General features: G+C 68.0%; 226 protein-coding genes (2 of these 226 only partly in view). 63 read left to right on the forward strand and 163 right to left on the reverse strand.

The genetic code is table 11. The features are described from left to right. The 5 genes from bla to G6N28_RS01035 form a co-directional block, all read right to left on the reverse strand. Positions 1-53 carry the beginning of a class A beta-lactamase gene (bla, locus tag G6N28_RS01015; protein WP_163896631.1) on the reverse strand. The gene continues 835 nt to the left of window position 1, outside the view, so the window shows 53 of its 888 coding nt (coding positions 1-53); its start codon is at positions 51-53; its stop codon lies off the left edge, out of view. An 18-nt stretch (positions 54-71) separates the two neighbouring features. Next, positions 72-1424: a M16 family metallopeptidase gene (locus G6N28_RS01020; RefSeq protein ID WP_163896632.1), complete on the reverse strand. Its 1353-nt coding sequence runs from the start codon at positions 1422-1424 to the stop codon at positions 72-74. Further along, on the reverse strand, positions 1402-3699 hold the full coding sequence (locus G6N28_RS01025; protein ID WP_163896633.1) for a polyribonucleotide nucleotidyltransferase: 2298 nt from the start codon (positions 3697-3699) through the stop codon (positions 1402-1404). The genes G6N28_RS01020 and G6N28_RS01025 overlap by 23 nt, the downstream gene beginning before the upstream one ends. A 286-nt stretch (positions 3700-3985) precedes the next feature. Further along, positions 3986-4255 carry a 30S ribosomal protein S15 gene (gene rpsO, locus G6N28_RS01030; protein ID WP_128107033.1) on the reverse strand — a complete coding sequence of 90 codons (270 nt, stop codon included), beginning with the start codon at positions 4253-4255 and terminating at the stop codon, positions 3986-3988. A 187-nt stretch (positions 4256-4442) separates the two neighbouring features. Then, the gene (locus tag G6N28_RS01035; protein ID WP_163896634.1) at positions 4443-5426 is read right to left on the reverse strand and encodes a bifunctional riboflavin kinase/FAD synthetase; all 984 of its coding nucleotides are present in this window, start codon (positions 5424-5426) and stop codon (positions 4443-4445) included. Positions 5427-5508: 82 nt separating this feature from the next. Here G6N28_RS01035 and mntR point away from each other — a divergent pair, with 82 nt between their 5' ends. After that, positions 5509-6213, forward strand: coding sequence for a manganese-binding transcriptional regulator MntR (gene mntR, locus G6N28_RS01040; RefSeq protein ID WP_163896635.1), 705 nt, complete (start codon positions 5509-5511; stop codon positions 6211-6213). Here the strand turns inward: mntR and G6N28_RS01045 are convergent. After that, on the reverse strand, positions 6210-6575 hold the full coding sequence (locus tag G6N28_RS01045; protein WP_197745774.1) for a M48 family metalloprotease: 366 nt from the start codon (positions 6573-6575) through the stop codon (positions 6210-6212). The two genes, mntR and G6N28_RS01045, sit on opposite strands and share 4 nt — an antisense overlap. A gap of 228 nt (positions 6576-6803) precedes the next feature. On the opposite strand from G6N28_RS01045, the gene G6N28_RS01050 reads away from it, so the two are divergent. The 3 genes from G6N28_RS01050 to trxC are packed head-to-tail and all read left to right on the forward strand — an operon-like array spanning position 6804 to position 8312. Further along, entirely contained in the window at positions 6804-7544 is a 741-nt protein-coding gene (locus tag G6N28_RS01050; RefSeq protein ID WP_163896636.1) for a peroxiredoxin, read from the forward strand. 16 nt (positions 7545-7560) lie between these two features. Then, positions 7561-7860, forward strand: coding sequence for a glutaredoxin family protein (locus G6N28_RS01055; RefSeq protein WP_197745775.1), 300 nt, complete (start codon positions 7561-7563; stop codon positions 7858-7860). Continuing rightward, positions 7857-8312, forward strand: a complete 456-nt coding sequence (gene trxC, locus G6N28_RS01060) for a thioredoxin TrxC (RefSeq protein WP_163896637.1) — start codon at positions 7857-7859, stop codon at positions 8310-8312. Before G6N28_RS01055 ends, trxC begins: the two co-directional genes overlap by 4 nt. Here the strand turns inward: trxC and G6N28_RS01065 are convergent. The 4 genes from G6N28_RS01065 to G6N28_RS01080 all read right to left on the reverse strand — a co-directional run bounded on the left by G6N28_RS01065 (position 8290) and on the right by G6N28_RS01080 (position 11311). Continuing rightward, positions 8290-8724 carry a DUF6632 domain-containing protein gene (locus G6N28_RS01065; protein ID WP_163896638.1) on the reverse strand — a complete coding sequence of 145 codons (435 nt, stop codon included), beginning with the start codon at positions 8722-8724 and terminating at the stop codon, positions 8290-8292. The genes trxC and G6N28_RS01065 overlap by 23 nt on opposite strands. Before the next feature lie 81 nt (positions 8725-8805). Then, on the reverse strand, positions 8806-9687 hold the full coding sequence (gene truB, locus G6N28_RS01070) for a tRNA pseudouridine(55) synthase TruB (RefSeq protein WP_163896639.1): 882 nt from the start codon (positions 9685-9687) through the stop codon (positions 8806-8808). After that, the gene (gene pptT / locus G6N28_RS01075) at positions 9684-10364 is read right to left on the reverse strand and encodes a 4'-phosphopantetheinyl transferase PptT (protein ID WP_163896640.1); all 681 of its coding nucleotides are present in this window, start codon (positions 10362-10364) and stop codon (positions 9684-9686) included. The genes truB and pptT overlap by 4 nt, the downstream gene beginning before the upstream one ends. Next, the gene (locus G6N28_RS01080; protein WP_163896641.1) at positions 10361-11311 is read right to left on the reverse strand and encodes an ACP phosphodiesterase PptH; all 951 of its coding nucleotides are present in this window, start codon (positions 11309-11311) and stop codon (positions 10361-10363) included. Before G6N28_RS01080 ends, pptT begins: the two co-directional genes overlap by 4 nt. Positions 11312-11486: 175 nt before the next feature. Here G6N28_RS01080 and G6N28_RS01085 point away from each other — a divergent pair, with 175 nt between their 5' ends. Beyond that, complete coding sequence (locus tag G6N28_RS01085) at positions 11487-12059, forward strand: DUF3558 domain-containing protein (RefSeq protein WP_163896642.1); 573 nt, start codon at positions 11487-11489, stop codon at positions 12057-12059. A gap of 12 nt (positions 12060-12071) precedes the next feature. Here G6N28_RS01085 and G6N28_RS01090 read toward each other — a convergent pair whose 3' ends face one another. Together G6N28_RS01090 and G6N28_RS01095 are read right to left on the reverse strand one after the other, a co-directional pair. After that, a complete protein-coding gene (locus tag G6N28_RS01090; protein ID WP_163896643.1) occupies positions 12072-13151 on the reverse strand; it encodes a DUF7064 domain-containing protein in 1080 nt (359 codons plus the stop codon). Next, the gene (locus tag G6N28_RS01095; RefSeq protein ID WP_163896644.1) at positions 13148-14284 is read right to left on the reverse strand and encodes a sulfotransferase family protein; all 1137 of its coding nucleotides are present in this window, start codon (positions 14282-14284) and stop codon (positions 13148-13150) included. The genes G6N28_RS01090 and G6N28_RS01095 overlap by 4 nt, the downstream gene beginning before the upstream one ends. A gap of 43 nt (positions 14285-14327) precedes the next feature. On the opposite strand from G6N28_RS01095, the gene G6N28_RS01100 reads away from it, so the two are divergent. Continuing rightward, positions 14328-14960 carry a TetR/AcrR family transcriptional regulator gene (locus tag G6N28_RS01100; protein ID WP_163896645.1) on the forward strand — a complete coding sequence of 211 codons (633 nt, stop codon included), beginning with the start codon at positions 14328-14330 and terminating at the stop codon, positions 14958-14960. Further along, positions 14957-16630: a CocE/NonD family hydrolase gene (locus tag G6N28_RS01105; RefSeq protein WP_179961998.1), complete on the forward strand. Its 1674-nt coding sequence runs from the start codon at positions 14957-14959 to the stop codon at positions 16628-16630. The genes G6N28_RS01100 and G6N28_RS01105 overlap by 4 nt, the downstream gene beginning before the upstream one ends. Here G6N28_RS01105 and G6N28_RS01110 read toward each other — a convergent pair. Then, on the reverse strand, positions 16619-17167 hold the full coding sequence (locus G6N28_RS01110) for a DUF1802 family protein (RefSeq protein WP_163896646.1): 549 nt from the start codon (positions 17165-17167) through the stop codon (positions 16619-16621). The genes G6N28_RS01105 and G6N28_RS01110 overlap by 12 nt on opposite strands. Continuing rightward, a complete protein-coding gene (locus G6N28_RS01115; RefSeq protein WP_163896647.1) occupies positions 17164-17439 on the reverse strand; it encodes a DUF2277 domain-containing protein in 276 nt (91 codons plus the stop codon). Before G6N28_RS01115 ends, G6N28_RS01110 begins: the two co-directional genes overlap by 4 nt. Positions 17440-17462: 23 nt before the next feature. On the opposite strand from G6N28_RS01115, the gene G6N28_RS01120 reads away from it, so the two are divergent. Together G6N28_RS01120 and G6N28_RS01125 are read left to right on the forward strand one after the other, a co-directional pair. Continuing rightward, complete coding sequence (locus tag G6N28_RS01120; protein WP_163896648.1) at positions 17463-18230, forward strand: enoyl-CoA hydratase; 768 nt, start codon at positions 17463-17465, stop codon at positions 18228-18230. An 88-nt stretch (positions 18231-18318) separates the two neighbouring features. Then, the gene (locus tag G6N28_RS01125; protein WP_163896649.1) at positions 18319-18882 is read left to right on the forward strand and encodes a class I SAM-dependent methyltransferase; all 564 of its coding nucleotides are present in this window, start codon (positions 18319-18321) and stop codon (positions 18880-18882) included. Between the two features lie 93 nt (positions 18883-18975). On the opposite strand, the gene G6N28_RS01130 is transcribed toward G6N28_RS01125, so the two are convergent. From G6N28_RS01130 to rimP, 7 genes are all read right to left on the reverse strand, one after another. After that, positions 18976-20319 carry an MATE family efflux transporter gene (locus G6N28_RS01130; protein WP_163896650.1) on the reverse strand — a complete coding sequence of 448 codons (1344 nt, stop codon included), beginning with the start codon at positions 20317-20319 and terminating at the stop codon, positions 18976-18978. Further along, the gene (locus tag G6N28_RS01135; protein ID WP_407664937.1) at positions 20312-21313 is read right to left on the reverse strand and encodes a DHH family phosphoesterase; all 1002 of its coding nucleotides are present in this window, start codon (positions 21311-21313) and stop codon (positions 20312-20314) included. The genes G6N28_RS01130 and G6N28_RS01135 overlap by 8 nt, the downstream gene beginning before the upstream one ends. Beyond that, the gene (gene rbfA / locus G6N28_RS01140; RefSeq protein ID WP_163896651.1) at positions 21288-21779 is read right to left on the reverse strand and encodes a 30S ribosome-binding factor RbfA; all 492 of its coding nucleotides are present in this window, start codon (positions 21777-21779) and stop codon (positions 21288-21290) included. Before rbfA ends, G6N28_RS01135 begins: the two co-directional genes overlap by 26 nt. Beyond that, a complete protein-coding gene (infB, locus tag G6N28_RS01145) occupies positions 21780-24467 on the reverse strand; it encodes a translation initiation factor IF-2 (RefSeq protein ID WP_163896652.1) in 2688 nt (895 codons plus the stop codon). A gap of 67 nt (positions 24468-24534) precedes the next feature. Next, on the reverse strand, positions 24535-24939 hold the full coding sequence (locus tag G6N28_RS01150) for a YlxR family protein (protein ID WP_163896653.1): 405 nt from the start codon (positions 24937-24939) through the stop codon (positions 24535-24537). A 73-nt stretch (positions 24940-25012) separates the two neighbouring features. Beyond that, positions 25013-26056, reverse strand: a complete 1044-nt coding sequence (gene nusA, locus G6N28_RS01155) for a transcription termination factor NusA (protein ID WP_163896654.1) — start codon at positions 26054-26056, stop codon at positions 25013-25015. After that, positions 26053-26592: a ribosome maturation factor RimP gene (gene rimP, locus G6N28_RS01160; RefSeq protein WP_163896655.1), complete on the reverse strand. Its 540-nt coding sequence runs from the start codon at positions 26590-26592 to the stop codon at positions 26053-26055. Before rimP ends, nusA begins: the two co-directional genes overlap by 4 nt. Before the next feature lie 141 nt (positions 26593-26733). Here rimP and G6N28_RS01165 point away from each other — a divergent pair, with 141 nt between their 5' ends. Both G6N28_RS01165 and G6N28_RS01170 read left to right on the forward strand, forming a co-directional pair. After that, complete coding sequence (locus G6N28_RS01165) at positions 26734-27240, forward strand: hypothetical protein (RefSeq protein WP_163896656.1); 507 nt, start codon at positions 26734-26736, stop codon at positions 27238-27240. Next, on the forward strand, positions 27237-27713 hold the full coding sequence (locus tag G6N28_RS01170; RefSeq protein WP_163896657.1) for a ferritin-like domain-containing protein: 477 nt from the start codon (positions 27237-27239) through the stop codon (positions 27711-27713). The genes G6N28_RS01165 and G6N28_RS01170 overlap by 4 nt, the downstream gene beginning before the upstream one ends. A 65-nt stretch (positions 27714-27778) precedes the next feature. On the opposite strand, the gene G6N28_RS01175 is transcribed toward G6N28_RS01170, so the two are convergent. The 9 genes from G6N28_RS01175 to G6N28_RS01215 form a co-directional block, all read right to left on the reverse strand. Next, positions 27779-28846, reverse strand: a complete 1068-nt coding sequence (locus G6N28_RS01175; protein ID WP_235674433.1) for a sulfotransferase family protein — start codon at positions 28844-28846, stop codon at positions 27779-27781. Between the two features lie 173 nt (positions 28847-29019). Beyond that, on the reverse strand, positions 29020-30759 hold the full coding sequence (locus G6N28_RS01180; protein ID WP_163896658.1) for a proline--tRNA ligase: 1740 nt from the start codon (positions 30757-30759) through the stop codon (positions 29020-29022). A gap of 27 nt (positions 30760-30786) precedes the next feature. Continuing rightward, entirely contained in the window at positions 30787-32271 is a 1485-nt protein-coding gene (locus G6N28_RS01185; protein ID WP_163896659.1) for an MFS transporter, read from the reverse strand. A 73-nt stretch (positions 32272-32344) separates the two neighbouring features. Next, positions 32345-33925, reverse strand: coding sequence for an MFS transporter (locus G6N28_RS01190; protein WP_163896660.1), 1581 nt, complete (start codon positions 33923-33925; stop codon positions 32345-32347). 33 nt (positions 33926-33958) lie between these two features. Beyond that, on the reverse strand, positions 33959-35170 hold the full coding sequence (cobA, locus tag G6N28_RS01195; protein WP_163896661.1) for a uroporphyrinogen-III C-methyltransferase: 1212 nt from the start codon (positions 35168-35170) through the stop codon (positions 33959-33961). Continuing rightward, on the reverse strand, positions 35167-36546 hold the full coding sequence (locus G6N28_RS01200) for a cobyrinic acid a,c-diamide synthase CobB (protein ID WP_163896662.1): 1380 nt from the start codon (positions 36544-36546) through the stop codon (positions 35167-35169). The genes cobA and G6N28_RS01200 overlap by 4 nt, the downstream gene beginning before the upstream one ends. 232 nt (positions 36547-36778) lie before the next feature. Continuing rightward, positions 36779-37393, reverse strand: coding sequence for a cob(I)yrinic acid a,c-diamide adenosyltransferase (gene cobO, locus G6N28_RS01205; RefSeq protein WP_163896663.1), 615 nt, complete (start codon positions 37391-37393; stop codon positions 36779-36781). Positions 37394-37414: 21 nt separating this feature from the next. Beyond that, the gene (locus G6N28_RS01210) at positions 37415-39265 is read right to left on the reverse strand and encodes a magnesium chelatase subunit D family protein (RefSeq protein WP_163896664.1); all 1851 of its coding nucleotides are present in this window, start codon (positions 39263-39265) and stop codon (positions 37415-37417) included. Next, the gene (locus tag G6N28_RS01215) at positions 39262-39708 is read right to left on the reverse strand and encodes a GNAT family N-acetyltransferase (RefSeq protein WP_163896665.1); all 447 of its coding nucleotides are present in this window, start codon (positions 39706-39708) and stop codon (positions 39262-39264) included. Before G6N28_RS01215 ends, G6N28_RS01210 begins: the two co-directional genes overlap by 4 nt. Positions 39709-39840: 132 nt before the next feature. On the opposite strand from G6N28_RS01215, the gene G6N28_RS01220 reads away from it, so the two are divergent. Both G6N28_RS01220 and mtr read left to right on the forward strand, forming a co-directional pair. Continuing rightward, complete coding sequence (locus G6N28_RS01220) at positions 39841-40857, forward strand: alpha/beta hydrolase (RefSeq protein ID WP_235674434.1); 1017 nt, start codon at positions 39841-39843, stop codon at positions 40855-40857. Positions 40858-40862: 5 nt separating this feature from the next. Further along, complete coding sequence (gene mtr / locus G6N28_RS01225) at positions 40863-42278, forward strand: mycothione reductase (RefSeq protein ID WP_163896667.1); 1416 nt, start codon at positions 40863-40865, stop codon at positions 42276-42278. A gap of 83 nt (positions 42279-42361) precedes the next feature. On the opposite strand, the gene G6N28_RS01230 is transcribed toward mtr, so the two are convergent. The 3 genes from G6N28_RS01230 to G6N28_RS01240 are packed head-to-tail and all read right to left on the reverse strand — an operon-like array spanning position 42362 to position 44016. Next, positions 42362-43093 carry an energy-coupling factor ABC transporter ATP-binding protein gene (locus tag G6N28_RS01230; RefSeq protein WP_163905690.1) on the reverse strand — a complete coding sequence of 244 codons (732 nt, stop codon included), beginning with the start codon at positions 43091-43093 and terminating at the stop codon, positions 42362-42364. Beyond that, positions 43090-43863 carry a cobalt ECF transporter T component CbiQ gene (gene cbiQ / locus G6N28_RS01235; RefSeq protein WP_163896668.1) on the reverse strand — a complete coding sequence of 258 codons (774 nt, stop codon included), beginning with the start codon at positions 43861-43863 and terminating at the stop codon, positions 43090-43092. Before cbiQ ends, G6N28_RS01230 begins: the two co-directional genes overlap by 4 nt. Next, complete coding sequence (locus G6N28_RS01240; RefSeq protein WP_163896669.1) at positions 43864-44016, reverse strand: hypothetical protein; 153 nt, start codon at positions 44014-44016, stop codon at positions 43864-43866. A 223-nt stretch (positions 44017-44239) separates the two neighbouring features. Between G6N28_RS01240 and G6N28_RS01245 the strand changes: the two genes are divergently transcribed. Further along, positions 44240-44812, forward strand: a complete 573-nt coding sequence (locus tag G6N28_RS01245; RefSeq protein ID WP_163896670.1) for a hypothetical protein — start codon at positions 44240-44242, stop codon at positions 44810-44812. An 18-nt stretch (positions 44813-44830) separates the two neighbouring features. Here the strand turns inward: G6N28_RS01245 and G6N28_RS01250 are convergent, their stop codons facing one another. From G6N28_RS01250 to G6N28_RS01275, 6 genes are all read right to left on the reverse strand, one after another. Beyond that, complete coding sequence (locus G6N28_RS01250; protein ID WP_163896671.1) at positions 44831-45202, reverse strand: PDGLE domain-containing protein; 372 nt, start codon at positions 45200-45202, stop codon at positions 44831-44833. Then, a complete protein-coding gene (locus tag G6N28_RS01255; protein WP_163905692.1) occupies positions 45199-45876 on the reverse strand; it encodes an energy-coupling factor ABC transporter permease in 678 nt (225 codons plus the stop codon). The genes G6N28_RS01250 and G6N28_RS01255 overlap by 4 nt, the downstream gene beginning before the upstream one ends. Before the next feature lie 102 nt (positions 45877-45978). Beyond that, complete coding sequence (locus tag G6N28_RS01260; protein ID WP_163896672.1) at positions 45979-46812, reverse strand: class I SAM-dependent methyltransferase; 834 nt, start codon at positions 46810-46812, stop codon at positions 45979-45981. Positions 46813-47255: 443 nt separating this feature from the next. Then, positions 47256-47462: a hypothetical protein gene (locus G6N28_RS01265; RefSeq protein ID WP_163896673.1), complete on the reverse strand. Its 207-nt coding sequence runs from the start codon at positions 47460-47462 to the stop codon at positions 47256-47258. Between the two features lie 141 nt (positions 47463-47603). Then, the gene (locus tag G6N28_RS01270; RefSeq protein WP_163896674.1) at positions 47604-50495 is read right to left on the reverse strand and encodes an AfsR/SARP family transcriptional regulator; all 2892 of its coding nucleotides are present in this window, start codon (positions 50493-50495) and stop codon (positions 47604-47606) included. Between the two features lie 570 nt (positions 50496-51065). Continuing rightward, positions 51066-51404 (reverse strand): ArsR/SmtB family transcription factor, encoded by a 339-nt coding sequence (locus G6N28_RS01275; RefSeq protein ID WP_163905710.1) that lies wholly within the window; start codon positions 51402-51404, stop codon positions 51066-51068. A gap of 380 nt (positions 51405-51784) precedes the next feature. Between G6N28_RS01275 and G6N28_RS26950 the strand changes: the two genes are divergently transcribed. Further along, positions 51785-51970 carry a hypothetical protein gene (locus tag G6N28_RS26950; RefSeq protein ID WP_235674435.1) on the forward strand — a complete coding sequence of 62 codons (186 nt, stop codon included), beginning with the start codon at positions 51785-51787 and terminating at the stop codon, positions 51968-51970. On the opposite strand, the gene G6N28_RS01285 is transcribed toward G6N28_RS26950, so the two are convergent. The 4 genes from G6N28_RS01285 to G6N28_RS01300 all read right to left on the reverse strand — a co-directional run bounded on the left by G6N28_RS01285 (position 51967) and on the right by G6N28_RS01300 (position 56334). Further along, positions 51967-52740, reverse strand: a complete 774-nt coding sequence (locus G6N28_RS01285; RefSeq protein ID WP_163896675.1) for a 3-oxoacyl-ACP reductase — start codon at positions 52738-52740, stop codon at positions 51967-51969. The two genes, G6N28_RS26950 and G6N28_RS01285, sit on opposite strands and share 4 nt — an antisense overlap. Next, a complete protein-coding gene (locus G6N28_RS01290; RefSeq protein ID WP_163896676.1) occupies positions 52741-54105 on the reverse strand; it encodes an aldehyde dehydrogenase family protein in 1365 nt (454 codons plus the stop codon). Further along, on the reverse strand, positions 54102-54839 hold the full coding sequence (locus G6N28_RS01295; protein ID WP_308207215.1) for a gamma-glutamyl-gamma-aminobutyrate hydrolase family protein: 738 nt from the start codon (positions 54837-54839) through the stop codon (positions 54102-54104). The genes G6N28_RS01290 and G6N28_RS01295 overlap by 4 nt, the downstream gene beginning before the upstream one ends. A gap of 127 nt (positions 54840-54966) precedes the next feature. Then, complete coding sequence (locus G6N28_RS01300; RefSeq protein WP_163896678.1) at positions 54967-56334, reverse strand: glutamine synthetase family protein; 1368 nt, start codon at positions 56332-56334, stop codon at positions 54967-54969. 200 nt (positions 56335-56534) lie between these two features. Here G6N28_RS01300 and G6N28_RS01305 point away from each other — a divergent pair, with 200 nt between their 5' ends. Together G6N28_RS01305 and ngg are read left to right on the forward strand one after the other, a co-directional pair. Beyond that, entirely contained in the window at positions 56535-58364 is a 1830-nt protein-coding gene (locus tag G6N28_RS01305; protein WP_163896679.1) for an N-acetylglutaminylglutamine amidotransferase, read from the forward strand. After that, positions 58361-60130 (forward strand): N-acetylglutaminylglutamine synthetase, encoded by a 1770-nt coding sequence (ngg, locus tag G6N28_RS01310; RefSeq protein WP_163896680.1) that lies wholly within the window; start codon positions 58361-58363, stop codon positions 60128-60130. The genes G6N28_RS01305 and ngg overlap by 4 nt, the downstream gene beginning before the upstream one ends. A 3-nt stretch (positions 60131-60133) precedes the next feature. Here the strand turns inward: ngg and G6N28_RS01315 are convergent, their stop codons facing one another. The 4 genes from G6N28_RS01315 to map all read right to left on the reverse strand — a co-directional run bounded on the left by G6N28_RS01315 (position 60134) and on the right by map (position 63861). After that, positions 60134-60685, reverse strand: a complete 552-nt coding sequence (locus G6N28_RS01315) for an alpha/beta fold hydrolase (RefSeq protein ID WP_276001524.1) — start codon at positions 60683-60685, stop codon at positions 60134-60136. Positions 60686-60759: 74 nt separating this feature from the next. Then, the gene (locus G6N28_RS01320; RefSeq protein WP_163896682.1) at positions 60760-61413 is read right to left on the reverse strand and encodes a hypothetical protein; all 654 of its coding nucleotides are present in this window, start codon (positions 61411-61413) and stop codon (positions 60760-60762) included. Beyond that, on the reverse strand, positions 61410-62909 hold the full coding sequence (locus tag G6N28_RS01325) for a cobyric acid synthase (protein ID WP_163896683.1): 1500 nt from the start codon (positions 62907-62909) through the stop codon (positions 61410-61412). Before G6N28_RS01325 ends, G6N28_RS01320 begins: the two co-directional genes overlap by 4 nt. Positions 62910-63003: 94 nt before the next feature. Beyond that, entirely contained in the window at positions 63004-63861 is an 858-nt protein-coding gene (gene map, locus G6N28_RS01330; RefSeq protein WP_163896684.1) for a type I methionyl aminopeptidase, read from the reverse strand. 41 nt (positions 63862-63902) lie between these two features. On the opposite strand from map, the gene G6N28_RS01335 reads away from it, so the two are divergent. Beyond that, positions 63903-64349 carry a nuclear transport factor 2 family protein gene (locus tag G6N28_RS01335; RefSeq protein ID WP_235674709.1) on the forward strand — a complete coding sequence of 149 codons (447 nt, stop codon included), beginning with the start codon at positions 63903-63905 and terminating at the stop codon, positions 64347-64349. Here G6N28_RS01335 and G6N28_RS01340 read toward each other — a convergent pair. The 10 genes from G6N28_RS01340 to G6N28_RS01385 all read right to left on the reverse strand — a co-directional run bounded on the left by G6N28_RS01340 (position 64346) and on the right by G6N28_RS01385 (position 74290). Next, complete coding sequence (locus tag G6N28_RS01340; RefSeq protein ID WP_163896686.1) at positions 64346-64930, reverse strand: DUF1707 SHOCT-like domain-containing protein; 585 nt, start codon at positions 64928-64930, stop codon at positions 64346-64348. The genes G6N28_RS01335 and G6N28_RS01340 overlap by 4 nt on opposite strands. Positions 64931-64949: 19 nt before the next feature. Continuing rightward, on the reverse strand, positions 64950-66755 hold the full coding sequence (locus G6N28_RS01345) for a penicillin-binding transpeptidase domain-containing protein (RefSeq protein WP_163896687.1): 1806 nt from the start codon (positions 66753-66755) through the stop codon (positions 64950-64952). Between the two features lie 217 nt (positions 66756-66972). Continuing rightward, positions 66973-67632 (reverse strand): GNAT family N-acetyltransferase, encoded by a 660-nt coding sequence (locus tag G6N28_RS01350; protein ID WP_163896688.1) that lies wholly within the window; start codon positions 67630-67632, stop codon positions 66973-66975. Positions 67633-67661: 29 nt separating this feature from the next. Beyond that, the gene (locus tag G6N28_RS01355) at positions 67662-68516 is read right to left on the reverse strand and encodes a GNAT family N-acetyltransferase (protein WP_163896689.1); all 855 of its coding nucleotides are present in this window, start codon (positions 68514-68516) and stop codon (positions 67662-67664) included. Between the two features lie 56 nt (positions 68517-68572). Then, positions 68573-69736 (reverse strand): flavodoxin-dependent (E)-4-hydroxy-3-methylbut-2-enyl-diphosphate synthase, encoded by a 1164-nt coding sequence (ispG, locus tag G6N28_RS01360; protein WP_163896690.1) that lies wholly within the window; start codon positions 69734-69736, stop codon positions 68573-68575. A gap of 10 nt (positions 69737-69746) precedes the next feature. After that, positions 69747-70976: a M50 family metallopeptidase gene (locus G6N28_RS01365; RefSeq protein WP_163896691.1), complete on the reverse strand. Its 1230-nt coding sequence runs from the start codon at positions 70974-70976 to the stop codon at positions 69747-69749. Beyond that, a complete protein-coding gene (gene dxr / locus G6N28_RS01370; RefSeq protein WP_163896692.1) occupies positions 70973-72133 on the reverse strand; it encodes a 1-deoxy-D-xylulose-5-phosphate reductoisomerase in 1161 nt (386 codons plus the stop codon). Before dxr ends, G6N28_RS01365 begins: the two co-directional genes overlap by 4 nt. 27 nt (positions 72134-72160) lie before the next feature. Then, on the reverse strand, positions 72161-72571 hold the full coding sequence (locus tag G6N28_RS01375; RefSeq protein WP_163896693.1) for an ester cyclase: 411 nt from the start codon (positions 72569-72571) through the stop codon (positions 72161-72163). Beyond that, positions 72568-73440: a TIGR03619 family F420-dependent LLM class oxidoreductase gene (locus tag G6N28_RS01380; RefSeq protein ID WP_163896694.1), complete on the reverse strand. Its 873-nt coding sequence runs from the start codon at positions 73438-73440 to the stop codon at positions 72568-72570. The genes G6N28_RS01375 and G6N28_RS01380 overlap by 4 nt, the downstream gene beginning before the upstream one ends. 16 nt (positions 73441-73456) lie before the next feature. Next, positions 73457-74290 (reverse strand): mycofactocin-coupled SDR family oxidoreductase, encoded by an 834-nt coding sequence (locus tag G6N28_RS01385; protein ID WP_163896695.1) that lies wholly within the window; start codon positions 74288-74290, stop codon positions 73457-73459. Positions 74291-74371: 81 nt separating this feature from the next. Here G6N28_RS01385 and G6N28_RS01390 point away from each other — a divergent pair, with 81 nt between their 5' ends. Further along, positions 74372-74635, forward strand: coding sequence for a DUF2631 domain-containing protein (locus G6N28_RS01390; protein WP_163896696.1), 264 nt, complete (start codon positions 74372-74374; stop codon positions 74633-74635). Between the two features lie 18 nt (positions 74636-74653). Here the strand turns inward: G6N28_RS01390 and G6N28_RS01395 are convergent, their stop codons facing one another. Continuing rightward, a complete protein-coding gene (locus tag G6N28_RS01395) occupies positions 74654-75199 on the reverse strand; it encodes a hypothetical protein (protein ID WP_163896697.1) in 546 nt (181 codons plus the stop codon). A gap of 110 nt (positions 75200-75309) precedes the next feature. On the opposite strand from G6N28_RS01395, the gene G6N28_RS01400 reads away from it, so the two are divergent. Beyond that, complete coding sequence (locus G6N28_RS01400) at positions 75310-76002, forward strand: DUF427 domain-containing protein (RefSeq protein ID WP_163896698.1); 693 nt, start codon at positions 75310-75312, stop codon at positions 76000-76002. A gap of 53 nt (positions 76003-76055) precedes the next feature. On the opposite strand, the gene G6N28_RS01405 is transcribed toward G6N28_RS01400, so the two are convergent. After that, positions 76056-76973, reverse strand: coding sequence for an LLM class F420-dependent oxidoreductase (locus tag G6N28_RS01405; RefSeq protein ID WP_163896699.1), 918 nt, complete (start codon positions 76971-76973; stop codon positions 76056-76058). Positions 76974-77090: 117 nt separating this feature from the next. Here G6N28_RS01405 and G6N28_RS01410 point away from each other — a divergent pair, with 117 nt between their 5' ends. Then, positions 77091-78023 (forward strand): LLM class flavin-dependent oxidoreductase, encoded by a 933-nt coding sequence (locus G6N28_RS01410; RefSeq protein WP_163896700.1) that lies wholly within the window; start codon positions 77091-77093, stop codon positions 78021-78023. Here G6N28_RS01410 and G6N28_RS01415 read toward each other — a convergent pair. Beyond that, complete coding sequence (locus tag G6N28_RS01415; protein ID WP_163896701.1) at positions 78020-79189, reverse strand: acyl-CoA dehydrogenase family protein; 1170 nt, start codon at positions 79187-79189, stop codon at positions 78020-78022. The genes G6N28_RS01410 and G6N28_RS01415 overlap by 4 nt on opposite strands. 70 nt (positions 79190-79259) lie before the next feature. Here G6N28_RS01415 and G6N28_RS01420 point away from each other — a divergent pair, with 70 nt between their 5' ends. After that, the gene (locus G6N28_RS01420) at positions 79260-79733 is read left to right on the forward strand and encodes an SRPBCC family protein (RefSeq protein WP_163905712.1); all 474 of its coding nucleotides are present in this window, start codon (positions 79260-79262) and stop codon (positions 79731-79733) included. Here the strand turns inward: G6N28_RS01420 and G6N28_RS01425 are convergent. The 7 genes from G6N28_RS01425 to G6N28_RS01455 are packed head-to-tail and all read right to left on the reverse strand — an operon-like array spanning position 79720 to position 86495. After that, positions 79720-80652 carry an alpha/beta hydrolase gene (locus G6N28_RS01425; RefSeq protein ID WP_163896702.1) on the reverse strand — a complete coding sequence of 311 codons (933 nt, stop codon included), beginning with the start codon at positions 80650-80652 and terminating at the stop codon, positions 79720-79722. The genes G6N28_RS01420 and G6N28_RS01425 overlap by 14 nt on opposite strands. After that, positions 80649-82166 carry a flavin-containing monooxygenase gene (locus G6N28_RS01430; protein WP_163896703.1) on the reverse strand — a complete coding sequence of 506 codons (1518 nt, stop codon included), beginning with the start codon at positions 82164-82166 and terminating at the stop codon, positions 80649-80651. The genes G6N28_RS01425 and G6N28_RS01430 overlap by 4 nt, the downstream gene beginning before the upstream one ends. Beyond that, on the reverse strand, positions 82148-82855 hold the full coding sequence (locus G6N28_RS01435; protein WP_163896704.1) for an SDR family NAD(P)-dependent oxidoreductase: 708 nt from the start codon (positions 82853-82855) through the stop codon (positions 82148-82150). The genes G6N28_RS01430 and G6N28_RS01435 overlap by 19 nt, the downstream gene beginning before the upstream one ends. Beyond that, a complete protein-coding gene (locus tag G6N28_RS01440; RefSeq protein WP_163896705.1) occupies positions 82852-83598 on the reverse strand; it encodes an HpcH/HpaI aldolase family protein in 747 nt (248 codons plus the stop codon). Before G6N28_RS01440 ends, G6N28_RS01435 begins: the two co-directional genes overlap by 4 nt. Next, positions 83595-84563 carry a zinc-binding dehydrogenase gene (locus G6N28_RS01445; RefSeq protein ID WP_163896706.1) on the reverse strand — a complete coding sequence of 323 codons (969 nt, stop codon included), beginning with the start codon at positions 84561-84563 and terminating at the stop codon, positions 83595-83597. Before G6N28_RS01445 ends, G6N28_RS01440 begins: the two co-directional genes overlap by 4 nt. A gap of 1 nt (position 84564) precedes the next feature. Further along, positions 84565-85788, reverse strand: coding sequence for a cytochrome P450 (locus G6N28_RS01450; RefSeq protein ID WP_163896707.1), 1224 nt, complete (start codon positions 85786-85788; stop codon positions 84565-84567). A 2-nt stretch (positions 85789-85790) separates the two neighbouring features. Beyond that, the gene (locus tag G6N28_RS01455) at positions 85791-86495 is read right to left on the reverse strand and encodes an NIPSNAP family protein (protein WP_083042517.1); all 705 of its coding nucleotides are present in this window, start codon (positions 86493-86495) and stop codon (positions 85791-85793) included. A 49-nt stretch (positions 86496-86544) separates the two neighbouring features. On the opposite strand from G6N28_RS01455, the gene G6N28_RS01460 reads away from it, so the two are divergent. Next, positions 86545-87378 (forward strand): SMP-30/gluconolactonase/LRE family protein, encoded by an 834-nt coding sequence (locus tag G6N28_RS01460; RefSeq protein ID WP_235674436.1) that lies wholly within the window; start codon positions 86545-86547, stop codon positions 87376-87378. Then, on the forward strand, positions 87375-88190 hold the full coding sequence (locus G6N28_RS01465; RefSeq protein WP_163896709.1) for a thioesterase family protein: 816 nt from the start codon (positions 87375-87377) through the stop codon (positions 88188-88190). Before G6N28_RS01460 ends, G6N28_RS01465 begins: the two co-directional genes overlap by 4 nt. A gap of 16 nt (positions 88191-88206) precedes the next feature. Here G6N28_RS01465 and G6N28_RS01470 read toward each other — a convergent pair whose 3' ends face one another. The 3 genes from G6N28_RS01470 to G6N28_RS01480 are packed head-to-tail and all read right to left on the reverse strand — an operon-like array spanning position 88207 to position 90471. Then, complete coding sequence (locus tag G6N28_RS01470; RefSeq protein ID WP_276001463.1) at positions 88207-88980, reverse strand: MarP family serine protease; 774 nt, start codon at positions 88978-88980, stop codon at positions 88207-88209. Positions 88981-89027: 47 nt separating this feature from the next. After that, positions 89028-89219, reverse strand: a complete 192-nt coding sequence (locus tag G6N28_RS01475) for a ferredoxin (protein ID WP_163896710.1) — start codon at positions 89217-89219, stop codon at positions 89028-89030. 10 nt (positions 89220-89229) lie between these two features. After that, entirely contained in the window at positions 89230-90471 is a 1242-nt protein-coding gene (locus G6N28_RS01480) for a cytochrome P450 (protein ID WP_163896711.1), read from the reverse strand. A gap of 44 nt (positions 90472-90515) precedes the next feature. Between G6N28_RS01480 and G6N28_RS01485 the strand changes: the two genes are divergently transcribed. Both G6N28_RS01485 and G6N28_RS01490 read left to right on the forward strand, forming a co-directional pair. Beyond that, positions 90516-91064: a TetR/AcrR family transcriptional regulator gene (locus tag G6N28_RS01485; RefSeq protein ID WP_163896712.1), complete on the forward strand. Its 549-nt coding sequence runs from the start codon at positions 90516-90518 to the stop codon at positions 91062-91064. Beyond that, positions 91061-92107 (forward strand): phosphotransferase family protein, encoded by a 1047-nt coding sequence (locus G6N28_RS01490; protein WP_163896713.1) that lies wholly within the window; start codon positions 91061-91063, stop codon positions 92105-92107. Before G6N28_RS01485 ends, G6N28_RS01490 begins: the two co-directional genes overlap by 4 nt. Positions 92108-92114: 7 nt before the next feature. On the opposite strand, the gene G6N28_RS01495 is transcribed toward G6N28_RS01490, so the two are convergent. The 3 genes from G6N28_RS01495 to G6N28_RS01505 form a co-directional block, all read right to left on the reverse strand. Continuing rightward, complete coding sequence (locus tag G6N28_RS01495; RefSeq protein WP_163896714.1) at positions 92115-93188, reverse strand: phosphotransferase family protein; 1074 nt, start codon at positions 93186-93188, stop codon at positions 92115-92117. Beyond that, positions 93185-94345 carry an Rv3169 family protein gene (locus G6N28_RS01500; RefSeq protein ID WP_163896715.1) on the reverse strand — a complete coding sequence of 387 codons (1161 nt, stop codon included), beginning with the start codon at positions 94343-94345 and terminating at the stop codon, positions 93185-93187. Before G6N28_RS01500 ends, G6N28_RS01495 begins: the two co-directional genes overlap by 4 nt. Before the next feature lie 68 nt (positions 94346-94413). After that, positions 94414-95583, reverse strand: a complete 1170-nt coding sequence (locus tag G6N28_RS01505) for a CaiB/BaiF CoA transferase family protein (protein ID WP_163896716.1) — start codon at positions 95581-95583, stop codon at positions 94414-94416. Between the two features lie 54 nt (positions 95584-95637). On the opposite strand from G6N28_RS01505, the gene G6N28_RS01510 reads away from it, so the two are divergent. From G6N28_RS01510 to G6N28_RS01525, 4 genes are read left to right on the forward strand one after another with little or no spacing between them, the layout of a single operon-like run. Beyond that, the gene (locus G6N28_RS01510; protein WP_163896717.1) at positions 95638-96741 is read left to right on the forward strand and encodes a phosphotransferase; all 1104 of its coding nucleotides are present in this window, start codon (positions 95638-95640) and stop codon (positions 96739-96741) included. Between the two features lie 46 nt (positions 96742-96787). Further along, the gene (locus G6N28_RS01515; protein ID WP_163896718.1) at positions 96788-97336 is read left to right on the forward strand and encodes a TetR/AcrR family transcriptional regulator; all 549 of its coding nucleotides are present in this window, start codon (positions 96788-96790) and stop codon (positions 97334-97336) included. A 58-nt stretch (positions 97337-97394) separates the two neighbouring features. After that, positions 97395-98879, forward strand: a complete 1485-nt coding sequence (locus tag G6N28_RS01520) for an aldehyde dehydrogenase family protein (protein WP_163896719.1) — start codon at positions 97395-97397, stop codon at positions 98877-98879. Next, on the forward strand, positions 98879-99313 hold the full coding sequence (locus G6N28_RS01525; protein ID WP_163896720.1) for a nuclear transport factor 2 family protein: 435 nt from the start codon (positions 98879-98881) through the stop codon (positions 99311-99313). Before G6N28_RS01520 ends, G6N28_RS01525 begins: the two co-directional genes overlap by 1 nt. 1 nt (position 99314) lies before the next feature. Here the strand turns inward: G6N28_RS01525 and G6N28_RS01530 are convergent, their stop codons facing one another. Next, positions 99315-99917 (reverse strand): TetR/AcrR family transcriptional regulator, encoded by a 603-nt coding sequence (locus tag G6N28_RS01530; RefSeq protein ID WP_163905716.1) that lies wholly within the window; start codon positions 99915-99917, stop codon positions 99315-99317. 38 nt (positions 99918-99955) lie between these two features. Then, positions 99956-100375, reverse strand: a complete 420-nt coding sequence (locus tag G6N28_RS01535; protein ID WP_163896721.1) for a hypothetical protein — start codon at positions 100373-100375, stop codon at positions 99956-99958. 168 nt (positions 100376-100543) lie between these two features. Between G6N28_RS01535 and G6N28_RS01540 the strand changes: the two genes are divergently transcribed. The 5 genes from G6N28_RS01540 to G6N28_RS01560 are packed head-to-tail and all read left to right on the forward strand — an operon-like array spanning position 100544 to position 104290. Next, positions 100544-101911, forward strand: coding sequence for an aromatic ring-hydroxylating oxygenase subunit alpha (locus tag G6N28_RS01540; RefSeq protein ID WP_163896722.1), 1368 nt, complete (start codon positions 100544-100546; stop codon positions 101909-101911). Between the two features lie 32 nt (positions 101912-101943). Beyond that, positions 101944-102468, forward strand: a complete 525-nt coding sequence (locus G6N28_RS01545) for a hypothetical protein (RefSeq protein ID WP_163896723.1) — start codon at positions 101944-101946, stop codon at positions 102466-102468. Then, entirely contained in the window at positions 102465-102929 is a 465-nt protein-coding gene (locus G6N28_RS01550) for a hypothetical protein (protein WP_163896724.1), read from the forward strand. Before G6N28_RS01545 ends, G6N28_RS01550 begins: the two co-directional genes overlap by 4 nt. A gap of 9 nt (positions 102930-102938) precedes the next feature. Beyond that, the gene (locus G6N28_RS01555; protein WP_163896725.1) at positions 102939-103694 is read left to right on the forward strand and encodes an SDR family NAD(P)-dependent oxidoreductase; all 756 of its coding nucleotides are present in this window, start codon (positions 102939-102941) and stop codon (positions 103692-103694) included. Beyond that, positions 103691-104290 (forward strand): carboxymuconolactone decarboxylase family protein, encoded by a 600-nt coding sequence (locus G6N28_RS01560; RefSeq protein WP_163896726.1) that lies wholly within the window; start codon positions 103691-103693, stop codon positions 104288-104290. The genes G6N28_RS01555 and G6N28_RS01560 overlap by 4 nt, the downstream gene beginning before the upstream one ends. 73 nt (positions 104291-104363) lie before the next feature. Here the strand turns inward: G6N28_RS01560 and rlmN are convergent, their stop codons facing one another. The 5 genes from rlmN to G6N28_RS01585 all read right to left on the reverse strand — a co-directional run bounded on the left by rlmN (position 104364) and on the right by G6N28_RS01585 (position 108562). Further along, the gene (gene rlmN / locus G6N28_RS01565; RefSeq protein WP_163896727.1) at positions 104364-105488 is read right to left on the reverse strand and encodes a dual-specificity RNA methyltransferase RlmN; all 1125 of its coding nucleotides are present in this window, start codon (positions 105486-105488) and stop codon (positions 104364-104366) included. A 23-nt stretch (positions 105489-105511) separates the two neighbouring features. Beyond that, positions 105512-106396, reverse strand: a complete 885-nt coding sequence (locus G6N28_RS01570) for a phosphatidate cytidylyltransferase (RefSeq protein ID WP_179961999.1) — start codon at positions 106394-106396, stop codon at positions 105512-105514. Further along, entirely contained in the window at positions 106396-106953 is a 558-nt protein-coding gene (gene frr, locus G6N28_RS01575) for a ribosome recycling factor (RefSeq protein WP_163896729.1), read from the reverse strand. The genes G6N28_RS01570 and frr overlap by 1 nt, the downstream gene beginning before the upstream one ends. Before the next feature lie 42 nt (positions 106954-106995). Next, positions 106996-107697 carry a UMP kinase gene (pyrH, locus tag G6N28_RS01580; RefSeq protein ID WP_163905718.1) on the reverse strand — a complete coding sequence of 234 codons (702 nt, stop codon included), beginning with the start codon at positions 107695-107697 and terminating at the stop codon, positions 106996-106998. Between the two features lie 184 nt (positions 107698-107881). Further along, entirely contained in the window at positions 107882-108562 is a 681-nt protein-coding gene (locus G6N28_RS01585) for a class I SAM-dependent methyltransferase (protein WP_163896730.1), read from the reverse strand. Positions 108563-108608: 46 nt separating this feature from the next. Between G6N28_RS01585 and G6N28_RS01590 the strand changes: the two genes are divergently transcribed. Continuing rightward, positions 108609-109061 (forward strand): MarR family winged helix-turn-helix transcriptional regulator, encoded by a 453-nt coding sequence (locus G6N28_RS01590; RefSeq protein WP_235674437.1) that lies wholly within the window; start codon positions 108609-108611, stop codon positions 109059-109061. A gap of 39 nt (positions 109062-109100) precedes the next feature. Beyond that, positions 109101-110228 (forward strand): glycerate kinase, encoded by a 1128-nt coding sequence (locus tag G6N28_RS01595; protein WP_163896731.1) that lies wholly within the window; start codon positions 109101-109103, stop codon positions 110226-110228. Positions 110229-110231: 3 nt separating this feature from the next. Here G6N28_RS01595 and G6N28_RS01600 read toward each other — a convergent pair whose 3' ends face one another. The 4 genes from G6N28_RS01600 to rpsB all read right to left on the reverse strand — a co-directional run bounded on the left by G6N28_RS01600 (position 110232) and on the right by rpsB (position 114188). Then, positions 110232-111017, reverse strand: coding sequence for a class I SAM-dependent methyltransferase (locus tag G6N28_RS01600; protein ID WP_235674438.1), 786 nt, complete (start codon positions 111015-111017; stop codon positions 110232-110234). Then, positions 110996-112402 carry an amidase gene (locus tag G6N28_RS01605; RefSeq protein WP_163896732.1) on the reverse strand — a complete coding sequence of 469 codons (1407 nt, stop codon included), beginning with the start codon at positions 112400-112402 and terminating at the stop codon, positions 110996-110998. The genes G6N28_RS01600 and G6N28_RS01605 overlap by 22 nt, the downstream gene beginning before the upstream one ends. 73 nt (positions 112403-112475) lie before the next feature. Continuing rightward, positions 112476-113303, reverse strand: a complete 828-nt coding sequence (tsf, locus tag G6N28_RS01610; protein ID WP_163896733.1) for a translation elongation factor Ts — start codon at positions 113301-113303, stop codon at positions 112476-112478. Between the two features lie 12 nt (positions 113304-113315). Continuing rightward, entirely contained in the window at positions 113316-114188 is an 873-nt protein-coding gene (gene rpsB / locus G6N28_RS01615) for a 30S ribosomal protein S2 (protein ID WP_163896734.1), read from the reverse strand. Between the two features lie 286 nt (positions 114189-114474). Between rpsB and G6N28_RS01620 the strand changes: the two genes are divergently transcribed. Both G6N28_RS01620 and G6N28_RS01625 read left to right on the forward strand, forming a co-directional pair. After that, a complete protein-coding gene (locus G6N28_RS01620) occupies positions 114475-114957 on the forward strand; it encodes a M23 family metallopeptidase (RefSeq protein ID WP_163896735.1) in 483 nt (160 codons plus the stop codon). A 110-nt stretch (positions 114958-115067) separates the two neighbouring features. Beyond that, positions 115068-116036, forward strand: a complete 969-nt coding sequence (locus G6N28_RS01625) for an LLM class F420-dependent oxidoreductase (RefSeq protein WP_163896736.1) — start codon at positions 115068-115070, stop codon at positions 116034-116036. Between the two features lie 15 nt (positions 116037-116051). On the opposite strand, the gene G6N28_RS01630 is transcribed toward G6N28_RS01625, so the two are convergent. The 7 genes from G6N28_RS01630 to G6N28_RS01660 all read right to left on the reverse strand — a co-directional run bounded on the left by G6N28_RS01630 (position 116052) and on the right by G6N28_RS01660 (position 123191). Next, positions 116052-116954, reverse strand: coding sequence for a tyrosine recombinase XerC (locus G6N28_RS01630; protein WP_163905724.1), 903 nt, complete (start codon positions 116952-116954; stop codon positions 116052-116054). Between the two features lie 32 nt (positions 116955-116986). Beyond that, positions 116987-118147 (reverse strand): alpha-hydroxy-acid oxidizing protein, encoded by a 1161-nt coding sequence (locus G6N28_RS01635; RefSeq protein ID WP_163896737.1) that lies wholly within the window; start codon positions 118145-118147, stop codon positions 116987-116989. Between the two features lie 24 nt (positions 118148-118171). Then, complete coding sequence (locus G6N28_RS01640; protein ID WP_163896738.1) at positions 118172-119038, reverse strand: siderophore-interacting protein; 867 nt, start codon at positions 119036-119038, stop codon at positions 118172-118174. Positions 119039-119131: 93 nt separating this feature from the next. Continuing rightward, a complete protein-coding gene (locus G6N28_RS01645) occupies positions 119132-120181 on the reverse strand; it encodes a beta-galactosidase (protein ID WP_163896739.1) in 1050 nt (349 codons plus the stop codon). 12 nt (positions 120182-120193) lie between these two features. Beyond that, positions 120194-121315 carry a DNA-processing protein DprA gene (gene dprA / locus G6N28_RS01650; RefSeq protein ID WP_163896740.1) on the reverse strand — a complete coding sequence of 374 codons (1122 nt, stop codon included), beginning with the start codon at positions 121313-121315 and terminating at the stop codon, positions 120194-120196. Next, complete coding sequence (locus G6N28_RS01655) at positions 121312-122823, reverse strand: YifB family Mg chelatase-like AAA ATPase (RefSeq protein WP_163896741.1); 1512 nt, start codon at positions 122821-122823, stop codon at positions 121312-121314. Before G6N28_RS01655 ends, dprA begins: the two co-directional genes overlap by 4 nt. Continuing rightward, positions 122823-123191, reverse strand: a complete 369-nt coding sequence (locus G6N28_RS01660; RefSeq protein WP_163896742.1) for a YraN family protein — start codon at positions 123189-123191, stop codon at positions 122823-122825. The genes G6N28_RS01655 and G6N28_RS01660 overlap by 1 nt, the downstream gene beginning before the upstream one ends. 127 nt (positions 123192-123318) lie before the next feature. On the opposite strand from G6N28_RS01660, the gene G6N28_RS01665 reads away from it, so the two are divergent. The 5 genes from G6N28_RS01665 (at position 123319) to G6N28_RS01685 (ending at position 130416) form a co-directional block, all read left to right on the forward strand. Beyond that, positions 123319-124137 (forward strand): DUF1206 domain-containing protein, encoded by an 819-nt coding sequence (locus G6N28_RS01665; RefSeq protein WP_163896743.1) that lies wholly within the window; start codon positions 123319-123321, stop codon positions 124135-124137. Positions 124138-124271: 134 nt separating this feature from the next. After that, complete coding sequence (locus tag G6N28_RS01670) at positions 124272-125288, forward strand: iron ABC transporter substrate-binding protein (protein WP_163896744.1); 1017 nt, start codon at positions 124272-124274, stop codon at positions 125286-125288. After that, positions 125289-126863: an ABC transporter permease gene (locus G6N28_RS01675; RefSeq protein WP_163896745.1), complete on the forward strand. Its 1575-nt coding sequence runs from the start codon at positions 125289-125291 to the stop codon at positions 126861-126863. It begins immediately after the preceding gene. Next, on the forward strand, positions 126860-127900 hold the full coding sequence (locus tag G6N28_RS01680; protein WP_163896746.1) for an ABC transporter ATP-binding protein: 1041 nt from the start codon (positions 126860-126862) through the stop codon (positions 127898-127900). Before G6N28_RS01675 ends, G6N28_RS01680 begins: the two co-directional genes overlap by 4 nt. Further along, positions 127900-130416 carry an AMP-binding protein gene (locus tag G6N28_RS01685; protein WP_163896747.1) on the forward strand — a complete coding sequence of 839 codons (2517 nt, stop codon included), beginning with the start codon at positions 127900-127902 and terminating at the stop codon, positions 130414-130416. Before G6N28_RS01680 ends, G6N28_RS01685 begins: the two co-directional genes overlap by 1 nt. Positions 130417-130495: 79 nt before the next feature. Here G6N28_RS01685 and gjpA read toward each other — a convergent pair whose 3' ends face one another. From gjpA to G6N28_RS01730, 9 genes are all read right to left on the reverse strand, one after another. Beyond that, complete coding sequence (gene gjpA / locus G6N28_RS01690) at positions 130496-132067, reverse strand: outer membrane porin GjpA (protein ID WP_163896748.1); 1572 nt, start codon at positions 132065-132067, stop codon at positions 130496-130498. A gap of 244 nt (positions 132068-132311) precedes the next feature. Then, entirely contained in the window at positions 132312-134141 is a 1830-nt protein-coding gene (locus G6N28_RS01695; RefSeq protein ID WP_163896749.1) for a fatty acyl-AMP ligase, read from the reverse strand. A gap of 182 nt (positions 134142-134323) precedes the next feature. Next, positions 134324-135127 carry an acyl-CoA thioesterase gene (locus G6N28_RS01700; protein ID WP_163896750.1) on the reverse strand — a complete coding sequence of 268 codons (804 nt, stop codon included), beginning with the start codon at positions 135125-135127 and terminating at the stop codon, positions 134324-134326. Beyond that, a complete protein-coding gene (locus G6N28_RS01705; RefSeq protein ID WP_163896751.1) occupies positions 135124-136344 on the reverse strand; it encodes a CoA transferase in 1221 nt (406 codons plus the stop codon). Before G6N28_RS01705 ends, G6N28_RS01700 begins: the two co-directional genes overlap by 4 nt. 12 nt (positions 136345-136356) lie before the next feature. Further along, positions 136357-138543 carry a thiamine pyrophosphate-dependent enzyme gene (locus tag G6N28_RS01710; protein ID WP_163896752.1) on the reverse strand — a complete coding sequence of 729 codons (2187 nt, stop codon included), beginning with the start codon at positions 138541-138543 and terminating at the stop codon, positions 136357-136359. 16 nt (positions 138544-138559) lie between these two features. Beyond that, positions 138560-139333, reverse strand: a complete 774-nt coding sequence (locus G6N28_RS01715) for an HAD-IIA family hydrolase (protein WP_163896753.1) — start codon at positions 139331-139333, stop codon at positions 138560-138562. Positions 139334-139359: 26 nt separating this feature from the next. Continuing rightward, entirely contained in the window at positions 139360-139704 is a 345-nt protein-coding gene (locus G6N28_RS01720) for a heme-binding protein (protein ID WP_179962000.1), read from the reverse strand. A 35-nt stretch (positions 139705-139739) separates the two neighbouring features. Continuing rightward, a complete protein-coding gene (locus tag G6N28_RS01725; RefSeq protein WP_163905726.1) occupies positions 139740-139988 on the reverse strand; it encodes a hypothetical protein in 249 nt (82 codons plus the stop codon). Positions 139989-140235: 247 nt separating this feature from the next. After that, positions 140236-141024: a spirocyclase AveC family protein gene (locus tag G6N28_RS01730; RefSeq protein ID WP_163896755.1), complete on the reverse strand. Its 789-nt coding sequence runs from the start codon at positions 141022-141024 to the stop codon at positions 140236-140238. A gap of 205 nt (positions 141025-141229) precedes the next feature. Between G6N28_RS01730 and G6N28_RS01735 the strand changes: the two genes are divergently transcribed. Then, positions 141230-141892 (forward strand): TetR/AcrR family transcriptional regulator, encoded by a 663-nt coding sequence (locus G6N28_RS01735; protein ID WP_163896756.1) that lies wholly within the window; start codon positions 141230-141232, stop codon positions 141890-141892. Here G6N28_RS01735 and G6N28_RS01740 read toward each other — a convergent pair. The 10 genes from G6N28_RS01740 to G6N28_RS01785 all read right to left on the reverse strand — a co-directional run bounded on the left by G6N28_RS01740 (position 141889) and on the right by G6N28_RS01785 (position 153547). After that, a complete protein-coding gene (locus G6N28_RS01740; protein ID WP_163896757.1) occupies positions 141889-142767 on the reverse strand; it encodes a mycofactocin-coupled SDR family oxidoreductase in 879 nt (292 codons plus the stop codon). The two genes, G6N28_RS01735 and G6N28_RS01740, sit on opposite strands and share 4 nt — an antisense overlap. A 43-nt stretch (positions 142768-142810) precedes the next feature. After that, complete coding sequence (locus G6N28_RS01745; RefSeq protein WP_163896758.1) at positions 142811-144079, reverse strand: cytochrome P450; 1269 nt, start codon at positions 144077-144079, stop codon at positions 142811-142813. After that, positions 144076-144987, reverse strand: coding sequence for an SDR family NAD(P)-dependent oxidoreductase (locus tag G6N28_RS01750; protein ID WP_163896759.1), 912 nt, complete (start codon positions 144985-144987; stop codon positions 144076-144078). The genes G6N28_RS01745 and G6N28_RS01750 overlap by 4 nt, the downstream gene beginning before the upstream one ends. A gap of 66 nt (positions 144988-145053) precedes the next feature. Further along, positions 145054-146289 carry a cytochrome P450 gene (locus tag G6N28_RS01755; protein WP_163896760.1) on the reverse strand — a complete coding sequence of 412 codons (1236 nt, stop codon included), beginning with the start codon at positions 146287-146289 and terminating at the stop codon, positions 145054-145056. Between the two features lie 10 nt (positions 146290-146299). Next, a complete protein-coding gene (locus tag G6N28_RS01760) occupies positions 146300-147748 on the reverse strand; it encodes an aldehyde dehydrogenase family protein (RefSeq protein ID WP_163905728.1) in 1449 nt (482 codons plus the stop codon). A gap of 19 nt (positions 147749-147767) precedes the next feature. Then, entirely contained in the window at positions 147768-148655 is an 888-nt protein-coding gene (locus G6N28_RS01765; protein ID WP_163896761.1) for an SDR family oxidoreductase, read from the reverse strand. Then, a complete protein-coding gene (locus G6N28_RS01770) occupies positions 148648-149793 on the reverse strand; it encodes a spirocyclase AveC family protein (RefSeq protein ID WP_163896762.1) in 1146 nt (381 codons plus the stop codon). The genes G6N28_RS01765 and G6N28_RS01770 overlap by 8 nt, the downstream gene beginning before the upstream one ends. Continuing rightward, entirely contained in the window at positions 149790-150908 is a 1119-nt protein-coding gene (locus tag G6N28_RS01775; RefSeq protein WP_163896763.1) for an ABC transporter substrate-binding protein, read from the reverse strand. The genes G6N28_RS01770 and G6N28_RS01775 overlap by 4 nt, the downstream gene beginning before the upstream one ends. A 64-nt stretch (positions 150909-150972) precedes the next feature. Continuing rightward, positions 150973-151779 carry a CbbQ/NirQ/NorQ/GpvN family protein gene (locus tag G6N28_RS01780; protein ID WP_163896764.1) on the reverse strand — a complete coding sequence of 269 codons (807 nt, stop codon included), beginning with the start codon at positions 151777-151779 and terminating at the stop codon, positions 150973-150975. A 34-nt stretch (positions 151780-151813) separates the two neighbouring features. Further along, entirely contained in the window at positions 151814-153547 is a 1734-nt protein-coding gene (locus tag G6N28_RS01785; protein WP_170307878.1) for a nitric oxide reductase activation protein NorD, read from the reverse strand. Positions 153548-153625: 78 nt separating this feature from the next. Between G6N28_RS01785 and G6N28_RS01790 the strand changes: the two genes are divergently transcribed. Continuing rightward, positions 153626-154555, forward strand: coding sequence for an SDR family NAD(P)-dependent oxidoreductase (locus G6N28_RS01790; protein WP_163896766.1), 930 nt, complete (start codon positions 153626-153628; stop codon positions 154553-154555). 2 nt (positions 154556-154557) lie between these two features. Here the strand turns inward: G6N28_RS01790 and G6N28_RS01795 are convergent, their stop codons facing one another. Continuing rightward, complete coding sequence (locus G6N28_RS01795) at positions 154558-155670, reverse strand: ABC transporter substrate-binding protein (protein WP_163896767.1); 1113 nt, start codon at positions 155668-155670, stop codon at positions 154558-154560. Between the two features lie 89 nt (positions 155671-155759). Between G6N28_RS01795 and G6N28_RS01800 the strand changes: the two genes are divergently transcribed. From G6N28_RS01800 to G6N28_RS01810, 3 genes are all read left to right on the forward strand, one after another. Next, on the forward strand, positions 155760-156407 hold the full coding sequence (locus G6N28_RS01800) for a nitroreductase family protein (RefSeq protein ID WP_163905730.1): 648 nt from the start codon (positions 155760-155762) through the stop codon (positions 156405-156407). Next, the gene (locus G6N28_RS01805) at positions 156404-156937 is read left to right on the forward strand and encodes a nuclear transport factor 2 family protein (protein WP_235674439.1); all 534 of its coding nucleotides are present in this window, start codon (positions 156404-156406) and stop codon (positions 156935-156937) included. The genes G6N28_RS01800 and G6N28_RS01805 overlap by 4 nt, the downstream gene beginning before the upstream one ends. A gap of 135 nt (positions 156938-157072) precedes the next feature. Further along, positions 157073-158365, forward strand: coding sequence for a TetR/AcrR family transcriptional regulator (locus G6N28_RS01810; protein WP_163896768.1), 1293 nt, complete (start codon positions 157073-157075; stop codon positions 158363-158365). On the opposite strand, the gene G6N28_RS01815 is transcribed toward G6N28_RS01810, so the two are convergent. From G6N28_RS01815 to G6N28_RS01825, 3 genes are read right to left on the reverse strand one after another with little or no spacing between them, the layout of a single operon-like run. Continuing rightward, entirely contained in the window at positions 158362-159558 is a 1197-nt protein-coding gene (locus G6N28_RS01815) for a cytochrome P450 (RefSeq protein ID WP_163896769.1), read from the reverse strand. The genes G6N28_RS01810 and G6N28_RS01815 overlap by 4 nt on opposite strands. Then, positions 159555-160544 carry an LLM class flavin-dependent oxidoreductase gene (locus G6N28_RS01820; RefSeq protein ID WP_163905734.1) on the reverse strand — a complete coding sequence of 330 codons (990 nt, stop codon included), beginning with the start codon at positions 160542-160544 and terminating at the stop codon, positions 159555-159557. Before G6N28_RS01820 ends, G6N28_RS01815 begins: the two co-directional genes overlap by 4 nt. A gap of 18 nt (positions 160545-160562) precedes the next feature. After that, positions 160563-161636 (reverse strand): NAD(P)H-dependent amine dehydrogenase family protein, encoded by a 1074-nt coding sequence (locus G6N28_RS01825; protein WP_163896770.1) that lies wholly within the window; start codon positions 161634-161636, stop codon positions 160563-160565. Positions 161637-161861: 225 nt separating this feature from the next. On the opposite strand from G6N28_RS01825, the gene G6N28_RS01830 reads away from it, so the two are divergent. Beyond that, positions 161862-162968: an NAD(P)H-dependent amine dehydrogenase family protein gene (locus G6N28_RS01830; RefSeq protein WP_163896771.1), complete on the forward strand. Its 1107-nt coding sequence runs from the start codon at positions 161862-161864 to the stop codon at positions 162966-162968. On the opposite strand, the gene G6N28_RS01835 is transcribed toward G6N28_RS01830, so the two are convergent. The 11 genes from G6N28_RS01835 to rplS all read right to left on the reverse strand — a co-directional run bounded on the left by G6N28_RS01835 (position 162952) and on the right by rplS (position 173782). After that, positions 162952-163440, reverse strand: a complete 489-nt coding sequence (locus G6N28_RS01835; RefSeq protein WP_163905738.1) for an Rv2253/PknI dimerization domain-containing protein — start codon at positions 163438-163440, stop codon at positions 162952-162954. The two genes, G6N28_RS01830 and G6N28_RS01835, sit on opposite strands and share 17 nt — an antisense overlap. Further along, complete coding sequence (locus G6N28_RS01840) at positions 163440-164954, reverse strand: MCE family protein (RefSeq protein WP_163905736.1); 1515 nt, start codon at positions 164952-164954, stop codon at positions 163440-163442. Before G6N28_RS01840 ends, G6N28_RS01835 begins: the two co-directional genes overlap by 1 nt. Then, the gene (locus G6N28_RS01845; RefSeq protein WP_163896772.1) at positions 164954-166126 is read right to left on the reverse strand and encodes an MCE family protein; all 1173 of its coding nucleotides are present in this window, start codon (positions 166124-166126) and stop codon (positions 164954-164956) included. The genes G6N28_RS01840 and G6N28_RS01845 overlap by 1 nt, the downstream gene beginning before the upstream one ends. Beyond that, complete coding sequence (locus G6N28_RS01850) at positions 166123-167517, reverse strand: MCE family protein (RefSeq protein ID WP_163896773.1); 1395 nt, start codon at positions 167515-167517, stop codon at positions 166123-166125. Before G6N28_RS01850 ends, G6N28_RS01845 begins: the two co-directional genes overlap by 4 nt. Further along, positions 167514-168617: an MCE family protein gene (locus G6N28_RS01855; RefSeq protein WP_163896774.1), complete on the reverse strand. Its 1104-nt coding sequence runs from the start codon at positions 168615-168617 to the stop codon at positions 167514-167516. The genes G6N28_RS01850 and G6N28_RS01855 overlap by 4 nt, the downstream gene beginning before the upstream one ends. Next, positions 168617-169639, reverse strand: coding sequence for an MCE family protein (locus G6N28_RS01860; protein WP_235674710.1), 1023 nt, complete (start codon positions 169637-169639; stop codon positions 168617-168619). Before G6N28_RS01860 ends, G6N28_RS01855 begins: the two co-directional genes overlap by 1 nt. Beyond that, a complete protein-coding gene (locus G6N28_RS01865; protein WP_163896776.1) occupies positions 169639-170832 on the reverse strand; it encodes an MCE family protein in 1194 nt (397 codons plus the stop codon). Before G6N28_RS01865 ends, G6N28_RS01860 begins: the two co-directional genes overlap by 1 nt. Before the next feature lie 530 nt (positions 170833-171362). Continuing rightward, a complete protein-coding gene (locus G6N28_RS01870) occupies positions 171363-171668 on the reverse strand; it encodes a DUF2469 domain-containing protein (protein WP_163896777.1) in 306 nt (101 codons plus the stop codon). A gap of 76 nt (positions 171669-171744) precedes the next feature. Further along, the gene (locus tag G6N28_RS01875; RefSeq protein ID WP_235674440.1) at positions 171745-172503 is read right to left on the reverse strand and encodes a ribonuclease HII; all 759 of its coding nucleotides are present in this window, start codon (positions 172501-172503) and stop codon (positions 171745-171747) included. 26 nt (positions 172504-172529) lie between these two features. Beyond that, positions 172530-173354 carry a signal peptidase I gene (gene lepB / locus G6N28_RS01880; RefSeq protein WP_163896778.1) on the reverse strand — a complete coding sequence of 275 codons (825 nt, stop codon included), beginning with the start codon at positions 173352-173354 and terminating at the stop codon, positions 172530-172532. An 86-nt stretch (positions 173355-173440) separates the two neighbouring features. Further along, positions 173441-173782, reverse strand: a complete 342-nt coding sequence (gene rplS / locus G6N28_RS01885; protein ID WP_090338961.1) for a 50S ribosomal protein L19 — start codon at positions 173780-173782, stop codon at positions 173441-173443. Between the two features lie 313 nt (positions 173783-174095). Here rplS and G6N28_RS01890 point away from each other — a divergent pair, with 313 nt between their 5' ends. Continuing rightward, the gene (locus G6N28_RS01890) at positions 174096-175031 is read left to right on the forward strand and encodes a serine hydrolase (protein ID WP_163896779.1); all 936 of its coding nucleotides are present in this window, start codon (positions 174096-174098) and stop codon (positions 175029-175031) included. Between the two features lie 100 nt (positions 175032-175131). On the opposite strand, the gene trmD is transcribed toward G6N28_RS01890, so the two are convergent. From trmD to G6N28_RS01920, 6 genes are all read right to left on the reverse strand, one after another. After that, positions 175132-175809, reverse strand: coding sequence for a tRNA (guanosine(37)-N1)-methyltransferase TrmD (gene trmD / locus G6N28_RS01895; RefSeq protein WP_163896780.1), 678 nt, complete (start codon positions 175807-175809; stop codon positions 175132-175134). Beyond that, the gene (gene rimM / locus G6N28_RS01900; protein ID WP_163896781.1) at positions 175809-176327 is read right to left on the reverse strand and encodes a ribosome maturation factor RimM; all 519 of its coding nucleotides are present in this window, start codon (positions 176325-176327) and stop codon (positions 175809-175811) included. Before rimM ends, trmD begins: the two co-directional genes overlap by 1 nt. A 17-nt stretch (positions 176328-176344) precedes the next feature. Next, positions 176345-176587: an RNA-binding protein gene (locus tag G6N28_RS01905; protein WP_003881089.1), complete on the reverse strand. Its 243-nt coding sequence runs from the start codon at positions 176585-176587 to the stop codon at positions 176345-176347. 8 nt (positions 176588-176595) lie between these two features. Further along, positions 176596-177168: a 30S ribosomal protein S16 gene (rpsP, locus tag G6N28_RS01910; protein ID WP_163896782.1), complete on the reverse strand. Its 573-nt coding sequence runs from the start codon at positions 177166-177168 to the stop codon at positions 176596-176598. 161 nt (positions 177169-177329) lie between these two features. After that, complete coding sequence (mgtE, locus tag G6N28_RS01915; protein WP_163896783.1) at positions 177330-178667, reverse strand: magnesium transporter; 1338 nt, start codon at positions 178665-178667, stop codon at positions 177330-177332. A 4-nt stretch (positions 178668-178671) separates the two neighbouring features. Then, entirely contained in the window at positions 178672-179091 is a 420-nt protein-coding gene (locus tag G6N28_RS01920) for a nuclear transport factor 2 family protein (protein WP_163896784.1), read from the reverse strand. 31 nt (positions 179092-179122) lie between these two features. On the opposite strand from G6N28_RS01920, the gene G6N28_RS01925 reads away from it, so the two are divergent. Both G6N28_RS01925 and G6N28_RS01930 read left to right on the forward strand, forming a co-directional pair. Next, positions 179123-180001, forward strand: a complete 879-nt coding sequence (locus G6N28_RS01925) for a D-alanyl-D-alanine carboxypeptidase family protein (RefSeq protein ID WP_163896785.1) — start codon at positions 179123-179125, stop codon at positions 179999-180001. Positions 180002-180189: 188 nt separating this feature from the next. After that, the gene (locus tag G6N28_RS01930) at positions 180190-181026 is read left to right on the forward strand and encodes a D-alanyl-D-alanine carboxypeptidase family protein (protein ID WP_163896786.1); all 837 of its coding nucleotides are present in this window, start codon (positions 180190-180192) and stop codon (positions 181024-181026) included. A gap of 74 nt (positions 181027-181100) precedes the next feature. Here the strand turns inward: G6N28_RS01930 and G6N28_RS01935 are convergent, their stop codons facing one another. Further along, positions 181101-182189, reverse strand: coding sequence for a metal-dependent hydrolase family protein (locus G6N28_RS01935; protein WP_163896787.1), 1089 nt, complete (start codon positions 182187-182189; stop codon positions 181101-181103). After that, entirely contained in the window at positions 182186-183739 is a 1554-nt protein-coding gene (ffh, locus tag G6N28_RS01940) for a signal recognition particle protein (RefSeq protein ID WP_163896788.1), read from the reverse strand. The genes G6N28_RS01935 and ffh overlap by 4 nt, the downstream gene beginning before the upstream one ends. Positions 183740-183871: 132 nt before the next feature. On the opposite strand from ffh, the gene G6N28_RS01945 reads away from it, so the two are divergent. Then, the gene (locus G6N28_RS01945; RefSeq protein ID WP_163896789.1) at positions 183872-184975 is read left to right on the forward strand and encodes an agmatinase family protein; all 1104 of its coding nucleotides are present in this window, start codon (positions 183872-183874) and stop codon (positions 184973-184975) included. Here the strand turns inward: G6N28_RS01945 and G6N28_RS01950 are convergent. From G6N28_RS01950 to G6N28_RS02035, 18 genes are all read right to left on the reverse strand, one after another. Beyond that, positions 184972-187446: a [protein-PII] uridylyltransferase gene (locus tag G6N28_RS01950; protein ID WP_163896790.1), complete on the reverse strand. Its 2475-nt coding sequence runs from the start codon at positions 187444-187446 to the stop codon at positions 184972-184974. The two genes, G6N28_RS01945 and G6N28_RS01950, sit on opposite strands and share 4 nt — an antisense overlap. A gap of 79 nt (positions 187447-187525) precedes the next feature. Further along, positions 187526-187864 (reverse strand): P-II family nitrogen regulator, encoded by a 339-nt coding sequence (locus G6N28_RS01955; RefSeq protein ID WP_018600748.1) that lies wholly within the window; start codon positions 187862-187864, stop codon positions 187526-187528. Positions 187865-187897: 33 nt separating this feature from the next. Next, entirely contained in the window at positions 187898-189253 is a 1356-nt protein-coding gene (locus tag G6N28_RS01960; protein ID WP_163896791.1) for an ammonium transporter, read from the reverse strand. A gap of 183 nt (positions 189254-189436) precedes the next feature. Next, entirely contained in the window at positions 189437-190723 is a 1287-nt protein-coding gene (ftsY, locus tag G6N28_RS01965) for a signal recognition particle-docking protein FtsY (protein WP_163896792.1), read from the reverse strand. Positions 190724-190802: 79 nt separating this feature from the next. Next, positions 190803-194390, reverse strand: a complete 3588-nt coding sequence (smc, locus tag G6N28_RS01970) for a chromosome segregation protein SMC (RefSeq protein ID WP_163896793.1) — start codon at positions 194388-194390, stop codon at positions 190803-190805. 26 nt (positions 194391-194416) lie between these two features. Further along, positions 194417-194701 carry an acylphosphatase gene (locus G6N28_RS01975; protein WP_163896794.1) on the reverse strand — a complete coding sequence of 95 codons (285 nt, stop codon included), beginning with the start codon at positions 194699-194701 and terminating at the stop codon, positions 194417-194419. Then, positions 194685-195101, reverse strand: coding sequence for an OsmC family protein (locus tag G6N28_RS01980; RefSeq protein ID WP_163896795.1), 417 nt, complete (start codon positions 195099-195101; stop codon positions 194685-194687). Before G6N28_RS01980 ends, G6N28_RS01975 begins: the two co-directional genes overlap by 17 nt. A gap of 82 nt (positions 195102-195183) precedes the next feature. Beyond that, positions 195184-196041: a DNA-formamidopyrimidine glycosylase gene (gene mutM / locus G6N28_RS01985; protein ID WP_163896796.1), complete on the reverse strand. Its 858-nt coding sequence runs from the start codon at positions 196039-196041 to the stop codon at positions 195184-195186. Continuing rightward, positions 196034-196738: a ribonuclease III gene (gene rnc, locus G6N28_RS01990; protein ID WP_163896797.1), complete on the reverse strand. Its 705-nt coding sequence runs from the start codon at positions 196736-196738 to the stop codon at positions 196034-196036. The genes mutM and rnc overlap by 8 nt, the downstream gene beginning before the upstream one ends. Further along, entirely contained in the window at positions 196731-197318 is a 588-nt protein-coding gene (locus tag G6N28_RS01995) for a YceD family protein (protein ID WP_163896798.1), read from the reverse strand. Before G6N28_RS01995 ends, rnc begins: the two co-directional genes overlap by 8 nt. 31 nt (positions 197319-197349) lie before the next feature. Beyond that, complete coding sequence (gene sepIVA / locus G6N28_RS02000; RefSeq protein WP_163896799.1) at positions 197350-198087, reverse strand: cell division protein SepIVA; 738 nt, start codon at positions 198085-198087, stop codon at positions 197350-197352. 279 nt (positions 198088-198366) lie between these two features. Then, a complete protein-coding gene (locus tag G6N28_RS02005) occupies positions 198367-198933 on the reverse strand; it encodes a hemerythrin domain-containing protein (RefSeq protein ID WP_163896800.1) in 567 nt (188 codons plus the stop codon). Positions 198934-199014: 81 nt separating this feature from the next. After that, complete coding sequence (gene coaD, locus G6N28_RS02010; RefSeq protein WP_163896801.1) at positions 199015-199491, reverse strand: pantetheine-phosphate adenylyltransferase; 477 nt, start codon at positions 199489-199491, stop codon at positions 199015-199017. Between the two features lie 24 nt (positions 199492-199515). Then, positions 199516-200094, reverse strand: coding sequence for a 16S rRNA (guanine(966)-N(2))-methyltransferase RsmD (gene rsmD, locus G6N28_RS02015; RefSeq protein ID WP_163905740.1), 579 nt, complete (start codon positions 200092-200094; stop codon positions 199516-199518). Next, positions 200091-203483, reverse strand: coding sequence for a pyruvate carboxylase (locus tag G6N28_RS02020; RefSeq protein ID WP_163896802.1), 3393 nt, complete (start codon positions 203481-203483; stop codon positions 200091-200093). The genes rsmD and G6N28_RS02020 overlap by 4 nt, the downstream gene beginning before the upstream one ends. Before the next feature lie 34 nt (positions 203484-203517). After that, positions 203518-204150: a vitamin K epoxide reductase family protein gene (locus G6N28_RS02025; protein ID WP_163896803.1), complete on the reverse strand. Its 633-nt coding sequence runs from the start codon at positions 204148-204150 to the stop codon at positions 203518-203520. Further along, the gene (locus G6N28_RS02030) at positions 204147-204923 is read right to left on the reverse strand and encodes a DsbA family protein (RefSeq protein WP_163896804.1); all 777 of its coding nucleotides are present in this window, start codon (positions 204921-204923) and stop codon (positions 204147-204149) included. The genes G6N28_RS02025 and G6N28_RS02030 overlap by 4 nt, the downstream gene beginning before the upstream one ends. A 34-nt stretch (positions 204924-204957) precedes the next feature. Further along, positions 204958-206052: an alpha/beta hydrolase gene (locus tag G6N28_RS02035; RefSeq protein ID WP_163896805.1), complete on the reverse strand. Its 1095-nt coding sequence runs from the start codon at positions 206050-206052 to the stop codon at positions 204958-204960. Between G6N28_RS02035 and G6N28_RS02040 the strand changes: the two genes are divergently transcribed. Together G6N28_RS02040 and G6N28_RS02045 are read left to right on the forward strand one after the other, a co-directional pair. Beyond that, positions 206051-206881 carry an aldo/keto reductase gene (locus G6N28_RS02040; protein ID WP_163896806.1) on the forward strand — a complete coding sequence of 277 codons (831 nt, stop codon included), beginning with the start codon at positions 206051-206053 and terminating at the stop codon, positions 206879-206881. The genes G6N28_RS02035 and G6N28_RS02040 overlap by 2 nt on opposite strands. Before the next feature lie 5 nt (positions 206882-206886). Next, positions 206887-207735 (forward strand): aldo/keto reductase, encoded by an 849-nt coding sequence (locus G6N28_RS02045; RefSeq protein ID WP_163896807.1) that lies wholly within the window; start codon positions 206887-206889, stop codon positions 207733-207735. Positions 207736-207757: 22 nt separating this feature from the next. Here the strand turns inward: G6N28_RS02045 and G6N28_RS02050 are convergent, their stop codons facing one another. From G6N28_RS02050 to G6N28_RS02075, 6 genes are read right to left on the reverse strand one after another with little or no spacing between them, the layout of a single operon-like run. Next, a complete protein-coding gene (locus G6N28_RS02050; RefSeq protein WP_163896808.1) occupies positions 207758-208381 on the reverse strand; it encodes a TetR/AcrR family transcriptional regulator in 624 nt (207 codons plus the stop codon). Beyond that, a complete protein-coding gene (locus G6N28_RS02055; RefSeq protein ID WP_163905742.1) occupies positions 208375-209451 on the reverse strand; it encodes an NAD(P)H-dependent amine dehydrogenase family protein in 1077 nt (358 codons plus the stop codon). Before G6N28_RS02055 ends, G6N28_RS02050 begins: the two co-directional genes overlap by 7 nt. Positions 209452-209468: 17 nt before the next feature. Then, positions 209469-210332, reverse strand: coding sequence for an SDR family NAD(P)-dependent oxidoreductase (locus tag G6N28_RS02060; protein WP_163896809.1), 864 nt, complete (start codon positions 210330-210332; stop codon positions 209469-209471). 41 nt (positions 210333-210373) lie between these two features. Next, positions 210374-211078 carry an HNH endonuclease family protein gene (locus G6N28_RS02065; protein ID WP_163896810.1) on the reverse strand — a complete coding sequence of 235 codons (705 nt, stop codon included), beginning with the start codon at positions 211076-211078 and terminating at the stop codon, positions 210374-210376. Next, positions 211075-213330 carry an ATP-dependent DNA helicase RecG gene (gene recG / locus G6N28_RS02070; protein WP_163896811.1) on the reverse strand — a complete coding sequence of 752 codons (2256 nt, stop codon included), beginning with the start codon at positions 213328-213330 and terminating at the stop codon, positions 211075-211077. The genes G6N28_RS02065 and recG overlap by 4 nt, the downstream gene beginning before the upstream one ends. Positions 213331-213332: 2 nt before the next feature. Next, entirely contained in the window at positions 213333-214973 is a 1641-nt protein-coding gene (locus tag G6N28_RS02075) for a fatty acid kinase ATP-binding subunit FakA (protein WP_163896812.1), read from the reverse strand. Positions 214974-215280: 307 nt separating this feature from the next. Between G6N28_RS02075 and rpmB the strand changes: the two genes are divergently transcribed. The 3 genes from rpmB (at position 215281) to G6N28_RS02090 (ending at position 216166) form a co-directional block, all read left to right on the forward strand. Next, positions 215281-215472, forward strand: a complete 192-nt coding sequence (rpmB, locus tag G6N28_RS02080) for a 50S ribosomal protein L28 (protein ID WP_128109065.1) — start codon at positions 215281-215283, stop codon at positions 215470-215472. A gap of 96 nt (positions 215473-215568) precedes the next feature. Next, the gene (locus G6N28_RS02085; protein WP_163896813.1) at positions 215569-215784 is read left to right on the forward strand and encodes a hypothetical protein; all 216 of its coding nucleotides are present in this window, start codon (positions 215569-215571) and stop codon (positions 215782-215784) included. A 46-nt stretch (positions 215785-215830) separates the two neighbouring features. Then, positions 215831-216166 (forward strand): hypothetical protein, encoded by a 336-nt coding sequence (locus G6N28_RS02090; RefSeq protein WP_163896814.1) that lies wholly within the window; start codon positions 215831-215833, stop codon positions 216164-216166. 72 nt (positions 216167-216238) lie between these two features. Here G6N28_RS02090 and G6N28_RS02095 read toward each other — a convergent pair whose 3' ends face one another. Genes G6N28_RS02095 through G6N28_RS02105 form a run of 3 tightly spaced genes read right to left on the reverse strand, consistent with a single transcriptional unit; the run spans position 216239 to position 218184 of the window. After that, a complete protein-coding gene (locus G6N28_RS02095) occupies positions 216239-216922 on the reverse strand; it encodes a uracil-DNA glycosylase (RefSeq protein WP_163896815.1) in 684 nt (227 codons plus the stop codon). After that, the gene (locus tag G6N28_RS02100) at positions 216919-217209 is read right to left on the reverse strand and encodes a DUF1330 domain-containing protein (RefSeq protein WP_163896816.1); all 291 of its coding nucleotides are present in this window, start codon (positions 217207-217209) and stop codon (positions 216919-216921) included. Before G6N28_RS02100 ends, G6N28_RS02095 begins: the two co-directional genes overlap by 4 nt. 15 nt (positions 217210-217224) lie before the next feature. Then, entirely contained in the window at positions 217225-218184 is a 960-nt protein-coding gene (locus G6N28_RS02105; protein WP_163896817.1) for a thiamine-phosphate kinase, read from the reverse strand. 72 nt (positions 218185-218256) lie between these two features. Between G6N28_RS02105 and G6N28_RS02110 the strand changes: the two genes are divergently transcribed. Beyond that, the gene (locus G6N28_RS02110; RefSeq protein WP_163896818.1) at positions 218257-218796 is read left to right on the forward strand and encodes a DUF3515 domain-containing protein; all 540 of its coding nucleotides are present in this window, start codon (positions 218257-218259) and stop codon (positions 218794-218796) included. A 96-nt stretch (positions 218797-218892) separates the two neighbouring features. On the opposite strand, the gene G6N28_RS02115 is transcribed toward G6N28_RS02110, so the two are convergent. The 3 genes from G6N28_RS02115 to G6N28_RS02125 all read right to left on the reverse strand — a co-directional run bounded on the left by G6N28_RS02115 (position 218893) and on the right by G6N28_RS02125 (position 222185). Further along, the gene (locus G6N28_RS02115; RefSeq protein WP_163905744.1) at positions 218893-219984 is read right to left on the reverse strand and encodes a D-alanine--D-alanine ligase family protein; all 1092 of its coding nucleotides are present in this window, start codon (positions 219982-219984) and stop codon (positions 218893-218895) included. Positions 219985-220078: 94 nt separating this feature from the next. Further along, the gene (locus G6N28_RS02120) at positions 220079-221182 is read right to left on the reverse strand and encodes a cystathionine gamma-lyase (RefSeq protein ID WP_163896819.1); all 1104 of its coding nucleotides are present in this window, start codon (positions 221180-221182) and stop codon (positions 220079-220081) included. A 4-nt stretch (positions 221183-221186) separates the two neighbouring features. Further along, positions 221187-222185, reverse strand: coding sequence for an NAD(P)H-dependent glycerol-3-phosphate dehydrogenase (locus G6N28_RS02125; RefSeq protein WP_235674441.1), 999 nt, complete (start codon positions 222183-222185; stop codon positions 221187-221189). Between the two features lie 35 nt (positions 222186-222220). On the opposite strand from G6N28_RS02125, the gene cofC reads away from it, so the two are divergent. The 3 genes in view from cofC to mutT1 are tightly spaced (at most 56 nt apart) and all read left to right on the forward strand, a layout consistent with a single transcriptional unit that may run on beyond the window. Then, on the forward strand, positions 222221-222874 hold the full coding sequence (cofC, locus tag G6N28_RS02130; protein ID WP_407664938.1) for a 2-phospho-L-lactate guanylyltransferase: 654 nt from the start codon (positions 222221-222223) through the stop codon (positions 222872-222874). A 56-nt stretch (positions 222875-222930) separates the two neighbouring features. Then, the gene (locus G6N28_RS02135; RefSeq protein WP_163896821.1) at positions 222931-225150 is read left to right on the forward strand and encodes an RNA degradosome polyphosphate kinase; all 2220 of its coding nucleotides are present in this window, start codon (positions 222931-222933) and stop codon (positions 225148-225150) included. A gap of 49 nt (positions 225151-225199) precedes the next feature. Then, positions 225200-225463 carry the 5' end (the start) of an 8-oxo-(d)GTP phosphatase MutT1 gene (gene mutT1 / locus G6N28_RS02140; RefSeq protein ID WP_163896822.1) on the forward strand. Its footprint extends 663 nt past the window's final position, so the window shows 264 of its 927 coding nt (coding positions 1-264); it begins with the start codon at positions 225200-225202; its stop codon lies beyond the right edge, outside the window.

The following is a 225463-nucleotide window of genomic DNA, read 5'->3' on the forward strand; positions in this document are numbered from 1 at the left end:
GCGATGATGGTCATCCCGCCGATCAGCGCGCGGCGCCGAGAGAGTCGAGTCATCGACCCCAGCGTAGGTGATCAGCCCGCGATCGCCCGAAGCGGCTGCGGCAACGTTCTTTTCGACCGTTGCGGACCCAGGACCGCCGCACCGTAGGGCCGGGTCAGAAGCCGGCGCGCCACCGCGTTCACCTCGTCGACGGTCACGGCGTCGATCTTGGCGAGGGTCTGTTCGATGGTGCGGTGTTCGCCGAAATTCAGTTCGTTGCGGCCGAGGCGGTTCATTCGCGAGCCCGAGTCCTCGAGCCCGAGAACCAGCCCGCCGCGCAGCGAGCCTTTCGCGATCCGGCACTCCGCCTCGGTGATGCCGTCGCGCGCCACCTCCTGCAGTACATCGGTGGTCACCCGGACCACGTCGTCGAACCGCTCGGGCAGGCACGCGGTGTAGACGGACAGCGCACCGCTGTCGGAGAAGGTGTCGACGGTCGAATACACCGAGTACGCCAACCCGCGGCGCTCGCGGATCTCTTGGAACAGGCGCGAACTGAGCCCGCCACCCAGCGCGTTGTTGAGCACCGCCAGCGCCCATCGGTGTTCCCAGTGGCGCCCCGGCGTGCGCACACCCAGCGACAGATGGGTCTGCTCGGCGTCGCGACTGACCAGTCGCAGGCTCGGCTGTCCGCCTACGCGGCCGGTGCCCTTACGCGGCGGCACGGGGTCGCGGCCGTGGACCAGTCGCGGCCCGAAGTAGTTGCGCACCAACGTGACAACGTCGTCGTGGTCGACCTTTCCGGCGACCGCCACCACCATCCGCTGCGGTGTGTAGCGGCGAAGATGAAACGAATGCAGTTGCGCGCGGGTCATCGCCGAGACCGAGTCGACGCTGCCGATCACCGGCCTGCCGACCGGATGCGTGCCGAACATCGCCGAGAGGAAGACGTCGCCGAGCGTGTCCTCGGGGTCGTCGTCGCGCATCGCGATCTCCTCGAGCACGACATCGCGTTCGACCTCGACGTCGTCTTGCGCGCACCGGCCGCGCAGCACCACGTCCGCGACCAGGTCGACGGCCAGCTCCAGGTCGGTGTTCAGCACGTGGGCGTAGTAGCAGGTGTGCTCCCTGGCCGTGAAGGCGTTGAACTCTCCCCCGACGGCGTCCATGGCCTGGGCGATGTCGACGGCCGTGCGCGTCGGGGTCGACTTGAACAGCAGGTGCTCAAGAAAGTGCGCGGCACCGGCCACGGTCGGTCCCTCGTCTCGGGACCCCACGTCCACCCACACCCCGACCGACGCCGAATGCACCGACGGCAGGTATTCGGTGACCACGCGCAGCCCTCCGGGCAGGAGCGTGCGGCGAACGGTGAAAAGGTCCCGGGTCGAAGACTCCGCGTCATCTCCGACCCGGCGCAACGCCCTAGCTGCTGCCCGTGGTGGCATCTGCCGGTGCGGTCTCCGAGTCGGATTCCTCCGAGTCGTCTTCGACGAGGATCAGCGAGATCTTGCCCCGAGTGTCGATGTCGGCGATCTCCACGCGCAGCTTGTCGCCGACCTTGACCACGTCTTCGACCTTCGCGATGCGCTTGCCCTTGCCGAGCTTGGAGATGTGCACCAGCCCGTCACGGCCGGGCAGCAGCGAGACGAAAGCTCCAAAGTCAGTGGTCTTCACCACCGTGCCGAGGAACCGCTCGCTGACCTTGGGCAGCTGCGGGTTGGCGATCGCGTTGATCTTGTCGATGGCGGCCTGCGCCGACGGGCCGTCGGTGGCGCCGACGAACACGGTGCCGTCGTCCTCGATGGAGATCTGCGCACCGGTTTCCTCGGTGATCTGGTTGATCACCTTGCCCTTGGGTCCGATCACCTCGCCGATCTTGTCCACCGGCACTTTGATCGTGGTGATCCGCGGCGCGTACGGGCTCATCTCGTCGGGACCGTCGATCGCCTCGTTCATCACCTCGAGTATCGTCAGCCGGGCATCCTTGGCCTGCTCCAGCGCGCTTGCCAGCACCTGCGACGGGATGCCGTCGAGCTTGGTGTCGAGCTGCAGCGCGGTGACGAAATCCTTGGTGCCCGCCACCTTGAAGTCCATGTCGCCGAATGCGTCCTCGGCGCCGAGGATGTCGGTCAGCGCTACGAAGCGGCGTTCGATCGTGGTGCCGGAGGGCCCCTCGACCTCGACGTCGTCGGACACCAGACCCATCGCGATGCCCGCGACCGGCGCCTTCAGCGGCACGCCCGCGTTGAGCAGCGCCAACGTCGACGCGCACACCGAGCCCATCGACGTCGAGCCGTTGGAGCCCAACGCCTCTGACACCTGACGGATGGAGTACGGGAACTCCTCGATGCTGGGCAGCACCGGCACCAACGCCCGCTCGGCCAGCGCGCCGTGACCGATCTCGCGGCGCTTGGGTGAACCGACGCGACCGGTCTCACCGGTCGAATACGGCGGGAAGTTGTAGTGGTGCATGTAGCGCTTGGTGGTTTCGGGCCCCAGCGAGTCGATCTGCTGGGCCATCTTCATCATGTCCAGCGTGGTGATACCGAGGATCTGCGTCTCGCCGCGCTCGAAAAGGGCGCTGCCGTGTGCGCGCGGCACCACGGCCACCTCCGCGCTCAACGCGCGGATGTCGGTGACACCGCGACCGTCGATGCGGAAATGGTCGGTCAAGATGCGTTGGCGCACAAGCTTCTTGGTCAACGACCGAAATGCGGCGCCGATCTCCTTCTCGCGGCCCTCATACTGCTCGCCCAGTCGCTCGAGCACCTCGGCCTTGATCTCATCGGTGCGGTCGTTGCGCTCCTGCTTGCCGGGGATGGTCAGCGCCTCGGCCAGCGCGTCGTTGGCCACCGCGGACACGGCGTCGTAGACGTCGTCGGCGTACTCGGGGAACACCGGGTATTCGCCGACCGGCTTGGCGGCGCGCTCGGCCAGCTCCTGCTGGGCACGCACCAGGGTCCTGATGAACGGTTTGGCGGCCTCGAGCCCTTCGGCGACAACGGATTCCGTCGGGGCTTGGGCGCCACCCTCGATCAGTTCGATGACGTTGTCGGTGGCCTCGGCCTCGACCATCATGATCGCGACCTCGTCGTCCTGCTCGCCGGTGCCCGCGACGACGCGGCCGGCGACGACCATGTCGAACACCGCACGCTCGAGCTGCTCGACGGTCGGAAACGCCACCCAGGTAGCCCCTGCATCTCCGGCATCGGGGACCAGCGCCACCCGCACACCGCCGATGGGGCCGGAGAACGGCAGCCCGGCCAGTTGGGTGGACATCGACGCGGCGTTGATGGCCACCACGTCGTAGAGCTGGTTGGGATCCAGCGACATCACGGTGACGACGATCTGGATCTCGTTGCGCAGGCCGTCGACGAACGACGGGCGCAGCGGGCGGTCGATCAGCCGACAGGTCAGGATCGCGTCGGTGGACGGGCGGCCCTCTCGGCGGAAGAACGAGCCGGGGATGCGGCCCGCGGCATACATGCGCTCTTCGACGTCGACCGTCAGCGGGAAGAAGTCGAAGTGGTCCTTGGGGTTCTTGCTGGCGGTGGTCGCCGACAACAACATGGTCTCGTCGTCGAGGTAGGCGACGGCGGAGCCGGCGGCCTGCTGGGCCAGCCGACCGGTTTCGAAACGGATGGTGCGGGTGCCGAAGCTCCCGTTGTCGATCACGGCGGTCGATTCGTATACGCCGTCTTCGATTTCAACTACAGACATATGCGTCCGTATGGCCTCTCTGGATTCATTTCAGCTGTTTCGCGACATCACAGCGTGAAAACCATCGGCCTGGATGCGGCTACGGCCATCGATCGAAGCTGCCGGTCTACCCCGTGGTGGGGAACCGGCAGCCACTACCGAAGACCGCGCGATCAGGCGGGTTCGCGATATGACGCGCGGGAGCGGTTTGCGCGGAACTGCGAAAACCGCACCCAGACGTTCGAGCCGGATGGCTTGTATGAACTCATCCATCCTACATTGCCGCAGGTACGGCGAAGTGTGGGCGTCAGCGACGCAGGCCCAGCCGCTCGATCAGCGAGCGATACCGCTCCACGTCGACCTGGGCGACGTACTTCAGCAGCCGGCGCCGACGGCCGACCAGCAGCAGCAGCCCGCGCCGGGAGTGGTGGTCGTGCTTGTGCACCTTCAGGTGCTCGGTCAGGTCGGTGATCCGCTTGGTCAGCAGCGCGACCTGGGCTTCCGGGGAGCCGGTGTCGGTCTCATGCAGGCCGTACTGGCTGAGAATCTCTTTTTTCTGTTCGGCGGTGAGCGCCACGAAGTAACTCCATATCCATCGGTCCGCGACAGGTCTCATCCGGGTGGCCACCGCGAACTGCAGCACACGCCGGGTCGGCTGTGGAGTTTAGCAGCGCGCGGGTACGGCGACGAAATCGCTCGCGAAACGTACAAGGGCTGCTATCAGCGCCGGATCACGACCCTGGTGTACATCTCGCGACGGGAACTCAGTGCGCCGCCAGGATCGAGCGGGCCCGCTCGGTGTCGGCGCCCATCGCTTCGATCAGGTCCTCGACATTGGCGAACTTCTCCTGCCCGCGGATGCGTGCGACGAAGTCCAGCGCGACGTGTTGGCCGTACAGGTCGGCGTTGGTGTCGAGGACGAACGCCTCGACCGTGCGGGTCCGCCCGGAGAACGTGGGGTTGGTGCCCACCGACACCGCGGCCTGATACCGCTCCCCCGGAATCACCGACCCGGCGATGGGCCCGTGGCCCAGGACGGTGAACCACGCGGCGTAGACGCCGTCGGCCGGGATGGCCGAGTACATCGGCGGCGCCACGTTGGCGGTCGGAAAGCCGAGCACCTTTCCGCGCCCGTCGCCGCGGACCACCACCCCTTCGACGCGGTGCGGGCGGCCCAGCGCTTCGGCGGCGGCGACGACGTCACCGGCGTCCACGCACGACCGGATGTAGGTCGACGAGAACGTGACGACCTCCTCGTGGTTGTGGTCGGTGACCTCCGTGACCAGCGACATGCTTTCGACCGCGAAGCCGAACCGCTCGCCGGCCTTGCGCAGCAGCTGGACGTTGCCCGCGGCCTTCTTGCCGAACGTGAAGTTCTCCCCGACCACCACCTCCACCACGTGCAGGCGTTCGACCAGCAGTTCGTGGATGTAGCGCTCCGGGGTCAACTTCATGAAGTCGGCGGTGAACGGCATCACCAGAAACACGTCGACGCCGAATTCCTCGACCAGTTCGGCGCGCCGGGTCAGCGTGGTCAGCTGGGCGGGATGGCTGCCCGGGAACACGACCTCCATCGGGTGGGGATCGAACGTCATCACCACGGTCGGCACGCCGCGTTCCCGACCGGCCTTGACCGCGTGCTTGATCAACTCCTGGTGGCCGCGATGCACACCGTCGAACACGCCGATCGTGATGACGCATCGGCCCCAGTCGGTGGGGATGTCCTCCTGTCCGCGCCAACGCTGCACAGTCGCAAGCCTAACGGCGCGCCGTGCCGCCCGGCTGCGCGAGATCCCCAGATGAGGTGATGATTGCCTAAACTTTGTACTTGTGAGTGTGGCCGGCGATGCGCGTGACCTGACGACGGTTGCCCAGGACTACTTGAAAGTCATCTGGACCGTCCAGGAGTGGTCGCTGGAAAAGGTCAGCACCAAGCTGTTGGCCGAGCGGATCGGCGTGTCGGCCAGTACCGCGTCGGAGTCCATTCGCAAACTGGCCGACCAGGGGCTGGTCAACCACGAGAAGTACGGCGAGGTGACGCTGACCGAGGCCGGGCGGGCGGCCGCGCTGGCGATGGTGCGCCGGCACCGGCTGATGGAAACCTTCCTGGTGCGTGAACTCGGTTACAGCTGGGACGAGGTGCACGACGAGGCCGAGGTGCTCGAGCACGCGGTTTCCGACCGGATGCTCGACCGCATCGACGCCAAGCTCGGCTATCCGACCCGCGATCCGCACGGCGACCCGATCCCCGCCCGCGACGGGCGGGTGCCGACCCCGCCGGCGCGCCAGTTGTCGGTCTGCGACGACGGCGACACCGGCACCGTGGCCCGGATCTCGGACGCGGACCCGGAGATGCTGCGCTACTTCGACAGCGTCGGCATCAGCCTGGACTCGCGATTGCAGGTGCTGGCCCGCCGCGATTTCGCGGGAATGATCTCGGTGGCCGTCAAGTCGGCCGACGCCGGTGAGAACGATCCGGGCACCACAGTGGATCTGGGCAGCCCTGCCGCCGAGGCGATCTGGGTGATCGGTTAGCCGATCCACGCGCTGCGCGCGGGTCGGCCATCGCGTGCCAGCGATTCGAGCCGGGCGATGCGCCGCTGCACCGGCGGGTGCGTGGAGAACAGCCGCGGCATCGGCTGACCCGCCTGATCGGCGAGATCGCCGACCATGGCATACAACCGGGGCGCCTCGGTACGGCTCAACGGCCGGGCCCGCATCGCCCGCAACGCGATCCGGTCGCTGTAGAAGTAGATCACCGCGTTGAACGCAACCGAAACGATGCCGGCGATGACCAGCCCGGCGCTGCCGCCCAACCACTGACCGACCAGCAGAATCATCGCGGTCAGCAAACCGAGCAGAGCGGCGGTCTTCAGCCAGTTCGTGGCGCGGCGCACTTCAACCCCCTTCCGTAACAAAGCCTTCGAGTTTCATGAAATGAAACGCCCCGCGCACACCCTGTAATTCCAAGTACCGCAGGCTCTCTCGGGTCAGATAGGTCTGGCCGGGAATATTCGCAGGCCGAATTTCGTCGATGGTTAGTGGGTTGGTGCACGCCATTTTTCGAGTACCAACCGCCACAAGAACTTTGAGAACCTTCGAGTATTTGCCATTGCGAGGGAGTGATGAGCTTGCATAGCAACGGTTTTCCTCCAGCGTTGGGCGAACTCGAGCATGAGTTCGCGCAGTTGGCGTCCGAGATACCCGAGGGTGCGCACAAGAAGGCGTTATCGGTTCTGCACGGCATCGTCATGGAGATGTGGCGCAGCATCGAGCGTGACCGCGCGTCGGCCGCCGGAACGGGCACCACGCTGACGACCCGGGACATCGCAGACCTGTGGCAGGACGCGCCTCCGATGGAGGGTGCGGCCGTCAACCAGCCGCTGCCCGTCGGCAGCCAGGCGCCCGATTTCGCGTTGCCGGACTCCTCCGGCGACATGGTTCGGCTCAGCGACTACCGTGGCCGGCCCGTCGTGCTGGTGTTCTACCCGCTGGACTGGAGCCCGGGTTGCAGCCAGCAGCTCGACCTCTACCAGCAGGAGATCGACGAGTTCGAGGCCAGGAATGCGCAGGTACTCGGCATCTCGGTGGACAGTGTCTACAGCCATGGCGCGTGGGCCGCCACCCGCGGGTTGTCGATCCCGCTGCTGTCGGACTTTCACCCCAAGGGTGAGGTGGCGCTCCGCTACCGGGTGTGGCGTGACGGCGACGGCTTCAGCGAGCGCGCGATCTACGTGATCGACCCGCAGGGGCGGATCTCCTACCGCCACATCTCGCCATACCTGCACCACGTCCCCGACATCTATGAATTACTGGGCGCGGTCGATGCCGCGCGCGCTGACCGCCCCGAGCGGCTGACAGCGTGAAAGGAGGTATGAGGCAATGACAACGCTTTCCACGGTTTCTCCGCGCGGTCGCATGGCGGCACCGTCGGTGCGGCCCGTCGTCGTCTACGGCCGACGCTGGTGTGCGCTGACACAGATGGTGCGCCGCTACCTCGACCGCAGCGCGATCCCCTACCGCTACGTCGATCTCGACCAGCACCCGGAGGTCCACTCGCAGCTGGCGTGGATGACCGGGGGCCGGGTGGTCAACCCCGTGGTCGACGTCGGCGGCCGGCTGCTGGTCCAGCCGAGCATCGGAGAGCTGCAGTGGTCGTTGAGGCGAGGCGGGCGACGATGAGCGACCCCACGGCACAGGCGGTTTCGGTCATCACCTGCCCCGAGTGCGGCAAGGGCAACCGCGTGCGCCCGACGCCACGCGGAACCCCTCGCTGCGGCAACTGCCGAAAGCCGTTGCCGTGGCTCGTCGAGGCCGGCGCCGCGACCTTCGATACCGAACTGCAGTCGTCGGTGCCGGTGCTGGTGGACTTCTGGGCGCCCTGGTGCGGCCCGTGCCGCGCCGTGGCGCCCGCCCTCGAACAACTCGCCCGCCAGCGCGCCGGCCGCCTCAAAGTGGTCAAGCTCAACGTCGACGAGGCGCCGACAGTGGCCTCCCGCTTCGGCATTCAGGGCATTCCGCTGCTGATCCTTCACCGCGACGGCCGCGAAATCGCCCGGCTCACCGGTGCCGTGCCGCTGGCCCAGCTGCAGAGTTGGCTGGATCAGCAGCTCACGGCCGAGCCGAGTCCGTAGCGGCACCGAAGTGCCGGGCCCGGTCGTCGCCGACTCTGAGACCGGAGGCCCGCACGAGCACCGCCAGCACGATCGCACCCAACATCAGCGCGGGCACATCGCCCACCAGATGGCCCATGTGATGCTCGCTGCGCACCGATTGCACGGCCATGATCACCGCGTGGACGGCACTGGACCACACCACGAACCAGATCAGGCTGACGTGCGCGCGTGGGTTTCGCGCCGCCCACAACGCGAAGACACCGAGCGTCGCGTAGAGCCCGACGATCATCATGAAGTAGTCGGAGTGGTGGGGCGAACCGGAATGCCACGCCCATCCCGACGGCCACAGTGCGGCCAGCGGATACAGCCCTATGGCCAGCACGCCGAACACGCCGAGCGCGACTTGAAGCAGCTTGTATGGAGAGGCCATGTCGGCTCCCGTCTGTGGACGCGGGCGTCAGTATGCGCCCGCGACCGCGTGTTTCGCCCGCGAATCCCGAAGCACCGTGGGTTAGAGCGTCGCCGGGCGCAGCACGACGACGGATTTCGTGCGCGCCGACCGGTCCTGCAGCAACGCGATGACGTGTCCGTCGGGGGCGGTGGCGGCGTAGATGCCCTCGATGCCTGCGGGGGCCAACGCCCGGCCGTGGCTGGCGGATTCGGCCTCCTCGGCCGTCAGGTCACGGCGCGGAAACGACAGCAGGCAGGCTTCGTCGAGCGAGTACGACAGCCGCGGCTCATCGGCGAGGGCGTCGAGGTCGAGCGCCTCGTCCAACCCGAAGTTTCCGACCCGGGTGCGGCGCAGCGCGGTGAGGTGGCCGCCGACGCCCAGTGTGGCGCCGACGTCGCGGGCCAGCGCCCGGATGTAGGTGCCGCTGGAGCAGTCCACTTCCACGTCGATGTCGACGAGCCCGTCTTGGCGGCGGATTTCGAGCATGTCGAACCGGTCGATCCTGACGCGGCGCGGAGCCAACTCGACCGGCCGCCCCTCGCGGGCGAGCTTGTAGGCGCGCTGACCGCCGACCTTGACCGCGCTGACCGCCGACGGGATCTGGTCGATCTCGCCGCGCAGCGCGGCGATCGCGGATTCGATCTGGGCGTCGCTGACGTCGGCCGCCGAGACCGTTTGCAGCACTTCGCCTTCGGCGTCTTCGGTGGTCGTGGTCTGGCCCAGCCGGATCGTGGCCCCATACGACTTGTCGGCCGACGTCAGCAGGCCGAGGATCTTCGTGGCGCGCTCGATGCCGACGACCAGCACGCCGGTCGCCATCGGATCGAGGGTGCCCGCGTGCCCGACCTTGCGGGTGCCGAAGATACGCCGGCAGCGCCCGACCACGTCGTGGCTGGTCATTCCCGCCGGCTTGTCGACGATGACAAGACCCGCCTGGCTCATAAGACGACGGCGGTGAGCGTCAGGCCGTCGCGCACCGACCAGCGGCCCGACAGCGTCTCCAGCGGCGGGCCGGACTCGGCGGCCGGGTCGATGAGAATCCGCGAGATGAATCGGCCTGCGCTGCCGCTGTCGTCGACGTAGAACACGATGTGCGCATCTTCGAAGCCCAGCCAGCGGCGGGTCACCGGAAACCATGCCTTGTAGGTCGCCTCCTTGGCGCAGAACAGGATTCGGTCCCAGTGCAGTCCGGCGGGCAGTTCGGCCAGTTCGGCTCGCTCGGCAGGCAGGCTGATCGCGTCGAGCACGCCGTCGGGCAGCACCCCGTGCGGCTCGGCGTCGATGCCCACCGAGCGCACCGCGCCCTGTTTGGCGACGGCCGCGCCGCGGAACCCCTCGCAGTGGGTCAGGCTGCCGACCACGCCGTCCGGCCAGCGCGGTTCGCCCTTCTCCCCCTTGAGGATCGGGACCGGACCGACGCCGAGCTGGCTCAGCGCCTGGCGGGCGCAGTAGCGCACGGTGACGAACTCGTTGCGCCGCTTGGCCACCGATCTCGCGATCAGCGGCTCCTCTTCGGGCAGCGGCGTGATCTCGGCCGGGTCGTCGTAGCGTTCGGCGGCGGCGAGCTCGGGGATGGCCGCGGGCAGCACACCCGACAGCAAGGTGGCCGTGGTCGTCATGACTGTCTCGCCCTGATGCGCTGGCTGACCTTGGCGGCGTTGTCCCGCATCTCCTGGGTGATCTGGAAATGGCCGCCGAACTCGTTGAGGTAGCCGGGCGGATACGCGGGGTCGGGCAGGATCTGCCGCAGCCAGCGATACGGCTTGCGGCGCCGCCACTCCCGCGGGTAGCCGACCGACACCTCCTCGAACCGCACCCCGTCATACCAGGTGGTGCGCGGAATGTGCAGGTGCCCGTACACCGAGCAGACCGCGTTGTAGCGGGTGTGCCAGTCCGCGGTGGCGGTGGTGCCGCACCACAGCGAGAACTCGGGATAGAACATCGCCTCGCACGGCTCCCGAACCAACGGGAAATGGTTGACCAGCACCGTCGGCGTCATCCAGTCGAGGTCCTCGAGCCGCTTGCGGGTGTGGGCCACCCGCTCGCGGCACCACGCGTCGCGGGTGGCGTACGGCTCGGCCGACAACAGGAACTCGTCGGTGCCGACCACGTTACGTTCGCGCGCGAGCGCCAGGCCTTCGGCCTTGGTGGCGGCGCCGGCCGGCAGGAACGTGTAGTCGTACAGCAAAAACATCGGCACGATGGTGGCCGGGCCGCCCTCCTCGGTCCACACCGGATACGGGTGCTCGGGAGTGACGATGCCCATCTCGTCGCACATGTTGACGAGGTAGTCGTAGCGGGCCTTGCCGAAGATCTGCATCGGGTCCCGGTTGGTGGTCCACAGCTCGTGGTTGCCCGGGATCCAGATGACCTTGGCGAAGCGCTTACGCAGCAGATCCAGTGCCCACCGGATCTCGTCGGTGCGCTCAGCGACGTCGCCCGCGACGATCAGCCAGTCGTCGGGGGTCGCCGGGTGCAGCGCCTCGGTCACCGGTTTGTTGCCCGTGTGACCGGTGTGAAGGTCGCTGATCGCCCAGAGGGTGGGTCGTCGGCCATCGCGGGTCACAGCTGACCAGCCTACTTGCGCGGTCGCGGACAGCGTTCGCCCGCGGGTGCCACGCCCGCCCGGCAACTAGAACATGTTCTTATTTGCCCGTCGGGACCGCCGGGGGCACCGCTACACTCCCGGCAGGGTCGGACAACCGCCGGCGGCGTGGCCGCCGCAACGAGCAGGAGGTGTGATGGTCGCCAAACTGCGCCTTGCCGCGGCGGCATGTGCGCTGGTCGCGGCGGTGATCGTGGTGTGGCAGACCAATCCGTCCGGCCGGCCGACCCAGGTGCGCGCGGTGGATCTGCCGATGACGAACGTCACCACCACGATCAAGTGGCCGGTCGTCGAAACGGTCGACCCGTCGCCGTTCAATCCGTGCACCGAGATCCCGCTCGAGGTGGTGCAGGGCCTGGGTCTGGCGTTCACCCCACCGGTGCCGGAGGATCAGCTGCGCTGCAAGTACGACGCCGGCAACTATCAGATGGCCGTGGAGGCGATCGTCTGGCGCAGCTACGAGGAGACGCTGCCGCCGGACGCGGTCGAGATGGACATCGACGGTCGACGCGCCGCGCAGTGGTGGATCATGAAGCCCACCGACTGGAACAACCGCTGGTGGATCACCTGCATGATCGCGTTCGACACCAGCTACGGCGTCCTGCAGCAGTCGCTGTTCTACTCGCCGATCTATTCCGATCCCGACCCGGACTGCATGCAGACCAACCTGCAGCGCGCCCACGAATTGGTGCCCCACTACGTGTTCTAGGTGTTAGGTGTTCTAGCGGTCGTCGAGCTGGTCGGTGGGGCTGGAACGCTCCAGCATGCCGATCGTCTCCTCGCCGTCCCAGCGGTACCGCGCGCCCGCCTGCTGCAGCGCCGGAAAGCTCCAGTCGGCCATCTTGGCGCGGTGCTCGGCGGGGATCTCGCCGGGGTCGGTGATGTCGTGGGTGGAGACCACGGTTTCGCCCTGGATGCGCACGGTGCCGCGGTCGGTTTCCAGCACGACGGAGACGTCCTCGCCGCGGGCCTGCAATCGGCGCAGCCACGGCGCCTCGACGACGCGCGCGGGAATGAGGCCGCCCTTTTCGCCGAGGTACAGGTAGCCCTCGTTGTAGTTGGGCTGGCCGTCGGGTCGGGGCGGATACGCGATGTAGCCGAAGGCCCGGCCGCTGCCGAACAACGCCGACTGCCAACAGTGGCCCCAGAATCCCTCAAGCCGCCGCACCCCCTGGCGCCGGATCCGCAACCCGCTGCCGGAGATCGCATGATGGCGGCCGGCCGCGGACACCGCGCCCGTCGCCCGGAAAAGCTGTTCGTAGCGCGCCCCGCCCATGAGGTCACCGACGACCGTCGTCTTCAGCTGCTCCTCGGCCGCGGCGTGCATCGCGCCCTGGACCCACGGTGGCACCGCCATCTTCGCCTCCACCTCGAACCGAAGATCGACGAGCGGGCCGTCTTTGCGTCCCGCGGCCAGGTCGGCCGACGACGTCTGCACGGCCTGCCCGTCAAACGTCATGGTCCACACGTCGAACGGGGAAACGCATTCGAAAGCCAGCGGACCGGCGCCCAGCACCGTCGGCTTTCCCGTCGTGCCCTGAACCGGCCTACTCGGCGCGTCGTCGCGCAACCGGTACACCGTGCCGTCGGCGAACGCGACGTTGACCTGCACGCTGTGGGCCTCCCAGCTCGACGCGACCGCTTCGATGCCGATGCGGGGCAGCCCGACCTGCCCGCCGTCGTCAAACACCCAGAAGCTCACCGAATCCCGCATCTCGGGGTTGTCCGGGCGGGTGGCGAACACGAACTCACGGGCCTGGTCGATGCCGCCGGTCAGATCGCCCCCTCTGCCATTGCTCATGCGCGTTTCCTCTCTGCGGGCACGTAGGTGTTGACGTAGTCGGCGAACAGCGGCCGAATCGCGTTGGCGTCCAACCCGAACACCTCGGGGTCCGCCTTCGGGTGAGGCTCCCGGTTCTCGGCGTTCTCGACCCACCACGACCGCATCCGTGCGGTGAACTCCGCGGTGACCGGTTCGCCGAGCCACCCGTACAGCCGGGTCACTTCGCCGACGGGGTCGGCCTGCATGGCGCGAAAGTCGATGTCGTAGAAGCGGTTTTCGGCACCGCCGGCACGAAACGCCATCACCCGCTGCATGCCCGTCGACCACTGCGCGACATTGAGCCCGCCGAGGTAACGGGTGTCGACGTGGTCGGTGAACCCGCCGACGATGTCGGCGTACACGTCGGCCACCGACAGCATCACGTCGGCGGGGTCGCGGTGGGTCATCACGAACCGGGCGTCGGGAAACGCCTGGTCCAGGTAGGGCAGCGAGAGCACGTGCGCAGGCGATTTCAGCCGCCACCGCCGGGTCTCTTCGCCCCACTGCAGCAGCTTGAGCACCCGCAGCTCATAGCGGTAGGTGGACGTGAAATCGGCTTGGTCGACCAGCCATTCGGAATACGACGGTATTTGGGCGTAGGCCTGAAAGATCTGCGATTTGAAGTCGAGCGCCATCAACTCCAGGCACTCCATCGGGCCGCGGATGTCGTTGGGCACGTGACGGCGACTGCCGGCGATCGGCGTGCGCTGCTCCGGCGGGATGCGCGGGTCGGCACCGGTGACGGTCGACGGCGGCGGGCACGGCTGCGCGGATTCCCAGCTGCGCAGATACCGCACATTCGGGTCCTGGGCGAGCAGGAATGACAGCGCGGTGGAACCGGTGCGCGGCAGCCCGAGCCCGAACAGCGGCGCGACGATCTGCTCGTCGGCGATCTCGGGGTGACGCCGGTACCAGTCCTCCACCTGCAGCCGCTGACCCAGGTGCAGCCCGATGCGTTGGTAGATGAACCGTTCGCCGCGCGCGTTCAGCCGGGCTTCGTCCCGCAGCGCCCGGGTGAGGATCTCCAGCCCTTCGCGGAACGCGTCGTCGCCGAAGTCGTCGCACCCGGTGCGGCTGACGGCTGCTGCCATCAACTCCTTGGCTGATGCCACGATGCACCTCCCGCGCAATTCGTGACAGTATACTGCCGCTATTATGGCCGATTCGTCAATGGCGCCGCGCCGCTCCTACGACAACCGCGCCCGCGCGCAGAAGGCCGCCCAGACCCGCGAGCGCATCGTCGCCGCGGGCAGCGAGCTGGTGCACGAGTTCGAGAGCTGGGATTGGCGCGGGCTGACGTTTCGCGCGGTCGCCGAGCGCGCCGGCGTGGGCGAGCGCACGGTGTACCGGCACTTCCCCACCGAACGGCATCTGCACGACGCGGTGATGGCGCGACTCGAGGCCGAGGCGGGCGTGCGCTACGAGGACGTGACCCTCGAGAGCCTCGGCGAGGTGACCGGGCGCGTCTTCGCGTCGCTGCAGCGGTTCTCGGTGCGGGAATCGGTTCCGACCCCACGCGATTCGGCGTTCGCCGGCTCCGATGAGCGCCGCCGCGACGCCCTGCTGCGCGCGGTGTCGGCGGCGGCCCCCGACCTGCCGGAGGCGCAACGACACACGATGGCCGGGTTGCTTGATGTGCTGTGGAGCCCGGCGTCCTATGAACGGCTCGTCGGCGGGTGGGGCCTGCGCGGTGAAGACGCCACCCGCGCGATCGAGTGGCTGATGGCCCAGGTGGTGCAGGCGATCCGGCGTGACGGCGGCGCCGCCTGTATAGCCTCGGTGGAGTGACCGAAGTTTCCTCGCCGGCAACCGCCAAACCCCGCTCGAAGGCCAGGCGGCTGGCCGGGCGCACGGCGGCACGCCTGCTGCGCCTGCCACCGCACACCACGGATTTCACGGTGAGCCGCGTGCGCGTGCCGATGCGCGACGGGGTGGAGCTGATGGCCGACCACTATGCGCCCGCGACGCCGGACCCGGCCGGCACCTTGCTGATCAGATGTCCATACGGTCGGGGCTTCCCGTTCTCGACGCTGTACGCGGGCGCGTACGCCTCGCGCGGCTATCACGTGCTGTTCCAGAGCGTGCGCGGCACCTACGGCTCCGGCGGTGAGTTCATGCCGATGTCGCACGAGATCGCCGACGGCGCCGACACCGTGGCGTGGCTGCGTGAACAGCCCTGGTTCACCGGCACGTTCGGCACCATCGGACTGTCGTATCTGGGCTTCACCCAGTGGGCGCTGTTGGTCGACCCGCCACCGGAGATGAAGGCCGCCGTCATCACCGTCGGCCCGCACGACACCAGCGGGCCGCGCTGGGGCCCGGGTTCGTTCGGCCTCAACGACTTTCTGGGCTGGAGTGACCTGGTCGCGCGCCAGGAGGATCCGCGTCGCGTCCGGCTGCTCATCAGGCAGCTCAACGCCCGTCGCGCCCTGGCACGCGCGACCACCGGACTGCCGCTCGGCGAATCGGCCCGCAAACTGCTCGGCACCGGCGCGCCGTGGTTCGAAGACTGGCTGGCGCACCCCGAACCGGGCGACCCGTACTGGTCGGCGATGCGGCTGCAACAGGCATTGGACCGCGCCGAGATTCCGGTGCTGCTCATCAGCGGCTGGCAGGACCTGTTCCTCGAGCAGACGCTGACGCAGTATCAGCGCCTGCATGAGCGCGACGTCGAGGTCGGGCTGACCGTCGGATCGTGGACGCACACGCACCTGACGACCAAGGCCGCCCCGATCGTCCTCCGCGAATCGCTGGACTGGCTGGGCAGCCACCTCTCCGGGCGGCGCAGCGCCCGGCCGCAACCGGTGCGCGTCCACGTCAACGGCGGGGGCTGGATCGATTTGCCGCAGTGGCCGCCGGCCAGGCCCGAGGTGGTGCGGTATCTGCAGCCCGGTGGCCGCCTCGGTGACACGGTGCCGCCGGAGACGGCGCCGCCGTCGACGTTCACCTACGATTCGGCCGACCCGACGCCCACCGTCGGCGGCCGGCTGCTCGCGCCCCAGGGCGGGTATCGCCGGGACGACAGCCTGGCGCGGCGCCCCGACGTGGTCAGCTTCACCGGGGACCGGCTGCCCGCCGACCTCTACGTCGTCGGCACGCCGGTCGTCGAGCTCGCGCACAGCTGCGACAACCCGCACAACGATCTGTTCGTCCGGATCAGCGAGGTCGACGCCAAGGGCACATCACGAAACGTCAGCGACGGATACCTCAGGGGCGCACCGGATTCCGCGACGGTGCGCATCGAACTCGACGCGGTCGCACACCGGTTCCGCGCCGGCTCACGCATCCGGGTGCTGGTCGCGGGCGGCTCGCATCCGCGCTTCGTGCGCAACCTGGGCACCGACGAACCGGTCCTGTCGAGCCGACGCCTGGTACCCGCCACCCACACGGTGCACCTCGGCGACGGCGCGTCGCGGCTGGTGCTGCCCGCCGGCCCGCGTCCGCCGTCAGGCGACTGAGCGCCGCACCCACTCGGCCACCTCGGCCAGCGTCGCGTCGTCGTGCACCGGATCGGCCCAGCTCGGCGCGACCGGCAGCGACACCCAGCTGGTGCAACCGGCGTAGTCGGCCGTGCGCGCCAGCCGCAGCGGCTCGGCCAACGGGCTGGCTTGCACCACCAGCACGGCGAGCCGGTGTTTGGGCCGAAAGTCGAGCCGGTCGCTGCGCACCGACTCATCGGTCCAGATATGAAGGGGTGCAATGTCTTTGAGTGCATCGGGCCGGTTGACTTCGACGGCGGCGACGACGCTGGCCCCGGCGCGGATCACCACCGAGTCCTCGGTGCTGTCGGCGGACGCGACGTCGAGCAGCTCGCGATGCTCGGGCCGCACCCGTTCGGCGTGGCTGTGCGCGACGGTCGGGAACAGCAGGAACCGCGACGCCGTCACCGCGAACCGCTTTTCGTGGATGCCGCCCTTGCGCAGCAGCACGGTCTGCCTGCCGTCGAGCAGCGCGTGCACCGCCGCGCTCCACTCCTTGAGCGCGGGCTGGCTCACGGTCCCTTGGCGGCGGCCAGGCGCGCGCGCACCTCGGGCCTGCGCAGCGGCGGCACGGTCTTGGGCGGCTGCCGCCGCGGCGGCAGGCCCGCCAACAGCCGCGTGGTGGTGGCGGCGACCTCGGCGACGGCGGCCTCGAAGGCGTCGGCGTTGGCCGCCGTGGGCCGGGTGATGCCGCTGACCTTGCGGATGTACTGGCGCGCGGCCGCCTCGATCTCCTCGTCGGTCGCGGCCGGCTCCAGACCACGCAGCTCGGTGATGTTTCGGCACATGCCTCCACGATATGTTCAGGCCCATGGTCAGCTCAGAAACACCGGACATCTTGCTCATCGACACCGTGGAGCGCGTGCGCACCTTGACGCTCAACCGGCCGCAGTCCCGCAACGCGTTGTCGGCTGAGCTGCGCAAACGCTTCTTCCGCGCGCTGGGGGACGCCGAGGCCGACGACGACGTCGACGTGGTGATCGTCACCGGCGCCGATCCGGTGTTCTGCGCCGGGCTCGACCTCAAGGAATTAGGTGAGACCGCGGACCTCCCCGATATCTCGCCGAAGTGGCCGCCGATGACCAAGCCGGTGATCGGCGCGATCAACGGTGCCGCGGTGACCGGCGGCCTGGAGATCGCGTTGTACTGCGACATCCTGATCGCCTCCGAGCAGGCCCGGTTCGCCGACACCCACGCCCGCGTCGGGCTGCTGCCGACCTGGGGGCTGTCGGTGCGGCTGCCGCAGAAGGTCGGTGTCGGGCTGGCCCGGCGGATGAGCCTGACCGGTGACTACCTCTCGGCCGCCGATGCGCTGCGGGCGGGGCTGGTCACCGAGGTGGTCCCGCACGACGAATTGCTGCCGACCGCGCGCCGGGTCGCGGCGTCGATCGTCGGCAACAACCAGCGGGCGGTGCGGGCGCTGCTGGCGTCGTATCACCGCATCGACGAGGCGCAGACCAACGAGGGGTTGTGGATCGAGGCGGCCTCGGCGCGGGAGTGGATGCGCACGGCCAGCGGCGACGACATCGCCGCCAACCGTGACGCGGTGTTGCAGCGAGGCCGCTCCCAAGTCCGCTGATGTTTCCCCCTTTTTTGGCGAGCGTGCGTGTCAGAGGGCGACACGCCGAGTTCTTTCGCGATTTCACGCACGCTCGTAGGCTGCGATCGTGAACGAACTGCACGAGTACTGCGGCAGCGACGAATGGCGACAGCTGATCCGTGAGGTGATCCTGCCGTGGGCGCTCGGCGAAACCGACCTCGGTGACAACGTGCTCGAGGTCGGCCCCGGATACGGCGCCACCACCGACGTCCTCGGCGAGGTCGCCGCCCGGGTGACGTCGGTGGAGATCGACGACGAGCTCGCCGCGATGCTCACCGAGCGCTTCGCCGACACCCCGTCGGTGAAGATCATCAACGGGGACGCGACGCGGTTGGCCTTCGCCGACCAGACCTTCACCGGCGCAGCGTGTTTCACGATGCTTCATCATGTGCCCACCACCGAGCTGCAGGACCGGGTGTTCGCCGAGGTCGCGCGTGTGCTGCGGCCCGGGGCGGCGCTGGTGGCCAGTGACAGCCTCGGCAGCGACGAGTTGGCCGCCGCGCACGAGGGCGACACGTACAACCCGGTGGATCCGGCGACACTGCCGGATCGGTTGGCGGCGGCCGGATTCGGTGACGTCTCGGTGAAGACGACAGAGTTCGGCTGGGCGGCGATCGCCCGGATCTCCTGATCCGCATCCGCGGCGAGCGTGCGTGAACTCGCGAAAGAATGCGGCGTGTCGGCCGCAGACACGCACGCTCGCCCAAGGAGGCGCCCGAACGAGCTATGCCGTGCCGGGGATCAGCCACCGGCCGGAGAACGCGCGCCAACCGACGAACGCCAACCTCAACACCATGAACGTCGACAGGCCCGCCCAGATACCCAGCAGACCCCAGCCGAACGCCAGCGCCAACCAGATCAACGGCAGGAACCCGACCAGCGCGCTGATCAACGTCGCGTTGCGCATGAACTTCGCGTCACCGGCCCCCAACAACACGCCGTCGAGCGCGAAGACGATTCCGGCGACCGGCAGTTGGGCCACCATGAACCACCACGGCACCCCGATCGCGTCGAGCACCGACTCGTCGTCGGTGAACACCGCGGGAAACACCGACGCGCCCACCGCGAACACGATCGAGAGCACCGAGGCCGCCAGCGTCGAGAAGATCGTCACCCGCCACGCCACCGATTTCGCGTGTGCGAGTTGACCCGCGCCCAGCGCGGCACCCACCAACGACTGCGCGGCGATGGCCAGTGAATCCAGCACCAGCGCAAGGAAATTCCACAGCTGCAGCACCACCTGGTGCGCGGCCACCGCCGCCGCACCGAACCGGGCGGCGACCGCGCCCGCCGAGACGAAGCAGGCCTGAAACGCCATGGTGCGCAGGATGAGGTCGCGGCCCATCACGATCTGGGCGCGCAGCACCGCGGGCTGGATGGTCAACGGCACCTTCTCGACCAGCAGCGCACGGAAGAACAGCAGCGCCGCCAACCATTGGCCCACCACGTTGGCGACGGCGGAGCCGGCCAGCTCCAGGCGCGGCATGCCCAGCCAGCCGTAGACCAGCAGCGGGCACAACACCGCCGAAAGCCCAAACCCCACCACGACGTAGTGCAGCGGGCGCACGGTGTCCTGCACCCCGCGCAGCCAGCCGTTGCCGGCCGCCGAGACCAGGATCGCGGGCACCCCGAAGATCGCGATCCGCACCCACGACAGCGCCGCGTCGGCGATCGCACCGCCGTCGGCCTCGCCCGCCAGCACCGAGACCAACGGCACCGCGAACGCCTGCACCGCCATCACCACCACGACGCCGACGCCGAGCGCCAACCAGGTCGCCTGCACGCCCTCGGCCACCGCCGCCCGGCGGTCGCCAGCACCGAAGAACCGGGCCGAACGCGCGGTCGTGCCGTAGGACAGAAACGTCATCTGCGAGCTGAGCGTGGTCAGGATCAGCCCACCGATGGCCAACCCCGCCAGCGACAGCGCGCCCAGCCGGCCGACGATCGCGATGTCGAACAGCAGGTAGATGGGCTCGGCGGCCAGCACACCGAGGGCGGGCAGCGCCAGCGCCGCGATCCGGCGACCGGAGGCGTCGGCGACCGGCAGATCGCCCTCGGGCTCAGCCAATTGCCGCGAGCAGCGCCGCGACGACCTCGTCGACGGTGCCGTTGGCCGAATAGCCCGCGGCGAACCGGTGCCCGCCGCCGCCGAACGCACTCGCGACAGGAGAAAGGTCAAAGGTCTTCGCGCGCATCGACACCGACCAGTGTGCCGGTTCGATCTCCTTGAACACCGCGGCGATCTCGGCCTCCTGGGTGGTGCGCACGATGTCGACGATGCTCTCCACTTCCTCCGGCCGGGCGTTGGCCCATTCGGGATGTGGCACAACGGTGTACACCAAGCCGCGCCCGCCCAGCGCGTCCTGCACCAACCGCGCCGACCCGAGGACCCGCGACAGCATCGGCAGCCACGCGAACGGATGCGTGTCCAGCAGCGCGCGGCTGATCACCGCGTTGTCGACCCCCAGTTCGACCAGCCGGGCGGCCAGCCGGTGGGCGCGCGGGGTGGCCCAGCGGAACGACCCGGTGTCGGTGGTCAGCCCCGCGTACAGGCAGTGCGCAACGCCGATGTCGATCGGCTTGCCCCAGGCGTCGAGCAGGTCGGCCACCAGCATCGTGGTCGAGTCCGCCGACGCGTCGACGTAGTTGGCGGTGCCAAACAGCTGGTTAGAGGCGTGGTGGTCGATCACCAGCACCTCACGGCCCGGGTCGGCCAGCTCGGCCAACGCACCCAGGCGGTTCACGCTGGGGATGTCGACGGTCACCACCAGGTCGGCGTCGCGGCGCATCGCGTCGGGGCTGACCAACAGGTGACCGCCGGGCAGCGTCTGCAGCGACTCGGGCAGGTCGGCCGGGGCGGCGAAGCTGACTTCGACGTCCTTGCCCGTCTGGTCCAGGACCAGCGCGAGGGCCAGCCCCGCGCCCATCGTGTCCGCGTCGGGATAGACGTGGCAGACCACGCTGACACTGGCCGCGGCCGACAACAGATCGGCCGATTCCCGCGCGTCGACAACCGGCCGCGCCGCAACGGCGGCGTCAGTCATCTTGTCGGTCGTGGTCACCGGTGTCCTCAGAGTCCTGCGGCCCCCCACTGCCTTCCCCAGGGATACGGTACGGGTCCGCGTCCCCGGCGTGCTTGGCGCCTTGGCGAACCCGCGCCAAATCCTCGTCGGCGGCGCGGACCCGCTCGAGCAGTTCGGCCATCCGCACCGCCGTGTCTGGCACGGTATCGCGCTCGAAGGTGAGCGTCGGGGTGAATCGCACCCCGGTGGCCGTACCGACCTTGCTCCGCAGCACCCCCTTGGCCTTGTCCAGCGCCGCGGCGGCGCCGGCATAGTCGGGCTCCTCGTCGAGTTGGCGCCCCATCACCGTGTAGTACAGCGTGGCGTCGTGCAGGTCGTTGGTGACCTTGGCGTCGGTGATCGTGACGCCGGCCAGCCGTGGATCCTTGATCTCGTACTCGATCGCCGAAGCGACGATGGTCAAGATTCGTTTGGCCAGCCGGCGTGCTCGTGCCGGGTCGGCCATCTAGGACCTCTCTTTTTCGACCAGCTCGTACGTCTCGATGACATCGCCTTCCTTGATGTCGGAGTAGGTCAACGTCAAGCCGCATTCGTAGCCCTCGCGGACCTCGGTGACGTCGTCCTTCTCCCGACGCAGCGAGGCCACCGTGAGGTTCTCCGCGACGACGACGTTGTCACGCAGCAACCGCGCCTTGGCGTTGCGGCGCACGACCCCGGAGGTGACCAGGCAGCCCGCGATATTGCCGACCTTCGACGACCGGAAGATCGCGCGGATCTCGGCACGACCGAGCTCGCGCTCCTCGTACACCGGCTTGAGCATGCCCTTGAGGGCCTTCTCGATGTCGTCGATCGCCTGGTAGATCACCGAGTAGTAGCGGATCTCCACGCCTTCGCGGTTGGCCAGCTCGGTCGCCTTGCCCTCGGCGCGCACGTTGAACCCGAGGATGATCGCGTCCGACGCCGACGCCAGGTTGACGTTGGTCTCGGTGATGCCACCGACACCGCGGTCGATGACGCGCAGCTGTACCTCGTCGTCCACCTCGATGCCCATCAAGGCCTCCTCGAGGGCCTCGACCGTACCGGCGTTGTCGCCCTTGAGGATCAGGTTCAGCTGGCTGGTTTCCTTCAGCGCCTTGTCCAGGTCCTCCAGGCTGATGCGCTTGCGCGAACGCGCGGCCAGCGCGTTGCGTTTGCGCGCGTTGCGCCGGTCGGCGATCTGGCGGGCGATGCGGTCCTCGTCGACGACCAACAGGTTGTCGCCGGCACCTGGCACCGACGTGAAGCCGATGACCTGCACCGGCCGCGACGGAAGCGCCTCGGTGACGTCCTCGCCGTGCTCGTCGACCATGCGGCGCACGCGGCCGTAGGCGTCGCCGGCCACGATCGAGTCGCCAACGCGCAGCGTGCCGCGCTGCACGAGCACGGTCGCCACCGGGCCGCGGCCGCGGTCAAGGTGGGCCTCGATGGCCACGCCCTGGGCTTCCATGTCGGGGTTGGCCCGCAGATCCAGGGCGGCGTCGGCGGTCAGCAGCACGGCCTCGAGCAGCTGATCGATGTTGGTGCCCTGCTTGGCCGAGATGTCGACGAACATGGTGTCGCCGCCGAAATCCTCGGCCACCAAACCGTATTCGGTCAGCTGGCCACGGATCTTGGCCGGGTCGGCACCTTCCTTGTCGATCTTGTTGACCGCCACCACGATCGGCACGTCGGCGGCCTGCGCGTGGTTGATGGCCTCCACCGTCTGCGGCATGACGCCGTCGTCGGCGGCCACCACCAGGATCGCGATGTCGGTGGCCTTCGCGCCGCGGGCACGCATCGCGGTGAACGCCTCGTGACCCGGGGTGTCGATGAAGGTTATGAGCCGTTCCTCACCCTCGTGCTCCACGCTGACCTGGTAGGCACCGATGTGCTGGGTGATGCCGCCGGCCTCTGCCTCACCGACGTTGGCCTTACGGATGGTGTCGAGCAGTCGGGTCTTGCCGTGGTCGACGTGACCCATCACGGTCACCACCGGCGGACGGCTCACCAGGTCGGACTCGTCGCCCTCGTCCTCGCCGTAGGTGAGGTCGAAGGATTCGAGCAGTTCGCGGTCCTCGTCCTCGGGGCTGACGACCTGAACCTTGTAGTTCATCTCGCTGCCGAGCAGCTCGAGGGTGTCGTCGCCGACGGACTGCGTCGCGGTGACCATCTCACCGAGGTTGAACAGCGCCTGCACCAGCGCAGCCGGGTTGGCGTTGATCTTCTCGGCGAAGTCGCTCAGCGATGCGCCGCGCGCAAGGCGGATCGTCTCACCGTTGCCGTGCGGCAGCCGCACGCCGCCGACGACCGGCGCCTGCATCGAGTCGTATTCCTGGCGCTTTTGCCGCTTCGACTTGCGACCGCGCTTGGGCGCCCCGCCCGGACGGCCGAAGGCACCGGCCGCGCCCCCGCGCTGACCGGGACGGCCACCGCCGCCGGGACGACCGCGGAAACCGCCGCCTCCTGGGCCGCCGCCGCGGAAACCGCCGCCACCACCCGGACGACCACCGCCGCCGCCGGGTGCCGGACGACCACCGCCGCCTGGCCCCGGACGCGGACCGCCGGGGCGACCCACGGCGCCGGGACGCGGCCCGGCCGGCCGCGGAGGCATGTTGCCCGGTGACATGCCGGGTCGAGGCGCGCCGGGTCGGGGCGCGCCCGGGCGCGGCGCAGGCCGCGGAATCGGCCGGTCGACCGGCTGCTGCGTGGAGAACGGGTTGTTGCCGACGCGCGGTGTGCGCGGCGCCGGTTTCGGCGCGCTCGGCGAAGGGCCGGGTCGTGGACCAGGCGTCGGGCCGGGCCGGGCCGGCGGAGCAGCCGGGGTTGCCGGCGGTGCGGCCGCGGCAGGCGGCGGCGCGGTTGCCGCCGCAGGTGGTGCGGTCGCCGCAGGCTCTGCCGGCGCGGCCGGCTTGGGCGCCGCCGACTTGGCCGGGGCCTTGGCAGCCTTGGCCGCCTTGGCGGGAGCGGCCGCCGAAGCGCCGTTGCCGTCGGCCTTGACCTTCTCTTCAGCGGCCTTGCCGCCGCCGAACGATTCGCGCAGCCGGCGCGCGACGGGTGCCTCCACGGTGGAGGACGCTGATTTGACGAACTCGCCCTGTTCGCTCAGCCGGGCGAGTACTTCCTTGCTGGTGACACCGAGTTCCTTGGCCAACTCGTGTACACGGGCCTTTGCCACTACATCTCCATCTCTAGAGGCGTCAGCGGTGGTAGGCGCCGCGCCTCGGTTTAGCTATGACACATGGTCATCGGGACTTCACGGTGTGCTCATGTTCTTCGCTACCTGTTCTGTTGCCGGGTGGATCGGCCGGTTCGGCGCTGCTGGCAGCGCTAACGTACTCGATCACCGCAGTTAGGTCCGGTGAACCGGTGATACGCAACGCTCGACCGAAAGCCCGCCGACGAATCGCCACCTCAAGACACTGCGGATCGGGATGCAACCACGCACCCCGCCCCGGCAGCCTTCTCGCTGAATCAACGGTCAGGGCGCTGACACCATTCCCAGGCCCGCTTCCGTTGTCGACAGCGACCACTCGAAGCAGTTCGACGGCCAGCTCTCGCTTTCGGCAGCCCACGCATGTCCGCACCGGGCCGACAATGGCGTCGGAGCTGCGTCGATGCGTCGAAGCCGAAGTCTCGCGCTGGATCACAGGTGAGTCTACCGTCCCGTCTGGTGCGATTCGCAACGGCTGTGCTGGTCGGCGTGTGGGCTAGCAGCCGACCCTAACGGTCGTGGACGGCGCCGCGCGCCGGGTCGGCGTCGGGTTCGGGCTTGTCGGCGACGGCGGCATCGCTGCGGATGTCGATCCGCCAGCCGGTCAGCCGTGCCGCCAATCGGGCGTTCTGGCCCTCCTTGCCGATGGCCAGCGACAGCTGGAAGTCGGGCACGACGACGCGCGCCGCGCGGGCCGCCTCATCGATGATGCTCACCGACACCACCTTGGCCGGGGAAAGCGCGTTGGCCACGAACTTCGCCGGGTCGGGGTCGTAGTCGATGATGTCGATCTTCTCCCCGGACAACTCGCTCATCACGTTGCGCACCCGCTGGCCCATCGGGCCGATGCAGGCGCCCTTGGCGTTGAGGCCGGGCACCCGCGAGGTCACCGCGATCTTCGAGCGGTGGCCGGCCTCCCGCGCGACCGCCACGATCTCCACCGACCCGTCGGCGATCTCGGGCACCTCCAGCGAGAACAGTTTGCGCACCAGGTTGGGGTGGGTGCGCGACAGCGTGATCAGGGGTTCGCGGGCGCCCCTGGTGACACCGACGACGTAGCACCGCAGCCGGTCGCCGTGCTCGTAGCGTTCCCCGGGCACCTGCTCGGCCACGGGGATGACGCCCTCGGAGCCCTTGGTTTCGCTGCCGATCCGGACGACGACGAGGCCGCGGGCGTTGGCCCGGGCGTCGCGCTGGATGACGCCGGCGACGATGTCGCCCTCGCGCGCCGAGAACTCGCCGTAGGTCTTCTCGTTCTCGGCGTCGCGGAACCGTTGCAGCATCACCTGCCGTGCGGTGGTCGCGGCGACCCGGCCGAACCCTTCCGGGGTGTCGTCCCACTCGGTGACGATGTTGCCGTCGGCGTCGCGTTCGGTGGCAATCACCTTGACCTCGCCGGTCTTGCGGTCGATCTCGATGCGGGCCTCGTCGGCGTGCCCCTCGGTGTGCCGGTAGGCGGTCAACAGCGCCGATTTGATCGTCTCGACGAGTTCACCCACCGGGATGCCCCGGTCCACCTCGATCGCATGCAGTGCCGCCATGTCGATGTTCACGCCCCGGCCTCCTTCCCAGATCGGCCGACCAGCTCCAGCTCTCGCGGATTTGGCGGTGAAAACTCCACCTGGACAACGGCTTTCGCGATAGATTCCAACGGAAGTTCGCGCACCGTGAAGTGGGCGTTGCGGCCCTCGCGAACCACCAATCGCACCGCGCCGCCGCCGGTTTCACCCAGCCGGCCGGTGAGCTGGGAGCCGTCGGACAACGTCAACTCCACCTTGCGACCGTGGGCGCGTCGATAGTGCTTCTCGGCGGTCAGCGGCCGGTCCACGCCCGGCGAGGTGACCTCGAGGACGTAGGGTGCCGCCGTGGCGTCCACACGGTCGAGCAGCTGTGACGCCGAGCGGGACAGCTCGGCCAGGGATTCCAGGTCGAGGCCGTCGTCGGCGTCGACCACCACCGTGACGCGCGGCGGACGCGCGCCCGCATTGATCACCACGTCCTCGATTTCATAGCCGGCACGCGCGAACTCGCCGTCGAGCAGCTCGATCACCTGTTTCTGCGACGGCAATTCCGCAGACCGCTCCGTCACGGCGAGCTCCTCATCTTGAGTTGTTCGGACATAGGCTCGGCGCACGCTTTACAAGACACTGAAACCGACTACCCACGATACGCCAGGCCGGCCGAGGGAAGCGCCAAACGCGCGGCCGCCCGCGGGGACGGCGATGGCAAGATGTTGCTCGTGCCGAGCCCACCGCCGACCGTCAGCAGGCGTCGTGTGTTGCTTGGGGCGGCCGCGCTGACGCTGCTCGGTGTGACCGCAGCCGGCTGCGGATCGCCACCGCCACCCGAAGTCGACGAGCTGCTCGCGCAGCTCAACCGTGCCCGCGCCGACAGCCAGCTGGCCACCGACGCCGCCGCGAACGCGCGCGGCGCCGTCGCGCAGGCGCTCACCGCCGTCGCCGCCGAACGGTCCGCACACGCCCAGGCGCTCACCGACGAGCTGGTCCGGCTACGCGGCGACGACGCCCCGACCGAGACGCCGACCAGCACCACGGCCGAGCCCACCCGGGCCCCCACCGCCAAGGACGTCGTCGGCGCGCTGCGGGTGTCGGCGCAGAGCGCCACCGAACTGGCCGCCACGTTGTCGGGTTACCGCGCCGGGCTGGTGGCGTCGATCGCGGCCGCCTGCACCGCGGCCTACACCGTCGCGCTCGCCTTTCCCGAGGGAACGCCATGACCGCGCCGCAGCCGAGCACCCCGTCGCGTCCGGCGGATCCCGCCGAGGGTGCGTTGTTCGACGCCGTGGCCACCGAGCACGCCACGATCTACGGCTACGGGGTGGTGTCCGCGCATTCGCTTCCCGAACGCAATTACCTGGTGTCCGAGGCGATCGCTGAGCACCGCGAACGCCGCGAGGCCGCGCTGGCCATGCTTGCCGAGCGGTCCGTCGACGCGCCGCTGCCCGCGGCCGGGTATCAGCTGCCGCTGGACGTCGACACCCCCGTGGACGCCGCGAAACTCGCGGTGCGGATGGAGGACGACGCCGCGACCGCCTGGCGTGCGGTCGTCGAACAGGCCACCGATCAGCAGGACCGGGCGTTCGCGGTGGCCGCGCTGACGCAGTGCGCGGTGATGGCCGCGCGGTGGCGCCGGGTGCTGGGCATCGACCCGGTCACCGTCGCGTTCCCCGGCGGCAACGAGGAATCCTGAGCCGGCGGTGCGGTTTCATCCGCGACGCGCCGGGACGGGCGTATAAGAGCGCACAACCGCGGCGCTCAGGCGCGGCTGGTCTCGAAGGGCACCTCGTAACGCGCGACGTAGTCCGCGGACCGCTCGCGAACCTCGCCCACCTGCAGTCCGTAGTCTTCGAGCCGATATCCGTGGCTGCCGAATCGGCCCCGGGGATGGGTGTCGACGTAGCCGCAGACGGCCAGGCGCGCCCGCGGCGACAACGTGCGACCGCACCCGGCGTAGATCGCCTCGACGGTGCCGACCGGATCGGCGACGAGGTCGGCATACCGCACGTCGATGATCCGGCGCGCGGGGTCGGCGCGGCGAAACGCCTCGATCCGCTCGATGGACACCTCGAGCATCCGGGTCCAGTGCTCGGCGATGTAGGAGGTGTGGTCGGCGTCGCTGAAAGTTCCTGTCAGCGTGGACAACAGGCTGCACGCCGACGCGCACAGCACCGCCGGGTCGCGGTGCAGCACCACCAGTTGGGCGTCGGGGTAGACGGCGGTCAGCGCGTCCAGCGCGATCGCGTGATGTGGGCTCTTCAGCGTCCAGTGGCCGCGCACGCCGCCGCTCTGCAGTACCTGCAGCACCGTGCGGTGGTATTCGTATGCCGAGCGGTGGTCGGCGCCCAGCAGCCAGCGGCTGTAGCTCGGCACGTTGGCGATGGCCTCCCAGGTCAGGCCCTTGAAGTCCTGTCCGAGCAGGGTCAGGCACTCGGTGGGGCCGGCGGCGTCCTCGTGGTGGACCACCTTGACCTTCGGGTTCAGCGATTCGAGCATGTCGATGGCCGCGGCCGCGGCGTCGACGCGCGCACCCGACCGGTACGTCCGGTGCGACGGCGGCGGGACGCTGTCGGCCGCCTCCCAGCGCTGCAGCGAGCGGTTGGTGCGATCCTGGTCGAGCAGCTCGCTGACGAATGTCGTACCCGCCCGGAACAGGCCGATGACCACTAGCGGCGCCCCGACCGGCTCGGCCGCGACTTCGGGGTGTTGCCGTACCCAATCCATCACCTTGAGCCGGTTGGCCAGGCCTCCGATCATGTTCTGCCGCAGGGCCATATCGCCGAGGTCGTTGAGTCGAGCTTCAGCGCCTGCCGCTTCGCACAGCACGGTGAGTCCCTCGCGGAAGTCGCCGGGCCCGAAGTCGTCGGACCCCGCGAGCTCGACGGCGTGATGTCTATCAGCGACGCGTTGAAGACCCCGTCGCTGGCGAATGCCCGCGCTGCGCTGTCGAGCAGCCGTTCCCTGGTCTTCGACGCGTCCGGCGGCACGGGCCCCGTCCGCTATCCGAGCGCCGCGGCGACATCTGCGGCCGCGTTCGCGACGGCGATCTCCCGCGTCTCGCCGGTGACCCGGTTGCGCAGCTCGACGACACCGTCGGCCCAGCCGCGCCCAACCACGACAATCCATGGCACACCGAGCAATTCGGCGTCCTTGAACTTCACCCCTGGCGAGGCGGTGCGGTCGTCGAGCAGGACCTCGACGCCGAGCCGGTCCAGGTCCGCGGCCAGCTTTTCCGCGCCGGCGCGGGCGGCGGCATCCTTGTTGGCGATCACCAGGTGGGCGTCGAACGGCGAGACCGAGGACGGCCAGGCCAGACCGAGCTCGTCGTGGTGCTGTTCGGCGATCACCGCGACCAGCCGCGACACCCCGATGCCGTAGGAGCCCATGGTCAGGCGCACCGGCTTGCCGTCCTCGCCGAGCACGTCCACCTCGAACGCGTCGGTGTATTTGCGGCCGAGCTGGAAGATGTGGCCGATCTCGATGCCGCGCGCCGACACCAGCGGTCCGGCCCCGTCCGGGGACGGATCGCCGTCGCGCACCTCGGCGGCTTCGATGGTGCCGTCGGGCACGAAGTCACGGCCCGCGACCAGGCCCACCACGTGCTTGCCGGGCTCGTCGGCCCCGGTGATCCACGACGTGCCGTCCACCACCCGCGGGTCGACGAGATAGCGAACACCGTTGGCCAGCAATGCTTTCGGACCGATGTAGCCCTTGGCCAGAAACGGATACCTGGCGAAATCGGCGTCGTCGAGCATCGCGTACTCGGCGGGTTCGAGCGCGGCGCCGAGGCGTTTGTCGTCGACCTCGCGGTCGCCGGGCACCCCCACCGCCAGCAGTTCCCACTCGCCGCCCGGTTGGCGCACCTTCAGCACGACGTTCTTCAGTGTGTCGGCCGCGGTGACCGTGCGGTCCAGCGCGGTGTTGGCCCACTCGACCAGCGTGGCGATGGTCGGGGTGCCGGGGGTGTCGTACACCTTGGGTTCGGGTTGCCCGTCGATGGGCAGCGCGGGCGGCGCCGCGGTGGTGACCGCCTCGACGTTGGCGGCGTACCCGGATTCCAGGCAACGGACGAACGTGTCCTCGCCGATGTCGCTTTCGGCGAGAAACTCCTCGGATGCGCTGCCGCCCATGGCACCTGACACCGCCGAGACGATGACGTACCGCACGCCGAGGCGGTCGAAGATGCGTTGGTAGGCGCTGCGGTGAGCCTGGTACTGAACGGCCAGCCCGTCATCGGAGGTGTCGAAGGAGTACGAGTCCTTCATCACGAACTCGCGCCCGCGCAGAATCCCGGCGCGGGGCCTGGCCTCGTCGCGGTACTTGGTCTGGATCTGGAACAGCAGCAGCGGAAAGTCCTTGTAGCTGCTGTATTCGCCCTTGACCGTCAGCGTGAACAGCTCCTCGTGGGTCGGCCCGAGCAGGTAGTCGTTGCCGCGGCGGTCCTGCAAGCGAAACAAGCTGTCGCCGTATTCGGTCCAGCGGTTCGTCGCCTCGTAGGGCGCCCTGGGAAGCAACGCGGGAAACAGGATCTCCTGGCCGCCGATCGCGGCCATCTCCTCGCGCACGATGTTCTCGATCTTGCGCAACACCCGCAGCCCCAGCGGAAGCCAGCTGTAAAGGCCCGGTCCGACCGGGCGGATGTAGCCGGCCCGGATCAGCAGCTTGTGGCTGGGAACCTCGGCGTCGGCCGGGTCGTCGCGCAGCGTGCGCAGGAACAGCTCGGACATGCGGGTGATCACAGCCGACAACCTTACTGACTGGCGCGGCTACAGTTCGCCGGCCTCCACCGCTTCGCGGGTGTGCTGGGCGGTGGCGATCTGGCGGGCGGTGAACCCGATCCCGAACGCCGCGATGCCGACCATCACCGCGACGCCGGCGACCCACAGCAGCGAGTACGTGTAGCCCTGCCCCAACGCGTCGAGTTGGGCGGGCGTCATGTCGTTGACCGGGCCGGTGGTGCCGCCCAGATACAGGGTGCGGGAGGTCTGCACGGCCTGGATGACGACGAGCACCAGCGGGCCGCCCAGGTTCTGCACCATGAGCGTGATCGAGGACACCGGGCCGATCTCGCCGGGGCCCACCCCGGCGATGGCGCACAGCGGCAGGATCACCGCGATCATCCCGATCCCGAAACCGCCGACGACGATGGGCGCGAACAGGTCCGGGAAGTAGGGGATGCTGCGGTCCAGCAGCGAGCCGTACAGCATCGCGCCCAGGACGAACACCCCGCCGCCGATGATCAGCCAGCGCGGTGCGATGCGCGGGGCGAGCTTGGCCGCCGTCGCGCTGCCCACGGCGAACGCCAGCGCGAACGGGATGAAGCAGATGCCCGCTTTCAGCGCCGAGTACCCGAGCACGTCCTGCACCAGCAGCCCGATCATCACCGTCAGGGTCAGCATCACGCCGCCGGCCAGAAACAGCGCGACGAACGTCATCACCCGGTTGCGGTTGTCGAACACCGAGAACGGCACGATGGGATGCTGCGCGGTGCGCTCCACGAGCAGGAACCCGAGGAAGAACACCGCCGACGCTGCCGCGGCGCCGAGCACCAGCGGGTCGATCCACCCGCGCGGTGGGCCCTGGGTGAAGACCAGCACCGCCGACGTGCAGCCGAGCGTGGCCAGCAGTGCGCCGGTGACGTCGAGTTTGAGGCGTTCGTGCTGGGTCTCGGCCGGCTGCGTGACCGCGACGGCGGCGATCACCACGCCGATCGGCACGTTGATGAGAAACGCCAGCCGCCACGAGATCACCGTCAGCGCGCCGCCGAGCACCAGGCCGGTGACCGAGCCGATGCCCTGCATGGCCGCCGAGATCGCCAGCGCCCGGTTGCGGGCCTGCCCGACCGCATACGTCGTCGCGATCAACGCGAGCCCGGTGGGCGCGGCGACCGCGGCCCCGGTGCCCTGCACCGCCCGCGCAACGATCAGCGTGGTGGGGTCGGTGGCCAGGCCGCACACCAGCGAGGCGATCGTGAACACCCCGACGCCGGACAGGAACGCCCGCTTGTGCCCGATGGCGTCGCCGATGCGCCCGCCGAGCAGCAACAACCCGCCGAACGCCAGCACGTAGGCGGTGATCACCCAGCTCTTGCTCACGTCGGTCAGGCCGAGGTCGGCCTGTATCCGCGGCAGCGCGACGATCACGATCGTGCCGTCGAGCGTCGACATCAGCTGCATGCCGGTGATCGCGAAGATCGCCGGGCCCAACACCTTCGACGCCAGCGGCGCGCGGTCCGTCGACCCGGCAGACATGGATAGCGAGCCTACCCACCGGCGATTTCGGCGTACCTGGTCACGCTAGGCGTGACGAACTACGCCCAAATCGCTACAGCTCGCCGTGATCGAGCGCGTCTTTGACCTCTTGGGCGTGGGCGACCTCGGCGGCCGTGTAGCGGATGAACAGCGCCGCGCAGCCGACGATCACCGCGACCGCGGCCACCCACAGCAGGCCGTAGGTGTAGCCCTGGTCGAGCGCGTGCAGTTGCGCGCTGTCCATGTCGTGCACCGGGCCGGTGGTGCCGCCCAGGTACAGGGTGCGTGAGGTGATCACGGCCTGGACGACCGCCAACACCAGTGGGCCGCCGAGGTTCTGCAGCATCAGCGCGATCGCCGACACCGGTCCGATCTGGTCGAAGCCGACACCGGCGATGGCCGACACGGTCAGCGGGACGACGATCATGCCGATGCCGAACCCACCGACGGTGATGGGGATCACCAGGTTCGGGAAGTACGGAATGTCACCGTGCAGCGTGGAGCCGTAGATCATCGCGCCGAGCACCAGCACACCGCCGGCGATCACCAGCACCCGCGGCGGGAACAGCGACACCAGGTGCGACGACACGCCCAACCCCATGCCGAGCGCGATGACGAACGGGATGAAGCCGATGCCCGCGCGCAGCGGCGTGTAGCCCATGATGTCCTGCACGTACAGCCCGATCAGCACGGTCAGCGTGAACATCACCCCGCCGGCCAAAAAGATCGCGGCGAACGTGGCGACCCGGTTGCGGTCCTTGAACAGCTCGAACGGCACGACGGGGTTCTCCGCGGTGCGTTCGACGTAGAGGAACGCCGCCAAGAAAGTCAGCGCGGCGATTCCCGAGCCCACCGTCACCGGCGACAGCCAGCCCTGCTCGGGGCCCATCGAGAAGCCGAACACCGCGGCCGTGCAGCCCAGCGTGGCCAGGATCGCGCCCGCGGCGTCGAGCTTGAGCCGCTCGCGCTGCGTCTCTCGGAGGGTGGTGCGGGCCAGATAGACCACCAGCATGCCGATCGGCACGTTCACCAAAAACGCCCAGCGCCAAGACACTTCGGTCAGCGCGCCGCCGACGACCAAACCCATCACCGAGCCGACGCCGGTCATGGCGGCGAACACGGCGGTGGCGGCGTTACGGGCCGGGCCCTTGGGGAACGTCGTCGCGATCAGCGCCAGGCCGGTCGGTGAGGCGATCGCGGCGCCGACGCCCTGCAACAACCTGGCGATCACCAGGGTGGTCTCGTCCCAGGCGATGCCGCACAGGATCGAGGCGATCGAGAACAGCGTGACGCCCACGATGAAGGTGCGCTTGCGCCCGATGGTGTCGCCGAGCCGGCCGCCCAGCAGCATCAGCCCGCCGAACGCCAACACATAGGCGGTGATGACCCAGCTGCGACCGGCGTCGGTCAGGCTGAGCTCGTCTTGGATCTTGGGGAGCGCGACGATCGCGATGGTGCTGTCCATGGTGGCCAGCAACTGCATCCCGCCGATGGCGATGACCGCGGCGAAAAAGCGTCGCGACGGTTGCCACGCTCGGGTCGTTCCAGTTCGCTCGGCAGCGGCCCGGCCCCCGCGTACGGGTTGCGACCGATTTGCCCCGCCCTCGGCGTCACGGCGCATGGCTGCGCGCGCTGCGTCATTGAGAGCCGTCATAACGGGTTACCTTACAGTAATCTTAGGAATCCTTTAACCGCCGAAAGCCGCCACCGCGCCGATCACGATGATCGCCGGCGGCCGAATTCCTTCCTCGCGGATCCGGGCCGGCGCGTCGGCCAGCGTCGCCCGCAACGTTCGCTGGGACGCGGTGGTGCCGTGCTGCACCACCAACACCGGAGTATCCGCAGGTCGACCGCCTGCCAGCAACGCCTTGCTGAACAACTCGATGCGTTCGACCGCCATCAGCAAAACGATCGTGCCGGACATCGCGGCCAGCGCATCCCAATTCACTAACGATTCGGGGTGCCCGGGCGCAACATGGCCGCTGACCACCACGAACTCGTGTGTGACGCCGCGATGTGTGACGGGAACGCCCGCCAGCGCGGGGACCGCTATGGCGCTCGTCACGCCGGGCACGACCGTGACGGGTATCCCCGCCTCGGCACAGGCCAGCACCTCTTCGTAGCCCCGCGCGAACACGAACGGATCGCCGCCCTTGAGCCGCACCACGAACTTGCCTGCCTTCGCCCTTTCGATGAGGACGTTGTTGATCGCGTCCTGGGCCATCGCGCGCCCGTAGGGGATCTTGGCGGCGTCGATCACCTCGACGTGCGGCGCCAGTTCGGCGAGCAGGTCCTGCGGCGCCAGCCGGTCGGCCACGACGACGTCGGCGTGCGAGAGCAGCCGCCGCCCGCGGACGGTGATCAGCTCGGGGTCGCCGGGTCCGCCGCCGACCAGCGCGATGCCGCCCTGCACGACGCCGGGCGTGTCGCCGGGGGCGATCAGCCCGCTCTGCATCGCCTCGTGGATGGCCGACCGGATGGCCGCCGAGCGCCGGTGCTCTCCGCCGGCCAGCACGCCGACCGAGAGGCCCTCGTACTCGAACGACGCCGGTGTCACCGCCGTGCCCTCCCTGGCCACGTCGGCGCGCACGCAGAAGATGCGGTGGCGTTCGGCCTCGGCGACGACGGCGGCGTTGACGGCGGCGTCGTTGGTGGCCGCGATGACGTACCACGCCCCGTCGAGGTCGTCTTCGCGGAATTCCCTGAGCTCCAGCGTGATTCCGGGTCGCTGTCGGCTCATGGCCTCGACGGCCGGGGTGGCGGCGGGGGTGATGACGTGCACGTCGGCCCCGCTGGCCACCAGCAGCGGCAGCCTGCGCTGCGCCACGGACCCGCCGCCGACGACGACGACTTTCTTGCCGGTCAGGCGCAGGCCGACGAGGTAGGCGATCTCGCTCACCGTGCGAGCCTAGAGGTTGCGGCCGCGGCGACGAAACGGGCGATCGCCCGCGGGTGCGCGGCCGGGTGGGTGTGCAGATAGCCGGCGTGCACACCGGCGTCGACGGCGCCGTCGCGCACGGCGGGCACATCGTTGCCCGCGAATATCCACGCCGGCGGGTAGCCGTCGGTGAACTGCACTGTCGTGCGGTGGAATTCGTGACCCATGACCCGCTCGCCGGTGCGGTGCAGCGACGAGTCGGTGACGACGACGCCCTGCCGGTAGCCCAAGGTGAGCCGGTCGGTGAAGCGCGCCGAACCGGACAGCGCCCCGCACATCGGGTATCCGTCGAGTTCGTCGACCAGATAGGTCAGGCCCGCGCACTCGGCGTGTACGGGTGCACCGGTCGCCGCGAGCGCCTTTATCTGCTGGCGCACAGGGTCGTTGGCAGACAGCTCGGTGCTGAACTGCTCGGGGAACCCGCCGGGGATCACCAGCGCGTCGGTGTCCGGCGGCAACGGATCGCTCAGCGGATCGAACTCGACCACCTCGGCTCCCGCGGCCGCCAGCAGTTCCCGGTGTTCGGCATACCCGAAGCTGAACGCCTTGCCGGAGGCGAACGCCACGGTGACGTCGGTTCCGCCGGTGTCGGCGGGCGCGGCCACCGCGGGATCCCAGGGCGGGTCGCCGACGCGGCTGGCGGCCACCTTCTCGAGACCGATGAGATCGACGTGGCGGCCCACCAGAGCGATCATCGCGTCGACCGCGGCCCGCGCCCGCTCGCCGTGCTCGACGGCCGTGATGAGCCCGAGATGCCTTGAGGGCACCGATAGTTCAGTGGTGCGCGGAATGGCGCCGAACACCGGGACACCCGCGTGCTCACACGCCTGACGCAGCACTTCCTCGTGCCGGGCCGATCCGACGCGGTTGAGGATCACCCCGGCGATGCGCACCGAGCGATCGAACGTCGAAAAGCCGTGCACCAGCGCGGCGATGCTGTGGCTTTGGCCGCGGGCGTCGACGACCAGGATCACCGGTGCGCCGAGCGTGCTCGCGACCTGGGCGGTGGAGCCCGCCGCGGTGCCCGACGGGTTGGCGTTGTCGATCCGCCCGTCGAACAGCCCCATGACGCCTTCGACGACCGCGATGTCGGCGCCCGCGCTGCCGTGCCGGTACAGCGGGCCGATCAGGTGCTCGCCGACCAGCACCGGGTCGAGGTTGCGCCCGGGCCGGCCGGCGGCCAGCGTGTGGTAACCGGGGTCGATGTAGTCGGGGCCTACCTTGAACGGCGCCACCGCGTGTCCGGCGCGGCGCAGCGCCCCCATCAAACCCGTTGCCACGGTGGTCTTCCCGCTGCCCGACGCCGGCGCGGCGATGACCACCGCGGGCGTGCTCACGGCTGCCCTCTCCCCTTTTCCGCGAGGGTGCGTGTCTGCGGGCGACACGCCGGGGAATGGGGCGAGTTCACGCACGCTCGCGGAGGCCCTGTCGTCCCTGTCGTCCCTGGCCTCGCCGGCCTCGCGGCGGTCGTCGCCGACCACCCCAGCGCCGCGAGCGTGCGCAAAGTTAGGCCAGACTGCGGCGTGTCGTCCGCAGACACGCACCCTCGCGAGGAAGGGGGCCCGGCCCTCACCACTCGATGCCCTTCTGGCCCTTACGACCCACGTCCATGGGGTGCTTGACCTTCGTCATCTCGGTCACCAGGTCGGCGGCGTCCAGCAGCAGCGCGGGCGCGTCACGGCCGGTGATGACCACGTGCTGCTTGCCCGGCCGCGCCGCCAGCGTGGCGACAACCTCCTCGACGTCGACCCAGCCCCACTTCAGCGGGTAGGTGAACTCGTCGAGCACATAGAAATCGTGGCGCTCCTCGGCGAGGCGACGCGCGATCTCGGCCCAGCCGTCCGCGGCCGCCGCGGCGTGGTCCTCGTCGCTGCCGTGTTTGCGTGTCCAGGACCAGCCCGAGCCCATCTTGTGCCACTGGACAGGACCGCCGACCCCCTGCTCGTCGTGGAGCCGGCCGAGCTGACGGAACGCCGCCTCCTCGCCCACCTTCCACTTGGCGCTCTTGACGAACTGGAAAACCGCGATGTCGAAGCCCTGGTTCCACGCCCGCAAGGCCATGCCGAATGCGGCGGTGGACTTTCCCTTACCCGCGCCGGTGTGCACCGCCAGCACCGGGGCGTTGCGACGGGCTCGGGTGGTCAGCCCGTCGTCGGGGACGGTGAGCGGTTGGCCCTGAGGCATGTTGGACTCTCCCCTATCGCGTCAGGCGGCGGTGCGGATCACGTCGGTGAGGTTGTCGGCGCGCAGCTGGGCCAGCCGTACCGTCGGCGCGCCGAGATGATCAGCCAGCTGCTCGGCCAAACCCAGGCGTACGTAGGAGGTTTCGCAGTCGATTACAACGGAAGCCGCGCCCTCGGCCACCAACCGCGCGGCCGCCTCGCGCGCCCGTCCCAGCGGGTCGGGGCCCCCGGTGGCGCGTCCGTCGGTGAGCACCACCACCAGGCTGCGTCGCGCGCGGTCGCGCGCCTTCTCCCGGACCACCACATCGCGGGCGGCCAACAAGCCTTGCGCCAGCGGTGTTTTCCCGCCGGTGTCGAAGCGAGCCAGCCGACGGCTGGCGATGTGCACCGACGACGTCGGCGGCAGCAACACCTGAGCGTCCTGTTGGCGGAACGTGATCACGGCGACCTTGTCTCGACGCTGATAGGCATCGCGCAGCAGCGACAGCGCGGCGCCGCCGACCGCGGCCATCCGGTCGCGCGCCGCCATCGACCCCGAGGCGTCGACGACGAAGATCACCAGGTTGCCCTCCCGGCCTTCGCGGATGGCACGACGCACGTCGTCGGCCTGGGGCCGTGGCCGCCCGGGGGTTCGTTGCCGTTCCGCGGCGGCCAGCAGCGTGCCGAACACGTGCACGCCGTGACCGGCTTCCTTGTCGGCCGTCGGTGCGATCGTCTTGCCGGTGCGGTTACGCGCCCGCGATCGCCGACCAGGTGTGCCCTCCCCCACCCCCGGCACCACCAGCGAGCGGGTCCGGTACACCGGCGACGGTGACGCGCTCGGCCGGCCGGCACTCAAGCCGGCGTTGCCCTGTGGCCCAGCGTCTTCCGACACCGCTTGACCACCACCGGACGGATCCGGATCCGGATCCGGGTCCGGGTCGGGGTCTGGTTCCGAGTCCTGTTCCGGCTCAGCGGATTGGCCTGCGTCCTCCAACGCTTGATCGAGTTGTTCGGGATCCAGCCCGGGGTCGTCGAACGGATCGCGACGACGACGGTGTGGCAGCGCCAATTCGGCGGCCACCCGAATGTCTTCTTCGGCAACGGTGTCCGCGCCGCGCCACGCAGCATGGGCCACCGCCGTCCGCGCGACGACGAGATCGGCCCGCATCCCGTCGACGTCGAATGCCGCGCACAGCGCCGCGATCCGGCGCAACTCGTGTTCGGGCAAGGCCACCGAGCCCACCGCCGCGCGGGCTGCCGCGATGCGCCGCGCCAACTCGGCGTCCTCGGCGGCGTAGGCCTCGGCGAACCCGGCGGGATCGGCCTCGTAGGCCATCCGCTGCCGGATGACGTCGACACGCACGTCGACGTCGCGGGAGGCGCGCACGTCGACGGTGAGGCCGAACCGGTCCAACAGCTGCGGACGCAGTTCGCCCTCTTCGGGATTCATGGTGCCGATGAGCACGAAGCGGGCGTCGTGGCTGTGCGAGACGCCGTCGCGTTCGATGTGCACCCGGCCCATCGCGGCCGCGTCGAGCAGCACGTCGACCAGGTGATCGTGCAGCAGGTTGACCTCGTCGACGTACAGCACACCGCCGTGGGCGCGGGCCAGCAGGCCCGGCGAGAACGCGTGCTCGCCGTCGCGCAACACCTTCTGCAGATCAAGAGAACCGACCACTCGGTCTTCGGTGGCGCCGATCGGCAACTCGACCAGCGACGCCCCCTCGTCGACGGCGGCCAGGACCGCGGCCAGCCCGCGCACGGCGGTCGACTTCGCGGTGCCCTTCTCGCCGCGGATCAGCACCCCGCCGATGTCCGGGCGAATCGCGCACAACACCAAGGCCAGCCGTAGTTGGTCGTGGCCGACGATCGCGCTGAACGGATAAGTCATGACTTCACCATCGGTACATGCGGTATGCCGTCATCGAGAAACTCGTCGCCGTCACGGACGAACCCGTGTTGGGCATACATCTCCTCGAGATAGGTCTGTGCGTCGACACGGCACGGGTAGTCGCCGACTTCGGCCAGCGCGGCCTGCAGCAGCCGGGTGGCGTGCCCCTGGCCGCGCGCTTCGCGTTTGGTGCAGACTCGGCCGACCCGAAATCCTTTCTGCCCGCCCGGATGTTCCTCCATCAGCCGCAGCGTGCAGATGACCTCGTCGTCGACGCCCTCCAACCAGAAGTGCCGGGTTTCGGCGAGCAGGTCACGACCGTCGAGTTCCGGATAGGGAGTGGCCTGCTCCACGACGAACACCTCGACCCGCAGCTTGAGCAGCTCGTAGAGCGTCGCGGCGTCGAGATCCTTGGCCCAACTGCGACGCAGCGCGACGGTCATTGCGCGGCCACCGCTGTCGGTACGTGGTCAGGCACTGGTCGTAGTCCTCCGTGGTCGGCACAGTCCTCTCAGGTTAGCCCGCCGCGTTTGCGGGAAACCGCCGACCGTATGTCGCCGACTAAGGTTGCAACCGTGCCCGAATGGCAGGCCGATGTGCTGCCTGGTTACCTGCAGTATTCGATGAGGCTCGGCGCCGACCCGGACGGGGAAGGCGAGCTCGTCGCCACCCTCGTGCGCAGCGAAGCCGCCGACCCGTCGACGACGCGCGCCGTGCTGGTGGTGCACGGCTACACCGACTACTTCTTCAACACCGAACTCGCCGAGCATTTCGCCGCGCGCGGCTTCGCGTTCTACGCGCTGGATCTGCACAAATGCGGCCGGTCCTGGCGGGAAGGGCAGACCCCGCACTTCACCACCGATTTGACCCGCTACGACACCGAACTCGAACGTGCGCTCGAGATCATGAACGCCGAGCTGGACCGGTCGCGCGTGCTCGTCTACGGCCATTCCGCGGGCGGGCTGATCGTGTCGCTGTGGCTGGACCGGTTGCGCCGGCGGGGCTTGACCGCGCAGAACCGGGTGGCCGGGCTGATCCTCAACAGCCCGTGGCTGGATCTGCAGGGCCCGGCGATTCTGCGGGCGGCGCCGACGACGGCGGCCATCAGGGTGGCGTCGCGGTGGCGCAAGCGCATGGTGGTGCGCCGTCCCACCGAGGGCGGCTACGGCACCACCCTGCATCGCGACTACTACGGCGAGTTCGACTACGACCTGAAATGGAAACCGGTCGGCGGCTTTCCGGTGATGCTGGGCTGGATCCACGCCATCCGGCGCGGACAGGCTCGGCTGCAGCGCGGGCTCGACGTCGGCGTGCCGAACCTCATCCTGCGTTCGGACCGCAGCGTGACCGAGGCCGCCGATCAGGTCGAGAACATTCAACGCGGCGACGCCGTGCTTGATGTGGGCCAGATCGCCCGGTGGGCCGGCTGTATCGGCAACCGAAGCACGATCGTGCCGATCACCGACGCCAAGCATGACGTGTTCCTGTCGGTGCCAGTGGCGCGCCGGCAGGCCTACCACGAACTCGACCGCTGGCTCGACTGGTACATCGACGCAACCGCCGACCCCGCCAGCCAATCCGAACGAGGATGAACACCATGGCCAACTTCGACATCGCGATCATCGGCACCGGTTCGGGCAACTCGATCCTCGACGAACGCTATACCGACAAGAGGGTGGCGATCTGTGAGAAGGCGGTGTTCGGCGGCACCTGCCTCAACGTTGGCTGCATTCCGACGAAGATGTTCGTGTACGCCGCCGATGTGGCCCAAAACGCCAGGGAATCATCGCGTTACGGAGTCGATGCCCGCATCGACGGGGTGCGGTGGCCCGATATCGTCTCGCGCGTCTTCGGGCGCATCGACCCGATCGCCGTCAGCGGCGAGAACTACCGCCGCGCGTCTCCCAACGTCGAGGTGTTCGCCAGCCACACCCGGTTCGGGCCGCCCCGGCCCGACGGTCGCCACACGCTGCGTACCGACGACGGCGACGAGTTCACCGCCGATCAGGTCGTGATCGCGGCGGGGTCGCGGGCGGTGGTCCCCGACGCCATCGCCGAGTGCGGGGTGCCGTACCACACCAGCGACACCATCATGCGAATCCAAGACGTCCCAGAGCATCTGATCATCGTCGGCGGCGGCTTCGTCGCCTGCGAGTTCGCGCACATCTTCTCCGCGCTGGGCAGCCACGTCACCCTGATGTTGCGCGGCAGCACGCTGCTCAGCGGCCACGACGACGACATCACCATGCGCTTCACCGATCTGGCCGCCAAGAAGTGGGCGATCCGCGACCACCATGAGGTCGTCGACGCGCGGCAGATCGGAGAAGGCATCGAGATCACCTGCCAGGACGGCACCAGAGTGCGGGGCGACGCGCTGCTGGTGGCGACCGGACGGGTACCCAACGGTGACCTGCTCGACGCCGAACAAGCCGGGGTCAAGGTGACCGGCGATGGTCGCGTCGTCGTCGACGAGTACCAGAGGACCACGGCACGTGGTGTTTTCGCGCTCGGTGACGTGTCGTCGCAGTATCAACTCAAGCACGTCGCCAATCACGAAGCCCGGGTGGTGCGGCACAACCTGCTGCAGGACTGGGACGACACCGACGCGCTGATGCCGTCCGACCACCGCTACGTGCCGTGGGCGGTGTTCACCGACCCGCAGATCGCCAGCGTGGGGCTCACCGAGAACCAGGCGCGGGCACAGGGTTTCGACGTTCGGGTCAAGGTTCAAGACTACGCTGACGTCGCCTACGGGTGGGCGATGGAAGACACCACCGGCATCGCCAAGGTGATCGTCGACGGTGACACCGGCCTCATCCTGGGCGCGCACATCATGGGTCATCAGGCGTCGTCGCTGATCCAGCCACTGATCCAGGCGATGAGTTTCGGCCTGCCCGCCCAGGACATGGCGCGCGGGCAGTACTGGATCCATCCCGCGCTGCCCGAAGTCGTCGAGAACGCGTTGCTGGCGTTGTGCGGTGAGCCGTCGTGGCCGCCGTCGAAGCGGCACTAGCGTTATTTCCCGCGAGCAGACGCATACACCCCCAAATCGCGGCACTTTTGGGGGTGTATGCGTCTGCTCGCGGGTAAGGGCGGCTAGGTGGTGACCGAGAAACCCCACGGTAACTCGAGGCGGTGCACGGCGAGCAGCTCTGCGTCCGAGAGGATCTCGGTGACAGGCCCGTCGGCGACGACGACACCGCGATCCATCACGACCGCGCGCTGGCACAGCTGCGCGGCGTAGGGCAGGTCGTGGGTGACAATCAGCATGGTGGCGTCGAGCCCGGCCAGCGTCTCGGCCAGCTCCCGGCGCGCGACGGGATCGAGGTTGGCCGACGGCTCGTCGAGGACCAGGATGTCGGGCTCGCAGGCCAGCACGGTTGCGAGCGCGGCGCGCCTGCGCTGCCCGGCGGACAGATGCGTTGGGGTGCGTTCGGCGTGCTCGGTCAGCGACACGGCCTGCAGCGCCCGGCTGACCCGGGCGGCCAGCGCGTCGCCGTGCAAGCCGAAGTTGGCCGGCCCGAACGCGACGTCCTGGGCGACGGTCGGCATGAACAGCTGGTCGTCCGGGTCTTGGAACACCAGCCCGACCCGGCGACGTAGCTCTTGAACAGTCTTGCGGTGCAACGGAATGCCGCAGATCTCGACCGTACCGGAGGTGGCGGTGAGCACGCCGTTGAGGTGCAGCATCAACGTGGTCTTGCCTGCGCCGTTGGGCCCGAGCACCGCGATCCGCTCACCGGGCGCGACGGTCAGGTCGACGCCGTCGAGCGCCACCTGCCCGTCCGGATAGACGTAACGCAACGCTTCGATGCGGATCGCCGTCATCGCATCATCCACGCCAGCACCGCCACCGTGACGGCGGCATACGCCGGGATCAGCGCGACCGCCCACTGCGCGGCGGCGGCCCGCGGCGGCGCGCCGATGACCGCCAGATCCGGTGCATTGCCGTCGAATCCCCGGGACAGCATCGCGACGTAGACCCGCTCGCCGCGCTCGTACGAGCGGAGGAACAACGCGCCGATCCCCTTCGCGATGGCACCGGCCTGATGCAGCGCCCGCGGTGAATCACCCCGTGAGATCCGGGCCATCCGCATCCGGCTGGCCTCTGCCGCCAGCAGATCGACGTAGCGCAGCATCAACACCAGCACCGAGGTCGCCACCGCCGGCACCCCCAACCGGCTCAAGGCCGCAGGCAACTCGGTTGTCGACGTGGTGGCGGCGACGGTCAGCGCCGCCGCCACACCGAGTGTGCCCTTGATGACGATGCCCCACGCGGCCCACAGCCCGCTCACCGAAAGCTGCAGCCCGGCGACCTCGACGCGGGCCCCGCCCTCGGCGAACGGCAGCAACACCGCGAGCACCACAAACGGCGCCTCGATCAGCATCCGCGGCAACACCCACCGCAGCGGTATCTGCGCGAACTGCCAGACCACCACGATGATCGCCGCGTAGACGGCGTACGGCCAGAACATCTCTCGCGGGGTGGCGACAATGGCCAGCACGAACACCAGCAGACAGACGATCTTCACCTCGGCCGGCGCCCGGTGCACCGCCGAGTCGCCGTGGCGGTAGAGGGGGTGCGCGCCGGCGCCCATCTACCGCCGACTTCGCTGCCGGCTGCGGCCGCCCTTGCGGCTTGCCCCGGTGTCGTCGACCTGCCGGTGGTCGCCGATCACCCGCAACGACGATCCTGCCACCGCCGACGTGAGCGCATCGCTCATGTGCGCGGCGACCAAGATGACGGCCATGACCCGAGCCTAGGACGCGGGCGATTACCTGTCTAGCTGAACAGATCTTCAGGCGTAGGGTGATCGTCCCGCGCTGCACCCCAGCTTCTCGTTCCAGCCGGGCACGCCGAACACCAGCTCATTTCACGAACGAACAAGCCTCGCCGAACCGCTGTCGAGCATTGTTGGACCGTTCCATCGGGGGCGTACGTCGGCCCCACCAGAGCGAAAAGGAGAAGTTGAGATGACCGCACTGAAGGACATCGGATCGGTGCTGGGCGGGGCGGCCGTGATCGCGGCCACCGTCGGGCTGACGGCCGGGCTTGCGCCGGCCTCCGCGGCTCCGCAGCAGAGCCCTGGGGTCACCCTGACGTTGCGCGGCGCCGACCCGGCCGTCCAGGGAAACCTGCTCTTCTGGATTCAGGGCGTTTTCCCGATGAGCGAGGGCTCGGCCCGCGACAGAATCGACAACCTCGGATCCAGCGGCGGCATGGATTACATCGTGTTCGCCGACGACCCTGGCGAGCCCGATTCGCGCATCGGCCCACCCCACGGATTCATCGGCGCTCCCGGGCCGCCCGGTGGCTACCTGTACGCGGGACAAGCCGGTATTCACTTCGGCCGCCATCTCAGCATCCCCGAGCACCTTCTCAACGAGGACAAGTGCTTCGACGACGGAAGTGTCGGCTGCACTACCGGCCGGCGCATTGACGAAATCTACGTATCCGCGCGGTTCGTCCAATCGGGCACCGGCTCCCTGCTGGCGTACACGAACCCGGTCTCGGCCCAGTTCGACGAAATCTCGGGCGGGATGTGACCTTCGGCGGACGTGCGCCTACCCGGCCGACCGACCGGCACCCGCCGACCGCGGACTTCGTCGCCGGCGGTGGGCGATCGACCAGAACAACAAACCCGCCACCGCCACGGTCACGAGGACCCCGATCACCCCGGCGATCCCGCCGGTGCCCCCGACCCCGCCGATCGCATAGTCCGCGAGCGGCGACCCCGAAAGGGCATGCTCGTCGGCATGCTGGGCGATGCAGTGCCCCGTGAGCTGTTCACCGTCGGCCGTCTCGGCCACCTCGCAGCCGCGCAGGGTTGTGGCGTCCAGCCCGTCGGGGCTGGAGCTGGCGAAGTAGGAGACAACGCCGGCGATCAGCAGGGTGACGGCGGCGAATGCCACCCAGAACCGCCACCGCGAGCTCATGCCGGCACCTCCGCGCGCGTCCGGCGCAGCAGGTAGACCAGGTCGGGACGCGCACGGGCGACGGCCACCACGGTCACCGCGGTGATCAGGCCCTCACCGACCCCGATCAGCACATGCGTGCCGAACATGTAGCCGGCCACGGCACCGAGGGAGGTCGTCGCCGCGCCGCCGATTGCATACTCGAGCACGAAACCCATTGCCGCACAGACGGTACCGACCAGCGCGGCGATAAACGCGACGACGCCGAGCCCGGCCGTGGGCACCTCCGCGCGCCTGCGGGCAAGGGTGAACAGTCCCACCGCCGTCGCGTACCCCGCCGCGACGCCGATGACCGCCATGTTGACGATGTTGGTGCCCAGCGCGGTCACACCGCCGTCGGCGAACAACAGCGACTGCACCACCAACACGATCGCGATGCACAGCGCCCCGGTGTTGGGGCCGACCAGGATGGCGGCCAGTGCACCGCCCAGCAGGTGGCCGCTGACCCCGGGCAGGATCGGGAAGTTGATCATCTGCACCGCGAAGATGAACGCGGCGACGAGGCCGGCCAGCGGGACCGTGCGCTCGTCGAGTTCGTTGCGTGCCTTCACCGCGCTGAGACCGACGGCCGCGACCGCGATGACCCCGAAGATGAGTGAGGTCGGGGCGTCGACGATGCCGTCGCTCATGTGCATGGCGACGTTGTGGACAGTCACCCGTCTGAGCGTAGAACCGCCGCCTATATATGTCTAGCTGAACAGGTGTTCACGTAAGCGCGCCCAGGGCGGCTTAGCCGTCTACCGCTTGCGCGCGGTGACCAACAGGTACTCGGCGTCCCAGTGCGCCCGGCCGGGTTCGCCGCGATCCCACTGCGTGAGGAAGTCGAGCAGGTCGCGGTCCAGTGCGGCGAGCCGGTCTCCGTCGTCGGCGTTGAACATGTACGCGGCGATGGTCGGCCCGTAGTTGCGCTTCCAATAGGCACGGAATTCCTGCGGGGTCGCGCAGTGGTCGAACGCGACCACCTGGCGCCGCATCGTCAGGTCGATGACCCGCGCGCCGAGCAGCGTGCGCACATGCTCTTCGTTGCCCCACAACGGCGGCGGGTCTGCACCCGGCGGAGGCGGTGGCGCATACGGTTTCATCGTCTCGAACAACTTTCCGATGAATCCCTCGGGCGTCCAATTGATCAACGCGATCGTTCCGCCCGGACGCACCACACGGACGAGTTCATCGGCGGCAGTTTGGTGGTGCGGGGCGAACATCACCCCGACGCACGACATCACCACATCGAAACTGTCGTCGGCGAACGGCATCGCTTCCGCGTCGGCCTCGACCCATTCCAGGTCCACACCGCATCGGGCGGCGATGCGGCGGCCGGCGCCGAAGAGCTCGGGCGTCAGATCGCTGGCGGTGACCGCCGCGCCCGCTGCTGCGGCCGGTATGGCGGCATTACCCGACCCGGCAGCGACGTCGAGAACCCTGCTGCCCCGGGTGATCCCGGCGACGCGGACCAGCTCCGCACCGAGCGCGGGAATGAGCTCGGCAGCCACGGCGGGATAGTCACCGGACGCCCACAGGGCGCGGTGCTTGGCCTTGAGAGCGCGGTCGGCTTCGACGTCGGCAGTGGTCATCTCCATCTCCTTCAGGCTCGCTGAGCGACGGCTTCAGGATGCGGCCACGGTGTTCGACAGTCCTTGTACCGTCGTGAAATCGGCTGTTCACCGGTCCGGGGCGGGCACAACAACTCCGACGGCTACCTCAAGGCCACCGCCCAGGGCCTCGACTCCGACTGCAAGGTGAGGCTTCTGCCTCGCAGGTCGTCACCCGATCCCCCACCCTGGGCTGAACCGGATCGTGTTGGTGGTGGTGGGCGGCGCCGGGGTGACCGGAACGCCCTGGGGCACAGGGCCGGCCCCGACCGGCGAATCTTGCGCTGCCGTACCGGTACGGGACGCCTCGACCCCCGGGTCTTGCGGTGCGGGACCGGTCATCGGCGGCGCGGTGCATCCGAGCTGCGACCCCGTCTGGTTCCACTGGCCGCCGGTCGAATGGCAGCAGAACTTGATCTCGTCCCTCAGTCGTTCGTAATCGCCGCTTTTATGGCCCTGTTCTCCGCTGACTTCATGCAGGAGTCGTACGCGCCGACATCCCACTCGTTGTCTTCGGCCGGTGACACAGCGGGCTGTGCCAGGGCACCGAGGGCCAGGGCGATCGCCGCCGAGCCCAGCACGGCGGCCGGCAGGCGGGTGCGCCCGGCGACGAGTGACGGGTTCGTGTTCATTTCTTGTCCTTCGTTGGCCGCACGCGCCGGCTTGTTCCGGCGAGCAGACGTTGACACGATCAACGGTGCGGCTGGCAGGTTCGGCAGATGTTGTGCCGGCGTTGAATCGCGAGCTCGAGGGCGTGGCGCGGGAACTGGGTGTCAGAGATACCGCTGCAGGCGGGAGCGGGCGAAATCCACCGCTTCCGCCCCGGTCATGCCCGTGCCGTCGGCCGGCGCACCGATACGCGCGAGCACCGCAGGCTCGAGCGGTGGCTGCTGCCCGGCCTCGACGATGGTGCGGTGCAACGCGATGGCGTCCGCGTCGGCGCCGTGTGCCGCGAAGAACCGGGCGATGTATCGCAGCGTAAGCCAGTGCAGCGCACCTGTTCCCGGTCCGCCGTGACCCCAGTGCTCGAGTACTTCGATGAACAATTGCGCGGCGGTGGCGGGGTCGCCGTGAGTGGCACGCACGGCAGCGCCCTCTGTCGACGCGATGCCGATCAACCAGTTGTTCTGCACCGTCCCGGCCAGTTCGACGGCTTCGTCGAACAGGTCCAGCGCACGTTCGGGCTCCGAGCACTTGAGCACGCGGCCCAACGCACAGCGTGCCATCGCCCGTGCCGTCGGATTGTCCGTCGTGTCGGCCAGCGTCATCGCCTCTTGGGCGGCAGAAATGCCGGTGCCGGGGGTGTGCTGCGCGTCGTGGCAGATCGTGATGTTGTAGAGAATCCACAGTAGCCGAAACGGATTGGCGTCTCTTCGCGCATGTTCTGCCTCGGCCACGTAATGCCGGAGGGCCCCTTCGGCATCGCCCTCGTACAGTGCCACGTCGGCGAGCGTGTCCTCCGGATAGCCGAGGTATGACGCGCCCGGGTTGGGCGCGCGCCCTCGCGCCGGTTCCGCCAGCGAGCGGGCCCGGGCGAACTCTCCGAGCACCCATCTTCCGCGCGCGGCCACCCCCACCGCAGTGACATATAGCGGATGTTCTGGGTCGGCGACCTCCACCGCGCGTTCGGCCCACCCGATCGAGTGGTAGCCGATGCGCAGGTGCAGCAGTTCGGGCATCGCCGTGACCAGACGCAGCGCGAGGTCGACGTCGCCGACGGCAATCGAGCGTTCGAACGCCGCGCGCAGATTGTCATAGTCGGGCGCGGTGAATGTGTTTCGGGCATTCGGGGTGAATCGCTCGACCCAGCACCGTTCCTCCGCGGTATGAACACCGGCCGCCCCGCGCTCGAGGAGTTCGGTGAAATATGTGGCGTGCCGTACCGCACAGTCTTCCCGAACACCTTTGTCCTGCAGTCGTTCCCGGCCATAGGCGCGCAGTGTTTCCAAGAGGTCGTATCGCGTCGTGGCGGTCCCGCCGCGCACCACCACCATGGACTTGTCCACCAGCCCGGCGAGCAGGTCGAGTGTGTCGTCCTCGTTGCCGTCGTCGGCGCAGACACCATGCGCCGCTGCCAGGTCGAAACCACCGGCGAACACCGACAACCGCTCAAACAGCGACTGCTCCGCGACGCTGAGCAACCGGTAGGACCAGTCGATGGTGGCGGTGACGCTCTGGTGTCGCGGATGGGTGCCGCGTGCGCCGCCGCTCAACAGCCGCAGCCGGTCCAACCGGCGCGCGATGTCCAGACTGCTCATCGCGCGCATCCGGGCCGCAGCCAACTCGATGGCGAGAGGCAACCCGTCGAGCCGGCGGCAGATCTCGGCCACCGCCCCGACCGGCTCGTGATCGAGGGCGAAGTCGCCGCGACTCGCCTTGGCGCGGTCGGCGAACAGCGCGGTGGCGTCTTCTTCCGGTAGGGGCTCCACCGGAAGTACTCGCTCGCCCTCGACGCCGAGCGCCGCCCTGCTGGTAGTGAGCACCGAAACCCGCGGGCAGCGGCGGGTGATCCGATCGATCAGAGCCGCCGCGTCGTCCAGCACGTGCTCACAGTTGTCCACCACCAGCAGCAGTTCGCGCGTGCGCAGGTGGTCGATCACCGTCTCGACGAAGTCGAGGCCCTCGCGTGGCTGCAGCCGTAGGGCCGCCGCGACGGCCTGGCTCACCGACCCACCGGCGTCGAGCGGCGCCAGCTCGCAGATCCAGACCCCGTCGGCGAAGTGTTCCCGGATACGATCGGCCGTCTCGACGGCAAGTCGTGTCTTGCCCACACCCCCTGCACCGGTAAGCGTCACCAACGGGCAGTCGTTCACGGCTACGGAGATGCGGGTGACGTCGGGCTGCCGTCCGATGAATGTGCTGGCGCGGCGTGGCAGTCCGGGGCGGTTTTGCACGCTCGACAGCTGGGGTTTCGGGACCGCAGCGGGCACATGCGGGTCACCGTCGAGGATCTGTTGGTGCACCGCCCGCAGCGCCGGGCCGGGATCCACACCGAGTTCGTCGACCAGGCGTTGCCGCATTGTGCGATAGGTGTCCAGCGCGTCGGCCTGGCGCCCGCCACGGTACTGCGCCAGCATCAGTTGCCCGGCCAACCGCTCGTCGAGTGGGTTCTCGTCGAGCGCCTCGGATGCCGACGCGAGCACGTCGGCATGCCTGCCGGCGGCCAAGGCGGCGTCGTTGCGATCCAAGAGCGCCGAGAACCGCTCGCGCTCGAGAACGTTTCGCAGGCCATTCGCCCACGGGGTCTCGATGACGGCGAACGGCTCGCCACGCCAGAGCGCCAATGCCCGTTCGAGCATTCTCGCGGTGTCTTCGACATCCGTCGCCGACCGGGCCGCCGAGACCAAGTGCCGGAACCGGTGCAGGTCGATCGCCAACGGTTCTGCGGACAGTGTGTAACCACTCGGGCCGCGCACGACCTGTACGTCGTCGGTAACCCCGAGAAGCTGCCGCACCCGCGAGATGTAGGCGGCCAACGTGTTCCGCGCCCGGTGCGGCGGCTCGTCGGCCCATACTCGGTCGATCAGCTGGTGCGTCGAGACGGGTCGGTTGACGTCGACGAGCAGGCTGACCAGTACGCAGCGCTGGCGCGCGTGACCGATGTCGAGGCGTCGCCCGTCCACGTACGCCTCGATCTCGCCGAGAATCCGGAACTCCACCGTCATCGCAGTACAGCGTCCATCAGATGGCAGTGGCGCGGGGGCGATTCTGCGGTGTGACCGGGTTCGCGGCGGCGCCAGGCTAGCCGTCACGGCCAGACGAGAACGACTCGTCCGGTTCGCGTGCCGCGTCCATGCGAATCAGTCATCTCGATCTCTCCACCTCTCAGCGTTGCGCGCCGGACGGTCATCGAATGGCTCCAGAGTCGTTCGCGCCGGTTCCGCGGAACTGAAAGCAGAATGAAATCCGCTGGTCAGACTGTTATAACAGGGCCGACGTCCACGTTCCCACCGCTCGACGGCGACCTGCGAGAGTGCGTGACCGGCGCATTTCACGAACCGCACACGATCCCGGAATCGATGCCCCGCACTGTCGCATCGCGCGCCGACGCCGGTCGGCGTGGGAGGACTTCTGATGCTCGTTGCGCTGATCGGTCTCGCCTGCTGGCTGCTGGTGATCGGCGTCGGTATCGCGTTGGCCGCCGCGGCGAAGCGGGGTGACGAGATCGCCGAGAACGCGCGTCGGTACCTGCAGGGTCGCCATTTCGAAACGACTTCGACGCCGAGGTGTCGTGGTCAGCCGTGCCGGGCGCCGATCCAGTGCAGCAGGTCGTGCACGATCTCGTCTTCGAGCCGGTAGCTCACCGATCGTCCGATACGCGTCGAGCTCACCCAACCCTGCTGGCGCAGGATGCGCAGCGCCTGCGACACCGCATTCTCCGACCGGCCGAGTGCTGCGGCGAGGTCCCCCACGAAAATGCCAGGAGCCCGGTGCAGGCACAGCAGAATTTCCAGCCGGTTGGTGTCCGACAGCAGGTCAAAGCGCTGAGTCCACACGGCAGAGTCGACGTCGGCCAGCGCCGACGCCGCCCGGTCCACCTTTGACTGGTCGCTTCGCGTTTCCACTGCCACCAATCTAATCCAGCCGTGGCGCTGGGCGGCACATCGTCGGAAACCGCCTGGACCGGCGTGGTTAGCGCTTAGTCGGTTCACCAGGTTTCGACACCGTATGAGGAGGCGCTGGCACTCGTCGACTCCGGTGACCCCGGTCTGGCGCGGCGCGGCCTCGACATACTTGACACGGTCGGCGCCGCCGCCGTCGCCGCCAAGGTGCGCCGCCACCTTCGGGCGGGCGGATCCAGCGCCGTCCCGGCCCGCCGCCGGACCACGACACTGACCAACCCCGCGGGATCGACGGACCGCCAGGTGCAAGTGTTGCGGATGATCGGTGAAGGCCTGACGATGCCGAACTCGCTGAGCGGCTGTACCTTTCGGTCAAGACGGTCGACCACCACGTGTCGGCGATACTTACCAAGCTCGCGGTGAGCGATCGGCGTGAGGCCATCCGTCGGGCACAGGAGTTGGGCACAGGAGTTGGGCATCCTCGCCTGACCGCGCGGGCCGAGCGAGCGTGCGCGAACTCGCGGAAATGCCGGCGTGTCGGGGTACAGACACGCCCGCTCGCGGGAATGTGGGGTTAGAGCGGGGTCACGTAGTGGCCGCTGATGCCGCCGTCGACCAAGAATGTCGAGGCCGTGATGAACGACGCGTCGTCGCTGGCCAGAAACGCCACCGCGGCGGCGATCTCGTCGGGTTCGGCAAACCGGCCGACCGGCACGTGCACCAGGCGTCGGGCCGCGCGTCGCGGGTCCTTGGCGAACAGCTCGCGCAGCAGCGGGGTGTTCACCGGTCCCGGGCACAGCGCGTTGACCCGGATGCCTTGGCGCGCGTATTGCACGCCGAGTTCGCGCGACATGGCCAGCACGCCGCCCTTGGACGCGGTGTAGGAGATCTGCGAGGTCGCCGACCCCATCACCGCGACAAACGAGGCGGTGTTGATGATCGACCCGCGCCGGTTGGGCACCATGTGGCGCAGCGCCGCCTTGCAGCACAGGAACACCGACTTGAGGTTGACGTCCTGCACGCGTTGCCAGGCGTCCAGCCCGGTGTGCTCGATGAGGTCGTCCTCCGGCGGGCTGATGCCGGCATTGTTGAACGCGATGTCGACCGAGCCGCAGACGTCGGCCGCGGTGTCGAACAGCGCGTCGACGGCCGCTTCGTCGGAAACATCCACCGGCACAAAGGTTCCGCCGACTTCGTCGGCCGCTTGCCTACCGGTGGTGGGGTCGATGTCGCCGACCACGACCGTCGCGCCCTCGGCGCGCATGCGCTTGGCGGCGGCCAGACCGATTCCGCTGGCCGCACCGGTGATCACCGCCACGCGGCCGGCCAGTCGCTGCGTCAGATCCACCTAGGCCTCCTCGACGGCGAAGAACACGTTCTTGGTCTCGGTGAACGACAGCGGCGCGTCCGGGCCCAGCTCGCGCCCGAGCCCGGACTGCTTGAACCCGCCGAACGGGGTGTTGTAACGCACCGACGAATGCGAATTGACCGACAAGTTCCCGGATTCCACGGCCCGCGACACCCGCACCGCCCGCGACAGGTTGTCGGTCCAGATCGACCCGGACAGTCCGTACGGGGTGGCGTTGGCCAGCGCGATCGCGTCGGCCTCGTCGTCGAACGGCAGCACCGTCACGACGGGGCCGAAGATCTCCTCGCGCACGGTGCGGTCGGTGCGCGTCGGCGTCAACACCGTGGGCGCAAACCAATAGCCGGGCCCTGAGGGGGCGTGACCGCGGAACGCCACGGGCGCGTCGTCAGGCACGAACGACGCGACCGAACGCAGGTGCGCCTTGGACACCAGCGGCCCCATCTCAGTGTCCGCAGCGCGCGGGTCGCCCACCACCACGCGCTTGACCGCGGGCTCCAGCAGTTCCATGAACCGGTCGTAAACATTGCGCTGCACCAGGATTCGGCTGCGCGCACAGCAGTCCTGACCGGCGTTGTCGAACACGCCGTACGGTGCGGTGGCCGCCGCCTTCTCCAGATCGCAGTCGTCGAACACGATGTTGGCGCTCTTTCCGCCCAGCTCCAGGGTGACGCGTTTGACCTGCGCGGCGGCCCCGGCCATCACGCGAGTGCCGACCTCGGTCGAGCCGGTGAACACGATCTTTCGCACGTCGGGATGGGTGACGAAGCGCTCCCCCACCACCGACCCCTTGCCGGGCAGCACGCACAACAGGTCGGCGGGCAGCCCGGCCTCCACCGCGAGTTCGCCCAGCCGGATGGTGGTCAGCGGGGTCCATTCGGCGGGTTTGACGAGCACGGCGCAGCCCGCCGCGAGCGCGGGCGCGAACCCCCACGACGCGATCGGCATCGGGAAGTTCCACGGGGTGATGACGCCGACGACGCCCAGCGGTTCGCGAAACGTGACGTCGAGTCCACCGGCCACGGGGATCTGCTCGCCCGACAGCCGTTCCGGGCTGGCGGCGTAGTAGTGCAGGACGTCGCGCACGTGACCGGCCTCCCACTCGGCGTTGCCGATCGGGTGCCCGGAGTTGGCCACCTCCAGCGCGGCCAGCTCGTCGACATGCGCGTCGACCACCTCGGCGAACGCGCGCAACGCCGCGGCCCGCTCGGCGGGAGCCAGCCGCGCCCACGTGCGCTGCGCCGCCGTGGCCCGCGCGACCGCGTCGTCGACTCCTGCCTCGTCGGTCTGCTCGACGGTGCCCAGCACCTCCTCGGTGGCCGGGTTGATGATCTCCGACGTCGTCATGCGTCGAGCCTTTCAGTCGCGTAGCCGGCCGCCGCCTGCACCACGCCCGCGAACAGCCGCAGATCGTCGAGTCGCTCCTCGGGATGCCACTGCACCGCCAAAACGAAGTTGTCGGTTGGAATTTCGACGGCTTCGATGACACCGTCGTCGGCTTGAGCGCTGACGATCAGGCCCTCACCGAGCCGGTCGATGGCCTGGTGGTGGTAGCACTGGGCATCCGATGACTCGCCGATCAGCGCGGCCAGCCGCGTGCCGGGCACGGTGCGCACCGTCGACGTGGAGAACACCGCGTTGCCCGGTTGATGGCGGGTGTGGCCCACCACGTCGGGCAGATGTTGGTGCAGCGTGCCGCCCAGCGCGACGTTGAGCACCTGCGCACCCCGGCAGATGCCCAGCAGCGGCATCCCGCGCCGCACGGCCCCGCGCACCAGCGCGAACTCCATGGCGTCGCGGATCCGGTTGTCGGCGACGTCCTCGTCGGTGGCGGGGTGGCGCGACTGGCCGTGGCTTTCGGGCATGACGTCGCGACCGCCGGTGATGATCAACCCGTCGAGACCGTCGAGCAACCGGTCGGTGCTGCGGTCGTCGACGGGCTGGGGAGGCAGCAGCGTCGCGATGCCGCCGGCGCGGTTGACGCCTTCGAGGTAGATCGCGGGAAGAAAGCTCGCCCGCACGTCCCAGACGCCGGTCTGGGCCTGCTGGAGGTAGGTGGTCAACCCGAGGACGGGTCGCACCGTGTCTCCGCGTGCTTCGCGTGGGCCCCCGCGCAAGCTGGGAACAGACGTGAACTCCCCCATTTCGGCCGGATTCTGGGGGGTTTCGCGATCCCCAGCTGACGCGTGGGCCCAGCTCTCCGGATAACTAGAGCCGTTCAAAGCCGCGCATCCTCTCCCAATCGGTGACCGCGGAGTTGAACGCCTCCAGTTCCACCCGGGCGTTGTTGAGGTAGTGCTCGACGACGTCGTCGCCGAACGCCACCCGGGCCACCTCGGATTTGCCGAACAGCTCGGCGGCCTCGGCCAGCGTCGTCGGCAGCCGCTCGGCGCTGCCCGCATAGGCGTTGCCCCGCACCGGATCCGGGAGTTCCAGTTGGCGTTCCACGCCGTACATGCCGCCCGCGATCAGTGCGGCCACCGCGAGATACTGGTTCACGTCGCCGCCGGGGGCGCGGTTCTCCATCCGCATGTGGGGGCCGTGGCCGACGACCCGCAGCGCACACGTGCGGTTGTCGATGCCCCAGGCGATCGCTGTCGGCGCGAAACTACCGTCGACAAAACGTTTGTAGGAGTTGATGTTCGGCGCGAACATCAACGTCAACTCCCGCATCGTGGCCAGCTGGCCGGCGATGAAGCTACGGAACATCGGCGACATCCCGAGCCGGTCGTCGGGATCGGCGAACACCGGCGCACCCTGCGTGTCGCGCAGCGAGATGTGGATGTGGCAGCTGTTGCCCTCGCGCTGGTCGAACTTCGCCATGAACGTCAGGCTCTTGCCGTGCTGGTCGGCGATCTCCTTGGCGCCGTTGCGGTAGATCGTGTGGTTGTCACAGGTGATCCGCGCATGGTCGTAGCGGAACGCGATCTCCTGCTGACCGCGGTTGCATTCGCCCTTGACGCCCTCGCAGTACATGCCCGCGGCGGTCATGCCGAGCCGGATGTCGCGCAGCAGCGGCTCCATGCGCGTGGATGCCAGCATCGCGTAGTCGACGTTGTAGTCGGAGGCCGGCGTCAGCCCGCGATATCCCATCGCCCACGCGTCCCGGAACGAGTCGTCGAACACCATGAACTCCAGCTCGGTGCCCACGTAGGGCACCAAGCCCTGCTCGGCCAGCCGGTCGATCTGGCGGTTGAGCACGCTGCGCGGCGCGGCGGCCACCGGGCTGCCGTCGTGCCAGCACAGGTCGGCGATGACCAACGCCGTGCCCGGCAGCCACGGGACGCGCCGCAGCGTCGAGAAGTCCGGCCTCATCACCATGTCGCCGTACCCGGTGTTCCAACTCGACATGCGGTAGCCGTCGACGGTGTTCATCTCGACGTCGACCGCCATCAGGTAGTTGCAGCATTCCGCGCCGTGCTCGGCGACCTCTTCGACGAACAGCCGGCCCGACACCCGCTTGCCGGTCAGCCGGCCCTGCATGTCGCAGAATCCGACGATCACCGTGTCGACGTCGCCGGCGGCCACCAGCTGTTCGAGGTCAGCCCGCGACAACATCCCTGGGCTGGTGCTCATCGGCGGCCTCCTGGCTCGGCGTTGTGAGGATGGCGAGTAGCCAACCATGAAGTGTGGCAGCCTGCGTTGTTGCCCAAAGGGACAAACGGGCGGAAAAGTGCGAGTAGATCCCGCCAATACGTCGATCTCGACGTACGGATCGTCACACTGGTGCGCCGCCGGGAGGTTCACACCCGCGTCAAACGGGTAGGGTCGAATACGTGTGCGGAGCCACCGGCGAGGTACGTCTCGACGGCCAGACACCCGACATCGCTGCCGTCTCGGCTATGGCCCAGGCGATGGCGCCCCGGGGTCCAGACGCGGCGGGCGCGTGGTCGCAGGGGCGGGTGGCGCTCGGCCATCGCCGGCTGAAGATCATCGACCTGTCGGCGGCCGGTGGTCAGCCGATGGTCGATGCCGAGCTGGGGCTCGCCATCGCCTGGAACGGCTGCATCTACAACTACAAGCAGCTGCGCCGCGAGCTCAGCGAGCACGGCTATCGCTTCTTCTCGCACAGCGACACCGAGGTGCTGCTCAAGGCCTACCACCACTGGGGTGACCGCTTCGTCGAGCGCCTCCAGGGCATGTTCGCGTTCGCGATCGTCGAACGCGACGGCGACCGGGTGCTGCTGGGCCGCGACCGGCTGGGCATCAAACCGCTGTACCTGACCGAGAACTCGAAACGCATCCGCTTCGCGTCGGCGCTGCCCGCGTTGCTGGCCGGCGGCGACAGGGACAACTCGATAGACACCCGGATCGACCCCGTCGCGCTGCACCACTACCTGAGCTTCCACTCCGTGGTGCCGCCGCCACACACGATTCTGCGCGGCGTGACCAAGGTTCCGCCCGCCTCACTCGTGGCGATCGAACCCGACGGCAACGGCGGCGCCAAGAAGACCACGAAGACGTACTGGGCGCCCGACTTCACCCGGCGCAGCGACAGGGCCGACTGGTCCGAACGCGACTGGGAGGACGCGGTTTTGGAGTCGCTGCGCATCGCGGTGGACCGGCGCCTGGTCGCCGACGTCCCGGTCGGATGCCTGTTGTCGGGCGGCGTGGACTCCAGCCTCATCGTCGGGTTGCTGTCAGAGGCCGGCCAACACGGGCTCAACACGTTCTCCATCGGGTTCGAATCGGTGGGCGGGGTCAAGGGTGACGAATTCCGTTACTCCGACGTCATCGCCAAGCGTTTTGACACCGACCACCATCAGATCCGCATCGACACCGCGCGGATGCTGCCCGCGCTCGACGGCGCGATCGGCGCCATGAGCGAACCGATGGTCAGCCACGACTGCGTGGCGTTCTATCTCCTGTCGCAGGAGGTCGCCAAGCACGTGAAGGTCGTGCAGTCCGGGCAGGGCGCCGACGAGGTGTTCGCCGGCTACCACTGGTATCCGCCGATGGGCGAACCCGAGGCCGCGCCGCTGCAGGGCTCGGTGGACAGCTACCGCAAGGCGTTCTTCGACCGCGACCCCAGCGGCGTGGCCAGCCTGGTGACACCGGCCTTTCTCGCCGAGGGCGACCCCAGCGGGGAGTTCGTCACCCGGCACTTCGCCCGCGAGGGCGCCGAGACCGGCATCGACCGGGCTCTGCGGCTGGACACCACGGTGATGCTGGTCGACGACCCGGTCAAGCGCGTCGACAACATGACCATGGCGTGGGGGCTGGAGGGCCGGGTGCCGTTCCTGGACCACGAGCTCGTCGAGCTCGCCGCCAGCTGCCCACCCGAGCTCAAGGTCGCGCACGGCGGCAAGGGCGTGCTCAAGCAGGCCGCCCGGCGGGTGATTCCCGCCGAGGTCATCGACCGGCCCAAGGGTTACTTCCCGGTGCCCGCGCTGACCCATCTCGAGGGGCCCTATCTGGATCTGATCCGCGACGCGCTGTACGCCCCTGCCGCCAAAGAGCGGGGCCTGTTCCGGCCCGAGGCCGTCGACCGGTTGCTCGCCGACCCCAACGGGCGGCTGACCCCGTTGCGCGGTAACGAGCTGTGGCAGATCGCCCTGCTGGAGCTCTGGCTGCAGAAGCACGGCATCAACGGGGCCGCGGCATGACGGCGCATCCGTCCGAGGACCACACCGAAGCCATCACGCTCGGCCTGCACGACGCCTCGCCGCAACACCTGGTCGACGCCATGGCCGACGATGTCGTGGTCGAAATGGGTTGGGGACGATTGGTTTTCGGGCAAACTTTCGCCGACCCCGAAAAGCTCGCCGAGGTCTTGCGTCAGGAAGGTCCCGGCAGACGCGACATCTGCATCTACGCCCGCGAGCCGCATGTGCTCATCGCGAAGGCGCCCGCCGAGCTGTTCATCGACCCCAGCCACACCTACCGGTTGCGTTTCACCGACGTCGACCCGCCTGAACCCGCCACCAACGGGTTCAGCCTGCGCGAGCCGGAAAGCATCGAGGACGCCGACGAGATGAACCGGGTCTACGTGCAGTGCGGCATGGTGCCCGCACGCGTCGACGTCATCTGGAACAACCACCTGCACCACCACGCGGTCGACTATCTGCTCGCCGTGCGCGACGACGACGGGTCGGTGGTCGGCACGGTCACCGGCGTCGACCACGAGCGGTTGTTCTCCGACCCGGAGAACGGCTCGAGCCTGTGGACGCTGGCCGTCGACCCGACCTCCAGCCTTCCCGGCGTCGGCGCCGCGCTGACCGGTGCCTTGGCCAAGCTGTATCGCGACCGCGGCCGGGCCTACATGGACCTGTCGGTGGCCCACGACAACCTCGCCGCGATCTCGCTGTACGAGAAGCTGGGCTTCGAACGCGTGCCGGTCATGGCGGTCAAACGCAAGAACGCGATCAACGAACCGCTGTTCACCCATCCGCCGGAGACCGTCGACGACCTCAACCCCTACGCGCGGATCATCGCCGACGAGGCGATGCGGCGCGGTATCTGGGTGGAGGTGCTCGACGCCGAGGCCGGTGAGATGCGGCTGTCGCATGGCGGACGCACGGTCGTCACACGAGAGTCCTTGTCGGAGTTCACTTCCGCGGTGGCGATGGCGCGATGCGACGACAAGCGGCTCACCCGCCGCATCGTGTCGGACGCCGGGATCATCGTCCCGCGGGGACGGCTGGCCACCTTCGACGAACAAGACCACGCGTTCCTCGAGGAGGTCGGCGACGTCGTGGTCAAGCCCACCCGCGGTGAGCAGGGCAAGGGCATCACCGTCGGCATCGACAGCCCTGAGGAGTTGGAAGCCGCGCTGGCGCGCGCCCGCGAACAGCATCCCGAGGTGCTGATCGAGCAGCGCGCGCCCGGCGACGATCTGCGGCTGGTGGTCATCGACGGCAAGGTGGTGGCCGCCGCGCTGCGCATGCCCGCCGAGATCCTGGGCACCGGCCACCACACCATCCGCGAACTGATCGAGGCGCAGAGCCGCCGTCGCGCCGCCGCCACCGGCGGTGAATCCCGCATCCCGATCGACGACATCACCGAAACCACGGTGCGGGAGGCCGGGTGGTCGTTCGACGACGTTCTGCCCGAGGGATATCGGCTGCGGGTGCGCCGGACCGCCAACCTGCATCAGGGCGGCACCATCCACGACGTCACGGCCAAGGTTCACCCGCACCTGTGCGAGGTGGCGGTCAAGGCCGCCGACGCGATCGGCATCCCGGTCACCGGGGTCGATCTGCTCGTGCCCGACGTGACCAAACCGGATTACGTGTTCATCGAGGCCAACGAACGCCCGGGCCTGGCCAACCACGAGCCGCAGCCCACCGCAAAGGCTTTCGTCGACTTCCTGTTTCCGGGCAGCCCGGCCCTGCCGTCGGCGTGGACGCCCGAAGAGTCCCCGACGCCCTGAGCGCTACCAGGTGCTGGAGCGCATCACGATCTCGGCGGCCAGCTGCGCGGTCGAGTCCTCCGCGTTGCGCCGGGCCAGCAGGTCGACCATCCGGTAGTCGCCGTACACGTAGCGCTGGCTGGCCCTGGCGACCGTGCGCGCGGCCGACGAGCTGACCAGCGCGGTGGTGTTGAGCTCCACCGGCGGGCAGTGCGCGTCGCGCACCACCCCGGACACGTCCGCGACGCACGGGTGGCCACGGTCGATCACCACCAGCCCGATGAACCGGTCCAGCCGGGTGGCGGCCAGCTCCCAGGCCAGCTCGGCGCCGATGCGGTCCCCCACCAACAGCGCCCACTTCACCTCTAGCGCGTCGAGGATGCCGATCACCGATTTGGCCGTCAGCCGCGGGTCGGCGCCGACGGCGATGGTCCGCAGCGACGCGGTGTGCAACCGCTGACACACCGCCCCGTACGTCGCCGGCGCGTGGTGCGCGGCGCACAACAGGAGGACGACCGAGCCCTTGTCGGGCCCGGCGACCTCAACGGGCACGCTGAACCCGTCGACGGTGACCATGGAAGACGGCACTGGGCCACGCTAGCGCGGGTGGCTCGGCGACGGGTAGGTTTTGACATCAGCGACGGCCGGGTTCACGCCGACTCGATGCGCTCGGCCTGTTTGGCCGTGAGATCCAGAAAAGTTTGCGGCAGCGAACCTTTGACCGCGACCGTGGGGTTCGGGGTGGGAAATGCGACCCCGAAAACCGCCATCGAGCCGACGTTCTCGAAGGAGAAGTAGGCGGTGTTGTCGGTGTCGCCCAACCGCATCGTCTGCTGATACACCAGGGCGTGCTCGCGTGGCGTCGCCAGCCGGGTGGTGGTGATCGGGATGCCAGGAGAGGACGGGTCGAAGAACGTCTCGAAGTGGGCGCAGCGGTCGGCGGTCGCGGCCAACCGATCCAAATCGAGGGGCCAGGTGAGCACCGTGATGACCATCCGGGCGCCGTCGTAGCCGACGAGGTACTCCGCGGCCGGGCCGCGCTCACCGGCGTCGGCGATCACCCGGGTGAGCCCGTCGGAGCAGCCCGCGGGTTTGGACACCATGGCGGGCGCGGTGAGACCACCCTCGGGTTCGCCGGCGCCCTCGCCGGTGCGCTCGTACTGCACGCCGGCCGGAAGGTCGCCGGCCGTCAGCACCACCTTGTTCAGCAGGGCGCCGGGCCAGGTCGCCGTGCCTGCAATCTGGTGCGTGCACCCGCACAACGTCGCGACGAGCACCGCCACCCCGGCATAGCGGCGCCTCACCGTGTCAACCCTGTGGTGATCGTCGGTCGCGGCGGCGGACCACTGTCGAGAAGGTCCAGCACCGCGTCGATGTCGAGATGGGCGGCCAGCAGGTCGGCCATCACATCGAGTTGGCCGTCGCGACGTGCGGGGACATCGACGTCGTCGGCGACCACGAAACCGGTCCGGCCCGCGGCGGTCGCCGCCTCCGAAAGCCATTCCCGCCGAACGTCGTTGTTGTCCATCAACCCGTGCCAGTGGGTGCCGAACACCGTCGCGCGGCGGACGCCGACGGCGGTGGCGCCGATTCGCCAGTCGTCGTCGCCGCAGCGGCTGAGTTGGCCGTGGTGGATCTCGTAGCCGTGCAGCGGCGACTCGTGGTGGCGCAGGGTCTTGTCGGGGGCGAACACGATATCGGCGTCGAGCAACCCCAACCCGGTGGTGGTGCCGGTCCCGGACTCCACGGAGTCGTCGATTCGGCGACACAGCATCTGAAAGCCCCCGCACACCCCGAGCACCGGCTTCCCGGCGTCGGCGTGCGCACGGATGCGTTCGGCCAGGCCGCGTCGGCGCAGCCAGTCCAGGTCTGTGACGGTGGCCTTGCTGCCGGGAAGCACGACGACGTCGGCGTCGGCCAGTTCGGCAGGCTCGGCGACCCAGCGGACCAGCACCCCCGGCTCGCACGCCAGCGCCTCGACGTCGGTGGAGTTGGAGATGCGCGGCAACCGGATCGCGGCCACCCGCAGCCACTGCGAGCCGTGCGGTGTCTGCGGATCCCCGAGCACCCGCCGCGCCAGCGCCGAGACGGAGTCCTCGGTGTCCAGCCACAGCCCGTCGGCATATGGAACAACGCCGTAGGTCGGCCGACCGGTCAACTGCTGCAACTGATTCAGGCCCGGCGCCAGCAGCGACGGGTCGCCGCGGAACTTGTTGACCACGAACCCGGCGACGAGCCGCTGGTCGTCGGCGTCGAGCACCGCGACCGTGCCGTACAGGTGCGCCAACAGCCCGCCGCGGTCGATGTCTCCGACCACGACGACCGGCAGGTTCGCCGCCCTGGCCAGCCCCATATTTGCCAGATCCGTTGCACGCAGGTTGATTTCGGCCGGTGAGCCGGCGCCTTCGCAGAGGACGACGTCGAATTCGGCTCGCAACCGCTGCAGTTCGTCGGCCACGACGGCCGCGAGGCGTTTCCGGTGGGTGAAGTAGTCCGCGGCGCGCACGGTGTCGCTCACCTGACCGCGCACCACCAATTGTGAGGTGCGGTCGCTGCCCGGCTTGAGCAGGATCGGGTTGAACCGGGTGTGCGGGGCCAGTCCGGCGGCGCGGGCCTGCACCGCCTGGGCCCGCCCGATCTCCCCGCCGTCGACGGTGACCGCCGAGTTGTTGGACATGTTCTGCGCCTTGAACGGCGCCACCCGAATCCCCTTGCGGGCCAGCAGCCGGCACAGACCCGCCACCAGCATCGACTTGCCCGCGTCGGACGTGGTGCCGGCCACCAGCAACGCGCCGCTCATGTTCCCGGGGCGAGCCGGGCCCGCGCGAGCAGACGTGAAAACCCCCAAATTGAGGGGTCCGAGGGGGTTTTCGCGTCTGCTCGCGGGAAGGCGGTCACAGCTCGGTGAGGATTTCGGCGCCGTCGTCGGTGACCACGAGGGTGTGCTCGAACTGTGCGGTCCACTTCTTGTCCTTGGTGGCGACGGTCCAGTCGTCGTCCCAGATCTCGAAATCCAGCCCGCCGAGGTTGATCATCGGCTCGATGGTGAACGTCATCCCGGGTTCCAGCACGGTCTCCACGGCCGGCTGGTCGTAGTGCAACACCACCAGCCCGTTGTGAAACGTGGTGCCGATGCCGTGACCGGTGAAGTCGCGAACCACGTTGTAGCCGAACCGGTTTGCATACGACTCGATGACCCGGCCGACGATCGACAGCTGCCGGCCCGGCTTGACCGCCTTGATGGCGCGCATCATGGCCTCGCGGGTGCGTTCGACCAGCAGCCGGTGTTCCTCGGAGACGTTGCCGGCCAGGAAGGTGGCGTTGGTGTCGCCGTGCACCCCGTGGATGTAGGCGGTGACGTCGACGTTGACGATGTCACCGTCCTCGATGACGGTGGAGTCCGGGATGCCGTGGCAGATGATCTCGTTGAGCGACGTGCAGCACGACTTCGGGTAGCCCTTGTAGCCGAGCGTCGACGGGTAGGCGCCGTGATCGACCATGTACTCGTGGGCGATGCGGTCCAGTTCGTCGGTGGTGACCCCAGGCTCGACGCCCTTGCCCGCCTCGGCGAGCGCGCCGGCCGCGATCCGGCCGGCGATGCGCATCTTCTCGATCACCTCGGGCGTCTGCACCCACGGTTCGCTGCCCTCCTGCGCCGTCGGCTTGCCCACGTACTCCGGACGGGCGATGTGCTTGGGCACCGGACGCGGTGGTGACACCACGCCGGGGCGAAGGGCGGTGCGAACAGGCATGACGCCAGAATAGTCGGCCCGTCAGGCTAGATTCGGTGGCGATGATGTTCGACGAGGTAGACGACCAGTTCACGGCCCGGTTCGCCGAGCGCTTCGCCGAGGCCTGGCGCACGCCCGACCTGGCCAAACACGAGGCGTTGTGGAGCGACGACATCGTGTTGCGCCAGCCGATGATGGGCACCCTGCGCGGCAAGCAGGCCTGCCTGGAGTCGTTTCAGCGGCTGTTCGCGCTGGTGCCCGATCTGCACGCCGACGTGCACCGGGTCGGGCACGGCCGCCACGAGGTGTTCATCGAGTTCACCTTGAGCGGCACCTATGGCGGCAAGCCGATCTCCTGGGACGCCGTCGACCGATTCACCTTCACCGGTGGCCTGATCGCCGAACGGGTTTCGTACTTCGACTCCGCGCCGTTGATCGGCAAACTGGTCGGGCGCCCGGCCGGCTGGGACCGGTTGGTGCGCATCGGTTCGCAGTTGTTTCGGCGCTAACGGTCGAACGGGCCGAACCGCCACGGTTTGCGTGGCCCGCGAATGTCCACCGATCCGCACACCACCTTGCCGGTGAGCACGACGTGGGGCCGGCCCTCGGCGGGTGCGTCCTTGCGGTGGTCGTGGGCGCTGCCGACGACCACCTCGACGTCGTCGATCGACGCGCTGGCGCCGTCGGGCAGCCGCAGGTCCAGCCCGCCGAACTTGAGGTCGAGCTCGACGACGATCATCGGGCCGGCGAACCGTGCCCTGGTCAGGTCCAGGTCGATGGAGCCCATCCGGCGGTGCAGCGCCAGCCGGGTGGGCACCGTCCACTCGCCTTGGCGCTTGAGCGAGCCGAGCACCCCGCGCAGCTCCACCCGGTCGGCGGCCGAGGTGACGATCGCCCCGGGTCCCGGCAGGTCGTCGACGAGCGCGTCGAGGTCGCTGTGCAGACGTGCCCGCGACACCGCCGCCGAGCGCTCCTCGAACTCGTCGATGTCGATCAGGCCCAGCGCGACGGCGTTGTGCAGCCGCCGCAGCGTGCCGTTGCGGTCCGCGTCGGACACCCGCATGAAAGCGTGGTCATCGATCCCTGTCATAGCCCTGTCGACAGGCTACTCAGGCTTGATAGTGCGGCGGCAGTCCGTCGAGCATCCCCTTGAGCATCCGCACCGCGTACTCCGAGGATCCGCCGCCGACGATCAGCGCGGCGAATGCCAGATCGCCGCGGTAACCGGCGAACCAGGAATGCGATCCGCCGGCGAACTCGGCCTCACCGGTCTTGCCGCGCACGTCACCGGCGCCCTGCAGGCCTTCCGCGGTGCCGTTGGTCACCACCAGCCGCATCATCGGCCGCAGACCGTCGAGGATCTTGTCGCTGATCGGCTCCAGGTCACCGTGCACGACGGTCTGGCGACCCTGGATCAGTTGCGGCACGGGGGTTTTGCCCGCCGCGACGGTGGCCGCGGCGAGCGCCATGCCGAACGGGCTGGCCAACACCTTGCCCTGGCCGAAGCCGTCCTCGGTGCGTTCGGCCAGGTTCACCGTCGGCGGCACGGAGCCGGTGACGGTGGTGAGCCCCTCGATCTCGAAGTCGGCGCCGAGGCCGTATTTGGCCGCGGCCTTCGTCAACCCGCGCGGCGGCATGCGGCTGGCCAACTCGGCGAACGTGGTGTTGCACGAGCTTGCGAACGCACGCGACATCGGCACGGTGCCCAGATCGAAGCCGCCGTAGTTGGGGATGGTGCGATGCCCGATGTCCATGGTTCCCGGGCACGGCAGCAGCGTGTTGGGCGTGGCCATGTCACGTTCGATGGCCGCGCCCGCGGTGACCATCTTGAAGGTCGATCCGGGTGGATACAGCCCGGTGGTGGCGATCAGGCCCTCGGCGTCGGCGGCCGCGTTCTGCGCCACCGCGAGGATCTCGCCGGTGGACGGCTTGATCGCCACGATCATGGCCTGCTTGCCGGTGGTGTTGACGGACTGCTGGGCGGCGTTCTGCACCGCCCGGTCGATGCTGATCCTGATGGACGGCGCCGGCTCGCCGGGCACCTCATGGAGGACGTCGACGTCGACGCCGTTCTGGTTGACGGTCACCACGCGCCAGCCGGGCTGCCCGTCGAGTTCGTCGACCACCGCGGTCTTGATCTGGTTGATGATGGCCGGTGCGAAGGTGTCGTCGGTGGGCAGCAACGCCGCCTGCGGGGTGATCACCACGCCGCGGTGTGCGGCGATCGCGCCCGAGATCCGGTCGTGGTCGGCCTGGTTCAGGATGATCAGGTGCAGCGGCTTCTCCGATGAGCTGGCCAGCTCGGCGAGCCGCTGCGGGTCCATGGTGTGGTCGAACGGGCGCAGCGCGTCGGCGACGGCGCGTGCGGTCGGCATCAACGCCTCGCCGGCCGCCTTGGCGTCCAGCGAGTAGCTGTAGCGATATCCGGGCACGAGCACTTCGCTGCCGCCGCGCTCGATGACCTTTGCGCGTGGCGGCTGGTCGGCGCGCAGCGAGAAGGTCTGGTTCTCGCCGAGCGACGGGTGCAGCCCGGTCGCGCTCCAGCGCACCTTCCAGCGGCCTTCGTCGCGGACCATGTTGAGCCGGCCGTCATAGGTCCAGGTCCGGTCCTTGGGTAGGTGCCAGGTGTAGCGGTAGGTGATGCTGCCGGTGTCCTCGGTGTACTTGGAGCCCAAAATCTGCGCGTCCAAGTGGGTGGCCTGCAGCCCGGCCCACGCTTCGTTGAGCGCCTGGCGCGCGTCGGCGGGGCGGTCGCTGAACTCCGCGGCAGCCGCGGTGTCACCGGTGGACAGCGCGGCGAGGAACTTCTCGGCGGTCGGTTCGGGGCCGCTGGGCCTGGGGGTGCACGCGTTGAGCGCGACGACCAGCGCCGCAACCGCCAGCAGACCCGCGACTCGTGATGCTGAAGTTGCCATTGGGGCAGATGTTACGAAGTTGAGACTCAAAACTCCGGTAGGCGCGCAGGCTCTTTCCCGCCGTAACTCCGCAGAGCTCGCGAGATCTACCCCAGGGTCGTGATTTTTCTGCGGGCACAACCCTCACGCAGAACTCGCGAACGAAGAGGCGCCACAGCGTCGGTCTCGGCGACCGACGCGGGCCAACCAGGCCGCGCAGGCGCCAGGACGACGCGCGTTACGACCCCGCGGCCGGGGCGCGAACCACCAGCGGCACCGCCGGGAAGTACGCGGCCATCTCCGAGCGCGACTTGCGCAGCGCGGCCGTACCGTACCCCCGTTTGCGAAAGTCGGGGTGAATCCAGATACGCACGTTGACCTCGCCGGACACCAGGTCGCCGAAGACCATGCCGACCTTCTGCGCGCCGTGCACGGCCACCAGCCAGGCCGCCTCTTCGGCGTCGACGCGGCGCAGCCCGGCACGGATCTCCTCGTCGAGGTCCCCGGCGGGCGCCCGCGACCCGTCGCCCGCCTCCTGGACGTCGGCGGTGCGCGCCGCGAACACGTCGCGGTCCTCGTCGGGCCGGAACGGACGCAGCACCATGGTGTCCACCGGGGTGACCGGCTCGCCCATCGTGAAGCTGAGCTGATTGTTCAGGTCTTCGAGTTCGGCGGCGATGCGGCGCCGCGCGACCTTGGTCAGCCGGTCGAAGGACAACCGCAACACCGCTTCGGCGGCCATGGTCGACGTGGCGAGATGAGCCGCGATCGCCTCGATGGCCGCGTCGTAATCCTCGGCCTCGACGACGACGTCGAGCAGCTCGTGGCGGTGTTCGAGCGCGCGCATCAGCGCGTCGGCGATCTCCCTGCGGGCCACCCTCGGGTCATCGTCGGTCATGGGCTGAGCGTAACGACCGGCCGGCGTCGTCAGTCGAGCAGAACCGTCGCGAACGTGCCGACTTCGGTGAAACCGATGCGCGCATACGTCGCGCGGGCGACGGTGTTGAAGCTGTTGACGTACAGGCTCGCGATGCGGCCGCTGCGCACGATCGCCGACGCCAGCGTCGCGGTGCCCGCCGTGCCCAGCCCGCGGCCGCGGTAGTCGGGGTGCACCCACACGCCCTGGATCTGCCCGACGGACGGTGACTGCGAACCGACTTCGGCCTTGAACACCACCTGGCCCCGCTCGAAGCGCGCCCACGCCCGGCCGGCCGCGATCAGTCCGGCCACCCGGCGCCGGTAGCCGCGACCGCCGTCGCCGATCCGCGGGTCGATGCCGACCTCGCCGATGAACATGTCGATGGCCGCCACCAGGTATGCGTCGAGTTCGTCGGCGCGCACCGGGCGCACGGCCGGATCGGTGGCACAGCGCGGCGACGTGCTCAACGCCAGCAACGGCTGGTGCTCACGCACGTCCCGGGCGGCGCCCCACGCTCGCTCGAGGCGCTGCCACATCGGCAGCACCAACTCGGCCCGGCCCACCAGCGAGGAACAGCGCCGCGCGGTGCTCATCGCCTTGTCGGCGAACGCCGCCAGGTCGGTGGTCTGGCCGCGCAGCGGGATGAGGTTGGCCCCGGCGAAACACAGGGATTCGCTCACGTTGCGCCGAGTCCACAGTTCCCCGCCGATGGCCGACGGTTCGACGCCGTGTTCGGCGACGCGGGAGGTGACCATGCAGGAGCCGACCGGATCCTCCTCGAGCACCCGCATCACCGCGCCGACGTCGCGCACCACCGACACCCGTCGCTCGTCGGCGAGACGGAAAAGCGGCGGAGCCGACATCGAGACTCTTTCTAACCAATCCCAACGGTGGGTGGCTGCGCTGGCGAAGCCACGTTTCAGCTTACGGTGACAATCGGCGAACCGCTTGCAGATGTTTCGCCGCCGCCCTCGCCGCGTTCGGCGGCCAGCCGCATCGCCTCCTCGATCAGCGTCTCGACGATCTGCGCCTCGGGCACCGTCTTGATCACTTCGCCCTTGACGAAGATCTGGCCCTTGCCGTTGCCGGATGCCACGCCGAGGTCGGCCTCACGGGCCTCCCCGGGCCCGTTGACGACGCAGCCCATCACCGCCACACGCAGCGGCACGTCGAGGCCGTCGAGGCCCGCGGTCACCTCGTTGGCCAGCGTGTAGACGTCGACCTGTGCGCGCCCGCACGACGGGCACGACACGATCTCCAGCGAACGCGGCCGCAGGTTCAGCGACTCGAGGATCTGGTTGCCGACCTTGACCTCTTCGGCCGGCGGCGCGGAAAGCGAAACCCGGATCGTGTCACCGATCCCGCGCGACAACAGCGCCCCGAAGGCCACCGCGGACTTGATCGTGCCCTGAAACGCCGGACCGGCCTCGGTCACCCCCAGGTGCAGTGGGTAGTCGCACTGGGCGGCCAGTTGCTCGTAGGCCTCGACCATGACGACGGGATCGTTGTGCTTGACGCTGATCTTGATGTCGCCGAAGCCGTGTTCCTCGAACAGCGAGGCCTCCCACAGCGCGGACTCGACCAGCGCCTCGGGGGTGGCCTTGCCGTACTTCTGCATGAACCGCTTGTCCAGTGATCCGGCGTTCACGCCGATGCGGATCGGGATGCCCGCCGCGGCCGCCGCCTTGGCGACCTCGCCGACGCGGCCGTCGAACTCCTTGATGTTGCCCGGGTTCACCCGCACCGCAGCGCATCCGGCGTCGATCGCGGCGAAGATGTACTTGGGCTGGAAGTGGATGTCGGCGATCACCGGGATCTGGCTGTGCGCGGCGATCTCGGACAGCGCGTCGGCGTCTTCCTGACGCGGGCAGGCCACCCGGACGATGTCGCAGCCGGTGGCGGTCAACTCGGCGATCTGCTGCAGGGTCGCGTTGACGTCGTGTGTCTTGGTCGTCGTCATCGACTGCACCGCGATCGGGTGATCGCTGCCGACGCCGACGTCGCCGACCATCAGCTGGCGCGTCTTGCGCCGCGGCGCCAACGTCGGCGCGGGGGGTGCGGGCATGCCGAGCCCGACTGTCATCGAATTACTCCTACTGGAAGAGCCTGATCGGGTTGACCAGGTCAGCGGTCACGGTCAGCAGCATGTAGCCGACCACCACCAACAAGACTACGTAAGTCGCGGGCATGAGCTTGAGGTAGTTCACCGGCGCCGCGGCCACCATGCCGCGCGCCGACCGGATCATGTTGCGGATCTTCTCGTAGACGGCGATCGCGATGTGACCGCCGTCAAATGGCAGCAGCGGAACGAGGTTGATCGCACCGAGCACGAAGTTCAGCTGCGCCAGGAAGAACCAGAACGCCACCCACAGCCCGGCGTCGACCGTGTCGCCGCCGATGATGCTGGCGCCGACGACGCTGATCGGGGTTTCCGGGTCGCGTTCGCCGCCGCTGATGGAGTGCATCAGCGCCCCGACCTTGGTCGGGATCTTGGCCAGCGACTTGCCGAGTTCGACGGCCAGGTCACCGCTGAACGCGAACGTCGCCGGTATCGCCGAGAGCGGGTTGTGCTGGGTCGGCCCGAACTGGGCGGCGCTGACGCCGATGGCGCCGACGGTCGAGGGGCCGGTGTCGCTGTCGGCGGTCCAGCGCTGGGTCGGGGCGACGTCGACGACGGTGGTGAACTCCCGGGTCTGGCCGTTCTCTTCGCGCTGCACGGTCAGCTCGGTCGGCCCGATGCGTTCGCGCACCGCGGCGGCCATCTCCGCGAAGTCGGCCACCGGGGTGTCGCCGACCTTGACCACGGTGTCGCCGCCCTTGATGCCCGCGAGCGCGGCCGGTCCGGGGCCGGTGCACTCGCCGAGCTCACCCTTGTTGACTTCGGCTGCCACACAACCGGTTTCACCGACGACGGCGGTGGTGGGGGGATGCAGGTTGGGCAGGCCCCACACGACGGCGATGCCGTAGATGAGGACCAGGCCGATGGCGAAGTTCATCGCGGGGCCCGCGGCGAGCACCGCGGTGCGTTTCCACGTCTTCTGCTTGTACATCGCGCGCTCGTGCTCGTCGGGCTGCAGTTCCTCCACCGCGGTCATGCCCGCGATGTCGCAGAACCCGCCGAGCGGGATCGCCTTGACGCCGTACTCGGTCGAGCCGAGCTTGTTGGCCCGCCGCGTCGACCACAACGTCGGGCCGAAGCCGACGAAGTAGCGGCGCACCTTCATCCCGGTCGCGCGCGCCACCCACATGTGCCCACACTCGTGCAGGGCCACCGAAACCAGGATGGCCAGCGCGAACAGCACGACACCAATCACGAACATCATCTGGTGGCGACAACCTCCCGCTCGACCGCACTGCGTGCCCGGTCCCGCGCCCACTGTTGAGCGCCAAGTACCTCGTCCACGGTAGCGGGTTCGGCCGCCCATTCGTCGGCACCGCGCAGCACCTGCTCGATGGTGCGCACGATGCCGGGGAACGGGATCCGGCCTGCCAGAAACGCCGCCGCCGCCTCTTCGTTGGCGGCGTTGTACACCGCGGTCAGGCAGCCGCCCGTCGCGCCGGCCTGGCGGGCCAGCCGCACGGCCGGAAACACCTCGTCGTCCAGCGGCTCGAAGTCCCACCGCGACGCGGTGGTGAAGTCGCAGGCCAGCGCCGCGTCGGGCACCCGCGCGGGCCAGCCCAGCGCCAGGGCGATCGGCAGCTTCATGTCCGGTGGGCTGGCCTGGGCCAGCGTGGAGCCGTCGGTGAACGTCACCATCGAGTGCACGATCGACTGCGGGTGCACGACCACCTCGATGCGGTCGTAGGGCACCCCGAACAGCAGGTGCGTTTCGATCAGTTCCAGGCCCTTGTTCACCAGCGAGGCCGAGTTCAGCGTGTTCATCGGGCCCATCGACCAGGTGGGATGGGCGCCGGCCTGCTCGGGGGTGGCGGTCTCGAGCCGCTCGGCGGTCCACCCGCGGAACGGGCCGCCCGAGGCGGTGAGCACGATCTTGGCGACCTCGTCGGGGCTGCCGCCGCGCAGGCACTGCGCCATCGCCGAGTGCTCGGAGTCGACGGGCACGATCTGGCCGGGCTCGGCCGCCTTGAGCACCAACGGACCGCCGGCGACCAGCGACTCCTTGTTGGCCAGCGCGAGCCGGGCGCCGGTGGCCAGGGCGGCGAGCGTGGGCTTGAGCCCGAGGGCGCCGACGAGCGCGTTGAGCACGACGTCGGCTTCGGTGCTCTCCACCAGCCGGGCTGCCGCGTCCGGCCCGGTGTGGGTGACGTCACCGACGCGCTGCGCCGCGTCGACGTCGGCGACGGCGATGTTGGTCACACCGGTCTCGGCTCGCTGGCGGGCCAGCAGCTCGGGGTTGCCGCCGCCCGCGGCCAGCCCGACGACCTCGAAGCGGTCCGGGTTGGCGGCGATGACCTCCAGCGCCTGCGTGCCGATCGAGCCGGTACTGCCCAGCAGCAGCACCCGCTGTCTGTTGCTCACCGATCCATTGTGCCGCGCCGGCGAAACCTAGGCTCGTGTGATCTGGTGCAGCAGCCCGTGCATATCGAGCTGGCCGCGGTGCCCCACCAGCATGTCGCCCTGGAAGCGGTCGATGTGAAGGCCCGCGACCGACACCTCGTTGCCGGTCGCCGCGATACCGCGGAACTCGCCGCGGTGCGTTCCGACGAAACGACACCGTGACACCCCGTGTGACCCGTCGACCAGCACTTCCTCGATGACGTGGCGGCCGTCGGGAAACGCCTCGGCGAACTCCCGCAGATGTTGCAGCCAGGCGTCCCATCCGATCGGCGCTGAGCTGCCGATCTCGACGACCACCCGGGGCGACACCAATGCCTCGAGGGTGCGCCAGTCGTGCCGGTCGATCGCCCCGTACAGGCACTCGACCAGTTCACGGACCTCGTCGACCTCGAAGCTCACGCACGCACCTTTTGGATGACGTTCTCCGCGAACTGTTCGATCGGCCCGCGGTACCGCTCGACGTCTCCGGGCGGCAGGTCCAGGCCCGCCCACGGACTACACATCACCGCGGTGATGCCGAGGTCTTCGGCGCGCTTGTACAGATCCGGCGACGGCGGGTCGAGCAGCGCGAGGATGATCTCGAAAGGCTCGTTCTCCCTGCCGTATTCGCGCCGCAGTTCCGAAAGTCGGCGAGCGTAGACGGCGGCGTCGTCCAACACGTAGGCGTAGCCGACCCAGCCGTCGCACAACCGCGCGGCCCGTCGCAGCGCCGCCTCGGACTCCCCGCCACACAGGATCGGCACCGGTCCCGGCGGGTGCGGCTCGATCATCATCTCGGGCACCTGATAGTGCTTGCCGCGAAACGACACCCAGCCGCCGCGCCACAGTTCCCGCAGCGCCGGAATCATCTCGTCCAGGCGCGCGCCGCGCGTGCTGAAGTCCTGACCCATCAGGTCGTACTCCTCGCGCATCCATCCGACCCCGACGGCCAGCGACACCCGGCCATCGGCGAGCACCGACGCGGTGGCGACCTGCTTGGCCACCTCCAGCAGGGGCCGCGCGGGCGCGATGTAGACCGCGTTGGAGAACCGGATCCGACGCGTCACCGCGGCCATCGCGCCGATCGTCACCCAGCAGTCCGGCCACGCGGTCTCGGGCGCCCACATCGGCTTTCCGGTCGGCGAGTCCGGGTACGGCGAGAACAGCTCACGCGGATAGATGAGGTGATCCGAACAGACGATGCCGTCGTAACCGGCCTCGTCGAACATCTGCGCCAGCGCCAGAATCTCGGAGGTCTTCATGAACGCAGTGCCGGACCAGAATTGCACGCCGATTCTCCCTATCTCATCTCGCCGTCTGCCCGCCGTCGACGGGCAGCGCCACCCCGGTCAAATACCGGCCCGACGCCCCGCACAGATAGACCATCGCATCGCTGATCGCCTCCGGCTCCACCGGCGGAATTGGCAGCAACGGTTGCTGAGCGGCACCGAACGAGGCGTGCTCCTCGACGAAGCGGCCGGCGGCCTCGTTGATGATCATCGGCGTCGCCACCCCGCCCGGGTGCACGGAGTTGACGCGAATATTCTTGGTCGCCAGCGAATTCGCGTAGTGCCGCATCAGGCCGACGACGCCGTGCTTGGCCGCGGTGTAGCCGGCGGCGCCGTGGCTCATGGTGTCGAATCCGGTGCTGACCGACTTGAAGGCCGCGGCCGAGCTGGTGATCACGATGACCCCGCCGTCGCCGTGGCCCAGCATGGCGGGCAGCGCGGCCTCGATCGTGTAGTACACGCCCTTGAGCATGATGTCGACGGCGTCTACGAACGACGCGATCTCGGTGCGCTTGTCCCCGATGGCCGGGAAGATGCCCGCGTTGGCGAGAACGAAGTCGACGCGGCCGAATTCGGCCACGCCGCGGCCGACGACCTCGGTCAGCCGGTCGAAGTCGCGCACGTCGCCGTGCTCGGCGATGATGCGCCGCCCGGTCTTCTCGACGAGGTTGACGGTCTCGTCGAGGTCCTCCGGTGTCGCCATCGGGTAGCCGACGCTGTCGACCTGCTCGCACAGGTCCAACGCGATGATGTCGGCCCCTTCTTCGGCGAAGCGGACGGCATGCGCGCGGCCCTGGCCCCGCGCCGCGCCGGTGATGAACGCGACCTTGCCGTCGAACTGGGATGTCATGAGGACTCACCCTACGGCGGCGCGTAGTAGGCCTATGCCAGAATGTCGGCAGCAGCGAAGACCGACCGTTAAGGAGCAGCCGTGGCCAGCACCGAGCTCGAGCGACACACCGGCGCGAACTCTGTTGACGTCGAGGATGTGCCGTCGGCCGAGTGGGGCTGGTCGAAGGAGAATCCGAAGTTCATCCACATCGGTGGGCTGTTGGCGGCGGCGTTTCTGCTGATCATGATGCATGGCAATCACGTCGGTCGGGTCGAGGACCTGTTCCTCATCGGGTTCGCGGGGCTGATCATCATCGCGGTGGTGCGTGACTGGTGGCTGCGTCGCCGCGGCTGGATCCGCTAGACATCCACTAGACATCCACTAGACGGGGTAGAGCGGGCGAAACGCTTCCGACCCGAGGTCGAACACGGTCTCGGTGGCCGCGACGTCCCGGTGTGCCGCCTGCGCGGCGACCAGCGCACGGGCCTTGAACGCCCGCGCGGCCACGCTCAAGCGATGCTGCTCGGGCTCGACGCGACGGCCCAGCTCCTCGGGCCAGCTTCTGCCCCACACCGTCACCTCGGCGGCCCCGGTGTTCCACAGACCCAGGACTTGTTCGCGCAACCCCGCGTCGCGGCGCAGCAGCTCGGCGCTGACGGCGAGCGCGCCGCCGGCTGTGGTCTCCAGAACCGACGTCGCGTCCGCGAAAACCGGTGTGGCGCCCAGGATCGTCAGCGGCCGCACCTCCGGAGAACGGTCGGCGAGCGCGTGCACGGTCCAGCCGGCCCGAGCGCGGTCGTATAGCCACCCACCCGTCGACGACACCAGATCGACCATGTCCGCGGCGAGCACCGTGAGTCGCGGCCGATTGAGGATCCCAGCGCCTTCCTGCGCATCCTGGTGTGCGGTGACGGGTCGGGTCGCCATGTCTGTCCTATCCGATCAGTCCATCGAGTGCCGGTCGACGGGCCAGCGCGCGGCACGCATAGAGCGTGACACTATTGCGTCCATCTGTAAAGGCTGTGAGAGTAGGTTTCATGAGTCTGGTCGCCGGGCGTGGCCCGTTGAGCAGGGATCCCGCGGGATGGTTCTCGCCCCCGATCCCCGAGGTGGTCTATGTCGAGCCGCACCCACGGCGGGTGCAGGGCGTGCGCGACGGCCGCGTGGTCATCGACACCGAGGGCGCGCTGCTGGTGCACCGCTGCGACCACCCGCTGAGCTACGCGTTTCCCGTCGGCGAGGTCGGCGACCTGCCCCACGAACCCGTTCCGGAGGCTCCCGGCTACGTGCGGGTGCCGTGGGAGGCCGTCGACACCTGGCTCGAGGAAGGGCGCCGGCTCGTCCACTACCCGCCCAATCCCTATCACCGCGTCGACTGCCGGCCCACCAACCGCCGGCTGCGTGTCGCGGTCGACGACGCCACGCTCGTGGACACCACCGACACCGTCATCGTGTTCGAGACCGCGGTGCAGACCCGGCTTTACGTCGATCCGGCCCATGTCCGCACCGACCTGCTGCAGCGCTCCGACACCACGAGCTACTGCAACTACAAGGGCCATGCCACCTACTGGTCGGCGGTGACCGGCGACCGTGTCGTGGCCGATGTGGCCTGGAGCTATGACGATCCGTTGCCCGAAACCCTGCCCATCAAGGGGTTTTTCAGCTTCGACACCGAGCGCGTCGAGGTGCTGGCCGAACTTCCGCAGCCCACCTTCGGTCGCCGAATCTGAGCTCGTGTCCGCTTTTCGCGTGAGATCGCGTGCCTGACCTCAGATTCGACGCTTTAGGCCTTGCCGATCACCGACGTGCCGAACTCCTCGATGGTGTCGAGCACATGGGCCAGGCTGTCGCCGGGCAGGCCCACCTGCATCCAGGTGACCCCTAGGGCGGCAAGCTTTTCCAGGCCGGAAAGGTAGGCATCCGCGTTGAACCCGTCGGTGCCGGGTGTTCCGCCTTCGGGGTTGGTGAACGTGATGTCGATCGCGGAGAAGTCGCGGCCCGCCTCGTCGAAACGCCGACGCAGGTCGTCGATGCCCGCGGCCAGTCGGTCCGCGTCCATCTCCGCGGTGCGTGCCGTCTTGGCCAGCATGGCCGGCGCGGCGAACGGGCACCAGCCGTCACCGAACTTCACGACGCGCCTGCGCGCGGCCGCGGTGTTGCCACCGATCCAGATCGGCGGGTGCGGGTCGGTCACCGGGCGCGGGTGCGCGATGATGCCCTCGGCGGTGAAGTGGCGGCCCTGATAGGAGAAGTCGTCGGTGGTCCAGATGCCCCGGATGACCTCCAACGCCTCTTCGAACAGCGCCGCGCGCTCGTCGAAGTCCACCCCGAGCGCCGAAAACTCCCGCTTGAGATAGCCCACACCGACCGCGAGCGTGAACCGGCCCTGCGACAGCAGGTCCAGCGTGGCGCCCGCCTTGGCCACCACGAACGGGTTGCGATACGGCAACACCACGATGTTGGGGATCAGCCGCAGTGTCGTCGTCGTGGCGGCGGCGAAACCCATTGCCACGAACGGATCCACGGCGTCGTGCCCACCGGCCTGCAACCACCGCTCGGTGGGCGCCGGGTGGTCGGTGAACCCGAACCCGGAAAAGCCGGCCTTCTCGGCGGCGGCGGCGACCGCGGCGATGCCCGACCCAGTCACCAACTCCGGGTTGTAGGGATGGCTGTGCATCGGATGGGTGAACGTGAACCGCATAGAGGTGCTCCGCTCCAGAACATTCTTCTCGATTTGTGAGAATGTCGTTACCATGCGGGCAGCCGAATGTACAGCCCGCGCGCCACGCAGGCGACCAGAGGATGGGAAACCGCGTCCATGAGCAAGCCGGAGATCGGCGTGTATCTGCCCCAGATGGGCTTCACCTACGAGCAGATCGTCCACCGCACCCGGCGGTGCGAGCAGCTCGGCATCGACTCGGTGTGGCTCTACGACCACCTCTACGGACCCGGCGTGCTCGACTATCCGTCGCTGGAGGCCTGGACGTTGGCGACCGCGCTACTGGCCCACACCGAGCGCATCGACATCGGACATATGGTGCTGTGCAACCAGTTTCGCCATCCGGCGGTGTTGGCCAAGATGGCGACGACGCTCGATCACATCTCGGCGGGGCGGCTTCAGCTGGGCATCGGCAGCGGGTCGATCGAGGACGAGCACAACCGGGTCGGGCTGGACTGGGGGACGTTCCGCGACCGCTCCGAGCGGCTCGGCGAGACGCTGGAGATCCTGCATCAGGCGTTCGCGAACGAGGTGATCGACTTCGCCGGTAGGCATTTCACCGTGCGGGACATGCCGATCAAACCCGGTCCGACGCGCCGGCCGCGGCCCCCGATCGTCGTGGGCGGTGTCGGCGAGAAGTACACATTGCCGTTGGTGGCGCGCTACGCCGACGTGTGGAACGTGCCCACCTATGCGCTCGGCGAACTCGAACACAAGACCTCGGTGTTGCGCGTGATCTGCGAGAAAATCGGCCGCGATCCGTCGACGATCGTGCTCTCGGTCGAGGCGGTGATGGCGTTGGCGCCCGACGACGCGTCGCTGCCGTCGGTGCGTGGGCTGGCCGAAAAGCGTTTCGGGTTACCGGCGTTCGGGCTCAAGGAGGGCGGGCTGGTCGGCACGCCGCCCGCGATCGTCGACCGCCTGCACCAGCTGCGGGATCTCGGCTTCGGCCAGATCGTGCTGTTCACCCATGACCGCGGCTCCGACGAAACGTTGGAGCTGCTTGCCAATGAGGTGATCGCGAACCTTTAGGCGGGCCGCTTGGCCGGCGGCGAATAGTTCGGGCGGCCCAGCCCCAGCGCGTGCTGGGCGATCATGTTGCGGAACACCTCCAGCGTGCCGCCGTAGATGCCGTTGGGACAGGCCAACCGGAACATGTACTCGGCTCCGCCGTCGTCGGCCGCGCCGTCGACGTCGGCGGGCAGCGCCGCGGCGGCGCCGAGAATGTCCATCAGATCCGGTGATACGTCACGCATCGTCTGCGCGATCGCAACCCGCCCGAACATCTCCGGAGTGCTCGCCGCCGCTTCCATCCGGGCGATCGCGCGGCCGAGACGGTAGCGCACCGCGTCGTCGGGGCCGGCCACCGCGGCGATCCTGTCGACCACCTCGGCGAACTGCAGCAGGTGCTCGCTCATCGTGGCCAGCTTCTGCAGGCCATCGGGGCCGCGTTCGACGGTGCCGTGCTCGGCGTTGAGCGCTTCGCGCAGCACCGCCCAGCCCCCGTTGACCTCGCCGATGCGATAGTGGTCGGGCACCCGGACGTCGCTGTAGTAGGTGACGTTGGTGCGGTCGCCGTCGACGGTGCGCAACGGCTGGATCTCCACCCCCGGGGTGTCCAGGGGCACCAGGAACATGGTCAGGCTCTGATGCTTGGGCGCGTCCGGGTCGGTGTTGGTGATCAGGAAGACGAACTGCGCGTTATGGGCGTTGGAGGTGAACATCTTGGAGCCGTTGATGATCCAGCTCGATCCGTCGGCCTCCCGCACCGCGCGCGTCTTGCAGGTCGCGACGTCCGAACCGCCTTCTGGCTCGGTGTAGCCCAGGCACAGCCGGTAATGCCCGGACAGCACTTTCGGCATCACCTCGTCGCGCAGTTCCTGCGACCCGAACTGTTCGACGGCCCGGGCGACCATGGCCGTGGTGCCCCAGTGGTACCACGGGGTGTGCGCGCGCCCGATCTCCAACTCCCAGATACGCCGGCGCACGGCGCTGAAGCCGCCTTCGGACTCGGCTTTGAAGTCCGCGGCCAGCAGGCCGCGCGCCCCGAGCGCCAGATGCACGCCCTCGTCGAAGTTCTCACCGGTCTCGCGGTCGCGGCGGATGACGTCGTCGGTCACGAGGCTGCGCAGAAGATCACGCAGCTCGTCGCGGAACGCCCGGTCCTCGTCGGAGAGTTGCACGTGCGAGAAGTCCACCTGAACACCGTGACATTTGCGCGCATTTTTGTAAAGTATGCTGCGATCAGCAGCACAGAAGGGCGCCACCTTGGGAATCGTCACCACGACGTCGGAAACCGCGTTCGCTCACCGGCCCGAGACGATCTATGACTTCGTCACCAACCCGGCCAACTGGACGAAGACCTATCCGGGCAGCGCGCACATCGGGGGCCTGCCCGAGGCGCTGCCGCTGAAGGTCGGTGACACGTGGACGGAGTCCGGGCCCGACGGGAACCGCATCTTCACCTGGCATCTGGCGATCGCCATGCGCCCGACCATGTGGGTGTTCAACTCGGTCGGCCGCCTCGGCCACGACGCGGACGGCAACGGCGGTATGGACGGCCGCATCACGGTGCAGTACCACTTCACCCAACCCGGCGCCGACATCACGTTGTTCACCAGGACCATGACGATCGAGGCCTACAAGCACGCGCCGTTGCCCGACGGATTCTTCCGGACGGTCAACCCCGCGCACATCGATGCCTACCACGCCGCGGTGGCTAGGGAACTCAACGGGTCCTGACGTCGGCGTCGCCGTGCAGTGCCCTGCCCAGCGCGGCGCCCTGAAGCGCGAACAGCTGCTCGCTGACCTCCCACTGCGGCACCAGCGAGTCGAATCCGTGACACGTGCCCCCGTAGACGTGCAAATCGGTCGACACCCCCGCGCGCATCAACCGTGTGGCGTAGGCGATCGCTTCGTCGCGCAACGGGTCGAGCTCGGAGCAGGTGACCAATGCCCGTGGCGCAGCGGACAACTCGGTGGCCCGCGCCGGAGCGGCATCATCGGTCGCCTGCCGGCCCGCCAGGTAGTGGCGCCACATCGTCGCCGCGGCCGGCCCGTCGAAACCGGGGGTGGTGTCGAACTCCTGCTTCGACGCGGTGGGCCGGTCGTCGAGCACCGGTTGATGCAGCAGCTGAAACAGCACGGGCGGTGCCGCTTTGGCAGCGGCGCGCTGGGCCAGCCGCGCCGCCAGCGCGCCACCGGCGCTGCTGCCCGCCACCGCCAGCCGATCCGGGTCGATCCCGAGTTCAGCCGCATCGGCCGCCATGCCGTCGAGCACGGCCGTCACGTCGTGGAGCGCGGCAGGATAGGGGTGCTCGGGCGCCAACCGGTAGTCGACGGAGATCACCGTGCAGCGGCCAAGCCTGGCGAACTCCACGCACTGCCGGTGGTCGGTGTCGAGGTTTCCCAGCACGAAAGCCCCCGAGTGGCAGTACAGCACCGCGGGAGCCGGTGACGCGGCGCCACGATAGATCCGCACCGGAACCGAAGCCACCACGCGGTCCTCGATCTGTACGCCCGCGGTGCCCACCCCGCACGCAGCTTCGGCGCGGCGCTGGTTCAACGAGTCCCGCACCGCGCCGAGCACGTCCGGTGACAGATCGGTGCGGGCCTCGGCGAGGTGGCGAAGCGCGGGATCCAGACGCGCGACGAAGCTCATGGTCTAGCCGTCGTGTGCGCCTCGCGGGCCGCGGCTTGGGAGTGCGCAGGCGGATCGAATGTGTAGTCGGCGGGCCGGAAGCGGCGCGTCATCGCCCAGAACGCCCGCGCGCTGCGCGGCCACTGGGTCACCACCCGCCCGTTGGGGGCGCGGAAGTAGTTGCTGCACCGGGTGAGCCACACCGTACCCTGCATCCAATCGTCGATCTTGGCGAGGAACGCGGCCATGGTCGACGGCCGCACCGCCACATACGATTTGCCTTTGCGCCGCATGTACTTGAGCGCGCGGACCACATAGTGAGCCTGGGCCTCGAGAATGAAGATGACGCTGTTGGAGCCGACGTTGGTATTGGGGCCGTAGAGCATGAAGAAGTTCGGGAAGCCCGGGACGGTCATGCCCAGATAGGCGTGCGCCCCGTCGCGCCACCTGTGCCGCAGCGTCTCTCCGTGCTCGCCCACGACTTCGATCTGGCCCAGGTAATCGGCGGCCGCGTAACCCGTCGCGCACAACACCACGTCGACGTCGAGTTCGGTGCCGTCCTCGGTGACCAGGCTTCGCGCGCGCAGCGCCCGCGCGGGGCTGGCGATCACCTCGACGTGCGGGCGGGTCAACGTCTGCAGGTAGTCGGTGGCGAACACCAGCCGCTTACAGCCGAGCGGGTGATCGGGGGTCAGCTTCGCCCGAAGTTCGGCGTCGGGCACCGTCGCCTCCAGGGTCCGCAGCGCGATGTCCCGAAATTCCTGGGTCTTGTCGCTGCCGTGCTCGATGACGGAGATGTTGGCCTCGCTACGCAGCCACAACCTGGTGCGGTAGATCTTCTTGGCGAACGGGATGTGGCGAAAGACCCACTTCTCGCGTTCGGAGTAGGGCCGGTCGGGTTTGGGCAGCACCCACGTCGGCGAGCGTTGCACCGAATACACCTTCTTGGCCACCTTCGCGACTTCGGGAATCAGTTGTGACGCGGTGGATCCGGTACCCAAAACGGCCACCCGGGCGCCGGTGAGGTCCACCGAATGGTCCCACCGGGCGGTGTGCATCAGCGTTCCGGCGAACGGCTCCTCTTCGACCAGGTCGGGCAGCAGCGGCCGGGTGAACAGCCCCACCGCCGACACCACGACGTCGAAGTCGTACGTGGCACCGTCGGCGTCGGTGAGCCGCCATTTGGTGGTCTGGGTGTCCCAGTGCGCCGCGACGATCTCGGTGTGCAGCCGCAGGTTGGGTTCGAGCTCGTAACGGCGCGCGCAGTTCTCGAAGTACTCGAGGATCTCCGGCTGCTCGGACCACAACCGCGACCAGTCAGCGTTCAGGTCGAAGGAGTAGGAGTACAGGTGCGACTTGACGTCGCACGCCAGCCCCGGATAGGTGTTGATCCGCCAGGTGCCGCCGACGCCGTCTTCGCGGTCGAAGATCGTGAAATCCCGAAAGCCCGCCTTGCGCAGAAAGATTCCCAGCGCCAGACCACCGGGACCGGCGCCGATGATGCCGATCGAGGGGTTCATCCGATGCGCAGACATTGTCCTCCGTCCACGACGAGCTCGCTTCCCGTGATGAACGACGCGCGGTCGGAGACCAAGAACACGACCGCGTCGGCCACTTCGACGGGCCGGCCCAGCCGCCCGAACGACGCGCTCAGCCTGCTCTGGGTCGCGCCGTCGAGCATCGGTGTCGCGATCGGCCCGGGAAACACCGCGTTCACCCGGATGTCGTCGCGGGCCAGTTCGGCGGCGGCGATCTGGGTGAGCCCGCGCAACGCCCATTTGGAGGAGCCGTAGGCCGCGTGGTTCGGGAACGCGCGTATCGCGCCGGTGCTGCAGGTGTTCACGATCGCCGCCCCCTCGGCTGCCCGTAGTTGCGCGAGCGCGGCCTGGATGCCCAAGAACGGGCCCAGGCAGTTGACCCGCCAACTGTTTTCGAAGCCCTTGGCGGTCTCGTCGGCCAATGCGGCCCGGTGCAGCACCCCGGCGTTGTTCACCAGCGTGGTCAGCCGGCCGAACCGGGCGACGGTCGCGTCGACGGCCCTCCGCCACTGCTGTTCGGACGTCACGTCCAGCGTGAGTGCGAGAACGCCGTCGTCCTGTGCCTCGACGTCGAGCACGTCGCAGGCGGCGACGAGGAACCCGTCGGCGCGCAGCCGCGACACGATCGCCGCGCCCTGGCCGCGCGCGGCGCCGGTGACCAACGCGACCCGGTCGGCCGTCGTCATCGCGCCTCCCGGAGGTAGTCGGCGGCGCCACGGCGCAGCGCCTGCGACTCCGAAGCCAGCGTGAGCATCCGGAACCCAATCTGCGCCATGTCTTTCGCCGATGCGGACGCGCCGGCGTGGATGCCGGTGATGAGCCCGGCGGCCGCGGCGGTGGCGTGGATCCGGGTGATGGCGTCGCGCACCGCGGGCGCGGTCCACGCCTCCGCGGGGCCGTGGCCGAGGGAGAGCGCCAGGTCCGCGGGGCCCACGTAGATTCCGGAAAGACCCGCAACGGCGCAGATCTCGTCGAGCGCCGAGAGCCCCCGCGCGGTCTCGATCATGGCGAGCACGGTCACCCGTGCCTCGTGCGCGGCGGGTTCCCGTCCGAGGCCGGCGCGCAGCGGACCATAGCTGCGCACCCCAGCGGGTGCGTACCGGGTGGCGGCGACGGCCGCCGCGGCCTGCTCGGCCGACTCGATCATCGCGACGATCACGGCGTCGGCGCCGGCGTCGAGCACCCGGCCGATCGGTGCGGGATCCGCCGACGGCAGCCGCACGGCCGTGCCGATCGGCACGTGCTCGAGCCTGCGCAACAACAGGGCGACGTCGGCGTCGTCGAGATACCCGTGCTGGACGTCGAATCCGACGTAGTCGTAGCCGGCCTGGGCGAACTCCTCGGGGCCGATGATGGTCGGGCCCACCACCCAGCCGCCCCACACCTGTTCCTTGGCGGCCAATGCCTGCTGCAGCCTGCTGGACGTCACTCGACGATCGCTATCTTGATGCGCTCGGGCGCGGGACGGCACGCCAGCTCGAAGGCCTCCTGAACCTCGTCGACACCGAACGTGTGGGTGACGTAGGCCGGCAGCAGGTGGGGATGCTGTCGGGCGAACTCGTCTGCGGCGCTGAGCATTCGACGCCGGTCCAGGGTCACCCCCGACTTCAGGGTCAAGTTGTTGCGCAGCATGGTGCGCATGCTGATCGGATAGCTGTCGTCGTCAGGCACCCCGAAGTAGAACACGGTGCCGCCCGGTGCGGCCGCCTCGATCGCGTGGCCGAGCGTGGCGACCTGGTGGCCGACGGCCTCGATCACGACGTCGGGCCGGTCGCCGGGCGTGAGGTGGCTGACCCACCGGTCACTGGTGGCGCGCACGATGGTGTCGACACCGAACTGCTGGCCGATGCCGTCCCGGTCGACGGGGTCGATGCCGGTCACCCGGCGTGCTCCGAAAGCCTTTGCCACATAGGAGAACAGCAGACCGATGGACCCTTGGCCGATGACCGCGACGTGACGGCCCCGCAGCGCTCCGATCTGCTCGACCGCGTAGAGCACACAGGCCAGTGGTTGCAGGGCCACCGCGTGCTGGGGGCTCAGCGCCGGGTCGTACGGGGCCAACCCGTCGCCGTCGGCCACCACATGCTGCATCAGGCCGTCGAAGCCCGATGCCCAGCCCACGACGGGATCGCCGATGCCGTGGCTGCGATGCCGGCTGGCCACCACCTCGCCGACGACCTCGTGGACCGGGAAGCCGGCCATCTCGGCGGCGCGCTGCCCCGCGTCGCCGGGGATCTTGCCGCGCACGCCGCGAAACGGCGGTAGATCGCTGCCGCACACCCCCGCCGCCCGGAACCTCAGCAGCACCTGACGGTCACCGAGCGACTCCGGGGAGATCTCGGCGATGTCCTGTCGCTCAAAGGTATACGGCGCCACCAATCGGTATGACCACACGTCAGACCTCCACCCGCACCGGCACGCTGTTCCAACCCCATTGGAAGCTCGACGGCGGCCGCGAGGCGGCTTCGGCGATGATGTGCCAGTCGGGCACCCGTCGCAGAAACTCCGTGACCAGGATCGCGATCTCGAGGCGCGCGAGATGCACGCCGAGGCAGAAGTGCTGGCCGCGGCCGAATGCCAGCAGCCGTTCGATCGGCCGGTTCCAGATGAACTCGTCGGGGTCGGGATACTCCCGTTCGTCGCGGTTGGCCGACGCGAGCAGGGTGATGATCCGCTGGCCCGGGTTGATCGTGGTGCCCGCGATGGTGAACGGTTTGCGCACGGTGCGGGCGAACCATTGCGCGGGTGCGCAATAGCGGATCATCTCTTCGCGCGCGACGGGCACGTTGGCGGCCGGGTCGGCCCGCACGGCCGCCAACTGGTCGGGATGTCGGCCGAGTTCCCACAGTCCGTGCGCGACGATCTTCGGCACGGTCTCGGTGCCGCCGATGAAGACGCCGAGCATCTGGGTTGCGGCTTCGACGTCGTTCAGCGCCGACCCGTCGGGCAGCAGGTAGTCGACGAGGTTGTCGGCGATCGGGTTGTTTCCCCGTTCGGCGCGGCTGCGTTGCACGAGCGGGATGAGGTACTCCAGGTAACCGGGGCGGGCGTTGCCCACCTCCACGCCGCTGCCGGGCTCGGCGAGGCTGCCCGCGTTGACGGTGGCCAGCACCTCCGGTGCGAGTTCGGTTGGCATTCTGAGCAGTTCGCAGACCATCGACGCGGCGACGATGCCGCCGTACTCCTGGGTGAGGTCGAAGGAACCGCGTGGCAGCAGCTCGTCGAGGCGCTCGTTGGCGAGGGCACGAATCCGGTCGGCGAGGTTCGCGACGAGCTTCGGCCGGAACTGGCCCGCGGTGCAGCGTCGCACGCCGTCGTAGATCGGGGTGTCGAAGTTGGCGTGAAACGGCATCGGATGCAGCGGCGGATCGGGCACCGGGCCGTCGTTGTGTTGAGCCAACACGGCCGCGGCGGGCAGCGTCCCCTCCGACGCGACGAAGGTGCCGTCGTTGACCTCCAGCACCCGCCAGATGTCGGAGAACCGCGACACCGCGTAGGTGTCCCACTTGTCGACGTAGTACACCGGATACTTCTCGCGCAGCACCCGGTAGTAGGGCAGCGGGTCGGCCATCACGGCCGGATCGAACGGATCGTAGGAAAAGTCTTGCCGCACAGTCATCGTCATTGCAGTGGTGAAGGGGGTAGGGCCGACAGAATGGAGTCCTCCCAGCCGTCGCGCAGCGCGGGTGCGACGCTCATCCAGGTGACGATCTCGGCGGGCGGGCTGTCTTTCCAGGACGGGTAATGGTTGGCGAAGCAGTCCCAGTCACCCTCGAGCGCCCAGTAGTGGATGACCTCGTTGAACCGGAAGGTCGTGATGAACGAGCCAAGCCAGCGCTTTCCGGTGCGTTCCGACCAGGGCACGTAGAGGCGTTCGAGCTCGCGGATGTAGTCGTCCTGGCGGCCGGGCTTGGTCTGCATGATCTCCTGAATCACCAGACCCGCGGTGAAGTTGGCCTCCTGAAGTTGCGCCAGCGTCCTGTTGCTGCGGCCCGCGTACATGATCCGGCCCTCACCGCGGGCACCGATCTCCGACAGGAACGACGACCATTTCGCCGCGGCCGCTTCGTGGCTGCCGCCGCGGGCCTGCGCCCTGCCAATGCGGGCGTAGTCGGCGAACTGGTCGATCTCCCAGATGATCGTCACCTGGGGCCAGTGCCCGTTGTAGGGGGTGGTCTCCCAGATCGCGAACAGCCGCGCGCCCAGCTCGGCCATCATCGGGTGGTAGACGTCGCTGAAGACCTCGGTGAAGCGATCGCTTCGACCGGAGCCGAGGTCGATCGTCTCGTGGAGATAGAGAAGAGTGTGACCGTAGTACCGCTTCATGACCTGTACCCATTTGACAGTGACACCCTGCGAGCGTGACACTTATGGCGTGATTTGTAAAGGCGCCACGGCGCTGAGTCCGCTGGCTGACGGGTTCTGCTTCGGCGAGGGCCCCCGGTGGTTCGAAGGGCTGCTGTGGTTCTCCGACATGCTCGGCGAGGCGGTGCACACCGTCACCCTGCAGGGCGCGATGACCACGCTGCCGCTACCCGGGCACGCCCCGTCGGGGCTGGGGTTCTGCCCCGACGGCTCGCTGCTGATCGTCTCGACCGAGCGCCGGCAACTGCTGCGCTACGACGGTGACGTCGTGACGACCGTCGCCGATCTGTCCGCGACCGCACCGGCGGATCTGGGCGACATGGTGATCGACGCCGCCGGCCGCGCCTACGTCGGAGCCCAGGCGTTCGAAGGTGGCGTGATCGTGCGGATCGACCCGGACGGGTCCTCGGCCGTCGTCGCGGAGGATCTCGCGTTCCCCAACGGGATGGTGATCACACCGGACGGCACGCTGATCGTCGCCGAGTCGATCGGCCGACGGCTGACCGCGTTCACCCTCGCCCGCGACGGCGCCCTGACCGACCGGCGGGTGTTCGCCGACGCCCTGGACGGACCGCCCGACGGGATCTGCCTGGACGCCGAAGGAGGCGTCTGGGTGGCGATGACCCTGGCCCACCAGTTCGAGCGAATCACCGAGGGCGGCACGGTGACCGACCGCATCGACATCGGCGACCGGGCGGCGATCGCCTGCACGCTGGGCGGGCCCGAACGCCGCACCCTGTTCCTCGTGTCCGCCGCCGACGCCTATCCGAAGCGGTTGGTCGGCACGAAGTTGTCCCGCGTCGATACGACGACCGTCGAGATTCCAGGAGCCGGCCTGCCATGAGCGACGCGTACTACGAACTGATCGACGCCGCCGACCCGATCGGTGAGAAGTTCGCCGCCACCGATCTGGTGCGCAGCACCTGGTCGGCCGACATCCAGCACGGCGCACCGGTATCCGCGTTGCTGGTGCGGGCTTTGGAGCGTTGTGAGGCACGACCGGACACCCGGTTGAGCCGGGTGATGATCGACCTGCTCGGCGGCGTACCCGCCGAGGGCGACCTGTGGGTGCGGGCCCGGATCGACCGCCCGGGCAGGCAGATCGAGTTGGTCAGCGCCGAGATGCTCGCACCGGGGCCCGACGGCCAGCCGCGGCCCGTCGCCAAGGCCAGCGGGTGGCGGCTGAAGACGGTCGACACGCCGACCCTGCTGCACGCGTCGGCTCCGCCGCTGCCCCCGCTCGGCGAGGCGCTCGCCCGTGACATGAAAAAGGACTGGGACCGCAACTACGTGCACAGCCTGGACTGGCGTTGGCTGACCAAGCCGTTGAGCGACGGGCCGGGCGAATCCTGGATCAAACCCGAGGTCGACCTGGTCAACGGCGAGATTATGACCCAGCTCGAGCGGTTGTTCGCCGTCGCCGACGACGCCAACGGCATCGGCACCAAGCTCAACCCGCGAGAGTGGACGTTCATGAACACCGATCTCGTCGTGCACATCCACCGGGTGCCCGACGGCGAATGGATCGGCATCCGCTCGGACACCAACTACGGACCCGACGGCATCGCGACGACGATCGGCACGCTGTTCGACGAAACCGGCGCGGTCGGGGGCATTCAACAGTCGGTGTTGGTGCGGCCCATGCCCGGCCGCTGAGGCCTGTCGGCGCGGCTCAGCTGACGCACTCGCCGGTGGATACGGGCTCGGAACCGTTGGCGCTGACCGCCATGCCGAAGAGCTGTTTGGCGGTGAGCACGAAGCTGGAATCGGGATCCTCGACGCCCGCGCCGAACGCGACGCCGAGAATCCGGCCGTCCAGGTCGATGAGGGGGCCGCCGGATCCGCCCTGCCGCACGCCGCCGCGCACCACGTACACCTCGCGGTGCACGGTCTTGGTGCGGTAGATGTCGGGTCCACTGAGCTCGATGACCTCGCGGATGCGTGCCGGGGTGGCGACAAACGGCCCGCCGCCGGGGTATCCCAGGATCAGCGCGTCGGTGCCGGAGGGCGCCATCCCCTCGGCGAAGGACAGCGCCGGGGCCTGCAGGCCGGGCACATCGAGGATCGCGATGTCGGCGTCGGGGTCGTAGAACACGACCGTGGCGGAATAATCGCCGCCGTCGACCGACACGGTGATGTCGGTCGCGCCCGCGACACCGTGGGCACTCGACATGACCCGGTTCGGCGCGAAGACGACACCGCTGCCGTCCAGCATCTTCTGGCACGACGGCGCAATGCCGTGAATCTTGGCGACACTGCGCTGCGCCTGCGCGATCACCGGGCTGCTCGCCAACGCGGCATCGGGCGGTTCCACCGTGGTGACGGTCGCGCTCTCGACCGGCGACGACGGGTCGTCGGCGGCGGGCCATCCCCCGGCGCAGCCGGCCGCCGTGGCCGCCATCAGGGCGGCGATGGTCAGCATCACCGCCCGTCGAATCGGTCTCATCGAGGAAACGATATCGGGTTGGCCTACGCCGGCTGAGAATTGGGCGATCAATCGACCAGGCGAAGCGCCCCCACCGGACACTGCATGACGGCCTGTTGCATCCGGTCGCGATCCGATTCGGGCCGCTCGTTGCCGTGGATGATCACGCTGCCCGCATCGGTCACCTCGAAGACGTCCTCGGCGATCGATTCGCAGATCCCGTGCCCGGTGCACTTGTCGAGATCGACTTCGACGCGCACGCTCACTCCCCTAGCGGACGACGGCAGGCAGCCGTTTGACGCCGTGCACGAAACTGCTGTACAGCAGGTCGGGCTCACCGAACTCGATACTGGTGAGCCGGGTCAACAATTCGTGGAACAGGTGTCGCAACTCAGTTTTGGCCAGCTGGTTGCCCAGGCAGAAGTGCGGACCGCCGCCGCCGAAGCCCACATGCGGGTTGGGCGAACGGGAGAGGTCGAACGCGCCGGGATTGTCGAACACCGCCTCGTCTCGGTTGGCCGAGCAGTAGAACAGGCCGACCTTGTCCCCCGCCGTGACCGGGTGGCCGTTGATCTCGGTGTCCTCGGTGGCGAACCGGGCGAACTGCAACACCGGTGACGACCAGCGCACGAATTCCTCGATGGCGGTGCCGATTCGACCGTCGAAGTCGGCCATCAGCCAGTCCCGCTGTTCGGGATGCGCGACGAGCGCCATCATCGCGTGCGTGGTCGCCTGCTTGGTGGTGTCGTTGCCCGCGGAGGCGAGCAGGATGAGGAACGCGCCGATCTCCTCGTCGGTCAGCCGGTGCCCGTCGACCTCGGCGTTGACGATGCTGGTCATCAGGTCGTCGCCGGGGTGGGTGCGACGGAACTTCGCCAGCTCCACCCCGGTGTTGGACAGCAGCGCGATCTGCGCGACGGGATCGCCGACGCGCTCGTCATCGGAGACGTACTCGTCGTCGCTGATGCCGAACAGCTTCTCGGCGGCGTAGGCCACCGCGGGCTGATCGGCGGTCGGCACCCCGAGCATGTCCATGATGGTCAGCATCGGCAGCTTCGCCGAACACGCTGACACGAAGTCGATCTCGCCCGCGCCGATGAGGTTCTCGACGATGGTGACCGCGTTCTTGTGGATCTGCTCTTCGATCAGGCGCACGTTGCGCGGTGTGAACGCCGAGCTGATCAACCGCCGGTACACGGTGTGCTGCGGCGGGTCCATGGTCAGGAAGAACGAGGCGAAGCGCTGAATCTCGGCAGGCATCGGGTTCAACGCCACGCCTTGGGCGGAGGTGAACAGTTCCGGGTGCTGGCTGACGTAGACGATGTCGGCGCGCCGCGTCAGCGCCCAGAACCCGGGCTCTTCGACCTCGAACATCGACGGCAACGGCGGATGCCACGTCAACCCGTCCTTGGCGCGCAATCGTGCGAACGTTTCGTCACGCACCGCGAACGGTTGGCTCCAGAACTCGTCGGACGTGATGTCTTCCGCGGAGTACTCACGGGCTGATGTCACCGATTTAGCGTGACACTTGAACGAAAATTTGTAAAGCTAAGGCGATGCCGGACACCTGCGCCGAACCTGACATCCCGACCCGAGAGCGACTGCTGGTCGCCACGGCCGAGGTCTTGGGCCGCCACGGCATGACCAAGCTCAGTCTGTCCGAGGTGGCCCAGCAGGCCGGCGTGTCACGGCCCACGCTGTATCGATGGTTCGCCTCCAAGCGGGAGCTGCTCGACGCGTTCGTGGTGTGGGAGCGCCAGTTCTACGAACGTGCGGTGGCCGATGCGACGTCCGACCTCCCGAAGGCCGAGCGGCTCGACGCCGCGTTGCGGGTGATCGTGGACTACCAGCACTCCTATCCGGGCCTGCGGATGATCGACGTCGAGCCGGAGCGCGTCATCAAGCGGTTGTCTCGGGTGATCCCGCTGATGCGACACCGGCTCGAGCGGCTGGCCCCCGGACCCGATCCCGGGCTGGCCGTGGCGACCGCCGTCCGGGTCGCGGTGTCGCACTATCTGGTCCGCAGCGACGACGACGCCGACTTTCTCGACCAGCTTCGGCACGCGGCGCGGGTCAGGCATCACGCGCCGGAGGTGAACCGGTGAGCATCCCGGCCGGCGTCGACGAGCTGACGCCCGAATGGTTCACCAAGGTTCTGAGCGCTCCAATCGACAAGGTCGAGGTGATCGACGCCCACTCCGGCACGACCGGCCGCGCCCGCGTCGCGCTGCGCTCCCCCGCCGATGTGCCCGAGACGGTCTTCGTCAAGCTGCAGCCGTTCGTCGAGGAACAGCGCAAGTTTCTGCGCCAGATCGGCCTCGGCGTTGCCGAGGCCCGGCTCTACGCCACGGTCGGCAACGAGTTGCCGGTGCGGGCCCCGCGCGTGTGGCACGCCGATCACGACAGCGCGGACGGTTCTTTCGTGATGGTGCTCGAGGATCTGGAGGCGTCCGGATGCCACTTCCCCAGCCCCTCCGACGACGGCATCCTGTCGGTGGCGGAGTCGCTGGTGGCGGAACTCGCCGTCCTGCACGCGACGTACGCGGGTCAGGATCTGGGGTGGTTACGTACGCCATCGGGTATGCGCAGGAAGCCCGAGGATACCGAAATAGCTGCGCGCCGTGCGCAATTCATCGTGTCGGCGGTCGAGCAGTTCGCCGACGAGATGCCCGCGGCGTTCCGCAGGCTCGGCGACCTGTACGCCGAGCGGTCGCTGGAGGTCGTCGCGCTGTTCAACGAAGGCGAGCGCACGCTGATCCACGGCGACACCCACAGCGGCAACCTGTTCGTCGACCGCGGCCGCTGCGGCTTCTTCGACTGGGCCGTCGCCGGCCGCGGCCCCGGCATGCGGGATGTCGCGTACTTCCTGTGCAATTCGCTGCCGATCGACATGCGTCGCGCCGAGGAAGCGGCGTTGCTGGCGCGATACCGGGGCGCCCTGGCCGACGAGGGCACGACGCTCGACGAGCACACCGCCCATGAGCAGTACCGGTTGTTCTCGGTGTACTCCTGGATCGCTGCCGCGTCGACGGCGGCGATGGGCTCGCGGTGGCAACCGATCGACGTATCACGCGCCGCGATGGTGAGCACGACGCAGGCGATCGAAGATCTCGACGCGGTTGGCCTGCTCGAAGAACGGCTGGGGTGACCGACGTCTAACCTGGCGAGCGGACCTGGTTGACGCGATCGTCGCGCGGCATGACGGGTCCGTCGTCAAGCGATTCCTCGATGCCGAGGTCGGAAAGACCCAGCTTCGTCAACAGGGGAATGCCGCTGGCGTTCAACAGGAACCGCGGGTCATCGGAGTGGCCCGCGTCAAAGAGCATGGACCCGATCAAACAGATGACCGCCATCTTGTAGGCGTTCAGCGCCCGGTACCACGGCCGGTTCTGCGCGGGGATCCCGCCGGCGGCCTCATACTGCGACAGGAACTCGTCGAACCCGGGCGCCGCCGGGTGGCTGGTGATGCCCACCGGCTGCATCCACATCAGTTCCAGCCAGCCGATGTCGGTGAGCGGATCGCCGACCGTCGTCATCTCCCAGTCGAACACCGCGCTGACATCGGCCTCGACGAAGGCGAAGTTACCCGGTTTGGCGTCGCCGTGCACAAGTGTGATCGTCTGGGACTGCGCGGGTTTGGTGCGCACCAGCTCCCGAACCAGACGCTCGAGCGCCGGCAGCGGTCCCCGTTGGACACGGCGCATCTCCGAAGCCCAGTGCGTCAGTTCCCGATCGAGATGGTCGCGACCGTCGCCGAGAAACTCCAGTCCTGCCACCCGCACATCGACGGTATGGATCGCCGCGAGTTGGTCGGCCATGCTCCGGCACATCTGCCGGATGTGTTCGTCGGGCGCCTGCGGCGCCTGCATCTCGTACACCTGCCCGCCGACGCGTTCCATGATCAGGAACGGACGCCCGAGCACATCGCCGGTGTTCTCCAGCCACAGCGCTCTGGGCGCGCGGATCGCGGTGCCGTCCAGCGCGCGCAGAATGTCGAATTGGCGTTTGAGGTCGTAGGGTTCGAGCAACGCGGGCGGCCGTGGACGCATCCGCAACACGACGTCGCGTTGTTGGTCGGCGCCGTCTCGCGAGAGCGCCACGGTGAACACCATCATCTCCGCGGAGTGGCCGAACTCGACCCGGTCAAGACCGTCGATGCGGACATCGTCGGCGTCGGGCAGCCGTTGGTGAAGCCACGCGGTCAACCGGCCGGCGACGTCGCCGCTCATGTGTATGACACCTTGTGATCGGACTCTTCGGTCAGCCCCAGCTCCGGCCACACCCCGCCGATCAGGCTCTCCATGATCCCGTACCCGACAGCGTCGCCCTCGCGGACGCGGATCGGGGTGTCCCTGAACTGGCCCAGCCTCGGCAGGTTCTCGTCGTTCCAGCAGTCGGCGATGTGTTCGCCGTCGACGTGCAACGCGCCCTTCCAGGACCCGTGCTTGTGGCCGTCCCAGGCCCCGTAACCGGCGGTCTTCAGGAAGAATCCGGACTCGCCGAGCGCCTCGAACACGATCACCCGTTCCTCGCCCGACTCCATCGTCAGCACGAGCTCACCGCCTTCGACGAAGCGGGTGCGGGTGTCGTAGTCGACGCGGGGTTGGACGCGGCGCACCGGCGCTTGGCTGCCGTCGGCGTCGTTGACATAGGCCGAGCTGTACCCCCACGCGCCCTCGACGACGAATATGGCCGTCTCGTAATAGGTGTCGTCCGGACGGCGGAAGAAGGCCGGGGACCATTTCATCCCGCCGCGGGTGCCGGCCGGTGGCTTCGGCGACGGGATCAGATCGGACAGCGGCTCGCCGATCGCCTGCCGCACTCCCCAGGAGTGGTCGCGGAACCCGAACCATTCGTCGGGGCGGACCTCGTGGGTCTGGCCGTCGACCGTCACCGTCCCGGACGCCCAGCCCCCCTGGTGGTAGCGGACGACGTCGACGTCGATCCGTCCGGTCCGGCGGTTGCGGACCAGGTTGCGCTCCTCGAAGAACGGCGGGGTCACCCCGGAGAGCACGATGTCGTACGAGATCGGTTGCACGTCGTTGGGTTCGAGGACGAAGCGGATCTGCTCGAGCGGTTCGATGATCTCCATGCGCACCGGGCCGACGCCGAGATGCTCCGGCGCAGAGGACAACTCGCGGCTGCCGCGGACCGTCCACTGCTCCCGGCCCCGCGACACGCCGCCGAAACCGTCGATGATGCCCCGGTTCTGGTACTTGCCGAGGCCGAAGTCCACTTGTAGCGACCCGTCGGTGCGCGCGATGGAGGCCCAGATCTTCTCGGTCCAGGCCATGTCCGTCTGGGACAGCGTCGCGAACGTATCGACGATCTGGTGGTTCAACCCTTCGTCCGCTCCGAGCAGTGGCCCGATGTCATTGATCGCCATGAACCCGTCCGAACCTCCTTCGACGCTGGGCGTCAGCGTGACACTAGTAGCGAAATTTGTAAAGGACGTCAGCCGCGCCGCTGCCGAAGTTCGGCGAGCACGTCCGCGGTGTGCTCGCCGAGCCTCGGCGCAACGGACCGCGGCGCCCACGGGGTGCCGGAGAAGTCGGCGGGCGAGGCGACCATCGGGACCGTCGAGTCGCCTTCAGGTACATAGACAATGCCGCCCGCGGCGTGGAACTGATCATCGGCCACCACGTCCTCGACCGAATTGATCGGCGCCCAGAACAACTCGGGCTCGGCGGCAAAGACGTCGGCCCATTCGTCGAGGGTCCGGGTGGCGAAGATCTCGTCGAGTTCGGCGATGAGCTCGGCGGAGTGCGAGGCGCGCGACCAGGCCGTGGCGAACCGCGGATCGGTCAACCACTCGGGGCGGCCGACCGCCCGGCACAGCGGCGGCCAGTGCCGGTTCGCCTCCAGGCCGACGATCCAGAATCGGCGCCCGTCGCCGGCGGCGTAGTTGTTCATGCACGGGTTGCCCATCGTTTCGCGTTGCCCGATCGCGATGGCGTGCCCGCTCAGCAGAAATGTGTTGAGGTCGAAGCTGACCGTGTACGCGCCCTGCCGGTACAGGGAGGTGCTCACCAGTTGACCCTCACCGGTGCGGGCCCGCGCCACCAACGCCGCGCATACCGCCGCGGCCAACGTCATCCCCGCCGAGTGGTCGCCCATCCCGCCGCGTTGAAAAGGCGGGGTCTGGCCGGGGCGGGTCAGCAGGTGTGCCAGCCCCGCGCGGGCCCAGAACGCGGCGACGTCGTAGGCCGCGCGGTCGGCGTCGGGACCCGTCTCGCCGTAGCCGGTGATCAGCCCGTACACCAGCCGCCGGTTGCTCGTGGCCACCGCCGCGAAGTCCAGGCCCATCCGGCGCAGCGCGCCTGGACGGACGTTGGTGATGAAAACGTCGGCATCGCAGAGCAACTCGAGCGCGGTGGTGCGGCCCTGCTCGGTGGTCACGTCGAGCACGACGCTGCGCTTGCCGCGGTTGTCCATCTCGAACGGCGGGTTCGCCGCATCGTCGTCGATGCCCAGCATCCGCCCGAACGCGCGCGCCGGATCGCCGGTCGGGGGTTCGATCTTGACGACGTCGGCGCCCCAGTCGGCCAGGATCCCGCCCGCCGCGGGCCCGGCCACCCAGACCCCCAGTTCGACGACCCGGATACCCTGCAACGGTCCGGCCATGCCCATCCTTTCCAACTGAGTTTACAAACTCGGGGAAATTTGTAAACTGGCGAGGTGAGTCGGGTTGCGCCGATCGTCGGCTTGGCGTCGCATCTGGGGCGCGGTGTTCAACGTATCGCCACCGACGCCGTCGTCGGCCGGATCCGGTCGATTCCGCGCACGGTCGGCGATCTCGACGCGGCGGCGCTGACCCGAATCATGGGCCGCAGGGTCACCTCGGTGTCGGTGCTCGGCGGTGACGCGGGCACGTCGTCAAGGGCGCGGCTCGCGCTGACCGGAGACAACGTCCCGGCTTCGGTGTTCGTCAAGATGTCGGCCGAAACGGCCGCGACCCGCCTGATGGGTGAGCTGGGCAGGCTCGCCGACACCGAAACCCGCTTCTACCGTGAGCTTTCCACGCGGCTACGCGGTGTTCCCCGCTCGTACGGTTCCGCGTTCGACACGTTGACCGGGCGCTTCGTGCTCGTGCTCGAGGACCTGCCCGCCGACGAGTGCCAGTTCCCTGACACGCTGCATCCGTTGCCCCGCGATCAGGCCGGGCTCATCGTCGAACTGCTGGCCCAGCTGCACGCAACGTTCTGGGGGCGGGTTCCGGCGTGGGCGTACACCGCCTCGGGCGACAGCGCCGCGCTGCTCACCGGCCCGCTGCTCAAGACGTCGTCGCGCCGGATCGCCGAGCGCACCGACATTCCCGTCGACCGCGGCCGGTTCATCGACGCCAACTACCGCGCGGTGGCCCGGCTGATCGACCGGCCGCCGCACACCGTCATGCACGGCGACGCCCATCCCGGCAACGTCTACTTCCGCAACGGCCAGGCGGGGCTGCTGGACTGGCAGGCCGTGCGGCGTGGCCACCCCGGGCGCGAACTCGCCTACACCCTGGTCACCAGCATGACCCCGGCCGATCGCCGCGCCGAGCAACGCGACCTGCTCGACGTCTACCGGCAGGCGCTGGCCGCTCACGGCGGACCGCAGCTCGATCGCGACGAGTTGTGGCACCGCTACCGGCAGGGCGCCCTCTACGCCTACGTCGCGGCGCTGATCACCGCGGGCATGGGCGGTATGCAGGCCGAAGACATCGCGTTGGAGGGCTTGCGCCGCGGGGTGGCCGCGCTGGAAGATCTCGACACCGTCGCGCTTTTGGCGCAGTCGCTGTGACCGAGGCTCTACGATCGACTGACTCGGACGATTGAGAGCCTTTCACGTGAGAGACCCACTACCCGACGCATCCGGCGAGGACGAGGACACCTCGACGCGGCACCGCATACTGGCCGCCACCGCAGAAGTGCTGGGCCGCAGTGGTCAGACGAAGCTGAGCCTCTCGGAGGTGGCGTTGCAGGCCGGCGTGTCGCGGCCGACGCTGTACCGCTGGTTCGCCTCCAAGTCCGAACTGCTCGACGCGTTCGGGGCCTACGAGCGCGACCTGTTCGACAACGGCGTCAGCAAGGCCACGGCCGGGCTGCGCGGCACCGAAAGACTCGACGCCGCGCTGCAGTTCATCGTCGACTACCAGCGCTCCTACTCCGGGGTGCGGTTGGTCGACATCGAACCCGAAGTGGTCATTCCGCAGCTGTCGAAGATCATTCCGTTGATGCGGGCGCGGCTGGAGCGGCTGCTGAGCGGTCCCAACAAAGCCGTCAAGGCGGCCACCGCGATTCGGGTCGCGGTCTCGCACTACATCGTCCGCAGCGACGACGATGATCAGTTCCTTGCGCAGCTGCGGCACGCCGTCGGGATCAAGCCACAGGGCTGAGCGCCGGGACTTCGGGGAAAAGCTGACACTTCCAAAAGAATCTGTAAAGCTGTCTGGCATGACCGAGGTGCAGACTGAGACCGGCGTGCTGGCCGGCGAAGAGCGGATGTTGATCGCTGGCGAACTGCAGTTCACCAGCAGCGGCGCGAAATTCGACGTCGTACACCCGGCCAGCGAGGAGGTCGCGGGCCAGGCCACCGACGGGACCGTCGAGGACATGGCACGCGCTGTCGGCGCGGCACGGCGAGCGTTCGACGAGAGCGACTGGTCACGCGATCTCGAGTTCCGCTACCACTGTCTGACCCAGCTGCACGAGGCGCTCGAGCGCAACAAGGAGCGGCTTCGGCGGATCCTCATCACCGAGGTCGGGTGTCCGGTCTCGGTGACCGCCAGCCAGATCGAAAGCCCGATCGAGGAGGTCAAGCACTGGACCGAGCACGGCAAGAACTTCACCTACCTCGTCGACAACGGTGTGCACGAGACTCCGCTCGGTCCCGCGCGGCGCAAGATCCACTACGAACCCGTCGGCGTGGTGGGCGCGATCACGCCATGGAACGTGCCGCTCTATCTGAACATCGCCGAGACCGTGCCCGCGCTGATGGCCGGTAACACCGTCGTCCTCAAGCCCGCCCAGCTGACCCCGTGGTCGGGCAGCGAGTACGGCCGCATCGTCGCCGAGGAGACCGACATCCCGGCCGGGGTGTTCAACGTGGTGGTGTCCAACGCCAACGAGGTCGGGGCGGCGTTGTCGGCCGATCCACGCGTCGACATGATCACGTTCACCGGATCGACGGCCACCGGACGGGCGATCCTGGCCGCCGGTGCGCCGACGGTGAAAAAGACGCTGCTCGAGTTGGGTGGCAAGTCCGCCCACATCGTGCTCGACGACGCCGATTTCAACGCCGCGCTGCCGTTGGCGGCGATGATGGCGTGCGTGATGTCCGGCCAGAGCTGCATCCTGCCGAGCCGGATCCTGTTGCCGCGCAGCCGCTACGACGAGGGTATCCAGATCCTCAAGACGACGATGGAGGGCTTCCCGGTCGGCGACCCGTGGACGCCCGGCAACATGCAGGGCCCGCAGATCAGCGAGACTCAGCGCGAGAAGGTGCTGGGCTTGATCAAGAGCGGCATCGACTCGGGTGCGCGGTTGGTCACCGGCGGTGGTATCCCGGAGAATTTGCCGACCGGCTACTACACGCAGCCGACCTTGCTGGCCGACGTCGACCCCAATTCCCAGGTGGCCCAGGAGGAAATCTTCGGCCCGGTCCTGACCGTCACCCCGTACGACACCGACGACGAGGCGATCGCCATCGCGAACAACTCGATCTACGGGCTGTCCGGTGAGGTCAGTAGTGCCGACGTGGATCGCGCATTCGGCGTGGCCTGCCGCATGCGCACGGGCAACGTCACGATCAACGGCAAGAGCCACTTCGGCATCAACAGCCCGTTCGGTGGCACCAAGCAGAGCGGCCTGGGCTACCGCAACGGCGAAGAGGGATACAAGGAGTACCTCGAGGCCAAGACCATCGGCATGCCCGACTGATGGACGTCCAGCGACTCCGCGACGAACTCGACATCACGGCGCTGCTGCACCGCTACGCTCGCGCGGTCGACACCAAGGACTGGGAGCTGTACCGCTCGGTGTTCACCGACGAGGCGGTGATCGACTACTCGTCGGCGGGTATCCCCGCCGGTTCCCGTGACGAGATCACCGACCTGTTCAGCCGGACATTCACCGCGATCCCGTGGACCATGCACTACATCACCAATATCGAAGCCGAATTCGATGAGACCGGTGACACGGCCACGGTGAGGGCGATGTTCTACAACCCGATGCAGCTGCCGGGCATGGCTGAGCAAAGCTCTTGCGGCGGTTACTATTTCCACGATCTCGTGCGCACCCGGGACGGGTGGCGCAGCCGAGGACTGCGCGAGGACAACGTCTGGTTCCTCAACCGGCCCGGCAGCGTGACCTGACTCAGTCGCCCGCCGGCACGAGGCTCGAGACGATCAGTTGCAGATAGGGTCGGTACAGGTCGGACCCGTCGAGATGGCTACCGAGGGTGACGCCGTCGTTGACCGCGAGGATCAATTGGGCCAACGTGTCGGCCGGCATCGTCAGTGTTGCGCCCAATCGTGCGACGTTCTTGCCGATGAATTCGCCGAGCGACCGGATGGTCTCGTGCCGTTGAGAATCGAGTCGCTCGCGCGCCTGCGGATTGCGTAACAGATAGAGCGTGAGTTCGTAGTTGAGCGCGGCCCGATTCGGGTCGTTGCCGACTTCGCGCCATCGCTCGGCGAGTTCGTCGACGCTGAGCTCGTCCAGGCGCCCGAAGGACTGGATGGTCTCGTTGAAGCCGTCGAGGAAGCGCTGCCGCTGGCGATCGACGACGGCCAGGAACAACTCTTCCTTGGCGCCGAAGTGCGAATAGATCGCCCCGCGGGTGTAGCCGGCCACTTCCGCGATGTCCTCCAGGGCCGCTCCGGTCAGACCCTTGCGCGCGAACACTTCCTCGGCCGCGTCGAGCAGCAGGTTACGGGTGTGTTCGAGACGTCGCTCTCTGGTCCACCGCTCCGGCATCCGCCGATCCTCCCACAACGCCGCGCCACCACCGACCGTCACGGCGCCACCGTGAGCGCCGAGGTGTGCACGAATTCCCGTAGCGCCATCATCTTTGATGATGTACCCAGCAGGAACATCTCGAGATCGGCGGTGTTTGGTGGTAGACCGGCGGCAAGCAACGCCCGAGACTTGAAAGTGCGCGCCGCCGCGCTGACGTGATGGCGCACGCAGTCGGACCCGTCACGAGCGGTGTCTTGCGCAGCGACGGCCCGCACGACCAGCGCATCCACCCCCTCGGGTCTGCCGACCAGTTCGCGCGCCGTCACGCCGAGAATCGCCGAGGAGCGAGCGTCGTCGAGCTTCGATACCCACACCGTGACCGTCCAACCGGCCATCACACGATCGCACAGCCAGCCACCCGCGATGCTGATCAGATCCGCGGAGCTCGCCGCGCGCAGGTCGAGTGCGCACTTCATTGCCGGTTCCTCCCTTTTGGCCGCACGCGGTCGGGTGTGACTCAAGCCACTTTCATACATTGTTGTATATCCCATACACAAATGTATATGGTGACTGTCGTCACAGCGTTCGATCGCGCCTACGTGCGCTCACAGCCCAATGAGCATCCGGTGACCAGGAGGAATGACATGACACAGGTGCTTCGCCCCGGAGAATGGCTTGACCCGAATTCGGGGAAGGGCCTTGGCCTGGACGACATCACGCCCGGCACGTTCAACATGAACATTTCGACGGATCGCTACACCTCCCGGGAGTACGCCGCAGTCGAGCGCGATCGCATCTGGATGCGGGTGTGGCAGGTCGCCGGGCGCGTCGATGAGCTGCCGAAGGCCGGGGACTGGAAGCGTTACCAACTCCTCGACCAGTCCTACATCATCGTCCGCGGCAAGGACGAGAAACTGCGAGGCTTTGTCAACGCGTGCCGCCACCGCGGAAACATCCTGTGCAACACCAACACTGGTAACGCCAAACGCGGATTCCTGTGCCAATACCATCTCTGGTCCTATGACCTGGAGGGCAAACTGCGCGGTGTCTTGCGGGAGGACCTCGCCGGCCAAGTCGACAAGAGCGACAACTCGCTGCTGGAGGTGTCGGTCGACACGTTTGGCGGTTTCATCTTCATCAACCCGGACCCGAATGCCGCACCACTGCGGGACTATCTGGGCGACGAGGTGATCGAACTCCTCGAGCCCTACCACCTCGACCAGATGACCACCGTGATGGACGTTCGCGAGGCCATCGACTGCAACTGGAAGGTCGTCATGGACGCCTTCGAGGAGGGCTACCACATCAACGGAATCCACCCCCAGTTGCTCGCGGTCCTCAACATCGATCCGGCAACGACCCGCTACCAATTCTTCGAGAACCACAGCGTCGCGGTGGCTCCGTTCGAGGTGCGGGGCGCCGGGGCGCAAAAGCAGGTTGACGGCATCATGGCGCTGCCCGAGACGTTCCCCGGCACCGCGGCGGTGATCCCGCGGTTCCAGGAACTCGTCGCTCCCTATCAGGGGGCGGACGGTGAGGTGGAATTCCCCGAAGGCGTGACCGCGCGGGGACTGCTTCAGCAGGCCACCCGCGACACCCTCACCGGCATGGGCCTCGACGTCAGCGGGCTCACCGACGCCCAGATGAGCGACAACCAGGGCTGGGTGCTGTTCCCGAACTTCTTCATGACGGTCCGGGCCGGCGAATGCCACATCATCATGGCGGTGCCGCATCCCGACGGTGACCCCAACCGCTGCATCTGGCACGTCAGCAGCCACATGTTCTTGCCTGCCGAGCACCGAGACGCGTTCCGCGCCGAGCTCATCGAGGTCGACGAACCCGGCAGCTACAAGTACTTCGAGGCGCTGCACCAGGACTACGTCCAGATGCCGCGTCAGCAGAAGGGCTTGCGCAACAACCGACTCGACCACATGTCCTTGGTGAAAGAGGAAGTCGTGATCGGACACTTCCACACCGTCGTCGACCGGTACATGACGACAGCCACATCCTGACCGCGATCAACGCCCGAATCCGAAAGGAAGCAATGACTCTCGAGGAGCGCATCGCGCGCCACGTCCGGATGGCCGAGGCCTACCGCGACGCTTACCTGCGCCAAGGCGTGCAAGACGGCGAGGCCTTCGCCGACGCCTGGAAGTTCGCCGAGGACGGCGTGTACGTGTCGCCGTACTTCACCGGTGACCAGGTTTTCAAGCTCAGCGAGTTCCCCTCCGACACGGCGCGGGCCTCGACGTTGGAGGCCACCGTGTACTCGTTGAGCTTCCCCGACTGGAAGCCGGCGTCGTTCAACTACTGGCCATCCGAGAACGGCCTGGTGATGAAGACCCGGTGGGAGGGCCACACCACTGACGGCACCAAGATGGGCTTCTACTCCTACAGCTTCTTGGAGACCGACGACGAGTGTGAGATCACCCGGTGGGAAACGCACGTCAATGACGAGTACAACGCGTTCCTCGACGTCGCGATCGGTGTGCACGGCCCGTTCCACGGCACCGGTGAATACCTCGAGGCGTTGGAACGCCGCCTGGCCGAATCCGAGGTGACGGAATGACCAGCGTGGACGAGGTGCTTGCGACGGCGACGGGCCGATCGCGCGCCGTGCTGGAGTACAGCCAGATCACCAAGCGCCTGGTTGATGCCGCCAAGGATCCCGGGTTCACCGCGGCGGACTGGGCACCGCTCGCCGAATTGATCGACGTCGACAACTTCGTCCGGGTGGGCCCGTTCAAGGAGGTGATGGACTGGGCGCAGTACGCGGACTTTTTGACCAACTGGGCCAAGTCATCGGAATGGGATTGCATCTTTCAGCGTCTCACCGAGACGCCGGACGTGGTGTTCCTCGAACTCGAGGAGCACAGCCGCATCGGCGATTTCAGCAGCGCGGTCAACAGCGTGTCGCTGTATGAGTTCAACGCCGACAACAAGATTCGGCGCATCGCCGTCTACCTGCAGATGGAGCTGCCCAACACCGGGTCGGTGCCGAGCTTCGACGGCGCCGAGGGTGCGCAGTGAGCCGCGACAATGCCGTTTGAAAACACCACCGCGATCGTGACGGGCGGTGCCGCAGGCCTGGGGCTGGCCATCAGCGAGGCACTCGCGGCGCGGGGCACCAAGGTCGCGATCTTCGACATCGCCGCGGAGCAAATCGAAACGCAGGTCGACCGGTTGCGCGCCGACGGCGCGAAGGTCGCCGGCTACGTCGTCGATGTGTCCGACCGCAGTGCGGTGGAGGCTGCCGTCGCACAGGTGCGGGCGGACCTGGGCCCGGTACTGATCCTGATCAACAACGCCGGCATCGAGCAGTTCGGCAAGTTCGCCGAGATCACCGACGAGCAGTGGGACCGTGTCATGGCGGTCAACCTGCGCGGCCCGTTCATCTGCACACAGGTGGTGCTCCCCGACATGATCGACGCGCACTGGGGCCGCATCGTCAACATTTCGTCGTCGAGCGCTCAGGGCGGGCAGTCGCGCATGGCCGCCTACGTCAGTTCCAAGGCGGGGGTCATCGGGTTCACCAAGAGCCTCGCGCTCGAACTGGGACCAAAAGGCATCACGGTCAATACGATTCCGCCCGGCATGGTGGTGACTCCCATGCTGAAGAAGGCCATCGAGGAAGGACGTTTCACCGCCTCACTGGAGCACTTCGCCAAGATCACCCCGGTGCGCCGAGCGGGCCGGCCCGAGGACATCGCCAACGCCGCCATCTTCCTGTGCCAGGACGAATCCGACTACATCACCGGTCAGGTCATACCCGTCAACGGAGGACGCCGGACATGACCCACAGCACCCAGCCCCTCCTCGCACCATTGACGGCCGAGGAATGGGGAGACGACGAGTACGCCGCTTTCGGGGCGCTACTGGGCCTGCCCGGCGAGAAAGTGCCCCGCGCCGGTTCGGGGCATGCCACCGATCCCCTCAACTTCGACATCATCGGCCTGCTCGCTCGCCACCCGAAGATGGCCCGCCGCTTCCTGACCTTCAACGGCTGGTTGTTGCAACGCGGCGAATTGCCCTTGCGGCTGCGCGAACTGGCGATCCTGCGCGTCGCGTACACCCGCCGGTCCGAATTCTTCTGGGCCGAGCACACCAAGGTCGCCACCGAAGGTGGGATGCCGCCCGAAGACATCGCTCGCCTGGCCCACGGCAACGACGAATTCACCGGGGCCGACCGGCTGGTGCTCGAGGCCACCGACGAGTTACTGGCCCGCGGCCGTGCCGATCCTCCGACGTGGCAACGCCTCACCGACGAACTCGGTACCCACCAGGCGATGGAACTCATCTTCGTCGTCGGCACCTACGCGATGTTGGCAATGGCCTTTCAGACCTGGGGATTGATGCCGCCGCCCGGCGGTGCTCCGTTGCCCGACGATTGAGACTGCGCACACGGCGCGATTCTTGAATCCAAGGCCGAATTCGCGCCCTGTGCGCAGTCTCGACCAAGAATGCTCAACTCTGCGCGGCCAACTGCCCACACGCGGCGGCGATTTCGCGCCCGCGAGTGTCGCGCACCGTGCACGAGACGCCCCGCTCGCGCACCCGCCGAACGAACTCGCGCTCGGCGGGCTTGGGGCTGGCGTCCCACTCACTGCCGGGCGTCGGGTTCAGCGGGATGACGTTGACATGCGCCAGCGGACCCAGTGCACCATGCAACCGCTTGCCCAAAAGGTCGGCGCGCCAGGGCTGATCGTTGACGTCGCGGATCAACGCATACTCGATCGACACCCGGCGACCCGTCACCTCGGCGTAGTACCGCGCGGCGTCGAGCGCCTCGGACACCTTCCAGCGGTTGTTCACCGGTACGAGCGTGTCGCGCAGTTCGTCGTCGGGGGCGTGTAGCGACAACGCCAGTGTGACGCCGAGCCTTTCGTCGGCGAGCTTGCGGATCGCCGGGGCCAACCCGACCGTTGACACCGTGACCGATCGGGCCGAGATGCCGAACCCGTTGGGAGCGGGCCCGATGATCCGTCGCACTGCTGCGAGCACCCGGTTGTAGTTGGCCAGCGGCTCCCCCATGCCCATGAACACGATGTTGGACAGCCGCCCCCCTCGGGCCGCAGACGCGATTCCCTCCCCGTCGCGGTCACGCAACTCGACCGCAGCGGCGCGCACCTGCTCGAGGATCTCGGCGGCCGACAGGTTGCGCTGGAGCCCACCCTGGCCGGTCGCACAGAACGGGCAGGCCATTCCGCAGCCCGCCTGTGACGATATGCAGACCGTGTTGCGCTGCTGGTAGCGCATCAGCACCGACTCGAACGTGGTGCCGTCCACCGCGCGCCACAGCATCTTGCGCGTCTGGCCCGCATCGGTTTCGATCTCGCGCACCGCGTCGAGCAGCGCCGGGAACAACGCCTCTGCGACCTTGTCCCGCACCGCGGCCGGCAGGTCGGTCATCTGCCGCGGATCGGCGATCAACCTGCCGTAGTACTGGTTGGCCAGCTGCTTGGCCCGAAAAGCCGGAAGCCCGAGTTCGGTGACCGCCGCCGCCCGGTCACTCTCGTCGAGGTCGGCGAAATGCCGCGGCGGCATGGCGCGGCGCGGCGGATCGAAAACCAGCGGTAGGGAGGCAGACATGTGCCCTCCAGTATGCCGGGGCGTCAGGCCAACAGCGTCAGCACGATCCAGCCGGCCACCGCCGACGGCAGCATCGCATCGATCCGGTCCATGAGGCCGCCGTGGCCCGGCAGCAACGTACCCATGTCCTTGATGCCCAGGTCACGCTTGACCTGCGACTCGACCAGATCGCCCAGCACACCGGTGATCACCAGCAACAGGCCCAGCGGAAGGCCGACCCACCACGGCTTGTCGAGCAGGAACGTCACCGCGAGCACGGATGCGGCGGTCCCGAACAGCAGCGATCCGGCCATCCCCTCCCACGATTTCTTCGGGCTGATCGCCGGCGCCATCAGGTGCTTGCCGAACAACACCCCGCCGACGTAGCCGCCGATATCGCCGAACACCACCGTGGCGATGACGGCGAACACCCGCCCGCCGCCGTGTTCCTGGAAGATCAGCAGCGCACTGAACCCGGCGAACAGCGGCACCCATGTCGCAACCAGGATCGTCGCCGCGATATCACGCAGATAGTTCACCGGCTGCTTGCGCAGTCCCTGGCCGACCAACCGCCACACCATCGCGGCCACGACCGTGCCCCCGTAGGCACCCAGCAGGCCGGCCGGACCCCATGGCCACGTCAACCAGATCATCGCCTGGCCGCCGATCAACAGCGGGACGGCCGGCAGGGCGTACCCGGCGTCGCGCATTCGGCGGATGACTTCGTGGGTGGCGACCGGAATCGCCACCGCGAGCATGACCAGCCACCCGATCGGCACGAAGAGCAACACCCCGATGGCCAGCGCACCGAGGACGACACCGACCGCGATCGCGGCGGGCAGATTGCGGCCCGCCCGCGAGGTCTTTTCGGGCGGCTCGCTTGGGCCGGCTTCGGTGTCTGCCACGGGAGTCGCTCGCTGTCGGGCCACTAGACCTCCAGCAACTCGCCTTCCTTGTGTTTGACCAGGTCGTCGATCTGGCTCGTGTACTGGTGGGTGGTCTTGTCGAGGTCCTTTTCCGCGCGGGCGACCTCGTCCTCGCCGGCCTCGCCGTCTTTTTTGATGCGGTGAAGTTCCTCCATCGCCTTACGACGGATGTTGCGCACCGCCACCCGCGCCTCCTCGCCCTTGGCCTTGGCTTGTTTGACGAGGTCACGGCGGCGTTCTTCGGTGAGCTGCGGGATGGCCACCCGGATCACGTTGCCGTCGTTGGTCGGGTTCACCCCGAGGTCGGAGTTGCGGATCGCATCCTCGATGTTGCGCAACTGGTTTGCCTCGTACGGCTTGATCACGACCAACCGCGCTTCGGGCACGTTGATGCTGGACAGCTGCGTGATGGGGGTGGCCGTGCCGTAGTAGTCGACGGTGACACGGTTGAACATGCCGGGGTTGGCCCGGCCGGTGCGGATCGACGCCAGGTCGTCGCGCGCCACCGCCACCGCCTTTTCCATCTTCTCTTCGGCGTCGAAGAGGGTTTCGTCGATCACGGTGCTTCTCCTGTTCCTGCTTTTCGGGTGCGCAGCCGACCGTCAGGTGGTGACCAGTGTCCCGATCTTCTCACCTGCCACGGCCCGCGCGATATTGCCGTCGACCAGAAGGTTGAACACCAGGATCGGCATCCCGTTGTCCATGCACAGGCTGAAGGCGGTGGCGTCGGCGACCTTCAGGCCACGGTCGATGACCTCGCGGTGGCTGATCGTGGTCAGCAGCTCGGCGTCGGGGTTCTGCTTGGGGTCGGCGGTGTAGACGCCGTCGACGCCCTTGGCCATCAGCACCACCTCGGCGCCGATCTCCAGTGCCCGCTGGGCCGCGGTGGTGTCGGTGGAGAAGTACGGCAGGCCCATGCCCGCGCCGAAGATCACCACCCGCCCCTTCTCCAGGTGCCTGCGCGCCCGCAGCGGAATGTAGGGCTCGGCGACTTGGCCCATCGTGATCGCGGTCTGCACTCGGGTCGCGATGCCTTCCTTCTCCAGGAAGTCTTGCAGCGCAAGGCTGTTCATGACGGTGCCGAGCATGCCCATGTAGTCGCTGCGGGTGCGCTCCATCCCGCGCTGTTGCAGCTGCGCGCCGCGGAAGAAGTTGCCGCCGCCGATGACGACGGCCACCTGCACACCGCTGCGGACCACTTCGGCGATCTGGCGGGCGACCTGGTGCACGACGTCGGGGTCCAGCCCCACTTGTCCCCCGCCGAACATCTCGCCGCCGAGTTTGAGCAGCACGCGCGAGTACATCGGCCGGATCGACGAATCAGCTGGGGCCGATGGGCTCGCGCCGTTGGGGCCTGTGGGCTTCGACGCCGCCTGACCGGCCGCGGCGCTGTCGACGGGGTCCGCCATCCGACTCCTTCGAGGTCCTCGCTGAGTTCCCCTCATCCTGCCTCATGGCGGCCACCCCGGCGCTGCGGGGTCGGCGTGGTTAACCCAGGTGAGCCGAGAGTAACCAGGCCGGCACCGACTTGCGGCCCTTCGGCTCATCACGCACGTCAGTCACCGGGAAGAACTCCTGAAAGCCCTCGGGGAAGACGCCGTGGATGCGTGCGGGCCTGATCTCGTCGATCGTCCAGTACTTGGCCACGACGTCACGCAGCTCGTCCTTCGAGACGGGGTTGGCCGGCCCGTCGGGCATGCCCGCCCTGTCGAAGACGAGCACGAAGTAGGACGCGCCAGGCGCGGCGGCGCGCACGATGCACTGCTGGTACCCCTCGCGCAGCTCGACCGGCATCGAGTGGAACAGCGTCGAGTCGACGATGGTGTTGAACCGGCCGTCGTAGCCGCCGAAGTCGCTGATGTCGGCGACCTCGAAGGTGGCATTGGTCAGGCCGCGTTTGGCGGCCTCGGCCCTGGCCAGTTCGATCGCGGTGGGTGACTGATCCAGCCCGACGGTGGTGTACCCGCGTTCGGCGAGATGCAGCGAGATCGCGGCCTCCCCGCAGCCCGCGTCGAGCACCTCCCCGGTGAACCTGCCCTGCTCGATCAGAGCGGCCAGCTCGGGCTGCGGTTCGCCGATGCTCCACGGCGGCCGCGTGCCGACGCCACCCATCTCCTCGGCCTCGCCCTTGTACGCGCTTTCGAACATCTCGCCGGTGGGTTCTGTCATGCCCTCCGATATATCAACCTGATTGATATATGTCAATATGCTTGATATGACGTCGCCTGGCGATGCCGGCTCGGCCGGCGAGATGCTCGAAGACCAGCCGCTGGGCTACCTGCTCGCGCGGGTGGCCAACGCGCTGCGCGCCGAGGTGGTCGCAACCGTGCTCGATCCGCTGGGATTGGCCTTCCCGCAGTACATCTGCATGCGGATCCTGTCGAAGTACCCGGGGCGGTCCAACGCCGACCTCGCCCGTTACATGAACGTCTCGCCGCAGGCGATGAACATCGTGCTGCGCGCCCTGCAGGACCGCGGCTTTGTGACGCGACCGGCCAGCGTCTCGTCGGGTCGTTCGTTGCCCGCCGACCTCACCGCCGAGGGGCGCGAAGTGTTGAAGCGCATCGACCCGGGGGTTCGCGAGGCGGACCGGAAATTGCTGGCGAACCTGACCCCGGCGCAACGACGCGAGTTCAAGCGGATCCTCGTCGTGCTCGGCACCGATTGAGTCTGCGCGCGGCCGGGGTGACAGGCCAGAATGGTGGCGATGAAGATCGTCTTGGCGCCTGACTCGTTCAAGGAGTCGATGACCGCGTCGCAGGCGGTCGCCGCGATGCGCGCCGGTGTGCAGGCGGTACTGCCGGATGCCGAGTGCGTCGAGGTGCCCATGGCCGACGGCGGCGAAGGCACCGTCGATGCCGTCGTCGACGCACTGCACGGCCGGCGCGTCGAGGCCGTCGTCCAAGACGCACTCGGCCGGCCGGTGACCGCCGCCTACGGCCACGTTCCGCTGCGCCAGCTCGCGGTGATCGAGATCGCGGCCGCGGCGGGCCTGGAGCGCATCCCCGTCGCCCAGCGAGATGTGCTGCGGGCCAGCACCTTCGGTGTCGGCGAACTCATCCGATCGGCCCTCGACCGCGGTGCCGAGGATCTTCTGATCGGGTTGGGCGGGTCGGCCACCAACGACGGCGGCGCGGGCATGCTCGTCGCGCTCGGCGCGGTGCTGACCGACGCCGCCGGAAACCCGCTGGAGCCCGGCGGCGCGGCCCTGCAGCGGCTCGAAAGCATCGACATCAGCGGCCTGGATCCTCGGTTGCACGACGTGCGGGTCCGCGTCGCATCCGATGTCACCGCTCCCCTGCTGGGGCCCACGGGTGCCAGCGCGGTGTTCGGGCCACAGAAGGGCGCGAGCGCCGCCGATGTGCAGTCGCTGGATTCGGCGTTGTCGCGCCTGGCCACCGTCACGGCGACGACGCTGGGTCGCGCGGAGCCGCAGCGCCCGGGGGCCGGTGCGGCGGGCGGCCTCGGCTTCGCGCTCGCCGAGTTTCTCGGCGCCGAGATCAGCCCGGGTGTCGACGAGGTCGCACGGACGGTCGGCCTCGAGCGAGCGCTGCTCGGTGCCGACTGGGTGTTCACCGGCGAGGGCAGTGTCGACGCCCAAACCGTCATGGGCAAAACACCTTTCGGCGTCGCGCAGCTGGCGGTGAAGGCCGGCGCCCGCGTCGTGATCTTCGCCGGGCGGGTCACCCAGGACGCGTCGGTGTTGTTCGACTACGGCGTGGACCGGCTGGTGGCGATCACCGCCGAAGGAACACCGATCGAGCAGGCGCTGCGCGAGGGGCCCGCCTCGCTGACCCGTGCGGCCGCACAGGTCTGCCGGGAGATCGCCGGCTGACTTTCAGGCGGGCCAGCGGCCGATCCCGGCCATCATCACCGGTGTGCTCACCCGGATGTCCTCGGCGAAGTGTGCGGAGGTGGCCGCCGCGGCCTCGGCCGACAGCAGGCCCTCGTCGACCAGCGCCTGACGAAGGCTCTCGAAGGTCAGCCGGAAGAAGTCGAAACCTGGTGAACTGGAGTCGATCACGCGGACCCGGCCCTCGCCGCGGACGTCGACGAAGCCGGCGTCGGCGATGTCGCCGACAACGCGCCTGCCGTAATCGGGGGCGAACCCGCGTCGTTGCATGAACTCCAGGACGGCGGCGGAAACCTCCCCGAACCCGTAGCTCTCGTCGTCGAAACCGAAGCTGCCCCAGTCGTAGTCCTCGAGGACGATCCAGCCGCCGGGCCGCAGCGTGGCGGCCAACCGGTCGAGAACCTGCCTGCGGTCAGCGAGATGCTCGAGGACCAGCCGGGAGTGCACCAGATCGAATTCGGATTCCGGAAGGTCGTCTTCGCGAATGTCGATGCGGCGCACGGTGATCACCTCGGATGCCAGATCGTCGACAAAGCGGGTGTCGATGTCGACCGCGGTGACCGTGGCGCCGCGGCCCGCCATCCATTCGACCATCGAGCCCCCGCCTGCCCCGACCTCCAGGCAGTTCCATCCGGCGCCGATGCCGAGTTCGTCCAAGAGCGCCTGGCTGCCGGCATCCCACAGCGCCTCCATGCCACGCAGCCGCTCCCGCTCGTGGGCGAAGTCCTGCTCGAAGACGTAGTCGCGGGTCATGGCTTCAAACTCGGCCACGGCCGGGCCTCTTCGAGTTCATAGGCCAGTCTCAGCAGCCGGGCCTCCTGCCCCAGCGACGCGGCGAACATCATGCCGACCGGCAGCCCGGATGCCGATTCCGCGAGCGGCAACGAAATGGCGGGCTCGCCAGTGGCGTTCTGCAGCGGGGTGTAGGCCACCCAGTCGACCAGGCGATCGATGATCTGCTCATAGTCCGCGGTTGGATCGAGATGACCGATCGGCGGCGTCACGTCGGCCAGCGTCGGCGTCAACACCACGTCGTAGGTGTCGGCCAGCCGCGAGGTGACCCGGCGGATCCGCGACAGCCGCGCGATCGCCAGCGGCACCCGGTGCAGGTTGCGCCCCGCGTGCCGCTCCAGGCCGAGGGTCAGGTTGTCCAACCGGGTCCGGTCGAAGCTCGGGCCGAACGCGCGTCGGCCGCCGCGCACGAGCGCGAACGCCAAAAACGCCCAGTACAACAGGAAGTCGTGCATGAAGCGCGGCGGGATGGGGTTGTCGATGGTCGTGACTTTGTGGCCCAGCTCCTCGAGCAGCGCCGCGGTCTTGAGGGTGAGTTCGCGAACCTCCGGGCTGGCGTCGCGGGTGATCGATCGCGTGCACACCGCGACCCGTAGCCGCTGCCTGCCCGGATGGGTGATGTCGCCGATCGGCGGCAGCTTCGGGTTGGCGTACACCCGTTCCATCTCGCGGTAGAACGCGGCGGTGTCGCGGACCGACCGGCTGACCACCCCGTTGGCCACGATGCGCAACGGCATCTGGCGCATGTCCTTGTCCAGCGGCAGCCGTCCGCGTGACGGCTTCAGCCCGACCAAGCCGTTGCAGGCGGCCGGAATCCGGATGGAGCCGCCGCCGTCGTTGGCGTGCGCGATCGGCACCACCCCGGCGGCGACGAACGCCGCCGATCCCGACGAGGACGCACCGGCGGTGTGTTCGGTGTTCCACGGATTGCGTACCGGGCCCAGCCGGGGATGCTCAGCCGAGGCGCTGAAGCCGAACTCCGACAGCTGTGTCTTGCCGAGCAGCACAAGCCCGGTCGACAGATAGCCCTTGGCGAAGTCGCCGTGCGTCAGTTCGGGCCGCGGGTCCCACGCGTCGGTGCCGCTCATCGTCGGGATGCCGGCGACGGCGACGTTGTCCTTGAGAAAGGACGGCACGCCGTCGAAGTAGCCGCCGAACGACCGCGAGGCGTTCACGCGGGTACGGGCGCGGTCGAACGCCTGGTTGGCCAAGCCGTTGAGGGCCGGGTTGACGGCCTCGGTGCGGGCGATGGCAGCCGCGACGAGTTCGGCCGCCGACACCGTGCCCGCCCGTAGCGCGCCGACCAGGCCCACGGCGTCGAGATCACCTAGGGCGTCGTCGCCGAAGGCGGAGATGCGTTTCATGCCCTGACGGTACCAACTCGTACCGCCGTATGAAGGCGAGAAGGAAACAGCCGGGCGAGGGTCGGGCGGCGGGTTAGGCCTGGCCGACCTCGAAGCGCACGAACCGGGTGACCTTCACCCCGGCCTCGTCGAGCAGCGCCTTGACCGTCTTCTTGTTGTCGGACACCGACGGCTGATCGAGCAGCACGACGTCCTTGTAGAAGCCGTTCAGCCGGCCCTCGACGATCTTGGGCAGCGCCTGCTCGGGCTTGCCCTCGTTGCGCGCGGTTTCCTCGGCGATGCGGCGCTCGTTGGCGACCACGTCCTCGGGCACGTCCTCGCGGGTCAGGTACTTGGCCTTCAGCGCGGCGATCTGCAGCGCCACAGCGTGCGCGGCGTCCTTGTCGGAGCCCTCGTACTCGACCAGCACACCGACGGCCGGCGGCAGGTCGGCGGCCCGCTTGTGCAGGTAGGTCTCCACGGTGCCGTCGAAGTAGGCCACGCGGCGCAGCTCGAGCTTCTCGCCGATCTTGGCCGACAGGTCGGCGATGACCTGCTCGACGGTAGGGGCCGCCGAATCTGCGGAAATGCGAGCGGCCTTGAGCGTGTCGATGTCGTTGGCCTTCGCCGCGGCGGCCGCGGTGACGATCTGGTCGGCGACCGCCTGGAACTCGGCGTTCTTCGCCACGAAGTCGGTCTCGCAGTTCAGCTCGATCAGCGCGCCGTCCTTGGCCGCCACCAGGCCCTCGGCGGTGGCCCGCTCGGCGCGCTTGCCGACGTCCTTGGCGCCCTTGATGCGCAGCAGCTCGACGGCCTTGTCGAAATCGCCGTCCGCCTCGACCAGCGCGTTCTTGCTGTCGAGCATGCCGGCGCCGGTCAGCTCCCGCAGTCGCTTGACGTCGGCAGCGGTGTAGTTAGCCATCCTCAGCTCTCCCTAAGCCTCTGAAGTCTTCGGTTCGGTCTGGACGTTCGCCTCCGGGGTGGAAGGCTCGGCACCGGCGGCGGTCGGGGACGCGGTCGTGGCCGCCGGCGCGGTCGCGGAGGCCAGCAGTTCCTGCTCCCACTCGGCCAGCGGCTCGGCACCCGTGGCGTCCGGCTTGTCGCCGTCACGCCCCACACCGGCCCTAGCCTGCAGCCCCTCGGCGACCGCGGCGGCGATCACCTTGGTCAGCAGCGCGGCCGAGCGGATCGCGTCGTCGTTGCCCGGGATCGGGTAGTCGACGAGGTCGGGATCGCAGTTGGTGTCGAGGATCGCGATGATCGGGATGTTCAGCTTGCGGGCCTCGGCGACGGCGAGGTGCTCCTTGTTGGTGTCCACCACCCAGATCGCCGACGGCACCTTCTGCATATCCCGGATACCGCCGAGGCTGCGCTCGAGCTTGTTCTTCTCCCGGGTCAGCATCAGGATTTCTTTCTTGGTACGACCCTCGAAACCACCGGTCTGCTCCATCGCCTCGAGCTCCTTGAGGCGCTGCAGCCGCTTGTGCACGGTCTGAAAGTTGGTGAGCATGCCGCCCAGCCAGCGCTGGTTCACATAGGGCATGCCGACGCGGGTGGCCTCTTCGGCGATCGCTTCCTGCGCCTGCTTCTTGGTGCCGACGAACAGGATCGTGCCGCCGTGGGCGACGGTCTCCTTGACGAACTCGTACGCCTTGTCGATGTAGGTCAGCGTCTGCTGCAGGTCGATGATGTAGATGCCGTTGCGGTCGGTGAAGATGAACCGCTTCATCTTGGGATTCCAGCGACGGGTCTGGTGCCCGAAGTGGGTGCCGCTGTCAAGCAGCTGCTTCATGGTTACAACAGCCATGTCGGCTATTTCCTTTTTCGTCGGTTGTCGCCCGACGCCGGGTGACGCCGAGCCCTGGTGCCCGCTCGGAATGCCAGACCCGTCTGGGAACGGGACCGACGGCATCCGGGATACGACCGTGAAGAACCGGGTCGTGGCGCAGACACGCGAAGTCAGCCCGCTCGCGCGAGCTGCGGTTAGCAAGTTTACACCGTGTGCAGGGGTGCTTTTTCCACAGCGACCTGCTGATCCACAGATCGCCGCCGAGACCTGGCGCGGTTTACCCAAAATGCGCTGAGCTGGGCCGATGCGGTGGCTCGCGCTGGTGGCCGCGGCGCTGGTGTGGGCGGCGCCCGCGGGCGCCGACGGTGAACGGTTGCGGTGGCCGCTGCAGCCGCGGCCCACGGTGGCGCGCGCTTTCGACGCGCCGTCGCCGCACTGGCAGCGCGGGCACCGGGGTGTGGACCTGGCCGGTTCGACGGGCCAGAGCGTGTATGCCGCGGCCGCGGGCACGGTGGTGTTCGCCGGTGAGCTGGCCGGTCGGCCGCTGGTGTCGATCGCGCACCCCGGTGGCCTGCGCACCAGCTATGAGCCGGTGCAGCCGGCCGTGCGCGCGGGGCAGCTCGTCGACACCGGGACCGCGATCGGGGTCCTCGACGCCGGCCATGCCGGCTGCCCGACGGCGGCGTGCCTGCACTGGGGCGCGATGTGGGGCCCCGCGTCGCGCGCGGACTACGTCGACCCGCTGGGTCTGCTCGCCACCACACCCATCCGCCTCAAACCGGTCTGAGCGTCAACCCCTCTTGGCGCGAGCGTGCGTGTCAGAGGACGACACGCCGAGGTTTTCCGCGAGTTTGCGCACGCTCGCGACGACGCCGGCGAGCGCCTACCGTCACGAACATGACCGTCGCATCCGACGCGCACCGCAACCGCCGGCTCCGGTTCGGCCTGCACACGGCCCTGCCCCGCGGCACGGAACTGGCCGAGTTCGCCGTCGCGGTCGAAAACGCCGGCTTCGACGTGCTGACGATCCCCGACCATCTCGTGGCGTCGCTCTCGCCGTTCGCCGGGGCCACCGCGGCCGCCACAGCCACCACCCGGCTGCACACCGGCACGCTGGTGCTGAACAACGACCTGCGTCACCCGGTCGAGGTCGCCCGCGAAACAGCCACCGTCGCAGCGGTTTCCGGCGGCCGCTTCGAACTCGGGCTGGGCGCCGGGCACATGAAGTCCGAATACGACGCCGCCGGCATCCCTTTCGACTCGGGTCGCGTACGGGTCGACCGACTGGTCGAGTCGGTGCAGGTGATCCGGTCGCTGCTGGCCGGTGAGCCTGTCGACGTCGACGGCGCCCATTACCGGGTGCACGCCGAGGCCGGATCGCTGGTCGCGGCGCCCGGCGTTCGGGTGCCGATCCTGGTGGGCGGCAACGGAACCCGGGTACTGCGGTTGGCCGGCCGCGTCGCCGACATCGCGGGGCTGGCCGGGTTCAGCCACAACCGCGACGCCACGAAGGTGGAGTTGACGCATTTCGACGCCACGGGACTGGAGAACCGGATCACGGTGGTGCGCGACGCGGCCGGCGACCCTTTCGACGCCGTCGAACTCAACGCGCTCATCCAGTTCGTGGTCGTCACCGACGATCGCGAGGCAGCGGCCGCCGAATTGGCCGCCACGTTCGGCGGCGTCTCCCCGGAGCTGTTGTTGGACTCCCCCTTCGTGCTGCTCGGCACGCATGACCAGATGGCCGAAACGCTCGTCGCGCGGCAACAGCGCTTCGGGGTGAGCTACTGGACGGTGTTCGACGAATGGGTGGGCCGTCCCTCGGCGATGCCCGACATCGCCGAGGTGATCAACCGGTTGCGTTGAGCTCGGCCAGCCGAATCACGCGCGGGGGTGGGCCTGGTCGTGCACGGCGCGCAGCCGGGCGACGGTGACATGGGTGTAGAGCTGTGTGGTCGCCAGCGTGGAATGGCCCAGCAGTTCCTGTACGACGCGCAGGTCCGCCCCGCCCTCGAGCAGGTGCGTGGCGGCGCTGTGGCGTAACCCGTGCGGGCCGATGTCGGGTGCCCCGTCGACGGCCGCGATCGTCTGGTGCACGACGGTGCGGGCCTGCCGCGGGTCGAGGCGGCGGCCCCGCACGCCCAGCAACAGCGCAGGCCCGGAGTCGGCGGTGGCCAACGCGGGGCGTCCGTCGGCCAGCCACGCCGTCAGCGCCGTCTGCGCAGGTACGCCGAAGGGGACGGTGCGCTGTTTGTTGCCCTTGCCCAGTACGCGCAGCAGCCGCCGCGACGTGTCGACGTCGTCGAGGTCCAGTCCGCACAGCTCGCTGACCCGGATTCCGGTGGCGTACAACAACTCGACGATCAGGCGGTCCCGCATTGCGAGCGGGTCGCCTTGTTGGGCACCGGATTTCGCGGCCGCCATGGCGTCGAGCGCCTGGTCTTGACGCAGCACCGACGGAAGGGTGCGCCGGGCCTTGGGTACCTGCAGGCGGACCGCCGGATCGGCGGCGATCAGCCCGCGCCGCACCGCCCACGCGGTGAACGTCTTGACCGACGACGTGCGCCTGGCCAGCGTCGTGCGGGCCGCACCCGCGGTCGCCTGCGCGGCCAGCCAGGAGCGCAGCAGCGGCAGCGTCAGCGCGTCCAGGCCCATCTCGGAGATCTGCTGGTCAGCGAACTCGAACAGCGACCGCAGGTCACCGAGGTAGGCGCGGCGGGTGTGCTCGGAGCGCCCGCACTGCAGTGCGAGGTACTCGTCGAACTCCTCGAGGATCGCCTCCACGCCCCTTACCGTCGCAGACACGACCGCGGGTGTCAGGTGACGCGCCGCATCGCCTCCGGGGTCAGTTCTTTCAGCGAGCGGTAACCGTCGACGGCCATGGTCACATCGGCCTCGGCCAGCAGTGACCGCAGCACGTGCACGATGCCGTCGACACCGCCCAGGGCGAGCCCGTAGGCGTAGGGCCTGCCGACGGCCACGGCGTCGGCGCCCAGTGCGAGCGCCTTGACGATGTCGGTGCCGCTGCGGATGCCGGAGTCGAACCACACGGGTAGCCCGTCGGCGGCGTCGACCACCGCGGGCAAACAGTCGATGGCAGGAATTCCGCCGTTGGCCTGCCGCCCGCCGTGATTGGAGCAGTAGATGGCGTCCACGCCGCCGTCCTTGGCGCGGCGGGCGTCGTCGGGGTGGCAGATGCCCTTGACGATGAGCGGCAGATCGGTGAGCGAGCGCAGCCACGGCAGGTCATCCCAGGTCAACGGGTTGCCGAAGATCTGCGCCCACCGCAACACCGCGCCTTGGGAATTCTCCTCGGGCGGCTGCGCCAGGCTCGCCCGGAACACCGGATCGGTGGTGTAGTTGGCCAGACACAGCCCGCGAAGAAACGGAAAGTTCGACGACGTCAGGTCGCGGGGGCGCCACCCGGGAATCCACGTGTCCAGGGTGACGACGATGCCCTTGAACCCGGCCGCCTCGGCGCGGTGCACGAAGCTGGCCGCCAGCTCGCGATCGGTGGGGGTGTAAAGCTGGAAAAAGCCTGGGGTGTCACCTAATTCGGCGGCCACCTGTTCCATCGGGTCGGCCGACATCGTCGACGCGATCATCGGCACGCCGGTGCGCGCGGCGGCCCGCGCGGTGGCGAGGTCACCGTGGCCGTCCTGGGCGCAGAGTCCGATGACGCCCACCGGCGCCAGCAGCGCCGGCGAGGGCAGCGTCATCCCGAACAACTCCACCGACAGGTCGCGCTCATTGGCGCCGACAAACATCCGCGGCATCAGCCCCCAGTGGTCGAAAGCGGTGACGTTGACGCGCTGGGTGCGTTCGTCGCCTGCTCCGCCGGCGACATAGGACCACATCGACGGGGACATCGCGGCTTGGGCCTTGGCCTCCAGTTCCGCGAACGCCATCGGCAGTGCCGGCAGCACGCCGGACAGGCCCTGAAAGTAGATCTCGAGTTGGTAGTCGCTGAACGCCATGCGGCTAGGGTGCCAGGCCGATGCTCAGGCGTTGGCCTGTTCCTCGGCCTTGGCCAGTTCCCGTTTCCACTGGCGGAACGTCTCTTCGGTGCGGCCACGACGCCAGTAGCCGGAGATCGACGACGCCCACTTGGCCTCCACACCGCGCTCCTTGCGGATATAGGGCCGCAGGTTGTGCATCACCGCCTGCGCCTCGCCGTGGATGAAGACCTGCACCTGCCCCGGTAGCCACGGCGTCTCCTTGACCGCCGCGATGAGCGGCGCGTTGTCGCCGGCGATGTCCTCGGGCACCAGGTCGGCGCGGCCGCCACGATAGATCCAGGTCAGCTCGACACCGTCGGGCCTCTTCAGCGCGATCTCGTCCTCGGGCCCCGCGACTTCAATGAAGGCTTTGCCGATCGCGTTGTCGGGCAACGCTTCCAGTGCCACACCGATCGCGGGGATGGCGGTCTCGTCACCGGCGAACAGATACCAGTCCGCTGCCGGGTCAGGCGCGTAGGCCCCGCTGGGGCCCATCAGATAGGCCGGCTGGCCCGGTTCGGCGGCCGCGGCCCACGGCCCAGCCACGCCGTGGTCGCCGTGCACCACGAAGTCGATCCAGAGCTCACGCCGCTCGGGGTCGGCGTGGCGGACGGTGAAGGTGCGCACCGTCGGTCGTCGGTCCGGTGGCAGGGTGTTGAAACTGTCGATGGTCAGCGGCTGCGGCAACGCGCCGACGTCGATGCCGTCGTCGACGACCACGATCTTGACGTAGGAATCCGTGAACTCGCTGGGCGTGAAGGTATCGAAGCCGGTGCCCGGACCCGAGCCGCCGAGCACCAGGCGGATGAGATGCGGTGTCAACTGCTCGGTGCGCATCACCTGAAAGGTGTGTATCGGACGCCCTGCCACGAAATTCCTCCACATCCACGACCACACGCCGGCTTTCGCGCCGACGCGCCCGACTATACGGAGCCATACCAGCGCGAGGCCTGCCGTCGCGGTCTACCTTGCCAGCACCTCCGCGGTCACCTTTGGCCGCCAGTCCGACGTCAGCAACGCCCCGAAGTTGTCCTGGTCATCCGTTTGGTCCGCGGTGTCGATGTCGCGGATCGAATAGATGAACACCGGACCGCTGTAAACGGTCCGCGCCGCCTTGGCCAGCACGTCGGTGATCTGCCGCGCCTGCTCTTGTTGGGTGACCCCGCCGGGCGTGGCCGCGGCGGTGGGCGCGCCGATCTCGGTCATCCAGATCTTCTTTCCGCCGTCGCCGTTGTCGACCATGAGTTGGCGTACCCGTTCGACATCGGACCAACCGTTGTGGTCGTCGATGCCCAACCCGGCGGGATAAACGTAGGGGTGCATGGCCATCGCATCGAAAAACCCGCCGGCGCCGAGCGCGTACATCGCCTCGACGAACGTCGGCGGCGCGTCCGGCGCGAACGCACGGCTCATCCCCGCGGCCAACACGGTGCTGTGCGGCTGCACCGCCTTGATCGCCGGATAGGCGGCCTTCAACAGCGCCGTGTAGCGGGCCGCGCGGTCGTCGAGGTAACCGAAGAAGAGCGGGACGTTCGGCTCGTTCCACACCTCCCAACTGCTGACCCGGTCGCCGTAGCGCTTCACCAGGGTGGTCAGAAAGCTGGCGAGCAGAGCCGGGTCGACGGGCGGGGCGCTGAAATACGATCCGGGCGTCCTGCCCCATTCCGGGGTGTAGGAGACCATGGCCAGCACCTGCAGCCCGCGCGACACCGCCCCGTCGATCCAGTGATCCAGATAGCCCCAGTCGTAGGCGCCGGGCATCGGCTCGATGCGGCTCCAGTCCACGAACACCCGCAACCATGTCGCACCGGTTCGAGCCACTGCGTCGAGTTCGCGGTCGGCGTCCATGGGGCTCATCCACGTCATCGGTGCGCCGACGGCGAAGCCGTACCCGTCGCGGGGGGTGGTGGCCGGCTGCGCCTGCGCGGTGCGCGTATCGGTGACCGACGTCGCGGCAAACAGCAGCAAGACGGCGGCGATCCCGCCGACGAACCTGTTCACCCCGCTGCGCATTTCGACAACCTACTAAAGGACGCGTTTCCAACGTCCGTCGCGGCGCCTCACCAAGCCGGCCAGCTCAAGGGTTGCCAGCGGGCCCAACACCTGTCGGGCCGGCAAACCGGCGGCCATCGCGATCTCGTCGAGATCACGGGCCGCACGTGCGGGCAGCGCGTCATAGACGCGTTTGTCGGTGTCGTCGAGGCCGTCGAGCGGTGAGACCGGCCGCGGCTCGTCGGGAGCCAGCTCGCCGATCCGGCCGACCAGCTCGATGACCTCCTCGGCGCGGGTGATCAGACGGGCCCCGTCCCGCAGTAAGACGTGGCACCCGACCGACGCCGAGGACGTGATCGGGCCGGGAACCGCGCACACCGCGCGCCCCAGGGCACCGGCCCACGCCGCGGTGTTGGCGGCGCCGCTGCGGGCCCCGGCCTCCACGACGACGGTGGCGCCGGCCAGCGCAGCCACCAGCCGGTTGCGGGTCAGAAACCGGTGCCGTGCCGGGCGCACGCCGGGTGGATATTCGGTGATCAATGTCCCGTCCTCGGCGATCCGTCGCAGGAGCGCGCTGTGTCCCGCCGGATAGGGCACGTCGATCCCGCCGGCGAGCACCGCGACGGTCAGCCCGTCGGCCGCCAGGGCGGCGCGGTGCGCTGCCCCGTCGATACCGAACGCCGCACCGGACACCACCGCGACATCTCGTCCAGCCAACCCCGCGGCCAGATCTCCCGCGGCGAACTCGCCGTACGCGGTGGCCGCCCTGGTGCCGACCACCGCCGCAGCACGGGCAGTTACGTCGTCTAGCCGCGCCGACCCGACCACCCACAGCACCATCGGCTTGTGAGCCTGCGGACGCAGCCGCCCACCGATGCCGGCGAACGCGGTGAACGCCAGCATCGGCCATTCATCGTCATCCGGAGTGACCAGCCGACCGCCCATCGCCGCGAGCAGGTCTAAATCCCGTGCAGCACAGTCGATGTGGCGCCGCGATTCCACTCCGTCGTTCACCGCAGCCCCGGCTTGCCCGGTGCGGACACGATCGGCGGCTTCGACCACTCCGACCCGCGCCACCAGTGCATTCAGCGCCGGGCACGGTGGTTCGGCCACCCGGGACAGGTAGGCCCAGGCACGCGCAACGTCGTCGCTCATCGCACACCCCCGCACTGCCGGAAACTCAAGGCCGCCGTGACGTCCTCCAGATCCGGGGAGGTCCGTCCGGCAAGATCGCAAAGCGACCACGCCACACGTAGCGTGCGGTCCATGCCGCGCGCGCTGAGCTGACCGCGATCGACCGCCCCGTACAGCGGCTTCATCACGGTCCTCGGCAGGCGAAACCTGCGCCGCAGCAACGCTCCGCTGACCTCGGCGTTGGTTCGGATCCCGTACGCGCGCCACCGTTCCCCGGCCGCCTGCCGCGCCGCCACGACGCGCTCGCGAACCATGGCGGTGGACTCGCCCTCCTGTTGCACAAGCTCGCCCGCTCGCACCGGATGCATCTCGACGCGCAGATCGACGCGGTCGATCAGCGGGCCGGACAGCTTGCCGAGATACCGCCGCTTCTCGGCCCCGCCGCAGATGCAGTCTCGGGGATTGGGCGGTGCGCACGGACACGGGTTGGCCGCCAACACCAACAGGAACCGTGCCGGATAACGCGCCACCCCGTCGCGACGTGCCAGCCGAATCTCCCCGTCCTCCAGCGGGGTTCGCAGCGCCTCGAGCACGCTGACACCGATCTCCGCGCACTCGTCGAGAAACAGCACGCCGCGGTGGGCGCGGCTGACGGCGCCAGGACGCGCCATTCCCGAGCCGCCCCCGACCATCGCCGCGACGCTGGAGGTGTGGTGCGGAGCGATGAACGGCGGTTGTGTGATCAACGGCGTGTCGGTGGCAAGCAATCCCGCCACCGAGTGAATCGCCGTCACCTCCAGCGACTCACTTTCCGACAGCGTCGGCAGCAGTCCCGGAAGCCGTTGTGCCAGCATCGTTTTACCCACGCCGGGTGGACCGGTCAACATCAGATGGTGCCCGCCGGCCGCGGCGACCTCGACGGCGAACCGCGCCTGGCTCTGTCCGACCACGTCGGCGAGGTCGAACGTCGGCCCCGAAACACCGCGTGGCGCATCAACCCTGCCCCGCAGCGGTGCTTTTCCCGTGATCCAGGACTGCAGCTCACGCAGCGTGCGCACGCCCAGCACCTCGATGCCGTCGACCAGGCTGGCTTCGGCGAGGTTGTCGACGGGCACCACCACGGTCGGCCAGCCCTCGCGTTTGGCGGCCATCACCGCGGGCAGCACACCGGTGACCGGCCGCACCCGACCGTCGAGCGCGAGCTCGCCGAGCAACACCGTTTTCTCCAGCCGCGGCCACTCGGTCTTCTTTTCCGCCGACAGCACCGACAGCGCGAGCGCCAAATCGTAGACAGACCCCATCTTCGGCAGCGTCGCCGGCGACAGCGCCAACGTCAGCCGCGCCATCGGCCAGTTGTTGCCGCAGTTGGTGATCGCCGCACGCACCCGGTTTCGCGATTCCTGCAGCGCCGCGTCCGCGAGGCCGACCAGATGCACGCCGGGCAGACCCGACGAGATGTCGGCCTCGATCTCCACGATCTGCCCCTCGAGGCCGCGGATGGCCACCGAGAAGGCCCGCCCCAGCGCCATCACCCCACCCCCTGCAGATGGATGATCTCGGGCGTGCGCTGCCTGCCGATGCGCACCCCGACGACGTCGATGCGCAGATGCGCCCACCCGGTGTCCTGTGCGGCCAACCACAAGCACGCCAGGCGGCGTAGGCGCTGCACCTTCTCCGGGGTGACCGCCTGTTCGACACCGCCGAACCGATCGCTGGTGCGGGTCTTCACCTCGACGAAGATCGCGATGCGGGCGGCGTCGTCGGCGGCGATCACGTCCAGCTCGCCATACCGGCAACGCCAGTTCCGGTCGAGCACCCGCAAGCCAAGCGACCGCAGATGATCGACCGCGAGTTGCTCTCCGAGTGCACCGATTTCAGCGCTGGTGAAGGAAGTCATGGCACCACCGTGGGGCAGGCGACCGACAAATCGCCGCCGACCGGCCGCCGTCATCCCCAACCGGGGATTCATCCACAGATTCGGCGCCGCCTGTTTCGCCGGCCTAAAATGGCGGGTACACCCCGGCATGACCCACAAGTCGTTACATGGCGTCGCCGACCGCGCCACCGACAGTGACGCGTTCGAATACACCGCGCGCGCCGGGTTCGCGGTCAGCGGCGTACTGCACCTGCTGGTCGGCTACCTGATTCTTCGGATCGCCCTGGGGTCAGGCGGCAACGCCGACCAATCCGGGGCGTTGGCGACGCTGGCGCAGCGAACCGGTGGCGCGGTGTTGCTGTGGGTCGTCGCCGCGGGCTTGTTCGCCCTCGGGCTCTGGCGCGTCGCCGAGGCGGTCGTCGGCCCGCGGCCCGGGGAGGGATCGCGGCGCGCCGACGACGACACCCCGGCGTGGAAGCGCGCGAAGTCGCTCGGCCTGGCCGTGGTCAATTTCGCGATCGCGTTCTCGGCGGCCCGCTTCGCCATGGGCAGCGGACAGCAGAGCGCCCAGCAGAACGCCGGGCTGAGCGCACAGATGATGCAGTCGGGCTGGGGCAAGGCGGTGCTGGTCGCGGTGGGGCTCGGGCTGATCGGTGTCGGCGGCTACCACGTCTACAAGGGCGTGACGAAGCGCTTCTGCAAGGACCTGCGCGGCGGCGTCGGATCCGGGGTCAGCGCTGTCGGGATCACCGGCTACGCGGCCAAGGGGCTGGCCCTGGCCGGCGCGGGCCTGCTGGTCGTCGTGGCCACGCTGCAGGCCGACCCGTCCAAGGCGACGGGACTGGATGCGGCGGTCAAGGCGCTCGGCGAGGCGCCGTTCGGCCAGTTTCTTCTCGTCCTGGCAGCCGTCGGAATCGCCGCGTTCGGCATCTACAACTTCGTTCGGGCCCGCTTCGGGCGGATGTGACTGCCGGCACACCGACCTCGCTCATCTGCCCACAGCCCGCCGGCTCAAACCCCGAAAGGGTATCTTTCATTAGGTAAACCTCAGCTAAAAGAGCTGCGGTCTGACCTGTCCGAACAGTGAAAGGACTCCCCTGCATGCGACCACGGTGGAGGCGGATCGCCGCCGTCCTGTCAACGCTGGCCGTCGCGATCGGCGCGACCGCATGCACCAACTCGGGTGACAGCGACGAGCTGCTGATCTACAACGCGCAGCACGAGTCACTGGCCAAGGAGTGGATCGACGCGTTCACCGAGGAGACCGGCATCAACGTGTCCTACCGCCAGGGCGGCGACACCGAGCTCGGCAATCAGCTGGTGGCCGAGGGCGACGCCTCACCCGCCGACGTCTTCCTCACCGAGAACTCCCCCGCGATGGCGGCCGTGGAACGCGCGGGCCTCTTCGCCGAACTCGACGCCGAGACCCTCGATCAGGTGCCTGCGCAGTTCCGCCCGGACACCGGCAGGTGGACCGGGGTCGCCGCGCGCAGCACCGTGTTCGTCTACAACAAGGACAGGTTGACGCCCGACCAGTTACCGAAGTCGATGCTCGACCTGCAGCAGCCCGAGTGGAAGGGCCGCTGGGGTGCCCCGCCGACCAAGGCCGACTTCCAGGCGATCGTCGCCGCGCTGCTCGAACTCGAGGGCGAGGCAGCCACCGCGCAGTGGCTCGAGGCGATGAAGGCCAACGCGGTGCCCTACAACAACAACATCGACACCCTCAAGGCGGTCAACGCCGGCGAGGTCGACGGCGGCATCATCTACCACTACTACTGGTACCGCGATCAATCCAAGACCAAGGAGATCAGCGGCAACACCGCGCTGCACTATTTCAAGAACCGCGATCCCGGTGCCTTCGTCAGCCTGTCCGGCGGAGGCGTGCTGGCCTCCAGCGACAAGCAGGATCAGGCGCAGCGCTTTCTGCGGTTCGTCACCAGCAGGGCAGGCCAGGAAGTCCTCGAGAAAGGCACCTCCTTCGAGTATCCGGTCGCCAGCGGTGTGCCCGCGAATCCGGAACTGCCTCCTCTGGATTCGCTGCAGGCGCCCGATGTCGACCCCTCGAAGTTGAACGAACAGAAGGTGACCGAGCTGATGACGAAGGCAGGCCTGCTGTAGGTGGCCGTCCCCACCGTCGCCCGCACCGCAGCACCGGCCTCGCGGCCGGACAGCACCACCCGGCCGGGCCCGCTGGTTTCGGCAACCGTTGCGATTCTGGTTGCCGCGACGGGCATTCCGCTCGGCTACGTGGTGTGGGGTGCTGTCTCGGTCGGATGGGACCGCGCCTACGAACTGGTGGTGCGGCCCCGCGTCGGCGAGCTTCTGTACAACACCGTCGCGCTGGTGGCCATCACCGTGCCGCTCTGCGTGCTGATCGGGGTCGGGGTGGCCTGGCTGGTGGAACGCACCGACCTACCCGGACGGGCAGTCTGGCGTCCGTTGTTCGTTGCGCCGCTTGCCGTTCCGGCGTTCGTCAACAGTTACGCCTGGGTGGGTGTGGTGCCCTCGCTGCACGGGCTGTGGGCTGGGGTGTTGATCTCCACGCTTTCCTACTTCCCGTTCATGTACCTGCCCGTCGCGGCGACCTTACGTCGACTCGACCCGGCGGTGGAGGAATCGGCGCGGGCGCTGGGATCGGATTCGGTGACGGTGTTCTTCCGCGTGGTGCTGCCCCAACTGCGGCTGGCGATTCTGGGCGGCGGCCTGTTGATCGGTGTGCATCTGCTCGCCGAATACGGTGCTTTCGCGATGGTGCGCTTCGACACCTTCACCGTGGCGATCTTCCAACAGTTCCAGGTGACGTTCGACGGTGCCGCGGGCAGCATGCTCGCCGGGGTTCTGGTGTTGCTCTGCCTTGCCTTGTTGGTCGCCGAGGCCGCGGCACGCGGCAACGCCCGCTTCGCCAGAATCGGATCCGGCGCGCCCTCGGTGATCACCCCGATTCGGCTGGGTCGCAGCGTGATCCCTGCCTCCGCAGCGCTTGTCGCGCTGGCTGCCCTGGCGCTCGGCGTGCCGACGTGGACCATTCTGCGCTGGCTGTGGATCGGCGGCGCCGAGGTGTGGGACTTCGGGGACATCGTCACCTCGCTGAGTCAGACCATCGGGTTGGCCGCGGCAGCGGCGGCGCTGACGACCTTGCTCGCGTTCCCCGTGGCGTGGGTGGCGGTGCGCTCCAGCGGTTTTCTTGCCCGCGCAGCCGAAGGGGCCAACTACGTCGCCAGCTCGTTACCCGGCATCGTCACCGCGCTGGCGCTGGTCACGGTCACCATCTCCGTTGCGCCCGTTCTATACCAGAGCGTCGCGCTGATCGTGTTCGCTTACGTGCTGCTGTTCATGCCGCGCGCACTGGTCAACGTCCGCGCCGGGCTGGCTCAGGTTCCGACCAGCCTCGAGGAGGCCTCTCGCTCGCTCGGCAGTTCGCCGACCGCCACGTTCTTCCGCGTCACGCTGCGCCTGACCGCGCCCGCCGCGGCCGCCGGGGCCGCACTGGTGTTCGTCGCTGTCGCCACCGAGTTGACCGCCACCCTTCTGCTCGCGCCGACGGGCACCAACACGCTGTCGATGAGGTTCTGGTCGTTGTCCAGCGAGCTGGACTACGCCGCCGCCGCGCCGTACGCGCTGGCGTTGGTGGTGCTGGCGATACCGGTGACGCTCATCCTGCTGCGCCAGTCGGCGAAGGCGGCCGCGCTATGACCGCGACGGTTGAAACCCACGGATTGGCAAAGTCTTTCAACGGACACACCGTGCTGCACCACATCGACCTCGAGGTGCAGCCAGGCACCATCACCGCGGTCGTCGGGTCGTCGGGCTGCGGGAAGACGACGCTGCTGCGCCTCATCGCCGGCTTCGAGCAACCCGATGCGGGCACGATCAGCATCGGGGGACGTCAAGTCGCGAGCCCGGAGCGCTCGGTGCCGCCCCATCGCCGGGCGGTCGGCTACGTCGCCCAGGACGGTGCACTGTTTCCGCATCTGACCGTCGGGCAGAACATCGCCTACGGTCTGCCGCACAGACAGCACCGCGAGCGGGTGCGTGCCCGGGTCGCCGAGTTGCTGGAGACGGTCTCGCTGGACCCCTCCTACGCATCCCGGCGCCCCCATGAACTGTCCGGCGGGCAGCAACAACGGGTGGCACTGGTGCGGGCGTTGGCGCGCGAACCGGCGCTGATGCTGCTCGATGAACCGTTCAGCTCGTTGGACACCGGGCTGCGCGCATCCACCCGCAAGGCGGTGGCCGGATTGCTCGCCGACGCCGGCGTGACGACGCTGCTGGTGACCCACGACCAGGAGGAAGCGCTCTCGGTCGCCGGTCAGATCGCCGTGATGCGGGACGGCAGGTTCACCCAGGTCGGTCCGCCGCAGCAGGTCTACCGCGAACCCGCCGACCATTTCACCGCGGCTTTTCTGGGGGACTGCATCTCGCTGCCGTGCACGGTGAACGCCTGCGTCGCCGAGTGCGCTCTCGGGCGCATCCCCGTGCAGGCCGACGACGGGCCGGCAACGGTGCTGCTGCGCCCCGAACAGCTTGTGGTGACAGGTGTTTCAGATACCGAGCAGTTCCGGGGCGTCGGCACCGTGGTCGCCTCCGAGTTCCTGGGTCACGACGTGCTGCTGACCATCGACCTCGCAGGTGATGCCGCACCGGTGGTCGTGCGTCAACACAGCCTCAACGCCCCTCCGATCGAGGCCAAGGTGCATATCGAGGTGGTCGGCAAAGGAATCGTGCTGTGATGCACCGGCTCGTCGACCTCCTTCGCGGCCACGGCGAGAACGTCGCGGTGCTCACCGAAACGCATCGGCTCACATATGCGCAGCTAGCCGACCGGGTCGCCGCAGCCGTGCCTGGCATCGGGGATACCCGCCGCCTGGTGTTGCTCGAAACCCGCAATGACATGTGGACGTTGGTGCATTACCTCGCGGCCCTCACCGGTGAGCATGTCGTGCTTCCCGTACCCGCCGGCCGCGATCACGCGACCATGGTGCAGGCCTATGATCCCGACGTGGTCGTCGCCGACGGCGCCGTGCACCATCGGCGAAGGGCTTCTCGGCATCGGCTGCACCCCGATCTCGCGCTGCTGCTCTCCACCTCCGGAAGCACCGGGTCCCCGAAACTGGTCCGGTTGTCACACACCAACCTGATCTCCAATGCGACCGCCATCGCCGAGTATCTGAACATCCGCGAATCAGACCGGGCCGCAACCACGCTGCCGATGTCCTACTGTTACGGCCTTTCGGTGGTCCACAGCCATCTGCTGCGTGGCGCCGCGCTGATCCTCACCGACCGGTCGGTGATGGACGAGCAGTTCTGGGACCTTTTCCGCCGGTGCCGCGGCACCTCGTTCGCCGGCGTTCCCTACACCTTCGAACTGCTCGAACGCATCGGCTTCGACACCATGGATCTGCCCACCCTTCGCTACGTCACCCAGGCCGGCGGCCGGATGGCGCCGGAGCGGGTGACGCGATTCGCCGAGCTGGCGCAGCGCCGCGGCTGGGAGCTGTTCGTGATGTACGGTGCGACCGAGGCCACGGCCCGAATGGCCTATCTTCCACCGGATCTGGCACTGTCGCGGCCAACCGCGATCGGCAGGCCGATCCCCGGCGGGTCGTTGACCCTGGAGCCGCTCGAGGACTGGGCCGACGACGACGTCGGCCAGCTCGTGTACCGCGGCGACAACGTCATGATGGGGTACGCGCGCGGCCCCGACGACCTGTCGCTCGGCAAGACCGTGGACACGTTGCACACCGGCGATATCGCCCGCCGCGCTCCCGACGGCCTCTACGAGGTGATCGGCCGCACCAGCCGATTCGTCAAGATCTACGGCCTGCGCATCGATCTGCAACAGCTCGAATCCAGCCTGCGCGCAGGCGGTATCACGACATTCTGCACATCCGACGACGGACACCTCGTCGTCGCCGCGGCCCGGCGACACGACGCATCCGCCGTGCAGCGCGCCGTCACGGAGGCCACCGGGGTGCCCGCCTGCTCGGTGCGGGCGGTGGCCGTCGATGAGTTGCCGCTGTTGCCGTCGGGCAAGCCCGACTACCCGACGGTGCGCCGGCTTGCGCGCGGCGCTGGACACTCGACCGTCACCGACCTGCGTGAGCTCTTCGCCGGTGTGCTGCAAAAGGATCCGGCCGGTATTGATCCGGAGGCCACGTTCGTCGACCTGGGCGGCAATTCGCTTTCCTATGTCGCGATGTCGGTACGGCTGGAGCGGATGCTCGGACACCTTCCGACCGACTGGCATCAGCGGCCGCTGCGCGAGCTGGAAACGATGGCGCGCCCCGTCACGGGCCGACGGCGGTGGTGGGCCTCGACGCTGGAGACCAGTGTGGCGTTGCGGGCGATCGCGATCGTGCTCATCGTGGGCTCGCATGCTGGGCTTTTCGAGCTGTGGGGCGGCGCGCACGTGTTGCTCGGGGTCGCGGGATACAACTTCGGCCGGTTCTGCATGACGTCGGTGCCGCGCACCGAGCGGGTGCGACACCTGCGCAGTACCATCGCTTGGATTGCGGTGCCGTCGGTGGCGTGGGTGGCCGTCGTGATGCTGCTCGACGACGACTACACGTGGACAAACCTGTTGCTGGCCAACAAGATTCTCGGTCCGCACGATAGCATGACCGCCGGGCGGCTGTGGTTCGTCGAGGTGCTGGTGTGGACGCTGGTCGCGCTGCTGTTGCTGTTCTGGCTGCCCGGACTGGACCGACTGGAGCGGCAACGACCGTTCGCCGTCGCGGTGGCGTTCCTGGTGGTGGGGCTGGCGCTGCGCTACGACGTGCTCGGGCTGGGCCTTGGTCGGGAGGCGTGGTTCACGATGCTGGCGTTCTGGTTCTTCGCGATCGGCTGGGCGGCGGCGAAAGCGTCGACGACGCTGCAACGCGCCGCGGTGACGGCCGTGCTGGCCGTGGCACTGCACGGGTATTTCGGCAGCACGCTGCGCGAGGCGATGGTGCTGGGTGGGCTGGTATTGCTCATCTGGCTGCCGACGCTCCGCTGCCCCGTCGGGCTGACGACGGTCGCCGGTGTCCTTGCGGAGGCCTCGCTGTACACCTACCTGGTGCACTACCAGGTGTATGAGTTGTTCCCCCGCCACCCCATGCTCGGGGTGATCGCGTCGCTGGCGGTCGGGGTGCTGCTCACCTACCTGCTGACGCTCCTGCGCAGCCGCTTTTCTTCGCCCAAAGGGACATTCGGGCGACAAAGTGCGAGTAGATCGCGCCAAAACGTCGATCTCGGCGCGGGCTAGGCACCTCGGCGCGGGCTAGATCCAGGGCCCCTAAAAAGCAGTAGACCCCCTTCGCAGGGGGTCTACCGAGTGGAACGTGTTACGCGTCAGCGCCGGAACCCGAGCCGGTATCGGAATCCGAACCGTTGCCCGATTCCGAATCCGAGCCGGTACCCGAATCCGGGCCGGTGCCGGAACCTGGGCCGGTGCCGGTCTCGACGTCGAGGTCGGTGTCGTCGGCATCGTCATCGGTCAGGCCGCCGTCCTCGTCCCCATCGTCGACACCGAGGTCCACGTCGTCGAGCTCGTCGTCATCGACGCCGGTTGCATCGGTGTCATCGAGTGGCGTCTCGGAGATGACGTCCTCGTCGGAGTCCGAGTCCCCGGCGTCCTCGTCGCTTGCAGCCGACGAGTCGACGGTGAGTGTCACCAACCGGGCGTTATCGGTTGAAGGCACGTCGTTCGCAGCGAGTTCGCTTGTGGCGCCCTCGTCGACGGCACCCTCGTCGGCGGCGAGACTCTGCAGGGCGCCCGCTTCCTCGGCGCTGGGCTCGTCCTCGACGTCCTCGATGTCGTTGAAGATCGGGAACTTCAGCTTGGACAGCGGGGGTACCGCGAAGGCGTTCTTGCCGTCCCAGCCGCTGCCGAGCAGCACGCCGATCGTCTGGTCGATGCTCAGCAACGCGCCAAGTGGGCCGACCGGCTGACCCGGAATATCAAGGGTAAGAGGCGGACCGAGGATGTCGGTCGTGATATTCAGGCCAAGGCTGTTCAGAATCGAGCCGCCCGGGACGGTGATCGGGTCGGCATTTGCATTGGCCTTGTATGTGCCTTGCGACACGCTGCCGACGCTGAGCAACCCGCCGAACGCAAAGCTGATGGCGTTGATCGTCGTGTCTCCCAAAACACCGGATTGGTTCAGCGCCGGCGCCAGCACACTGAGATCGAGGGTGGCGCCGTTGAAGAAGGCGTTGACGATGTTGGCCGGGGTGTCCAGCAGGGCCGTCAGCGCCCCCTCGGTGTCACCGGCCGAGATCGCGTCCGCAACTGCGATGACGCTGTTGGTGAGTGCCACCCATGGGCTGATGAACGGTCCCACCGCACCGATGAAGAGGCCGCTTGCCGGCGACGACAAGAAGTTCAGGATCTGCACCACCGCAGCGCGATTGTCGGGTCCGATGAAGTCGGGGATCGCAGTGCGCAGGACGCCATGCAAGTTGTCCAAGGTGTGCGGCACGACCGCGTCGATCGTTTCGTCGCTCGCGGTCAGCAGCGCCATGGCGGAGGCCACCTTCGCCACGTTGCCGAGGAACTGCTCGAGAACGACGTTGATACTCGACGGGTCGTTGAGCACCTGGTTGGCGTAGTCGGCCTGGTTGACGATCGCCTGCTGCAGCGCCACGCCCGGCGCCAGGAAGAAGTTGTTGACCAGCGTCGACGCGTTGGCGGACGAGGTGTTGAAGGCTGCTTTCCACTGAGCAAACGGCTCCCAACCGGCTGTCAACCTCACTTGGCTGGCCCGTACATCCAACTGGGGGTCGGGAAGGGGGGCGACCCCCGGGGCGACGGCGATCGCCCCGACGCTGGCTGCAGCGATGCCGGCGGTCAACCACCGGGAGACCGTCTGTGGGGTTTTACCTGCGGTTATGCCGTCCTTGGATGCGAGCTGCATGCCCTTCCCCCTTTTTGCTGTGGAGTTTGCCTAAGCCGGATATTAACCCATGAGTAATTGAAAAGAAAGCAAACTTGCCGCCAAATCTGCATTCATCGCGACAGGTTAGTGCAGCAAATTACTTTTGCTATCGCAATAGTTGATGCCGAAAGCGATGTCAAGCCCAGAGGCCAGTTGCCTGCCGCGTCGCAGGACGCTAATCGGGCCACGCCCGAGATCGATCGCCAGGCTCCGCGTCGCGCTCTCACTGGGCGCGCTGTTGCTGCACCAGCGCGGTCTTCAGCACCTCGGCCGCTTTGATCGCCGTCTCCAGTTCCCTGGCCTTGACGAGGTCGGCATCCGCCGACGGTGCGTGCCATGCGGACACCGCTGTGATGGCACCGTCGAGGTACTGTCGTCGGCACTGACCACGCTGGATCTTGCCGCTCGAAGTCGTGGGAATCGACAAGTGCTCGACCAGGACCACAGCGTGCGCCTCGATGCCGAACCGTTCGGGAATCGCCTGCCGGATTGCGGCGATGACGTCGGCAAGGTCCACCGCACTTACCTGATCGCGGTAAACCTCTTGCACGACAACGAGTCGTTCGACGGCGTTGAGTCCCGGCGTAATGGTGAAGGCGGCGCCGCGACCCGGCACCAGCACCGGATAACAGTCCTGCACCGTGAACTCGATGTCGTTGGGGTAGTAGTTGCCCCCGCGGATGGTGACGAGGTCCTTGCAGCGCCCCGTGATGAACATTTCACCCGCATGCAGGAAACCCATGTCACCGGTACGCAGGAACGGGCCCTCCGACGTCTCGGCAAGAACCGCCGAGAACGTTTGTTCGGTCTCCTCTGGCCTCGCCCAGTAACCCAGGCCGACGCTCGGTCCGGCGATCCAGATCTCGCCGACCTCGTCCGGCTGGCATGGGCGCCGGGTCACAGGATTCACGATGACCACCCGCCCACCCTGGGGGTGGCCACAACCGACCATCGCCACCGCGGATTGGTCCCCCGGCACCGCAGCGACAAGCCGGTCCTCGCGTAACGCGCCGCGATCGACGTGTTGGACTACCGGAAGAGGGGATTTCGAGCCGCCGGAGACCAGCAGCGTGGCTTCCGCCAAGCCGTACACCGGCATGAACGCCTCGGGCCGGAAGCCGGCCGGAGCGAAGGCCTCGGCGAACCTCTGCAGGGTCTCAACACGGACCGGTTCCGCACCGTTCATGGCGACGGTGAGGCTCGACAAGTCGAGCGCCGCACGCTCCTCCGCGGTGCTGTTCTCGACGCAATGGTCGTAGGCGAAGTTGGGCGCGGCGGTGAAGGTGCACCGATTTCGGGAGATGGCTTCCAGCCACCTCATCGGGCGCTTGATGAAGGCGGTCGGCGACATGAGGTGGGTGGTGCAGCCGACGTAAAGCATCGAGAGGACAGCGCCGATCAGACCCATATCGTGATGGGGCGGCAGCCAGAAGACACTCGTCGCGGTGTCGTCGCCGTGCCACACCCGACGGATGGTCTCCAGGTTGTGTAGAAGATTTCGGTGTGTCAGCACGACTCCCTTCGGCGCCGTGGTGGAGCCGGAGGTGTACTGCACCATCGCGATTGTGTTCGGGTCGATGTCTGGGGGCACCCAACTCTCTGCACCGGCGACGCCCTCGTCCGACCTGCCCCACTGCAGACGACGTCCGTCCTCCAAACCCTCCAGCGCGGCTTTGACTTTCGCTCCGGTCTTGGCCGTGCCGAGAACGAAACGTGCTTGCGCATCGGGGACCACCGACGAGAGCCGCGGAGCCAGCCGCTCATGCACCGGCACGGCGACGGCGCCCGCGTAGATACAGCCGAAGTAGCCGGCGATACTGTCCAGGCCGGGGCGGCACAGTACGAGAACACGCTCGCCGGCGGCGCCCCGTTGCTGCAGGCTGGACGCGATTGCTCGCGCCCGTGCGTCTAGCTCTTGATAGGTCAACTGGGTCCGGTCTTCACCGTCGCCGTTGTACGAGAAGCTGAAGGCAACCTTGTCTCGATAGGCCGCGGCCCGCTGCTGCAGCAGGTCCACCAAGGTGGCTGCGGCGGGCGTCATGTCCTCTGGCATCCGTCACCTAATCCGTCATGTCAAGCCGTTCGGACTGCTCGTGGTCGGCTCCCAGGCGGGAAAGCGAGCGCCCTCGTATCGGGGCGTCTCCTCGACCACTCAGCTGTGACCGTGGGCACATGCCGACCGTACCTGAGAAGGATTCCGGGACACTGGGGACACTGGGGGCACTCAGGCGCGGACTAGGTCCGCTCGGCAATGAGACCTTCCTGAGCAAGCGTCGCCGCGATCACGCCGTCGGCGCGGATCAAGCTCCCGGTGACGACACCACGTCCGCGCGCGGCCGCCGGCGAGACCGTCTCGAGCAGATTCCACTCGTCGGCGCGAACCGACCGATGAAACCAGATCGACGAATCCGTCGTACCGCTTCGATGGGTCCGTGCCCGCATCGAATGGCCGTGTACCTGCAACGCCGGGTCAATCATGTACACATCGCAGACGTACACGGCCAGCAACGTGTGCAGTAACGCATCGTCGGGCAGAGAAGGGGTTGCGCGCCACCAGAATCGGCGCACGAACTCGTCACCGCTTCCGGAGTCGGCGATCCTGATGTCGAGTTCGTCGAGCGGCATCGACGGCGCTGGTCCGGCGGGTCCGGTCCGAGGCAGGCCGTCGGGGTCCTGTGGCAGGCGGGGCCGACGACCGTGTTCAGGCCCCGGCAGTTCGGTTGCGAAAGACACCGTCGCCGTCGTCAACAACCGGTCACCCTGAAAGGAATCCACTCGTCGCGCCGCCGCGGTGCGCCCGTCGAACACCCGCGTGACGCTGTACTCGACGTCGTCGCCTGCTTCACCGCCGCGCAGGAACTGCAGGTGCATGTTGGTGGCTGGCCGGTCCGCGTCGACGGTGCGGATGGCCGCCGCCAGGCTCTGCGCGACGAACTGCCCGCCGTAGGCCCGCTTGCCCGCCGGCCCGCTGGCCGGGCCGATCCACGAGTCCGCGCCCTGGCCCGGCCGCACGTCGAGCAATTTCAGAAGCTTGCTCACTTGGTGTGTCCCGTTGCCACGCTACCTGATTCGACGAGCCGCGACACCTCGTCACCGCTCATGTCCAACCATTCGGTGAGCACCGCGGCGGTGTCGTCGCCCAGCGCAGGCGCGGCGGCCGCGGGTGGGTATGCGCCGCCGATCGAGATCGGCAGCCCCGGCGCTAGGTATTCGCCGATGCGCGGTTGGTCCAGTGGGGTGAACAACGGGTTGGCGGTCACCTTCTCCTCGGCGACGGCCTCGGCGAAGCTCCGGTACCGGTCCCACAGCACCGACGAACCCGAAAGCGCCGCGGTGATCTCCTCGGCGGTGTGCGACGCGAACCATTCACCGAACAAGCCAGTGAGCGCATCACGGTGCTCAAACCGCTGGCCTTCGTCGCTGAAGTCAGCACCCAAGGTATCGGACAGCGCTGCAACGGCTTTCGTGGTACCGGTCAGCTCGGCCAGATCGCGGAAGTGGCGCGCGGTGAGCGCGACCACCATGAACGAAACCCCGTCGCTGCTGGTGAAGTCCTGGCCGTACTGGCCGTACACCGAGTTTCCGATCCTCTCGCGGCTGGTGCCGTTGACCATCACCTCGGTGAAGAAGCTCAGGTTGCCCGCGGTCGCCAGCGCGACGTTCTCCAGCGGGATGCTGATCCGCTGGCCTTGCCCGGTCGCGTCGCGATGGCGCAGTGCGGTGACGACGGCCAGTGCCGCATAGATCCCGCAGGAGACGTCCCAGGCTGGCAGAACGTGGTTGACCGGAGCGGCCAGCTCGGCCGGGCCGGTCACCAGCGGGAACCCGATCCCGGCGTTGACGGTGTAGTCCACCCCGGTGCCGCCGTCGGCGCGGCCCGACACCTCCACGTGGATCAGGTCGGGACGAAGCGCGGCCAGCGTGTCAAACGAATGCCATTCCCGACCGGCGACATTCGTCAACAGCACGCCGCTGTCGGCGATCAGTCGCTGCACCAGCTGCTGACCCTCCTGCGAGCGCATGTCGGCGGCCACCGACCGCTTCCCCTTGTTCAACCCCGCCCAGTAGATGCTCTCGCCCTCGGCGGTGACCGGCCACCGGCGATAGTCGGCCGCGCCGCCGACCGGATCGACCCGCACCACCTCGGCGCCGAGCTGGGCCAGCGTCATCCCGGCCAGCGGCACGGCGACGAAACTGGAGATCTCGACGATGCGCACCCCGGCCAACGGCCGGGCAGGATCAGCTGTGCCGGTCATCCGGCTAAGTTATCAAGGCGTGCCCCGCACCATGGCGACCGCGGCCGCCTCGACCGCGCCCTCGGACAGCAGAACGGTCTGCGCGGCGTCCCCCAGCGGAATAAAGCTGTCCTCGGCGGCCACCCGATGCGCAGCGCCGCCGTAGCCGTTCGCGAGCAGTTCCGCGAGCACTCCTTCGCCCACTCCCCCGGTTCGGCGTGTCTCGTCGACGATCAGCACCCGTCCGGTTTCCGTCGCCTCACGGATCATGTCCTGCACCGGCAGCGGCGCCAGCCAGCGCAGGTCCACGACGCGGGCGCCGATGCCCGCCGTCTCTAGCCTGCGGGCCGCCCGCAGGCTCATCCGCACGCCGTTGCCGAAGGTGAGGATGGTCAGATCGGCACCGCTTCCGTGGGTTCGCGCGCGCCCGATGGGTACACCGACCGACGGGTAGGGCGCCAGCCACAGGTTGTCGCCGTCCTCGTAGGTGTCCCGAGTGTGGTACAGCGCAATAGGTTCCAGAAAGACGCACACCACCCCGGCGGAGGCGGCGGCCGCCGCGCAGGTGTGCAACATCGCCGCGGCGTCGTCGGGGAGGGAGGGTGAGGCGATGACGACCCCTGGGATATCCCGCAGCGCGGCAACCGAATTGTCGTTGTGGAAGTGTCCGCCGAACCCTTTCTGGTAACCGTAGCCGGGCACCCGAACCACCATCGGGTTCCGGAACTGGCGGTTGGAGAAGAACTGCAGCGTGGCGCCCTCACCGCGGATCTGGTCCGCAGCGTTGTGAAGGTAAGCGAGGTACTGGATCTCGGGAATCGGCAACAGCCCGGACACTCCGGCGCCGAGCGCGAGGCCCAGGATCGTCTGCTCGTCCAACAGCGTGTCGAAAACACGTGCCGAACTGGTCTTGGCTTGCAGTCCCCGGGTCACACCGTAGACGCCGCCCTTGCGTGCGACGTCTTCGCCGAAAATCATCGCGTTCGGGTAGCGGTCCAAAATGTCGTGTAGGGCACGGTTTATCGCCTGCGCAACGGTGACCGGTGCGCCCTGGTCACCGGATCTCACCGATGCGGCCAACGACGTGGGCGCCGCACGAAGCGCCTCCTGCATGCTCGCCTGCAACGAAGACATCACCGCGTGCGCGCTGTCCAGTCGCGGCGCCTGCGCGGCCCGTTCGGCCAGCAGGAGGGCGGTGGAGCGCATCGCCTCATAGCGGCCCAGCACCTCATCGGGCGTCAACGCGCCGCTACGGATCAATAGTTTCGCGGTACCCAGCACCGGATCCCGCGCAAGGTCCGCGGCAATCTCGTCGGGCCTCCGGTACGCGGCCTCGTAGTCGGATCCGGCATGGCCCATCAACCGGCCCATGCGCAGGTGCAGGAACGCGGGCCGCCGGTGCCGCCGGACCCACGCCGCGGCGGCCGCGCTCGCCTCGAACGTCGCCACCACATCGGCGCCGTCGGCGTCGAAATAGGCTAGGCCGTCGCGGTTTCGGTACGCCCGGACGATCCAGTCGCGCGGCGTCTTGACGCTGATGCCCCACCCGTTGTCCTCGCACACCAGCAGCAGCGGCATCGGCACACCCTGATACGCCGCGTGCAGGGCCGCGTTGATCGCGCCGACTGCGGTCGAATGATTCACCGACGCATCACCGAAACTGCACACCGTGACCGCGTCCTGCGGCCATGGGCTGACGACGCCCAACTTCCGGGCACGGGCGATGGAGAACGCCACCCCGACCGCGCGCGGAAGATGTGACGCGATCGTGGAGGTCTGCGGGATGATGTTGAGATCGTGGCGACCGAACACCTTGTGGCGACCACCGGCGATCGGCTCCTCGGCCGCGGCCACCAACCCCAGCAGCACATCCCACAGCGGGTCGCTGCCACCCACCTGCGCGGCCCTGGCCAGAAAGAAGCCGCCCGAACGATAGTGCAGCAGCGCCGGATCGGTGGGCCGCAGCGCGGCAGCCACCGCGGCGTTACCTTCGTGCCCGGATGAGCCGATCGTGTAGTAGCCGCTGCCCCTGGCGCGCAACCAGCGCGCGGCGAGGTCCAGATGCCGGCTGCCGAGCTGAGCGTCGAACAGCCTCAGGCAGTCCGAAACCGTCAGAGCGGATTCGGTGCTCACCAGCTCGCCGGCCGCACGGCGCGGACCGGTCTCGGTGAGCGCGGAGACGACCTCGGTGAAGTGTTCGTCGACGCGTTCGGCGGTCATCAGCGCATCACGCCCGTCAGACCAGCTCGACGGCCTCGGCGATCGACGGCAGCACCCGGCTCGGACGGAAGGGGTAGCGCTCGACCTCGTCGGGCGCCGTGGATCCGGTCAGCACCAGGATGGTCTCCAGTCCGGCCTCGATGCCGGCGACGACGTCGGTGTCCATCCGGTCACCCACCATCACGGTGCTCTCGGAATGGGCTTCGATGCGGTTCAGCGCGCTGCGGAACATCATCGGGTTCGGCTTGCCCACGAAATAGGGTTCGCGGCCGGTGGCCTTGGTGATCATCGCCGCCACCGAACCGGTGGCGGGCAGCGGGCCCTCGGCCGACGGGCCGGTCACATCGGGGTTGGTGGCGATGAACCGGGCGCCACCCAGGATCAACCGGATGGCCTTGGTGATCGCGGTGAACGAATACGTCCTGGTCTCGCCGAGCACCACGAAGTCCGGCTCGATGTCGGTGAGGGTGTAGCCGACCTCGTGCAGGGCGGTGGTCAACCCGGCTTCGCCGATGACGTAGGCCGATCCGCCGGCCAACTGGTCGCTGAGAAACGTCGCGGTCGCTAGGGCCGACGTCCAAATCGCCTCCTCGGGCACCGACAGCCCCGAGCGCAGCAGGCGCGCCGACAGGTCACGCGGCGTGAAGATTGAGTTGTTCGTCAGGACCAGGAACCGCCGCTCGCGTTCCAGCAGGCGCTGCAGGAACTCCGCGGCGCCGGGTAACGCGTGCTCTTCACGGACCAGAACCCCGTCCATGTCGGTGAGCCAGCACATCGGTGGAGTGCGCATGCACCCAGTCTGTCAGTCTTCGGTCGCTAGCCCATCGGCATGTCGGGTAGCGGCGCGTCGCAGCGGGCGCGGAAGTCCGCTGCCGCCTGCCTGACGGCCCGAAGCTCATCTCGCACCTGTGGATTTGCGTCCAGATAAGCCCTGATCTCCGCCGTCATCTGAGACCTGGGCTTACCTTTGAGCCCGGTGAAGAACGCATTGACGTCCGGATGGGTGAACAGATACGACGACGTGCCCGCCGAGACGCCCGCCATGACACCGGCGAGGTCAGCGGCCGTGCAGTTCGGCGGATCGGCGGCAGCGGTTCCGGTGGCGCCGAAAAGTACCGCGCCGGTGATGATGCCGACGCCAAAGACCTTGCGAGCGAACAATTTGTGCTCCTTACTCGAACTGAAACGGACTCGGCTCAGCGCTGGCCGGGACGGCCGGGGCGCCCGATGTCGATGGGAGGACGGGGCGGATTGGGGTCGATGATCACGTCGATCCCCCAGTCGTCGCTGCAATACCATGGATCAGCGCAGTAGCCGGGATAGACGGGACCCGCCTGCGGGGCTTCGGGTCCACCGCCGCGCACCGTCCCCTGTGCACACACGGTGGCGGCACCGGCACCTGTGCAGTCCGCGTCTGCGCTCGGTGCGCCGACGATGACGGACATCCCCGCCGCAACAACTGCCAGCGGGAGTACGCGCCAGAAGTTTCGCACGGGATCCCTCCTCTCTCGGATGAAAGGATCCGTATACGGACATTACGGCGACCGTCGCCAAAATGCGTGGCTAATCGCGATGCGCAGCGCGACTCCGTTGCCAAGCCAAATGTTGGCCTGGCTAGCTTGTCGATCCACGAACCGGGCGGCGACGAACGAGGTGCCCCTCGGGTCGCTGTGGATCCAACTGCGTCAGAGGCTATCTGGGTTGGTTCGGGATGCCGGGGAACAGCTGTTCCGATGGTCCGGAGGTCACGTACCCGGCCAGCTTCGTCACGAGGTGGGGCGCGAAAACCGCGCCGTAGACCGCGTGCCCGACCAGGATCGCGGCGATGATCGACACGATCGTCGACTGGACACTGGTCTTGGAGATCTTGTCCGCCAACATGTCGATGACATTGCGGCCTTCCGAGTCGGTGCGGCCGAGCAGGTAGGTGAAGACCATCATCTGCACACCCATCGCGAGCGCGTCGTAAAGCGGGTACTGGAACTTGCTGCCCTCGAACAGGCCGAGCCCGGGGATGATGTAGCCGTAGTAGAAGACACCCATTCGGGGGCCGAAGAACCCGTTGAACAACAGCGCCCAGCAGAACCCGACCACCAGGCCCACGACCAACAGCGTCTGCGGTGCGCGCCAGCCGAACCGGCGGACGACCCGCCTTCCGAGCGCCGCGCCGATCACGGCGGGCAGCACGAAGTACGCGATGTACCCGATGGGCACGGCCGACGGCAGCCCGCCGCCCCACGTCATGTTCAGTGGCCACCACGACGGCATCCGCGGCAGCGCGGGCGGGAACTGGGCATACACCGCCCAGTCGTAGGGCGCCTCGATCCAGGAGAACGAGATCGCGGAGATGGAAACCAACAACAGCGGATGCAGGCGGCCACGCCGGATGCTCAAGAACACCCCGTAGGCGAGAAACAGCACCCCGCCGATGTAGGCGAACGACAGACCGGCGATCAGGGCCGGCGTCAGCTCGGTGTTCATCGGTGCTCCTCGTTCGCGTTGCCGCGAGCATCGGGATCGAAGTAGATCACCAGGCCGAAAATCAAGACGATCAGCCCGAACAACGTTCCGAGCATGATGAGTTGACCCATGCGTAATAGTGGACACTATTACTTAGGTTTGGTCAAGGACGCTATCGTTTACGTGGTCAGCCGCTTTTCCGCGCGGTCCCAGAAAGTGAGAATCCGTGTCCCAGCGGCGTTCGGCCGGAAAGCAGTCCACCACCGCGACGACGGTTCAGGGAGCACGTCGCCCGCGTGGGGAGGCGCGTCGGCTCCTCCTCGATGCCGCCCGTGAGCTGTTCGCCCGCCGCGACTACCGCACCACGACTACCCGCGAGATCGCCGAAGCCGCAGGCGTCACCGAGTACCTGCTGTTCCGCCATTTCGGCTCGAAGGCCGGCCTGTTCCGCGAGGCGCTGGTGCTGCCGTTCACCGACTTCGTCGACGACTTCGGCAAGACCTGGCAGGCCGTCATTCCCGACAAGACCAACGAAGAGGAACTAACCCGCCAGTTCGTCGGCCAGCTCTACGACGTGTTGGTCGAACATAGAGGCCTGCTGTTGACTCTGGTCGCATCCGACGGGCTCAGTGACGACGAGATCGAAGGCGCGGGCATCGCCGACATCAGACGAGCGCTGACGCTGCTCGGCCAGATCAGCGCCGAGGGGATGCAGTTACGCGGAATGCATTCGGGCCAACCGGATCTGCCCGCTCATTCGACCGTGGCGATGATCGTCGGCATGGTCGCATTGCGGTCGACCTTCTTCGGTAACCGGCCGCCGCCACGCGAGGCGATCGTCAACGAGCTCGTCCAGGCGATTCTGCACGGTTTCCTGCACCGGCCCTAGCCGCCGGGACCGTTGGGCCACTTGAGCAGTGAACCGGCGTCGACGCGGATGTGTTGCCCGGTGATGTAGCGGCTGTCGTCGCTGGCCAAGAACACCCCGAGGTTGGCCATGTCCTCCGGTTCGATGTAGGGGATCGGCATCGCCTGAAAGAGGGTGAACAGCGGTTCGGCGTCCTCGCGGGTGGGTGTCTTGCCCTCGGCTTTCAGGTCGGGCCGGAACACGCCGTACATGCCCTCGTTCTGCAACAGGTGGGTGTTGCAGTTGGTCGGGTGGATGGCGTTGATGCGAATCATTCTGGGCGCCAGGTGAAGACACATCTCATCGACGTACTCCATCACGATCCGCTTGCTCCATCCGTATCCGGCGCCGCCGGGACCCATGTCGGGGCTGGTGGTGGTGCCGCGGATCATGCCTGCTGTCGAGCCGGTGACGATGATCGACGCGCCATCGGGTAGATGCGGAATCGCCACTGCGACCGTGTTCATCACGCCCAGCAGATCGACATCGGAGGCGTCGACGAACCCCATCGGATCGGGATTGCCCATCGCCATCGGCAGGATCCCGGCATTGGCGACGACGATGTCGACCTTGCCGAGGTCGGCCACACCCACCTCGATGGCCTCGCGCAGTTCGTGCCGCTCGCGCACATCGGCCACCCGCGCGACGACGCGCCTGCCCAGTTCCTTTATCGACCGCTCGGTCTCGGCGAGATCCTCGGGCGTCGCCAGCGGGTACGGGTTGGACGGGATGTCGCGGCAGATGTCGACCGCGATGACATCTGCGCCTTCCCTGGCCATCGCGATCGCGTGCGCACGGCCCTGACCGCGCGCCGCACCCGTGATGAAAGCGACCTTCCCGGCCAGCTTTCCAGTCATTTCGTACTCCCTTTCTTCTGCCGAGCGGCTCTAGATGCCCGGCTTAGTCAACCGGTGTGAACGTGATGTGCAGTTCGCTGAGCCCACGCATGATGAAGGTCGGCTCGAAGGTGAAATCGCGGTTGTCCGGCGGTCCGTGGTGCTCGGCGGAGATCGTGATTTCACTCATCCGGTCGAGGATCCGGTTCAACGAGATCCGGCCTTCGGCGCGGGCCAGCGGCGCACCCGGACAGGAATGGGCACCGCGGACGAACGCGATCTGTTCACGCACATTCGGCCGGTCAGCACGGAATTCATTGGGGTCAGCGAACTTCCGCGCGTCGCGGTTGCACGCCCCGGGAAGGAGCATGACGGTTGTGCCCGCCGGCACTTCGACTTCGCCGATCTTCGTCGTGGTGCGCGCCATCCGGAAGTGGGACTTGACCGGGCTTTCCATCCGCAGCGTCTCCTCCAGGAACGCGGGGATCTTGCTGCGGTCGTCGCGCAATTGCTTTTCGAAACCCGGGTTGTCGGCGATGAATCGGATCGCCGAGCTGACCAGCTTCGTCGTGGTTTCGGTGCCGGCTGCGAACAGGAACGTCGACAGGTTCATGACGTCCTCGATCTCGGGTGTCGACCCGTCCTCGTGCTTGGCCTGCGCCAGTTCGGTCAGCACGTCCTGGCGCGGCGAGCGCCTGCGGTCCTCGAGGTAGGAGTAGAACTTCTCGTTGAGCCACTCCAGCGGGTTGTACGACGTCGGCGCGTCCTTGCCCAGTTCGCCGACCGTCTCCAGCGCGAACACCTCTTTGAGCTCGTCATGGTCCTCCTGCGGTATGCCGAGTAGGTCGGCGATGACCAGAAGCGAGAACGGCTTGGCGTACGCGGCCAGGAACTCGCAACCCCCCTTGTCGAGGAAGGTGTCGAGTTGCTGGTCGGCCAACCGCCACATGAAGTCTTCGTTTTCCTTGAGCCGCTTGGGGGTGATGAGCTTGTTCAACAGCCCCCGGGTGCGGGTGTGCAGCGGCGGATCCTGCGACGTGATGTGTTCGGCCATCGGCACCGCCCCGCGGTGCTGCTCGATCAGCTCGGTGACGTCATCGGAGTCCCCCGGCCCGATCGGCATGCCGGAGAACGGTCCGGCGACCGAGATGCACGACGAGAACGCCGGGTCCTTGTAGACCGCCAGCGCCTCCTCGTAACCGGTGACGGCCAGCACGTTGAACGGGGTGGCAGGGGTTACCGGGCACTTCGATCGCAGGTGGTCGAAGTAGGGGTAGGGATCGGGAATCAGCGACTCGTCGGTGAAGAAATCGACGGTCTCGAAATCGGTCACAAGACACTCCTGGTTGCTTCGGTGACGTAGGAATCGTGGACGTTCATGATCTGGTCGAGGTTGTCGGCGATGTCTTCGACGCTCAGCGGCGATTTCGTGATGCCCTGGGTGCGGACGACGGCCAGCCGCGCCACCCCGCCCATCCCGGTCATCAGCACCTCGCCGTTCAAAGGGCACGCCTCGTGGGCGAGGAAAGCCGCTGCCGGAGCGCATAGTTCGGGAGGCATGCTGGCGTTGATCTCGGCCATCACATCGTCGGGCATGTCGAACAGCTCGGCGAGCTGGCGCCCCTGCGATGCCGACATGCGCGTATAGGCCCGTGGCGCAATCGCATTGACTGCGATGCCGTGGACCGCGCCCTCGGTCGCCAGGTTACGGGTGAGACCCCACACCGCGCCCTTGGCGGACCCATAGCTGGTCAGCTCGGGGATGCCGCCGAGCATCGCCTCCGAGATCGTGTTCACGATCCGGCCGTGGCCCGCGCGGACGAAGTGGGGCCATGCCGCCTTCGACACGAAAAGCGTGCCGAAGAAGTGCACGTCGAGCACCGCGCGGATACGGTCGGTGGACAACGTCTCGAACAAACCGGGGTCGTGCACCCCGGCGTTGTTGATCACCGCGTCGATCCGACCGAAGGCGTCGATGGCGGCATCGACGATCGACTTGGCCCCTTCTTCGTCGGCGACCGAAGCGCCGCACGCCACCGCATGTCCCCCGGCCCGCGAGATCTCGGCGACCACCGTTTCAGCCGGTCGAGATGTGGTCGGGCTTCCGTCGATCTCCGCGCCGTTGTCGGCGACGACGACGGCGGCGCCCCTGGCGGCCAGCAGCAATGCGTGGCAGCGGCCGATCCCCCGACCCGCTCCGGTGATGACGACCACCTTGTCGTCGAAGCGCAGTTCGGTCATTCGCATCTCCTGGTTACCGACACGAGCAGACGTGAAGACCCCCAACAATGTCCTGTATTGGGGTATTCACGACTGCTCGTCAGGGGGAGGGTTCGCGTCGAAGAGGATGGGTACCGACGTCGGCGACCGGAACGCCTGGCCGCGGATGTAGGGGTCGTCGGCCGCGGGGTCCAGCCGCAGGTTCGGCAGGCGGTCCAGCAGCAGGTTCAGCGCCACCCGCATTTCCAGCCGCGCCAGGTGCATGCCCAGGCAGACGTGCACACCGTAACCCCAGCCGATGTTCGCCTTTGCCTCGCGGAAGATGTCGAACTGATCCGGGCTCGGGAAACGTTCCTCTTGCCGGTTGGCCGCGCCCAGCACCGGCATCACCGACGAGCCCTCGGGGATATGTACGCCACCGAGCTCGGTGTCTCGGCTGGCCACCCGCGTGATCATGATCAGCGGCGGCTCCCAGCGCACCGCCTCCTCGATCGCCTGCGGTATCAACGATCGGTCGTTCCGAAGTGCTTGCAGCTGTTCGGGATTGGTGAGCAGCCCGAACAACAGGTTGCCCAGGGCCCGATAGGTGGTTTCGACACCTGCGGGCAGGAGCAGCCGCAGGAACGAGAAGATCTCCTCGTCTGAGAGCTTCTCGCCGTCGATCTCGGCCGCTGCCAGCCCGGTGATCAGATCATCACAGGGATCTTCGCGGCGCGCGGCAAGGATCGGCCTGAAGTACTCGGCGAGCGCTTGGGAGGCTTCACGGCCCCGCTCTGGGTTGACCGTGAACGACAGCAGCGAGATGGACCACTTCTGAAACTGCGCGTAGTCCTCTTGAGGCAACCCGAGCAGCCCGGCGATGATCAGCGTGGGATAAGGGAAGTTGAACTCCTTGACCAGGTCGGCGCTGCCCCGGTCGGCGAAGCGGTCGATCAGCGAATTGCCGATCTTGCTCACCAGGGTGTCTTCCCAGCGTGCCAACGCCTTCTGGGAGAACGCCTTTGCCACCAACGCTCGGTGCCTGCCGTGTGCGGGTTCGTCCATCCCGAGCATCACGTGCTTGCCGAACACGTCGCCGAACGCCTGGATGATGATCGACGAGGAGAACGTCTCGTTGTCCCGCAGTACCTGCTGGGCTTCCTCGTAGCGGTACACCATGACGATGGGCTTTCCCTCTTGCCCTGGTATGCCCGGGATCTCGATCTTCTGGATCGGTTCCTCACGGCGCAACCTGGCGAGTTCGGTGTACGGGTCGCGCACGTCGCCCGACACGAAGTCGTCGAACTCGCCGAAGTCCTCGAGGTCGTCGAAAAGCTGCTGCAAGGCGTCCTCCTCAGCCGGCCGGATAGGCGACGGACTTGATCTCGGTGTACTGGTCGAACCCGGCCACCCCGTTCTGGCGCCCGATGCCGCTGGCTTTGTATCCGCCGAACGGGGTGTCGGCGCCGTAGCCGGCGGTGCCGTTCAAGCCGATGAAGCCGGCCCGAAGTCGTTTGGCCACCGAAAGTGCACGGTCCAGCGTGCCCGCCATCACGTTGCCCGCCAACCCGTACGGGCTGTCGTTGGCGATGCGCACTGCGTCGTCCTCGTCGTCGAACGGGATCACCGCCAGCACCGGTCCGAAGATCTCCTCCTGCGCGATGGTCATGGAGTTGTCGACATCGGTGAAAAGTGTTGGCTTGACGAAAAATCCTTTGTCCATGCCGTCGGGCGCATCGGCACCGCCGACCAGCAGGGTCGCGCCTTCCTCGACACCCTTGTGGATGTATCCGCGGATGCGGCTGCGCTGCTTGTCGGAGATCACCGGACCGCACAGCGTCGCCCGGTCCTGCGGATCGCCGGGCGCCACCCCTTCGTAGATGCCCTTGAGGATCTCGACGCCTTCGTCGTAACGCGACCGCGGTAGCAGCAGCCGGGTGGGGTTGGCACAACCCTGGCCCGCGTGCATGCACGGTGCGATGCCCATCATGCATCCCACCGCGAAGTCCGCGTCCTCGAGCACGATGGTCGCCGACTTGCCGCCGAGTTCGAGGAACAGTCGCTTCATCGTCGCGGCACCTTTTTCCATGATCCGTTTCCCGACCACGGTGGATCCGGTGAACGAGATCAAGTCCACCTTGGGCGACAACGTCAGCTCTTCGCCGACGAAGTGATCCGATGCGGTGACGACATTCACCACGCCTGGTGGGATGTCGGTGTTCTCCGCGATGAGCCGGCCCAGCCGGGTCGCGTTATAGGGGGTGTTGGGCGCCGGTTTGAGCACGACGGTGTTTCCGGTGCCCAGGGCCTGACCGATCTTTTGGATGGTGACCTCGAACGGGAAGTTCCACGGCACAATGGCACCGACCACACCGACGGGCTCGCGCCAGACTTTGCGAGTGGTATTGACCCCGGTGACCGACACGACGGTATCGCCGAGCGATGTCTCCCAGGGATATTCGTCGATCAGTTGGGCGGGGTAGCGCAGCGCGTCCGACAACGGCGCGTCGAGTTGCGGCCCGTGCGTGATGGCGCGCGGGCAACCCACCTCGAGGATGAGTTCCTCACGCAGCTCTTCCTGTTCGGCCTCGAGCGCCTCCTGTAGCTGCAGCAGACAGCGTTGACGCAAGGCATGGTTCGTCGACCAGTCCGTCTCGTCGAAGGCACGGCGGGCGGCGTCGATGGCGCGGTGCATGTCCGCCTTCGATGCATCGGCCACCTCGCCGAGCACCTCTTCGGTCGCCGGGTTGATGTTGGTGAAGGTGCCTCCCTCGCCGTCGACGAGCTTGCCGTCGATCATCATCTTCGTTTCGAAGCGAACGTCAAGCATGGTTTCTGCTTCCTCGTAGCGCGCCGAACCGCGGGATGCCCATCATCAGTCGGATCATCTGGTGCAACCCCGCCGAGGGGAACACGCGGTTGGCGATCAACAACATTCGTGCGTCGGGTCCCACCGGCTTCTTGACGAACGGCTTCGAGCTGTCCAACGCCTTGGTCAGGCCCTCGGCAAATTTCTCGGGCGATCGTGCCGCCATTCGCATGGCGGCCCGGCCGCGCTTGTCCATCGTGCTGTGGTGCGGGGCGTAAGGCCCCGCCAAGTCCCGGCAGTCGGTGGTGCCCGCATCGGTGATGATCTCGGTGTCATAGGTTCCGGTCACCAAAATCGTGACACCGATGCCGAACGGCGCGATCTCAGCGGCCATCGACTCGCCCCAGCGTTCCAACGCGCCCTTCACCGCCGAATACGGCGCGGTGGCGGGCATTCCGCGCACGCCACCCTGACTCGACACCAAGACGATACGACCGCGTCCCGCCTCACGCATAGCAGGCAGCAGCTCCTTGGTGAGAGCGACGGGGCCGAAGATGTTGGTCGCGAACATCTGCTCCCACAGGCTCAGCGGCGTCTCCTCCACCATGCCTGCGGCCGAGATTCCCGCGTTGTGCACCACCGCATACGGTGCTCCGACGATCTCCTCGATCTCCTTTGCGGCTGCCTCGATCGAGGAGGCGTCGGTGAGGTCGAGCGTGACACCGATCAGGTTCGGATCGTCTGGCGGCGCACCCGTGGCCTCACGCAGCCGCCGCATGCCGACGTCGACCGACCGCATGGCCGCGACGACCCGCCAGCCCTGGCGGTACAGATGAGACGCCGAGGCCAGCCCCAGCCCTCGGGACGCGCCGGTGATGACGACGCTGCGCTCATCACCCATTGGCGTTTTCCGGTGCGCAGCGATCGCTCTTGGCGCCCAGTTGCACGTCCGGACGCCCATCGGGTTGTCCGCTCATCCAGGTCGACATGATGCCGACGGAGTACGGACCGACCTGACCGTTCTCTTCGTAGAAGCCTTGCGGGTCATAGATCTTCACTTCGGGATACGGCCACGGACAGGCTACCGAGGTGGAGATCTTCGTCGCCTTCACGATCGCGAACAGCCCGCCGTAGCAGAAGTACGCGACGTTGATGATCACGAACATCACCACGAAGGTGCCGAGCCTGGGCCGGCTGGCGAAGATGCGGGCACGCTGGGCGAGCTTTTCGGCGACGGACTTGCCGGTGTCGTCGCGGTACAGCAGCACACCGGCGGGGATCATCACGAACGTCACCGCCACCACTTCCCAGATCAGCGGGAACTGATGGGGCTCACCGGTGAACACCGACGCCCACGGAGGCACCTGCGAATAGATGTACATGCCCGTACGCACCAGCGTGATCTCCAGCGCCGCGTCCACGATCACACCGATCGGGAAGATGATGGCCGCCAGGCTGATCAGCGGGTGACGCCACACGAAAGAGTCAACCGGCCTACGCGCCTGCAGTTTTCGCAGAATCCAGATTGCGGGGAAATAGGGCCCGAGGTAGAACATCACGTATCCGAGCACCACGAAGGGTTCCACCGTCGGTGACACCGATACCAGCGGCCAGTCCTCGGGCAGGTGCGCCAGCTCCGGGTTGTACACCGCGAACGGCGACCAGTTCATCAGCGGGTCCTGCCACACGATCAACGAGGTGACCAACGCCATCAGCAAGGTGGGGTTGTGCGGATTGCGCCGCCAGTGCACCACCCACAACGTGATGATGACGGCCATCGTGATGACGGTGAAGGTCTCGAGGATCACCACCCACGTCGACGTGCTCCACCCGAAAAGTACCTCGACGGGCCGCGGTGCGCCTTCGACGTCGGGGTTGGCGATCCGGGGGGAGCCAGGCCCCTTGCGGGTGTTGACGCCGAAGAACACGGCGACGGCGAGCAGCGCTGCCACCGAGATGGTCGGCCCGAGCCAGGAGCGTTTCGTCGGCTCTTCTACGGCCGGCGCGGTGGGGTCGGCTTTAGGCGTTTCGGTGGTCACGGGTACTCCTCACCAAAGCGATCGACGAGATGAGAGTTGAGGCCGTCGGCGTCCAGCCTTCGGGCCACCAGATAGCCGGCGCCCATCCACGCTCGGCGTGTCCAGTTTCCGAACGAGACACGGGTCCCCGGAGCTCCGGCCGCGGCGGGCATCATCTTTACCCGTTCGAGCGCCTCCTTGAGTCCGCGCGGACTCAGTGGATGGGCGTCGGTGCACGCACGCAACAGTGTCGTCGCGACGTCGCAGTTCACCACCGGGACACAGTATTCCGGGCGACGACCGAACTTCTCCTGGTACTTGTCGAGGAAGCGCTGACCGACGGGGTTGCCCTCGTCGTACTGGTCGACGCCCGTCCATCCCATGAACGCGTTCCACATGATCGGGTTGATCCACGCGTTCTGGAACGCCGTGCTGGTGAAGCGCGGCGGGTCCCACCCGAGGGCTTCCAGCGCCGGGTTGACGAACACGATGCCGAAACCGAATCCAGCGTGCACCACTGCCTGCGCCTTGGCTTCGTACAGGGTCTGCACCGCCTCGGAGACATCCTGCGCCGTCTGGGCGATCGTCGCCTCGGCGACGATCCGGATTCCCTTGCGCCGACATGCATTTCGGAAGTTCTTCACGTATGTCTCGCCGACCAGCGACTGCTCCATGAGGACACCCACCTCGGTGTGGCCGCCCTTGGCCAACAGGTCTGCCCAGAAGATCGGCTCGTCGGTAAGCGATCCCTGTGGGAACGAGAAGGTCCACTCCCCCAGCCAGGCGTCGCTGCCGGTGACGCTGAGGGCAGGGACCCGGAACCGTTCCTCGATGGCCTCGCGCGTCGGCACGCAGTTGTCGGTGATGTGTGGGCCGAACACCGCAAGGCATCCCTCGTCGACGAGTTCACCGTATGCGTCGATCACCGCCTTGGCCGAACCCTTCGGAAGCCCCTCGACCTCCTTGTAGATGATCTCGATGGGCCGGTCGATCTCTCCGCTCTTCACCGCCTCGTCGAAGATCAGCTCGAAGGGATTGGACAGGTCCTCCTTCATCTCCTGCGGATACAGCTCAGGCAGCTTGAAATCCATGAGATACCCGAACTTGATCGGTTCTGCGGTGCTCTCGTAGGACATGCAACCTCCGTCAGCCGGTGAAACCTAATATTTGTTCAGACCCTAGCGAGCGGGGCGAGCAGGGTCAATCGTCTGGCGAGCCGTCGTGCAGGTAGACGTCGATCATCTCGAGCAGACCGCGGGTCACCGTCGAGTCGTCGGTGAGCGGACCCGCGATCGCGGCCCGTGCCGCCTCCCGCGGGATCAGGCCTTCGGCGATCAGCCGGCCCGCCGCGATCAGCACCCGGGTGGAGGCGACCTCGCGAAGTCCCCCGGTCTCCAGCCGCCGGATCGCCTGCCCGAGCCGCACCAAGTCGGCGGCGCGGTCGTGGTCGATCGCCGCCTCGTTGGCGACGATCTTCTCCTCGACGTCCGGCGTCGGAAAACCGAATTCGATCGCGACCATCCGTTGGCGCGTCGAGTCTTTGAGATCCTTGAGCACGCTTTGATATCCCGGGTTGTACGAGACGACGAGGCAGAAACCCGGTGCCGCGTCCAGCGTCACACCCAGCCTCTCGATCGGCAGTTGCCTGCGGTGATCCGCCAGCGGATGCAGCACCACGGTGGTGTCCTGGCGGGCTTCGACGACCTCGTCGAGGTAGCAGATCGCGCCTTCGCGCACCGCACGCGTCAGCGGCCCGTCGACCCATTCGGTGTCGCCGCCGCGCAGCAGGAACCGCCCGACGAGGTCGGCGGTGGTCAGGTCGTCGTGGCAGGACACGGTGACCAGCGGCCGATCGAGATCGTGTGCCATCGCCTCGACAAAGCGCGTCTTACCGCATCCGGTCGGGCCCTTCAGCGCAATCGAGAGCCCCTGCTTGTAGGCCGCCTTGAACACCTGCTCCTCGTTGGCGACGGGCACGTAGTACGGGCGCGGGGGCTTCACCTGCATGCTTCCCTTCGCTCTCACTCGGGTCCTACGGACCTTAACGCGGAACAGATGTTTGGTTCAACCTTTTGCCGTTGTTGACCCGCCGACGCAGGTCGGCCGTGCGCAGCGCCGCGCGGAACAGCGGACCGATGACGTCGGCCAACTGCGCGGGTTTGGGAATGGACGCGTGCGCGGCGCTGCCGAACACCCGGGCCAGCTCACCGGCATCGGTGGCGGCACCGACGGTCAGACACAGGCAGCCGATGCCTTCTCGCCGTGCCTCGCTCAGCGCGCGTCGCGCGTCGGCAGCCCCGTGGATCCGTTCGTAGCCATGGTCGTAGGCCAACCCGTCGGACAGAACGACCAGCAAGCGGCGCGAGGTGCCTGCTTTCTCGGTGATCACCGCGGTGCCGTGACGGATGGCCGCGCCGAGGCGTGAGTAGGCGCCCGGCTTGAGGCTGCTCAGGCGCCGCATCACCATCGCGTCGAGGGTGTCGTCGAACCTCTTCACCGGCACCAGGTGCACCGCCGAGCGCCCCTGTGACTGAAATGCGTACAGCGCCACCCGATCTCCAAGCTCATGGAGCGCGATCGTGAGCGCGGCCGCGGCCGCACGCTGCTGCTCGTGCACGGTCTGCCCGAACGTTCCCGCCTCCCCCGAGGAACCCGAAACATCGAGCAGAACGAGCACGGCCAGATCACGGCGCCTGCGCAGGCTGTCCAGGTAGACGGCCTCATCGGGCGTCGACCCTGCCAGCGTCTCCACGCGCGCCTCGACCGCGGCGTCGACGTCGATGTCGTCGCCCTGGGTCTGACGGTGGCATCGGTCCAGCCCGATGCCGAGCCGGGTCAGTGGCCGCCGCAGCGCATGGACATCGGGCCGGGCCAGCACCGGCCCCTCCTCGATCGGCGGCTCGATCTCCTGCACCGTGCACCACTCCGGCCGGTAGCACCGTCGGCCGACGTCCCACTCCGGATATGTGCGGCCCTTTTTCGTGGCGGCCTGCACGCCGTCGGCGTCCGCAGCACCGGCGGTGGTGGAGGTCACCGCACCCGCCCCGCGAATACCCTTGCGGGAGCGATGTGTAGGAGTGTCCGCCCCCGGCGTGCCACCGCCGGAGAGTTTGCGCACACTGCGCGTCATTCGCTGTAGCAGCTTGCCGAGTGCCCCGCCCCCACCGACGGGGCTGGAGAACGGATCGATGACGTCGTCGCCGTCGGCGCCGTCATCAGCGTCATCGAGGTCGGCCAGTGCCTTGTTCTGCTCGCGGCGCGGGATGTGACCACCCGCCGATTCCCCATGTGCAACAGAAGCGCGCGCCGCCAACAGTTTTTGCGCCCTGATCACACCGAAGCCCGCCGGCGGGTCGGCGATGTCACGCCGGGTGCCTGCGACCATCAGCGAGCCGACGGCGGAGTCGGCTCTCGCCGCCATGTCGAGGTCGAGCAGCGCGCGGATCCGGTGCGGGAGCAGGTCCTCGTTCACCGCCAGTGCCCGCTGTCCCTCGACCGCGAGGTAGCGCCGGGCGAGCGCGGGACGTCGAACGAGCTTACGCACCACCTCGGGCGAAAGGCCGCCGCTGGCCAACAGCGACGCCTGCACGGTCACCGACTCGAGTTGGGTGGGCACGCTGGCCGTGGGGTCGATGTACACCGTGACGCCGTCGGTCCAGGCCGCCTCGCCAGCGGCCGTCGGCGCGACCGCTACCGTGCGGCCGGCCAGCGCGGAGGCCAGCAGCGCCAGCCGCTTGGGATCATCGGCGTCATCGCCGACCGGCCTTTCGTCCACGCCACCCCATTCGTTGACCAAATATCTGTTCCAACGTAAAGTCCCGCCCGCATCCCAGTCAATGACCCGGGAGGGGCGATGATCGACTTCACCGGCCAAGTCGCCGTGGTGACGGGCGCGGGACGGGGGCTCGGCCGCGTCTACGCGCTCGAGTTGGCAAGGCGCGGTGCGTCCGTCGTGGTCAACGACCTCGGCGGCAGTATGAGCGGCGACGGCGAGGACACCGCGGTAGCCGATCAGATCGTCGACGAGATCACCGCCGCCGGCGGCGCGGCCGTCGCGTCCTACGACTCGGTCGACAGCCCCGCGGGCGGCGAGGCGATCGCACGCACCGCCGTCGACGTCTTCGGCCGGCTCGACGCGGTGATCAGCAATGCCGGGATCTTCAACTCGATCCCGTTCGACGAGCTGACACCCGAGGACTGGCGGCGCATGCTGTCGGTCCACTTGGACGGTGCTTTCTATCTGGCCCAGCCCGCGTATCGGATCATGAAAGATCAGGGGTATGGCCGGTTTGTGTTCATCGCCTCCTCGGCGGGTATGTTCGGCCAGCACCTGGAGGCGCATTACGCAGCCGCCAAGGCGGGCATCGTGGGCCTGTCGAATGTGCTTTCGCTCGAGGGTGAACCACACGGGATTCGCGTCAACACCGTGCTGCCGTTCGGGCTTTCCCGAATGGTCACCGAGACGCTGGGCGATTCGAATGCCCTCGAAGAAAACGGCTTTTTCGCCGCGATCCGTCCCGAACTCGTGGCCCCGATCGTGGTGTTTCTGGCCAGCCGGGCCTGCGACTTCAGCCACCAGAACTTCTCGGCGTGTGCGGGCCGGTTCGCCCGCGTGTTCGTCGGCCTCAGCGAGGGTTGGCTCGCTCCGCGAGACAGCGACCCGACCGCCGAGGACGTCGCCACCAACATCGCGGAAGTGACAGGCACACAGCCGTTCACGATCCCCGGTTCGATCTACGAGGAAGTGTTCGAGGTCACCCGGCGCCTCGGCGTCACCGGCTGACGTCACTCTTCGCCGAATCGGTCCACCAGGTGGGAGTTGACACCATCGGCGTCGAGGCGGCGCGCCACCAGGTAACCGGCACCCATCCATGCGCGCCGAGTCCAGTTGCCGAACGACACCCGGGTACCGGGAGCCCCTGAGGCGGCGGGCAACATCTTGACCCGCTCGAGCGCCTCCTTGACCCCCCGCGGGCTCAGCGGATGCGCATCGGTCAGCGCGCGCAGGAGGGTGCGGGCGACATCGCAGTTGACCACCGGCACACACCATTCCGGGCGTCTACCGCTGTGCTCCCGGAACCGGTCGAGGAACTGCTGGCCCACCTTGTTGGTCTCGTCGTACTGGTCGACGCCCGTCCACCCCATGAACGCGTTCCACATGACCGGGTTGATCCACGCGTTCTGCCACGCGGTGCCCGCAAACCGCGGTGGGTCCCATTCGAGTTCGGCCAACGCGGGGTTCACCAGAACGATTCCGAAACCGAACCCGCAGTGCACGATCGCCTGAGCCTTCGCGTCGTACAGGGTCCGCACGGCTTCGGTGACATCCCGGGCCGTCTGCGCAATGGAGGCCTCGGCGACGATGCGAATACTTTTGCGCTGACACGCTTTCCGGAAATTCTTCAGGTAAGCCTCCCCGACCAGCGATTGCTCGACGAGCACACCGACGTCGCTATGCCCGCCCTTGGTCAACAGGTCGGCCCAGAAAATCGGCTCGTCGTGGTGCGAGCCCATCGGAAAGGCGAAGAACCATTCACTCAGCGCGTCGTCAGATCCGGTGACGCTGAGGGCGGGCACCTTGAACCGGTCGACGATATCGTCGCGGATGGCAACGGCGTTGTCGCCGATTTGCGGGCCGAAGACGGCCAGGCACCCTTCGTCGACCAGCTCGGCGTAGGCGTCGATGACCTTTTTGACCGAGCCCTTGGGCAGACCCTCCACCTCGCGGTAGACGATCTCGACAGGTCGGTCGATCAACCCCTGCTCGACCGCGTCGGCGAAGACGATGTCGAAGGGAATCGTCAGGTCCTCGCGTCGCTCCCGCGGATAGTCGTCGGACAGAAGAAAGTCCATCAGGTAACCGATCTTGATCGGCTCGGCGGTACTTTCGTAGGACATTTCACTCCTCGACAGATCCGTTGGCAGCGTTGACCAAAAATCTGTTCCGCATTATGGTCGGCGCGGACGCCAAGCACAAGGAGCACGCCATGGACATCGACCGGCTCCTGACCACGACCAGATCGGCGCGACGGTCGCTGGACCTCGATGCGCCGGTGGATCACCACGTCGTCAAGGACTGTCTCCGGATCGGGATGCAGGCCGCCAACGGATCGAATCAACAGAGTTGGCGCTGGCTCGTCGTCGCCGACGAGGGCCTGCGGCGCCGGCTCGCCGAGCTCTACCGCGACGCCTACCTGCAAAGGGTTGGGGGTCAGCTGATCGCGGACCTACTGCCCGATGACATGCCCGGCCGAAAGATCATGTCGTCCACCGAGTGGCTGGTGCAGAACATGGCGAAGGTGCCGCTCCTGGTAATCCCTTGCTACGAGTCGTATCTCCCCCGCGTCGACGGGGACGAGTCCTTCTATCAGGCGACGCTGTACGGCTCGATCTTTCCCGCCGTGTGGAACTTCGCGCTGGCTCTGCACAGCCGCGGCTACGGGACATGCGTGACGACATTGCACCTGACCCACGAGGAAGCCGTCCGAGAACTGTTGAAGATCCCCGGCAGTTACGTGCAGGGCTGCCTGCTGCCTGTCGGACGGCTGCGACAGGACGTCACGTTCCGCCCAGCGGAACGGCGACCGATAGCGGAGGTGGTCGCCGTCGACACCTGGGAGGGGCCGTCGCTGTGAACGCACGACTGCAAGAACTCTGCGACCGCGCGGACATCCTCGACTGCATGCAGCGCTACGCGCGCGGGATGGACCGTCGCGACCGCGCGCTGGTGCGCTCCGCCTACCACGACGACGCGATCGACGAACACATCGGCTTCGTCGGCCCCGTCGACGAGTTCATCGACTGGGCGTTCGCCTATCACCAGACCCAGACCCGCTACCAGCACTACCTGTTGAACCACACGGCCGATATCCAGGATGATCAGGCACACGCCGAAACCTACTATCTGTTCGTCGGGACGGACCGCGAGCCGCAGAACCACCTGACCATCAACGGCGGCCGCTACGTCGACCGCCTGGAGCGCCGGAGCAACCGGTGGGCGATCGCGGCACGGGTGTGCATCGTCGAGTGGCACACCGATTCGACCTCACTGATCACCGACGAGACCATGGGGCTTCTGGCCGGCATCCTGACCGTCGCCCACGACCACAGCGACACGTCCTACGACCGCCCGCTGACCATCTCGCGTGCGCCCACCGGATCCTGAAGGTCGTGTGCAGCCCGTCTACCGGCGCGTTTCCGGGTCGCGCGGCGTCGCGCGGTAGAGCCGTTCTGGTAACCTTGACCAAACTTTGGGTCAGGCCGACCAAACCCGTGCCCGGGAGCTGAGCTTGGAGGTGTCGTGGGGCGTCCTCGCGCGAAGACCGACCTCGCGGCGCATGCAGGCCACTCCTACGACGACGGCACCCGCCGGACCGAGATCCTGCAGACCGCGGCGTCGTTGATCGCGACCTCGGGATTGCGGACCTCGTTGCAGGAGATCGCGGACGCCGCAGGCATCCTGCCTGGCAGCCTGTACCACCACTTCGAGTCCAAGGAAGCGATCCTCGTCGAGCTGCTCCGCCGTTACCACGACGATCTCGATCGCATCGCCGAGCAGGCCCTCAACCGGCTCGACGACCCGACCCCGCTGTCGGCCTTCGACCGGATCGTGGAGTTGGGCGCGGCGATCGCCCAGTGTGCGGTGACGCACAGCGCCGCGCTGCAGATGACGTTCTACGAAACCCCCACCTCCAACCCGGAACTGGCCGCGCTGGCCCAGCAACGCCCCGCGAAGATCCTCGAAGCGATGGTGCAGACGCTGCGCGCCGCACGGTGGAGCGGGTACCTGCGGCCAGACGTCGATCTGCCGGTCCTTGCCGACCGGATCGTGCAGTCCATGCGACAAGTCGGGCTCGACGTCATCCGGCACAGCGCCGGTGCCGACAAGGTCGCGGCCACGTTGTGCCGAATCCTGCTGGAGGGCATGGCCAAAGTGCCGCCGAGCGACGCCGACCTCGATCGGTCCGCGGCGTTCATCGCTGCCGACAACGCCGTGAAGTCGTGGATCGAAGAGAGCGAGGCCGCGCCCAACGACAAGGCCGCGCATGTCCGCGCGGTCGCTCGTGCGGAGTTCGGTCGAAAAGGCTACGAGGTCACCACGATCCGCGACATCGCCTCGGCAGCCGGCCTGGGCACCGGAACGGTGTACCGGCTGATCGGATCGAAGGAAGAGCTGCTGGCCTCCATCATGAAATCGTTCGGCGAGAAGGTGGCCGAGGTCGGATGGACCAGCGTGCTGAACTCCGACGCGTCAACCGTTGAAAAGCTCGACGGGTTGAGCTGGATCCACACCAACGCCCTCGCCCACTTCGGCGACGAGTTCAGGATTCAGCTCGCGTGGATGCGCCAGTCGCCGCCCGACACACCCAACATCGCCTGGCTGTTCACCAAGCGCGTCCGACAGATGAAAGCCCTTCTCGCCGAAGGTATCAAGTCAGGTGAGCTCACCATCGACGCTCCGTCGAATGAGATGCTGGCCAGGATCGTCATCGGCGTCTCCTGGATCCCGGAGAACCTGCTGCATGACCTGGGCACCCGCGCATCACAGATCCACGTGCGCGACACGCTTCTGCGGGGCGTCGTCGCGCGCTAGCCGACCACGATCGGCAGCTTGCCCCACCCGCGCACGCTCGCGGTGTGCGCCATGGCGGCGTCCCGGTAGTCGACGTCCCACTCGGGCCACCGTTTGAGCATCTCCTCGAGGGCGACCCTGGCCTGCATTCGCGCCAGCGACGACCCGAGACAGAAGTGCAGTCCCTGTCCGAACGACAGATGCGCTCCGGTGCGGTGGATGTCGAAGCTCTCGCCGTTCGGGTAGCGCCGCTCGTCGCGGTTGGCAGAGCCGTTGATCAGCAGCATCACCGAGCCTTCGGGAATCTTCTGCCCGTGGCTTTCGGTGTCGCGGGAGACATATCGCGCTTGCACCGGTGACGGCGCCTGATATCGCAGCACCTCCTCGATCGCGCGGGGGATCAACGAGAAATCCTCGACGAGCTCGCGCCGCTGATCGGGGTGCTCGGCGAGCAGCTGCGCGATGAAGCCGATCAGCCTGGTGGTGGTCTCGTTACCGGCACCGGCGATCATGCTGGTGTAGGTCAGCACCTCGATTCGTGTCAGGGGCCGCAGCTTACCGTCTTCTTCGACCTCGGCTCTGAGCAGCTGCGTCATCAGATCGTCCGACGGGTGTTCTGCGCGCCATTCGATGTAGTCGGTGAACAACTGGTAGGCGTTCTCGAACGTGGCTTCCGATACGGCCCGAAAGCCGCCCTCTTTCAGCCCGATTGACGCGTCGGTGTTGTCGCGGATCTGCTGCTGGCCCTCCTCGGGGATGCCCAGCAGGTAACCGATGGTCCGCATCGGGATCAGCGCCCCGAAATCGCCGATGACGTCGAACCGCGAAGACCCAGTCAACGAATCGAGCGCCCGGACACAGAATTGGCGGGTCAGTGGCTCGACGGCCTCCATCCGCCGCGGCGTGAACACCCTCGACAGCACGCGCCGGTGGAGGTCGTGAAGGGGCGGGTCCTCGAAGAGGATCACCCCGGGCGGCACCTCGACGCCGCTCATGATGACGTCGAGCGTGGTGCCCTTGCCCGATCGATAGGTGTCCCAGTCGTGCAGTCCCGGGGCGACGTCGTCGTAGCGGCTCAGCGCGTAGAAGTTGTACTTCTCGTTGTAATAGAGCGGCGCCTCGTCGCGCATCCGCTTCCAGATCGGGTAAGGATCGTCGTCGATGGCGAAGTCGAACGGGTCGTAGTACAGGTCGACGATGCTCGCGCCAGTCATTTGTTGCTCCCTCTGGTTGTCGTCAGATCAGTGACCAATTCGCCCACCCGCTTCAGGTACGGCCACGCAACGTCGGGCGGGATGCCACCACACAGTGGCAAAAGATTGAGAAACTCACCCTTGCCTAGGATTTCGGCGGCCTCGGCAACGTCGATGATCCGGTGTGAGGTGAAGGCGTCCCGCAGCTGCGCGACATCGACCGCGGCCGAGATGCCGGCCGACGTGTCGTTACCGGGATTCCATTCGGCATACATCTGCGCGTCGTGCAGCAGGTGCGCACCGATCTGCTCCCATGCGGCGTCGACGTCGTCGGCGACGAACGTGACCGTCGGCGTGTCGGGCGGCGGGAGCAGCGTCGCGCCGGGTTCATGCCCGTGTTCGCGGCACGCGGCCTCATATGCCGCCCGCATACCGGTGACGCTGCCGTTGGCGAGAAGACCCAGACCGTAGCGCCCGGCACGGCGCGCCGCGGCCAGACTCGCCCCACCCCACATCAACGTGGGACCGCCGGGAGTCTGCGGCGGCGGCGACACCAGGATGCGCCGGCCGTCGCGCACCACCTCTCGACCCGTGAGCAGGTCCTGCAGCAGGGCCAGCTTCTCGTCGGCCAGGGCACCCCGGCGCGACCGGTCGATGCCGAAGTGCTCGAACTCCTCGGGCCGGTAGCCAAGGCCAAACACATATGACGTTCGGCCGTTGCTGATGATGTCGAGCACCGCGATGTCTTCGGCCAACCGGACCGGGTCGTAGAAGGGCAGGATGACCACCACGTTGAGCAACAGCCGCTCGGTCCGTGCCGCGATCGCCGAGGCCAGCACCAGCGGTGCGGGCAGATATCCGTCGTCGGATCCGTGATGCTCACACAGCACGGCGGCCAGGCAGCCGTGTTGCTCGGCCCACGCCGACATCTCGATCGCCGCCGCGTAGAGGTCCGTCGTCGACGCACCGAATGCGGGTGCTCGCATGTCGAACCGGATCGAGAACAACACAGACTCCTACGCCGCTCAGTCGAACACGTGTCGCGGCAACGTGTTCGGCAGGTCCAAGGAGCTCAGCAGGCCGGCAGGAGCGTCGACGACATAAGGGATGGCGTTGACCACCCGCATCGCCGTTGCGGTCATCGCGGCGTGACCCGCGCCGTGCCCCTCGGCCGCGCCGACATTCATCGCGCAGTGGATGTCGGGATCCCCCTCGATGTCGACGCGGTAGGTGGCGTCGAACTCGGATGTCGGCCAATCCGGCGCCACGTCGCGCGCCATCCGGATGATGTGCTCGACCACAATGGCTTCCCGGCCGTTGACCACACCCGCGGCGCGGGTGCTCACCGCACCGCACGTCCCGGCCTTGATCGTGCCGAAGGCGACCTCGATGTCCCTGTCCGTCAGGCGCCGGTCAAGGGTGCCGCGGACCTCCTCGACTTCAACGCCGAGGCCCGCCGCCATCAATTGAATCGGAGCCCGCCAAGCCATTTCGATGAAACCCGGCGTCTTCAGCAGCGGTTCGAAGTCGAGCGGATGGCCGAAGCCCATGCCGTTCATCATGATGTCGGCCACCGGGTAGTGGTCGTTGAGCGCGATCTCGCTGACCTTGAGGCAGCGGATCGTCTTCGACTGGGTCGCGAGAAGCAATGCCAGCTGGTCAGAACCGAACCCGGGAAAGATGCCGGAGGCGTAAAGGGAGGCATTGCCCGCCGTGGCCGCTTTCTGCAGCTGGTCGCGCCATTCAGGCGAGTAGTACGCGGGCGGATAGACCAGCGTCGTCGACGTCGTCGACACGACGTTGATCCCGGCTTCGAGCAACTTGAGGTAATCCGGCACGGCACCGGCATCGCGTTCCGGCCCGCTCGCGGCGTACACCACGCAGTCGGGCGCCAGCGCGATCAACGCATCGGCGTCGTTGGTCGCCGCCACCTCGACCGGGCTACCGCCGGCCAGTTCACCGGCGTCTTTGCCGATCTTCTCCTCGGAGTGCACCCACACACCGACGAGCTCGAGGTCGGGCCTGCGCCGAATCGCGTCGATCGCGATCGACCCCACACCCCCGGTGGACCAGACCACGGTGCGCAACGGTGAGCTCACGAGTCCTCCTGTCGTTCATCGGCGTTCGCACGCAATCACGGTGCGTTCGAGTCGGGCCAGGTGACGGGACGCCGCCGCCGTGACCACCAGCGCGGCGTCCGGAGGGTCGTCACGCGCCCGACTATAACCTAAATTTTGTTCTCCCCCGCGAAATAATAGTGGATACTATTCTCAACGGTTATATTCGTAGCCGACGCATGTTCTGGCACTCCCAAAGGAGGGGTGATGACAGACGGTACGTACCGCGTGGTGGTCTGGTCGACGGGCGGCATCGGCTCGATTGCGATCCGCGCCATCGACCGCCGCCCGAATCTGGACCTCGTCGGCGTGTGGGTGCACTCCCCCGACAAGGACGGCAAGGACGCCGGAGAACTCTCCGGCGGCGACCCGATCGGGCTCAAAGCCACCACGGACGCCGATGCGTTGATCGCGCTGGCGCCCGACTGCGTCATCTACGCGGCAAGCGGACCCGAGCGCGACGCACTGGCGATCCCGGACTACGTGAAGCTGCTCAGCGCCGGCATCAATGTCGTGACGACGAGCACCACCCGTCTGGTCAACCCGCACGCGTACGAACCGGCCGAGTGGCGCGATCAGCTCGCGGCCGCGGCGAAGGAAGGCCACGTGTCGCTGTACGCCTCGGGCATCGAGCCTGGGTTCGCCGCCGACTACCTGCCGCTTGTGTTGTCGACGCAGTCAAGTCAGATCGAGAAGATCTACGCCAACGAGATCGCCCTGTACGACGACTACGGAGTACCCGACATCATGAGCGACGCAATGGGATTCGGCCGGCCGCTCGACTACGACCCGTGGATCGCCATCCCCGGCGCGATCGCCGGCGAGTGGCAGGGACAGATCCGCATGATGGCCGAAGCGCTGGGCGTCGAGGTGACCGAAGTGCGGGAGAAGTTCGATCGACGGGTGACCGACCGCACGCTCGAAGTCGCGATGGGCACCGTGGAGGCGGGTACCTGCGGCGCGCTGCGGATGCAGGCCATCGGCGTGGTCGACGGGGTGGAAGCGATTGTCATCGAACACGTCACCCGACTCGCGCCCGACGTGGCACCCGACTGGCCGCAGGGCCACGGTGACCTGTCCTACCGGGTGGTGATCACCGGCCAACCTGATCTCGAGTGCACGCTCACGCCCACGATCCGTGACCGCAAGAAGGCCGCCATCGAACACATGACCTCCGGTGCCGGGGCCATGGTCGCCACCGCGATGCGGGTGGTCAACGCGGTACCGTACGTCGTGGAGGCGGCACCGGGGTTGCTCAGTTCGGTCGACCTGCCGTTGACGATCCCGCAGCACGCGTTCAATCCACGCGGGTGAGCGTGAACGGCATCTCGATGTCGAGGACCTTGTTGAACCCACAAGCGCCGCTAGGTCCTTCGGTTCTGTCCCAACCCACGTACTGACCGGGAACCGCGGGATAGCCGACCCAGAACATGAAGGTCTGCGTTCCCGGGTACGCGGTGCCGTCGAAGCACGGCTCCCAGTTCTCGATGGTGTGGCTGACTTTCCAACGCCCGCTCAGGTAGACCAGGTCGCCGCTCCAGCCGTGGTCGCTGACGACCCGTCCGGTGCAGTCCTGGTAGGTGGTGCAGGTGGACGTGATGGTCCACGTCTGGTGCACGCTCTTCTCGTCATGGCGGGAGTCGTTGGTCTTGGCCCAGCGGCCGTCGGAGAACGCGGCGTAGGTGCCGTTGATCGCGACCGCGTCGGCCGCGCCCGCGGGCGGTGCGGTGCACGCCGCCCCGATCCCGATCGCCGCCGCAGCGGCGATGATCGAGCGATGCTCCATCATCGGCCTCCTTGATACAGCAGGTCCTGCCAGCTCTTTGGGGGGTCGACGAGGTCGGTCTGGCGGCCGACGGCGCCATCGGGGGTGGAGAACTGACCGGTCCGTGGATCGTAATGTGCGATCGCCACCGATGGGCTGGAATCAAAAGCCTTGGCACCGAAGGAGTTCGGCGTTACCGGGGTGGCGGTTGCGGGCGGCGAGTCCTGCGGTGGCGGGGTGCCCTCGATCGGGGCGTAGATGTTGTCGTTGATGGTCACCCGGTTGTCGGGCGGGACGCCCTGGGCGATCAGGTTCGGATCGATCGGAGCCGGCCCAAGGGTGTGCTCCCGCATGGCCAGCGGTCGATAGGGCTCGTCGCTGTAGCAGATCTCCACCGTGGGGGCGCGCTTTCCCGGCACGCCCATACACGGTGAGTTGCGCGCTCCCCTGACCACGACCGGCGAGTCCTGCGGGAGCTTGCAGTAGATGCCGTCCGGAGTGTCGATCGTGGTGGTGTCTTCGGGGCTGCGCCACGACGACTGCGGCAGGAACCCCACCGTGCACGGGTTCGGGTCGGCGATCTGAATCCGGAAGTCACCCAACGGGATCCCCGTCGGGTTGTTCTCCGGCGACGAGGACAACGTGTTGGCCACGAACGGCGGTAACAACACCAGAACCTGTTCCATGGACGGCCGATAGGTCACCGCCACCTGGCCGAAGGTCGTGAGGTTGGCCAGCAGCACCGGCAGGGTCGGCTTGATCTGGCCGAGCAGCTGCGAGACCTCGGAGGCCGCACCGGGTCCCTCCTCCAGCAGCGTGCGTATCTGCGGGTCGTCGGTCACCACCTGGCCGGTGATGCCCGCCAGGCTCCGGGACCACACCTCCAATGCGTCGGTGGTCTGCGCCTGGGAATTCAGCAGGGGCCGCATATCTTCGACCAGCGTGGCCGACCGCTGGGCCACCGAGTTGAGATCGCCTGAGATCTTCGACGAGGAGTCAACCAGCGAACCCATTTCGTAGCCGGTCCCGCCGAACGCGGTGAACGATTCGTCGATCACCTTGCTCAAGCTGTCTTTCGGAATGCTGTTGAGCAGCGCGCTGACCTGATCGAGCATCGGGCTGACCTGCTGCGGAACCTTGGTGTCTGCCATGCTGATAACCGAGCCGTCTTGAAGGTATGGCGGTGAGTCGGTGCGCGGCAGCAGCTCGACGTACTGCTCGCCGACCGCGGACACGCTGCGCACCTCGGCCACCAGATCGGCGGGGATCTTCGGCGAGGTGTCCAGCGACAGGGTCGCGGTGGCACGGCTTCGCGACACGTCCATCGCCGTCACCTTGCCGATCTGGACGCCCCGGTAGGTCACGTTGGCGAAACGGTACAGGCCGCCCGAAGCGGGAAGCTCCAGCTTCACGGTGAGCCGCCCGACGCCGAGCAGGGTCGGGACCTGCAGGTAGGCGAACGCCATCACCAGGACACCGATGATCGAGGCGATCGTGAAGATCACCAACTGAATCCGCACCATCCGCGACAGCATCAGCCACCGCCCCCGGGTTCCCACGGTGCCGGAGCGGCGTTCGGAATCGGGCCGAACGGCGGTGAGGTGCCGACACCCAACGGGAACTTCGTGTAGTAGGCGTCGTAGCCGGGGTCACCCGGCGCGGGAACCAGTGAGGCACGGTCCTGACCGAGCCGTGTTCCGAGCAGTAGACCCCGCTTGATCCGAGCGTTGGTGAGATCGACGGTCACGAACAGATTCATGTAATCGCCGCGGACACCGCGGTCGATGAGGTTCTGCGTCAGCGGGAACGTCGGGAGGTAGGCCAGCGCGCTGTCGATCTCCGGGCCGACGTCGGCCAGCGCACGCAACGTCGGCTCGAGGTTCTGCAGGTTCTTCACCAGATCGGCCTGCGTGTCGTTGACGAGCCCGGTGACCGTGTCGCTGAACTCCCCCAACCGCTGTAGCGCCGTGGTGAACCTCTCCCGTTCGGCGAGCAGGACATCCAGCGCCGGCGGAATCCTGTTCAGCGCCCGGGTGAGTACCTCTCGCTGACTGCCGAGCCGCTCGGCGAAGCCGTTCATCTCGTGGATGGTCGCGATGATGTCGGCGCGTTGCTCGTACAGGGTGCCGACGAACGTGTCGAGCCGGCTGATGAGGTCGCGCACCACGTCGCGGCGACCCGAAAGGGCGGCGTTGAAATTGCTGATGATGTCCCCGATCTGGCCGAGACCGCCACCGTTGACCACAGCGGCGAGCGCGGACAGTGTCCGTTCGGTCGACGGGTATGTCGAGGAATCGTTCAAGCCGATTGTCGCACTGGGTGATAGGCGGCCGCTGGGGGCTACGCCCGGCGGCGGGTCCAACGCCACGTGCATCGATCCCAACAGGCTGGTCTGCCCCACGGTCGCCACCGCGTTGGCGGGCACCACGACATCCGGCCGCACCGACACCTCGAGGTCGACATGCCAGCCGTGCAATGTCATCCTGCCGACGCTGCCGACGACGACGTCGTCGATCATCACCGGTGAATTCGATTCCAGCGTCCCGATGTTGGCCAGCTCGACGTGATACACGTGCGCGCCGGGCCCACGCCCCACCGCGCCGGGCAACGGCAGCGAATTGACCCCGTCGAACGTGCATCCGGTGGCGGTCAACACCACGGTCAAGCCGACTGCCATCATCTGTCTGGCCACGCGTATACCGATCATGGCGGGGTCCCGTCGTTCGGCGGCGACGGCGGCGGTGGCGCCGCGTCCTGAGCCGGTGACCGCTCGGCCGGCAGCAGCATGTCGTGCAGTGTCGGCGGCCCGGCAGGCGGCGCGGGCCCCGGGGGCGGGCCGTAGCCGGGTGGCGGCGGCACATCGCCGGCGCCGGTGTACGCCGAGACGGCCGGTGTAGGCTCCGGCGGCCCGGGCGGCGGACCGCCGGCTCCGGGCATCAGGCTCGGCTCGCTGTAGCGCAGCATGTACGGCGGCGGGTTGGCGCTCAACAGGAAGCTGAACGGAAACGGCAGGTTGTTGAAGTTCGCCAGGCGTAACCCGGGACCCAGGTACTGCGAGCAGAGTTTGGAGGTCGTCGGAGCGGTGACGTTTTGGAGCGCCCCGATCATGCCGCAGATGAACCAGTCCGGATTGGCCATGTTGTTCAGCACGAACACTCCGCTGGCCGCACCGGTACGCGGGTCGAACATGTTGACTGCGTTGGCGATCGAGTGGGGGGCGATGTGCAGCACGTTCTCCAGCTCCATGCGGTGCTCGGCGAGGTTCTGCACGACATTGGCCAGCCGCTGAATCTGCTCTGACGCCTTGTCCCGGGTGTCGTGCACGAATCGTGTTGTCTCGCCTACGACCTCGGACAGGTTCTTCAGCGCCGCATCCAGTTCCGACCTGCTGTCGTTGACGACGCTGGTGAGCGTGGCGAACCTGTTCTGGAACTGCACGATCTGTTCGTTGCTGTCGCGCAGCGCGGTGACGAAGGTCTGCAGGTTGGTGATCGTGTCGACGATGTTGCCGCCCCCTTCGGCGAGGACCCGGCCCACCGCCGACAGTTGTTCGAGTGCGCGGCGCAGCTTGTCGCCGTTGCCGTCCATGGCCGCGGCTGCGCTGTCGATGAACCCGCCGACTGAACCCGTCGCGTCACCGGTGTCGCTGCCGGGCCCCAATTCCGTTGCCAATCGCATCAGTTGCCCTTTGACCTCGTTCCACTCCACCGGCACCGCCGTGCGCTCGACGGGAATCACCGCCCCGTCTCGCATGGCCGGTCCCGACTCGTATGCGGGTGCGAGTTGGACGTAGCGCGCAGAGACGAGGTTCTGGGCGACGATGACCGCTTTGGCGTCGGTCGGCACCGTGATGCCGTGTCGGACGGAAAGCGTCATCCTCGCCTGCGTTCCCATCGGCTCGATCGATTCAATGGAGCCCACCTTCACGCCGGCGATGCGGACCTCGTCACCGGGGTAGATCGCGGTGGCGGTGATGAAGTGGGCGATGATCACGGTGGGCCGAAACAGCTTGTGTGCGATGACGACGCTCGATCCGCACACGAGCAGCGCGGCCAGCGTCACCGCCAGGCCGATTCGCACACCACGGCTGTGGATCATCGCGGTATCTCCCCCCACTGCTCCCAGGGCTGAGGAATGCCGTTGTACGGGAAGGGAAGCTCTGCGCGCGGACCCACGTTGTCGGGCGGCTGTCCGGCGTCGACTCCTCGCCGGAAGCCGAACGCGTAATCCAGCCATGGCTGCAGCAGCTGGCCGAACGCGATGTTGGGGATGTAGGCCTGGTAGTACGGTCCGTTGCCGATGGTCTCACCGAGGGTGATCTGAAACTTCGCCAGCCCGGGAAGGGCTTTCGCGATGTTGTCGCGGTTCTTCTCCAGAATCGCGGTGACGCCGTTGAGCTTGTCCAACGTCGGCGCGAGCTCCTGTTCGTTGTCGCGGATCAGGCCGGTCATCTGCTTGGACAGCGCCGATGTGTGCGCCAGCAGCTCGACGATGGCGCGCCGGCGCTCCGACAGCACTGCCACCAGGTCGTTGGCGTTGAGGATCAGGGAATTCACCTGCGCGCTGCGGTCCGAGAGGATGCGTGTGATGTCGGCGCCGTTCGCGAGCAGGTCGCCCAGCGTGTCGTCACGTTCGTTGATCGCCCGTGACAGCCGCGTCACTCCGTCGAAGGTCGGCCCCAGTTGTGGCGCAACATGGTCCAGCGTCGCCGACAGGGTGTCCAGCGACTGGTTCAACGCGGCGGTGTCGGTGCCCGCGGTGTTTGTCGTCAGCTCGCTGACGGCTTCGGTCAGCGAGTAGGGCGACGCCGTGCGCGACACCGGGATGACGTCCATCGGGTTCATCGTTCCGTCGCCGCCGGACTCCAGGGTCAGGACGCGCTCACCCAACAGGGTGCCGGTGCGCACGTGCGCGGTGGTGGCCGACCCGAGCGGCACGGTTCCGTCGACGGTGAAGGTCACCACGGCATGGCGCCCCTGCAGCGCGACCTCGGAGACGGTGCCGACCTTCATCCCCGAGACCGTCACGTCGTTGCCCGGCGTGATACCGCCGGCGTCGGCGAACTGCGCCTGATACCGGATCGCGGTCGCCCAGGACACCAGCCGTTCGGGTGCGAGGCCGACGGCGACGACGAGGACGATCAGGACGGCGCCCAGAAAGCCCACCCGAATCAGTTGTGTGCCACGGTATTTGCGCATCAGGGCTCGGTGCACCTCCCGTTCTCCTGTTTGAGCCACGGGAACACCGCGGTCCGGCCCTGCAGATCGGTCACCCGCCACGTCAGCTCGCAGATGTAGTAGTTGAAGAAGCTGCCGTACGAGCCGGTGCGCACCAGCTTGCGGTAGTTCTCCGGGGCCTTCTGCAGGCTGGTGTCGAGCCGGTCCTTCTGAGCGTCGAGGTGGGTGGCCAGCCTGCTCAGTTCATCGACCGTGCCGGCCAACGGCGCACGCGTCTCGGCCATCAGGTCGGCCACCGATGCCGTGCCGTTGTTCAGCGATTCGATGGCTCTTCCGATCGGATCGCGTTCAGCGGCAAGCTGGGTGACCAGAGCTTCGAGTTGTCCGATCGTGTCGGAGAACTTGTCGCCCTCCTTGGTCAGGGTGGCCAGCAGCGTGCGAAGGTTCTCGATCAGCACCTGGATCGTCTCGTTGTGCTCGGCCAACGCCGCGGTGAAGCCCGACGTGCCGGAGAACAGCGACTGCAGCGTGTTCTCCTGGCCCTGAAAGATCTCGATGATGGAAGCCGACAACGCGTTGACATCCTGTGGATTGAGCCCGCGCAGAACGGGTTTGAGCCCGCCGAGCAGCAGGTCGAGATCCAGCGCGGACTGAGTTCGATCCTTGGAGATCTGCCCGCTGGGTGGCAGCGGAGCCCCCCCGGGCCCCTCGATCAACTCCAGATAGCGGTCACCGACCAGGTTGAGATAGCGCACCGCCGCCTTGGTCGAGGTGGTTATCGCCACGTTGGGGTCCGTCTCGAAGGTGACGACCACCGATTTGTCTCGTTGTAGCTCAACGCTGTTCACCGTGCCGACCCGCATTCCCGCGACCCGCACCGACTCGCCCGGCTCGAGCCGCGAGACATCGGCGAACACCGCCGAATACGCCTTCCGCGAACCGGTTTGATACTGACCGAAGATGAAGAACAACGACGCGGTGAACAGGCTCATCACCACCGCGAAGATCCCGAACTTGACGAGCGTAGGACGAAACGATCGCATCATCCGGGTTGGCCGATCTGGGCGGTGTTGCGGGGCGGCCCGGAGATCTCGGTGTCGCCGAACATGATCTGTTTGATCAGGTCGGAGTTGAGCACCACCCCGGGATAGGTGCGTCGCCAGGGGTTGGTCCCGGTGTCGGCGACGACGTACGGTGGGGCCGCTTCAAACGGCGGCTTCGGCAGCCCGGTGCACTGGGGACCGCCTTCCGCCCCGGCCTTGGGCAGGTCCTGCGGATAGCGGTAGCGCTCCTGGGCCCACAGGAACCCGGCCAGCACCACCACGCCGGGTTGCTTCAGCGGGGGTAGATGTGTTGTCTCCACCATTCCGGCAAGCCCACACCACAACGCCTGGTTGTACTCGTTGAGCAGGTCGGTGGTCGGCACCAGCAGGCGAAGGACATCGGTGAGCGCGTTGCGGTTCTCGCCTAACACCTGATTTCCGATGTCCGCCAGCCCAGTCACGCTCACCAACGCAGCGTCCAGGTTTGACTGCTGGTCGACGATCGAGTCGCTGATCCGCGTGGCGTTGTCGGCGATCGTGACGAACCCAGGCGTTGCATCGGCATAGGCCCGCAGCACGCCGGGTGCGGCCTGCAGGTCGGCCCGAAGGGCAGGCAGGCTTTCTTCGAGGGTGGCCAGATAGGCGTCGAGGTCCGAGAGCATCCGGCCGAATTTCTCGCCGCGGCCGCTGACCGCCGAGGCGATCGCAGCCAGGGTGGCGTTGAGCTTCGCGGGTTCGACTTGCGACAACACCGAGGTCAGCTGTTCGAAGACGGTGTTGACCTCGACCATCACATGTCGTGCGTCGACGACCTGACCGGCCCGTAGCGACTCGGCGGACGGGTGGGCGGGAAAGACGAACTGCACCTGCTTGGCGCCGAACACCGTCGGTGAGGCGATGTCGACGAGCGCGTTGGCGGGTATTGCGTCCAGTCGCGACGGATCCATGTCGAGGTGGATGGCCGCCGCTCCATCTGGCAGTTCCTCGATCACGGCGACCGTGCCGACCTGGACACCGCGGACCTTTACCTTGGCGTCCGGGTTCATCACCAGGCCGGCCCGCTGGGTGATCACCGTGACAGGGACGGAATCGATGAAGCCACCGCGAAAGAGGTTCGCCGCCAACACGACTACCACCACGGCCACGACGATGGCCACCAGACCAACCAGTGGACGCAGCAGCGTTCGTGTCATCGACCGCCTCCGCACGAAGGACGCATCAGGTGGCGCCACGGCGTTCGGTTCGACAAGCGGGTCGCACTCCCATCGCGCGTTCGACGACGGTGCAGCACTTTACGCCGGAACATATCTTTGGGTCAATATCTACGTCGATCGACGGCGCGCTTGTTGACCCGACAACTGTTCATATCGTCACCGATGTTTGCTGCACAGGCCTATTGATCGACTCGGCGCAGGTACATGTATATGACAAGACAGATCACAGTTGCCTGTCTTGTGGATGGAACGTCGAGCCGGTTTGTGTCCGATGCGCCTGCGTGGCCGCGCCCCCGACAGACCGGAGCAAACCTTAGGTCACCGAGGGCGCGACACAGTGCACTGAACCGACGCGTTCGACCCGCGCCGCGTTCGGCCTGACTTCCATGATCACCGGACAGCAACCGCCGATGTCGAAAACCGCGATCTTTGTCGGAAAAGAAGCGTCGTCTATCGACGCGCTGACAGTGCTTGCGTCGGTGTCAATTTCACGACGCGCGGTCGCCGGTTCACTCGGGCAGCCGCAGTTCGGGCTTCTCCACCTCTTCGATGTTGACGTCTTTGAACGTGATCACCCGGACCTGCTTGACGAAGCGCGCCGGCCGGTACATGTCCCACACCCAGGCGTCGGCCAGGCGCAGCTCGAAGTAGATCTCGCCGTCGGTGTTGCGTGGCACCACTTCCACGCTGTTGGCCAGATAGAAGCGGCGCTCGGTCTCCACGACGTAACTGAACTGGCCGACGATGTCCTTGTATTCGCGGTAGAGCGAGAGCTCCATCTCGGTTTCGTACTTCTCGAGATCTTCGGCACTCATCAGCTCAGCTGTCCTTCATATCGGTCCCACCGGCATGTGCGCTCGTCGCACAATCGGTATCTGCTCGATTCTCCCACTACCCGACTTCGGCGCTCTGCTCCGGTTCGGCCGCGTGATCGATCCCCAGGCCTGCCCCCTCCGGTTCACCGGTGATCAGCTCCGTGACCACCTTGATCCCCGTCCTGGTGGCCACTCGGCGCACGTTGATGAACGAGTGACGGTGCTGGGTGCACGGCCCGAGTTCGGCCAGCGCGGCGCTATGCGCCGGGGTGCTGTAGCCCTTGTGGTCGGCGAAGCCGTAGCCGGGATGCTCGGCTTCCATCTCGACCATCAGCCTGTCGCGGCTGACCTTGGCCAACACGCTTGCCGCGGCGATGCACGCCGCAGCCGCGTCGCCACCGACCACCGGCAGCGACGGCATCGGCAGCCCGGGCACCCGGAACCCGTCGGAGAGCACATAGCCGGGTCGCACCGACAATCCTGCGACCGCGCGGCGCATGCCCTCGATGTTGGCGACGTGCACACCGCGCCGATCGACCTCGACGGACGGGATGAACACCACGTGATAGGCCAGGGCGTAGCGGCAGATCAGCGGGAAGAGCCGTTCGCGTTCCTTCGCGTTGAGCTTCTTGGAGTCATCGAGAGCCGTCAGGCTCTCCAGGCGGTTCGGACCGAGGACACACGCGGCGACGACGAGCGGTCCCGCGCAGGCGCCACGACCGACCTCGTCGACGCCGGCCACCGGCCCGAGGCCGCTGCGGTACAGGGCGGATTCCAACGTTCGCAGGCCCGAGGACTTCCGGATCACCGTTCGCGGAGGCCATGTCGCCGGCAACAGTAACTCTCCTACTGCATCTGGGTTCAGGTCTGGGGATTCACGCTGCTCACGCCGCCCCAACGCGACGGCGGCCAGGCGATGAAACGCGCCTTTCCGATGACATTGTCCACCGGCACGGTGCCTGCCATCGGGTCTCCGGTGCACAGGATTCCACGCTGCGCGTCGGCGGGTGTGTTGGTGCAGTGTGCCCGCGAGTCGGCCGAATGCGTACGGTTGTCGCCCATCACCCACACCCTGCCCTCGGGCACCGTCACCGGACCGAACTCCGGGCCGAGGCACTTGTAGAAGTTCGGGTCGGGGACCTTCATCGTCTCCCGGTCCAGATACGGTTCGTCGAGCGGCTTGCCGTCGACGGTGAGCCCGGTGCTCTCGCGGCACTGCACGGTCTGCCCACCCACGGCGATGATGCGCTTGACGAGGTCGTTCTCGTCCGGCGGAACGAACCCGATGACCGACAGCGCATTCTGCACCCAGCGCACCGCGGTGTTGTCGGATCTGATCGACTTGTAGCCGATGTTCCAGTTCGGCGGCCCCTTGAACACCACGACGTCACCGGGTTCGGGTTGGCCGAACCGGTAGGTCAGTTTGTCCACCATGATGCGGTCGCCGGTGCAGCCCGCACAGCCGTGCAGCGTGGGTTGCATCGACTCCGACGGAATCAGATAGGGCCGCGCGACGAACGTCAGCATGACGTAGTAGATCACCAGCGCGATCGAGACGAGGATCGCGAATTCCCGCAGCGCCCCGTGCTTCTTCTTGGGCTTCTCGGTATCCGAGTCGGATTCGGAAGTGAGGTCCTCGGTTTCGGGCTGAGGCGACGAATCGTCTGGCGCAGTGGGTCCGGTCACCGCATCAGCGTAGCCAGCGCGCTGTTCGGCACCGCGCTGCGAGCGTTCCAATGATCAGGCTCCGTGCGGGATGGGACCGGCGGAAGTCAGCGCTTCTCTTTGATCTTGGCCTTCTTGCCGCGCAGCTCACGCAGGTAGTAGAGCTTGGCGCGGCGGACGTCGCCGCGGGTGACGACGTCGATGTGGTCGATGTTCGGCGAGTGCACCGGGAACGTCCGCTCCACACCGACGCCGTAGCTTTCCTTGCGCACGGTGAAGGTCTCCCGGATGCCACCGCCCTGGCGGCGCAGCACGACACCCTTGAAGACCTGGATGCGCTCCTTGGAGCCCTCGATGACCTTCACATGCACGTTGACGGTGTCGCCGGGGCCGAAGTCCGGGATGTCGTCGCGAAGCGACGCCTGATCGACGAAGTCCAGCGTGTTCATCGGTGACACTTCCTTGCTGTTGGGCTGCCGGCGCAGCGGTCGCCGGTGCGACGCGTGGCCGAGCCGATGGATCGGACGTATGGGGTGCATCCCGCAGTGGGCGGAGCCAGTGATCTCCTGCAACTGCGCAGACAACTGCTCAATTGTGCCAGATGCGGGTCGAAACCCTGAAATCCGGTGAATGCGGTGGCCAACGGCCCGCGAACCGGCGGTGTCGACCCCGAGGTGGGGCGGCGAAAAGGGTTAGGCTGCATGCCACAGGGTATGGCGCTTTGGTGGGCGTGGGCAGCGCCCCGGGTTACAAGGGAGAGCGATGCGACCAGTGGCGTCGAAGCTCGTCACGGCCGTTGCAGGGGCCACGGTTGCGGTGCTCGTCGGCTCGGGGTGCGAGGCCGGGGTGCACGGCACACCGCCGCCGCCCGCGGAATCGCCCGTCGTCGTCATCGCGCCGCAGGGCAGGATGGCGCCGCTGCCGGAAGCCCCGCCCCCCGCCGCGTTCGAGGGCCTGCAGGACCGGACAAAACGGGCCACCGCGGACGCCGCGGCCGCCGGTGCCGAGATCACCGTCACCGTGCTGGATCGCAACAGCGGGCAGGTCGTATCCAACGGCAACGCGATGGCGATGCCGATGGCCTCGGTGGTCAAGGTGTTCATCGCCGACGACCTGCTGCTGCAGGTGGCCGAGGGCAAGACGCAGCTGTCCCCCGAAGACCGCCAGGCGCTCGACGTGATGTTGCGGGCCTCTGACGACAGCGCGGCCGAAGTGTTCTGGAGCCGCGGCGGCGGCAGCGAGATCATCGCCCGAATCAAGGCCCGATACGGCCTTGGCGCCACGACCGCGCCGTACAACGGGCGCTGGTTCAACACGCTGAGCACGACGGCCGACCTGGTCCGCTACTACGACATGCTGCTGTCCGGCGCCGGCGGGCTGCCGGCCGAGCAGGCCGACATCATCCTGTCCGATCTGGCGGCGAGCACCCCGACCGCGCCGGACGGCACCGTGCCCGGTGGCGTGTACCCGCAGCGGTTCGGGATCCCCGACGGGCTCTACGCCGAGCCGGTCGCGGTCAAACAGGGCTGGTTCTGCTGCTGGAACGGCGGCAACTGGGTGCACCTGTCGAGCGGTGTGATCGGACCGAATCATCGGTATGTGATGGCGATCGGCTCCATGCAACCCACCGACGACGTCACCGCGCGCGACACCATCACCCAGGCCGTCAAGACCATGTTCCCCGGCGGGCGGATCTGAGTCCGGCCTTCTCCGGTCAGAAGACGTGAAAACCCCCAATTTGGGCCCTTTCAAGGGGTTTTCACGTCTGCTCGCCGCGCGGGTGGGCCCTGCTCGCCGGTCAGTCCAGCAGGTCCGGGCGGCGCTCTCGGGTGCGCTTCAGGCTCTGTTCACGACGCCACGCCGCGATCTTGGCGTGATCACCCGACAGCAGCACCTCCGGCACATCCAAACCACGCCAGCTGGGCGGGCGGGTGTAGCTCGGCCCTTCCAACAAGCCGTGCGAATGCGAATCATCTTGGTGGGACGCGGGATTGCCCAGCACGTCGGGCAGCAGCCGAACGATGCTTTCGATCATCACCAGCGCCGCAGACTCGCCGCCGGGTAGCACGTAGTCGCCGATCGACACCTCCTCGACGCGCATCCGCCGGGCGGCATCCTCGACGACGCGTTGGTCGACACCCTCGTAGCGCCCGCAGGCGAATACCAGGTGCTTCTCGGTGCTCCACCGCCGCGCGTCGCGTTGGGTGAACAGTCTACCCGCAGGCGTTGGCACGACGAGAAGCGTTTCCTCGGAACAGATCTCGTCGAGCGCTTCGCCCCACACCGGCGCCTTCATCACCATGCCGGGCCCTCCGCCGTAGGGCGCGTCGTCGACGGACCGGTGCACGTCGTGGGTCCAGCGCCGCAGATCGTGCACGATGAGTTCGACGATGCCCGCCTCGATCGCCTTGCCCGGCAAGGACTGTCGCAGCGGCTCGAGGTAGTCGGGAAAGATCGTCACCACGTCTATGCGCATCAGCTCAGCTCCAGCAGACCCGCCGGCGGGTCGATCTCGACGACGCCGTCGGACAGCGACACGGTCGTGACGATGGCGCTCACGAACGGCACCAGCACCTCCCGGTCCCCGGCCCGTACCGCGAGCAGTTCACCTGCGGCGGTGTGCAACACCTCGGCGACGGTGCCGACCTCGACGCCGTCGACCGTGCGGACCCGCAGCCCTTCGAGTTGATGGTCGTAGAACTCGTCGGGGTCCTCGATGGGCGGCAGATCGGCTGAGTCGACCAGGAACACGGTGCCCCGCAACGCTTCCGCGCCATCTCGGTCGACCACCCCGGCGAGCCGTACCAGCAGCCGATTACCGTGCGGGCGCACCGATTCGATCACGTATCGCCGTTCGGATCCGCCTTTGGCGGGCCGCCCGCGCAGCGTGGCGCCGACCGCGAACCGCTCGTCGGGTTCGTCGGTGCGGACCTCGACGACGAGTTCGCCGGTGACGCCGTGGGCCTTGGCCACCCGCCCGACCACCAGGTCCATGCGACCTCTACCGGTCTCTACTGGTCGGTGTCCACCACATCGACGCGGATCCCTCGACCGCCGATCCCGGCGACCAGTGTGCGCAGCGCGGTGGCGGTGCGACCGCCGCGGCCGATGACCTTGCCGAGATCGTCCGGATGGACATGGACCTCGACGGTGCGGCCCCGGCGGCTGGTCACCATGTCGACCCGGACATCGTCGGGGTTGTCCACGATTCCGCGAACCAGGTGCTCGACGGCGTCGACGACGACTGAGCTCACGGCCGTCCTCAGCTCTCAGCCGACGCGGACTCGCCCGAGGCGCCATCCTCCGTGGCGCCGGCCGCGGTCGCGTCAGCGCCTTCGGCCGCCGGCTCCGAGGCGTCCTTGGCGCCCGACGGCTCGGCGCTGGCCTCGGCTTCGACGCCCTTCTTGGCCGACTCCTCGGTCGCCTTCTCCGCCGCCTTCTTGGCGGGTGCCTTCTTCTTCTTGGGCTGGGTGGCCTCGCCCGACGACCCACCCTCGGCCTCCGCCAGCGCGGCGTTGAACAGGTCGAGCTTGCTGGGCTTGGGCTCCTTGACCTTCAACGTGCCCTCGGCGCCGGGCAGACCCTTGAACTTCTGCCAGTCACCGGTGATCTTCAGCAGCGCCAGGACCGGTTCGGTGGGCTGGGCGCCGACGCTGAGCCAGTACTGCGCGCGCTCCGAATCGATCTCGATGAGGCTGGGGTCTTCCTTGGGGTGGTACCGGCCGATGATCTCGATCGCGCGGCCGTCACGGCGGGTGCGCGCGTCGGCGACGGCGATGCGGTACTGGGGGGTGCGGATCTTGCCAAGCCGGGTCAGCTTGATTTTGACAGCCATGGTTGAGCGACTTCTCCTGTGATTGCCACGCCGGCAATTCAGCGACCGGGGCGGGCTGCCCCGGTCCGGTTTTGCCTTACGTGTGTGACCACCGCACGGCCGTAGTCGTGGGCAGACAGCCGACCATTGTGCCAGAACCGGGCCACCCAGCGGAAATCCGGTCAGATACCCAGAACGGCCCGCGCGATCAGGAAGTACATCAGCAGACCGGTGGCGTCGACGAACGTGGTGATGAACGGATTCGAGAACACCGCGGGATCGGCGCGCACGGCGCGGGCCAGCAACGGCATGACGCCGCCGACCGTGGCGGCCATCGTGCACACGGCCAGCAGCGTCAGCCCGATCACCGTGCCCAGCTGGCGGTCATAGACCGCCGTGGTCGCCAGAAACGCCACCGAGCCGAGCAGCAACCCGAGCGAGAACCCGACCTTGAACTCCCGTGCCGCCACCTTGGCGATGTCTCGGGGCCCGACGTCGCCCAACGCCAGCGCGCGCGTCACCGTGGTGGCGGCCTGGTTACCGGTGTTGCCTCCGGTTCCGATCAGCAACGGCACGAACAGCGCAAGGGCCACCACCTGGCTCAGGGTGGCTTCGAACACCTCGAGCACCTGCACGGTGAGCGTCGCGCCGATCGCCAACACGAGCAGCCAGACCACCCTGGAGCGCACCAGGGCGCTCACCGGGCTGGCGAGGTAGGGCCGCCGCAGCGGCTCGGTGCCGCTCATCCTGGCCTGGTCTTCGGTTTCGGCCGTCTCCAGGATGCGCAGCGCGTCGTCCACGGTGAGGATGCCGACCAGCCGCGACTCGCTGTCCACCACCGGGAGCGCAAGCACTTTGAGGATGGCGCATCGCCGTGCCGCCTCCTCGGCGTCGTCGGTGGCCTGCACCACGTGCGCGTCCTGCATCACGTCGCGGATCGGGGTGTCGGGTGACGCGCTCATCAGATCACGCAGGCTGACCACGCCCACCACGGCGCGCTGGTCGTCGGTGACCGGCAGCGTGTAGACGGTCTCGGCGTCGGCCAGCCGCTGCGTCACCACCGACAGCGCTTGGCCGGCGGTCAGGTTCGCGCGCAGGGCGACGAACTCCGGGCTCATCCGCCTGCCGATCGATCCCGGCGGATAACCGAGAATCTCCGCGGTGATTTCGCGCTCGCGGGCAGGCAGCCCCCGCATCAGGCGCCGCGCCACCGACGCGGGCAGCTCGTCGAGCAGTTCCACCCGGTCGTCGGGTTCCATGCCGGCGAACAAAGCGGCGACGTCATCGTGCTGAAGTGCGCGCACGAGGTCGCTCTGAAGGCTGGGGTCCAACGCCTCGAACACCCGAAGCGCCTGGTCCTTGGCCAGCAGCCGGTACAGCACGGCGCGGTCGGTGCTGTCCTGGCGCTCGAGCACCTCGACGACCTCCGCGGGCGTCATCGCACGCACCGCCACCCTCAGCTCGGCCAGGTCGGTGAGGCCAAGCGCGCGTTCGATCGTCTTGACCCGTTCCTCGGTCATGGCCTCACACCAGCTTGTCGAAGCACTTGGTCTCGACCCGTCGGCTCATCCGCCAACCCTCGGGGGTGCGGACGAACTCGTCGTCGTACCACAGCCCGCAGAACAGCACCTGGTTCTGCTCCCCGCCCATCACCATCGGGTTGAAGCAAAGGGTCCGCGACGACGCGGTGTCACCGGCGATGCGGACGTCGAAGTTGCCCAACAGGTGCGCGTAGGCGGGAAAGTTCGGCAGCACCTCGGCCAACCAGGCCTTGACTTGCGGATAGTGGCCGTCGATGCCGCCCATCGCCCGGTAGTCGATATAGGCATCGGCGGTGAACACCTGATCGAGGTCGTCGAATTTTCGTTGGTCGATGGCCGTCGAGTAGTCGATCAGCAGCTGCTGAATTTCCAACCGATCCGAAATCTCGCCCAGGCTCAGCATGTGTCGATTCAACACGACTAAGCTGCCGCCCATGCGAAGGCTGGTGATCGCCGTGACGGCCGCCCTGTGCCTGCTGCTCGGACAGTCCGTGACGGCGATGGCCGCGCCGATGGGCATCGAGCAACCCGCGGGTTCGGTGCCCATCCCCGAGGGCCCCGCGCAAGCGTGGCTCGTCGCCGACATGGACAGCGGCGCCGTGTTGGCCGCGAGAGACGAGTTCGGCCAGTACGCCCCCGCCAGCACCATCAAGGTGCTGCTGGCTCTGACGGTGCTCGACGAGCTGCCGCTGGACGCCACCGTCGTCGCCAACGAGGCCGACACCAAGGTCGAATGCAACTGCGCGGGCGTGACCCCGGGCATGGTCTACACCACTCGCCAGCTTCTCGAGGCGCTGCTGCTGGTGTCGGGCAACGACGCCGCCAACACGCTGGCCACCATGCTCGGCGGCCACGACGTGGCCGTGACGAAGATGAACGCCAAGGCCGCGCTGCTGGGCGCGTACGGCACCAACGCCGGTTCGCCGTCGGGTCTGGACGGCCCGGGCATCGCGATGTGGTCCTCACCGCACGACCTGGCGGTCATCTTCCGCGCCGCGATGACCAACCCGGTGTTCGCCCAGATCACCCGGCAGCCGACCGCCGTCTTTCCGACCAAGACCGGTGACAGGGTGCTGGTCAACCAGGACGAACTGCTCCAGCGCTACCCCGGCACGATCGGCGGCAAGACCGGCTACACCGACATCGCCCGCAAGACGTTCGTCGGCGCCGCCGAACGCAACGGCCGCCGACTGGTGGTGGCGTTGATGTTCGGTATGGACAAGCCGGGGCAGCCGACGTATTGGGACCAGGCGGCCAGCCTGTTCGACTGGGGCTTCGCGCTCGATCCGAACGCCAGCATCGGCTACCTGTAACCCGAGTTTCCCGGCGCGCGCCCACGCGTCGGCCGGCGAGCAGACGCAAACACCCCCATTTCGGCGGGGTTTTGGGGGTGCATGCGTCTGCTCGCGCAGAATTCAGTTTCCGCCGCGGGCACGAAAGTTGCCGAATCGCAACACAGTCGAGATCGCGTTGGCGACCGCGATGAATACGCTCGGCGGCCATGCGAAAGCTGCTGGCCGCGTTGGCCATTGCGCTGTCGGCAGCGGTTGGTGTCGCGGCCCCGGCGCCGGCCCAACCCGGCGTCGGACCGTCTGGCGCCGTCACCCTGCCTGACGGCCCCGCGCAGGCGTGGCTGCTCGCCGACCTCGACAGCGGGCGAATCCTGGCTTCCCGCAACCCATATGAACCGCACCCGCCCGCCAGCACCATCAAGGCGCTGTTGGCGATGGTGGTGCTGGACCACCTTCCGCTCAACGCGGTCATCCGCGCCAGCCAGGCCGCGGCCGACGTGGAATGTTCGTGTGCCGGGGTCAAGGCCGGCCGAGCCTACACCGTGCGCCAACTGCTCGACGGCCTGATGCTGGTGTCGGGCAACGATGCCGCCAACACGTTGGCCGACGGGCTCGGCGGCTACCGGGTCGCGGTCGCCAGGATGAACACCAAAGCGGCGGCGCTCGGCGCGCGAAGCACCCGCGCGTCGTCGCCGTCGGGGTTGGACGGCCCCGGCATGGAATCGGTCACCACCGCCAACGACCTGGCCATCATCTACCGCGCGGCGCTGCGGTATCCGGCGTTCGCCGCGATCGTGCGCCAACCGTCGTCGCTGTTCCCCACCGACAACGGGCCCAAGACCATCGTCAACCAGAACGAACTGCTCAAGCGCTACCCCGGCACCCTGGTCGGCAAGACCGGCTACACGAACCTAGCCCGCAAGACGTATGTCGGTGCGGCAGAACGCAATGGACGCCGGCTGGTGGTGGCGCAGCTGTACGGCAGCGGTGACCTCTACGGGCAGGCGATCCAGCTGTTGGACTGGGGCTTCAGCCAGCCCCGGTGAGCGTCTTCCCCCGGCGAGCAGACGCATACACCCCCAAAATGCTGCGAAAGGAGGGGTTTTGGTGTCTGCTCGCGCTAGCCGAACACCTGGCCGCGCAGGATCACCAGATCGGGGTTGTTGACGACGGCCGCGCCGGTGCGCGGATCCTCGCGGAAGCACACCAGATCCGCGGGGGCGCCGTGCTGCAGGCCCGGTCGGCCCAGCCATTCGCGGGCGTCCCAGCACGCCGCACCCAGTGCCTGCGTCGGGCTCATCCCGATGCCCTTGAGCGCGTCGATCTCGTCGGCGATGCGGCCGTGGGCGACCATGCTGCCCGCATCGGTGCCCGCGTAGATCGGCACGCCCGCCTCGCGGGCGGCGGCGATCCGCTGCGGGCACCGCTCGTAGAGGTCGCGCATGTGCCGCGCATAGGCGGGGTATTTGGCGGCCGCCTCGGCGATGCCGGGGAAGTTCTCGACGTTGATCAGCGTGGGCACCAGCGCGGTTCCGTGTTCGACCATCAACTCGATGGTGTCGTCGGTCAACCCGGTGCCGTGTTCGATGCAGTCGATGCCGGCCTTGATCAGCCCGGGCAGCGCGTCCTCGCTGAACACGTGCGCGGTGACGCGGGCGCCGTTGGTGTGGGCGGCGTCGATGGAGGCCTTGAGCACCTCGTCGGACCACAGCGGCGCCAGGTCGCCGACGTCGCGGTCGATCCAGTCGCCGACCAGCTTGACCCAGCCGTCACCGAACCTGGCTTCCTGCGCCACCGCCTCGGGCAGTGCGGACTCGTCGTCGAGTTCGATCGCGAACCCCCGCTGATATCGCTTGGGCCGCGCCAGATGGCGACCCGCACGGATGATCTCCGGCAGATCGTCGTGCTCGGCCAGAGCGCGGGTGTCGACGGGCGAACCGCAGTCGCGCAACAGCAGCGCGCCGACGTCGCGTTCGAGTGCGGCCTGCGCGATGCAGTCGTCGAGGTTGTCCAGCGCGCCGTGGTCACCGAGCCCGACGTGGCAGTGCGCGTCGACCAGGCCGGGCAGGATCCAGCCGTCAGACCCATCGGCCCCGAACACCGTGGTGGCGTCGGCGACGGGCTCGGCGCTCAGCAGCTCATCGACGATCCACCACTCGACCGGTTCTCCGTCGGGCAACCCGCGCCCGCGCACATGCAGGCGGGTCAATTCTTCGGGAACTTCAGCTTCGACAGGTCGATGTCGGCCAGCCCGGGCGGCAGCTCGTCGAGACCCTTGGGCATGCTCGACAGATCCGGGAAGTCCGCAGGCAGCCCGGGCATCCCCGCGCCGAGCGGATTGCGCACCTTCGGCGGCGTCGGCCCCCTGCCGCCCTTCTTGCCCTTCTTGCCCTTCTTGCCTTTGCGAGAACTCTTGCGGCCGAACGGCATACCCATCTGACCGGCCATCTGCGACATCATCTTGCGGGCCTCGAAGAACCGCTCGACGAGCTGGTTGACCTCGCCGACGGTCACCCCGGACCCCTTGGCGATGCGCAGCCGACGCGACCCGTTGATGATCTTCGGGTCGGCGCGCTCCTCGGGGGTCATGCCGCGAATGATGGCCTGCAGCCGGTCCAGCTGCTTGTCGTCGACGGCCGCGAGCGCGTCCTTCATCTGGCCGGCGCCGGGCAGCATGCCCAGCAGGTTGCCGATCGGGCCCATCTTGCGGATGGCCAGCATCTGCTCGAGGAAGTCCTCCAGCGTCAGCTCGCCGCTGCCGATCTTCTGGGCGGCCTCTTCGGCCTTCTGCGCGTCGAAGACCTGCTCGGCCTGCTCGATCAGCGTGAGCACGTCGCCCATCCCGAGGATGCGGCTGGCCATCCGGTCGGGGTGGAAGACGTCGAAGTCCTCGAGCTTCTCGCCTGCCGACGCGAACAGGATCGGGACGCCGGTGATCTCGCGCACCGAGAGCGCCGCGCCGCCGCGGGCGTCGCCGTCGAGCTTGGTCAGCACCACGCCGGTGAAACCGACGCCCTCCCGGAACGCCTCGGCCGTGGTGACGGCGTCCTGGCCGATCATCGCGTCGAGGACGAAGATCACTTCGTCGGGGTCGATGGCGTCGCGGATCGCCGCGGCCTGGCTCATCAGCTCGTCGTCGACGCCCAACCGGCCCGCGGTGTCGACGATGACGACGTCAAAGTGCTTGGCCTCGGCTTCTTCCACGCCGGCGGCGGCCACGGCGACCGGATCGCCGGGCGCGGCGTCCGCCTCGCCGTCGGGTCCCACGCCGGGATGCGGCGCGAACACCTGCACGCCCGCTCGTTCGCCGACAATCTGCAGCTGGTTGACGGCGCCGGGACGCTGCAGGTCACACGCCACCAACAGCGGCGTGTGCCCCTGGTCGCTGAGCCATTTGGCGAGCTTGCCGGCCAGCGTCGTCTTACCCGAGCCCTGCAGGCCGGCGAGCATGATCACGGTGGGCGGGGTCTTGGCGAACGCCAGCTGGCGGGTCTCGCCGCCGAGGATCGCGATGAGCTCCTCGTTGACGATTTTGACGACCTGCTGGGCGGGGTTGAGGGCGGCCGAGACCTCCGCGCCCTTGGCGCGCTCCTTGATACGGCCCACGAAGTCGCGCACGACGGGCAGCGACACGTCGGCTTCCAGCAGCGCCAGCCGGATCTCGCGGGCCGTCGCGTCGATGTCGGCTTCGGTCAGCCGGCCCTTGCCGCGCAGCCCCGTCAGGGCGCCGGTCAACCGGTCGGACAAGGATTCAAACACGAGGCCAAGACTACTTGGCTTCGACGCACCCCCTCGGAGCCCGCCTCGCCGGCGGCGGTGAATGCGAGACACCGCGGCCCGTTGTCGCGTAGGTTCTGCTGGACCCACCGGCACCTGCATGGGAGAAATGTCATGGATCTGTCGGGAGAGGCCTGGAGGGCACCCGTCGACCGTTCGCGCGACGCGCGTCGCGAACCGGGGCCGATCAACCTCCAGCGCTACCAGTTCACCCCCGCCTACGCGGGCATCGCCACCCTGTTCGGTCTGCCGTTGTGCCTCAACCAGGACGATCTGCGCGCCGGAGCCGTCGATGTGGCCGTCCTCGGCGCGCCCGTGGACATGTCGCTGGGCCATCGCGGCGCCGCGTTCGGGCCGCGCGGGATCCGCGCCGACGAACGGGTGCTGGCCCACTCGCCGGAGATGCTCGTCAGCGACAGCACCCGGGTGCACCCGTTCGAGGTGCTCACGGTCGTCGACTACGGCGACGCGCCCGTCGACCCGTTGAGCATCGAGAACTCGATGGAGCCGATCCGCGCGATGGTGCGCGAGATCGCCGAGGTGGGCGCCGTGCCGATCGTGCTCGGTGGCGACCACTCGATCCTGTGGCCGAACGCCGCGGCGCTGGCCGACGTGTACGGGCCGGGCAAGGTCGGCGTCGTCCACTTCGATGCTCACCCCGACTGCGCCAACGACCTCGTCGGCCACCTGGCCTCGCACGGAACACCGATCCGTCGACTCATCGACGACGAGCACATCCCGGGACGCAACTTCATCCAGATCGGTTTGCGTAGCGCGGTGGCGCCCGACGACGCGTTGTTCGAATGGATGCGCGAGAATGGGTTGCGCACGCACTTCATGGCCGAAATCGACCGGCGCGGCTTTCACACCGTGCTCGAGCAGGCCATCAGCGAGGCGTTGGATGGACCGGAGTATCTGTACCTGTCGCTGGACATCGACGTGCTGGACCCCGCGTTCGCCCCCGGAACGGGAACCCCCGAGCCGCCCGGTCTGACCAATCGCGAACTGCTACCGGCCATTCGGCGGATCTGCCACGAAACCCCGGTCGTCGGAATGGAAGTCGTCGAAGTGGCACCCCACCTCGATCCCGGTTACACCACGACGATGAACGCGCGGCGGGCGATTTTCGAGGCGCTGACCGGGCTGGCGATGCGCCGCCTGCAGCTGCCGGGCCCGGCCTATCTCCACCCCGACGTCGGCGGGCCGGCCCCCGGCTAACCGGCGTCGGCGGCCTGCTTGGCCGGCGGGGCGGGCGGGGCGGGCAACACCGCGAACAGGTCACGCTCGATGTCGGCGCGGGTGGCGGCGCCGCCGGTGATGCCGAAGACGTCGATCACCGACGACCCCAGCGTGGTGACCTTGGCCCACGCGATGTCGACACCTTCGCGTTCGAACACCGCGGTCAGCCTTGCCAGCAGGCCGGCGCGGTCGACGCTGCGGATCTGGACCACCTGCTGGCCCGGTGCTGCTCCGTCGGACCACAGGATCCGCGGTGGCGCGACGACATGGTTGATCGGCACCCCCGCCGGCGTCTGCCCGGCCCTGGCGGTGCCGTGTTGCGCGGCCTCGCTCTCGCGGCGGTCCAGCGACGTCAACACGTCCAGATCACCGTCGAGCGCGAGCACGAACTGCTGGCGCAGCAACTCCGCCGTCGGCGGCGATCCGAAGTGCGGCGAGACCACGAAGGTGTTGATCGCCGACCCCGAGAGGCCGTTGACCGACGCTGAATGCACCCGCAGCGAGTTCAGCGCCAACACCCCGGCCGCCTTGGACAACAGGCCGCGCCGGTCCGGGGCGATCATCGTGACGTGGTAGATGTGGGGGCTGTCCCCCGGCACCAGTTCGACATGCACCCTGCTGTCGGCGGCAAGCGAAAGATGATGCGGATCAATGGGATCGGGCTGCGGCAGCGGCTGGCCGGCCATCACCAACCGGCAGCGCCGCACCAGGTCGCCGATCAGCGAGGCCTTCCAGTCGCCCCACACCCCGGGGCCGGTGGCCTGGGAGTCCGCCTCGGCAAGCACGTATAGCAGCTCCAACAGCACGGAGTCGCCGTCGAGCGCGTCGACCACCGAGGCGATCACCTTGGGATCCTGCAGATCGCGCCGCGTCGCCGTGTGCGCGAGCAACAGGTGGTAGCGCACCATCTTCGACAGTGTTTCGACGTCGGAGGGCCACAGGCCCAGCCGGGTGCCGATCTGCACGGCCAACTCGGCGCCGATGACGCTGTGGTCGCCGCCGCGGCCCTTGCCGATGTCGTGACACAGCGCACCGAGGACCAGAAGGTCGGGACGAGACACCCTGGTGGTCAACTCGCTCGCACGGGCCACCGTCTCGACGAGATGGCGGTCGACCGTCCAGATGTGCACGATGTCGCGCGGCGGTAGGTCGCGCACCGCGCCCCACTCGGGAAACAGCCTGCCCCACAAGCCGGTTCGGTCCAGCGCCTCGATGGTGCTCACGGTGGCCGGGCCGGCCGCCAACATCACCAGCAGGTCTTTGAGGGCCTGACGGGGCCACGGCGCACGCAACTCCGGCGCGGTCTCGGCCAACCGGCCCAGCGTGGCGGCCGCCATCGGCAGACCGGTGGTGGCCGACGCGGCCGCGACCCGCAGCACCAGGCCGGGGTCGCGCTGCGGGCGGGCGTCGCGGGCCAGGATCACCTCGCCGGCGAACTCGACGACCCCTTCGTCGAGGGGACGGCGCATCGGCCTGCGAAATGCCGCGAGGCCGCGGCGCGGCAACGCGTTGGCCGCGGTGCGCACCCCGGCGTCGACGTAGAAGCTGATGGTGCGTGCGGCATCGGAAAGCATGCGCGCCAAGTCGAATCGGTCGCCGATCTGCAGTGCGGCGCCGATCTCGTCGGCATGCTGGGCCAGCAGCACCTGCCGGCCGCGTCCGGCCGCGCGGTGTAGTTCGGTGCGAACGTTGAGCAACGCCAGATGCGCCTCACCCAGCGTCGTGCTCGGCGACGCCGACGATCGGCTGGGGTAGACGTCGGCCAGTTGCGCGATGGCCAGCGCGTTGAGCAGTTGCACGTCGCGAAGGCCGCCGCGACCGCATTTGAGATCCGGTTCGGCGCGGTGCGCGATCTCACCGCTGCGCTGCCATCGCGCTTTGCTGTGCTCGACGAGTTCATCGAACCGCGAGGCGATTGCGGTACGCCACTGGCGACGGGCTCCGCTGATCAGCGCCGACGACAGATCGGTGTTGCCTGCAATATGGCGCGCTTCCAACATCGCCAGACCGGCCGAGATGTCCGTGCCTGCGACCCGCAGCGCCTCGGGAACCGTGCGCACGCTGTGGTCGATGCGAATGTTGGCGTCCCACAACGGGTACCACAGCAGCTCAGCGACCTTGCCGACGATGTCGGCGGGCAGATCGTCATGCAGCAGCGTCAGGTCCAGATCGGAGTAGGGCACCAGCTCGCCTCGCCCCAACCCGCCTGTCGCGACGATCGCGAAGCCGCTGTCTGCGGTGATGCCGATCTCGTTAGCTTTTGTAGTGAACCAGAATTCGTGCAGCTCCAGCAACGCGTCGCGCAGCGCTGCCGAGTCCAGTTGGCGGGTCGAGCCCGACAGCAGCTGTTCGCTCGCGGCGGCGAGATCGGTGGCCGGACGAGCAGATCCCGCCTCCGGCGCGGCCCATCGCGGGGCACCGGAGGCGGGATCGGGTGACTGCTCTGTCATCGGTGTCCTCTCCCGGCCTTTACCGAATCGATGCTCACGGTGGACGGCCGGACGACGACCTCTCGAGTTCAGATGCGGCTCAAAGGGCGTCGGCCCCCCGTTCCCCGGTGCGTACCCGCACCACGGTGTCCACGGGGCTGACCCACACCTTGCCGTCGCCGATCTTTCCGGTGCGGGCGGCCTGCACGATGACATCGACCACCTTGTCCACCGCCGAGTCCTCGACCACGACCTCCACCCGCACCTTCGGTACGAAATCGACGGAGTACTCCGCGCCGCGGTACACCTCGGTGTGACCTTTCTGGCGCCCATAGCCCTGGACCTCGCTGACGGTCATTCCGAGAATCCCCGTCTGTTCGAGCCCCGTCTTGACGTCTTCGAGCGTGAACGGCTTGACGATCGCCGTAATCAGCTTCATGTAGTTGTTCCCTTCCGATGAAATTGTCGCCGCTCAGGCGAGCTCGTAAGCCGTTTCAGCGTGTTCGGTCTCATCGATACCAGTTTCCTCGTTCTCGAGGCTCACCCGCCAGCCCATGGGCTTGACGATGAACGCGATGATCGCCGTCATGATCCCAGTGAACACCACGGCGGCCAGTGCGATAACAGCCTGCACCACCAGTTGTTTGATACCGCCGCCGTAGAACAGGCCCGTTTCGGTGGCCAGCAAGCCGATGCCGATGGTGCCCCAGAGGCCGGCGACGAGGTGAACGCCGACGACGTCGAGCGAGTCGTCGTAACCGAACTTGTACTTCATGCTGACGGCCAGCGACGAGAGTGCACCGGCGATCGAGCCGAGGATCAGCGATCCGATCGGCGACAGTGCACCGCAGGCCGGGGTGATCGCGACCAGGCCCGCGACGATGCCCGATGCCGCACCCACGCTGGTCGGTTTACCGTCGCGGATGCGTTCGACCACCAGCCAGCCCAGCATCGCCGCCGCCGTCGCAGCGGTGGTGTTGACCCACACCTGGCCGGCGACCATGTCGGCCGCGCCCTCGGATCCCACGTTGAAGCCAAACCACCCGAACCACAGGATCGCCGCGCCGAGCATCACGAACGGGATGTTGTGGGGCCGGTACGCCATCTTGCCGAAACCGTTTCGTCGGCCCACCAGGACGGCCAACACCAGGGCGGCCATACCGGCGTTGATGTGCACGACGGTGCCGCCCGCGAAGTCGATGGGCGCCACGGAGGCCACCCCGGCTTCCGCGTCGTAGCCGAATATCCATGACGCAATGCTGTTTTCGGCACCCGACAACAGGCCGCCGCCCCAAACCATGTGTGACAGGGGGAAGTACACCACCGTCACCCAGATCGCGCCGAACACCAGCCAGGTCGCGAACTTCATGCGTTCGGCCATCGCGCCGCTGATCAGGGCGACGGTGATCACGGCGAAGGTGAGCTGGAAGCCGGCCCAAACGATCGCGGGCACCGTGCCGAACCCGCCGAGCACGAAGAGCGTGTCGGCGCCGACCTCTTTGGTCTCCAGGAGGGGGCTCAGCCCGAACAGCGCGAACGGGTTGTCGAAAATGCCCAGGATGTCGGATTGACCGGTGTGCGCCGAGGCGAACGACATCGAGTAGCCCCACAACACATAGATGACGCTGACGACGCCGATGGAACCGAACGACATCATCATCATGTTGAGAACGGACTTCTGGCGGGACAGGCCGCCGTAGAAGAACGCCAGGCCCGGTGTCATGAACAACACCAGCGCAGCAGCGGTGAGCACCCATGCGGTATCTCCGGAACTCAAGCCTCCGGGGCCGAAAGGCGCGAACGCGTCGTCTGGTAAGGCTAGAAGCACTTTGTGTGAACCTCCTTGGGACGTGGGCCGATAGAGATCGGGCCTCCCGAAGAGACTCTGTGCCCGGCGTTTCACCGGTGATGCGTGTGCGTTTCGTCGATGTGAACGCGTCCGCGGACATCGTTACGCTCATGTTTCGCCGGCCGCGCCGGCGCTTCGGCGCACCGGCGCGGGTGCGGCGGCTCAGCCCAGCAGCGCGTCGACGAAGGCGGCGGGCTCGAACGGCGCGAGATCGTCGGGGCCCTCTCCGAGTCCGACGAGCTTGACCGGAACACCGAGTTCCTGCTGGACGCGGAAGACGATCCCGCCCTTGGCGGTGCCGTCGAGCTTGGTCAGCACCAACCCGGTGATGTCGACGACTTCGGCGAACACCCGTGCCTGCGGCAGCCCGTTCTGGCCGATGGTGGCGTCGAGCACCAGCAGCACCTCGTCGACCTGGGTGCGGCGGCTCACCACCCGTTTGACCTTGCCGAGCTCGTCCATCAGACCGGTCTTGGTGTGCAGTCGTCCCGCGGTGTCGATGACCACGACGTCGGCGCCGGACTCGATGCCCACGTCGACGGCGTCGAACGCCACCGACGCGGGATCGGCGCCTTCGGGGCCGCGGACCACCTGCGCACCGACCCGCGACGCCCAGGTCTGAAGCTGATCGGCCGCGGCGGCGCGGAAGGTGTCCGCCGCGCCGAGCACGACGCGGCGGCCGTCGGCCACCAGCACGCGCGCGAGCTTGCCGACCGTCGTGGTCTTTCCGGTGCCGTTCACCCCGACGACCAGCAGCACCGAGGGCTTGTCGGCGTGTGGCAGCGCCTTGATCGAGCGGTCCAGGTCGGGTTGCAGTTGCTCGATGAGCACCTCGCGCAGCACCGCGCGGGCGTCGGCTTCGGTGCGCACGCGGGCGGCGGCCATCCGCGAACGCAGTGCGGTGACGATCGCTTCGGTGACGACGGGACCGAGGTCGGCGATCAGCAGCGTGTCCTCGATCGCCTCCCAGGAGTCCTCGTCGAGGTCGCCGCCGCCGAGCAGGCCGAGCATGCTGCGGCCGAGCGTGTTCTGTGACTTGGCCAGCCGTCCGCGCAGCCGCTCCAGCCTGCCTTCCGGCGGGGCGATCTCCTCCACGACCGGGGTGGCGGGCTCGGCGGGTTCGGCGGGCGGCACGGGCTCGACCGGGGCCTCGGGCAGCTGCACATCGGCGATCGACCGCCTCGGCGCGTCGCGCGGGATGGTGGCGTCGTCGCCGACGCCGGGCAGCCCGGTGGTGTCGATCCGCTCGACCGGTTCGGCGGGGGCCGACTTCGAGAACGTGATGCCCGATGTCGTGGTGTAGCCGCCGGCGCGGTCGAGGGGGGTGGCGGTCTCGGGAGCCGACAGCCTGACGCGTCGCCGCCGGTAGCGCACCAATCCGACGACGAGCGCGGCGGCCACCAGCAGGACGACGACGACCGCGATCGCGATCCACAGACCCTCTGTCACGCCACCATTGTCGCAGCATCAATTGTGGTGATTTCGGCGTGGTTGGTCACACTGAGCGTGACGAAGTACGCCCAAACCGCTAATTGGTGGCGGCGACCAACTCCTGTCCGCGCATCCGCTGGCTGATCACCTGGGTGATGCCGTCGTCGCGCATCGTGACGCCGTACAGCGCGTCGGCGACCTCCATCGTCGGCTTCTGGTGGGTGATGACGATGAGCTGCGACTGCGACCGCAACTGCTCGAACAGCCCGAGCAGCCGGCGCAGGTTCACGTCGTCGAGCGCGGCCTCGACCTCGTCCATCACATAGAACGGCGACGGCCGGGCCCGGAAAATCGCGACCAGCATCGCCACCGCGGTCAGCGACTTCTCACCGCCGGACAACAGCGACAGCCGTTTGATCTTCTTGCCCGGCGGGCGGGCCTCGACCTCGATGCCGGTGGTCAGCATGTCGTCGGGGTCGGTGAGCAGCAGCCTGCCCTCACCCCCGGGAAACAGCGTCGAAAACACCTGCTGGAACTCGCGTTCCACGTCGGTGTAGGCCTCGGTGAAGACCTGCAGGATGCGGTTGTCGACGTCGTCGATGACATCGAGCAGGTCCTTGCGCGCCGCCTTGACGTCCTCGAGTTGGGTGGACAGGAAGTTGTAGCGCTCCTCCAGCGCCGCGAACTCCTCCAGCGCCAACGGGTTCACCCGGCCCAACTCCTTGAGTTCGCGTTCGGCCTTCTTCGCCCGCCGCTCCTGGGTGGGCCGGTCGAACGGCATCGGCGCGGGCGCGACGACCTGCTCGCCCCGTTCGCGGGCCTGCTCGTACTCGGCCATCTCCAGCTCCGACGGCGGCAACGGGACGTCGGGCCCGTATTCGGCGATGAGGTCTGCGCTGGCCATGCCGAACTGTTCGAGGATCTGCTCTTCGAGCTGCTCGATGCGCAGTGCCGCTTGGGCTTTGGCGACCTCGTCGCGGTGCAGCGCGTCGGTCAGGGCGTTGATCTTCGCGGTGAGCTCGTTGACCTCGTCGCGGGTCTTGGCCAACGCGGCCGACCGGTGCTGGCGTTCCTCGGCGACCGCGTCGCGCGCCCGCGACGCCACCGCGACCACGGAGCTCAGCCGTTGTGCGACAAGTCGTGCCGACTCCGCGACCGCCGCCGCGACCTTGGCGGCATGTGCCCGCGCTTCCCGGGCCCGCTGCGCACGCACCCGCGCCTCGCGCTCCGCGGCGGCCGCTCGTCGCAGCGAATCGGCTTTGCCCCGAACGGCGTTGGCTCGCTCTTCGGCCGTGCGTACCGCCAACCGCGCCTCGACCTCGACGGCCCGCGCGGCTTCGGCGGCCGCCATCGTCTCCTGGCGGTTGACCGGCTCCGCCTCGAACGTCGGCTCCTGCCGTGCGTTGTGCAGCCGTTGCTCGAGCTCGGCGAGTTCCTCGACGGTGCGCGACCGGTTGGCCTCCAGCTCGTCGCGCTGCTTGATCAGCCGCTGCCACTCGTCGTCGGCCGTGCGGGCGTCCTGGCCCAGCCGGCCCAGCTGCTCGTAGATCGCCGAGATCGCGGCATCGGATTCGTTGAGCGCAGCCAACGCCTGCTCGGCGGCGTCGCGGCGGGCGGCCTGTTCGGCCAGCGCACCTGCGAGCGCCGCGGACAGCTCACCCGCCTGGTTCTCGGCCTCGGCCAGTTCGGCGCGGGCCTTGTCCACCTCCGAGGCGATCTCGAGCGTGCTGGGCTTGCGATCGGAGCCGCCGCTGACCCACCCGGCGCCGACGAGATCGCCGTCGGCGGTCACCGCACGCAGCTGCGGGCGGGAGCGGACCAGATTGAGCGCGGCGGTCAGATCGGGCACCACGGCGACATCGCCCAGCATCGCGGTGATCGCGCCCTGCAGCCGGGTCGGCACCTCGACAAGGTCGAGCGCCCACCGCGCGCCGGAGGGCAGCGGCCCGGTCTGCGGCGGGGCGTGTACGTGCCAGTCGCTGAGCACGATCGCCGCGCGGCCGGCGTCGGATTCCTTGAGGGCGGCGACGGCGGCGCGGGCGGCACCGACGTTTTCGGCGGCGACGGCGTCGGCTGCGGCCCCGAGCACCGCGGCCACCGCCGCCTCGTAGCCGTCACGCACCTTCAGCAGGTTGGCGACAGACCCGAAAAGACCTGCATCACTGCGGTTTTTCCACAGCCACGCCGCTCCGTCCTTGCGCTCCAATCCCACCGAGAGCGCTTCGATACGCGCCCGCAACGACGCCACCTGCCGCTCGGCGCCGCGTTCGGCGGCCTGCAGTTCGGTGACCCGTTCATCGGCCAGCCGCAGCGCGGTCACGGTGCGGTCGTGGTGTTCGTCCAGCCCCACCTCGCCGGCGTCGAGCTCGCCGACGCGGGCTTGCACTGTTTCGAACTCGGCCTGCGTCTGCTGGGCGCGTGCCGCGGCCTCCTCGATGCTGGCGGTGAGCCGCGCGACGGTCTCGTCGATCGACTCGACGCGGGTGCGCATGGTGTCGACCTGGCCGGCCAGCCGGGCCACGCCCTCGCGGCGGTCGGCCTCGGCGCGCGCGGCGGCCATGTGCGCCCGTTCGGCCTCGGCGGCGATCCGTTCACGCTCGGCGAGTTCGTTGCGGGCCGCCTCCAGCGTGGCCCGTGACTCCTCGAGTTCCTCGAGCAGCCGGCGTTCCTCCGCGGCGACCTGCTCGGCCTGCGCCTCCAGCTCATCGGGGTCGGGGCCGGTGGACGCTTCGGGCTCGATGTCGAGATGCTGCGCGCGCTCGCTTGCGATGCGCACCGTGGCGCTCACCCGTTCGGCCAGCGCCGACAACGAAAACCAGGTCTGCTGGGCGGCTTCGGCGCGCTCGGACAGGCTGTTGACCGCCGACTCGTGGGCGGCCAGCTCGACGCTCTTGGCCTCCGACAGCGCGGTCAGCTCGTCGTGCTCGCGGCGCAGCGTGGTCTCGGCCTCGCTGGTGTTCTCGAACTCGGCGCGGCGGGTGACCAGATCGTCGGCGGCCAGCCGCAGCCGGGCATCGCGCAGATCGGCCTGGATGGTCTGGGCGCGGCGGGCCATCTCGGCCTGCCTGCCCAGCGGTTTGAGTTGCCTGCGCAGTTCGGTGGTCAGGTCGGTCAGCCGGGCCAGGTTGGCCGACATCGCGTCGAGCTTGCGGACCGCCTTCTCCTTGCGCTTGCGGTGCTTGAGCACCCCGGCGGCCTCCTCGATGAAGGCGCGGCGGTCCTCCGGGCGCGATTCGAGGATCTCGGCGAGCTTGCCCTGCCCGACAATGACGTGCATCTCGCGGCCGATGCCCGAATCCGACAGCAGCTCCTGCACATCCATCAGGCGGCAGCTGCTGCCGTTGATCTCGTATTCACTTCCGCCGTCGCGGAACATCCGCCGGGTAATCGAGACCTCGGAGTACTCGATCGGCAGCGAGTTGTCGGAGTTGTCGATCGTCACGGTCACCTCGGCACGGCCCAGCGGTGGCCGCGAGGACGTGCCCGCGAAGATGACGTCCTCCATCTTTCCGCCACGCAGCGTCTTGGCGCCCTGTTCGCCCATCACCCAGGTGAGCGCGTCGACCACGTTGGACTTGCCGGACCCGTTCGGACCGACGACGCAGGTGATGCCCGGTTCGAATCGCAGAGTCGTGGGCGAAGCAAAGGACTTGAAGCCCTTGAGCGTCAGACTCTTGAGGTGCACGACGTGAAACCCTACCGCCGCCGGGGCTACCGCTCGGTGAAGCCTTCTAGCGAGTCGCGAACTTCTGACCAGTCGGCGACCACTTTGTCCACCCGACCGGGCGTCTTTCCGCTCTGCAGCAGCTCAAGAAGTTTTTCGCAGGCCTCCCGCGGGCCCTGGGCGACCACCTGGACGCGGCCGTCGGGCTTGTTGGCCGCGTAACCGGTCAGCCCGAGTTCTAGGGCGCGGGCCCGGGTCCACCAGCGGAACCCGACGCCCTGAACGTGCCCGTGCACCCAAGCCGTCAGGCGTGCCTCAGCTAACTCCTGCATCATGAACCTCAAACGTCACTTTGGTCCCGGATTTCAGCGTCCGACCGACCGTGCAGACCTGGTCGATGGCGCGCTCGACGACCGTGACCACCCGCGCCTTCTCGTCCTCTGAGAGCCCCGACAGGTCCAGCTCCATGCGTTCTTCGAGCAGCGGATAGCGCTCCTGGTCGCGGTCGGCCGGGCCCGACACCCGGATCGTCGTCTGATAGTCGTCGCCCAGGCGGCGGCGCAGCGGCGCGTCGCTGGCCATGCCGCTGCAGGCCGCCAGCGCGATCTTGAGCAGCTCGCCGGGGGTGAAGACGCCGTCGACGTCCTCGTTGCCGACGAGCACCTGGGCGCCGCGGGAGCTGCGGCCAACGTATCGGCGCACGCCGGTGCGCTCCACCCACAGTTCGGTCATGCCTGCCATCTTCGCCCAAAGGGACATTTGGGCGGAAAAGTGCGAGTGGAATCCACCATTTCGTCAATCTCGGCGCAGCGAGCTAGGCGCGTCGCACCCGCGGCCGCGGCTGGCATTTCGGACAGTAGAACGACGACCGGTTCATGAACTTCTCCCGCCGCATCACCGCGCCGCAGCGCCGGCACGGCTCCCCCGCGCGCCCGTAGGCGTCCAGCGAGCGGTCGAAGTAGCCGGACTCCCCGTTGACGTTGACATACAACGCATCAAACGACGTGCCGCCCTGATCCAGCGCTTCGGCCATCACCTCGGCGGCCGCGTCGAGCACCTCGCCGAGCTGACGGCGGGTCAACGCTGACGCCAAACGTGCGCCGTGCACACGCGCCCGCCACAACGCCTCGTCGGCGTAGATGTTGCCGATGCCCGACACCACCGTCTGATCCAGAAGCTGACGCTTGATCTCGGAATGCTTGCGCCGCAACACCGTAACGACAGCATCGCGGTCGAACATCGGGTCCAGCGGGTCACGGGCCAGATGCGCGACGGGAAGCGGAACGTCGCTGCCGTCGACGGTGACCATCTCGGTGAGCAACCACCCGCCGAACGTGCGCTGGTCGACGAAGCTCAGCGCCGTGCCGTCGTCGAGGAGCGCCGCGATGCGCAGGTGCCGTTCGTTGGGCACCGCCCCCAGCAGCATCTGCCCGCTCATGCCCAGATGCACCACCAGGGCCGACCCGTCGTCCAGTGTCAGCCACATGTACTTGCCGCGACGGCCGGTGCCGACGACGCGCGAGCCGAGTAGCCGCGCCGTGAGGTCGGTCGGGCCTGCCTCGTGCCGACGCACCGCGCGGGGGTGATGGACACGCACCGCGGTGACGGTCTTGTCGACGACGTGCGCTGCCAGTCCGCGCCGGACAACCTCGACCTCGGGAAGCTCAGGCATCTACATCGGATGCGGCGGTCAACGCATTCCACGCCGCCGCAGCCGCTTTGAGTTCGGCCTCCTTTTTCGTGCGGCCGACGCCCTTTCCGTACTCGGTCTCGGCGACGATCACCGTTGCGGTGAATTCCTTGTCGTGGTCGGGGCCCGTCGACGTCACCGCATACGCCGGCGCCCCCATACCCCGCTCCGCGGTCAGCTCCTGCAGGCTGCTCTTCCAGTCCAGGCCGGCGCCCAAAGTCGGGGCGGTGTCGAGCAATTCGCCGAACAACCGCAGGATGACCTCGCGCGCGGTCTCGATGCCGTGCTCGACATAGATTGCGCCGAGCAGGGATTCGACGCCGTCGGCCAGAATACTGGCCTTGTTCGCGCCCCCGGAGTTCTCCTCGCCCTTACCCAGCAGCAGGTAGCTGCCCAACCCGCGGTCGGAGAGCTTGCGGCCGACGTCGGCCAGCGCCTGGGTGTTGACGATGCTGGCGCGCAGCTTGGCCAGATCGCCCTCGGAGCGGTCGGGGTGTCGGTGGTAGAGCTCTTCGGTGATGGTCAGCCCGAGCACGGCGTCGCCGAGAAACTCCAGCCGTTCGTTGGTGGGCAGCCCGCCGTGTTCGTATGAGTAACTGCGGTGCGTCAACGCCATCGTGAGCAGGTCGTCGGGCAGCTTCACGCCCAGCGCCTCCAGCAGCTGCTCCCGGTCAGTCACGGGCTTCCTCGTCGAAGAGCCCGGCCAGCTTGGCCCACCGCGGGTCGATCTCCTCGTGGTGATGCCCCGGTTCGGCGGACGCCAACGCCACCCCGCACCGCGGGCACAGACCCTGGCACTCGGGGCCGCACAGCGGCGCGAACGGCAGCGCCAACCCGACCGCGTCGATGATCGGCTGCTCCAGGTCGATGGTGTCGGCGCCGCCGGCAACGCCCACCCGCGCGACCTCGTCGGCTTCGGTGGTCTCGTCGGTGGCGCTGTCCGGGTAGGCGAACAGCTCGGTCAGTTCGATCTCCACGCTGCCGGTGATGGCGGTCAGACAGCGCGCGCATTCCCCCGAGGTCGGGGCCGACACCCTGCCGGTGACCAGCACCCCCTCGGAGACGGATTCGATCCGAAGGTCCAGTTCCAGCGGTGCACCTTCGTCGATCGCGACCAGTTCGAGCCCGATGCGGGTGGGCCCGACCACGGTCTCGCACAGCGTCAGCATGGAGCCGGGCCGCCGGCCGAGTCGGGAGATGTCGATGACAAGCGGGGTTCGCGACTGTGGGTGCGCCGCCGCATTCGCATGCGTCGCCATAGTTCAATCCTACGGCGACGCCTACCGGCCGCTATCGCGCTGCGTAGTCGTGGGTGCCTGCAGCGGTGCGCAGCTGGTGGCGCCCTCGGCCCACCGAGCGCAGGGTGCCGTTGAGGAAGTCCTCGAACTCGGCGAGCTTGCTGTCGACGTAGATGTCGCACTCGCCACGCAGCCGGTCGGCCTCGGCGTGCGCCGAGTCGATGAGGCGGGTGGCCTCGGCCGTGGCGGTCTGCACGATCTCGGTCTGCGACACCAGCCGCTGCTGCTCCTTGATGCCTTCCTGCACGGCCTTCTCGTAGGCGAGGTTGCCGTTCTCGATCAGGCGGTCGGCCTCGGTCTTGGCGCGGCCGGTGCTGGCCTCGTACTCGCGCTTGGCGGTGGCCGTGATGCGGTTGGCCTCTTCGCGGGCCTCGGTGACCATGCGCTCGCTGTGCTGACGAGCCTCGGCGACCATCCGGTCGGCCTGGGCCTTGGCATCGGCGAGCAGCCGGTCGGCCTCCGCGCGGGAGTGGTTGATCATGGAGTCGGCCTCGGCGGAGGCCGTGGCAACCATCGAGTCGGACTGCTCCTTGGCCTCGCGCAGCAACCCGTCACGCGCGTCCAGGACATCCTGGGCGTCGTCGAGTTCGCCGGGGATCGCGTCCTTGATGTCGTCGAGCAACTCGAGGACATCGCCGCGGGGAACCACGCATCCGGCCGTCATCGGCACACCGCGGGCTTCTTCGACAATCGCGCTCAGCTCGTCGAGCGCTTCAAAAACTCGGTACACGGCAACACCCTCCAGGCGTAGTTGTCAGTTACTAGTGTGCCTGGTGTTACGCCTGTGACTCAGCTACCGACGCCGGTGTGTCGCGTTCGGGCGTCTTGCTGTGCCGCCGCTTCCCCAGGCTGCAACTCCGGTCTGAATTGCCAGTTCCGACATTATGTCAACAACAGCCGGCGTCAGCGACCCGCAGAGCGCCTCCTCGTCAGGGACGCGCCGAATGTCGGGTTGATGCACGCTCACCTCGATAAAGCGTCGAACAACCCCACACTCGACGGCTGACGGCTACCGGAGCACGGCGGAGATGACGTCGCGCGCCCGGTCGAGCATCGAGGCGAACGGGCCGACGGCGAAGTTGGCGGTGGCCGACTCCACCCCAGCGTGCGGCCGGGTGGGCGCGATGCTCTGGGCGGCCTGCACGGCCTTGACCATCCGCTCCTTGGCCTCGGCGTCGAGCTCGCGCGCCAGTTTGTTGAACTCCTGCTGCTCTTCCTGCTCGGCGTGGTGCAGGACATCGTCGCGGAACCGCGTCAGCGCGTCGAGGAACTCCTTGCCGCCGATGTCCATCTTCTCCAGCGCCGACAGCTGTTCTTTGGCCTCGTGCTCCTCTTGCAGGCGGGCGTCGACGATCGCGTCGCCGTCGGCGATTTCGTGGCGGGCCCGCGGGTGCACCACCATCTCCTCGGCGGTCTCGTGCACCGCGAGCAGTTGGCGCAGTTCGACGAACGCGTTCTCGCGGGCTTTGTCATCAGATGCGCTGAGCACCTCTTCGAACAGGTCTTTGATCAGGTTGTGCTGATCGGTTAGGAACTTCACGACATCGTCGGTCGACTGGACAAACGTCTGCACCATGGCAATAACTCCGTACTCAATGAATTGATGGGGCGCGAAGGGGCTGTGCGCCACCTTGCGGTTACCCCACGGGCGCGGAGATCAACCCTTGAGCTTTGCCTGCAGCCGCCGGTTGACCGGCTCGGGCAGCAGTTCGCTGACGTCGCCGCCCAGCGACGCCACCTCCTTGGCCAGCGACGACGACACGAACGAATACCGCGGTGCGGTGGCCACGAAGAACGTGTCCACCCCGGCGATGTGTTTGTTCATCTGCGCCATCTGCAGCTCGTATTCGAAGTCGGTGCCGGTGCGCAGACCCTTGACGATCGCGGTGTACCCGTGCTTTCTGACGAAGTCGACCACCAGGCCCTCCCCCGCCTCGGCGCGCACGTTGGGCAGGTGTGCGGTCGACTCCTCGAGCATCGCGATCCGCTCGTCGAGGTCGAACATGCCCTTCTTGTTCGGGTTCACCAGCACCGCGATGATGACCTCGTCGAACTGGGCGGCCGCACGTTCGAAGACGTCGACATGGCCGAGGGTCACCGGGTCGAAGGAGCCCGGGCATACCACGCCGCTCATGGGTGATGACGCTAGCAGGGCTGTTCAGGCGGGTTCCGGAGCCGCACCCGCGGTGACTTCGGCCAGTTCGATACGGGTGTCGCCGTAGCGCCGCGGTTCCCACGGCCTCCAGCCGTCGGGCCAGGTCAGCTCGGGCCCGGACGCGCCGCGTTCGACGGCGACGACGGTGCCCGGTGCGGTCCACCCGTGCCGGCTCAACGCGCGCAGCACGCGGTGCATTTCGGCGGCGTCGACGTCGTAGGGCGGGTCGGCCAGCACCAGGTCCACCGGGTGCTGCGGGCCCGACGCCAGCACCGCGGCCACCGGGCCGCGCCGCACCGTCGCCCCCGTCACGCCGAGGGTGGCGATGTTCTCGGCGATGACGGCGACCGAGCGGGCATCGGACTCCACGAACAACACCGTCGCCGCGCCGCGCGACAGCGCCTCGAGCCCCAGTGCGCCCGAGCCGGCGTAGAGATCGAGCACCGATGCGCCGGCGAGGTCGACCCGCGCGGTCAGCACGTTGAACAGCGCCTCGCGCACCCGGTCGGTGGTCGGTCGAGTTCCGGTGCGCGGCACCGTGATTCGGCGTCCACCCAGCGTGCCGGCGATGATGCGGGTCAGCTGACCACCACCAGCAGGTCACCGCCCTCGACCTGGGCGGTCGCCGACACCGCGACCCTGCTGACCTTGCCGGTTTTGGGCGCGGTGATCGCGGCTTCCATCTTCATCGCTTCTATCGTGGCGATGGTCTGGCCTGCTTTCACCTGGTCGTCGGCGGCGACGTTGACGGTGACCACCCCGGCGAACGGCGCCGCGACGTGATCGGGGTTGTCGCGGTCGGCTTTCTCGGCGGCCGGGACGTCGCTGGCGATGCTGCGGTCGCGCACCACGACCGGGCGTAGCTGGCCGTTGATGATGCACATCACCGTGCGCATGCCGCGTTCGTCGGGGTCGGAGACGGCCTCGAGCCCGATCAGCAGTTCCACGCCACGCTCGAGCTTGACGCGGTGCTCCTCGCCGGAGCGCAGCCCGTAGAAGAACTGGTTGGCCGACAGGCTGGAGGTGTCCCCGTAGAGTTCGCGGTGCGCCTCGAATTCCTCTGTCGGACCGGGGAAAAGCAACCGGTTCAGGGTCGCTTGCCTGCGCGGGCCGGATTGGGTCAGCGCCGCCTCGTCCTCGGCGCTGAGCTGCTGCGCAGGCTTGGCCGACGGCCGGTCCGCGAGCACCTTGCTGCGCAGCGGCTCGGGCCACCCGCCCGGCGGATCGCCGAGTTCGCCACGGAAGAAACCGATCACCGAATCGGGGATGTCCAACCGGGACGGGTCCGAGGCGAACTCCTCGGCGCTGATGCCCGCGCCCAGCAGCGCGAGCGCGAGGTCACCGACCACCTTCGACGACGGGGTCACTTTCACCAGCCGGCCCAGAATCCGGTCGGCCGCAGCGTAATTGGCCTCGATCTGTTCGAACCGGTCACCGAAACCCAGCGCGATCGCCTGCTGACGCAGGTTGGACAGCTGACCGCCCGGGATCTCGTGGCGATACACCCGGCCGGTCGGGGAAGGCGGACCAGACGCCGCAACATCGAATGGCGCGTAGACCTTTCGCAGCGCCTCCCAGTACGGTTCCAGGTCGCACACCGCCGACAGCGACAAGCCGGTGTCGTGTGCGGTGTGCGCGGTCGCCGCGACGATCGAGCTCAGCGCCGGCTGGCTGGTGGTGCCCGCCAGCGGGGCCGCCGCGCCGTCGACCGCGTTGGCGCCGGCCTGCCAGGCGGCCAGATACGTCGCCAGCTGCCCGCCGGGCGTGTCGTGGGTGTGCACGTGCACGGGCAGGTCGAATCGGCTGCGCAGCGCGGTGATCAGGGTGTGCGCGGCGTGCGGGCGCAGCAGCCCGGCCATGTCCTTGATCGCCAGGACGTGCGCGCCGGCCTCCACGATCTGCTCGGCCAGCTTGAGGTAGTAGTCCAGGGTGTAGAGGTTTTCGCCGGGGTCGGCCAGATCCCCGGTGTAGCTCATCGCGACCTCGGCGACCGCCGTGCCGGTCTCACGGACCGCGTCGATGGCCGGGCGCATCGACTCGACGTTGTTGAGAGCATCGAAGATGCGGTAGATGTCGATGCCGGTGGCGGTCGCCTCGGCCACGAACGCGTAGGTGACCGACTCCGGATACGGCGTGTAGCCGACGGTGTTGCGGCCCCGCAGCAGCATCTGCAGGCAGATGTTGGGGATCGCCTCACGCAATGCCGCCAGCCGCTCCCACGGGTCTTCTTTCAAGAACCGAAGCGCCACATCGTAAGTCGCGCCGCCCCAGCATTCCACCGACAACAGCTGCGGGCACATCCGCGCGACATAGGGCGCCACCTCCAACAGTCCGGTGCTGCGCACCCGCGTCGCCAGCAGGGACTGGTGCGCGTCGCGGAACGTGGTGTCGGTGACGCGCAGCGGCTTCGAGTCGCGCAGCCACCACGCAAAGCCTTGCGGGCCCAGCTCGTTCAGCAGCTGCTTGGACCCGTTCGGCGGCTGCTCGCTCAGATCGATCTGGGGCAGCTTGTCCCGCGGATAGACCGACGCGCTGCGCGCGCCGTGCGGTTGGTTGACCGTGACGTCGGCCAGGTAGTTGAGGATCTTGGTGCCGCGGTCGGCCGGGGTCTGCGCGGTCAGCAGATACGGGCGTTCGTCGATGAACGACGTGTTGACGCGCCCGGCGCGGAAGTCGGGGTCGTTGACCACCGCCATCAGGAACGGGATGTTCGTCGATACCCCGCGAATCCGGAACTCCGCCAACGCCCGTCGCGCCCTGGCGACGGCGGCGGGCAGGTCCCGGCCCCGGCAGGTCAACTTCACCAGCATCGAATCGAAATGGGCGCTGATCTCCGCGCCCAGGTGCGATCCGCCGTCCAGCCGGATGCCCGCCCCGCCGGGCGAGCGGTACGCGGTGATGCGCCCGGTGTCGGGGCGGAAGCCGTTGGCGGGATCCTCGGTGGTGATCCGGCATTGCATCGCCGCGCCCCGCACTCGCAGCGTGTCCTGGTTCAGGCCAAGGGATTCCAGCGTCTGGCCGTCGGCGATGCGCAGTTGGGAGCCCACCAGGTCGACGTCGGTGATCTCCTCGGTCACGGTGTGCTCGACCTGGATGCGCGGGTTGCATTCGATGAACACGTAGTGGCCGCGTTCGTCGAGCAGGAACTCGACGGTACCGGCGTAGCTGTAGTCGATGTGGCGGGCGAAGGCGACCGCGTCGGCACACATGCGGGCGCGCAGATCCTCCGACAGGTTGGGCGCCGGGGCCAGCTCGATGACTTTCTGGTGGCGCCGCTGCACGCTGCAGTCGCGCTCGAACAGGTGCATGACGTTGCCGTGGGTGTCGGCCAGGATCTGCACCTCGATGTGGCGCGGGTTCACCACGGCCTGTTCCAGATACAGCGTCGGATCGCCGAACGCCGACTCGGCCTCGCGGGAGGCCGCCTCGATCGCCTCGGCCAGCGCGTCGGCATCGGCGACGTAGCGCATGCCCCGTCCCCCGCCGCCCGACACCGCCTTGACGAACAGCGGGAACTGCATCGTCTCCGCCGCGGCGATCAGCTCCTGCGCCGAGGCCGACGGCGCCGAGGAGTCCAGCACCGGCAGCCCCGCGTCCCGGGCCGCCGCGATCGCACGCGATTTGTTGCCGGTCAGCTCCAGCACCTCGGCGCTCGGACCGATGAACGTGATACCCGCCGCCGCGCACGCCGCGGCCAGCTCCGGGTTCTCCGACAAGAACCCGTACCCCGGATAGACCGCGTCGGCGCCGGCACCCCGTGCGACACGGACGATTTCGTCGACCGACAGGTAGGCCCGCACCGGATGCCCGGTCTCACCGATCTGATACGACTCGTCGGCCTTGAGCCGATGCAGCGAGTTGCGGTCCTCGTACGGATACACCGCGACAGTGGCGATCCCCAGCTCGTAGGCGGCCCGGAACGCCCGGATCGCGATCTCGCCGCGATTGGCCACAAGAACTTTAGAGATCACGCGCCACCCTAACCCGGTCCGAAAACAGTGGGATCTAAACGAGCGTGGACCAATAGCTCCAGAACCGCACGAGGATCAGAAGGATCAGCGCGGTGAACCACAACGCCACCAGCGACCAACGCCAGGTGTACAGGCCGCGCGCGACGGCGCCGCCGCGTTGAGGTTGCACGGCGATGGCAGCGGCCACGACCAGCAGTGGGATGGTCACGGCCCACACCACCATGCAGTACGGGCACAACGCCCCGATGCGGTACAGGCTCTGGAAGATCAGCCAGTGCACGAACCCCGCGCCCAGCAGCGTTCCGATCGCCAGACCGGCCCAGTACCAGCGGGGCAGCTCGACACGGGCGAGCGCGATGACACCGGTCACCACGACGACGGTGAACGCGACGACACCGACCAGCGGGTTGGGGAAACCGAACAGCGACGCCTGCGGGGTGATCATCACCGAACCGCACGACAGCACCGGGTTGATGCTGCAGGTCGGCACGTAGTCGGGGTTGATCAGCGTTTGAATCTTCTCGACGGTCAACGTGAACGACGCCGCCAGACCCGCGAGCCCGCCGATCAGCAGCCAGATCGCGCTCGCCCGCCGCACCGGCACCCCCGTCGGCGCGTCGGCCGCGGGTTCGCTCGGGGCGTCGGTGCCGGGCGCGGTGACGGTCACGGCGCCGGGACCACCGGGGTCGGATCGGGCGCGGGCGGCGGCGCACCGGCGTCCAGCGCGGGCACGTTGCCGACGATCTCCTCGATCTTGGCGATCAGCGCATCGGGCGTGCTGGGGTTGTAATCCTCGCCGTTGATGCGGATCGTCGGCGTGGCCTTCACGCCGCTGGCGGCGGCCATGCCCTTCACCATGTCGTTGTAGCGGCCCTTGTTGATGCATTCGGGGACCCCGCCGGCCGCGCCGGCCTGCCGGGCCACCTCGATGAGCCGGGCGTTGTCGGGGAACGGGCCGACGCCCTCGGGTGGCTGCTGGGCGAACAGCGCGGAGTGGAACCGCCGGAACGCATCGATGGACTCGTCGGCCACGCAGTAGGCCGCGTTGGCCGCGCGGGTCGAGTACCCGTCGCCCTGGCGGTCCAGGATGGAGATCATGTGGAAGTCGGCGGCGATGGCACCGCTGTCGATCAGCTTGCTCAGGGTGGGGCCGAACAGCTTCTCGAAATTGCCGCACGCCGGGCACAAGAAGTCCTCGAACAGCGACACCACGGCCTTGGGCTCCGACGAGCCTTCCTGGGTGATCAGGTCACTGGACGTCACCCGGACCGCCTGGACCTCGCCGTCGCCGGGTTTGTCCTCGGCCGACATGACGATGTAGAGCACCAACGCCACGGCGAAGATCACGACGACCGAGGTCAACCCGATCTGAATCGCCAGGTTGCGCTTGCGGTCCGCCGCCTTGAGGTCGTAGCGAGGGTTCTTCTTGGGTTTGGCCACGGGGTAAGCGTACCGGCGGGCCTGCGGCTGGTGCTCAGACGCGGGCCAGGTGTGCGCGCATCGCCGAGACGCTCTCGGCCATCGCGGTGGCGCTGTCCCCGCCGAGCGGAAAGAAGTTCGCGAACGCGTGCACCAGCGACCCGAACTCGCGGTAGTCGACCGCGACGCCGGCGGCCCGCATAGCCTCGGCATACTGTCTGCCCTCGTCGCGCAGCGGATCGAACCCGGCCGTCAGCACCAGCGCGGGCGGCAGGCCCGACAGGTCGTCGGCGTGCAGCGGCGAGACCCGCGGATCCGACGGCTCCACCGCCGCGCCGTCCAGGTAGTGCGCGTGGAACCAGTCCAGATCCTGCTTGGTCAGGAAGAACCCCTCGGCGAACAGGGTTTTGGATCGGGTTTCGCTGCTGTAGTCGGTGACCGGATAGAACAGCAGCTGCAGCGCGGGCAACCGCGTTCCCTCGGTTCGCGCGCGCAGGGCGACCAGCGCGGCCTGGTTACCGCCCGCGCTGTCGCCGCCGACCGCGACCCGTTGCGGATCCGCGCCGAGCTCGGCGGCGTTCTCGAGCGCCCAGGTGAAGGCGGCATACGCATCGTCGGTGCCCGCGGGCGCCTTGTGCTCGGGCGCCAACCGGTAGTCCACGGACAGCACGTGCACGTCGCCGGCGCGGCAGAGCTGGCGACACAGGTCGTCGTGGGTGTCGATGCTGCCGATCACCTGGCCGCCGCCGTGGTAGTAGACCAGCAGCGGCGCGGCCTCGGCGGCAGGCCGGTAGTGCCGCGCGGCGATGTCGCCGGCCGGGCCGGGGATCGAGAGATCGCTCACCCCGGCCACCGGGATGATCTGCCGGAAGCTCGCGGACAACATCTCCAGCTGCTGGCGCGCGACGTTGACGTCGTCGCTGGACACCAGCCCGTCGATGCCTGCGGCCTTCTGCCCGGCGAGCATCAACTGCAGCGTCGTGTCCAGCGTGTTGCCGTCGATGGTGATCGAACGTCCGCCGAGCAGCGCGCGCTTGACCGGGTCGGGGATTCGGGGAAGCGCGCGCAGGGTGAGGCCGGCAACGGCGTTGACGATGGTGTCCTTGCGGCTCGGGCTCCACGAAACCGCGCCTGGCAGACTTTGAACCATGGCATCTCCTTCGATCACGCTGAACGACGGTAATTCGATCCCTCAGGTCGGGCTCGGCGTGTGGCAGACCCCACCCGAGGACACCGAGCGTGCGGCGGCGACGGCGTTGGATGCCGGGTACCGACACATCGACACGGCCGCAGCGTATGGCAACGAGCGGGAGGTCGGCCAGGCGGTCGCCAAATCGGGGCTGGCCCGCGAGGACGTCTTCGTCACCACCAAGTTGTGGAACTCCGAACACGGCTACGACAGCACGCTGAAGGCGTTTGACGCCAGCATGGACCGGCTGGCGATGGACTACCTCGACCTCTACCTGATCCACTGGCCCGTGCCCGCCAAGAGCGCCTACATCGACACCTTCAAGGCGTTCGCCCACCTACGGGACCAGGGCCGCGTCCGGTCGATCGGGGTCAGCAACTTCGAACCCGAGCATCTGCGCACCCTGGTCGACGCCACCGGGGTCGTGCCCGCCGTCAACCAGATCGAACTGCACCCGCGGCTGCAACAGCACGAACTGCGCGAACTGCATGCTCAGCTGGGCATTGCCACCGAGGCGTGGAGCCCGCTGGGCCAGGGTTCACTGCTGTCGGACCCGACCGTGACGGCCGTCGCCGAGGCGCACGGGAAAACGCCCGCGCAGGCACTGATTAGGTGGCATATCCAACTCGGCAATATAGTCATCCCGAAATCGGTGACCCCAGCAAGAATTGTGAGCAACTTCGACGTGTTCGATTTTGAACTGAGCGAGCAGGACGTGGAGTCCATCTCTGCGCTTGGTGACGGCACGCGGCTGGGCCCCGACCCCCGCACGTTCAACTTCACAGGATAGGTGACATGACCCCATCGGACGGGGCGGCGGCGATTCCGGCCGTCACTCTCAACGACGACAACACGATTCCGGTGATCGGCCTCGGTGTCGGGGAACTGTCGGACGCCGACGCGGAGCGAACGGTGCTGGCGGCGTTGGAGGCCGGATACCGGTTGATCGACACGGCCGCCTCCTACGGCAACGAGGAGGCGGTGGGCCGCGCGGTGCGGGCGTCGGGAGTGCCCCGCGAAGAGATCTTCATCACCACCAAGCTGGCCACCTCCGACCTCGGCTTCCAGTCGTCACAGGATGCGCTCAAAGCCAGCCTGCAGCGGCTCGGCATGGACTACGTCGACCTGTACCTCATTCACTGGCCGGCCGGCGAGCACGGGAAGTACGTCGACAGCTGGGGCGGGCTGATGAAGCGCAAGGAGGTCGGCGAAACCAAGTCGATCGGCGTGAGTAACTTTCACGCCGAACACCTTTCCGACGTCATCGACCTGTCCTTCTTCACCCCGGCGGTCAACCAGATCGAGCTGCACCCGCTGCTGAACCAGGCCGAGCTGCGCGCGGTCAACGCCGGCTACGGCATCCTCACCCAGGCCTACAGCCCGCTGGGCGTCGGCCGGCTGCTGGAGCATGAGGCGGTCACCTCGGTGGCGCAGGCGCAGGGCAAGACGCCGGCGCAGGTGTTGCTGCGGTGGAACCTGCAACTGGGCAACGCCGTGGTCGTGCGGTCGACGTCGCCGGAGCGGATGAAGTCGAACCTCGCGGTGTTCGACTTCGAGCTCACCGACGACCAGATGGCCTCGCTCAACGCGCTTGACGACGGCACCCGGTTCCGCCCGGACCCCGAGACCTACCAGGGCGAGTAGCTCTTCCGGACGCGCCGAGGGCCTAGCGCCGCCCGGCCAGAAACGCCGAGACCACGTCGACGAGCGTCTGACGGTCCCTGCCGCTGTCGAACGGCTCCGGCCACAGCAACTGCACCGTCACCATTCCGCGGACTGCTGTCCACACCAGGCTGCCAAGACGCCTTGCGAGCGCGGGATCGATGTCAGGGCTGAGGTGTTGACCGATCTGGGTGATGCGCTCGGCCATGTCGGCGAGGTGGGCATTGGCGGCCGCGGTGCGATCACCACGGGTGGCGATCAGGATCTGCATCGCCGCCATCGACGACGGTCGCGAAAACGCCTGCCACACCGCATCGACGACGTATGCGGGCCGCTCTTCGTCGCTGATGACGGGGGCCTGCGCGGCCACTGTGCCCAGCATGTCGAGCACCTCCGCGAATCCCGTGTCCACCACGGCCATCAGGATCCCGTCGAGGTCTCCGAAATGGTATTGGACCGTGCCCCAAGTCAATCCCGCACGTTCGGTGATGCGCCGGATGCTGGGCGGCTGAAAGCCCTCCTCGAGGATGTAGCGCACCGTCTCCTCGATGACGATCCGGCGACTGCGCTCAGCGCGCGCCTGGCTGCCCGACGACGGCCGGCGCGGAGTTGTGCTGCGCCCTACCACATCACGCCACGCAGGTGCTCGCTGGGACGTAGGTCGCGTGCGGCCAGGATGCCGCTGGGTGCGCGGCACACGGCCTCGATCATGTTGACCGCGCGAGCGGCGGTGGCGATGACGCCACCCTGGTTGTGGTCGATACCCGAAGTCCCGACGTGAGCGTTGATGACGATGCCGGGATCGCCCTCGACAACGACCCGGTGCACACCCGCACGTCCCTCGGGTGGGTACGGCCAGTCCGGTGCGGCGGCGTCGGTCAGGCGGTTGACGTGCTCCATGGTGATGACCGGTCGGCCGTCTCGCAGGCCCTCCGCGGCGAACCGCACCGCGGCGACCTGTCCCGGTTCGACGCGCATCATCGTGCAGTCGATCGGCGTCGGAGTGGCCCACTTCTCATGCCGTTCGCGGACCTCGTCGAGTTCGATGCCGAGATCACTGGCCAGGCTGCGCACCTGTGCGCCCCACATCGATGCCAGCACGCCGGGGCTGAACAGGATCGGGGTGTGCTCGGGCGGCATCCCGAATCCGAAACTGACCCCGGTGAATTCGGCGTCGTCGTAGCTGCCGTAGTCGCACACCTCCTGAACGGTGATCGACGTCGCCCGCCCGGCCAGGCTCAGCGCGGTGTAGACCAGGGTGTCGCCGGAGAACCCCGGGTCCACGCCGTTGATGTAGAGCGTCGCGTCGCCGTCGGCACCGGCCTGGCGCAGCGGTTCACGCAGCCAGCCGTCGGCCTGATCGGGTGCGACCAACCACACGAACGACGTGCCGACGACATTGATGCCTGCGCGCAGGAACCGGGTGATCTCGGCCAGTGCGTCGTGAGGACGGGTTTCGGCCTGCGACGTGTAGACGACGCAGTCGGCATCCAGTGACACGAGCGCGTCGATGTCGTCGGTGGCGATGACACCCGTCGGGCCCGGTAGGCCGGCCAAATCAGCGGCGTCGCGGCCCACCTTGGCCGGATTCGACGCGTGCAGACCGACCAGCTCGAAATCCGGGCGCTCGATGAGCATCCGCAGCGAGTGCACACCGACGTTGCCGGTGGAGAACTGGATGACTCGTCGCGGTGTCATGTGCGCCTTTCCCGTTGTCACAGGAGGTCCGTGATGGTTTTGAGCCCGGCATCGTAGAGCATCCCCGGCAGCATTCCGCCGTCCATCTCCACGGTGGTGCCGTTGACGAAATCGGCTGCACCCGCGCACAGGAACACCACCGTGCGGCCGACCTCTTCGGGTTCACCGCCCCGCTTCATGGGGACGGCCCGGAAGTACTCGGCGCCGGTCGGGTCGTCCTCGGGCAGCACGTACGAGCGGAAGTTCTCGGTGATGGTGGGGCCCAACGCCACACAGTTCACCCGTACCTTCGGGCCCCATTCCTGGGCGAGTGAGCGCGTCAGATGGTTGAGACCGGACTTGGCGGCGCCGTAGGACACCAGTGTCGGCGATCCCGCGGGATGGCCCGCCCCGCTGGAGATGTTGACGATCGAACCGGTGCCGTCCTGGGTCTGCATCTGCCAATAGACCCGGATCGCGAACCACATCGGGCTGATGAGGTTCATCTGGATGGCGAAGGCGTGAAACAGCGCCGTGCGCGCGAAGTCGTCTTCCCCGCGCGGGGCACCTTGAATCTTCTGAACCAGTTCGGGGACATCGTGCACGTGCGGGGTCGGCACGGTGCCGCCGGCGTTGTTGACCAGGATGTCGATCCGGCCGTACGTGTCGGCGACGCGTTGCACGAACGCATCGATCGCCTCGTAATCGCCCTGGTCGCACACCCATTGGGCGCTGCGGGCGGCCCAGTCCGGCTTGTCGGCCGTGCCGGGCATCGCGTCGAGCGCGGATCGTGAGCATCCGACGACGGTCGCGCCTTCCCGCAACAGTTCGTGCGCGATCCCGACGCCGACGCCTCGACTGGTGCCGGTGACGATGGCGACCTTGCCAGACAGAGAACCCATGGCCCGAGATAATTACAGTTGTAATGTTTTGAGGCAAGCCTTCAGCCCGTCGGGCAGGTGCCCGCGGCGTCGCGCAACACCGTCGCCGACGGCGCGTCGATCGGCAGCCGGTAACCGCGCAGCACCTCGATGAACTGCATCGCGTACTGGCAGTGAAACGCCCGGTTCGGCGGCATCCAGTCGGCGGGTTCCTGATCACCCTTGTCCTGGTTGGGCTTCCCGGCGACGGCGAGCAGGTTGGCCGGGTCGTTGGCGAAGCGCACCCGCATCTCCTCGGGCCAGTCGCGCGCACCGAGATCCCAGGCCAGCGCCAGCGGCACGATGTGGTCGATTTGGACCGACGCCCCGACACCGGCGCCGCGGGTGAACGCGACGACGGCGTTGGTGTACGGATCGTGCAGGGTGCCGGTGGCCACGGCGGTGGGGCACCGTTTGATCGACACGTACGTCTTGTCGGCGAGGTCGCGGTCGAGGACGTCGTTTCGGGTGTCGCAGCCGTTATGGCCGCCGGGAGCGGTGGTCTCGTCGGTCCAGCTGTCGCCGAACGCGGCGCGCCGGTAGTCGTGGCCGCGCACCCGCTGCGGCACCACCGGAATGCCGACCAGCACGTCGACACCCGGCGCCACGGTGGGCACCTCGGCCTCCACGACCGATACCTGCCGTCCGGTCGACGTCGTGGTCTGCACGGCGACGAGCACGGCCAGCGCGACGATCGCTGCCAGCCAAAGAATTCGCTTGCGGTTCATGCTTTGTCGAGGAACTCGACCCGATCGGTGTCGACGAACGGCGCCGCCAGCATGGCCAACCCGGAATCGTCGGGGTCCTGCGCATACATCGATTCACAGAACCCACGCGCGGCCAGAATGATCTCCAGGTGGTCGAGCAGCGACAAGAACCTCAGCGTGATCGCCCGGCCGGATTGCGTGTGCCCCAGCACATCTCCTTCTTGCCGCTCTTTGAGATCCAGGTCGGCGAGCTCGAATCCGTCCAGCGTGGAGGCGACGGCCTTCAGCCGCGCGCCGGCCTTGGAGTTCTCGGGGAGATTGGTGGCGAGCAGGCACAGGCTGGGATGCTCACCGCGGCCGATACGGCCGCGCAACTGGTGCAACTGGCTGATGCCGAACCTGTCCGCATCCATCACCAGCATCACCGTCGCGTTGGGCACGTCCACACCAACCTCGATGACCGTGGTGCACACCAACACATCGATCTCGCCCGCCCGGAACGCCTCCATCACCGCGTCCTTCTCATCAGCGGGCAGTCGGCCGTGCATCAGGCCCAGCCGAAGCCCGGCCAGCGGGCCTTGGCGCAGCCCCTCGAACAATTCGATGACGGTGACCGGTGGCGGGGCACTTTCCCGCTCGGGGTCCTGCGCGTCGTCGTTCTTGGGTTTGTCGTCGGCGTCGATGCGTGAGGCGACCACGTAGGCCTGCCGCCCCGCGTGGACCTCTTCGGTGATGCGTTGCCAGGCCCGGTCCAGCCAGGACCGGTGCTTGGTGATGAAGATGGTGTTGGTGGAGATCGGTTGTCGGCCCCGCGGCAGTTCGCGCAAGGTCGAGACCTCCAGGTCGCCGTAATGGGTGAGGGCGACGGTGCGTGGGATCGGGGTCGCCGTCATCACCAGCAGATGCGGTGTCACCCCTTCGGGGGCCTTGCTGCGCAAACGATCTCGTTGCTCAACCCCGAACCGGTGTTGTTCGTCGACCACGACCATGCCCAGCCGGTGGAATTCGACGGCGTCCTGCAGCAGCGCGTGCGTGCCGATGACGATGCCCGCCTCGCCGCTGGCGACCTCGTCACGCACCGCACGCTTCTGCGCGGCCGACATCGACCCGGTCAACAGCGCCACCCGGGTCGCGCCGTCCTCACCGCCGAGCTGACCCGCCATCGCAAGGGGGCCGAGAACATCACGCACCGAACGGTCATGTTGGGCGGCAAGAACTTCCGTCGGCGCCAGCAAGGCGCACTGATAACCGGCGTCGACCATCTGTAACATCGCCAGCACGCTGACGATCGTCTTGCCCGAACCCACCTCACCTTGCAGCATGCGGTTCATCGGCCGGCTCGAGGCCAGCTCGGCGGAGATCACATCGAGCACTTCGGTTTGACCGGCGGTCAATTCGAACGGCAGCCGGGCATGCAACGCGGCCACCAGGCCGTCGTCGCGGACGGGCGCCACCGGCCCGGACTCGCTCAGCTCGCTGTATCGCCGCTTCACCAACGCCCACTGCAGGCCGATGGCTTCGTCGTAGGTGAGCCGGCGTTGGGCCTGCTCGCGTTCGACCTTGTTCTCGGCGATGTGGATGGCGCGCAGCGCCTGATCCTCGGTGATCAGATCGTGTTGTCGCAGAAAGCTTTCCGGCAGCGGCTCCGCGATCGGGTCGAGCACGTCGAGCACCTGGCGCACGCAGGCGTAGATGTCCCAGCTCTGCAGCTTTCTGTTGGCGGGGTAGATCGGGAAGAACTCGCGCTCGAACGCCGACAACACGTCGTCGCCGACGGCGCCCGACGCCGAGGCGATGGTCTTCAGCGATTTGGTGCCGAACGTCTTGCCCTTGGATGATTCCAGCACCAAGAACGCCGGATGGGTCAGTTGCAGTGTGCGCCTGAAGTATTTGACTTCGCCCGACAGCATCAGCCGGGTGCCGACCACCAGGTCGTCGAGCATCCAGTCGGCGTTGAAGAACGTCGCGGTGACCGGCGAGCGCCGGTCTCCGAGGGTGACACGCAGCCACTTGCGCTTGCGCCTCTTCCCGGTCTTCTTGTCGAACTGCGGCTTCATGTCACCGACTTTCGTGCCGGTGATCGTGTCGACGAACGTGACGTGCTCGCCTTCTTTCAGCTCCTCGCCCTCGGCCAGGACCGTCATGCCGTCGCTGTACTTGCGCGGGTAGTGACGCAACAGGTCGTTGACGGTGCGGATGCCGAAGTGCTCCTCCAGCGGTCCGGCGGCCTTCTTGCCGACGATGTAGTCGAGCCGATCGCTCAGGGTGGCCACCGCTACTCCACCCCGATCAGCAGCGCATCGCCGCGGTGGTCGGTGTGATAGGTGACCAGCTCGATGCCCAGATGGTTGCGGTGCATGTGTTCCTGCAGTGCCGCGGCCACGCCGGCGTCGACGCCGGCGCCGGTGAGCACGGTGACCAGTTCACCGCCCGCGGCCAGCAGCAGGTCGATCAACCCGGCGCCCGCGGCGGTGATGGTGTCGCCGACGACCAGCACCTCGTCGCCCGAGATGCCCAACCCGTCTCCCGGTTTGCACATCCCCGCCCAGGTCAACGCCGCCTCGGTGGCCACGCGCACCGACCCGTGCCGGGCACCGGCCGCGGCGCGGGCCATCGTGTAGCCGTCGTCGACCGCTTGCCGCTCGACGTCGTGCACCGCCAGCGCGGCCAGCCCCTGCACCATCGACGCCGCGGGCACCGGCACCACGTCGATGCCCCAGCCGATCGCCGCCGTGCATCCCGCGACCAGTTCCTCCGCGGCGACGTACCCGTTCGGCAGCACCATGACCTGGGCCGCGCCCGCGTCGACCAGCGCGTGCAACAGCTGTTTGGCGCTGACCGGGGTGTCCGGCTGCACACGCAACACGTGTGAGCCTTCGCCGGCGAACAGCTCCTGCGCCCCGACCCCGTCGACGACCGAGAGCACCGCCCGCCCGCGGGCCCACCGGCCGGCCGGATGGGCGCCGCCGGTGCCGGTGAGCGAGGTGATCTGGATGCGGCTCGGTGCGCCGACGGCCAGGCCGGCCTCGACCGCGGCACCGGCGTCGTCGACGTGGGCGTGCACCGAGTACTGGCCACCGGCACCGGCCGCGGCGATGGCCACCGACTCGCCGAGCCCCTCCAGCTCGGCGCGCAGCTTCTCCACCCCGACAGCGTCACAGCCGGCGAGCAGGTACATCACCTCGAACTGCGGCGGTGCGGTGGCGCCGTCGGTGACCGCGGGGCCGTGGGTGTGCGGCGGCGTCGGCACGTATTCCTGCCTGCTCGGCGAGTGGCCGGTCACCGTCGCGCACATCGCGTCCAGGAGTACCAGCAGGCCCCGACCGCCGGCGTCCACCACGCCGGCCTCGGCCAACACGGCGAGCTGCCCCGGTGTCTTGTCCAGGGCGACGGCCGCGGCGTCGACCACGGCCACCAGGGCGTCGGCTAGCTCGGCGCCGCCGAAAACCGCCTGGTCGGCGGCGTTGGCCGCGTCTCGCAGCACGGTGAAAATGGTCCCGGGCACGGGTTGGCCGATCGAGGCGACGACCAGGCTGACCGCGCGGCGCAGCGCCGAGGCGAGCAGGGCGGCGTCGACGTCGACCAGCACCGCGCCACGCTCAGCGGCGGCCTCGTGGGTGACGTCGGCCAGCCCGCGCAGGATCTGCGACAGGATGACGCCGGAGTTTCCGCGCGCGCCGTGCAGCGCGCCGCGGGCCAGGGCGGCGGCCACCTGCGCAACGTCGTCGGTGTCGGGCAGGGCGTCGGCCTGGGCGCCCGCCGAACGCATGGTGAACAGCATGTTCGTGCCGGTGTCCGCGTCGGCGACGGGGAACACGTTGAGCCGGTTGATCTCGTCGGTGTGGCTGATGAGGTCGCCGACGGCGGCGTGCGCCCAGTCGCGCAGCACAGCGGCGTCAAGGCGTCGAGCCGACATGCTCACCTCCCGCCAGATGTGGCCCCGCACTCGGGGCGCCGCCGTGGGCGTCAGCCTAATCACTCCCGATGACAGCGCCGACCCAACGTTCGAGCCTGTGGAGCGCGGGCTTCGGCTGGGCCGAAACTGAGCTTGTCGACGAGTTTCGCGCGCGTGTTGTCCTGCACAAGCTCAGGTTCGAGGCCGTCGGCGCCTATTTTGGTGATCACTGCGGCTGCCGGTATCCTGATCAGGTTGTCGGGTCGGCCCGTCGCTGCGCGGCGGAAGAGGTCGCGACCCCCAGTACTGATTTCGAGGAGTTCTACATATGGCTGCCGTCTGCGATATCTGCGGGAAGGGCCCCGGCTTCGGCAAGTCGGTGTCGCACTCCCATCGCCGGACCAGCCGTCGGTGGGATCCGAACATCCAGACCGTGCACGCTGCCGGTCCGGGCGGCAACAAGAAGCGCATCAACGCGTGCACGTCGTGCATCAAGGCCGGAAAGGTCGCCCGCGGCTGACGTTGGCGACAGCGGCGGCGTTTAGCGGTTCAGCGGGCGGGTACCGCTGACCGCGAGGCTGGGCGCAGGGCCTGGCCAGAAGGAACGGTCACGCATATGCACGCTGGAATCGCTCGCCCCGCACTCGCCGCTGTCGGCGCTCTGGCCGCTGGTTGGCTGCTGGTCGCATGTGGCGGCACCGAAACGACCGACACGGAGACCACGACAACGACGACCACCCAAGCGCCGGAAACAACCGAGGGCGACAACACCATCGAGATTCCGACGCCGAACATCGATGTTCCCGAAGTGACCATGACGCCGGCGCCCTGATTTCGCGGGCGTTTGAGCGGCGCCCTACCGGGTAAGCCGTTGCTCCATGACCTCACGCGGAGCATCAAGACCGAAACTGTTCGTGCTGGCCTCCGGAATCGCGGTGGCGTCGTTATTGACGGCCTGCGGCGGAGACGGCTCCGGCGATTCCGAGACCACGACGACAACGACGACCTCGGAGACCACCATGGAGACGACGGAGACGACGGTCGAAACGACCGTTGAGCCGACGGTGACAACCGAGCCGGCACCCGCGCCGCCCCCGGGTGAGCCCACCGAGGGCGACGGCACCATCGAGATCCCGGTGCCGGACATCCCGTCGCCGCCACCCATTCCGTCGCCGCCGCCGATCCCGTCCCCGCCGCCGATCCCGGGCACGTAGAGGTCCAAAGGGACATTTGGGCGGGAAGGTGCGAGTAGAAACCGCCGAAACGTCGATCTCGGCGCGGGCCAGCTAGGGCAGGCGCCAGTCGATCGGGTCGGTGCCCAACTTGTCGAGCAGCTCGTTGGCCCGGCTGAACGGCCGCGAGCCGAAGAACCCGCGCGATGCCGAAAGCGGCGACGGGTGCGGTGACTCGATCGACACACAGTCGCTGCCCTCGAGCATCGGCTTCAACGTGGACGCGTCGCGCCCCCACAGCACCGCCACCAGCGGTTGCCCGCGGGCGACCAGCGCCCTGATCGCACATTCGGTCACCGCTTCCCATCCTTTGCCGCGATGCGACGCGGGGCTGCCGGGTCGCACGGTCAGCACCCTGTTGAGAAGCATCACGCCGCGCTCTGCCCACGGTGTGAGATCGCCCGTCGCCGGCGGCGGATAACCGAGGTCCTTGCTGTACTCGGTGAAGATGTTTTCCAGGCTCCGCGGCAGCGGACGCACGTTCGCGGCCACCGAGAAGCTCAACCCGACCGCGTGGCCGGGGGTGGGATAGGGATCCTGGCCGACGATGAGCACCCTGACCCGCTCGAACGGGAAGGTGAAGGCCCGCAACACATTCTGACCGGCAGGCAGGTAACCGTTGCCCGCGGCCAGCTCCGCGCGCAGAAATTCCCCCATCCGGGCGACCTGCGGGGCCACCGGCTCCAGCGCTGCGGCCCAACCGTCGTCGACGAGTTCACGCAGTGGCCGCGCCGTCACGAGATTCCCTTGACCAACTGCACCACGGTGTCCGCACCTGCGCGACGGTCTTTGGAGATCTCTTGGTACTCAGGTGATTCAGCCCACTTACGAAACGACGCTTCGTCAGGAAACGACATCAGAACCACCTTCTCTCGATCCGACTGGCCTTCCACCACCTGGGGAGCGTCGTCGGCGGCAAGCAGCGTCCCAGCATGCCGTTGAAAGACCTCCATGAAACGCGCCTGGTACCGGTCGTAGGCGTGTCGATCCGTGAACTTCAACTGAGCGATCGCGTACACCGTCACGATCCGTCACCCTAACTAGTCAAACGACTGCCAGCCGGTATCTCCCCGCCATTGGGCGCCGTCGACCAGCACCTGCGGCGCCCCCTCGAGCACCCGCCCGATCACCCGCCAGCCCTCCGGCGGCGCGGCGGCGAACGCTGCGACCAACGCGTGGTCCTCGCCGCCGCCGAGCACCCACTCCCACGGGTCGACGCCGACGGCCGCGGCCGCGGCGTCGACGGCGTCGCGATCGCCGCCAAGCGTGTCGGTGGACACGTCGATGACCACACCGGAAGCTGCGGCGATGTGACCCAGATCGGCCAGCAGTCCATCGGACACATCGGTCATCGCGGTGGCACCCGCGTCGGCGGCGGCGCGCCCCTGCCCATACGGCGGCTTGGGCACCAGATGGCGTCGCCGCAATTCATTGAATCCGTCGATATCGTTGTGCCACAGCGCATATCCGGCCATCGAGCGGCCCAATGTGCCGACCACCGCCACGATGTCGCCCACCTGCGCGCCTGCGCGGGTCACCGGTCGGCGCCCGTCGAGGTCGCCCAGCGCGGTCACCGAGATCACCCACTGCGGGGCGCTCACCAGATCACCGCCGGCGATCCCGGCGCCACACAGTTTCGCCTCGTGCCACATCCCGTCGGCCAGTTCCAGCGCCTGCGCCGCCGGGGTGTCCGCCGGCGCGCCGAACGCGACGACGAACGCCGTGGCCCGCGCCCCCATCGCCTCGATGTCGGCGGCGTTCTGAGCGATCGCCTTTCGCCCGATGTCGTGCGGCGTTGACCAGTCGAGCCGGAAGTGCCGGTGGGCGACCAGCATGTCGGTGGACACCACCGTCTTGCCGTCGGGGGTATACAGCACCGCCGCGTCGTCGCCGGGGCCAAGCGCCACCGCGGAGGGTTGATCCCGGTCGGCGACGAGCCGGTCGATCACCGCGAACTCGCCGACCCCTGCCAGGGTCTCGGCCGCATCATCGGTGGCCATGTCACCTCCCTGACGGATCTGGTGTGGGTCAGCCCCTGCGGCGAGGAGTCTATGCGGTCATAGAGTTGAGCCGTGGATGCAGACGAGCGAGACGGCCCGCCGCGCGCACTGCTGATCGCGGCGGTGGTGGTGGCGGTGGGCGCGGCCATCGCCATTCTGGTGATCGCGGCGGTGCGCAAAACCCCCGCCGAGCAACAGGTCGTCGGGATTGTGGCGGTGCCCGCTCCGCAAGCCGAGAGCGCGGACTGCAACGCGCTGACCGCCGCGCTACCGGACAAGCTCGGCGATTTCGACCGTGCCCGTGTCGCCGAACCGGCGCCTGCGGGGGCAGCCGCATGGCGGACCGATCCCGAGCGCGAGGCGATCATCCTGCGCTGCGGGCTCGAGCGGCCCGCCGACTTCGTGGTGGGCGCGCCGCTGCAGGTGGTCGACGCCGTCAATTGGTTTCACGTCCCCGAGCAGGGCCGCGGCACGTGGTACGCCGTCGATCGGCCCGTCTACATCGCGCTCACCCTGCCGCAGGATTCGGGTCCCACACCGATCCAGCAGATCTCGGACGTGATCGCGAAGACCTTGCCTGCCAAACCCATTGATCCGGCGCCGGTCGGTTAGGGACGGCGCCCCCTAGGCGGCGAGCGTGCGCAAACTCGCGGTTTTCACCGGCGTGTCGGCCGCAGACACGCACGCTCGCCGGCAAAGGGAAAGGGGTCAGCGCAGGCCGGTGCCGCGCGCGAGGGCCGTTTCGACCATGGTGGCCAACAACGTCGGATAGTCCACGCCGCTGGCGGCCCACATCCGCGGATACATCGAAATCGTGGTGAAGCCCGGCATGGTGTTGATCTCGTTGATCACCGGGCCGTCGTCGGTGAGGAAGAAGTCGACGCGCGCCAGACCTTGGCAGTCGATAGCGTGAAAGGCGCGAATAGCCAAGGCGCGCACCATATCCGCGACGTCATCGTCGACCTTGGCGGGCACGTCGAGCTCGGCGGCGTCTTCGAGATACTTGGTCGCGAAGTCATAGAAGCCGTTCTCGCCACGCGCAGCGGCGACCACGCGGATCTCGCCGACCGCGCTCGCTTCCACCCGACCGTCCGGGAATTCCAAGACCCCGCATTCCAATTCGCGCCCCGGTACCGCGGCCTCGACGATCACCTTGGGGTCGTGGCGGCGCGCCTGTGAAATCGCTTCGGGCAGCTGATCCCACGCCGTCACCCGGCTGACACCGATCGAGGAGCCCCCACGCGCCGGTTTGACGAAGGCCGGCAGGCCGAGCCGTTCACGCACCTCGAGCTCGAGCGTTTTGTCCCGCGGGCGCAGCACCGCATGGTCGCCGATCGGCAGCCCCGCCGCAGCCAGCAGCTTTTTGGTGAACTCCTTGTCCATCCCTGCCGCGCTGGCCAGTACCCCGGCCCCGACGTACGGCACGCCGGCCAGCTCGAGCAGGCCCTGGATGGTGCCGTCCTCGCCGTACGGCCCGTGCAGCACCGGGAACACCACATCGACCGCGGCGAGTAGCTCCTCGGCGCCCTGCCCGAGCGATATCAGCTGGCCACGACGGCCGGGATCGGCGGCCAAGGCCAGCTCGGTGCCCGATGCCTTGGTCACTTCCGGCAGCCGGCCGTCGGTGATGGCCAGGGCGTCGGGCTCGGCGTCGGTGAGCACCCACGCTCCCTGCGAGGTGATGCCGACGGCCACCACGTCGAAGCGGGCGGGATCGAGGTTGCGCAGGATGCTGCCTGCAGAGACGCAGGAAATCGCGTGCTCGGAGCTGCGTCCGCCGTAGACGACGGCGACCCGCATACGCCCCGAGCCGGAGTCACTGTGGGCAGTCACAACCTAGAGAGGCTACCGTCCCACCCCACCGGGCGGATGCCGACGGCGGCGACGTGCGGTTTCATCCCAGCGCCTGCTCGATGTCGGCGATCAGATCGTCGATGTCCTCGATGCCCAGCGAGATACGCGCGAAGCCCTCGCTGACCGAATCGCCCCAGCGCGCACGCCGGTCGACCGACGTGTGAATTCCGCCGAAGCTGGTCGACGAGATCAACAACGCGCTGCGCTGCACCAACGCGTGCACCGCGGCAGCGTTCTCGAGTTCGACGCCGACGAGGCCGCCGAACCGCTTCATCTGCTGGGTGGCGATCCGATGCGACGGATCGTCCGGCAGTCCGGGGTACCGCACCGAACGCACGGCGGGATGGTTGCGCAGCATCACGGCCAGCGCCAGGGCGTTCTGGGATTGGCGTTCGAACCGCAGCCCCGCACTGCCCAGACCGCGCAGCACCAGCCACGCCTCGAACGCCCCGAGGATCGGCCCGGACAACGTACGTTCCCGCGCCACCGCCGCCATCAGCTCGGGGTGGCTGCCCGCGACGTAGCCGGCGACCAGATCGCTGTGCCCGGACAGTCCTTTGGTGGCACTGGCCACCACCAGGTCAGCGCCCAGCGACAGGGGCTGCTGGCCCAACGGTGTTGCCGTCGTGTTGTCGACCACGAGCGTGGCGTCCCGGCTTCGGCAGCGCATCGCCAGCTGATGGAGATCGACGACGTCCAACCCCGGGTTCGTCGGCGTCTCGGCGAGTACGACGTCGGCGTCTGTCGACGCGTCGTACATGTCGGCACAAACCGCCTCGACCACCGTGACTCCTTGCGGCGCAAGATACTCAGCGGCATACCGGCGGACCTGGTAGTAGCCGTCTGCCGGGATGACGAGCTTCGTTCCCGCTTTGGCCAGCACACGCAACACGGCGGTGATCGCGGCCATCCCGGAACCGAAAGTCAACGCCGTTGCGGCGCCTTCGAGTTCGGCCAAGGCCGCCTCGAGACGACGCCATGTCGGGTTGGAGTTGCGGCCGTAGTAATCCAGGGGCTCGGTTTCGTCGGGTGAGAGATGGTAGGCGGCAGCCGGAACCGGTGACGGCATCACGGGGGTGCCCGGAATGGCTTCTGTGCCCACGGCTTTGACGCTGCGGGTGGAGTCCCCGTATTGGGCGTCCACGCCGTCACTCCGGTTTCGTGCTACGCCCGAGCAGCAGGGCGACCGCCTCGTCGACGGACAACCCCTTGTGGCAGACCCGCACGACGGCCTCGGTGAGCGGCATCTCCACGTCATAGCTCTGCGCAAGCGAAAGGACCGCCTGAGATGAGGCGACACCTTCGGCGACTTGACCGCCGGCGGCCTGCAGCGCGGATTCCATCGTGCCGCCGCGGCCGAGGTGGTAGCCAAAGGACCGGTTACGCGAATGCGGTGAGATGCACGTGGCGACCAGGTCACCGATCCCGGCCAATCCGGCCAGCGTGGCCGGCTTGGCGCCCAACGCGATTCCGAGACGCATGATTTCAGCGAGGCCCCGGGTGATGATGGCCGCTGCGGTGTTCTCCCCCAGACCCACTCCGGCGGCCATTCCCGATGCCAGCGCGATGACGTTCTTGCATGCGCCCCCGACCTCGGCGCCGATGACGTCGGCGTTGGTGTAGGGCCGAAAGTAGCCGGTGGACATGGCGCGCTGCAGCGTGACCGCGCGTCCGGAGTCGCTGCAGGCCACCACGGTGGCGGCCGGTTGCTCCTCGACAATCTCGCTGGCCAGGTTGGGCCCGGTGACCACGGCGACGCGTGCCGCGTCGGCCCCGGTGACTTGCACGATCACCTGGCTCATCCGCATGAGGGTGTCCAGTTCGATGCCCTTGGCCAGGCTCACCAACGTCACGTCGTCGCCGATGGCGTTCTTCCACTGCTCGAGGTTGGTGCGCAGCGTCTGCGCCGGAACCGCCAGCAGCACGGTGCACGCCCCGTAAAGCGCGTCGGCGGGGTCGCTGGTGGCGCGGATCGACGACGGCAGCGCGGCGTCACCGAGATAGGTGGTGTTGCGATGGGTACGGTTGATCTCGTCGGCCAGCTCTGCACGACGGGCCCACAACCTCACCTCGGTGCCGGCGTCGGCCAGCACCTTGGCCAGCGCCGTCCCCCACGCACCGGCACCCATCACCGCTGCCTTGACCACGCCTTCACCCTAGCGCGGCCGGCGCGGCTGGCAGGATGACGCTCATGAGCGGGCCACTGGACGGCGACATCGGCCTGGTGATCGCGGTCAAGCGACTCGGCGCCGCCAAGACCAGGCTGGCTCCGGTGTTCTCCGCGGGCACCCGGGAGAACGTGGTGTTGGCCATGTTGATCGACACCATCACCGCCGCGTCGGCGGTACCAGCGGTGCGCGCGATCAGCGTCGTCACACCCGATGAGGGCGCCGCCGACGCCGCCCGCCGACTCGGCGCGCGCGTGCTGCCCGATCCGACCCCACAAGGCCATCGCGACCCGCTGAACAACGCGATTGCGGTCGCGGAGGCTGCGGTGCGCGAAGAGACACCCAATATCGTTGTGCTGCAAGGTGATCTACCGGCGTTGCAACCGCAAGAGCTGGCAGACGCGATCGACACCGGCCGTAAGTACCGGCGCAGCTTCGTCGGCGACCGGCACGGCACCGGCACCTCGGCACTGCTGGCGTTCGGGGTGGCGTTGCTGCCGCAGTTCGGACCTGATTCGGCTCAGCGCCATCGCAACTCCGGTGCCATCGAACTGACCGGGGCGTGGCCCGGCCTGCGTTGCGACATCGACACCCCCGACGATCTGCTGGTCGCGCGGCGTCTCGGGGTCGGCGCGGCGACCGCGGCCGCCATCGGTTCAGCGCGGTGAGTGCCCGGCACCGCTGACGGTGGCACGACCACCGGTGGATAAGGGATCATCGAAGGATGACGGAAGCCGAAATCCAGATCCGCGCCGAGAATGCGAGGTCGACCTCCAGCGCTGCTCAGACGGCGCCGACGGACGGCGCCTCGGGGCGACCAGACCGGCTGTCCTCGGCGGATTCGGCACCCAAAGCACCGCCGGCGGCGACGGCGCCGACGGTCGAGGATCCACTTCCCGAGGACCGCTATCTCAACCGCGAATTGAGTTGGCTGGATTTCAACGCGCGGGTGCTGGCGCTCGCCGCCGACACCTCCCTGCCGTTGCTGGAGCGGGCCAAGTTCCTCGCCATCTTCGCGTCAAACCTCGACGAGTTCTACATGGTGCGCGTCGCGGGCCTCAAACGCCGCCACGAGATGGGACTGTCTGTACGTTCTGCCGACGGCCTGTCGCCGAAGGAACAACTGCGACGCATCGGCGAACGCACCCAACAGATCGCGGCCAGGCACGCCCATGTCTTCCTCGACTCCGTGCGGCCGGCGCTTGCCGACGAAGGCATCGTCATCGTGACGTGGTCCGAGCTCGACGAGGACGAACGCAACCGCCTGTCCACCTACTTTCACGAGCAGGTGTTCCCCGTACTGACCCCGTTGGCGGTCGATCCGGCCCACCCGTTCCCGTTTGTGAGCGGGCTGAGCCTGAATCTGGCGATCACCGTCAAGCATCCTGAGAACGGCGGCCAGCATTTCGCCCGAATCAAGGTGCCCGACAACGTGGACCGGTTCGTCGAGCTCAGCGGTCGCGACGGCAATTCCACGGTCACCCGGTTCCTTCCGATGGAGGAACTGATCGCAGCGTTTCTTCCGGTGCTGTTCCCCGGCATGGAGATCGTCGAGCATCACGCGTTCCGCATCACCCGCAACGCGGATTTCGAGGTCGAGGAAGATCGCGACGAGGACCTCCTGCAGGCGCTTGAGCGCGAACTGGCACGGCGACGCTTCGGTTCGCCGGTGCGCCTAGAAGTTTCCGACGACATGACAGAGGGCATGCTCGAGTTGCTGCTGCGTGAACTCGAGGTGGACACCAACGACGTCATCGAAGTGCCGGGCCTGCTGGATCTCTCCGCGCTGTGGCAGATCTACAATCTGGACCGGCCCGCCCTCAAGGACCGGCCGTTCGTGCCCGCCACGCCGCCCGCGTTCGGCGAACGCGAGACGCCGAAGAGCATCTTCGCGACGTTGCGTGACGGCGATGTGCTCGTGCATCACCCCTACGATTCGTTCTCCACGACGGTGCAACGGTTTATCGAGCAGGCCGCCGCGGACCCCAACGTGTTGGCGATCAAGCAGACGCTGTATCGCACCTCGGGCGACTCGCCGATCGTCAACTCCCTCATCGACGCCGCCGAAGCCGGTAAGCAGGTGGTGGCGCTGGTCGAGATCAAGGCGCGCTTCGACGAACAGGCCAACATCAAGTGGGCCCGCACGCTGGAACAGGCGGGTGTGCACGTGGTGTACGGACTCGTCGGGCTGAAAACCCATTGCAAGACCGCGCTGGTGGTGCGCCGGGAAGGCTCGACGATCCGGCGCTACTGCCATATCGGCACCGGCAACTACAACAGCAAGACGGCGCGGTTGTATGAGGACATCGGCCTTCTGACCGCCGCGCCTGACATCGGCGCGGACCTGACCGACCTGTTCAACTCGCTGACCGGCTACTCGCGCAAGGAGTCGTACCGCAACCTGTTGGTCGCGCCCTACGGGGTTCGCAAGGGCATCATCGAACGCATCGAACGCGAAATCGCCGCCACCCTGGACGGCGGCGAAGGTCGGATCCGGCTGAAGGCCAACGCATTGGTCGACGAGCAGGTCATCGACGCGCTCTATCGGGCGTCGCAGGCCGGCGTGCGCGTGGAGGTCGTGGTGCGGGGCATCTGCGCGCTACGGCCGCAGGCCCCGGGATTCTCCGAGAACATCGTGGTGCGCTCGATCCTCGGCCGCTTTCTCGAGCACTCGCGGATTATTCACTTCAGCGCCATCGACGAGTTCTGGATCGGCAGCGCCGACATGATGCATCGTAATCTCGATCGGCGGGTGGAAGTGATGGCGCAGGTGAAGGACCGGCGGCTGAAGGCGCAACTGCACGACATATTCGAGTCCGCGATGGACCCGGCCACCCGCTGCTGGGAGTTGGGTATGGACGGTAAATGGACGGCCTCGCCTCAGCACGGCGAGACGGTGCGCGACCATCAGATGTCACTGATGGAGAGTCGCCGGCATCCCTGAGCCGATGATGCAGGGTTTTCGCTGGCCGGATTGAACTGCAGGAGTTGACGTGCCGAAGGAGACCTCTGACGTCGTTCGGGACGAGAAGACGGTGTATGCCGCGGGCGCGGTGCTGTGGCGCCCCAACGGCGATCCGGCCGCGCCGGAGGTCGCGATCGTTCACCGTCCCCGCTACGACGACTGGTCGTTACCCAAGGGCAAGGTGGATCCCGGCGAAACCGAACCGGTCACCGCGGTACGAGAGGTCGCCGAGGAAACCGGATACACCGCGCATCTGGGCCGCCGACTCGCCGCGGTGAGCTATCCCGTCGAG

Origin of the sequence: Mycolicibacterium pulveris (assembly GCF_010725725.1) — a bacterium.
In the GTDB taxonomy this organism is placed as follows: Bacteria; Actinomycetota; Actinomycetes; order Mycobacteriales; family Mycobacteriaceae; genus Mycobacterium; species Mycobacterium pulveris.

What these genes read in the sequence shown, in the direction of transcription:
- G6N28_RS01020 (WP_163896632.1), bottom strand. Translation starts at nt 1,424, where the DNA reads ATGCCACCACGGGCAGCAGCTAGGGCGTTGCGCCGGGTCGGAGATGAC.
- G6N28_RS01025 (WP_163896633.1), bottom strand. Translation starts at nt 3,699, where the DNA reads ATGTCTGTAGTTGAAATCGAAGACGGCGTATACGAATCGACCGCCGTG.
- G6N28_RS01050 (WP_163896636.1), top strand. Translation starts at nt 6,804, where the DNA reads ATGAGCTTGCATAGCAACGGTTTTCCTCCAGCGTTGGGCGAACTCGAG.
- G6N28_RS01055 (WP_197745775.1), top strand. Translation starts at nt 7,561, where the DNA reads ATGACAACGCTTTCCACGGTTTCTCCGCGCGGTCGCATGGCGGCACCG.
- trxC (WP_163896637.1), top strand. Translation starts at nt 7,857, where the DNA reads ATGAGCGACCCCACGGCACAGGCGGTTTCGGTCATCACCTGCCCCGAG.
- G6N28_RS01065 (WP_163896638.1), bottom strand. Translation starts at nt 8,724, where the DNA reads ATGGCCTCTCCATACAAGCTGCTTCAAGTCGCGCTCGGCGTGTTCGGC.
- truB (WP_163896639.1), bottom strand. Translation starts at nt 9,687, where the DNA reads ATGAGCCAGGCGGGTCTTGTCATCGTCGACAAGCCGGCGGGAATGACC.
- pptT (WP_163896640.1), bottom strand. Translation starts at nt 10,364, where the DNA reads ATGACGACCACGGCCACCTTGCTGTCGGGTGTGCTGCCCGCGGCCATC.
- G6N28_RS01085 (WP_163896642.1), top strand. Translation starts at nt 11,487, where the DNA reads ATGGTCGCCAAACTGCGCCTTGCCGCGGCGGCATGTGCGCTGGTCGCG.
- G6N28_RS01090 (WP_163896643.1), bottom strand. Translation starts at nt 13,151, where the DNA reads ATGAGCAATGGCAGAGGGGGCGATCTGACCGGCGGCATCGACCAGGCC.
- G6N28_RS01100 (WP_163896645.1), top strand. Translation starts at nt 14,328, where the DNA reads ATGGCCGATTCGTCAATGGCGCCGCGCCGCTCCTACGACAACCGCGCC.
- G6N28_RS01115 (WP_163896647.1), bottom strand. Translation starts at nt 17,439, where the DNA reads ATGTGCCGAAACATCACCGAGCTGCGTGGTCTGGAGCCGGCCGCGACC.
- G6N28_RS01120 (WP_163896648.1), top strand. Translation starts at nt 17,463, where the DNA reads ATGGTCAGCTCAGAAACACCGGACATCTTGCTCATCGACACCGTGGAG.
- rbfA (WP_163896651.1), bottom strand. Translation starts at nt 21,779, where the DNA reads ATGGCCGACCCGGCACGAGCACGCCGGCTGGCCAAACGAATCTTGACC.
- G6N28_RS01165 (WP_163896656.1), top strand. Translation starts at nt 26,734, where the DNA reads ATGTTGCTCGTGCCGAGCCCACCGCCGACCGTCAGCAGGCGTCGTGTG.
- G6N28_RS01170 (WP_163896657.1), top strand. Translation starts at nt 27,237, where the DNA reads ATGACCGCGCCGCAGCCGAGCACCCCGTCGCGTCCGGCGGATCCCGCC.
- G6N28_RS01185 (WP_163896659.1), bottom strand. Translation starts at nt 32,271, where the DNA reads ATGTCTGCCGGGTCGACGGACCGCGCGCCGCTGGCGTCGAAGGTGTTG.
- G6N28_RS01190 (WP_163896660.1), bottom strand. Translation starts at nt 33,925, where the DNA reads ATGACGGCTCTCAATGACGCAGCGCGCGCAGCCATGCGCCGTGACGCC.
- cobO (WP_163896663.1), bottom strand. Translation starts at nt 37,393, where the DNA reads ATGCCTCAGGGCCAACCGCTCACCGTCCCCGACGACGGGCTGACCACC.
- G6N28_RS01210 (WP_163896664.1), bottom strand. Translation starts at nt 39,265, where the DNA reads ATGACTTATCCGTTCAGCGCGATCGTCGGCCACGACCAACTACGGCTG.
- G6N28_RS01215 (WP_163896665.1), bottom strand. Translation starts at nt 39,708, where the DNA reads ATGACCGTCGCGCTGCGTCGCAGTTGGGCCAAGGATCTCGACGCCGCG.
- mtr (WP_163896667.1), top strand. Translation starts at nt 40,863, where the DNA reads ATGGCCAACTTCGACATCGCGATCATCGGCACCGGTTCGGGCAACTCG.
- G6N28_RS01230 (WP_163905690.1), bottom strand. Translation starts at nt 43,093, where the DNA reads ATGACGGCGATCCGCATCGAAGCGTTGCGTTACGTCTATCCGGACGGG.
- cbiQ (WP_163896668.1), bottom strand. Translation starts at nt 43,863, where the DNA reads ATGGGCGCCGGCGCGCACCCCCTCTACCGCCACGGCGACTCGGCGGTG.
- G6N28_RS01240 (WP_163896669.1), bottom strand. Translation starts at nt 44,016, where the DNA reads ATGGCCGTCATCTTGGTCGCCGCGCACATGAGCGATGCGCTCACGTCG.
- G6N28_RS01245 (WP_163896670.1), top strand. Translation starts at nt 44,240, where the DNA reads ATGACCGCACTGAAGGACATCGGATCGGTGCTGGGCGGGGCGGCCGTG.
- G6N28_RS01250 (WP_163896671.1), bottom strand. Translation starts at nt 45,202, where the DNA reads ATGAGCTCGCGGTGGCGGTTCTGGGTGGCATTCGCCGCCGTCACCCTG.
- G6N28_RS01255 (WP_163905692.1), bottom strand. Translation starts at nt 45,876, where the DNA reads ATGCACATGAGCGACGGCATCGTCGACGCCCCGACCTCACTCATCTTC.
- G6N28_RS01260 (WP_163896672.1), bottom strand. Translation starts at nt 46,812, where the DNA reads ATGACCACTGCCGACGTCGAAGCCGACCGCGCTCTCAAGGCCAAGCAC.
- G6N28_RS01265 (WP_163896673.1), bottom strand. Translation starts at nt 47,462, where the DNA reads ATGAACACGAACCCGTCACTCGTCGCCGGGCGCACCCGCCTGCCGGCC.
- G6N28_RS01270 (WP_163896674.1), bottom strand. Translation starts at nt 50,495, where the DNA reads ATGACGGTGGAGTTCCGGATTCTCGGCGAGATCGAGGCGTACGTGGAC.
- G6N28_RS01290 (WP_163896676.1), bottom strand. Translation starts at nt 54,105, where the DNA reads ATGACGACGTCGGAGATCATCAACCCGGCCACCGAGGAGGTGCTGGGC.
- G6N28_RS01300 (WP_163896678.1), bottom strand. Translation starts at nt 56,334, where the DNA reads ATGAGCACCAGCCCAGGGATGTTGTCGCGGGCTGACCTCGAACAGCTG.
- ngg (WP_163896680.1), top strand. Translation starts at nt 58,361, where the DNA reads ATGACGGCGCATCCGTCCGAGGACCACACCGAAGCCATCACGCTCGGC.
- G6N28_RS01315 (WP_276001524.1), bottom strand. Translation starts at nt 60,685, where the DNA reads ATGGTCACCGTCGACGGGTTCAGCGTGCCCGTTGAGGTCGCCGGGCCC.
- G6N28_RS01325 (WP_163896683.1), bottom strand. Translation starts at nt 62,909, where the DNA reads ATGAGCGGCGCGTTGCTGGTGGCCGGCACCACGTCCGACGCGGGCAAG.
- map (WP_163896684.1), bottom strand. Translation starts at nt 63,861, where the DNA reads ATGCCTGTTCGCACCGCCCTTCGCCCCGGCGTGGTGTCACCACCGCGT.
- G6N28_RS01335 (WP_235674709.1), top strand. Translation starts at nt 63,903, where the DNA reads ATGATGTTCGACGAGGTAGACGACCAGTTCACGGCCCGGTTCGCCGAG.
- G6N28_RS01340 (WP_163896686.1), bottom strand. Translation starts at nt 64,930, where the DNA reads ATGACAGGGATCGATGACCACGCTTTCATGCGGGTGTCCGACGCGGAC.
- G6N28_RS01345 (WP_163896687.1), bottom strand. Translation starts at nt 66,755, where the DNA reads ATGGCAACTTCAGCATCACGAGTCGCGGGTCTGCTGGCGGTTGCGGCG.
- G6N28_RS01350 (WP_163896688.1), bottom strand. Translation starts at nt 67,632, where the DNA reads ATGACCGACGATGACCCGAGGGTGGCCCGCAGGGAGATCGCCGACGCG.
- G6N28_RS01355 (WP_163896689.1), bottom strand. Translation starts at nt 68,516, where the DNA reads ATGTCGGCTCCGCCGCTTTTCCGTCTCGCCGACGAGCGACGGGTGTCG.
- ispG (WP_163896690.1), bottom strand. Translation starts at nt 69,736, where the DNA reads ATGACAGTCGGGCTCGGCATGCCCGCACCCCCCGCGCCGACGTTGGCG.
- G6N28_RS01365 (WP_163896691.1), bottom strand. Translation starts at nt 70,976, where the DNA reads ATGATGTTCGTGATTGGTGTCGTGCTGTTCGCGCTGGCCATCCTGGTT.
- G6N28_RS01385 (WP_163896695.1), bottom strand. Translation starts at nt 74,290, where the DNA reads ATGACATCCCAGTTCGACGGCAAGGTCGCGTTCATCACCGGCGCGGCG.
- G6N28_RS01395 (WP_163896697.1), bottom strand. Translation starts at nt 75,199, where the DNA reads ATGGCGACCCGACCCGTCACCGCACACCAGGATGCGCAGGAAGGCGCT.
- G6N28_RS01400 (WP_163896698.1), top strand. Translation starts at nt 75,310, where the DNA reads ATGAGTCTGGTCGCCGGGCGTGGCCCGTTGAGCAGGGATCCCGCGGGA.
- G6N28_RS01405 (WP_163896699.1), bottom strand. Translation starts at nt 76,973, where the DNA reads ATGCGGTTCACGTTCACCCATCCGATGCACAGCCATCCCTACAACCCG.
- G6N28_RS01410 (WP_163896700.1), top strand. Translation starts at nt 77,091, where the DNA reads ATGAGCAAGCCGGAGATCGGCGTGTATCTGCCCCAGATGGGCTTCACC.
- G6N28_RS01425 (WP_163896702.1), bottom strand. Translation starts at nt 80,652, where the DNA reads ATGAGCTTCGTCGCGCGTCTGGATCCCGCGCTTCGCCACCTCGCCGAG.
- G6N28_RS01430 (WP_163896703.1), bottom strand. Translation starts at nt 82,166, where the DNA reads ATGTCTGCGCATCGGATGAACCCCTCGATCGGCATCATCGGCGCCGGT.
- G6N28_RS01435 (WP_163896704.1), bottom strand. Translation starts at nt 82,855, where the DNA reads ATGACGACGGCCGACCGGGTCGCGTTGGTCACCGGCGCCGCGCGCGGC.
- G6N28_RS01450 (WP_163896707.1), bottom strand. Translation starts at nt 85,788, where the DNA reads ATGACTGTGCGGCAAGACTTTTCCTACGATCCGTTCGATCCGGCCGTG.
- G6N28_RS01455 (WP_083042517.1), bottom strand. Translation starts at nt 86,495, where the DNA reads ATGAAGCGGTACTACGGTCACACTCTTCTCTATCTCCACGAGACGATC.
- G6N28_RS01465 (WP_163896709.1), top strand. Translation starts at nt 87,375, where the DNA reads ATGAGCGACGCGTACTACGAACTGATCGACGCCGCCGACCCGATCGGT.
- G6N28_RS01470 (WP_276001463.1), bottom strand. Translation starts at nt 88,980, where the DNA reads ATGAGACCGATTCGACGGGCGGTGATGCTGACCATCGCCGCCCTGATG.
- G6N28_RS01485 (WP_163896712.1), top strand. Translation starts at nt 90,516, where the DNA reads ATGCCGGACACCTGCGCCGAACCTGACATCCCGACCCGAGAGCGACTG.
- G6N28_RS01495 (WP_163896714.1), bottom strand. Translation starts at nt 93,188, where the DNA reads ATGAGCGGCGACGTCGCCGGCCGGTTGACCGCGTGGCTTCACCAACGG.
- G6N28_RS01500 (WP_163896715.1), bottom strand. Translation starts at nt 94,345, where the DNA reads ATGGCGATCAATGACATCGGGCCACTGCTCGGAGCGGACGAAGGGTTG.
- G6N28_RS01505 (WP_163896716.1), bottom strand. Translation starts at nt 95,583, where the DNA reads ATGGCCGGACCGTTGCAGGGTATCCGGGTCGTCGAACTGGGGGTCTGG.
- G6N28_RS01520 (WP_163896719.1), top strand. Translation starts at nt 97,395, where the DNA reads ATGACCGAGGTGCAGACTGAGACCGGCGTGCTGGCCGGCGAAGAGCGG.
- G6N28_RS01525 (WP_163896720.1), top strand. Translation starts at nt 98,879, where the DNA reads ATGGACGTCCAGCGACTCCGCGACGAACTCGACATCACGGCGCTGCTG.
- G6N28_RS01530 (WP_163905716.1), bottom strand. Translation starts at nt 99,917, where the DNA reads ATGCCGGAGCGGTGGACCAGAGAGCGACGTCTCGAACACACCCGTAAC.
- G6N28_RS01535 (WP_163896721.1), bottom strand. Translation starts at nt 100,375, where the DNA reads ATGAAGTGCGCACTCGACCTGCGCGCGGCGAGCTCCGCGGATCTGATC.
- G6N28_RS01540 (WP_163896722.1), top strand. Translation starts at nt 100,544, where the DNA reads ATGACACAGGTGCTTCGCCCCGGAGAATGGCTTGACCCGAATTCGGGG.
- G6N28_RS01545 (WP_163896723.1), top strand. Translation starts at nt 101,944, where the DNA reads ATGACTCTCGAGGAGCGCATCGCGCGCCACGTCCGGATGGCCGAGGCC.
- G6N28_RS01550 (WP_163896724.1), top strand. Translation starts at nt 102,465, where the DNA reads ATGACCAGCGTGGACGAGGTGCTTGCGACGGCGACGGGCCGATCGCGC.
- G6N28_RS01555 (WP_163896725.1), top strand. Translation starts at nt 102,939, where the DNA reads ATGCCGTTTGAAAACACCACCGCGATCGTGACGGGCGGTGCCGCAGGC.
- G6N28_RS01560 (WP_163896726.1), top strand. Translation starts at nt 103,691, where the DNA reads ATGACCCACAGCACCCAGCCCCTCCTCGCACCATTGACGGCCGAGGAA.
- rlmN (WP_163896727.1), bottom strand. Translation starts at nt 105,488, where the DNA reads ATGTCTGCCTCCCTACCGCTGGTTTTCGATCCGCCGCGCCGCGCCATG.
- pyrH (WP_163905718.1), bottom strand. Translation starts at nt 107,697, where the DNA reads ATGTACTCGCGCGTGCTGCTCAAACTCGGCGGCGAGATGTTCGGCGGG.
- G6N28_RS01585 (WP_163896730.1), bottom strand. Translation starts at nt 108,562, where the DNA reads ATGACAGAACCCACCGGCGAGATGTTCGAAAGCGCGTACAAGGGCGAG.
- G6N28_RS01590 (WP_235674437.1), top strand. Translation starts at nt 108,609, where the DNA reads ATGACGTCGCCTGGCGATGCCGGCTCGGCCGGCGAGATGCTCGAAGAC.
- G6N28_RS01595 (WP_163896731.1), top strand. Translation starts at nt 109,101, where the DNA reads ATGAAGATCGTCTTGGCGCCTGACTCGTTCAAGGAGTCGATGACCGCG.
- G6N28_RS01605 (WP_163896732.1), bottom strand. Translation starts at nt 112,402, where the DNA reads ATGAAACGCATCTCCGCCTTCGGCGACGACGCCCTAGGTGATCTCGAC.
- tsf (WP_163896733.1), bottom strand. Translation starts at nt 113,303, where the DNA reads ATGGCTAACTACACCGCTGCCGACGTCAAGCGACTGCGGGAGCTGACC.
- rpsB (WP_163896734.1), bottom strand. Translation starts at nt 114,188, where the DNA reads ATGGCTGTTGTAACCATGAAGCAGCTGCTTGACAGCGGCACCCACTTC.
- G6N28_RS01620 (WP_163896735.1), top strand. Translation starts at nt 114,475, where the DNA reads ATGCGGTGGCTCGCGCTGGTGGCCGCGGCGCTGGTGTGGGCGGCGCCC.
- G6N28_RS01625 (WP_163896736.1), top strand. Translation starts at nt 115,068, where the DNA reads ATGACCGTCGCATCCGACGCGCACCGCAACCGCCGGCTCCGGTTCGGC.
- G6N28_RS01635 (WP_163896737.1), bottom strand. Translation starts at nt 118,147, where the DNA reads ATGGCGTTCAGCGACTACCAACTCGAGATCTACTTTCAGGGCCTGTCC.
- G6N28_RS01645 (WP_163896739.1), bottom strand. Translation starts at nt 120,181, where the DNA reads ATGCGCAGCGGGGTGAACAGGTTCGTCGGCGGGATCGCCGCCGTCTTG.
- dprA (WP_163896740.1), bottom strand. Translation starts at nt 121,315, where the DNA reads ATGAGCGACGACGTTGCGCGTGCCTGGGCCTACCTGTCCCGGGTGGCC.
- G6N28_RS01655 (WP_163896741.1), bottom strand. Translation starts at nt 122,823, where the DNA reads ATGGCGCTGGGGCGGGCCTTCTCGGTGGCCATCCGCGGCCTCGAGGGG.
- G6N28_RS01660 (WP_163896742.1), bottom strand. Translation starts at nt 123,191, where the DNA reads ATGACTTCCTTCACCAGCGCTGAAATCGGTGCACTCGGAGAGCAACTC.
- G6N28_RS01665 (WP_163896743.1), top strand. Translation starts at nt 123,319, where the DNA reads ATGACCCACAAGTCGTTACATGGCGTCGCCGACCGCGCCACCGACAGT.
- G6N28_RS01670 (WP_163896744.1), top strand. Translation starts at nt 124,272, where the DNA reads ATGCGACCACGGTGGAGGCGGATCGCCGCCGTCCTGTCAACGCTGGCC.
- G6N28_RS01680 (WP_163896746.1), top strand. Translation starts at nt 126,860, where the DNA reads ATGACCGCGACGGTTGAAACCCACGGATTGGCAAAGTCTTTCAACGGA.
- G6N28_RS01685 (WP_163896747.1), top strand. Translation starts at nt 127,900, where the DNA reads ATGCACCGGCTCGTCGACCTCCTTCGCGGCCACGGCGAGAACGTCGCG.
- gjpA (WP_163896748.1), bottom strand. Translation starts at nt 132,067, where the DNA reads ATGCAGCTCGCATCCAAGGACGGCATAACCGCAGGTAAAACCCCACAG.
- G6N28_RS01695 (WP_163896749.1), bottom strand. Translation starts at nt 134,141, where the DNA reads ATGCCAGAGGACATGACGCCCGCCGCAGCCACCTTGGTGGACCTGCTG.
- G6N28_RS01705 (WP_163896751.1), bottom strand. Translation starts at nt 136,344, where the DNA reads ATGACCGGCACAGCTGATCCTGCCCGGCCGTTGGCCGGGGTGCGCATC.
- G6N28_RS01710 (WP_163896752.1), bottom strand. Translation starts at nt 138,543, where the DNA reads ATGACCGCCGAACGCGTCGACGAACACTTCACCGAGGTCGTCTCCGCG.
- G6N28_RS01715 (WP_163896753.1), bottom strand. Translation starts at nt 139,333, where the DNA reads ATGCGCACTCCACCGATGTGCTGGCTCACCGACATGGACGGGGTTCTG.
- G6N28_RS01725 (WP_163905726.1), bottom strand. Translation starts at nt 139,988, where the DNA reads ATGTCCGTCATCGTCGGCGCACCGAGCGCAGACGCGGACTGCACAGGT.
- G6N28_RS01730 (WP_163896755.1), bottom strand. Translation starts at nt 141,024, where the DNA reads ATGAACACCGAGCTGACGCCGGCCCTGATCGCCGGTCTGTCGTTCGCC.
- G6N28_RS01740 (WP_163896757.1), bottom strand. Translation starts at nt 142,767, where the DNA reads ATGACTGGAAAGCTGGCCGGGAAGGTCGCTTTCATCACGGGTGCGGCG.
- G6N28_RS01750 (WP_163896759.1), bottom strand. Translation starts at nt 144,987, where the DNA reads ATGACCGAACTGCGCTTCGACGACAAGGTGGTCGTCATCACCGGAGCG.
- G6N28_RS01760 (WP_163905728.1), bottom strand. Translation starts at nt 147,748, where the DNA reads ATGATGATCGACGGCAAGCTCGTCGACGGCGAGGGAGGCACCTTCACC.
- G6N28_RS01765 (WP_163896761.1), bottom strand. Translation starts at nt 148,655, where the DNA reads ATGGGTGATGAGCGCAGCGTCGTCATCACCGGCGCGTCCCGAGGGCTG.
- G6N28_RS01775 (WP_163896763.1), bottom strand. Translation starts at nt 150,908, where the DNA reads ATGTCCTACGAGAGCACCGCAGAACCGATCAAGTTCGGGTATCTCATG.
- G6N28_RS01780 (WP_163896764.1), bottom strand. Translation starts at nt 151,779, where the DNA reads ATGCAGGTGAAGCCCCCGCGCCCGTACTACGTGCCCGTCGCCAACGAG.
- G6N28_RS01790 (WP_163896766.1), top strand. Translation starts at nt 153,626, where the DNA reads ATGATCGACTTCACCGGCCAAGTCGCCGTGGTGACGGGCGCGGGACGG.
- G6N28_RS01795 (WP_163896767.1), bottom strand. Translation starts at nt 155,670, where the DNA reads ATGTCCTACGAAAGTACCGCCGAGCCGATCAAGATCGGTTACCTGATG.
- G6N28_RS01800 (WP_163905730.1), top strand. Translation starts at nt 155,760, where the DNA reads ATGGACATCGACCGGCTCCTGACCACGACCAGATCGGCGCGACGGTCG.
- G6N28_RS01815 (WP_163896769.1), bottom strand. Translation starts at nt 159,558, where the DNA reads ATGACTGGCGCGAGCATCGTCGACCTGTACTACGACCCGTTCGACTTC.
- G6N28_RS01830 (WP_163896771.1), top strand. Translation starts at nt 161,862, where the DNA reads ATGACAGACGGTACGTACCGCGTGGTGGTCTGGTCGACGGGCGGCATC.
- G6N28_RS01835 (WP_163905738.1), bottom strand. Translation starts at nt 163,440, where the DNA reads ATGGAGCATCGCTCGATCATCGCCGCTGCGGCGGCGATCGGGATCGGG.
- G6N28_RS01840 (WP_163905736.1), bottom strand. Translation starts at nt 164,954, where the DNA reads ATGCTGTCGCGGATGGTGCGGATTCAGTTGGTGATCTTCACGATCGCC.
- G6N28_RS01845 (WP_163896772.1), bottom strand. Translation starts at nt 166,126, where the DNA reads ATGATCGGTATACGCGTGGCCAGACAGATGATGGCAGTCGGCTTGACC.
- G6N28_RS01850 (WP_163896773.1), bottom strand. Translation starts at nt 167,517, where the DNA reads ATGATCCACAGCCGTGGTGTGCGAATCGGCCTGGCGGTGACGCTGGCC.
- G6N28_RS01855 (WP_163896774.1), bottom strand. Translation starts at nt 168,617, where the DNA reads ATGCGCAAATACCGTGGCACACAACTGATTCGGGTGGGCTTTCTGGGC.
- G6N28_RS01860 (WP_235674710.1), bottom strand. Translation starts at nt 169,639, where the DNA reads ATGCGATCGTTTCGTCCTACGCTCGTCAAGTTCGGGATCTTCGCGGTG.
- G6N28_RS01865 (WP_163896776.1), bottom strand. Translation starts at nt 170,832, where the DNA reads ATGACACGAACGCTGCTGCGTCCACTGGTTGGTCTGGTGGCCATCGTC.
- G6N28_RS01870 (WP_163896777.1), bottom strand. Translation starts at nt 171,668, where the DNA reads ATGAGTGCCGAAGATCTCGAGAAGTACGAAACCGAGATGGAGCTCTCG.
- rplS (WP_090338961.1), bottom strand. Translation starts at nt 173,782, where the DNA reads ATGAACACGCTGGACTTCGTCGATCAGGCGTCGCTTCGCGACGACATC.
- G6N28_RS01890 (WP_163896779.1), top strand. Translation starts at nt 174,096, where the DNA reads ATGCGACCAGTGGCGTCGAAGCTCGTCACGGCCGTTGCAGGGGCCACG.
- trmD (WP_163896780.1), bottom strand. Translation starts at nt 175,809, where the DNA reads ATGCGCATAGACGTGGTGACGATCTTTCCCGACTACCTCGAGCCGCTG.
- rimM (WP_163896781.1), bottom strand. Translation starts at nt 176,327, where the DNA reads ATGGACCTGGTGGTCGGGCGGGTGGCCAAGGCCCACGGCGTCACCGGC.
- rpsP (WP_163896782.1), bottom strand. Translation starts at nt 177,168, where the DNA reads ATGGCTGTCAAAATCAAGCTGACCCGGCTTGGCAAGATCCGCACCCCC.
- mgtE (WP_163896783.1), bottom strand. Translation starts at nt 178,667, where the DNA reads ATGACCGAGGAACGGGTCAAGACGATCGAACGCGCGCTTGGCCTCACC.
- G6N28_RS01920 (WP_163896784.1), bottom strand. Translation starts at nt 179,091, where the DNA reads ATGCTGAGCCTGGGCGAGATTTCGGATCGGTTGGAAATTCAGCAGCTG.
- G6N28_RS01925 (WP_163896785.1), top strand. Translation starts at nt 179,123, where the DNA reads ATGCGAAGGCTGGTGATCGCCGTGACGGCCGCCCTGTGCCTGCTGCTC.
- G6N28_RS01930 (WP_163896786.1), top strand. Translation starts at nt 180,190, where the DNA reads ATGCGAAAGCTGCTGGCCGCGTTGGCCATTGCGCTGTCGGCAGCGGTT.
- G6N28_RS01945 (WP_163896789.1), top strand. Translation starts at nt 183,872, where the DNA reads ATGGATCTGTCGGGAGAGGCCTGGAGGGCACCCGTCGACCGTTCGCGC.
- G6N28_RS01950 (WP_163896790.1), bottom strand. Translation starts at nt 187,446, where the DNA reads ATGACAGAGCAGTCACCCGATCCCGCCTCCGGTGCCCCGCGATGGGCC.
- G6N28_RS01955 (WP_018600748.1), bottom strand. Translation starts at nt 187,864, where the DNA reads ATGAAGCTGATTACGGCGATCGTCAAGCCGTTCACGCTCGAAGACGTC.
- G6N28_RS01975 (WP_163896794.1), bottom strand. Translation starts at nt 194,701, where the DNA reads ATGCAGGAGTTAGCTGAGGCACGCCTGACGGCTTGGGTGCACGGGCAC.
- G6N28_RS01980 (WP_163896795.1), bottom strand. Translation starts at nt 195,101, where the DNA reads ATGACCGAACTGTGGGTGGAGCGCACCGGCGTGCGCCGATACGTTGGC.
- mutM (WP_163896796.1), bottom strand. Translation starts at nt 196,041, where the DNA reads ATGCCTGAGCTTCCCGAGGTCGAGGTTGTCCGGCGCGGACTGGCAGCG.
- G6N28_RS01995 (WP_163896798.1), bottom strand. Translation starts at nt 197,318, where the DNA reads ATGGCGACGCATGCGAATGCGGCGGCGCACCCACAGTCGCGAACCCCG.
- G6N28_RS02005 (WP_163896800.1), bottom strand. Translation starts at nt 198,933, where the DNA reads ATGGTGCAGACGTTTGTCCAGTCGACCGACGATGTCGTGAAGTTCCTA.
- coaD (WP_163896801.1), bottom strand. Translation starts at nt 199,491, where the DNA reads ATGAGCGGCGTGGTATGCCCGGGCTCCTTCGACCCGGTGACCCTCGGC.
- G6N28_RS02040 (WP_163896806.1), top strand. Translation starts at nt 206,051, where the DNA reads ATGGCATCTCCTTCGATCACGCTGAACGACGGTAATTCGATCCCTCAG.
- G6N28_RS02035 (WP_163896805.1), bottom strand. Translation starts at nt 206,052, where the DNA reads ATGGTTCAAAGTCTGCCAGGCGCGGTTTCGTGGAGCCCGAGCCGCAAG.
- G6N28_RS02045 (WP_163896807.1), top strand. Translation starts at nt 206,887, where the DNA reads ATGACCCCATCGGACGGGGCGGCGGCGATTCCGGCCGTCACTCTCAAC.
- G6N28_RS02055 (WP_163905742.1), bottom strand. Translation starts at nt 209,451, where the DNA reads ATGACACCGCGACGAGTCATCCAGTTCTCCACCGGCAACGTCGGTGTG.
- G6N28_RS02060 (WP_163896809.1), bottom strand. Translation starts at nt 210,332, where the DNA reads ATGGGTTCTCTGTCTGGCAAGGTCGCCATCGTCACCGGCACCAGTCGA.
- G6N28_RS02065 (WP_163896810.1), bottom strand. Translation starts at nt 211,078, where the DNA reads ATGAACCGCAAGCGAATTCTTTGGCTGGCAGCGATCGTCGCGCTGGCC.
- G6N28_RS02075 (WP_163896812.1), bottom strand. Translation starts at nt 214,973, where the DNA reads ATGTCGGCTCGACGCCTTGACGCCGCTGTGCTGCGCGACTGGGCGCAC.
- rpmB (WP_128109065.1), top strand. Translation starts at nt 215,281, where the DNA reads ATGGCTGCCGTCTGCGATATCTGCGGGAAGGGCCCCGGCTTCGGCAAG.
- G6N28_RS02085 (WP_163896813.1), top strand. Translation starts at nt 215,569, where the DNA reads ATGCACGCTGGAATCGCTCGCCCCGCACTCGCCGCTGTCGGCGCTCTG.
- G6N28_RS02090 (WP_163896814.1), top strand. Translation starts at nt 215,831, where the DNA reads ATGACCTCACGCGGAGCATCAAGACCGAAACTGTTCGTGCTGGCCTCC.
- G6N28_RS02105 (WP_163896817.1), bottom strand. Translation starts at nt 218,184, where the DNA reads ATGGCCACCGATGATGCGGCCGAGACCCTGGCAGGGGTCGGCGAGTTC.
- G6N28_RS02115 (WP_163905744.1), bottom strand. Translation starts at nt 219,984, where the DNA reads ATGCGGGTCGCCGTCGTCTACGGCGGACGCAGCTCCGAGCACGCGATT.
- cofC (WP_407664938.1), top strand. Translation starts at nt 222,221, where the DNA reads ATGACGCTCATGAGCGGGCCACTGGACGGCGACATCGGCCTGGTGATC.
- G6N28_RS02135 (WP_163896821.1), top strand. Translation starts at nt 222,931, where the DNA reads ATGACGGAAGCCGAAATCCAGATCCGCGCCGAGAATGCGAGGTCGACC.